A 228,166-nucleotide genomic window follows, 5' to 3' on the forward strand; every position below is an offset into this window, starting at 1 on the left:
GAGGGATCGGTGCCGCTGCGGTCGGCGGTCATCCTCTCGCTCACCCTCGAACTGGAGGAGCGGGCGGATGCTGCGCGCCCGGTCGCCGGTGCGCAGTTGCGCACCGCCCTGGGCATCGGCCCCGACGAAGAGGTCACCCTCGCGTGGATCCGCGAGCAGATCATCGCGATCCGCCGGCGCAAGGGGATGGTGCTCGACCCGGCCGACCCGGACACCGCCAGTGCCGGATCGTTCTTCCAGAACGCGATCGTCACGGCCGCGTTCGCCCGGACGCTGCCCGCCGAGTGCCCGCGCTGGTCGGTGGCGCCGGATCCCCAGCCGGCCCGCGTCATCCCGCTGGACGAGTACGTCGGCCTCGCCCCGGTCGAGCCCCGTCCGGAGTCGGATGTGAAGGTCAGCGCGGCATGGCTGATCGAGCATGCGGGGTTCGGCAAGGGGTTCCGTCTGCCGCGCTCGCGCGCGGCGCTGTCGGGCAAGCACGCCCTGGCCCTGACCAACCGCGGGGGCGCCAGCGCCGCCGAGCTGGCCGAGCTGGCGCGCTTCATCCGCGGCCGCGTCGCCGCGGAGTTCGGTCTGGTCCTCCAGCCCGAGCCCGTGCTGGTGGGCGTGGAGCTGTAGCGCGGACGCTCGCCCGCGCTCACCCGCCCGCCCTGTTGCCGAAATCGTACGATCCGGCCGAGTGCACATCAATCTCGGCCAAGAATGATGTGCACTCGGCCAAATCGTACGATTTCGAGGTGATATCGGGGGTCAGCGCCCGGGGGCTGTGGGGCGCGTCGGGCGCAGCTCAGCCCGCAGCGCGCGGAAGCGGCCGCGGCGTATGCACCCCCACCACACCCCGGCGCCGTACGCGATGTCATCGAGCCGCCGGGCGAGGGTGAACCGGACGATGTCGAGGTCGGCGCGCAGGCGGCGGTGCTCGACCACCGCGTCCGCGACCGCGGCCGCCCCGATCAGCCAGCGCGCGCGGCGCGAGACCACGGCGGCGGCCAGGCCCACCGGCCACCAGTGCCGCAGCGCGAGCGCCGAGACCTGGGTCACCGCCGACAGGACGCCGCCGCCGACCAGGCGCAGCGGCAGCATCCGCGCCTCCGGACCGGTGCCCAGCCGGCGACCGAGCCGCACCGCGGCGACCGCGCTGATCCCGGCGGCGACCGGGATCGACCACCACCGGGCGCAGCACAGCGCCGCGACCACTCCCGCCGACCAGGGGCGGAGGATCGCGGGCGGGATCGCGTGCGGATGCCGGTCGGCCAGGGCCGCCGCCCCCGTGCCGTAGAAGAACTTGCGACCGAACCAGGCGGCGGCCGTGCGGCGGTGCTCGTGCGCGACCACGACCCGCGGCTCGTAGCGGATGCGCCATCCCGCCTCGTCCAGCCGCCACACCAGGTCGACGTCCTCGGCCACCCGCATCCCATCGGTGAACCCGTCCGAGAGCGCATCGACCCGGGCCACCAGACACGTCGACGACAGCCACGACACCGGCGACCGCGGACGCACGAGCGCCGCCCGCCCGCCGAGGTCCACCGACGACCGGGCGTTCTCATACCGCGAGATCCAGGTGCCCCCGGGCATGCCGGCGACGCGCGGGCCCACCAGCGCCAGCCGCGGGTCGACGAAGTGCCGCAGCATCCGCTCCAGCGCCTCGGCGGTGACCTCGACGTCCGAGTCGACGAACGCGACGAACGGCGTGTCCGCGTGCTGCAGCCCGTGGTTGCGCGCGGTCGCCGGGCCGGCGTTGCGCGGCAGGCGCAGGCAGCGGGCTCCGGCGTGCTCGACGATGCCGCGCAGCTCGGATGCCGCCGGCTCGGCCGTGCCGTCGTCCACGACGAGAACTCGCAGACCGTGCAGGCCGGCCAGCACCCGCCGCAGCGCCGCGGATCGGCCGTGCACGGGGATCACCACGGTGAGCGCATCCAGGTCGGCCGGCGGCAGCCGATCCGGGTCGGGGTGGGCGATGCCGGAGTCGAGCAGTCGCTCCGCCAGCCGAATCGAGGCGGGGTCGGATGCCGTCAGCCCGCCGTCGCCGAGGAGACGTGCCGCCGTCGAGCTCAGCCGGAGCACGCGCGTGGGAGCGCCCCCGACCAGGACCCGCCCGCCGGCGTAGCGCCAGACGTCCGTGCCGATCGTCAGCGTCGTGCCGAGGGGAAGGCCGGCCCCGGCATCCGTCCCGCGGCCACCCGCGGCATCCGTCCTGCGGCGCGTCACGGCGTGGCCGCCGTGGCCGTCGCCGCGACCGCCTGCGCGACCTCGCGCGCCATCCGCTCCAGCAGCGCGGCGCCCTCGGCCGCCGATGCTCCGGCCGGATCACCCAGCACCCCGCTGGGTGACACGGCCCGCACGCCCTCGGCCCGCAGCCGCGGCAGCAGGTCCGCCAGCGGTGCCGTCCGGCCGGCCCGGGCGGCCCCCAGATCCACGCGCTCCGGCGCGAGGTGCAGCATCAGGCTGGTCTCGGCCCGCCCCGCGTGCACATCGCCGTGCCGGCACGGCTGCCATGATGCCGCGCATCCCTCGTCCACCAGCTGCGCGACCGCCGCCCGCACGGCGTCGAGATTGCCGCCGTGCCCGTTGACGAACACCAGCCGGGCGGCCCACGTGCGCGCCGAGCGGCCGAGCTCGATCAGGGCGTGGGCGAGCGCCTCGGTGCCGATCGAGATGGTCCCCGGAAAATCCTGATGCTCGCCGCTGGCGCCGTAGGCCAGGGCCGGCGCGACGCGCACCTCCGGTGCGCACCGCGCGGCCGCCCGGGCGCACACGGCGGCCGCGATGAGGGTGTCCACGTCCAGCGGCAGATGCGGCCCGTGCTGCTCGGTCGCCCCGACCGGCACGAGCACGGTCAGGCCCGCCGGCACCGCCGGCCACGGCGCATCGGCCAGGGCCCGGGTCGGCACGGCGGGAGCGTCCATGGGCTACTGTCCTCCTTGAGAGTCGCCGTGCGATGTCGCTGCGGATGCAGTTTACTGGCATCGAGTGCCATAGAGAAGGGATGCCGGTGAGCGATCCGACCGCGACCCGCGCGCGCCGCGGACGCGCGCCGGCGACCTCGCGCGGCGAACTGGAGCGGATCGGGCTCGACCTGTTCATCGCGCGCGGCTTCGACGCGGTCACCGTGGACGACATCGCCGAGGCGGCCGGCATCGGGCGGCGCACGTTCTTCCGCTACTTCCCTTCGAAGAACGACCTCGCCTGGGGGGACTTCGACGCACTGCTGGCCCAGTTCCGCTCCCGACTGGATGCCGCGCCCGCCGACCAGCCGGCGATCGAGGCGGTCCGCGCCGCCGTGCACGCGTTCAACGAGGTGCCCGCCGACGAGCTGCCGCGCCATCGACATCGCATGCGCATCCTGCTGACCACTCCCGAGCTGGTGGCGTACTCGACGGTGCGCTACGCCGACTGGCGCGCGGTGATCGCCGGCTTCGTCGCCCGCCGACGCGGCGTGCCCGCCCACGCCGCACTGCCGCAGGCGGTCTCGTGGGCGTGTCTGGGCATCTCGCTGTCGGCCTACGAGCAATGGCTGAAGGCACCGGACAGCGACCTGCTGGCCACCATCGGCTCGTCCTTCCGCGGACTGCGGGATGTCTTCTCCGGCGTCGCCTGGGAGGACGGTGCGCAGCCGTGAGCACCCGCCGCATCGTCGTCGTCGGGGGCGGGGGCTCGGGCATCCCGATCGCGGCGCGACTGGGCGCCGTCGGTCACGACGTGATCGTGCTCGAGGCCGGCCCGGCGGCGCCGGCGGAACCGGCGTGGACGGTGCGCGGCGGCGTGCCGGACTCACTCCTCACCCGCACCTACGACGCCGAGCTGTGGCCCGGGCGCCCGTGGCGCATCGCGCGGGGCCGCACGCTGGGCGGCAGCACCGCCGTCAACGGCGTTTCGTTCCAGCGGCCGCATCCCGACGACTTCGCGGCCTGGGCTGCGCTCGCCGGACCCGAGTGGACGTACACCGCCTGCCTGCCCGCCCTGCGCCGGCTGGAAGCGGATCAGGACTTCCCGGACGATCCCGTGCACGGCGATTCCGGACCCATGCCGGTGAGCCGGGACGGCGCGGACGAGCCGCTCACGCGCGCGTTCCTGGCCGCGTCGGTCGCGGCGGGCGCGACCGCAGAGCCGGACAAGAACGGCGGCGGTCCGTCCGGCGCGGGTCCGCTGCCGCGCAACGTCAGCACCGGCGGCGAGCCGCAGCGGTGGAGCGTCGCCCGCGGCTACGGACGGATGCTGCGGGCAGCATCCGTCGAGGTCCGCACCGGCGTGGAGGTGCATCGCGTCCGATTCCGCGGACGCACCGCGATCGGGGTGGAGACCGTCGCCGACGGCACGCCGGGCTTCGTCGCGGCGGACGAGGTGATCCTGGCCGGCGGCGCCGTCGAGACGCCACGGCTGCTCCTGCGATCCGGGATCGGGGATGCCTCCGACCGCGACCCGACCGCGCCGCCCATCGCCGATCGGAGCGGCGTCGGCCGCAATCTCTCCGACCATGCCGCGATCGACCTCCCGTGGCGCCCCCGGCCCGGCGCGGCATCCGCCACCGCAGCCTGGACCGCGGCCTGGAACGTGCCGGCCGGCTTCGCGGCGTCATCTGCGCTCGAGCTGCTGTTCGCCGCCCTGCCGACGGCGGTGATCGTGACCGGCGATCGCGCCGCCGGCGGCCCGCACGAGCTGCGCGTCCTGCTCGGCCAGCCGATCGCCCGCGGACGCGTCGGGATCGGCCCCGGGCCCGCCGTCTGCTACGGCTACCTGACGGACGGGCGCGACATCCGCGCGCTGCGCGACGGCGTCCGGCTCGCGGCACAGGTGCTGCGCTCGCCCGAGATGGCCGAGGTGGTGGCCGACGCGACGATCCCGGCATGGGTGGATGCCGCGGCCGACCCGGGTGCGGAGGACGCCGAGCGCTGGCTGCGCGACCGCCTGGCCACCGCGCTGCACTCGTGCGGGACGGCGCGGATGGGGGCCGCGGACGACCCGGATGCCGTGGCCGACGCGCACGGCCGCGTCCACGGCACGACCGGACTGCGCATCGCCGACGCGTCGCTGGTGCCGGTGGTGCCGACGCGGGGCACCGCGCTGCTGGCGGTCATGCTCGGCGAGCGGATCGCCGAGCTGATCGCGCAGGAGTGATCCGGCTCGCGTTTCCGTCTCATGGAACCGGGCCTCAGCCGACTCGGGCCGCTCAGTACGCTGGCCGCTCGGATGCGTCGCGGACGCGGCATCCAGCGAGGGGGCGAGAGATGCGCGGAGACCCGCCGAACACGGTCCCGGCCGTGGCCGGGGTGATCAACTACCTGGCGGCGGACGAGCCGCTGCCGCGCCCCGCCGATGCGCTGTACGACGCGTACGCCCTGCAGGTGCACGACGCCCGCGCCGTGCACCGTCCGTTCAGCTTGGAGCGCAACGGGTTCGAGCTGGTGCACTGGCCGAGCGCCGTCGACGACTTCACCGATCCGGGCCAGATCGAGCGGACCTACGCGACCGAGGTGGAGGACTTCGTCGCCGCGCGGCTGGGCGCTTCACGGGTCGCGCTGCTGGGGGCGTGTCTGGAGGATGCCGCCGAGATGGAGCGCGGCGGCGCCCAGGAGCCGCCCGTCGCCCACGTCGAGCTCACCGCCGAAGACGCCCTCGTCCAGGCCCGCCGGACCCACGCCGCCCGCTTCCCGGAGGCACCGCCCTTCCGCCGGGCCGTGACCACCGTCTGCTGGCGCTCGATCACCCCCGCCCCGCAGGACTGGCCGCTCGCGGTGTGCGACTACCGCAGCGTGCCGGACGACGACGGCGTCGCCGACGGCGCGCGCCAACCGCAGGGCACCCGCTTCCAGTTCCGGCCCACCCACCGGTGGTACGTCTACCCGGACATGACGCCGGACGAGGTGCTGTTCTTCGTGGTGCACGACAGCGACCACTCCCGCCCCTGGCGGGTCATGCACACCGTGTTCCTGGACGCGCAGGCGCGGGCATCCGAGCCGCGGCGCAGCCTCGAGTTCCGCTCCATCGCCTACTTCGACTGATCGCCCCCGCGCGGCCGTCAGCGCGCTGCGGCGCGGGCGGCTTCGGGCATCCGGCGGGCCGATGGAGCGCCGAGATGGCGCGAGATCGCGCGGGCCGTGGTGGTCAGGGCCGGCAGGACGGCGCCCGGCGACCAGTTCTCGCGATCCAGGGTGACGCTCAGCGCGGCGATCACGCGGTCGCGCGGTCCGCGGATGGCCACCGCCACCGCCACCGCGTCCTGTGTGATCGACTCGTCCACGATGGCGACGCCGGTGCGTCGCACCTCGGCGAGCACCCGCCGCAGCTCGAACGGGTCGGTGACCGTCTTGCGCGTGTACTTCTGCAGCGGCATCCCCAGCACCTCTTCCTGGAAGGGCTGCGGCGCGTGGGCGAGCAGCACCTGGCCGGTCCCGGTCGCGTGCAGCGGCCAGCGGCCGCCGAGCCGGCTGAGCACCCTCGCGCCGCCGCGGGCGCGCAGGTACTCCACGTACACGGTGTCGTACCCGTCGCGGACGGCCAGGTGGACGCACGCGTTCAGCGCCGCCTGCAGGTCGCCGAGGTGGGGCAGCGCCACCTCGCGCAGGCGCAGGCCCTGGGGCTCGAGCGAGCCCAGTTCGAGCACCCGCATCCCGATCGCGTAGCGTCCCTCGGCGGAGCGCTCGAGCGCACCCCACTGGCGCAGCTCGCCGACCAGGCGATGCGCGGTGCTGAGACTGAGACCGGCCCGCCGGCTGATCTCGCTCAGGGTGAGCACCAGGTGCTCCTCGTCGAATGCGTCCAGCACGGCGAGCACGCGCTGGGCCGCGGTCATCTGACCACAGGCCTCGGCGCGATCGGGCTGTGCGGAACGGGCGGATCGAATCGAACTCACGGACATCGTCGGCCTACCTCCGGAACGTCGTCGTCTCCCAGAGCGGGGGGTTCCCCCATGATCGGCGACGTCCCTTCGGAGATAGTCAAATCATTCCACCAGGCGGAAGGATTGTGCGCTTCTCACGGATCGCCCGTGTCGCGTGGACACGCCCTTCCGCCGGGCGGGATCGCTTTCGCCGCCGGGCCCGGATGCGACCTACCGTCGGGGGATCGGGGACGCACATCCCGGGGAGGACACCATGAGCATCGATCAGTCCCGTCTCGACGAGTTCCGCAAGACGCTCGAGGCCGACGACTACCACCTGTCGGTCGAACTGCACGACCAGTCCGCGGACGTCCGCATCGACGCCGGCCCGGACGCGTGCGCCGAGTGTCTCGTGCCCAAGGACTTCATGCGCCAGATGCTCTCGCCGCTGCTCGGCGTGGGCGCCGAGCGCATCGACGTCAGCTATCCGGTGGATGTGCACACGGCCGAATGAGCCGTCGGACGCGGCCTCCTCAGCGCAGTGCGGCCGGTGCGGTCGGCGACGCGAGCCGGTGCTCGGGGTCGTACACCGGGGAGGACAGGAGAAACGGGATCGCCGCCTCCCGGATCCGATCGATCGGCTCGTCCGGGAATGCCGCCTCGATCGTGGCGTGCCGCTCGGCGACGCCGGACCGGAACTCCGGGTGGGTGAGGATGAACATGTCGCCGCGGCGGATCCCGGCCAGCACCCGCTGCCCCGCCTCCTCCGCGCTCATGTACGGCTGATCCCTGGCGGCATCCGTGAACGTCTTCGGCGGGACCGGATATCCCGACCGGCCGTAGCGCTCGGGCCGGTTCGCCACGGCCGAGGCGATGTTGCTGTGCGTGGGCCCGGGGCAGTAGGCGGCCACCGAGATGCCCTCCTCGAGCAGTTCGATGTGCAGGGCCTCGGACAGGGCGATCACCGCCGCCTTCGTCATCGAGTACAGCCCGGCCACGATCGGCATCAGGCCCGCCATCGATGCCGTGTTGACCACCGCGCCGCCCTCGCCGTGCGCGCGGATCTTCGGCAGGAACGCCTGGATCCCGTTGCCGACGCCCTTGATGTTGACGTCGATCACCCAGTCCCAGTCGCTGGGCGCGGCCGCGGTCACCGGGCCGGTGAGCCCGATGCCGGCGTTGTTGACCAGCACGTCGACCCGACCGAAGAGTCGCTGCACCTCGTCGGCCGCCGCCCGCATGGCGGCCAGGTCGGTGACATCCACCGCCAAGGCGTGCACGTCCAGCCCGTGCTCGGCGAACAGCGCCTGCGTCGCGGCGAGATGCTCGCCGCTGCGTCCGGTCACCACCACCGACATGCCGGCCCGCGCGCAGGCCAGCGCGATGCCGCGCCCGATCCCGCTGGATCCTCCGGTGATCACGGCCACCTTGCCGTCGACGTGCTCCATCATGCGGTCCTCCTCGGGGCCTGTGCGGTCGGTCAACCTGTGCGGCCAGTCAATCCGCGCGGCCCGGGGTTCGCCGCTTTCCTTCCATGCGGCGAAAGCCTTCTGGCCCCCGGGCCCGGCGCGGACGACGGTAGAGGCAGAGAGCAGGCGCCGGCGCCGCATCGCCGGTCACCCATCGTCCGTCGGGAGAGACATGAGCATGACAACGCGCGCCGAACAGGGCGCCGCTCGGGCCGAAGAGCCCGGACGAATGACCACACGCGCGGTGGTGTGTCGCGCACCGGGCACCCCGTGGGAGGTCACCGAGCTCGAACTGGACGAGCCGCGCGCCAACGAGGTGCGGGTGCGGATCCACGCCGCCGGGCTGTGTCACTCCGACGATCACATCCAGAAGGGCGACGCGCCGATGCGGATGCCGGTGGTCGGCGGGCACGAGGGCTGCGGCATCGTGGACGCGATCGGCCCGGGCGTGACCCGGGTCAAGGTCGGCGACAAGGTCGTCCTCTCGTTCATCCCCGCCTGCGGCAAGTGCCGCTACTGCTCGACCGGGCGGCAGAACCTGTGCGACGAGGGCAAGAACGCCGCGACCGGCGAGTTCGCCGACGGGACATTCCGGTTCCATCAGGACGGCGTCGACTTCGGCGGCCTGTGCGTGCTGGGCACGTTCTCGCAGCACAGCGTCGTCTCGGAGTACTCGGTCGTCCCGGTCCCGGACGACCTGCCGTTCGAGGTCGGCGCCGTGATCGGCTGCGGCGTGCCCACCGGATGGGGATCGGCCGTCCACCTGGCCGGGGTGCGCCCCGGGCAGACCGTCGTCATCTTCGGCGCCGGCGGCGTGGGCAGCAACGCCGTGCAGGGCGCGGCCATGGCCGGCGCCGAACGCGTCGTCGTGGTCGACCCGGTCGAGTTCAAGCGCGACATGGCGAAGGTCTTCGGCGCCACCCACACGTTCGCCACCGCCGAGGAGGCGACGGCATTCGTCATCCAGTCCACCTGGGGCGAGCTGGCCGACCACGCCATCATCACCGTCGGGGTGCTGCACGACGAGGTCATCCACGACGCCATCAACATCGTCGGCAAGACCGGGCAGGTCACCGTCACCGCCGTCGGCAACGGGTGGATCGACGAGAACCCGGGGATGCTGATCGGCTACCAGCGCCGCATCCAGGGCGGGATCTACGGCGGATGCAGTCCGCTCGTGGACATCCCGCGCCTCGTCAGCCTGTACAAGAGCGGCAAGCTCAAGGTCGACGAGCTGATCACCCGCCGATACGCGCTGGACGAGGTCAACCAGGGCTACCAGGACATGTTGGACGGCCGCAACATCCGCGGCGTCGTCCTCATCGACCACGACGACTGAGCTGCGACAACGGATTCGAGGACACCGACATGACGATCACCACCCCCGCACCGACCCTCTCCGAGGAACTCCTCGTCGACGGCGCCCAGCTGATCGGCGGGCAGTGGGTGCCCTCCGGCACCGGACGCACCATCGACGTGATCAACCCGGCCAATCGGGCGCTCATCGCCCGCGTCCCGCGCAGCGACGCCGACGACGTGGAGGCCGCCGTCCAGGCGGGCGAACGCGCGTTCCCCGCATGGCGCGACCGCAACGCCTCCGAGCGGGCCGCCGCGCTGTTCCGCTGGGCCGACCTGATCGAGCAGCACTCCGCCGACCTCGACCAGCTCGAATCGCAGGAGGTCGGCCGTCCCAGCTGGGGGCCGCCGCCGTATGCCCGCCAGCTGCGGTTCATCGCCGGGCAGGCCGACAAGGTGCAGGGCGTCTCGCTGCCGACGCTGACCCCCGACACGCTCGGCTTCACCCTGCGCGAGCCGTACGGCGTCGTGGGCTCGATCATCCCGTGGAACGCGCCCGGGGCGCAGTTCGCGATGGAGGTGGGCTCGGCCATCGCGGCCGGCAACACGATCGTCATCAAGCCCGCCGAGGACGCCCCGCTGACCCCGCTCGCGCTGGCCAAGCTCGCCGAGCGGTCCGGCATCCCGGCCGGGGTGATCAACGTGGTCACCGGGTACGGCGGCGAGGCCGGCGCGGCCCTCCCCGCGCATCCCCGGGTCCGCCGGATCGGGTTCACCGGCTCGCCGCTGACCGGTCAGCTGGTGATGGAGGCCTGCGCGAAGAACCTCACCCCGCTGCACCTCGAGCTCGGCGGCAAGTCGCCGCAGGTGGTGTTCCCGGACGTGGATCTGGATGCCGCGGTGCCCACCATGGTGCTGAGCATCACGCTGAACACCGGCCAGATCTGCGCCGCCGGCTCGCGCATCGTCGTGCTGCGCAGCATCCATGACGAACTCGTGGAGCGGCTCGCGACCCAGATGCAGAAGGTGACCGTGGGCCCCTGGTACGAGCAGGTGGCGATGGGACCGCTGATCAACGCGAAGCAGCACGACCGGGTGCTCGACTACATCGGGGTGGGCCGGCAGGGCGGCGCCGAGGTGGTCACCGGCGGCGGCGTGCCCACCGGCGACGGGTTCGGCGACGGCTTCTTCGTGCAGCCGACGCTGTTCGACAACGTCTCGCCGGACATGCGCATCGCCCAGGAGGAGATCTTCGGGCCGGTGCTGTCGGTGATCGCGGTGGACGACGAGCACGAGGCGCTCGAGGTCGCCAACGGCACCGACTACGGTCTGGTGGCCTCGGTGTGGACGCGCGACGTCGGCACCGCCGTGCGGATGAGCCGCGGCCTGCAGGCCGGGCAGGTGGGAGTGAACAGCGTGCTCGGGGCGCCGGTCATCGGCGGCCCGTGGGGCGGCTACAAGAGCAGCGGCTTCGGCCGCACGATGGGCGCCGACGCGGTGCTCGAGTGGACCCAGGTCAAGACGGTGTCGCTGGGCGACGCCGCGATCTCGAAGCGATAGGGCAGGACATGGCAACGATCACCACGCGCGCGGCAGTCGCACACGGACCGCACGAGGGCTGGGAGCTGACCGAGCTGCAGCTGGACGATCCGAAGGAGCACGAGGTCCGGATCAAGCTGGTCGCCTCCGGCCTGTGCCACTCCGACCACCACATCACCGAAGGCGACGCCCCGGTGCGGATGCCGGTGGTCGGCGGGCACGAGGGCGCCGGCATCGTGGAGTCGGTGGGACCCCACGTCCGCCGGGTCAAGCCCGGCGACCGGGTGGTGCTCTCCTACATCCCCGCCTGCGGCTCGTGCCGGCCGTGCTCCACGGGGCACCAGAACATGTGCGTGAAGGGTCTGAACGCCGGCACGGGCATGTTCCTGGACGGCACCTACCGGTTCCACAAGGACGACGAGGACTACGGCGGATTCTGCTCGCTGGGCACGTTCTCGCAGTACCTGGTCGCCTCGGAATGGGCGGTCGTGCCGCTGCCGGACCACATCCCGTTCCGCCTCGCCTCGCTGGTGGGCTGCGGGGTGCCCACCGGATGGGGCTCGGCGGTGTACGCGGCCGGCGTCCGGGCCGGCGACACCGTGGTCGTCTTCGGCGCCGGGGGCGTGGGCAGCAATGCCGTCCAGGGCGCCCGGTACGCCGGCGCGAAGGACGTGATCGTCGTCGACCCGGTCGAGTTCAAGCGCGAGCATTCGAAGCTGTTCGGCGCCACCGACACCTTCGCCACGGCGAAGGAGGCGCACGACTTCGTCGTGTCCACCACGTGGGGACAGCTGGCCGACCACGTCATCATGACGCCGAACGCGGTCACCGAGGAGATGGTCAACGCCGCCGTGATGATGACCGGCAAGGGCGGCAAGGTCACCATCACCGCGGTGGGCCACCTCACCGAGAAGGCGGTGCACGTGCACGCGGGCATGCTCATCGGCTACCAGCGGCAGATCCGCGGGGCCCTGTTCGGCGACTGCAACCCGCTGTACGACATCCCGCGGCTGCTGCGCCTGTACGACTCCGGCGACCTGAAGCTCGACGAGCTCGTCTCCCGCACCTATGCGCTGGATCAGGTGAACGAGGCCTACGACGACCTGGTGGCCGGGCGCAACATCCGCGGGGTGATCATCCACGAACCGGCCCTGGCCTGATCGCGAACCCCGCCCGGCCCGGCGCATGCCCGGGCCGGGCCCCGACCGTATGAACGGAGCGTCCATGTCCCACGCCATCCTGGATCCCACCGGCCGCGCGGCCGGCACCGCGGCGCCGTCGGCGGCCCCCGTGCTCGCCCCGCGCCCGGCCGACCTGACCGGCCTGCACGTCGGGCTGCTGGACAACACCAAGCACAACGCGCTGCTGTTCCTCACCGAGCTGGGGCAGCTGCTGGTCCGCGAGTGCGGTGCGGCCGACGTGTCCATCGTCGAGACGAAGAAGAGCTTCTCGGTGCCGGTGGACGACGAGATCGTCACACGGTACAAGGACGCCTGCGACGTCGTGGTCACCGGGGTCGGCGACTGCGGATCGTGCAGCGCCGCCGCCGTCGCGGACGGCATCGCGTTCGAACGGGCCGGGCTGCCCGCGGCCGTCGTGCTCACCGACGCGTTCGGCGCCACCGGCCGGACCATGGCGCAGGTGCAGGGCGCCCCGGACTACGAGTGGATCACCACGCAGCATCCGATGGCCGTCCTCGACCCTGATCAGGTCAAGGAGCGCGCCCGGCGCCTGCTGCCGGAGATCACGCGCAGCCTCACCGGAGCCGCGGCATGAGCGCCGCGGCCCCCGTGGAGGGCGGCATCGCGACCGACACCGCGCCGGACGTGGACGTGGAGCCGGACGCGGATGCCGCGCAGGCGGCGATCGAGCACTGCTACGCACAGGGATGGAGCGACGGGCTGCCTCTGGTGCCGGCCACCCAGCCCCTGGTCGACCGATTCCTCGCCGCCGGCGGGCGGGACGCCGACGAGGTGATCGGCCACATGCCGCAGGTCGATCGCACCGTCACCGTCCAGGTGGCCGCGATCAACGCCGCCATGGCCGGCTGCCGGCCGGAGTACTTCCCCGTCGTCCTCGCCGCCTGGGAGGCACTCATGCGCGAGCGCGCGGCCAAGGGCGGCGGGTGGCAGTCCACGAGCGGCCCGGCGCCGCTGCTCATCGTGAACGGGCCGATCCGCGAGCAGCTGGGCTTCAACAGCACCGGCGGCGTGTTCGGGCCGGGCTTCCGGCCGAACGCGACGGTGGCCCGGGCGATCGGCCTGATCGTGCGCAACGCGTTCGGGGTCATCCCGCACGAGCTCGAGCAGGCCACCCAGGGTCTGCCCGGCCGGTGGTCGATCTGCTTCGGCGAGAACGAGGAGGAGAGCCCGTGGCCGCCGCTGGCCGCCGACCTCGGCGTGTCCGGCGACGCCGTGACCGCCACCCTGCTGCGCACCTGCGAGTACGTCGACAACCGGCACACGAGCGACGCCGAGCAGCTCCTCGGCGATTTCGCTGACACGATCGGCCGCTCCGGGTCGTGGATCTTCCAGCACGCCGGCGTGGGCGTCATCCTCTGCCCCGAGCACGCCGATCTGCTCGCCGGCGCCGGCTACAGCCGCGCCGACGTGCAGCGGTGGCTCGCCGAGCACTCCGGCCGGACCACCGCCGCGCTGGCGCGGGCCGGCAAGGACTTCGCCGAGAACGGCGTCCGGCGCCCCGGCGACGCGCATGACCCGGAGCGATTCCAGCGGACGATCGCCGAGGGGGCCGAGCCCGGCATCCTGGTCGCGGTCGCCGGATCGCGCACCGCCGGCATCTCGATGGTCGTGCGGCTGTTCGCCGACTGGTCCGGCACCTCGGTGCCGATCGTGCGTCCCCCCGAGCCGGCCGCCGGCCGGCGAAACCGAAACGAAGGCGAGTAGAGATGCCCCAGATGGTGCGTGCCGCGGTCCAGACCGGCCCCCGAGCGATTGAGATGCGCGAGTTCGCGCGCCCTGTGACCGGACCCGACGACGGGCTGCTGCGGGTGGAGGCCAACGGCATCTGCGGCAGCGACGTGGAGATCTTCCGCGGGCACATCGGCATGAACAAGGACCCCTTCATCCCCGGTCACGAGCCGATGGGCATCATCGAGGAGATCGGCGACCGCGCCGCCGAACGGTGGGGCGTGCAGGTCGGCGACCGGGTCGCGCTCGAGGTGATCGTCCCGTGCCGGGCGTGCGGGGACTGCCTCACCGGCAACTACCAGGCGTGCCGGTTCCGCAAGTACGGGCACGGCGTGACCGGGATCGACGTCGAGCCGAGCCTGTGGGGCGGATTCGCCGAGTACCTCTACCTGTCGCCGAACTCGATTCTGCACAAGATCGACAAGACGATCCCGGCCGAGATCGCCGCCATGTACAACCCGCTCGGTGCCGGCGTGCGCTGGGCGGTCGACCTCGGCGAGGTCGGACTCGGCGACTCGCTGCTGGTGCTCGGCGCCGGTCAGCGGGGCCTCGCGGCCCTGATCGCGGCCAAGGCCGCGGGCGCCGGCACCGTCATCGTCACCGGCCTGCAGCGCGACGAGCACAAGCTGGCGGTGGCCCGCGAGCTCGGCGCCGACCACACGCTCGTGGTCGACGCGGACGGCGGACTGGACGTGGTCGCCGCCGTGCAGGAGCTCACCGACGGCCGCGGCGTGGACGTCGCTCTGGATGTCACCCCGATGGCCGGCCAGCCGATCACCGATGCGCTGCTGTCCACCCGCTTCGGCGGCCGGGTGGTGCTGGCGGGCCTGAAGGGCCACCGCGAGATCCCGCTGGTCACCGACGTGATCGTCAACCGTGCGCTGACCGTCAAGGGCGCGTTCGGAGTGGACGCCACCGCGAACGAGAAGGCGATCGCGCTGCTGGAGTCGGGGCGCTTCCCGCTGGAGAAGCTGCACACCCACACCTTCGGCCTGGACCAGGTCGATCTGGCGATCGAGACGCTGGCCGGCGAGACCGACGATGCCGGCGCCATCCACGTCTCCGTGCACCCGAACCCGGCGTGACGGCATCCGCCGTCCGCCACCGAAGAGAGGTATCCCGTGATCGTCGACGCCCACGCACATTTCCTGCCCTCCGGCTATCCGGACGACGCCCCCGCGTGTTTCCCGCACATGGAGCCGATCGACGGCTCTGCGGACCGGCTGCTCGTGTTCGACAAGATGCGCTTCGCCGCCAAGGAGGTGTTCTTCCAGGCTGAGCGGCGGGTCGAGGCGATGGATGCCGCGGACATCGACGCCGAGGTGATCAGCCCGATGCCGCCGCTGCTGCGCTACGACCTGCCGCCCGCGGACGGACTGGCCCTGGCCCGGCACGTCAACGACACGGCGGCCGAGCTGGCCGCATACGCGCCGGAGCGGATCATCCCGCTTGGGATGGTGCCGATGCAGGACCCGGATGCCGCGGCCGACGAGCTGGCCGCGATCCGGCAGCGCGGCCTGGCCGGGGTGGAGATCGCCTCGAACATCCTGGGCGATTCGATCGGGCACGAGCGGTTCCTCCCGTTCTTCCAGGAGGCGCAGCGGCAGGGGATCTCCGTCTTCGTGCACGCCATGCCCTCACCGACCGATCGGCTGCCGATGTCGGGGATGGGCACGTACGTGGTGGGCATCGAGGGCGCGTTCGCCGCGGCATCCCTCATCCTCGGCGGCACCGCGGCCGCGTGCCCGGACCTGCGCATCTCGTTCAGCCACGCCGCGGGCGGATTCCCGCTGATGCTGCCGCGCGCCAACTATTTCTGGGGCGGCAGCTGGAACGAGGAGCCACGCGATCTGGACCGCGCCGTGATGCCCTCGGACGAGCCGTCGCCGCTGGAGTACGCGCGGCGGTTCTACTACGACGCGATGGTGTTCGACCGGCGCGCCATCCGCTACCTCATCGACCTGCTGGGAGCCGACCGACTGCTGGTCGGCTCCGACTTCCCGGCGATGCCGCGCGAGGAGCCCGGCGCACGGACACTGCGCGAGATGGGGCTGCCGGAGGCGGACTGGGCCGAGATCAGCCACCAGAACGCGTTCCGCTGGCTCGGCCGTCCGGTCCCGGAGGCCGACGCCGCGCCGGCCCGGGCACGCGTGGACGCACCGGCCTGACCGGGTTCTTTCGCCGGGCGGAAGTGGCATGGATCGGGCCCGGAGGCTCGACAAGACTCCCACCAAGTCCGGTCGCCCAGAAGTGCGGCGGCGAGGCGCACTCAGCACCGGTCCTCGAAACCAGGGAGCAATCACATGTTCAGAAGTGCGAAGGGCGCTCGGTCCGCAATGCGGCTGGCCGGGCTCGCCGTGGTCGTGGGCCTCGGGCTCGCGACCGTCGGCTGCAGCGCCGGCGGGACCGACCAGACCGGGTCCAGCGAGGGCACGCCGCAGTCCGGCGGCTCCGCGACCGTCCTGCTCGACTCCGGGTTCGCCGGCGGCTGGGCGACCGGGCTCGACCCGGCCACCAGCAACACCACCGGCGCGAACCTGCCGCAGAACTCGGCGGTCTTCGGCGGGCTGTTCACGCTGGAGGCGGACGACGACGGGAGCAACGCCCACATCCAGCCGAACCAGGCCGAGGCCTTCAGCTGGAGCGACGACGATCTCACGCTCACCATCACGCTGCGCAAGGGGATCACGTTCTCCGACGGCACCCCGCTGAACGCGCAGGCCGTCGTGTGGAACTGGATCCGGGCGATCAACTCGGGCAGCACCGGAGCCCCGCAGCTGTCCCTCGATCTGACCGTGCCGCCGCCGTCGCTGAGCCAGGACTTCATGGACAGCCTGTGGAAGGCGCTGCCGAGCGACGTCGACAAGGCCAAGGTGCGCAAGCAGCTCGGCGCCATCCAGGCCACCGACGATCTCACGGTGAAGCTGCGGCTGACCCAGCCCAACGGCTCGCTGGTCAACGGCTTCCCGACCTCGAGCCTCAACCTGATCGCCTCGCCCACCGCGTACGCGAAGCTCGGGGCGGATGCGTTCAAGAAGGCGCCGGTGGGTGCGGGGCCGTTCACCATCACCGACGACAAGTACAGCGAGCGGCTCGAGCTGAAGAAGAACCCCGACTACTTCAAGGACGGGCTGCCCTACCTGGACGCGCTGACGTTCCAGTCGGTGGCCGGCGACCAGGTCGCCTACCAGACGCTGCAGGCGGGGCAGGGCGACGCGATCGAGGGACTCAGCTCGGTCACCCTGATCGCGCAGGCGCAGAGCAACCCGGACGTGCAGGTGACGCTGACCCCGCCCACCTCGCCGTACGTGATCCAGCTGAACACGCGCACCGCCCCGTTCAACGACAAGAAGGCGCGTGAGGCCATCTACTACGCGACCGACTTCGACGCCATCAACAAGGGGCTGTTCAAGGGGCAGGGCGACATGAGCCAGTCCTTCACCGCCTCCGGCGGCCTGTTCTACAACCCGAAGGTGGAGGGGTACCGCACGTACGACCTGGACAAGGCCAAGCAGCTGGTGCAGGAGCTCGGCGGACTGAAGGTGGACCTCGGCACGACGGACATCGTCACGGCCCGCTCGGTGACCACCGCGCTGCAGACGCAGTGGAAGAAGGCGGGCATCGACGTGACGATCGACGCGAAGCCGCTCGGCGACGTGATCACGAAGTTCCTCAGCGGCAAGTGGGAGTCGATGCTGCAGACCGCCGGCGCGTGGGACCCCTCGGTCGGCATCGGGGTGTCGGTGCGCTTCGGCTCGACCTCGCCGTTCAGCGGCACGCCGCTGCCGAAGGGCGCGGCATCCGCCGCCGACGCGCTGGCGAAGAACCTGACCACGCCGCTGGACGACCTGCTCCAGGCCGCCGTGGGCACGACCGATGACGCGGCGCGGCAGAAGGCGTACGACGAGGTCGCCAAGTACATCTCGGATGAGGCATATGCCCCGTTCGGCATGGCGTTCTCGCCGGCCCAGGTGGTGCGCAAGGGTCTGCACGGGCCGGGACTGACCACGAAGATCCCCGCCCTGTCGGTCAACAGCGGGGTCCTCTACGACCGCGTCTGGGTCGAGGGCGGCAAGTGACCACCACCGTCGGCACGAACACGGTCGAGACGACGTCCGTCCGGACCGAGGGGCCCACCGGGCTCCTCGGCCGGGCGGCCTCGTCGCCCCTGGTCCGCCTGGTCGTGCGGCGGGTGCTGATCGCGATCCCGCTGCTGCTGGCGGTGAGCGTGCTCACCTTCGCGCTGCTGGAGGCGATGCCGGGCGACCCGGCCCGCAACATGGCGGGCATGGACGCCAGCGAGGAAGAGGTCGAGGCGGTCCGGCACCAGCTCGGCCTGGACCGCCCGGCGGCCGTGCGCTACCTGTCGTGGCTCGGCGGGTTCGTCACCGGGAACCTGGGCAAGTCGTCGGTGAGCGGGCAGTCGGTCTCGTCCCTGCTGGCCGAGCGGATGCCGGTGACCGTCGAACTGGTCCTGCTCGCGTTCATCGTGTCGCTGGTCGTCGCGGTGCCGGTCGCCCTGATCGCGGCCCGCCGCCCGGGCGGCGTGTTCGACCGGGTCGTCATGGTCATCTCGATGACCCTGCTGGCCGTGCCCAACTACGTGATGGCGCTGCTGCTGGTGCTCGTGTTCGCGGTCCTGCTGCATGCGCTCCCGGCGATCGGGTACGTGCCGATCGGCGACAGCCTGATCGGAAATCTGCGCTCGGTGACCCTGCCCGTGCTGGCTCTGGGGTTGCCGATCGCCTGCTTCTACGCGCGATTCCTGCGCGGCGACCTGGTCGAGCAGATGAACTCCGCCGACTACGTCGAGACCGCCCGCGCCAAGGGCGTCGGGCCCTGGCGGGTGCTGTGGACGCACGCGTTCCGCAACTCCTCGTTCGGCCTGCTCACCCTCGTCGGCCTGAACGTCGGCGGACTCATCGGCGGGACGGTCATCATCGAGCAGATCTTCTCGATGCCGGGCCTGGGCGTGATGATGCTGCAGGGCGTCGGCTCGCAGGACATCGCCGTGGTCCAGGCCTGCGTGTTCATCTTCGCCGCCGTCGCCATCTTCGCCAACCTGTTCGTCGACGTCATGTACGCCGTACTCGACCCGAGGATCCGCTATGGCAGTCGCTGACGTCGCCACCACCGCCGCCGCCCTCGCGCCGATCGACGACGACGTCGAGCGCGGCGCCACGTGGGCGCGGGTGCGGGGCAGGCTCATGGTGTGGGTGCCGGCGGGCTTCGTGGCCCTGCTGCTGATCACCTGCTTCGTCGGCCCGTATTTCCTTCCGCTGCCGTCGCCGGTCGGCGGCGACATCCTCGAGTCCGGCCTTCCCCTCGGCTCGCCCGGACATCCACTGGGCACCGACGTCAACGGCAACGACGTCCTGTCCCGCCTGATCTACGGCGGCCGGGCATCGCTGACCGTCGCGATCGCGACGAATGCGATCGGCCTGGTGGTGGGCGGTCTGATCGGCGCGCTGTCCGGCTACCTCGGCGGCAGGCCCGACACCTTCATCATGCGGGCACTGGACGTGCTGATCGCGTTCCCGTCCCTCGTGCTGACCATCGCCATCGCCCAGGTGCTCGGCCCCAGCCTGCCCAACACCATCCTCGCCCTGACCGCGTTCAGCATCCCGGCCGTCGCCCGCATCGCGCGATCGGCGACCCTGCGGGTGGTGAACATGCCGTTCCTGCAGGCCGCCCGGCTCAGCGGCAGCCCCTGGTGGCGCATCCTGCTGCGGCACATCGCGCCGAACATCACTCCGCAGATGCTGAACTTCGCGCTGCTGGGCATGGGCATCGTGATCGTCACCGAGGGCGCCCTGAGCTTCCTCGGGATGGGCATCCCGGCCCCGGAGCCGAGCTGGGGGAACATGATCTACGACGCGCAGCAGTCGCTGTCGGCCACACCGCTGCTGGTGCTGTGGCCCTCGTTGGCGCTGCTGGTCACGGTGCTGGCGTTCAACCTCCTGGGTGAGAACGTGCGAGACGAGATGAGCGGACGATGACGCTGCTGCAGGGAACGCCCCGCGAGACCCCACCCGACCAGACCGAGGCGGTGCTGGTCGTCGACGAGCTGCGGGTCACATTCTCGCGCGCCGGACGCCGGGTGCACGCGGTCAACGGCCTGTCGTACGAGCTGAAGGCGGGGCGCATGCTCGCGATCATCGGCGAGTCCGGCTCGGGCAAGTCGGTGAGCGTGCGGGCGCTGATGGGCCTGCTGCCCCCGAGCGCCACGGTGACCGGGTCGGCGCGGCTCGGCGGCACCGAGCTGGTCGGCCTGCCGGAGGCCGTCATGCGCCGGATGCGCGGCGACGACATCGCCATGGTGTTCCAGGACCCGACCCGGTCGCTGAACCCGACGATGAGCGTCGGCGCACAGATCGTGGAGGCGGTCCGGACGAAGACCGCCGTGGACCGCAAGGCCGCCGCGGAGCGCGCGGTCGAACTGCTGAAGCTGGTGCGGATGCCGGCGCCCGAGCGCCGATTCCACGAATACCCGCACCAGCTGTCCGGCGGCATGCGCCAGCGGGTGATGATCGCGATCGCCCTCGCATCCAATCCGAAGGTGCTCATCGCCGACGAGGCGACGACCGCATTGGATGTCACCACCCAGGCCCAGATCATGGAGCTGCTGATCGACCTGCAGCAGCGGCTCGGCACCGCGGTGGTCATGATCAGCCACGATCTGGGACTCGCGGCAAGCTACGCCGACGAGGTGCTCGTGATGTACGCGGGGCGGGCCGTCGAGCACGCCGCGACCGACCTGCTGTTCCAGAACGTGCGGATGCCGTACACGAAGGCCCTGCTGGGGGCGATCCCGCAGCTGACCACCCGGCCGCACTCGCTGCTGACCGTGATCGGCGGCCATCCGCCGGACCTCGGGGCGCTGCCCACCGGCTGCGCGTTCCGTCCGCGCTGCCCGCGTGCCACCGACGCGTGCGCGGTCCGGCCCGAGCTGGAGGAGCACGAGCCGGCGCACCGCTACGCCTGCTGGCATCCGGTGGGGCTCGACGACGCGGACGAGGGCGGACGGGATGCCGCGGGGCACGCCGAAGCGCCGGGCAGGGCATCGGACGACACGAGGGGAGACCAGGCGTGAGCACCGCACCGGGCAGGCCGGGCGAGGTCGAGACCGGCAGGGACGACGACGTCCTGCTGCAGGTCCGGAACCTCGTCCAGGAATACGTGAGCCGAGGGCCGGGCGGTGCCAAGGCCGGGGTCGTGCACGCCGTCTCGGACGTGTCGTTCGACCTGCGCGCCGGGCAGACGCTGGGCATCGTCGGCGAGACCGGATCCGGCAAATCCACCCTCGCCCGGGCCGTCATCCGGGTGGAGAAGCCGAAGTCGGGGGAGGTGCGCTTCCGCGGGCGCGAGCTCGGCGGGCTGTCCGCGCGCGAGCTGCGGAAGGTGCACGCCGACATCCAGATGGTGTATCAGGACCCGTTCGGCTCGCTGAACCCGCGGTGGCGGGTGGAGGATGTCGTCGCCGAGCCCCTGCTCGGGCACTCGCGGATGTCGCGGGAGCGGCGGCGGGCCCGCGTGCGCGAGCTGCTCGACCTGGTCGGGCTCGAACCCGACGTCTACCTGCGCCGGCGCCCGTACGAGCTGTCCGGCGGGCAGGCCCAGCGTGTGGCGATCGCCCGCGCGGTCGCGCTGAACCCGGCCCTGATCATCTGCGACGAGGCGATCTCGTCGCTGGACGTGCTGATCCAGGCGCAGGTGCTGAATCTGTTCGAGAAGCTGCGGGCCGAGCTGGGACTGTCGTACGTGTTCATCGCACACGACCTGGCCACCGTGCGGCAGGTCAGCGACCAGGTCGCGGTCATGCACCTGGGGCAGCTGGCCGAGATCGGCCCCGCCGAGGAGCTGTATCGCGCACCGCGACATCCCTACACCAGAGCACTGCTGGACTCGATCCCGGGACTCGACCCGGTGACCGGCATCGCCCGGCGGCCGGTGCCGCTGGCGGGCGAGCCGCCGTCGCCGCTGGCGCCGCCCAGCGGATGCCGCTTCCGCACGCGCTGCCCGCGTGCACAGGAGCGATGCGCGGCCGAGACCCCGGTGCTGACCGAGCACGGTCCCGGACACCTCACCGCCTGCCACTACCCGCTCGACGAGCCGGTGGTCGCCACTCCCGATTCGCTGCGCTCGCGGGTGCGCGCCACCGGTCCGGCGCCCGAGCCGGCCCTGACCTCCCCGCCCGCCCGCTGACGCCGTCGCCGCCCCCGCGCGCGCCCACCCATCCGGACCCGCTCCCTCGCCCGTCCCGGCACCCCGGCACCCCGGCCGCGAGATCTGTGAGTCGTCAGTAGTGGTCGGAATTTTCGCGATCTATCCGACCACTGCTGACGAGTCACGGGCGCTTGCTGGCGAACGAGCTGAGCGACATGTCGGCGCAGGTCACGCCCAGGCGCTTGCACGCGCGGCTGCGCCTCGTCGACCGTCTCGAACCAGGCGTTGCGCGCCGTGTCAGCGGTCTCCGTCGGGGCCGCCGTCCCGCCCGGCCGCGAGCCCCGCGGCGAACTCGGCCACCGGGCTCGTGTTGCACGCCGAGACCGGTGGCGCCGCGGGCCGCCGCTGCAGCAGTGTCAGGGGCACCGCGGCCCGCGGGCGCGGGGGAGAGGTGCGGTGCGATCGGTCCACGCTCGGCTTGGGGCGCTGGTGCTCGGCCTGGGCGAGCGCCTCCTCGCCGAAGCCGCGCACGCACTCCGGGTCCGGGCCGTCCAGCGGCAGACCGGTGAAGAACTTGGCGGCCATGCAGCCGCCCTTGCAGGTGTCGAAGAACTGGCAGCTGCTGCAGGCGCCGCCGGACTGCGGCGAGCGCAGCCGGGCGAACAGCTCCGATTCGCGCCACACCTGGGCGAAGCCGCCGTCGCGGATCGAGCCGGCGAGGAACTCCTCGTGGATCGCGAACGGGCAGGCGTACACGTCGCCGATCGGGTCGATCAGGCACACCACCCGGCCGGCGCCGCACAGGTTCAGCCCGGGAAGAGTCCCGCCCAGGGCGGACAGATGGAAGAACGAGTCGCCCGTGAGCACGTCGTCCCCGTGCGCGAGCAGCCAGTCGAACAGCTCACGCTGCTGGTCCTGCGTCGGGTGCAGCTCGTTCCAGACATCGGCGCCGCGCCCCGCCGGCCGCAGCCGGGTGAGGCGCAGCTGCGCGCCGAACCGATCCGCGATGGCCTTGAACTCGTCCAGCTGGCCGATGTTGGTGCGGGTGCACACGACCGAGAGCTTGAGCCGAGTCATCCCGGCCGAGGAGAGCCGCTCCAGCGCCCGCATCGCGAGATCGAACGACCCCGGACCGCGGATCGCGTCGTTCACCTCGGCGGTGGCACCGTCCAACGAGATCTGGATGTCGACATAGTCGTTCTGCGCCAGCCGGACCGCGATCTCGTCGGTGATGCGCACGCCGTTCGTGGAGAACTTCACCCCGACGTCGTGCGCGGTGGCGTAGTCGACGATCTCCCAGAAGTCGCTGCGGACGGTGGGCTCGCCGCCGCCGATGTTCACGTAGAACACCTTCATCCGCTGCAGCTCGTCGATCACCGCCTTGCACTCGTCGGTGGTCAGCTCGCGCGGATCGCGCCGGCCGGACGCCGACAGGCAGTGCACGCACGACAGGTTGCACGCGTAGGTCAGCTCCCAGGTCAGGCAGATCGGGGAGTTCAGCCCGGACTCGAAGTGGTCGACGAGCCGCTTCGGACGGGTCGGGGGTGCGGGGGCGATGAGGGTCATGCGGCCTTCTCCACGAGCATGTCGGACGCGCGGAGGGTCTCCAATGCGCGCAGGTACAGCGGGAACTCGTCCTCGGCGACGCCGGCGGCGGCGAGGGCGTCTGCGACGGTGGATGCCTCGGTCACCCCTTCGACGACGCTCAGCAGCTGCGGCGATTTCAGGAACGACAGCTGCCGGGTGCCGAAGTGATACAGCAGCGCGCCGAACGGCTCGGGCCGGATCGACACGCGCGGGTGCAGGCGCAGCGTGCTGCGCAGCGTGAGCTCGGACATCGGACGGCTCAGTAGACGCCGCACATGCCGTCGATCGACACCTCTTCGACCAGCGATTCCGTCTCGACCTCGGCGGCGGTGCTCTCGGGTGCGGTGGTGTTCTCCATGGCCTCTTCCTCTCTGAAGCGGATGCCGCGTCCTCGCGGTGGCAGTGAGCTTACTGGCATCGAGTGCCAATGAAAAGGGCCATTCCCATTTCAGGCGGCCTGAGATCAGAAATCCACCGGATCGAACCGGCGCAGACCGGGGCGGCCGGCGATGATCTCGGCCAGCTCGGGGACCGCGCCCTCTGCGCCGCGGAACGCCCGGTAGGCGAGTTCGGACTCGGCATCGGCCCACTGCTCGTAGAGCGTCCAGACCGTCGGATCCTCGCGGTCCTGCAGCCATTCGATCCGCTCCGCGCCGGGGAAGGCGCGGGTCTGGGCGAGCATCCGGTCGAACACCTCCCGCGCCGCGTCGGCGCGCTCGGGCACGATCCGGAATTCCACGAGCGCCATGATCGGCATTCCCGCCTCCTCTGCTCTCGCCGGGCCCGCGCCCGGTCGAGGGCAGGCTATTGGCGGCCCCGGCGCCGAACATCCGATATTCCGCCGGGCGGAAGCCGCGCACATCGCGCGTGCACCCGCGTTACTGTCGGCGCAGCGGGCGGCGCTGCTGTCGGCGGGGACGGGCAGGAGGACCGACGATGGGGGATGCGGTGACCGGCGTGGCCGCCGACGATGAGGGTGACACGGGTGACACGGGTGACACGGGCAGCCCCGACGACACCGGTGATCCCGACCGCACGCCCATGGGCGCCGCCGGCCGGGTCAAGTACACCGCGGCGGGCCGGGTGCTGGCCACCCTGGAGGTGTTCCGGGGCGAGCCCGAGCCGCTGAGCATGGCCGAGATCAGCCGGCGCTCGGGGCTGAGCATGACGACGACCCACCGGCTCATGCACGAGCTCATCGACTGGGGCGCCGTCGAGCGCACCGAGCACGGACGCTACCGGCTGGCCACCAAGATGGTGGAGCTGGCGGCATCCTCCACCGTCGCGCTCCGGCTGCGCGAGCGGGCTCTGCCGGCGCTGCTGCGGCTGCACCGGATGCTGCGCGTCCTGGTCGTGCACCTCTCGGTCCGCGACGGATTCGACGGCGTGTACGTCGAATCGCTGCGCACGGCGCACGGCGGCGTGCGCAGCAACCGGATCGGCGGCCGGATGCCGCTGCACATGACCGCGACCGGCCGCATCCTGCTGGCCTACGCCGACGCGCACACGCAGGACGCGTTCCTCGCGGCTCCGCTCGAGGTGCGCACGCCGTACACCGTCACCGATCCGGCTGTCCTGCGGGCCGAGTTCCGCACGATCCGAGAGCAGAAGTGGCTGATCACCACCCGGCAGGTCACCGTCGACACCGGAGGCGTGGCCGCTCCCGTCTTCGACGCGCAGGACCGGGTGGTCGCTGCGGTCGGGATCGTCCTGAATCTGGAGGAGCACCACCTCGAGGACTACGTGGAGATGGTGCGCGCCGCGGCGGCCCAGATCACCCGGGCGATCGAGACCGGCGCGCCGTGACCGCGCCGGGCCGGGACGGGGTGTTCAGTGAGCAGGACACGACTTGTCTCCCACCGTGCGGAAGCGGGGCCGCGGTGTCGGCGACGGATGCCGATAGTGGAGATGCGCGGCCGGTTCACGGCCCGTCGCCCCGCCCGTTCCCGGAGGTACCGATTCCATGACGACATCCCTCGTCGCACCCGCCGAGCAGCTGTTCGCACCGGAGGTCGACACGACCCCCTGGGCGGTGCAGCAGGAACAGCAGCGGCGGGCGTTCACCGAGATGCTGCAGCGGCTGCGTGGGCACGAGGTGTGGCGGGAGCGGCTGCGCACGGCGCCGGAGGCCATCCGCTCCGAGCAGGACTTGTCGGACGTGCCGCTCACGCTCAAGGAGGACCTGCGCGCGGCGCAGGCCGAGACGATCCCGGACCGCCCCCTCGGCGCGTTCCAGCTGGTCGGCGCGGACGAGCTGGTGCAGTTCGCCAGCTCGTCGGGCACGACCGGCGCCCCGGTCTTCTTCGGGCTCACGGCGAACGACCTGCGCCGCTGGACCGCCGGCATCGGCAACGCCTACCGCACCGCCGGCGTCGCGCCCGGCGCCCGCGTCGCCCACACCACCGGGATGGCGATCGTGGCCGGCGGGCTCCCCTATGCCGACGGCATCCGCGCCGCCGGCGGCGGCCTGGCCTGGATCGGCGGGCAGACCAGCTCGCGCATGACCATGTCGATGCAGCGCCTGCAGCTGAACGTGCTCGTGGGTACGGCATCCTTCGTCCCGCACTTCGCCCGCCGATGCGAAGAGGAGCTGGGCGTGCCGGCCACCGACCTCTCGGTGCGCACGATCATCGCGGGCGGAGAGCCGGGCGCGGGCGTCCCGCACATCCGGCAGGGGATGCTGGATGCCTGGGGCGCCACCCGGGTCAGCGAGTTCATGGGGCTCGGCGACGTGCTGCCCGCGATGTGGGCGGAGTGCCATGTCGGCAACGGCATGCACTTCACCGCCGCCCCCGACGTGATGGTCGAGCTGGTCGACCCGGTCACTCTGGAGCACGTGCCGTGGGAGCAGGGGGCGACCGGCGAAGCCGTCTACACCACCCTCACCCGCGAGGCCTCGGCCGTGGTCCGGTTCCGCTCCCGCGACCAGTTCGTCGTGACCGGCACACGGTGCGCGTGCGGCCGCACGGCTCCGACGGTGCGCTGCGTAGGCCGCACCGACGACATGCTCATCTACAAGGCCATGAACGTGTACCCGACCGCCATCCGCGACGTGGTGCTGGACGTGGCATCCGATGTCCTGACCGGGTCGATGCGCATCCGCAAGGAGACGGCCCAGCAGGTGCGGTTCGACGACCCGCTGCCCCTGCAGGCCGAGCTGCGCGACGGGACGGGAGCAGACGGCGCCGCCGACGTCCTGGCCGCCGCCGAGGAGGCGGTGCGGCAGCTGCTGCGCGTGCGCATCCGGATCGAGCCGGTGCCGGTCGGGGTCATCCCGATCGGCGAATACAAGAACGCCCTGGTGTATGTGGAGGGCTCGTAGGAAGAGGGATGCCGTGAGCACCACGATCGACCACCAGACCCGCGCCGACGCGATCTACGCCGGCGGGCGGTGGATGCCGGCGTCCGCGACCGGGCGGATCACCGTGCAGAACCCGTACGACCGGAGCATCGTGGGAACGGCGCTCGACGGGAACGCGGCCGACGTCGATGCGGCGGTGAGCTCGGCCCGCGCCGCGTTCGACCACGGGCCCTGGCCGCGCCTGGCGCCTGCGGAGCGTGCCGGGTGGATGCGCCGCCTCGCCGACGAGCTGCAGCGCCGCGGGGACGCGACAGCCGAGCTCGTGACGAGCGAGAACGGTCAGCCCCTCACGATGACCCGGGTGCTCAGCGGGTGGATGCCCGCCGCGCACCTGCGCTACTACGCCGACATCGCCGAGGCGTTCGAGCCGGAGCAGGAACGCGCCCACACCGGCCGCCCGGGATCCTCGCTGGTGCGCACCGAGCCGGTCGGGGTGTGCGGGCTGATCGTGCCGTGGAACTACCCGCAGTCGCTGCTGTCGGCCAAGCTCGCGCCGGCGCTGGCCGTCGGCTGCGCGGTGGTGGTCAAGCCCGCCGCCGAGACCCCGCTGGACGCGTTCGCGTTCGCCGCCGCGGCCGAGGCGATCGGACTGCCGCCGGGCGTGATCAACGTCGTGACCGGCGGGCGCGAGACCGGAGCCGCGCTGGTGGACCATCCCGGCGTGGACAAGATCGCATTCACCGGGTCGACGGCGGCCGGGCGAGTGATCGCCGCACGGTGCGGCGAGCGGCTCATCCCGGTCACGCTCGAGCTCGGCGGCAAGTCGCCGGCAGTCGTGCTGGATGACGCCGACGCCGCGCAGACGCTCGCCGCGCTGAAGGGCCTCTCGTTCATGAACAGCGGCCAGACCTGCTTCCTGCTCTCCCGGGTGCTCGTGCCGCGGACGCGGCTGGACGAATTCACCCAGGGGCTCGCCGAGGTGGCGCAGGGGCTCATCCTCGGCGATCCGCGCGACGCGGCGACCGAGCAGGGGCCGCTCGTGTCGGAGCGGATCCGCACCCGGGTGCGCGGATATGTGGAGGCCGGCACCGCGGCCGGGGCGCGTGTGGTCACCGGCGGACGCGACCTGCCGGGTGCGGAGGGGTTCTTCTACGAGCCGACGATCATGGCCGATGTCGACCACGCCGGTCCGCTCGCGCAGGAGGAGGTCTTCGGCCCGGTCGTGATCGTCGCGCCGTACGACACCGACGAGGACGCCGTCGCCCTCGCCAACGACACCGCCTACGGGCTCGGCGGCGCGGTCTTCAGCGCCGACGACGAGCGGGCGCTGCGCATCGCGCGCCGCATCGAGACCGGGACGATCGGCATCAACGGCTACCAGCCCGACCTCGCGCTGCCGTTCGGCGGCTACAAGGCCTCGGGCCTCGGCCGCGAGCACGGACCCGAGGCGCTCGGCAACTTCCTGAAGATCAAGGCCGTCTACCGCTGACCTCGCTCCGCTCGTTCAGGGACCGCGCGGCGACCGGTCCGCGGCATCCCGTCCGCTACGCGAAGAGTCGCTGCAGCCGCCGCACGCCCTCGAACAGCTGGTCGTCGCCCAGCGCGTACGACAGGCGCAGATAGCCGCTCGGGCCGAACGCCTCGCCCGGCACCACGGCCACCTCGGTCTCGTCCAGGATGAGGTCGGCCAGCTCGAGCGACGTCGTCGGCGTCTGCCCGGCCCATTGCCGGCCGAGCAGCCCCCGCACGTCCGGGTACACGTAGAACGCGCCGCGGGGGGTCGGCACCGTCATCCCGTCGATCTTCGACAGCTCCGCCACGATCAGCTTCCGGCGCCGGTCGAATGCCTGGCGGAACCCCTCGGCCTCGTCCTGCGGGCCGTTCAGCGCGGCGACGGCCGCCCGCTGGGCGATGTTGTTGACGTTGCTGGACAGGTGCGACTGCAGGTTGGCGGCCAGCGTGATCGCATCGCGCGGGCCGACCATCCAGCCCAGCCGCCAGCCGGTCATCGCGTAGGTCTTGGCGACGCCGTTGACCAGGATCGTCTGGTCGGCGACCTCGGGCACCGCCTCGACGATCGAGACCGCCTGCACGCCGTCGTAGACGAGGTTCTGGTAGATCTCGTCCGTGATGACCCAGATGCCGTGCTCGAGCGCCCACTGCCCGATCGCGCGCGTCTCGTCGCGGGTGTACACCGAGCCGGTCGGGTTGGACGGCGACACGAACACCAGCGCGGTCGTCCGCGCGGTGCGGGCGGCCTCGAGCTGTTCGACCGTGACCTTGTAGTCCTGGTCGGCGCCGGCGAACACCTCGACCGGCGTGCCGTCGGCCAGGGCGATCGCCTCGGGATACGTGGTCCAGTAGGGCGCGGGCAGCAGCACCTCGTCGCCGGGGTTCACGACCGCCTGGAACGCCTGGTAGACGGCCTGCTTGCCGCCGTTGGTGACCACGACCTGGGCCGGGTCGACGTCCAGACCCGAGTCGCGCAGCGTCTTCGCGGCGATCGCCTGGCGCAGCTCGGGCAGGCCCGCCGCGGGGGAGTAGCGGAAGTTCTTCGGGTCGCGCAGCGCCTCGGCCGCGGCATCCACGATGAACGGCGGGGTGGCGAAATCGGGCTCGCCGGCGGCGTAGGAGATGACGGGCTTGCCCTGCGCCTTCAGCGCCTTGGCCTTCGCGTCGACCTTGAGGGTCGCCGACTCGGCGATGGCGGACAGCTTGCGGGACAGCGGCTTTCGGGCGCGTTCGGTCACCCTGAAATGGTATCCCCCTCCCCTCCCTCGAGATCGTACGATTTGGCCGGGTGCACATGAGTTTCGGTCCGGTTTGATGTGCAGTGGAGAATTTGATGTGCACTCGCCGCGCCACCCCCGCCGCCACCCCGCGCCGCGCCGCCGCCGCCACCCCGCGCCGCCGCCGCGAGGCGGGATGCCGCACCCGCCCTGGTCGTGAGACTCAGTACCGCGTAGACTGGGTCTGAGTCCCATACCGCGAGGAGATCCCGATGGCCGCCGCATCCGCCTACGACCCGCCCGTCGACGACTACGCCTTCCTGTACGGCGAGGCGTTCGGCCTCGACCTGGTCGACCGCGCCACCGGCGGCGAGCTGTCGGCCCAGGACGCGGTGGAGATCATCGCCGGCGCCGGCGAGTTCGCCGCATCCGTCCTCGCCCCGCTCGAGGCGGTCGGCGACCGCGTCGGCGCGCAGCTGGTCGACGGTCAGGTGCGTCTGCCCGAGGGGTTCGCCGAGGCGTACCAGGCGTTCGTGGAGGCCGGCTGGATCACCGCCGAGGCTCCGGCCTCGGCGGGCGGCGACGGCCTTCCCGGTGCGGTGCGCGCCGGACTCGGCGAGATCTGGAACGCCTCGAACGCGGCCTTCGCCCTGTGCTGGCTGCTCACGGCCGGGCAGATCCACGCGCTGGATGCCGCCGCATCCGACGAACTGCGCGAGACCTACCTGACCAAGCTCGTCTCGGGCCGCTGGACCGGCACGATGAACCTCACCGAGCCGGATGCCGGCACCGACCTGGGCGCGATCCGCACGATGGCCACCCCGCGCGAGGACGGCACCTGGTCGATCACCGGTCAGAAGATCTTCATCACGTGGGGTGATCACGACGTCGCCGAGAACATCGTCCACCTCGTACTCGCGCGCACCCCGGATGCCCCGGCCGGCGCCAAGGGGCTGTCGCTGTTCGTCGCCCCGAAATTCCTCATGAACGACGACGACTCGCTCGGCGACCGCAACGCGATCACGACCGTCACGATCGAGCACAAGCTCGGCATCCACGGCTCGCCGACCTGCGTGCTCGCCTACGAAGGGGCCACCGGACACCTCGTCGGCGAGGTCGGCGGGGGACTTGCCGGCATGTTCGTGATGATGAACTCCGCCCGCACCGGGATGGGCTTCCAGGCGACCGGCATCGCCGATCGCGCCTACCAGCAGGCCGCCGCCTATGCCGCCGCACGGCTGCAGGGGCCGGTGCTCGACCGCCCCGCCGGCACCTCGATCGCCGAGCACCCCGACGTGCGGCGGCTGCTGCTGTCGATGGGCAGCGAGATCTTCGCGATGCGCGCGCTGGACGTGTACGTCGCCGATCTCTTCGACGGAGACGAGACGGCGCTCGCCGAGTTCTTCGTGCCGATCCTGAAGGGCTGGACCACCGAGGACGCCGTGCAGATCACCAGCGACGCCATCCAGGTGCACGGCGGCATGGGCTTCATCGAAGAGACCGGAGCCGCCCAGCACTACCGCGACGCCCGGATCATGCCGATCTACGAGGGCACCACCGCGATCCAGTCCAATGACCTCATCGGTCGCAAGGTGATCCGCAACGGCGGCGGGACGGTCGACGCGCTCGTGGCCCGCATCGAGGAGACGACCGCGCGGCTGCGCATGAGCACGCATCCGGTCGCGCAGCGCACGGCCGAGCGGCTGGAGCGTGCGGTCGAGGCGACCCGGCGGGCCACGGCATCCGTGCTCTCGTTCGCCTCGGCCCCGCGCGACGCCGCCGCGGTCAGCGTGCCGTACCTCATGCTGCTGGGTGTGCTGGCCGGAGGGTGGATGCATGCGCTGGCCGTCGCCGCGGTGCTCGCCCACGAGACGGAGGGGGAGAAGGATGCTGCGCGCCTGACGCTCGCGGACTTCTACGGCGCCCACCACCTGCCCCGGGTGCACGCCCTGGCCGAGACCGTCGCCGGCGGCGAGATCGGCTGACGCGAGCCACCGGAGGTTCCGGCTGGGCGCGGCTCATCCGTCCGTGCAGAACTCCGGAGATTCTTGCGCCCGACGCCCGTTCCGGCAGAATCGACGGGTTGTGTGCCAGGTTCTCCGGAGTTCTGCACGCGCCCGCGCGGTGACGCGGCGCGCAGGCTAGGCTCCTCGGAACGAAGGAGGCGGCATGCGGGGGGCGCGGGTCGTGCTGGTCTGCCTGCTCGCGCTGGTCCTCGCCGGCTGCGCGGGCGGTCCGGGTGCGTTCGCCTCCCCGCGGCCCGGGGCCACTCCGGTGTCGGCCCTGGGCTGCGGCGGCGAGGATGCCGGGCCCGCCCCGGGCGGGATCCCGGCCGACTTCACCCCGAACGCCGCCTACCTCTGCGACCCCATCGCGACGCAGGACGATGCGCAGGGCACCTGGTCGGGCACCCGCCTCACCCGCTACGCGGGCGAGCTCGCGCCGCTCGTGGCGGCGCTGGCCGAGCCCGACGAACCGCGCTGGCCGGGGCCGTGCCCGGCGATCGGATTCGCCGGCCCGCTGCTGTGGCTGGGCGCCGCCGACGGCAGCTACCTCCGGGTCGCCTACCCTGCGACAGGGTGCGGGATGCCGCGGACGGACGCCGTGTTCGCGGCCCTCGACGCACTCACCGTGGTCGATGAGCATTTCCAGCGGGACCGGCTGATCGACTCCGCCGCGGCACGGCGCGCTGGATGCCCGACGACGGCCGCGCCCCTCATCCTGCTCGGTCATGCCGCCGACCCGGTGCCTCAGCTGCTCGAGCCCCGCGCGCTGACCCTGTGCCGGTACGAGAGCGAACCGCCCGCATCGGACGGACCGGATGCCTCGGTCTCATCGCCCGCGTTCACCGGCGCCGCGGTGCTCGATGAGGCGGCCGCCGTCGCGCTGCTCGACGCGGCGACCGCGGCGACCGTGACGACTCCGGCCTCGGCCTGCGACGTCCCGGCGTCGCGGTATGTCGTGCTCGTCGCTGCGCCCGCGGGCCTCATCCAGGATGTCGGCGACGCGCTCACCGTCGAGCTGGACGGATGCCGCCGCCTGATCGACCGCGCGCACCGCGCGTTCGCCGCTCCCGATGCGCTGCTCGCCCTGCTGCAGACCTCGTCGGCCGCGAAGGCCATAGGTCCCTGAGCGAGGAGCGCAGCGACGAGACGAAGGGCCGGTGGATGGCGGGTCCGTCAGCATCCGGCCCTTCGTCTCGCTTCGCTCGCTCAGGGACCTGGGGGCTCGCTCAGGGACCTGGGGCTGGCTCGCTCGGGGAGGCCCTCAGCCCTTCTCGACCAGGAACCGCGAGTATGCGCCCTGGGTCAGGAACGCCGGGAACTCCTCGTGCAGCGCGACCTCGCGGAACACCTCTGCCGCGTCGTCGAACCGATCGCCGTCGAAGCGCTCGGCCGAGGCCAGCACCTCGTCGACGAGCTCCGAGACCCATTCCCGGGTGATCGGCGTGCCCTCGGCCGTCTCACGATCCTGATGGATCCACTGCCAGATCTGCGAGCGCGAGATCTCGGCGGTCGCGGCATCCTCCATCAGGTTGTCGATGGCGACGGCGCCCTGCCCGCGCAGCCACGCCTCGATGTAGCGGATCCCGACCGACACGTTGCCTTGCACGCCCGCCTCGGTGATCGGCCGTCCGATGCGCAGATCGATCAGCTGCGCGGCCGTCACCTCGACGTCGTCGCGCTGCCGGTCGATCTGGTTCGGCCGCTCGCCCAGCACCGCGTCGAACTCGGCCTGCGCGGCCGGGATCAGATCGGGGTGGGCCACCCACGTGCCGTCGAACCCGTCTCCGGCCTCGCGGTTCTTGTCGGCGGCGACCTTCTGCAGCGCCTGCGCCGTCACCTCCGGGTCGCGCCGGTTCGGGATGAACGCGCTCATCCCGCCGATCGCGAACGCCCCCCGCCGGTGGCAGGTCTGCACCAGCAGCTCGGTGTATGCGCGCATGAACGGCACCGTCATCGTGACCTCGCTGCGGTCCGGCAGCACGAAGCGCGCCCCTCGTCCGCGGTAGTTCTTGATGATCGAGAAGATGTAGTCCCAGCGTCCCGCGTTCAGGCCCGCGCAGTGATCGCGCAGCTCGAACAGGATCTCCTCCATCTCGAACGCCGCCGGCAGCGTCTCGATCAGCACGGTGGCGCGGATCGTGCCGTGCGCGATGCCCAGACGCTGCTCGCTGAAGCGGAACACGTCGTCCCACAGCTTGGCCTCTTCGGAGCTCTCCAGCTTCGGCAGGTAGAAGTACGGGCCGGTGCCGCCCTCGATCAGAGCCTGCGCATTGTGGAAGAAGTACAGCCCGAAGTCGACGAGCGAACCGGATGCCGCCATCCGCCGGCCGGTCCGGTCGGTGAAGCGGATGTGCTCCTCGACCAGATGCCAGCCGCGGGGACGCATCACGATCGTCGGGGTGTGCTCGGCGGTCACGCGGTATTCCTTGGCGGGCGCGGTGTCGGTGGCGGGGCTGGTGAAGCGCAGGCGCCCGCGGATCGCGTCGGACAGCGACAGCTGCCCCTCGATGACGTTGCGCCAGGTGGGGCTCGTCGCGTCCTCCTGGTCGGCCAGCCACACGCGAGCGCCGGAGTTCAGCGCGTTGATGGTCATCTTCGGGTCGGTCGGCCCGGTGATCTCGACGCGGCGGTCCTCCAGGCCGGGGGCGGTTCCGGCGACGCGCCAGTCCGGGTCCTGGCGGATGTGCGCGGTGTCGTCCCGGAACTGCGGGTCGTGGCCGTTGCCGATCTCGAACCGGCGACGCAGGCGCTCGGCGAGCCGGTCGTGCCGGCGTCCGGCGAAGCGGTGGTGCAGCTCGGTGAGGAACGCGATGGCGTCCGGGGTGAGGATCTGGTCGTACCGCTCGCGCATCGGCCCGACGATCTGGATCGCCGGCTCGTGCGCGGTGGTAGGGATCGGATTCGTCGTGGGTGGGATGTCCGTGGTGGTGCTCATGATCAGTCCTTGTCGTGTGGGGTCAGTGGAACTGCGCGGCCTCGGTGGAGCCGGCGAGGGCGAGCGTGGCGCTGTCGGGGTTGAGCGCCTGCGAGACCACGTCGAAGTAGCCGGTTCCGGCCTCGCGCTGATGCTTCGTGGCGGTGTAGCCGTGGCGTTCCGCGGCGAACTCCGCCTCCTGCAGGTCGACGTACGCGCTCATGGCGCGCTCGGCGTACCCGCGGGCGAGGTCGAACATGGAGTGGTTCAGGGCGTGGAAGCCGGCCAGGGTGATGAACTGGAAGGCGTAGCCCAGTTCGGCCAGGTCGTCCTGGAAGCGTGCGATCTGCGCGTCGTCCAGGTGGCTCTTCCAGTTGAAGCTGGGCGAGCAGTTGTACGCGAGCTTCTTCCCCGGGAACTGCGCGTGCACGGCGTTCGCGAACTCGCGGGCGAGTTCGATGTCGGGTTCGCCGGTCTCCACCCACAGCAGGTCGGCGTACGGCGCGAACGCGAGGCCGCGGGAGATCACCGGCTCGACGCCCGGGCGCACCCGGTGGAAGCCCTCGGCGGTGCGCTCGCCGGTGAGGAACGCCCGGTCGCGCTCGTCGACGTCGCTCGTGATGAGGTCGGCCGCCAGGGCGTCGGTGCGCGCGATCATCACCGTCGGCACCCCGGCGACGTCGGCGGCCAGCCGCGCGGCGTTCAGGGTGCGGATGTGCTGCTGAGTGGGCACCAGGACCTTGCCGCCGAGGTGGCCGCACTTCTTCTCGCTGGCCAGCTGATCCTCCCAGTGGATGCCGGCCGCGCCGGCCTGGATCATCGCGTGCGCCAGCTCGTAGGCGTTCAGCGGCCCGCCGAACCCGGCCTCGGCGTCGGCCACGATCGGGGCCAGCCAGTCCTGCGTGATCTCGCCCTCGGCGTGCTCGAGCTGGTCCTGCCGCAGCAGCGCGTTGTTGATCCGGCGCACGACCGCCGGCACCGAGTTGGCGGGGTACAGACTCTGGTCGGGGTAGGTCTGTCCTGCCAGGTTGCCGTCGGCGGCCACCTGCCAGCCGGACAGGTAGATGGCCTTCAGCCCCGCGCGCACCTGCTGCACGGCCTGGCCGCCGGTGTAGGCGCCCAGTGCGCGGACGTAGTCCTCGGTGTGGATCAGGTTCCACAGGCTTTCGGCGCCGCGGCGGGCCAGCGTCGACTCCTCGCGGACGCTGCCGCGCAGCCGGACGACGTCCTCGGCCGTGTAGGTGCGCGCGATGCCGTCCCAGCGCGGGTCGGTGTCCCAGCTCTCCTGCAGCTGCGCCGCGGTCTGGACCTGGTCGCCCGCCCGGAGGGGGCCGGGGATGGTGGGGGAGGTCATGGCGTTCTCCTTCGTCTGGGGATTGGATGCCGTCGCCGGCGGGGCTGTGACATCCACTCTGTGTGAAGTCCACGGTCGGATGTGACGGATCGGGGTGTGAAGTTTCGCGAAAGTTCTGCTTTCGTGAGATCATCGCCGGATGACGGGGATGATCGAGCGCGAAGACGCGGTGCTGTCCGACGACGATGAAGAGGTGGACGCCCTCACGATCGGCCGGCGCATCCGGCAGCTGCGCACCGCACGCTCGATGACGCTGGACGAGCTCGCGGCGGCCGTCTCGCGTGCGCCCAGCCAGCTGTCGATGATCGAGAACGGGCGGCGCGAGCCCAAGCTCACCCTCCTGCAGACGATCGCCCGCGCTCTGGGAACGACGCTGGACGCCCTGCTCGAGTCCGAGCCGCTGGACGAGCGCGCCCAGCTCGAGGTGTCGCTGCAGCGCGCGATGGCCGGGCAGACGTTCCGCTCGCTCGGGATCTCGCCGTTCCGGATCGGGCGCACGGTGCCCGACGACGTGCTCAAGGCGCTGCTGGCGCTGCAGGGCGAGATCGACCGGCTCAAGGACGAGCGGGCCGCGACCCCCGAGGAGGCGCGACGGGCGAACGTCGCGCTGCGCCGGCTCATGCGCACGCAGGGCAACTACTTCGCCGACCTGGAGGAGACGGCCCGCGGCATCCTCAAGGCCGTCGACCACCCCGGAGGGCCGCTCACCCAGCGCACCGCATCCGACATCGCCGCGCATCTCGGCTTCACCCTGCACTACGTGCCCGACCTGCCGCAGACCACCCGCAGCGTCGCCGACCTGCGCCACGGCCGGCTCTACCTGTCGAGTCGACTGACGGCCCAGGGCGATCCGCGCACCGCCGTGCTGCAGGCGCTGTCCAGCCGGCTTCTCGGTCACTCCGAGCCGACGAGCTACGCGGAGTTCCTCCGCCAGCGCGTGGAGACGAACTACCTGACCGGGGCGCTGCTGATCCCGGAGGCGCACGTCGTTCCGTTCCTGCAGGACGCCAAGAAGGACCGGGCGATCTCGATCGAGGACCTGCGCGACGCGTACTCGGTCTCGTACGAGACGGCTGCGCACCGGTTCACGAACCTCGCCACGCGGCACCTCGACATCCCGGTGCACTTCCTGAAGGTGCACGAGTCGGGCACCATCACCAAGGCGTACGAGAACGACGACGTGAACTTCCCCGCCGACCGGCTCGGCGCCATCGAGGGGCAGATGTGCTGCCGCACCTGGACCAGCCGGGTGGTGTTCGACGTGGACGACCACTTCAACCCCTACTACCAGTACACCGACACCGGCAACGGCACCTACTGGTGCACGGCCCGGGTCGAGGCGTCCAGCGAAGGGGCGCACTCGGTCAGCGTGGGCGTGCGCTTCGACGACACGAAGTGGTTCCTGGGGCGCGACACCGTGAACCGTGCGGTGTCCAAGCACGCGACCGAGGTCTGCTGCCGCCGCGCCCCCGCGGCGCTCGAGCACGCGTGGCGCGAGAACGCGTGGCCGAACGTGAAGACCCCGCGCACCCTGCTGGCGACGCTGCCCACCGGCGCGTTCCCCGGGGTGGACACCACCGACGTGTACGAGTTCCTGCAGGCCCACGCGCCGGCCTGAGCCGGTGCGCGGCGGTCGGGTCCGCTAGTCGCCGAGCGCCTTCAGCGCCGCCCACAGCTCGGCGCGCGCGGCGAACGAGCCGAGGTCGACGCCCAGCAGCTGCTGAGCATGGGCGATCCGGGCGCGCATCGTGTGGCGATGGATGCCGAGGCCGGCGGCTGCGACATCGAAGCGCGCGTCGTGCTCGAGCCAGGCCCGCACTGTGGCGACGAGCGTCGTGCCCTCCGTCTCGTCGTGCGCGGCCAGTGGCGCGATCGCCGCCCGGGCCAACGCGCGTCCGGCGTCGGTCTCCAGCGCCGAGAGCACTCCCGCCGCGGCGACGTCGGCGAACCGCGAGAGGCGTGACGAGCCCCGGCGCAGCGCGAGCTCCGCCTCGTGCATCGCGCGGGAGAACGCCGCGTAGTCGGTCGGATCGCTCACCCCGACGCGCACGTCGAATCGCGCGGCGAACAACTCGAGGTCCTCCACGCCGGTGCCCCCGCGCACGGGGACGACGAGGACCAGTCCCTCCTCGTCCCGGCCGAAGAAGAGGCGCCCCCCGCGCTCGTGGGCATGCAGCTCGAGCCACTCCGTGACGGCATCGCGCCGGCCCGAGGCATCCGTCATCGCCACGAGCACCGGCGCAGCCGGGAGGCCGCCCCACATGTCGCGCGCCACGCGACGGGCCAGGGTCGGATCGTCCGACCGCAGCGACTGCACCATGCCCGACCGCAGCAGCGCCCGCGCCCGTGCCAGGCCCTCGTTCTGCTCGAGCGCGAGCCCCGCCATCGCGATCACCGAGGTCACGAGGCCGCGCCCCTCCTGGTCGAGCTCGCCGGCGGCGATCGCGATCACGCCGCGCAGGTGGCCGCCGCGCCCCAGCGTCTGCAGCGTGAACGGCGTCGCCCCGGTGCGCACCGCCGACCCGGCCCGCGCTCCCCGCCGCAGCACGACGGCCACCTCGTCGGCGAGCGTCGCCGCGGTGTCGGCGTCCAATGCCCCGGCCGGGTGCTCGCGCGTCAGCATTCCCGCGGCGTCGAACAGCCCCACCCAGGCGTCGAGCTGGCGGGCGAGCTCGGCGAGCGTCGCCGCGAGTCCGTCGGGTCTCAGAGCCGCCAGCGCGATCGCGCGCTGCGCGGCGAGCGCCCAGCTGCGCCGGGCGTACGCCTGGGCGGCGATCGCATCGGCGTGCGCGCGCGCCACGGCGATGAACGGCGTGCGGTAGGGCACCTCGAACAGCGGCATCCGCTGCACGCGGCACGCGTCGACCAGAAGGGGCGGGATGCCCTCCGCGACGACGTGCGTGCCGAATCCCAGTGCGCACACGCCGCGTTCGCGCAGCCGCCGCACATACGCGTCGTACACCGCCGGGTCGTCGACGCCGGCGAACTGCGAGCCCGTCGTCATGAGCGCGAGGGCGTCGGAGAGGAACGGCGTCGGATCGGCGAGGTCGGAGTTGTGCACCCAGCGCACCGGCGCGTCGAGGGCTCCGGGCTCGAGCTCGGTCTCGTCCAGTGCCAGCCGCAGGTGCAGGTCGGCGCGGGCGAGCAGCGCCCGCACCGTCGTGGCGACGGTCTCTTCCACGGGCCCTCCCGGATGTGTTTGTACGCGGTGTCGAACCGACGATAGAGAATGTACCCCACGGCGAGTGCAAGCGGCGCGTCCCCGTGCCTACCATCGCCGGTATGAGCACTGCGGCTATCACCACCACCGTCGGCGGACCCGCGCTTCCCCAGGAGCGCCGCCTCGTCACCGCCATCCCCGGTCCCCGGTCCCAGGAGCTGCTCGCGCGCAAGGCGAACGCCGTCGCCGCGGGCGTCGGCCACACCGCCCCGATCGCGGCTGTCGCCGCCGGCGGGGGAGTGATCGTCGACGCCGACGACAACTCCTTCATCGACCTCGGCTCGGGCATCGCCGTCACGACCGTCGGCAACGCGCATCCGAAGATCGTCGAGGCCGTGCAGGCGCAGGTCGCCCAGTTCACCCACACGTGCTTCATGGTCTCGCCGTACGAGTCCTACGTCGCCGTCGCCGAGGCGCTGAACCGCATCACCCCCGGTGACCACGCCAAGAAGAGCGCGCTGTTCAACTCGGGGGCCGAGGCCGTCGAGAACGCCGTGAAGATCGCCCGCAAGCACACCGGGCGACAGGCAGTGGTCGCATTCGACCACGCGTACCACGGGCGCACGAACCTCACGATGGCGCTGACGGCGAAGGCGATGCCGTACAAGAGCGGCTTCGGCCCGTTCGCCTCCGAGGTCTACCGCGCACCGATGTCGTACCCGTTCCACGACCACCTCAGCGGACCCGAAGCCGCGGAGCGCGCGATCGCGATGATCCAGAAGCAGATCGGCGCCGAGAACGTCGCCGCGGTGATCATCGAGCCGATCCAGGGCGAGGGCGGGTTCATCGTCCCCGCCGATGGGTTCCTCGAAGCGCTCGTCGACTGGTGCCGAGAGAACGGCGTGGTCTTCATCGCCGACGAGGTGCAGACCGGCTTCGCCCGCACGGGTGCCATGTTCGCGTGCGAGGCGTCGGGGATCGTTCCCGACCTCATCACCACGGCCAAGGGCATCGCGGGGGGCCTGCCGCTCGCTGCGGTGACGGGCCGCGCCGAGATCATGGACGCATCGCACGCGGGCGGCCTCGGCGGCACCTACGGCGGCAACCCCGTCGCCTGCGCCGCCGCGCTCGCCGCGATCGACGTGTTCGAGAACGACGGCCTCATCGAGCGCGCGCAGCAGCTCGGCGAGATCCTGATCGAGCGCCTGGGCGAGTTGCAGGCGGCGGACCCGCGCATCGGCGACGTCCGCGGTCGCGGTGCGATGGTCGCCGCCGAGTTCGTCGATCCCGCGACGGGGGAGCCGGATGCGGCGCTCACCGCGGCGGTCGCCGCTCACTGCATCTCCGCCGGCGTCGTCGTGCTGACCTGCGGCACGTACGGCAACGTCATCCGGTTCCTGCCGCCGCTGTCGATCGGCGACGAGCTCCTGAACGAGGGGCTCGACGTCGTCGCCGAGGCGCTCGCCACCCACTGACCCCTCGCCGCCCGGGCAGAGCCGCGCACTCGTCCGCACGCATCCGTCCGCACAGCATCCGTCCGTAGAGAAGGAATGACCGCATGACCGAGATCACCCGAGACGTCGTCGTCATCGGCGCCGGCGCCGCCGGCACGACGGCCGCCAACGAACTGCGCAAGGCCGGACTGTCGGTCGCGGTGCTCGAGGCCCGCGACCGGGTCGGCGGCCGGGTGTGGACCGACACGATCGACGGCGCGATGCTCGAGATCGGCGGCCAGTGGGTCTCGCCCGACCAGCACGCCCTGGTCGAGACGATCGACGAGCTGGGCCTGGAGACCTTCAGCCGGTACCGCGACGGCGACAGCGTCTACGTCGGCCCCGACGGCACGGCCTCACGGTTCACCGGGGAGATGTTCCCCGTCGCGCCCGAGACCGAGCGGGTGATCGCGGAGATCATCGAGCGCCTCGACGCGATGGTCGCCGAGATCGATCCGGACCGCTCGTGGGCACACCCGAAGGCCGAGGAGTGGGACAAGATCACGTGGGATGCGTGGCTGCGCGCGCAGACCGACGACGACGAGGCAGTGCGCAACCTCGCCTTCGCGACCGGCTCGGCGATGCTCACCAAGCCGACGCACGCGTTCTCGCTGCTGCAGTCGCTGCTCATGGCCGCCTCCGCCGGGTCGTATTCGCACCTCGTGGACGCCGACTTCATCCTCGACAAGCGCGTCGTCGGCGGCCTGCAGCAGGTACCGCTGCTGCTCGCCGAGCGGCTCGGCGACGACGTCTTCCTGGACGAGCCGGTGCGCTTCCTGGAGTGGACCGCGGACGGCGTGATCGCCCGCGCCGACTCGATGACGGTGCGCGCGCGGCATGCGATCCTCGCCCACGCCCCGGTGCTGTACGAGCGGATCTCGTTCGTCCCGCCGCTGCCGCGCCGCCAGCAGCAGCTGCACCAGCACCTGTCGATGGGCTTCGTGATCAAGGTGCACGCTGTCTACGACCGGCCCTTCTGGCGTGAACAGGGACTGGCGGGCACTGCGTTCAGCCCCTACGAGCTGTGCCACGAGGCCTACGACAACACGAACCACGAGGACGAGCGGGGAACTCTCGTCGCGTTCGTCTCCGACCGCAACGCCGACGATCTGTTCTCGCTGTCGGCCGAGGAGCGCCGCGAGCGGATCCTCGAATCGCTCTCGCACTACTACGGTCCCGAGGCGAAGAACCCCGTCGTGTACTACGAGAGCGACTGGGGCAGCGAGGAGTGGACCCGCGGCGCGTACGCGGCGAGCTTCGACATGGGCGGCCTCGCCCGCTACGGCGCCGACCTGCGCCAGCCCGTCGGGCCGATCCACTTCGCGTGCAGCGACATGGCCGGCACCGGATACCAGCACGTCGACGGGGCGATCCGGATGGGTCGCGCCGCTGCGGCAGCCATCGTGGAGCGGGCGCGCGGATGACCCCCCGCATCCTCGTCGGTCTCGTGGTCGTCCTGGGGTTCCGTGGTGAGACACTTGCCATGGATGCCCCACCCAGCCTTCGGCGGTCCCGTGCCGCCGCACGGTGACAACACAGCCACTGACACTCAGACAGTGAGAGGAGAGCGCATGAGCGCCGCACAGGAGACAGAGCTTCTCGACCGGGTTCCGACCGGCCTGTTCATCGCCGGCGAGTGGGTCGACGCCGAAGACGGCAAGACCTTCGACGTCAACGACCCTGCGACCGGGAAGGTCGTGCACACGATCGCCGACGGATCGCCGGCCGACGGCATCCGCGCCCTCGATGCCGCCGTCGCGGCTCAGGATGCGTGGGCCGCCACCGCTCCCCGCACGCGCAGCGACATCCTGCGCCGGGCATGGGAGCTCGTGCAGGAGCACAAGGAGGACCTTGCGCTGCTGATGACGCTCGAGATGGGCAAGCCGCTGGCGGAGTCCCGCGGCGAGGTCGCGTACGGCGGCGAGTTCCTGCGCTGGTTCAGCGAAGAGGCGGTGCGCATCAACGGCCGCTACGGGCTGAACCCCGAGGGCACCGGCCACATGGTGGTCTCACAGCGCCCGGTCGGCCCGTCGTTCTTCATCACTCCGTGGAACTTCCCGCTCGCGATGGCGACCCGCAAGATCGCGCCGGCCCTCGCGGCCGGTTGCACCGTCGTGGTCAAGCCGGCGGCGCTCACGCCGCTGTCGACGCTGTTCTTCGCGAAGCTGCTGGAGGAGGCGGGACTTCCCGCCGGTGTCGTGAACGTCGTCTCGACGACCACCTCGAGCAAGGTGTCGGGCCCGATCATCGCCGACCCGCGGCTGCGCAAGCTGTCGTTCACCGGGTCGACCGAGGTGGGGCGCAAGCTCATCGCCCAGGCGGGCGAGGGAGTGCTGCGCACCTCGATGGAGCTCGGCGGCAATGCGCCGTTCGTGGTCTTCGAGGACGCCGACCTCGACAAGGCGGTGGACGGCGCGATGATCGCGAAGTTCCGCAACATCGGCCAGGCCTGCACGGCGGCGAACCGCTTCATCGTGCACGAGTCGGTCGCGGCCGAGTTCGCCGACCGGGTCACTGAGCGGGTGAAGGCGATGAAGGTCGGGCGCGGCACCGAGGACGGCGTCACGATCGGCCCCCTCATCGACGCGGATGCCGTGGGCAAGGCGGGGTCGCTCGTGCAGGATGCGGTGGCCAAGGGGGCGACCGTTCGTGCGGGAGGCTCGGCAATCGAGTCGGACGGGACGTTCTTCGAGCCGACCGTCATCACCGACGTGCCGGGGAACGCCGACATCCTCCGTGAGGAGATCTTCGGTCCGGTGCTGGCCATCGCCCCGTTCGAAGACGAAGACGAAGCGGTGCGGCTCGCGAACGACACCGAGTTCGGCCTCGTCTCGTACGTGTTCACCGAGAACCTCGCTCGCGGCCAGCGCATGATCGACCGGATCGAGACCGGCATGATGGGGCTGAACGTGGGGGTCGTCTCCAACGCCGCGGCGCCGTTCGGCGGCGTCAAGCAGTCAGGCATGGGCCGCGAGGGCGGTCCGGAGGGCATCCACGAGTACCTGTCGACGAAGTACACCCTGATCCCCGCCGAGTGACCCGGGCGCGCCGCGCCCCAGACGGAAAGGACCCCGGATGACCGACTACGCCGTCGTCAATCCCGCAACCGGCCAGCAGCTGGCCACCTACGACACGTTCACCGATGCGCAGGTCGAGGAGGCGGTCGCGACCGCCTCCTCGACCTACCGCACGTGGTCGCGCACTCCCGTGGCTGAGCGGGCGGCCGTCGTGCGCCGCATCGCCGAGCTGCACCGCGAGCGCCGCGAGCTGCTGGGCGAGATCATCGTCCGCGAGATGGGCAAGCCGCTCACGGCCGCGCTCGGCGAGGTCGACTTCGCCGCCGACATCATCGAGTTCTATGCCGACAACGCCGAGAAGATCACCGCCGACCGGCCGATCGACATCGTCGGCGACGGGTCGGCTGTCGTGCGCCGGGCTCCGCTCGGAGTGCTTCTGGGAATCATGCCGTGGAATTTCCCGGCGTACCAGGTGGCGCGGTTCGCGGCGCCGAACCTCGTGCTGGGCAACACGATCCTGCTCAAGCACGCTCCGCAGTGCCCGGAGTCGGCCGCCGCCCTCGAGCGCATCTACGAGGACGCGGGTCTCCCGAAGGGCGGATATGTCAACCTCTACGTCACGAACGAGCAGGCGGCGACGATCATCGCCGACCCACGCGTGCAGGGCGTGTCGGTGACCGGTTCGGAGCGCGCGGGAGCTGCCGTCGCCGAGGTCGCCGGGCGCAACCTCAAGAAGGTCGCGCTGGAACTCGGCGGGTCAGACCCGTTCATCCTGCTCTCGACCAATGACATCGACAGCGTCGTGTCGGCAGCCGTGGAGGCGCGGCTCGACAACAACGGGCAGTCGTGCAACGGCGCGAAGCGGTTCATCGTCGTCGACGACCTGTACGACGAGTTCGCCGGCAAGTTCACCGCGAAGATGGCGGAGGTGACGGCATCCGACCCGATGGCGGAGGACACCGTGCTCGGACCGCTGTCGTCGGAGGCCGCCGCGGAGCGGCTGCAGGAGCAGATCGACAGGGCCGTCGCGCAGGGCGCGACGGTGCTCACGGGTGGTACGCGTGAGGGCACGTTCTTCGCGCCCACGGTGCTCGCCGACGTGACAGCCGAGATGGACGTCTACCGGGAGGAGCTGTTCGGCCCCGCCGCGGTCGTGTACCGGGTGACGGGGGAGGAGGATGCCGTGGCGCTCGCGAACGACACCTCCTTCGGCCTCGGCTCATACGTCTTCACGACCGACCCCGAGCAGGCCGAGCGGGTGGCAGATGGCATCGAGGCCGGCATGGTGTACGTGAACCTCGTGCTCGCCGACAGCCCCGAGCTTCCCTTCGGCGGCGTCAAGCGCAGCGGCACCTCGCGCGAGCTCGGTCTGCTGGCAGCGGACGAGTTCGTCAACAAGAAGCTGATCCGCACCGGCGCCTGACCGCGCCGACGCCGATGTCCCCGGGTCCAATCGGCCCGGGGACATCGTCATCTCTGCCCGGCCGTCGAGCCTTGCCTCAGAACGGTGCGGGGTCGCGTTCGAGCGCCTGGCGTAACGCGTGTCTGTGCTGCGGGTCGGGGTCGAGCAGGGCGGTCAGCTCGAACCTGACGGTGCCGGGTGGTCGGGTGATGTGGGTGCGGAGGGTGGGTGCGGTCCAGCGGAGGATGCCGCCGCCGAGTTGTTCCACGAACCAGTCCGTCTCGTGTTTCACGGTGTGGTGGCGTTCGCAGAGGTGCTCGAGGTTGCACAGGCACGTCGGTCCGCCCTCGGCGTAGGCGATGGCGTGGTCGATGTCGCACTTTTTGGCCGGGCGGCGGCAGCCGGGGAACCGGCACTGCTGGTCGCGGACTTGGAGGAACAGTTTCTGCTGGGCGCGGGGTCGGTACCGGTCGACGCTGATCGGGACCCCGCTGCACGGGTCGGTGAACACCCGGATCCAGGCCGGTGCCGCCCCCGCAAGCTGCTTCGCGGTGTCGTCGTCGATGGGCCCGAAACCTGCCACGGCGGCGCCGCCGATCGTGGTGCCAGCCAGGGTGGTCGCCGGAATCGTGACCTGCACGGTGGGAGTGATCACGCCGAGGGCGGTGCGGGCTTGGTCGGTGGCACCATGGCCGTCGGGAACACTGGTCAGCAGCAGGTCGCAGAATACGTCGGCCATGATCTGCGTCTGCGTCCGCTCATCGAGCACCGGGGCCGCAGCATCGGCGTCAGCGTGGGCGGCGTCGTGGCCCACGCTGGCGGCGTCTGAGTCACCGGTCGCCGTGGTTCGCGCAGCCGCGTCCCCGGTGGCCGTCGTGGCGCCCAGGGACGCGGCAGTCGCCTGACCCTCGGCCTTGGCCTTCGCGGATGCTGCGGCTTCGGCTTCCGCCTTCTCGGTTGCGTTCTGTTCGTACAGTTCGGCGGCCATGTCCCGGAGGCGGTTGAACACCCCGACACCTTGCGCGGTGGGCACGTCGGCGGTGACCCGGGACAGACCCGGCTCGAGTTCCCGGACGGTGACCTTGCGGCGTGTGACGGCTTCCCGGACCCGTTGTTCGGTGCCTTCCGGGTCCAGCCGCTGCACGAGCCCGTCCAGGGCGGGACGCAGCTGCCCGGGGGTCATCTCTCCGGCCATGTCCCGCGCGACCGCCTCATACTCCTGCCGCACGGTGTCGTCGTCGATGTCGGCACCCGCATCGGCGATCAGGATCGCGTGTTCGGGGGAGATCTGTCCGGTGGACGCGTCACACAGGGTCTCGTAGAACCGGTGGGTGAGGGACCAGGCCTGGGACACCTTCCGTGCCACCTGCCATTCGCTCAACCGGAGCGCGGCAGCGACCTCGGCGTACACTTCCCGCATCGCCAACTGCGACGCGCTGGTGATCGACCCGTTCTGGGCAGCGCGTTCCTTCTCCCGCCTGTCCACCACACCCACGACACGCTCGAAGAAGAACATCTCCGCCGCGAACGCCGACGCTGCGCGTTCCCGACACTGGGTGAGGTCATCGACGATCTCACCCAACTCGGTCAGCACCGCGGAGAGGCCCGCGGACGACGTGGTGGACATCGGCGGCACCTCCTTCGGTTCGGATCAGCTAAGTCCAGTGTATCGAAAGGAAGAACGAAGGGCAAGCGGAAGTGCGGCGTTTTTACGGCATTACGGGCGGCGTCGATCCGGATCGTTGCGCAGGCGGGTGTGCGATGAGGGTCGAACGCAAACCCGATGTGCGGGCCCTACCTGGATCGTTGCTGCTGGGGCGTTTCGACTCGTCGCTGCGCTCCTCGCTCAACGACCTGGACGGGGGAAGCGAGGTGCTCCTTCTTCGAGTGGAGGGCGTTCGACTCGTCTCTGCGCTGCCCGCACCTACGGCAGCCGGCCGGTCACGGCGCCGGGCTCAGCGCCGACGAGGGTCTCGCTCGCCTGTGCGAGACGGTGCACGAACTCCGCGGCGTCGGTCCCGCGGGTCAGCGCATGCGCCGAGAGCCCGTCGATCATCGCGAGCAGCTGCCAGGCCACAGCATCCGGATCGTCGGTCTGGAACTCGCCCCCGCCGCGACCTCCGCGCACGATTCCGGCGATGAACGACTGCCACCCCGCCATGTGCTCGTCGATCGCCGCGGCCAGCGCGGGATTGATCCGCCCGAGCGACCACGCGTCGACCCAGACGAGAGTGATGTCGTCGTGGTCGCGGCCCAGCACGGTGGCGAACAGCATGGCGAGCTGCGCCGCGGGAGTGGACGCCCCCTCGACTTCAGCGCGCACATCGTCGAGCTCGCCGAGGACGAGTCGCCCGAACGTCCGCGCGACGAGTTCGTCCATGCCGCCGGCGTAATGCGCGACGAGGCCCGGCGCGACGCCCGCACGATGCGCGATCGCCCGAAGGGTGAGCGCGGCCAGTCCCTCCTCCCGCGCGAGCGCGATCGCAGCGTCGTGGATCTCGGCGGAACGCTGCTGGGGACTCTTCCGAGTGCGCACGCGCGGCGGTGATGTTGACATCGTGAGTCCAGTGTAGGAACATCGAGTATTGATCAAGCGATCAATACTCGATGGAGGAGGCGACGTGGCCTGGAGGATGCCGCACGAGGCGACGCTGCACGAGCGGACGTGGATGGCGTTCCCGCGCGCCGGGATCACGCTCGGCGAGGGGGAGTCCTGGCAGGAGACCGGCTACCGCGCCTGGGCCGACGTCGCACTCGCCGTCGCCGCGTTCGAGCCCGTCACCATGGTCGTCGACCCCAGCGAGACCGCCCGCGCCCGCCGCATGCTCGGCACCGCCGTCGAGATCGTCGAGGCCCCGCTCGACGAGTTCTGGATGCGCGACTTCGGCCCCACGTTCGTCATCGACGAGCACGGCGACAGCCTCGGCGCCGTCGACTGGATCTTCAACGGCTGGGGCGCTCCGGAATGGGCGGAGTGGAGCCTTTCCGCCGACATCGCCCGCCAGGTGGCAGCGCACATCGGCTGCGAGCGGATCCCGTCGCTGCTCGTGAACGAAGGCGGCGGCATCCACGTCGACGGCGAGGGCACCGTGCTGCTGACCGAGACCGTGCAGCTCGATCCGAACCGGAACCCGTACGCCGACCGCGAGCGCGTCGAGGCAGAGATGGCGCGCACGATCGGCGCCGCCCACGCCGTCTGGCTTCCGCGCGGCCTCACCCGCGACTACGACGACTTCGGCACCCGGGGCCACGTCGACATCGTGGCGGCCTTCGCCGCTCCGGGCCGCATCCTGCTCCACGAGCAGCGCGACCCCGACCACCCCGACTTCGCCGTCACCCGCGACATCAAGCACCAGCTGAGCGAGCAGACGGATGCTGCGGGCCGGCGCTTCGAGATCATCGACGTGCCCGCGCCCGCGACGCTCCGCGACGACGAGGGCTTCGTCGACTGGAGCTACATCAACCACCTCGTCGTCAACGGCGGCATCGTCGCCTGCGGCTTCGGTGAGGAGCACGCCGACGCGCACGCCCGCGAGGTTCTCGCCGCGGCGTACCCCGGTCGCCGCGTCGTGACGGTCGACGCGCGCCCGATCTTCGCGCGCGGCGGCGGCATCCACTGCATCACCCAGCAGCAGCCCGCTCTCCCGGGATCGGAGGCCTGAGATGTACGACGTCGTCGAGGCCTCCATCGCCGACCTCCGCGCAGCGCTCGAGAGGGGACGCACGACCAGCGACGAGCTCGTGCAGGCGTACCTCGCCCGCATCGACGCCTACGATGCGCCCGGCACCACGACGGCCCTGAACGCCGTCGTCGTACGGAACCCCGACGCCCTCGCTGAAGCCGCGGCGTCGGATGCGCGGCGCGCCGCCGGTGAGACGCTCGGGCCGCTCGACGGCATCCCGTACACCGCGAAGGACAGCTACCTCGTGCGCGGGCTGACGGCGGCAGCCGGGTCCCCGGCGTTCGCCGACCTCGTCGCCCAGCGCGACGCGTTCACGATCGAGCGCCTGCGCGCGGGCGGGGCGATCTGCCTCGGCCTCACGAACATGCCGCCCATGGCGAACGGCGGGATGCAGCGGGGCGTCTACGGGCGCGCCGAGTCGCCCTACAGTGCAGACTGGCTGACGAGCGCGTTCGGCTCCGGGTCGTCGAACGGCTCGGGCACCGCCACTGCCGCGTGCTTCGCCGCCTTCGGCCTCGGCGAGGAGACCTGGTCGAGCGGGCGGGCGCCCGCATCCAGCAACGCCCTCTGCGCCTACACCCCGTCGCGCGGTGTCATCTCGGTGCGCGGGAACTGGCCGCTCGTCCCCACCATGGACGTCGTCGTGCCGCACACCCGCACGATGGACGACCTGCTCGAGGTGCTCGATGTGATCGTCGCCGACGACCCCGACCCGCGCGGAGACTTCTGGCGCGCCCAGCCGTGGGTGCCGATCCCGGATGTCTCGGCTCTGCGCCCGTCGTCCTATCGCGGACTCGCGCCCGCCGACCTCCGCGGCACGCGCCTCGGCGTTCCGCGGATGTACATCAATGCCGACCCGGAAGCCGGCACCGGCACAACGATCGGCGGCTCGACCGGGCGTCCCATCCGCACCCGCGACTCGGTGATCGGGCTGTGGGAGACGGCGCGCCGCGACCTGGAGGCCGCCGGCGCCGAGGTCGTGGAGGTCGACCTCCCCGCCGTCACGAACTACGAGGGCGACCGTTCCGGTGCGCCCACGATCGCCACCCGCGGCCTCGTGTCGCCGGAGTTCCTGCGCTCGGAGATCGTCGACCTGTCGGCCTGGGCCTGGGACGACTTCCTGAAGGCGAACGGCGACCCGCGCCTGAACCGGCTCGACGATGTCGACGGCGCGCAGATCTTCCCCCATCCGGCGGGGGCGCTGCCCGACCGGTACGACGGATTCGACGACGACATCGCCGGGTATCCGGAGCAGGTGCGGACGCATCCGTACGGCCGGCTCACCGACATCCCGCACCTCGAACAGGGAGTGCGCGGCCTGGAGCAGACCCGCCGGGTCGACCTCGAGGAATGGATGGACGCGCTCGGCCTCGATGCCGTGGTCTTCCCGGCGATGGCGGATGTCGCTCCCGCCGACATGGACGTGAACCCCGCGTCGGCCGACCTCGGCTGGCGCAACGGCGTCTGGGTCGCGAACGGCAACCTCGTGCCGCGGCACCTCGGCATCCCGACGGTGACGGTGCCGATGGGGACGATGCCCGACACCGGGATGCCGGTCGGCCTCACCTTCGTCGGCCGCGCCTACGACGACACCGCGCTGCTGGCGCTCGGCAGCGCGTTCGAGGCGACCGGGAACCGTCGCACCGAGCCGCCGCGCACGCCCCGGCTCTGACCCGATCCGCCGCGATCGGACACATCGAATCGAAATACGAGGAGGTATTTCAATGACCACACCACCCGCCACCCTGCACCGACGGCTGCGGCAGCGTCACGTCGTCTTCATCGGCCTCGCGTACATGTCGCCGTTCGCCGTGTTCGACACGTTCGGCATCGTGTCGGAGGCGACGGGCGGGCACGTCCCGATGTCGTACATCATCGTCACGATCGCCGTGCTGTTCACGGCGTTCAGCTACGCGAAGATGGTGCGCGTCTACCCGTCGGCCGGTTCCGCGTACACCTACGCGCGGCGCACGATCGGCGCCCCGGTCGGCTTCCTGGTGGGTTGGGCGGCGCTGCTCGATTACCTCTTCCTCCCGATGATCAACGCCCTGCTGGCCGACATCTACCTGTCCGCCGAGTTCCCGGGCGTCCCCGGCTGGGTGTGGATCGTCGGACTGATCGCCGTCATCTCGGTACTGAACATCGTCGGGGTGCGCATCAGCGCCGTCTCGAACATGATCATGGTCGTGTTCCAGGCGCTGCTCGCCCTCGTGTTCGTCGGGCTCACGGTGCGGGCGATCCTGTCCGACCACGCGCTCGCCTTCTCGTTCGCGCCGTTCTACTCGCTCACCGCCGACACGGCGAGCCTCGTCGGCGGTGCCTCGGTGCTCGCCCTCGCGTTCCTCGGCTTCGACGCCGTCACGACGCTGTCCGAAGAGACCGTCGAACCGCGCCGGACGGTCCCGCGCGCCATCATGTGGGTGGCGGCGACCGGCGCGGCGTTCTTCATCAGCGTCACCTACGTCATGCAGACCCTTGTCCCCGACCAGGCGGCGCTCGAGAGGATCACGCCCGACGTCGAGGGCGCGTCGCCCTACATCGCCCTGTTTATCGGCGGGATCGTCTTCCAGACGCTGTTCCTCGTGGGCGCCACGGTGTCGGTGCTGTCGTCGGGACTCGCATCGCAGCTGAGCGCGTCACGGCTGCTGTACGCGATGGGCCGCGACGGGATCATCCCGCGCCGGGTGTTCGGATACGTCCACCCGCGCCTCGGCACTCCCGTCCTGAACGTGCTCATCGTGGGCGTGATCGCGCTGACCGCGCTGATGCTCGACCTCAACGCGGCGACATCGCTGATCAACTTCGGCGCCTTCACCGCATTCGCCTTCGTCAACCTCTCGGTGATCGCCTATTGGATGCGTCATCGGCGCACCGCGGCGCTTCCCGGCTCCGCGCTCGCATGGACGGTGCTCCCGGGGATCGGCTTCCTCATCAACGTCTGGCTGTGGCTCAGTCTCGACTCGCTCGCGATGACGGTCGGGCTCATCTGGGCGGGGATCGGTGCCGTGTATCTCGTGTGGCTGACCCGCGGCTTCCGCCGCCCCACGCCCGAGGTCGCCTTCGAGGAGGCCGACGATCCACGCCCGCATTCCGACGCACCGTTGACAGCACCGGCATCCCGATATTGAAGAGAGCGTCGTATTGGCTGAGCGATCAATAATGATCACGCCACGACGACGACGTCACCCTGAGAGGCACACCATGTCCGACCTTCCCGTTTCGTCCGTCCCACTGGGGGATGTCGTCCCCGCAGCGCAGGACGAGTTCGTCGACGTCCCGACCCAGCCCGAGACCCGGGGCATCGAGCTCATCGGCGACGCCGAGCGCCACGGCCGCGCCCGGGATCTGTTCGCCGTCTGGGCGGCGCCGAGCGTCAGCATCCTGAACTTCACCGTCGGCGCGTCCATGATCGTGCTCGGCCTGCAGCTCTGGCAGGCGATCCTCGTGATCGTGCTCGGCTCGCTGCCGTGGATCCTCACCGGCATCATCGCCGTCTCGGGACCCGCCGCCGGCACGTCGGGCTCGGTCGTCATGCGGGCGATGTACGGGATCATCGGCAACAAGATCGTCGTGGCCTTCATGGGGTGGCTCGTGTCGGCGGTGTATCTCGCGCTGAACTGGCTGGCTGCCGCGTTCCTCGGCGGCGACATGCTGGCGAAGCTGGGATGGGATGCGCCGGCCGTCGCGCCGATCGTCGTCGCCGTCGTGGTCGCGGCGGTCACAGTGACGGTCGCCGTCTACGGGCACGCGCTCATCCTGCGGGTCTACTCCTGGATCGCGATCGTGCTCGTGGCGATCTTCCTGCTCGTGACGGGGTTCATCCTGCCCCGCGTCGACTGGGCGTACGCACCCGCCGAGCCGCTGCACGGCGTGCCGCTGTGGTCGGCGGCGACGATCGGCTTCGCGATCCTCGCGTCGGCGCCGCTGTCGTTCATCAACAGCCCCGACATGGCCCGGTACCTGCCGCGCTCGACGAAGCCGAGTCACATCGCGGCATCGACCGCGATCGGCGGGTTCCTGCCGAGTGTGTTCTTCACGACGGTCGGCGCCCTCATGGCGACCGCCGTGAGCGGCGACGCGCTCAGCGCGGGAGTCGAGGGAGTGATCCTCGGCATGATGCCCGTGTGGCTCGCGCCGCTGTTCGCCATCGGGGTCATCATCAACACCGTGGCGCTCAACGGGATGACGACGTACACGTCGAGCATGGCGCTGCAGGCGATCGGCGTGCCCCTGCGCCGCATCCCCGCCGCCATCGTCGTCGGCGTGATCGGCACCGCCCTGACGATCTACCTCGTGATGTCGACGACGTTCCTGGACGCCGTCAACCTCATGCTGCAGTTCCTCATCGTGGTGGCTGCCCCGGTGATGGCGATCTTCGCCGCCGACGTGCTGCTGCGACGCGGACGCTACGACGGCATGGAGCTGTTCGACGAGCGGCGCGGAGGCCGGTTCTGGTACACCGGCGGCTGGGGCCTTCCCGGAGTTCTCGCCTTCGTGCTGGGCTCGGTGGGAAGCGCCCTGTGCCTGTCGACGACGGTGTGGACCGGCCCCATCTCGGCGGCGCTGGGATACATCGACCTGTCGGTGCCGGTCGGCATGATCGTCGCCGTGCTCGTCTACGTCGGCCTGCAGCGCACCGCGCTGGGCGGAGCGGGACGGCCATGGGCGGTATGACCCGTGAGAACGAGGAGAACGAGATGACCCAGCTGTACACCGCCGGCCGGATCTTCACCGCTGACACCCGGCCGTGGGCGACGGCGATGGCCGTGCAGGGCGACAGGCTGCTGTACGTCGGCGACGACGACACCGCGCGCCGGATCGCCGGCGACGCCGAAGAGACCGATCTCGGCGGGGCGCTCGTGGTCCCCGGCTTCGTCGACGGGCATGCCCACATCGTCGAGACCGGTGCCGCTGCCGACCAGATCGACCTGTGGAGCGCCGCCGACCTCGCCGACATCCAGCACCGCCTGGCCGAGGGCGCGGCCGCGCGGCCCGATGCGGCACGCGTCCGTGCGCAGGGCTGGCAGCACGCCGCCACCGGCACCCCGCAGCGACGCATGCTCGACGAGATCGTGCCCGACCGGCCGGTGTACGTGCAGGCGCACGATCTGCACTCGATGTGGTTGAACACCGCTGCCCTTGCCGAGGTGGGCATCGACGACGACACCGAGTCGCCCGCGGGCGGCAGCATCCATCGCGACGCCGACGGACACGCGACCGGGCTCATCGACGAGACCGCGATGCAGCAGATCGTGTGGCCGGCGCTCGACCGGTTCGCCTCCGACGCCGAGGACGATGCCGCCGTGCGCGCCGCCCTGCGCGGATACGCCGCGACCGGCGTCACGGCATCGACCGACATGGCACTGAGCGAGCCGCAGCTGGCGGCGCTGAAGCGCGTGCGCGATGCCGGCGAGCTGACCGCCCGGGTCGCCGCCCACTGGCTCGTGCATCGCACCGGCGATCCCGCCGAGCACCTCGCTCAGGTGCAGCGTGCGGCGGAGCTGGCACAGGACGTGGACGACGACCGGCTCCGCGTCGTCGGCATCAAGCTCATCGCCGACGGGACCGTCGACGGATGCACGGCCGCCGTGCGCACGCCCTATGCCAACGGCGCCCTTCCCGACCCGGTGTGGTCACTCGACGAGATCACTCCCGTCGTGGTCGCCGCCGATGCCGCGGGGCTCCAGGTGGCGATCCACGCGATCGGGGATGAGGCGGTGCGCATCGCGATCACCGCCATCGAGCGCGCGGTCGCGGCGAACGGACCGCGCGCCCGCCGCCACCGCATCGAGCACCTCGAGGTCGTCGACCCGGAGGAGATCGCACGGCTCGCGGCACTCGGAATCACGGCGAGCATGCAGCCGGTGCACTCCGACCCGGCGATCCAGGACAACTGGCGCGCGATGCTCGGCGACGAGCGCGTCCAGCGCGGCTATCCGTGGCCGGAGATGACCGAGCAGGGCGCCCGGCTCGCATTCGGCACCGACTCGCCGACGTCGCCGTTCGCGCCGCTGCCGAACATGTTCATCGCGGCCACCCGCCGATCGGCGCTGAACCCGGCGCTCGAGCCGAACCTCCCGCGCTACGCGCTGCCGCTGGCGGATGCCGTCGCCCATGCCACGCGCGACGCCGCGTGGGCGAGCGGGGCGGAGGATCGGTACGGCCGTCTGGCGGCCGGGCTGTCCGCCGACTTCGTCGTGCTCGATCGCGACATCTTCCGGGTTCCGGTCGACGAACTCCTGGAAGCGGGGGTGCGGCGCACCGTCGTCGGCGGCGAGGTCGTCTACGAGGCGTCGTAGCGCTTGTCCCGCCCGGTTCGCGGCCGTCGAGGGCATGCCCTACACTGGAGAGGCAGTATTGTCTGCATTCTTTCGCTGTGCCCGCGGGCAAGGGGCACGTCTCCACGTTCATCGGTCGCAGCGCAGGAGTGGGGGCATCCCGGGGCCGTCACGGTCTCTAGGGCGGTAGCTCAATTGGCAGAGCAGCGGTCTCCAAAACCGCAGGTTGCAGGTTCGATTCCTGTCCGCCCTGCGCGTCAGCGCTTGCTGATACACACACGACGATTCAGGTGGAGTCGATGGTCCAGGACGAGCCGAACGGCGAAGTGGTCGCCGCCAGCGACCGGCCGCGCGAGAAGAAGCCGAACTTCTTCCAGCGCATCGTCATCTTCATCCGCCAGGTTTTCGCCGAGCTCCGCAAGGTCGTCACCCCGACGCGGCAGGAACTGGTCAAGTACACCCTCGTGGTGCTGGGCTTCGTCGCGGTGATGATGGCGGTCGTCTACGGATTGGACGTGCTGTTCGTCTGGGTGACGACGCAGGTGTTCGGCACCAAGGGACTGTGACACGCAGCTGACGCGACACATCGTCCCCCAACGAACGGAAGAGAAGACAAGTGCCTGAAAGAAATGCCGACGACGCCGACTGGGCGACGGCAGCCGAGCAGTCCAGCGAGGACGACGAAGCCCAGACGGGCGACGTGCTCGCGGCCGAGGAGCGCTCGGTCGAGGCTGCGGAGCACAGGGCACTGCACGTCGAGGACGAGGACGAAAACCGCGATTCCGACGACGAGACGTACGACATCGAAGACCCGGAGGCTGATGCGATCGTGAACGACGCACTGCACATCGACGAGACCGCGGAGGCCGAGGCCGCAGCGGATGTTCTCACCAACGACGCGGCGGACGAGGCGGCGGAGCGTGCGGTCGAGGCGGCCGACGAGGTCAGCCCGTACGACGGACCGGACGTGAACGGCGAAGAGGACCGGCCCGTGCTGGACGAGGACTTCGTCGAAGAGGTGGATGCTGCCGCTTCTGTGGTCGACGAGGCCGAGGCGGCCGTGGACCCCGCCGAGGCCTCGGAGTCCGACGAGGAGTCGGAGGAGGACCCGTACGAGTCCTTCCGCGCCGAGCTGCGCTCGCTGCCCGGCAAGTGGTACGTCATCCACTCGTACGCCGGCTTCGAGCGCAAGGTGAAGGCCAACATCGAGCAGCGCAAGTCGACGCTCGAGGTCGAGGAGGACATCTACCAGATCGAGGTCCCGATGGAGGACGTCGTCGAGATCAAGAACGGTCAGCGCAAGATGGTCACGCGCGTCCGGATCCCCGGCTACGTGCTCGTTCGGATGGAGCTGAACGAAGACACCTGGTCGGTCGTCCGGCACACCCCGGGCGTGACCGGCTTCGTCGGCAACGCGCACAACCCGACTCCGCTCCGCTTCGAAGAGGCCTTCAACATGCTGAAGTCCCTGGTGGAGATCAAGGAGGTCGCCACGCCCAAGGGCGGCGCGGCCAAGGGCGGTCAGACCGCGGCCCGCGTCATCCCGGCCGAGGTCGACTTCGAGGTCGGCGAGACGATCACCATCAAGGAAGGCTCGTTCGCAGGTCTGCCGGGTACGATCAGTGAGATCAAGCCCGAGAGCGGCAAGCTCACCGTGCTCGTCTCGCTGTTCGAGCGCGAGACCCCGGTCGAGCTGAGCTTCGACCAGGTCACCAAGATGTTGTAGCGGCTCGGATCAATGCGGCGCAGCCGCGTTGATCCGAGCCGGTACAAGGCTGAGCGAGCGAAGCGAGACGAAGCCTGCCTCAGCCCCCAAAGACACCGCGATCCGGAACGGCCGGACCCGCGGGAGAGCGGATGCCCCCCGGCATCCGATTCGCTGAAAGGAAAGACAATGGCACCGAAGAAGAAGGTGACCGGCCTGATCAAGCTCCAGATCAACGCCGGCGCCGCCAACCCGGCGCCGCCGATCGGGCCCGCGCTCGGTCAGCATGGCGTCAACATCATGGAGTTCTGCAAGGCGTACAACGCGGCGACCGAGTCGCAGCGCGGCAACGTCATCCCCGTGGAGATCACCGTCTACGAGGACCGCAGCTTCACGTTCATCCTGAAGACCCCGCCGGCCGCTGAGCTGATCAAGAAGGCTGCGGGCGTCGGCAAGGGCTCGGCGACGCCGCACACCGACAAGGTCGGCAAGCTCACGCGCGAGCAGGTGCGCCAGATCGCTGAGACCAAGCAGCCCGATCTGAACGCGAATGACCTCGAGGCCGCCTCGAAGATCATCGCCGGCACCGCCCGTTCCATGGGCATCACGGTCGAGGGCTGAGGGGGATAACGAACATGGCTACCAAGTCCAAGGCATACCGCGCCGCCGTCGAGAAGATCGCGCCGGACACGTTCTACACGCCGACCGAGGCCGTCGGGCTCGCCCGCGAGACCGGGTCGAAGAAGTTCGACTCGACCGTCGAGGTCGCCCTCAAGCTGTCGGTCGACCCGCGCAAGGCGGACCAGATGGTGCGCGGCACCGTCATGCTGCCCCACGGGACCGGCAAGACCGCCCGCGTCATCGTCTTCGCCAACGGCCCGGCCGCTGAAGCGGCCATCGCCGCCGGTGCGGACGAGGTCGGCAGCACCGACCTGATCGAGCGGGTCGCCGCCGGCTGGACCGACTTCGACGCGGCCGTGGCCACGCCCGAGCTCATGGGCCAGGTCGGTCGACTCGGCAAGGTGCTGGGCCCCCGCGGTCTGATGCCGAACCCGAAGACCGGCACCGTGACCCCCAACCCGGCCAAGGCCGTCGAGGAGATCAAGGGCGGCAAGATCGAGTTCCGCGTCGACAAGCACGCGAACGTGCACTTCATCGTCGGCAAGGCCTCGTTCACGGCCGAGCAGCTGGACGAGAACCTTCGGGCCGCGCTCGACGAGATCGTGCGCCTCAAGCCCTCCAGCTCGAAGGGCCGCTACATCCAGAAGGGTGCCGTGTCGACCACGTTCGGCCCCGGCATCCCGCTGGACGTCAACGCGATCTGACGCACATCGCAGAACGGGGCTCCACCTTCGGGTGGGGCCCCGTTCTCGTGCTCACGCCGTGGGCAGCACCTCGAAGCCGGACGCGCCGGTGGGTGCAGCATCCGTCACCCGGGCGCTGGTGACCGCCGAGCCGGGCGGGCCCTCGGCCATCCAGGCCACGATCGCGTCCACCTGCTCGTCGGTGCCCTCGATCTCGGCCTCCACCGTGCCGTCGCGGCGGTTGCGCACCCAGCCGGCGACCCCGGCCGCACGTGCCTCCAGACGCAGGGTGTACCGATAGCCGACGCCCTGCACCTCGCCGGCGACCACGACATGCACTCGACGCATCCCTCCATCGTGCCGCAGCCTGCCCAGGCGTGGGGCGGATGCCGCGCCCGGCACGGCTGCAGGGTCAGACGCACGGGCGCCGGCGGGGATTCTCAAACGTCGCGCAGCAGGAACCCGTCGGCGATCGCTCAGCGCGCGCTCGAACCGGCGAATCCCGTCTCGTAGGCCAGAATCACGGCTTGCACTCGATCGCGCAGGCCGAGTTTGGCCAGGATGCTTGCGACGTGTGTCTTCACGGTTGCGGGGCTCACGACGAGCTCGGCCGCGATCTCCGCATTCGTCCGACCGCGGGTCAGTTCGGTCAGCACTGCGCGTTCTCGGTCGCTCAATCGCTCGAATATCACCGGATCGGCGGATGCCGCGTCATGGTGCAGGAACTCGTCGACCATACGCCGCAGCACCGGCTGGGCGAGCGTTGTCTCGCCCGAGGCGACGGCCCGCACACAGCGCACGAGTTCTGTGGGGTTCACGTCCTTGAGCAGATAACCGCTCGCACCCTCGCGGAGGGCAGAGACCACGTACTCGTCGAGATCGTATGTGGTCAGCACCAGCACGCGGGTGCGCGGGGACTCGCGCACGATCGCACGCGTGGCGTCGAGCCCGTTGAGCTGAGGCATCCGGATGTCCATGAGCGCCACGTCCGGGTCGTGTTCACGGACCAGTGCAACGGCCTCCGCCCCGTTCGCGGCCTCCCCGCACACCTCGAAGTCGGGCTGCTGTTCGAGGATGATGCGGAAGCCGCTGCGCACCAGCTGCTGGTCGTCCGCGACGACGATGCGGATCACGGGGCGGCCTTTGCCGAGGCGACGGTCCCGCCCGGCACGGACGATGAGGCCGGCGACGACTCTCGTGACGGGGGTTGCGAGGACGATTCCGGCTGGCCGTATGGCAGGGTGGCGCACACGCGCCATAGTTCGCCGTCGTTGCTCTGTCCGGCTTGCACGGTTCCGGAGTGGGCCGCGGCCCGCTCGACCATGCCCACCAGCCCGTTGCCGGCCCCGTCGACGTTGCCGCGGTCGTGACTCGAGATGTCGGCACGGATCTCGTTCTCGATGACGATGCGCAGGGCCTCCGGTTCATACGCGACAGTCACACGCGGCCGGCTTCCGGGCGCATGGCGCCGGGCATTCGTCAGGGCCTCCTGCACGATGCGGAACGCTGCCAGGGAGACTCCCGCTGCGACGGGGACGGGAGATCCGACAACCGTGAGGCTGGCACCGTCGGCCGCCGTGAGTTCCGGCAGCCGTTCCAGGCCCGGCCGTGGATCCGCATCCGGGCCGGTCCTGCCGCGCGCGACCGCGAGCAGCGAGCGCACCTCGGCAAGCCCTTCCCGGGCCGAGGTCATGACGTGCTCCACCGGGCCCATCGCGGGATCGGAGGCCGAGAGCAGCTGCTGTGCCGCTCCCGCCTGCACGGCGATGCTGCTGAGGGTGTGCGCGAGAATGTCGTGCAGATCGCGGGCGATGCGCGAGCGTTCGGCCTCCGCTGCCAGGGCGGCATGCTTCTCGCGTTCGGCGGCGAGCTCGGCGGTCAGCCAGCGCAGGCGTTCGGATTGTGCGCGCGAGCGGGCGAGCAGCCAGCCGGCCAGGGCCGGAGCGCCGACGATGATCGGCGGCGTCAGCAACATCTCGACGGTTGAGGTGCTCGTGCCCACCTGAATGGTGAACGTTGCCGCGAGAATCAGGACCAGCGCGATGCACGCCCGGATGCCGCGGAGATGATCCGCGACAGAGAACGCGAGCACGAGGACGGTCGCGAACGCCCACAGTGGAGTGGCCGCGCCCGGAAGCTGAGAGAGCACCACGCATCCGATGGACGCGATGATCGCCATCGCCATCGGCGCGCGCGTGCGCAGCACAACGGATGCCGCGGTGAGCGTCGCGACGATCTCGGTCAGCGGATGCAGCACGGCGTCATCCAGCGCTGTGGTCACTATCGCGGCGGCGACGAGCAGCGTCGCCATCGCGAGATCGGGCCACGGAAGGCCGACGAGTCTCCACCATGAGCGCTGCATGATCCCCAGAGTATGACCTGGATCGGCCGACGGCATCGGCCGATCGGGCGAGCGCGGACTCGTCCGATCGGCCCAGACGCCGCGTCGAGGAACCATCCGCTGGGCCGCCGGAATCGCCCGGCAGCGGGAATCGCCGCGCGCCGCCGCGTTTCTACGCTTGCGACATCAGCTGGCGCTCACGCCGAGTGCCCCTCACGAAAGGACCATTCCCATGGCCGACACGCCCGTCCCGGATCGTCCCCGCACGGCTCTCTTCTGTCTGTGCCTCATCGCCGCCCCTCTCGCCGAAGTGGTCGAGGCGATCCTCTCGCCTCTCACCGGCGGATCGACCGGCGACGACTTCGCCGCGATCGCCGCCGCGCCCGCCCGCTTCACTGCAGCGGTGCTCATCGGCCTCGTCGGCACGATCCTCCTGTTTCCCGCGCTGCTCGGTCTGGCTCATCGCTCCTCCGAACGCTCACCGCGTCTCGCTCTCGTGGCTGCCTGCGCGGTGGTGGTCTCTCTGGTGGGCTTCGCGGCCATCCGGATGGCCCAGGCATTCGAGCTGCAGCTTGCTACGGGCGGCCAGGCGGATGCGGTGGCTCAGTTCGAAGGTGCAGTGGGCAACACAATCGGTGCGACGCTGACCGTGATGTTTCTCGGCGGCAATGTGATCGGCATCATCCTGCTCGTCATCGCCCTCTGGCGCTCGCGCCGTGCGCCGATTCCCGCGGTGGTGCTGTTTCTGCTGTTCCCGATCACCGATCTCCTCGTGCCCGGTCACATCGGACCGATCGTCTCGCACCTCGTGCTGCTCGCGGCGATGAGCTGGATGGCAGTGGGCTTCCTGCGTGCGGGACCCGCCCGACATGAGCGCCACTCCACGACGGAATCGGCAGAGCACAACGCAAGTGGCTCGCCCGCGCCGTCGAGAAGCTCGTCGGGGCGGAATGCGTAGCGGGCTCGCGAAACGGTGAATCTCCCTCACCCCGGCCAGGATCACGGCTGGAGGGTCAGATGCTCCTGCGTCGGCGGGGATTCTCAGACGCCGCGCAGCAGGTTGACCGCAAGAGCCAGCATGATCACGGCGATCACGGCATCCAGGATCCGCCAGGCTCGGGCGGTGGCCAGCCACCGCCCGAGCAGCCGGGCGCCGTAACCGAGAGCGAAGAACCACACCGCACTGCCGGTCACGGCGCCCAGAGCGAACCACCACCGGTCGGCGCCGTGGGTGCTGGCGATCGATCCCAGCAGGAACACGGTGTCCAGGTACACGTGCGGATTCAGCCAGGTGAGCGCGAGGCAGGTGGCCAGGGCGGCGGCCAGTCCCGTGCGAGTCGGGCCGGCGGGGGCAGTCGCGACCGGGACCTGTGCCGCCGGGATCGAGGCGGCCGGGACCGATGCGGCCGGGCGTGGTGCGGCCGAGCCCGATGTGGTCGGAACCGCCGCGGTCGAGACCTGTGCTGCCGGGACCGCCGCAGCCGCGGTGCCAGGGGTCTCGATGACTCGCAGCGCGTCGCCGGAGGGTCGCCAGGCGCGCCGGACGGCCAGCACCGCGTAGCCGGCCAGGAACACCGCCCCGGCGATCCGGACCACCAGCGTCAGCCAGGGGATCGCATGCAGCGCGAGCCCGATGCCGGACACGCCGAGCACGATGAGTACGGCGTCCGACGCCGTGCACACCAGCACGATGGGCAGCACATGCGCGCGACGGACGCCCTGGCGCAGCACGAACAGGTTCTGCGCGCCGATCGCGATGATCAGCGACAGGCCCAGCCCGAGGCCGGCGAGGGTGGAGGCGAGCACGTCTCGACGCTACGGCCCACCCGAGGTGAAGTACAGCTCATGTTGCTGATGATGCATTAGCGTGGCTGATGATGCGCATCCCGTTCGAACTCGCCGAGACCCTCGCCGCCGTGGTCGACGAGGGGACGCTGGATGCCGCGGCCCGCCGCCTGCACATCACACCGTCCGCGGTCAGCCAGCGGATCAAGACGCTCGAAGAGCAGCTGGGTCGGGTCGTGCTGGTGCGCGCCAAGCCGGCGCGGCCGACCGATGCCGGCTCGGCGGTGGTGCGGCTGGCCCGCCAGCTCGCGCTCCTCGAGCACGACGCGGTCGCCGAGCTCGGCGACGCGGCCGGGATCGCCAGCATCCCGCTCGCGGTGAACGCCGACTCGCTGGCCACGTGGTTCCTACCGCCCCTGGCGCGGGCGAGCAGGCGGCTCGGCGTGGTCTTCGACCTCTATCGCGACGACCAGGACTACACCGCCGGCCTGCTCGAATCCGGCACGGTCATGGCCGCCGTCACCTCGCGCGAGCGTGCGGTGGCCGGATGCCGGGCGGTGCCCCTCGGCACCATGCGGTATCGGGCCACGGCATCCCCCGAATTCGTCTCCCATTGGCTCCCGGACGGCGCATCGGCGGCGGCGCTGGCCGTGGCACCGGTGGTCGAATTCGACCGCAACGACGATCTGCAGACCGCGTGGCTGCGCTCACAGCGGGTGGGCGAGCAGCCGCCCCGGCACTTCGTCCCGGCATCCGCCGACTTCGCGCGTGCCGTCCAGCTCGGTCTGGGCTGGGGGCTGCTCCCGGACGCGCAGGCGTCCGCGGGGCTGGCCGACGGCTCACTGGTCGCGCTCGGCGGCGAGCCGGTGGAGGTGCCGCTGTTCTGGCAGCAGTGGAACCTGCGCTCCGCGCTGCTCGATGCCGTCGCCGACGAGGTCGTCGCCGAGGCGCACCGCGCGCTGGCCCGCTGAGACACGGGGCGGCGAGACACGTGGCGATGAGACAGGTGGCGCTGAGTCAGCTGGCCCCACTCGAGCCGCGGGGCGGCGAGCCGGGCGGCGCCGGGGACAGCCTGTCGGTCAGAGCGCCAGGCCGCTGGTGAGCGCTTCGAGCAGCCGGCTGAGCTGGCGGACGGAGTCGACCGGCCAGTCGGTGAGGACGTCGTCGAGGCGGTCGAAGTACGGCACGCGGGCGGCCTCGAGCCGTGCGTGGCCGTCGGCGGTCACGGTGATCAGCCGGATGCGTCCGTCCGTCGGGTCGACGGTCCGCTCGACCAGGCCGAGTCCTTCCAGCTCGCTCACGGCCCGGCTGAGCATGCCCTTGTCGGCCTCGAGCCGCTCGGCGAGGGCGGACAGGGTGATGGGACCGCGACGGTCGATCACGGTGAACGTCTTGAACGTGCCCGGCTGCAGTCCGGGGCTGACGGATGCCGATGCCTCGGCGTACGCACGGCGCAGCCGGCTGAACATTCCGGCGAACGTGCCCTCGAGCTGGCGCACCGCTTCGATCCGCTCGTCGTGCGCCGCGGCGGCATCCCGGTCGGATGCCGCCGCAGAGGCGGAGGAGGTGCTCATCGGTCGTCCGTGCGACCTCTGTCGCCGGCATCCGCGCCACCGCCGAGCGGGATGCTGCCGGTCGCGGTGAGCACGTCCATGCCCTCGGGCACCGACACGGTCGCAAGGTCGGCCTCGCCCGCATGGGCACGCTCGGTGTTGGTCATGCGCGTCAGCGACGTGTTCGGCAGGAACAGGATCGCGATCAGGCTGAGCACCGCGAACGGCACCGCGATCAGGAACGACTGCGAGATGCCCTGTGCGTAGACGTCCTCGATGATGACGCGCAGCGCGTGCGGCATCGTGGACACCTGCGGCAGGGTGCCGCTGCTGAGCTGCTGCTGCCAGTACTGCGCCTTGTCGCCCAGGCTCGCGATCGCCTTGCCCAGCTCGGGCAGGCGGTCCTTGATCAGCCCGGTGACCGAGGTCGCCAGCGCGGCACCCATGACCGCGACGCCGATGGTGCCGCCCAGGCTCCGGAAGAACGTGACGCCCGAGCTGGCGACGCCGATCTCGCTGGGCTTGCAGGTGTTCTGCACGATCAGCACGAGGTTCTGCATGGTCATGCCGACGCCGGCGCCGAGCAGGAACATGTACAGCGAGACGATGACGAAGTTCGTGTCGTAGTGGATCGTCGACAGGGTGAACGAGCCGGCGATCAGCAGCGCGCCGCCGAGGATCAGGTACGGCTTCCAGTGCCCGTACTTCGAGATCAGCGCCCCGATGAACACGGATGCCACGAGCAGACCTGCGATCATCGGGATCGTCATCAGCCCCGCCTGCGTGGGCGTCGCGCCCCGCGCCAGCTGCATGTACTGGCTCAGGAACACCGACGCGCCGAACATGGCGATCCCGGTCGCGATCGAGGCGATCACCGCGAGGGTGAACGTGAGGTTGCGGAACAGCGAGAGCGGGACGAGCGGCTCCTTCGCGCGCATCTCGACGATGATGAACAGGATCGTGCCGAGGATCGCGCCGCCGACCATGAGGATGGTCGGAAGGCTCCACCAGTCGAAGCTGTCGCCGGCGATCGAGACCCAGATGAGCAGCAGCGACACGGACGCGGCCAGCAGGACGATCCCGAGGTAGTCGATGGACACCTTGCGGCGCGCGTGCGGGCTCAGGTGCAGGGTCTTCTGCACCAGGATCAGCGCCACGATGGCGATGGGGAGGGCGACGTAGAAGTTCCAGCGCCAGCCCCAGGCGTCGGTGAGCACGCCGCCGAGCAGCGGGCCGCCGACCGTGGCGACCGCCATCACGGCACCGAACAGGCCCATGTACTTGCCGCGCTCGCGGGGGCTGAGGATGTCGGCCATCAGCACCTGGCTCAGTGCCGCCAGGCCACCCGCGCCGATGCCCTGGAAGGCACGGAACGTGATCAGCATCTCGGGGTTCTGCGAGAAGCCCGCGGCCGCGGTCGACAGCACGAAGATGACGATCGCCAGCTGGTAGAGGAACTTGCGGTTGAACAGGTCGGCGAGCTTGCCCCAGATCGGCGTCGTGATGGCCGTCGTCAGCAGGGTCGCGGTGACGACCCAGGTGAACGCGGTCTGGTTGCCGTTCAGGTCGTGGATGATCACCGGGAGCGAACTGGAGACGACGGTCGAGGCGAGCATCGACACGAACATGCCGAGGATCAGCCCGGACAGCGCCTCGAGCACCTGACGATGGTTCATCTTCTCGGCACCGGTGGGAACGGGGGAATCGGTCATTCGGGTCCTTCGAGAGGTTCTTCGAGTGAAGGGGACGCGCTCCGGCGGTGATATGACCGGCCGGCGCAGAACTTTGACGAACGTCAACAGTTGAGAAGGGTCAACTATATGCCTTCTGGTTGAGGTATGTCAATTACCGGTGAGGGGCCAGCTCAGTCGGCGAGGGCGAGCGCGCGGTGGATCTGGCGTGCCGGCGGCGTCCGCGTAGGCAGTTCGCGAGCAGGCAGTTCGCCGGCGGCTGGTTCACGAGCCGCCGGTTCGCGAGCAGGCAGTTCGCGGGCGGGCGCCGGATGCGTGCGCCGATGAAGCTCGTCGATCAGCGCCGTGGCCAGGCGCACGAGTTCGGCGATCTCGGCCTCGTCGCGGTCGACCCACGCGCAGCGGGGCTCGTCGTCGACGGGGACGAAGCCGCGATGCTGCTCCCAGGCGACGAGGGTCCGCTCGGCGCCGAGCACGTGCTGCTGCCACCACACCTGTCGCAGGTACGAGCGCGGGATGGAGCGCCAGGCCTTGTTCGTCGTCTTGATCTCGGCGAGCGTGATCCGGCCCGCGGCATCCACCGCCAGTCCGTCCGGAGTGGCCAGATGCCGCGGCTCGATCACGGCGCGGAACAACGCGGAGGAGGGCAGGATGCCGTGGGTCGCGGCGACCCAGCCGGCGATCTCGGGCTCGCGCCGGCGCCCGTGGTCGGTGTAGACGTTGCCGTGGAACCCGCTGCCGCGCAGCTTCGCGTCGGCCGCGCGCGGGATCACCCGCTCGCTGGTGAGGGCCGCGACATCCGTCGCCGTGATCCCGCGCGAACGCGCCCGCAGCCAGGCGACACGGTCGCGGGAGTCCGCGACGATGCGCTCGGTCAGCTCGGGGGTCACGCCCTCCACCGTACGCCGAGCGGCGGACCCCGCCCGCCCGCGACACCCCCCGGGGCGGGCAGGTCGTTCAGAACCCGGCGGCGCCGGCCTCGGCGACCGTCTGGTCCTGCTCGCCGGACCCCCCGCTGACGCCCACCGCGCCGACGACCTTGCCGTCGCGCGAGAGCGGCACGCCGCCGGCGAAGATCGCGACGCGGCCGTGGTTCGTGTTCTGGATGCCGAAGAACTGCTGGGTCGGCTGCGAGTTGTCGCCGAGGTCCTTGGTGGAGATGTCGAACGCCTTGGACGTCCACGCCTTGCTGATCGAGATCTCGACGCTGCCGATCCACGCGCCGTCCTGGCGCACATGCGCGACCAGGTTGCCGCCGGCGTCGACGACGGCGATGTTCATGGGCTGGCCGATCTCGTCGGCGCGCTTCTCTGCGGCGGCGATGACGCGACGGGCGTCCTCGAGGGTGACGGACATGGTGCTTCCTTTCGCTGGATTTCGTGGGGGATGGCGGGGAGGGACGGATGCCTCGGGCCGAGGCATCCGGGAGCCCCGCCGGCTACGCGGCCTTGATGTAGCCGTTCGGGTTCAGGACGTACTTCTTCGCGGCGCCCTGGTCGAACTCGGCGTAGCCGCGCGGGGCGTCCTCGAGCGGGATGGGGGTGGCCTGCACGGCCTTCGCGATGTGCACCTTGTCGTGCAGGATCGCCATCATCAGCTGCCGGTTGTACCGCATCACCGGGCACTGACCGGTGGTGAACGACAGCGACTTCGCCCAGCCCAGGCCCAGCCGCAGCGACAAGGATCCGGTCTTCGCGGCCTCGTCCACGCCGCCCGGATCTCCGGTGACGTACAGGCCGGGGATGCCGAGGGCGCCGCCGGCGGCGGTGAGGTCCATCAGCGAGTTGAGGACCGTCGCCGGGGCTTCGTGGCCGGCGTTCGCGCCGTGCCCATGCGCCTCGAAGCCGACGGCATCCACGCCGCAGTCGACCTCGGGCACGCCCAGGATCTGCTCGATCTGATCCTTCGGGTCGCCTTGGGACACATCGACGGTCTCGCATCCGAACGAGCGCGCCTGGGCGAGCCGGTCGGCGTTGAGGTCGCCGACGATGACCACGGCGGCCCCCAGCAGCTGGGCGCCGACGGCGGCGGCCAGCCCCACGGGGCCCGCACCGGCCACGTACACCGTCGATCCCGGCCCGACGCCGGCGGTGACCGCGCCGTGGAACCCGGTCGGGAAGATGTCGGAGAGCATCGTCAGATCGAGGATCTTCTCCAGCGCCTGGTCCCGATCGGGGAAGCGCAGCAGATTCCAGTCGGCGTACGGCACGAGCACGTACTCGGCCTGGCCGCCGACCCAGCCGCCCATGTCGACGTAGCCGTACGCGCTGCCGGGCCGGTCGGGGTTGACGTTCAGGCAGATGCCGGTCTTGCCCTCTTTGCAGTTGCGGCAGCGACCGCAGGCGATGTTGAACGGCACCGAGACGATGTCGCCGACCTGGATGAACTCCACGTCCGGACCGACCTCGACCACCTCGCCGGTGATCTCGTGCCCGAGCACGAGGCCGGCCGGTGCGGTCGTGCGGCCGCGCACCATGTGCTGGTCGGACCCGCAGATGTTCGTGGCCACCGTGCGCAGGATCGCGCCGTGCGGCACCTTGCGGCCGACGTTGGCCGGGTTGACGCCGGGCCCGTCCTTCAGCTCGAACTCCGGGTAGGCGGTGTCGATCACCTCGACCACCCCCGGACCCTTGTATGCCACGGCTCTGTTCCCAGACATCCTCGTCCCCTCCGTCTCACGCGGTCATCCGCTGGTCTCGAGCCTGGCCGTCGGCGGTGCGGAAGGCCATCATCCCGGGGGACCGTCTTGCCCACCCGAACGGGTGGGCGTCTAGGGTGGGGGGATGGACGGCGGCTCCACCTGCACGGATGAGACGCTGCGCGACCTCGTCGAGGTGGTCAATGCCCCCGCGTATGCGCTCGCCGACCGTCTCTCGGCTGCGCTGGCGACGTTCGTCGCGCATGACGCGCTGCTGATCCTCGCCGCCGACACCGCGGGCGGCCGGCGCCGCGGGTCCGGCGATCGGGCCTTCATCGACGGCGTCTCGTTCCTCGACCTCGACGAGCTGCGCCGGGTCATCGCGCCCGACTCTGCGCGGCGCGGGGCGCTGGATGTCGGGGGTCGGCAGGTGGCGACGTTCGAGGCGCTCTCGCGCAACGGCGCGCTGCTCGTGCTCGCCCGCCCGGGGCCGGTCCGCGAGACCGATGCCATCGTGCTGCAGGCCTGGAACCTCGTCGCGCTGCGGGTGCAGCAGCTCGCCGACGCCGCTCCGCCGGACTATCTGCAGCGTGCGCGGGCAGCGTCGGGCGAGCGGATGGAGGCGCTCACCGAGCTGGCCGACGAGTACTCCACCACGCTCGAGTCGGTGTTGGCGGCGCTGCGGTCGGCCGACCTCGACGACCGCAGCGCACGCACCACCGCGACCGGGATCGCCGCGCAGGGCATGGTGCACCTGCGGACCGCCAGCGACCGGGTCCGGACGTTCACCGAAGAGCCGGTCACCACGGCGTTCGAGCGGCTGCGCGACGATCTGCGTCCGCTCGTGCGGTATCGCGACCTGGACGTGCAGTTCGTCGAGCCGCCGGTCGACGGGCGCCCGCTGCCGAGCGAGGTCGCGCACGGCGCGCGGGCGGTGGTGCGGGGGTCGATCCTGGCCCTGGTCGATCGTCCCGAGGTCGGTCGGGTGCGCGTGCAGTGGGACTGCGACGGCACGAACCTGCTCATCGGCATGCGCGACGACGGGCCGGGCGACATGACGGATGCCTCGACCCAGCTCCAGCTCGTGCGGCAGCGCGTGCACGCCTTGAACGGCCGGCTCACGATCGAGGCCACTCCCGGGTGGGGCACCGAGATGGCGATCGTCATCCCGCTGGATCCGCCGCACGTGGGGTCGGCGGCGGCCGCGTGGGAGCTCCGGCCGCGCGAGCTCGAAGTGCTGCAGCTTCTGGCCACCGGCCGTCGCAATCGCGCGATCGCCGAAGAGCTGGGCATCAGCGAGAACACGGTGAAGTTCCACGTCGCCGGCATCTACCGCAAGCTCGGCGTCTCGTCCCGCGCCGAGGCGGCCGCGGTGTTCCATGATCGCAGCGTCGATTGAGCCGCGTCGATTGAGCCAGTGTCGATTGAGCCGGTGTCGATTGAGCCGGTGTCGATTGAGCCAGGGTCGATTGAGGGGTTGCGTTCGCCCAGGGGAGTGGCAGGGTCGGAGCCATGGACATCATGACGAACGACCAGTTCCGGGCGTCTCCCGGGGTCGAGGACTGGCATCCCGCCGGTGACGGGGTGGCCGCGCAGTTCCGCACCGGCGATTTCGCGACCGGCGCCCGCCTCTTCGCCGCGATCGCCGATCTCGCCGAGGCGGCCAACCACCACCCCGACGTCGAGGTCACCTACCCCCACGTGCGAGTGAGCCTGGTGACGCACTCCGCCGGCGGGGTGACCGAGGCGGATGCCGCACTCGCGGCCTCGATCTCGCGCGCTGCACATCAGCTGGGCATCGAGGCCGAGTCGGCCGAGTAGGCCGCGACCCTACGGGGCCGGCTCGGTGGCCGCGTTCTTCTGCGACCTCATGTACCACTCGACGAAGCGTCGCGCACGGCCGTCGGGTGCGAAGTGCACCTCCCAGAGATTCTGGTAGCTCTCGTGACCGGGGTAGTCGACGTGGCCGGTGATGACCCCGAGCTGCTGGTCTTCGATCAGCACATCCAGTTCGAAGACCGGTTCGCTGGGCTCTTCTTCGCGCCATGCCGCGATGATCGCGTCGATGCCCCGGGTGGGCGTGGGGTCGTCGGGCTGAAACCAGTACTCGGCATCGTCGGTGAACAGGGCTCGGATGTCGGCGTCCGCCTTCGTCTTCCACGCCCGGATGTATCCGTTCAGCCATTGCTTCGTCCGTGACATGGTTCGTGTCTACCCGGTCGGGGCTGGGGGCGAAAGGGCGTGCCGGGCCTCAGCGCCCGGCGACGGGCTCCGTCAGGCCGCCATGGCACATCGACCCGCCGCGCCCGGACCTCATCCGGTCAGTCGCCTGTTCAATCGATCCCGCGCACGGTGGAGGGATCCGGGGACTCGCTGCCAGAGTCTTCGGGGATCGATCGTCGCCGGCGCCCGCACTTCGGGTACGCCGTCGACCATCCGGATCTCCCACCCGCTGGTTTCGAGGCTGCGGTGATGCCACCAGCACAGGGGCACTCCGTTGTCGACGTGGGTGGGTCCGCCGCGCGCATGCTCGATGACGTGATGGATCTCGCACCACGTGGCCGAGACGTGGCATCCGGGGATGATGCACTCCCCGTCGCGGGCGGTGATCGCGCGCCGCTGCTGGCCGGAGAAGGTGCGGTTCGGGGAGCCGAGTTCGATGAGCCGCCCGTTCTCGTCGATGACGAGGCGTTGGATGCCCCCGCAGCACGCGATCTGTCGCGCGACGACCGCGGGCACCGTGTCGTCTGTGCCGTCGATGAAGCCGACCCCGTCGTCGCGGTCGAGTTCGACGGCGGAGATCGTGACGAGCAGGGTCGGGGGCAGCCCGCCGAGCGAGGGCGTCTCTGCCGACCGGGCCGCGACGCCGAGGATCGTGGCGAACACATCGTGCATCTTCTGTTCGCGGGTGCGGGTGTCGGGCGGTGCATCGTCGCCGTCGTCTTCGGCCGCATCGCGGAACCGGACACCCGGGTCTTCGGTGCCGTCGTGGACGCGGGGATTCAGCTGCGCATCGCCCATCCGCTGGAACTGTGCGGCGACGTCTGCGAGCAGACCGCCGCTGATCGGCACGATCCCGTCGCGTTCGCGGCCGAACCGGAGGCCGCGGTGACGGAGCGCGCGTTCGTAGTCGGGGAGCGTGCCGTCGGGGTCGAGCACGAGCGTCCAGACCTTCGCCTGCGTGCGGCTGTCGTCGGCGGAGCAGGCGGGGGCGCCGTCTGGGCCGGCCCCGGTGGCCGCGGCGACGAGCTCGTACTCGGCGGCGGCCAGATGGGTGGGATCGCAACGGTCGGAGATCGGCGCGAGCGCGCCCACGATCGCCGCGATGCTGTCGACCCCGATCACGCCGTCGACCAGAGCGTCGCGGACCGTGGGAAATGCCGCCGGCAGCGGATCGCCCGTCAGCGTCGTGCGGGTCGCGACGGCATGGGCGTGGCGGATGCGCGCCCGCGCGCTCGTCGCTGCGACCCTGGTGAGCCGGCAGAGCAGGTCGACGGCGTTCATACAGCCCGCACGGGCCGACAGGCGCTCCTCGCCGAGCTCACTGCGTGAGCGGACACGATCTCTCCGGCTGCGGCGATGCGCAGCGCATCGGCCCGCCGTCCCAGTGATTCGGAGACCCTCGTGAACGCGACGAGTTCGTCGTCGGTCATCGTGCGTGTGATGTCGCCATCGAGTGTCGCGTGCACGTCGTCACCCAGCAGTTCGTCGAGGCGCGTGAGCGTCTCGAGGAGTTCTGCGGGTGCCGTTCTCATCCCTCCATGATGCCGCTGACCTCCGACATCGAAGCACGACGATTCCCCGATCAGGCATGATTTCTGTGGATAACTCCCGCGGATGCCCGCCTGTGGAGGAATCGACGCCAGGAGGGGCTGATCTGGGCCCGGCGCTGGCGAGAAACGGTGGTCGAGCATTCGTCGCCCAGGATGCGACTGGCATCGGCGCTCGATCATCCGCCGGGGTTGCGCGCCACGGGCCCGATACATGCGCAACAACGACAGTCGAATGCATCGCCCCGACGCGCGCCGGTCGGGGTGCACCGCCCAGGTGCCGGGCACCTCGCGACCGATTTTGCCGGACCCCCGGCATCCCGTAGACTTGTCCGAGCCAAAGACCGCCGGTCATCGGCGTGCGAGAGCACGTTGATCCAAGCACTGCCACGCAGGGGCCCGCGCAGGTGACATAGAACGATCTCCTTCCAGGATTCCGCTCCGTGCGCTTGCGCCGGAGCGTTTTTGTTTGTCGTGCGGCCGCCGATCCGAGGTCGACGCCCCGCCATCGCGGAGCGTCTCGTAAAGACAAGGAGTGGCCATGGCGCAGAAGGACGCAACGGTTGCCGAGCTCACGAAGAACTTCGAGGACTCGACCGCCGTTCTGCTGACCGAGTACCGCGGTCTGACGGTTGCCGAGCTCAAGGAGCTCCGCAACAGCATCCGTCAGGACGCGGAGTACGCCGTGGTGAAGAACACGCTGACCAAGATCGCGGCCAACAAGGCCGGGATCTCGACGCTGGACGACGACCTGAAGGGGCCGTCTGCCATCGCCTTCGTGCACGGTGACCCGGTCTCCGTCGCGAAGGGCCTGCGCGCCTTCGCCAAGGCACACCCTCTTCTGGTGATCAAGGGCGGCTTCTTCGACGGTGCCCCCCTGACGCCCGATGAGGTCAACCAGCTCGCCGACCTCGAGAGCCGTGAAGTCCTGCTGGCGAAGCTCGCCGGTGCCTTCAAGGCCTCGCTGTTCCAGGCGGCATATCTGTTCAACGCTCCGCTGTCGAAGGCCGTTCGCACGGTCGACGCGCTGCGTGAGAAGCAGGAGTCCGCGGCCTGATCTCGGCCTCGGCATCACAACCCCGATCAAGGAGAATCATCATGGCAAAGCTCAGCACTGACGAGCTTCTCGACGCGTTCAAGGAGCTGTCGCTCATCGAGCTCAGCGAGTTCGTCAAGAAGTTCGAGGAGACCTTCGAGGTCACCGCCGCCGCCCCCGTCGCCGTTGCCGCTGCCGGCGCCCCGGCCGGTGGCGCGCCCGCCGAAGAGGTCGAGGAGAAGGATTCCTTCGACGTCGTCCTCGAGACGGTCGGCGACAAGAAGATCCAGGTCATCAAGGTCGTCCGCGAGCTCACCTCGCTCGGCCTCGGCGATGCGAAGGCCGTCGTCGACGGTGCGCCCAAGCCGGTTCTGGAGGGCGCCACCAAGGAGGCCGCCGAGAAGGCCAAGGCCGCTCTCGAAGAGGCCGGCGCCACGGTCACCCTGAAGTAGTCTCTGCTTCTTCGAAAGCCCCGGACATCCGTGTCCGGGGCTTTCGTGTCTTCCCCCGCGGATGCTGGGGACCGCTCCGGTATCATGGTCCGAGGTCGAATCGATTCGACCTGTTCTTCATTCCCGACCGGAAGCCCTCGTGAAGCCCGATACCGCGCCCCAGCCGACCCTGCCTGAACCGCCGGTACCCGCTCCCGCTTCGGCGGGCTCGGTGCCTACGTCGACCGGCTCGGTCCGCACGTCGACCGGCTCGGTCCGCACGTCGACGGGCTCGGTCCGCACGTCGACCGGCTCGATCCGCACCGCGACGGGCTCGGTCCGCACCTCGACCGCCGCCATCCGCACGCTCGGCTCGAATCCGGCCACCGCGCCGATCATGCTGCACCCGGGCGATGCGATCTCGACCGCGCGCCGGGTGCTCTACATCGTCCTCCTGGGCGCGCTGACCGCCCTCGGTCCGTTCACGGTCGACCTGTACCTGCCGGCGTTCCCGATCCTCGAGCAGGATTTCCAGACCACGGCCACGGCCGTCCAGCTCACGCTCACCGGAACGATGATCGGCTTCGGGCTCGGCCAGCTGATCGTGGGACCCCTCAGCGACAAGCTCGGCCGCCGCATCCCGCTGCTGATCGTCACCGGCGTGCACGTGCTGGCCAGCGTCGCCGCCGCACTGGCGCCCACCCTGCTGCTGCTGGGCGGAGCCCGCGTGCTCATGGGCGTGGGCGCCGCCGCCGGCGGCGTCGTGGCAATGGCGATGGTGCGAGACCTGTTCGGCGGGCGCCGGCTGGTCGTGATGCTGAGCCGGCTCGCGCTGGTGACCGGCGCGGCGCCGGTGATCGCGCCGCTGCTGGGCTCGGCCCTGCTCGCGGTGATCCCGTGGCGCGGCATCTTCGTCGTGCTGGCGGCCTACGGGCTGGTCATGCTCGCCTGCGCGATCTTCATCCTGCCCGAGACCCTGCCCGCCGCACGCAGGCAGGACCGCGGCTCGACGACCACCCGACAGCGGTACGCCGCGGTGTTCCGCGATCGCATCTTCGTCGGCGTGCTCATCATCGGCGCCATGACGTTCAGCGGGCTGTTCTCGTACCTGTCCAGTTCGTCGTTCCTGTTCCAGGAGAGCTACGGGTTCAACGCCCAGCAGTACGGCCTGCTGTTCGCGGCGAACTCTGTGGGGCTGGTCATCGGCAACCAGGTCGCCGCCCGGCTGGCCGCCCGCTTCGGCCCGCAGTGGGTGCTCGCGTTCTCGACCGCCGTCCTGGTGGCCGCCGCCGCTGCGATCGCCGGGGGCGACGCCCTCGGGCTCGGACTGTGGGGCACGATCGTGCCGCTGTTCGTGTTCATGACCGCCTGCGGCTTCACCTTCCCCTGCGTCCAGGTGCTGTCACTGGACCGGCACGGCAGCGCCGCCGGGACGGCCGCTTCGCTGATCGGATTCGCCAACAACGCGGTGGCCGGACTCATCTCGCCGATCGTGGGCCTGATCGCCAGCGAGGCCGGGATCACCCCGACCACGATGGCGGTGGTGATGATCGGCTGCTCGATCATCGGCGTGCTCTCCCTGTGGCTCGTGGTGCGACCTCGGACGGTTCCGCAGCTCGCGCCGTGATTCCGCACTGAGAGCGCTCCCATTGGTTATCAAGCCGTTACCCCTCAGCGGTTGAATGCGCTCGGTGTGCACGGTACGTTCGGCTGTAAGCGCTTGCGGCCCACCCGGCCGCGTGGCGTGCGTGCTTGCACCTTGACGAGGAGGATCACATGGCAAAGTCGATTCGACGCACCGTGATGCTCCCGCTGGCCCTTCTGGGCGTGGCGGGAATCGCACTCACCGGCTGCGCAGAGACCGGCAGCGGCGGCGGCAACGGCGGTGACGACCTGAAGGGTCAGACCGTCCACCTGTCGGGCGGCATCACCGGGTCGGAGGCGGACCTGCTGAACAAGTCCTTCGACCAGTTCACCAAGGACACCGGGATCAAGGTCGAGTACACCGGCGACAAGAGCTTCGAGGGAAACATCGTCACCAAGGTGCAGGGCGGCTCGGCCCCCGACATCGCGATCGTCCCGCAGCCCGGTCTGCTGAACTCGCTCATCGGCACCGGCGAGGTGCAGAAGGCCGACGACACGGTCAGCGCGAACGTGGACAAGTACTGGGGCAAGGACTGGAAGAACTACGGCACCGCGGACGGCACGTTCTACGCCGCCCCGATGCTGGCCAACGTCAAGGGCTACGTCTGGTACTCGCCGGCCGAGTTCAAGAAGTGGGGCGTCGAGGTCCCGACCACGTGGGACGGCGTGCTGTCCCTGACCAAGACCATCCAGGAGAAGACCGGCAAGGCGCCGTGGTGCGCGGGCTTCGCGTCCGGTGACGCGTCCGGCTGGCCGGGCACCGACTGGATCGAGGACCTCGTGCTGCGTCAGTCCGGTCCGGACGTCTACGACCAGTGGGTGGCCGGCACGGTGAAGTTCACCGACCCGCAGATCAAGAAGGCGTTCGACGCGGTCGGCTCGATCCTGCTGGACAAGTCGTACGTCAACGCCGGCTTCGGCGACGTCAAGAGCATCAACTCGACGGCGTTCGCGGATGTCGCGGCCAAGGTCGCCGACGGCACCTGCGCCCTGACCCACCAGGCATCCTTCCTGTCCTCCAACTTCCTCGACGTGAAGACCAAGGACGGCAAGGCGCCGACCGTGGCCCCGGACGGCGACGTGTACGCCTTCGTCCTGCCGGGCATCCAGGAGGGCTCGAACGCGGTCGAGGGCGGTGGCGAGTTCGTCGCCCGCTTCGCGGACACCGCGGCTGCCAAGAAGGTCCAGGAGTTCATGACCACGCCGGACTTCGCCAACGCGCGCGTCAAGCTCGGCGGCGTGATCTCGGCCAATAAGGGCGCCGACCCGACGCTGGCCTCCAGCCAGTTCCTCACCGACGCGATGAAGATCATGCAGGACCCGAACACGGTCATGCGCTTCGACGCGTCCGACCTCATGCCGGCCACCGTCGGGTCCGGGTCGTTCTGGAAGGGCATGGTCAGCTGGATCGACGGCATGTCCACCGACGATGTCCTCGCCGCCATCCAGGCGGGTTACGAGAACTAGTCCCAGGCAATAGCATCGGCAGGGTGGGCGCTCCTTTCAGGGGCACCCGCCCTGCCGCCGTCGAAGCAAGGAAGACGAGCACGCCGATGTGCTCAGAGAGGCAGGACCATGGCGACCGTGATCGAGCCGTCCACCGGGCTTCCGGGCCCGGAGACGAGGCGAGGCAGCCGAACGTCGCGCCGCGTCACCGGCATCATCGTCCTCGTGGCGTCCGTGCTGCTGGTGGCGCTGTTCCTGTTCATGCTCCTGCAGGGGCCGGATGAGGACGCGCCGCCGACCTCGCTCGGGTTCTCGCTGAACAGCTTCTTCGTCTGGATCGGCGGGCTCGGCCCGCTGGTGCAGATCCCGATCGTGGTGGTGCTGTTCGCCGCCGTGGTCGGCATCATCCTCCTGCTCATCGAGTATGCGCCCCGCCCGGGCCCCGGGTACTTCTGGCTGCGCGTGGCGGCGTGCTTCATCATCCCGGTGATCGCCTTCATGGTGATGCGGCCGTACCAGAACGCGGTCGTCTACGTCGTCGGCATCGCGCTGCTGGCCGGGGCCATCCTGTTCTTCGCCGACTACCGCTCGCGGCAGGGCACCGGCTACGTCTTCCAGCTGATCATCTTCATGGCCCCGGCGGCGCTCCTGCTGCTGACCGGGCTGGTCTACCCGGCGATCTCCACGATCGTGCAGTCGTTCTTCGACAAGACCGGCAAGGACTTCGTCTGGTTCGACAACTACGTCTGGACGTTCACCAACCCGTACGGGTTCTGGTCGGTGATCAACACCGTCATCTGGGCGCTGATCGCCCCGATCGTGGCCACCGGCATCGGCCTGATCTACGCGGCGTTCGTCGACCGGGCGCGCGGCGAGAAGTTCCTCAAGCTGTGGGTGTTCATGCCGGTGGCGATCTCGTTCGTCGGGGCCGGCATCATCTGGAAGTTCGTCTACGACTACCGGCAGGGCCAGCAGATCGGCATCCTGAACGCGATCATCACCTGGTTCGGCGGCCAGCCGATCGGCTGGCTGGACGCGCAGCCGCTGGTGAACACCATCTGCCTGCTGGCGGTGTTCATCTGGAGCCAGACCGGCTTCGCCATGGTGATCCTGTCCGCCTCGATCAAGGCCGTGCCGATGGATCAGCACGAGGCGGCCCAGCTGGACGGCGCGAGCGCCCTGCAGCGATTCTTCAACGTGACGATCCCCGGCATCCGGGGCTCGCTGATCGTCGTGCTGACCACGATCACCATCGCCGCGCTGAAGGTGTACGACATCGTCGCGGTGATGACCGGCGGACGCTCGAACAGCTCGGTGCTCGGCTTCGAGATGGTCAACCAGCAGCAGCGGTTCCAGAGCTACGGCCACTCGTCGGCGCTGGCGGTGGTGCTGTTCCTGTTCGTGCTCCCGCTGATCATCTACAACGTGGTACAGATGCGCAAGCAGAAGGAGATCCGCTGATGGCTCTCACCGAGGCGGACATCCCCGCCGACACCCGGGCCGCGCGCACCGTCGACCGCGACACCCGCAAGGACGAGCGGGACGCCCGCAAGCGCCTCACCTCGCGCGGTGCCACCCTCGCGGCGGCGATCATCGCGGTCGTCTGGACGATCCCGACGTTCGGGCTGTTCGTCACCTCGTTCCGGCCGGGCGCCGATTCGAACACCACGGGCTGGTGGACGGTCTTCGTCAACCCCAGCTTCACGCTCTCGAACTACTTCGATGCGCTCACCTCCGGCGGCACGGCCCTGACGCTCGGCCAGTCGTTCCTGAACTCGCTGGCGATCGCGATCCCAGCCACCCTGATCCCGATCTCGATCGCCGCCCTGGCTGCGTACGCGTTCGCCTGGATCCCGTTCAAGGGCCGCGGCATCCTGTTCGTGTTCGTCTTCGCGCTGCAGATCGTGCCGATCCAGATGGCGCTGGTGCCGCTGCTCAGTCTGTTCTCGCGCGGTCTGACCATCGCCGGCGTCGGGATCTTCCCCGGGTTCACCCTGCGCGACGTCGACCACAGCTTCGCGACGGTATGGATCGCGCACGCGATCTTCGCCCTGCCGCTGGCGATCTTCCTGCTGCACAACTTCATCTCCGAGATCCCGAACGAGCTGATCGAGGCCGCCCGGGTGGACGGCGCCGGGCATGGGCAGATCTTCTTCCGGATGATCATCCCGCTGGCCATGCCGGCCATCGCCTCATTCGCGATCTTCCAGTTCCTGTGGGTGTGGAACGACCTGCTGGTGGCCACGATCTTCGCGCCGAGTTCGTCGCTGCCGCTGACCCAGACGCTGAACTCGCTGTCGGGCACGTGGGGAGACCGCTGGTACCTGCAGTCGGCCGGCACCTTCATCTCGATCATCGTGCCGCTGATCGTGTTCTTCGCGCTGCAGCGGTTCTTCGTGCGCGGCCTGATGGCCGGTGCGACGAAGGGGTAGCGGGGCGGGCCTCAGCGGCGGCCGAGCTCGCGGACCGGCTGCAGCCGGAACAGGCGCACGGTGCGGCCGGACTCGCGCTCGTAGGAGCGGTAGTTCGGCCACTGCGCCTCGATGCGCCGCCAGGCCTCATCGCGGCCCTCGTCCGGGATCGGGTCGGCGCGCACGGCGAGGCGCCGACCGCGCACGGTGATCTCGGCGTCCGGATGCGCGCGCAGGTTGGTGGTCCAGGACGGATGCCGCGTCCCGGCGAAGTTGGTGCCGGCGACGATCGCCCGGCCCGCGCCGTCCGGCGTATACATCAGCTGGACGTCGCGGGGACGACCCGACTTCGCCCCGATCGTGTGCAGCGTGAGCGAGGGGACCAGCAGCGCGCTGATCGGCATGCGACCGCCGGCGACGATCCGGAACAGCCGTTCGAGCACCGGCATGAGGCGTCGTCCGAGGCGACGGAAGGCCGCGGTCTGGGTCAGCGGGGCGACCAGAGTGCGCACCGCGCGCTGAAGGGACGCCATGCGCTCATTCTGCCGCATCGCGAAGACCCCGCCATGGCTAGGCTGAGCGCATGACCGTGCCCGAGGATGCCGCCGTCACCGCCGCCCAAGCCGAGCTCAAGCGCCTGCGCGCCGAGGCGGACGCCGCACAAGCCGCGTTGAAGGCGGCCCAGGCCCAGGCTGCGCTCGCCGCGGCCGAGGCGGAGGCCGCGAAGGCGGGCAGTCTCGCCGGGGCGGATGCCGCCCCCGCCGCGGCGCCGGCGCCCGAGGCGCCCGCGGACGCGGCGCCCGCGGACGCGGCGCCCGCGCCGGCGAAGAGCCCGGCACCGGCGGCCGCACCGGCGCCGGACAACGCGCCGGCCGCAGGTCCGCTGGACCCCGCCGAGACCCAGGCGATCGTCGACGGCTACACGTTCCAGGCCGACACCCTCGACCTGGGCGCCCTGGTGAACACCGACCCGGTGCCGGCCGCGCAGATCCGCATCCCGCTGGCGATGCTGAACCGCCACGGCCTGGTCGCCGGAGCCACCGGCACCGGCAAGACCCGCACACTGCAGGGCCTGGCCGAGCAGCTCGCCGCGAAGGGCGTGCCGGTGTTCGCGGCCGACATCAAGGGCGACCTCAGCGGGATGGCCACCCCGGGCGAGTCGAGTGAGAAGCTGCTGGCCCGCACCGAGGGCATCGGGCAGGACTGGAAGCCCGAGGCATCCGTCGTCGAATATCTCGCCCTCGGCGGCGTCGGCCACGGCGTGCCGGTGCGCGCGACAGTGTCGGGCTTCGGTCCGCTGCTGCTGAGCAAGGTGCTGGGGCTGAACCAGACGCAGGAGTCCAGTCTCGGCCTGGTGTTCCACTACGCCGACGCAGCCGGCCTCGCCCTGGTCGACCTGTCGGATCTGCGTGCCGTGCTCACCTACCTCACCAGCGACGAGGGCAAGGGCGAGCTGAAGGGCATCGGCGGTCTGTCGGCCGCCACCGCCGGCGTGATCCTGCGCGAGCTGATCACGTTCGCCGATGCCGGGGCGGACGTGTTCTTCGGCGAGCCCGAGTTCGACGTGAAGGACATCCTGCGCATCGCCGCCGACGGACGCGGCGTGATCAGCCTGCTCGAGGTGCCGGGCGTGATCGACAAGCCCACCCTGTTCTCGACGTTCCTGATGTACCTGCTGGCCGAGCTGTTCGAGATCCTGCCCGAGGTGGGGGATGCCGACAAGCCCAAGCTGGTGTTCTTCTTCGACGAGGCGCATCTGCTGTTCCGGGACGCCTCGAAGGACTTCCTCGCCTCGATCACCCAGACCGTCCGGCTGATCCGCTCGAAGGGGGTCGGCGTCTTCTTCGTCACACAGACCCCGAAGGACGTGCCCTCGGATGTGCTCGGCCAGCTGGGATCCCGCGTGCAGCACGCGCTGCGCGCCTTCACCCCGGACGACGCGAAAGCGCTCAAGGCCACCGTCGGCACCTACCCGCACTCGGGCTACGACCTGCAGCGCGTGCTGCAGGAGCTCGGCACCGGCGAGGCCATCGTGACGGTGATGAGCGAGAAGGGGGCTCCGACCCCGGTCGCCTGGACCCGGCTGCGCGCACCGCAGGGGCTGATGTCGCCGACCCCCGATCCGCAGATCGCCGCGGCGATCAAGGCCTCCCCGCTGCTGGCCCGCTACGGCACGGCGATCGACCCCGAATCGGCGCGCGAGATCCTCACGGCGAAGCTCAACGCCGCCGCCGAGCAGGATGCGGCGACCGAGGCGGCCAAGGCCAAGGCCGACGCGGATGCCGACGCGGCAAAGGCGAAGGCCGCGGCCGACAAGAAGGCCCAGGCCGAGTACGACCGGCTGATGCGATCGACCTCGGGCCGGACGAGCACCCGGAAGCAGAAGTCGCCGATCGAGGAGATCCTCGGCTCGCGCACCACGCAGACCCTGCTCAACGGCGTGATCCGGGGAATCTTCGGCACCGGACGGCGTTGACACCGCGGCGCGGAGCACCCGAGGTCGTACGCTGGAGTCATGCGCTACTCGGCCGCCGTGATCACCGTTTCGGACCGCGCCAGCCGCGGTGAGCGAGAGGATGTCAGCGGCCCGATCGCGGTCGCCGCGCTCCGTGAGGCCGGGTTCGCCTGCGCCGACCCGGTCGTCATCCCGGACGGCGCCGACCCGGTCGAAGACGCGCTGCGCGATGCGCTCACCGACGGCATCCGGGTCATCGTGACCACCGGCGGGACCGGGATCGGGCCGCGGGACGAGACGCCCGAGGGCACCGAGCGCGTCATCACCGTCGCCATCCCCGGCATCGCCGAAGAGCTGCGTCGCCGCAGCGCCGCCGAGAAGCCCACCGGCATGCTCTCCCGCGGCATCTCGGGCATCGCCGAGGCGGCGTTCATCGTGAACCTGCCGGGGTCGCCGGCGGCGGTCGAGGCGGGGATGCCGCTGGTGATCGCCGTCGCCCCGCACGCGCTGGGTCAGCTGCGCGGCGAGGACCATCTGCGATGACCATCCTGATCGCGCAGATCAGCGATCAGCCGCTGGACGAGGCGGCGCACCGCGCCGCGGTGGACGACCCGCGGATGGGCGCGGAGCTCGCGTTCGTCGGGAGGGTGCGCGATCACGACCCGGATGCCGCATCCGCCGTCGTCGCGCTCGAGTACACCGCGCACCCGGACGCCGAGGCCACGCTGCGCACCTTGGCCGAGCAGGCGATCGGCGACGCCGACGTGCGGGTGGCGGTGAGCCATCGCATCGGCCGCCTCACCGTGGGCGAGGCCGCCGTGGTGGTCGCCGTCGCCGGCGCCCACCGGGGCGAGGCGTTCGAGGTGTGCCGCACCCTTATCGAGTCGATCAAGCACAGCCTGCCGGTGTGGAAGCGACAGGTCGAGGCCGACGGCACGACCGCGTGGAAGGGCCTCGGCGGCTGACCGGGACCCGGATATCCGGTGAATGGAAACGGTGAACGGAGCGGGCGCCGCCATCGCCTAGCCTGGGAGCATGGCGACGAAGCCCCCCACCCAGGACATCGACGAATCCCTCATCCGCGTCAGCGACCCGAAGAAGGTCGCCGTGGGCGTGCCGGCGATCCTGCATGCGCTGCAGATCGCCGAGCAGCAGATGGGCGTCGGGCGCAGCATCCAGACCCTCCTCCGGGTGAACCAGAAGGACGGGTTCGACTGCCCCGGCTGCGCATGGCCCGAGTCTGATCGCCGGCACATCGCCGAGTTCTGCGAGAACGGCGCGAAGGCGGTGGCCGAAGAAGCGACGCTGCGCCGGGTCGAGCCGGAGTTCTTCGCCGCACACTCGATGGTCGAGCTGGCCGGGCACGACGACTGGTGGCTGGGCCAGCAGGGGCGGCTGACGCATCCCATGATCCTCGACGAGGGCGCCACGCACTACCGGCCGATCTCGTGGGATGACGCGCTGCGCGAGATCGCCGACGCGGTGCGGGGGTTGGACGACCCGGACGAGGCGATCTTCTACACCTCCGGCCGGACCTCGAACGAGGCGGCATTCCTCTACCAGCTGCTGGTGCGCGGCGTCGGGACGAACAACCTGCCGGACTGCTCCAACATGTGCCACGAATCGTCGGGCTCGGCCCTGAACGAGACCATCGGGATCGGCAAGGGCACCGTCTCGCTCGAGGACGTGCACAACGCCTCGCTGCTGATCATCGCCGGGCAGAACCCCGGCACGAACCACCCGCGGATGCTGTCGGCGCTCGAGAAGGCGAAGCAGAACGGCGCCACGATCATCGCGGTCAACCCGCTGCCGGAGGCAGGGCTCCTCCGGTTCGAGAACCCGCAGACGCCACGCGGCGTGATCCTGGGCGGCACGCAGATCGCCGACAGCTTCCTGCAGATCCGGCTCGGCGGCGACCAGGCGCTGTTCCAGGCGATCGGCAAGCATCTGCTGGAGGTCGAGGATGCCGAGGGCGGTGTGCTCGACCACGACTTCATCGCCGCGCACACGACCGGCTTCGACGCGTATCGGGGGGCGCTGGCGGACGCCTCGTGGGCCGAGCTGTGCGAGGCCACCGGCCTGACCGAGCAGACCCTGCGGGACGCGGGCGACCAGGTCCGCGCCTCGGGCGCGACCATCGTCTGCTGGGCGATGGGCCTGACCCAGCACAAGCACTCCGTGCCCACGCTGCGCGAGATCGTGAACGTGCTGCTGCTGCAGGGCAACTTCGGCCGGCCCGGCGCGGGCGTGTGCCCGGTGCGCGGCCACTCGAACGTGCAGGGCGACCGCACGGTCGGGATCTACGAGAAGCCGTCGGAGGAGTTCCTGGCGGCGCTGGACGCCGAGTTCGCGTTCGCCGCGCCGCGCGAACACGGGTACGACACGGTGAACGCGATCCGCGCCATGCGCGACGGCCGATCCCGGTTCTTCATGGGGATGGGCGGCAACTTCGTCTCGGCCACCCCCGACACCGCCGTCACCGAGGCGGCGCTGCGCCGGTGCGAGCTGACCGTCCAGGTGTCCACGAAGCTGAACCGCTCGCACGTGGTCACGGGCCGGCGGGCCATCATCCTGCCCACCCTGGGGCGCACCGACCGTGACCGGCGCGGCGGGCGCGAGCAGCGCGTGACCGTCGAGGACTCGATGGGCGCCGTGCACTCCTCGCGCGGCCGGCTCGCGCCGCCGTCGGAGGATCTGCTCAGCGAGGTCGCGATCGTCGCCCGCCTCTGCGCGCTGATCTTCGCCGGCCGGGACGACGTCCCGCAGGCGGACTGGGCGCAGCTGGAGGGCGACTACGCTCTGATCCGCTCGCACATCGAGCGTGTCGTGCCGGGCTTCGACGACTTCGAGCGGCGCGTCGACAAGGGCCGCACCCTGCATCTGCCGAACGGGCCGCGCGACTCCCGGAGCTTCGCGACATCCGACGGCAAGGCCCACTTCACCGCCAACACGCTGGAGTATCCGCGGATCCCCGAGGGACGCATCCTGCTGCAGACGCTGCGGTCGCACGACCAGTACAACACCACCATCTACGGCAAGGACGACCGGTACCGCGGCATCCACGGGGGCCGTCGGGTGGTGATGGTCAACGCGGACGACATCCGCGAGCTCGGGTTCGCCGAGGACGAGATCGTCGACCTGGTCTCGGAGTGGCGCACCCCGGACGGGCACGTCGAAGAGCGTCGCGCCGAGGAGTTCCGCATCGTGGCGTACAGCACGCCGCGGGGCAACGCGGCGGCGTATTATCCCGAGACGAACGTGCTGGTGCCGCTGGACTCGGTCGCCGATGTCAGCGGCACGCCCACCTCGAAGTCGGTGGTGGTGCGCCTGGAGCACCGCGGGGCTCCGGCCTAGCCACAGCGGTCGGGCCGACGCGGTCGGTCGGAGGGGCGGGGCCCGTCAGCCGGAGGGGCGGGGCCTGTCAGCCGGAGGGGCGGGGCCTGTCAGCCGGAGGGGCGGGGCCTGTCAGCCGGAGGGGCGGGGCCTGTCAGCCGGAGGGGCCGGGCCGCTCAGCCGCCGGCGAAGGGCGGCAGGACGTCGATCACGGCCGACTCGGGCAGCGGGGAGGCATCGTCCAGCCGGGCGCCGTCCACCAGGACCGCGCACCGCGGCAGGATCGAGGCGAGCGCCGGATGCTGCGCGCTCAGCGTCCCGCGCAGCGCCCCGAGATCGGCGGCCGCGACCGTGAGCTGCGCCGCGCCGGCGGCCTCTTCGGCGGCCGCGAAGAACCGGACGACGGGCATCACGCCTCCCAGGTCGAGGCCAGCTCCGACACGGCGGCGGCGGCTTCGCGCACCTGCTCGGGGGAGCCGCCCGCGCGACCGGCGACCAGCCCCGCCACGAAGGCGCTGAACGGCGCAGCCGGCCGCGCGACGCCGTTCGCGACATCCTTGGCCAGGTCCAGGATCAGCGAGATGGGCACGTCCTCGGGGGCGAGTCCGAACCGCTCGCGCAGCGCGTCGGCCCAGTGGTCGAGGGCCTCCGGGGGCAGGTGATCGCTCATACGTCCTCCTTGGTGAAGCTTCTGTAATCCTCCCACGTGTCGATGTCGCGGGCGCTGTCGGACAGGTCGGGCAGCGCCGCGATCGCCAGGTCGGCCAGGAGCGCGCGCATCGACTGGTTCCGGCCCTCGTCCGGGATGGATGCCGCGGCCCGCCGCAGCGCCGTCGTGCGGTACAGCCCGGTCAGCCACTGCGGTCGGCTCGACGGGTCGGACAGGCATGCACCGTCGATGTCGGAGCCCGGGAACACGATGTCGTGCACGAGCTGCCGCACGGCGGCGTCGACGTGAGGGAGGTCGCATGCCAGCACGAGCATCCAGGCGGGATCGGAGTCCGCCGGCATCGCCGCCAGCGCGGCGACGATCGCCGCCACCGGCCCGGTGAACGGCGGGTCTTCGCGCACCCAGGTCAGGGGAGTGGGCTGCGCGGCGGACGAGGATGCCGCGCGGTCAGAAGTCCCCAGGCCAGGAGTGGGGTGCGCGGGGGACGAGGATGCCGCGCGGTCTGAAGTCCCCGGGTCAGCGGGGGCGGAGGGTGCCGGTGCGGGTGATGGTGGCGCGGCATCGGTCGGCGTGGGACCCGCCACGACGATCGGGGCTGCCGAGACGCTGCGCACGGCGGCGATCGCACGGTCGAGCAGGCTCACCCCGTCGATCTGCAGCCGCGGCTTGTCGATCCCGCCCATGCGGGACGCCCGGCCGCCGGCGAGCAGGATCGCGCCGACGGAGTGCGCGTCCGCGCCGGGTGCGCCGGCCGCGGAGTGTGCCGCGGAGATCCGCGCGCCCACGGGATCCGCAGCGCGCGCCCGGTCGCCGGCAGGAACGTCGGTCACGGCCGCGCGGACTCGCCCGGCCGGGCCCATGCACCCGATTTGCCTCCGGTCTTGGCGACCAGTCGGACGTCGGCGATCGAGGTGGACTTGTCCAAGCCCTTGACCATGTCGACCACGGCGAGGGCGGCGACCGAGACGGCGGTGAGCGCCTCCATCTCCACGCCGGTGCGATCGGCGGTGCGCACGGTGGCCTCGAGCTGCACGCCGCCGTCGACGATCTCCACCTCGACCACCGCCCCGTGCACGCCGATCACGTGAGCCAGGGGCAGCAGCTCGGGGGTGCGCTTGGCCGCGGCGATGCCGGCGATCCGGGCGACCGCCAGCACATCGCCCTTGGGGACGGTGCCGTCGCGGAGGGCCGCGACGACCTCGGGCGCGCAGCGGACGAAGCCGCGCGCGGTGGCCGCGCGCACCGTGGGCTGCTTCTCGGTGACGTCGACCATGCGAGCGTTGCCCGCGGCATCCAGGTGGGTGAAGCTCATGAGACCAGCATGACATCCACGACGTCGCCCACCGCGACGGCGTCGATGTCGGCGGGGACGATCGCATAGGCGTCGGAGCGGCCCAGGCTCGCCGCCAGATGCGAGCCGCCCGACGAGGCGGGGCGCACGCCGTCGCGCTCGACGCGCACCGGCCGATACTGGCGCCGGCCGGCCGGAGTGCGCCACGCCTCGAGCACGCGCATCGGCAGCGTGAGCCGATCGAGTGCCGCGGCGCCCTGCATCGCCCGCAGCGCGGGGCGCACGAACACCTCGAACGACACCGCGACGCTGACCGGGTTGCCCGGCAGCCCGAACATGAGCGGCATCCCGTCGCCGAATCCCTGCGGCTTGCCGGGCTGCATCGCGACCTTCTCGAACCGCATCGGCGCGACGTTCTTGACGACCTCGTACGCTCCTGCGCTGACACCGCCCGAGGTGATCACCACGTCGGCGCCGAGGACGGATGCCTCGGCCAGCGCCGCGCGCAGTCCGTCGCCGTCATCGGTCACCGAGGTGCGCAGCACCACCTCGGCGCCGATCTGCTCGCACAGTCCCTCCAACAGCGTGCTGTTCGACTCGGGGATCTGCCCGCGCCGCAACGGGGTGCCGGGGGGCCGAAGCTCGTCCCCGGTCGAGATCACGGCCACCCGCGGAAGCCGAGAGACCACGACCTCGGTGACACCGGCCGCGGCGGCAGCAGCGAGCTGACGGCCGCCCAGGAAGGTTCCGGCGGGAAGGATCTCGTCCCCGGCCGTGCACTCCTCGGCACGCGGGCGGATATGGGCTCCGCGTGCCCGCGGTGCTGCGATCACCTCGACCCGGCCGAGGGAGTCCTCCAGCCCGCCGACGGTGTCCTCGAACGGGACGATGGCGTCGGCATCGGCGGGCACCGGCGACCCGGTCATGATGCGGGCGGCCTGCCCGGCCCGCAGCGGCGGGTCATCGGACGTGCCGGCCGGCAGATCGGCGACGACCTCGAGCACGACCGGCGCGTCGGGGGATGCCGCGGACACGTCGTCGAACCGCACGGCGAAGCCGTCCATCGCCGAGTTGTCGAACAGCGGAAGGTCCACCTGCGATCGGACCGGTTCGCGCAGGAACCGACCCAGAGCCGCATTCACCGGCATCGTCGTCGCCTCGAGGAGGCGCACCGCCGCGAGGATGCGGTCTCGGTGCTCTTCGACGGTGATCACACCCGGGCCTCCTGCCTGCCGGTCCACCCCTCGATACCGCCGCGCAGGACGGATGCCTCGGCTCCCGCGGCCCGCAGCGCCGACGCGGCGACGCGCGCCCGCGCACCCACCTGGCACACGATCACGACGGGGGAGCCCGCGACCTGGTCGGCCACGGCATCCACGTCCGCCAGCAGGGCATCCAGCGGAAGATGCCGGAAGCCGGGCACCGTGCCCGTGGCCAGCTCGAACTCCTCGCGCACGTCGATCACGACTGCGTCGCCGGGCTCGTCCACCTCGGCGATCGCGGCGGCCGGCCGCGCCGGGCCGTTCGCGTTCGGTACGGCGGAGTTCGGTGCGGTGCCATTCCGACCTGACCCGCCCCGTGCCGGGCCGTCCTGCGCGGTGTCGTTCGGTGCGGTGTCGTTCGGTGCGGTGTCGTTCGGTGCGGCGGAGTTCGCCGCGCTCGCGGCATCCGTCCCCTGTGCAGCTCGCAGGGGCGCCTCACGCTGGGTGCCGGCCAGCGCGTCGATGAGCGCGACGCGTCCGATCAGGGGTCGGCCGATCCCGGTGATGAGCTTCAGCGCCTCGGCGGCCATCAACGATCCGACCTGCAGGCAGAGCGGGCCGAACACGCCGACCGCCGAGCAAGCCGGGGCGTCGCTGCCCGCGGGATAGAGGTCGACCAGGCGCACCGGCTCGTGCGGCGCGGGCGGGGTGGACCAGAACACCGTGACCAGCCCGGCGAACTCCTGCACCGTGCCCCACACCAGGGGCAGCCCGAGCCGCTCGCAGGCCGCCGCCACGATCTCGCGGCTGGCGAAGGAGTCCGTCCCGTCCAGGACGAGATCGACGCCCGCCAGCAGCGCGGCGGCGTTGTCGTGCGTGAGGCGGGTGCGCACCGCGCGGACGCGGGTCTCGGACAGATCGGATGCCACGCGCTCGGCACTGTCGGTCTTGGGGCGCCCGACGTCCTGCCGGCGGTGGATCACCTGCCGCTGCAGGTTCGAGACGTCCACCTCGTCGTCGTCGAACACGACGAGTTCGCCGATGCCGGCAGCGGCCAGGGCGAGGATGACCGGCGAGCCCAGCCCTCCGGCGCCGACCACCGCGGCGCGAGCCGCTCCGATCCTTCGCTGTCCGTCGGGCCCGAGCCCGGCCAATCGCTGATGGCGCGCCGTGCGCACGCGCTCGGCGTCGCTGAGCGCAGGCAGGGGCGGGACCAGCGGCATGTCTTCAGCGTAGTCAGCGGCGCCCGGGCGCGGGCCGGTTCCGGCCGGACGAAACGGCGGATGCCGCATCCCGCCCCCGCCCCGGGCCTCACAGAGTTCGGAGGAAGCGACGAGTCTCGGATCGAATCGCCGGAATCCTCCGAGGATGCGGTGCTCCTCCGAAGTCTGTGATGGTGGGGGCGCCGGTGAGGGGAGGAGGCGCCCGTGCGCGGCGCGAGGCGGGGGAGGCGCCGCACCGGTCATGGTGCGGGACGGCGGCGACGCAGCGGCGGTCGGTTCCGCGAGATCGGAATAAGTCCGCTCAGATCGCCGCAGATGCGGTGCTATCGTGACGATATGCCCGCAAGCTACAAGATCTCGCAGGCCGCCCGTCTGCTCGGCGTCAGCGACGACACCGTGCGCCGCTGGGTGGAGCAGGGCGCGCTGCCGGTCACGGACTCTTCGCCGGCCGAGATTCCCGGGGAGGCGCTCGCGCGCCGTGCGGTGGAGCTGTCCGCTGCGGCCGTCGACCCGACGGATGTCCTCTCCAGTGCGCGCAATCGGTTCACCGGCCTGGTCACCAGGGTCATCGTCGACCAGGTCGCCGCCCAGGTCGACATCCAGGCGGGTCCGCATCGCGTGGTGTCGCTGATGACCGCCGAGGCCGTCCGTGACCTCGGTCTGGAAGTCGGTTCGCTGGCGGTCGCCGTGGTCAAGGCCACCACCGTCATCGTCGAGACCCCGCGTCCTTGACCGGTCTCGTCCACGCGAACTCGTCCGGAAGAACCCGCCAGAAGGGAGAGCACATCATGCGCCGGTTCCCCGTCATCGCCGCGGCTGCGGCCACACTCACCCTGGGGCTGGCCGGCTGTGCGATCAGTGCCACCCAGCCCGCCACGGACCAGCCCAGCGGCGCGACCGCCGCCCTCGGCGGCGACGTCACGGTGTCGGCGGCCGCGTCGCTGAAGGGCGCATTCGACACGGCCATCGAGAAGTTCACCGCCGCGCACCCGGACGTGCACGTGACCGCCAGCTATGACGGCTCCAGCACGCTGGCCACCCAGATCATCGGCGGCGCCAAGGTCGACGTCTTCGCCTCGGCCGACCAGGCGAACATGGACAAGGTCACCGCACCGGGGCTGGCCTCCGACCCGGTGGTCTTCGCCCGCAACACCCTCGTCATCGTCGTGCCCAAAGGCAATTCCGCCGGCGTGCAGAGCCTCGCCGACCTGGCGAAGCGGGGAGTGACCACCGTGCTGTGCGCACCCGAGGTGCCCTGCGGCGCCGCCTCCCGAACGCTGCTGGACAACGCCGGGGTGAGCGTGACGCCGGCCAGCTCCGAGCAGAACGTGACCGCGGTGCTGACCAAGGTGCGCACCGACGAGGCCGACGCCGGGCTCGTCTACAAGACCGACGCGGCAACCGCCGCCGGTCAGGTCGAGACCATCGTCCCCGAGGGCGCCGACAAGGTCGTGAACTCGTACCCGATCGCCGTGCTGAAGGACGCGCCCGACAAGGCCGCCGCGCAGGCGTTCGTCGACTTCATCACCGGGACCGAAGGGCAGGCCGTCCTCGCCTCGTTCGGATTCGAGAAGCCATGAATCGTCGCGGCTACGCGCCGCCGGTCCTCGCGGTCCCCGCCCTGATCGGCGTGGCCTTCCTCGTCCTGCCGCTGGCCGCCCTGGTCGGCAAGGTGCAGTGGGCGACGCTGTGGGCCGACATCACCTCGACCGAAGCTCTGGACGCGCTGCGGCTGTCGGTGACGACCGGCCTGATCGCCACCGCGCTGTGCTTGATGCTGGGGGTGCCGCTCGCGCTGCTGATCGCGCGGGCGCGCACGCGCACCGCCGCCGTGCTGCGCGCGATCGTGACCGTGCCGCTCGTGCTGCCGCCGATGGTGGGCGGACTGGCACTGCTGTTCCTGTTCGGCCGTTCCGGATGGCTCGGCTGGACCGGATGGCAGGTGCCGTTCACCACGACGGCGGTGGTCCTGGCCCAGACGTTCGTGGCGCTGCCGTTCCTCGTCCTGGCGCTGGAGGGCGCACTGCGCACCTCCGGCGTGGATTACGAGCGCGCCGCCACCGGGTTGGGCGCCGGCCGCTGGACGATCCTGTGGCGGGTGACGCTGCCGCTGGCCGCTCCCGGGCTGATCTCGGGAGTCATCCTGTGCTTCGCCCGCGCGATCGGCGAGTTCGGCGCCACCGCGCTGTTCGCCGGCAACGCGCCGGGGGTCACGCAGACCATGCCGCTGGCGATCTACACGGCGTTCAACGGCGCGGGGGTCACCCAGGGATCGGCGGTCGCGCTCTCGCTGCTGCTGCTGGTGACGGCGATCCTCGTGCTGCTGCTGGTGCGGGCCTGGCGACCGAACGCCCCCGCGACGGCCGCGGAGGGCGTCGGATGAGCGGCGCGCAGGCGGAGGGCGTCGGATGAGCGGCGCGGGGCTGGAGGCCCGGGTCCGGGTCGAGCGCGGGGCGTACGTGCTCGATGCGGCGCTGCGGGCCGACGCCGGAGAGATCGTCGCCGTGATGGGCCCGTCCGGTGCGGGCAAGTCCACCCTGTTCGATGCGATCGCGGGCTTCGTGCCGCTGGACGCGGGCGAGGTGCGGCTCGACGGGCGGACGCTGGAGGCGGCATCCGGCGTCCGCGTCGGCCCGCAGCACCGCGGCGTCGTGCTGCTCGGGCAGCAGCCGCGCCTCTTCCCGCACCTGTCGGCGCGCGAGAACGTCGCGTTCGGGCCGCGCGCCCGCGGCACGGGGCGCCGCGCGGCACGGACGGATGCCGATGCCTGGCTGGATCGCGTGGGGCTGGCCGGCATGGGCGCACGACGTCCCGCGCAGCTGTCCGGCGGGCAGCAGCAGCGGGTGGCGCTGGCCCGTGCGCTGGCGACCGCGCCGCGGGTGCTGCTGCTGGACGAGCCGCTGACGTCCCTCGACCCGGCCACCGCGGCCGACATCCGCGCGCTGCTGCGCGATCAGCTCGCCGCGACCGGGACGACGGCGCTCATCGCCACCCACGACGCGGCGGACGCGGCATCCCTCGCCGGCCGTCTGGTCGTGCTCGAAGCCGGACGGATCACGCAGGAGGGCGGGGTGCGCGAGGTGCTGGATGCCCCGGCCACGCCGTTCGCGGCCGCGGTCGCCGCGACGCTGCCGGACCGCCGGGGCGACGGCTCGGGCGGAGGCTCGGGCGACGGCTGGGCGGCGCGGATCGAGGACGTGCGGGCAGGCGGGTCGGGGGTCGTGGTGCGGGCGCGCACCGCGACCGGCGAGGACATCGTGCTGCAGCTTCCCGCCGGTGCCGGAGCGATCCCCGGCGGAACCATCACGGTCTCGGCCGGTCGCTGAGACCGGGGCGACCGGGTCGCTACGGCCGGTGCAGCCGTTCGGGGTCGGGCGGAGCCACCGGCTCCCACCCGCGCCGGGTGGCCCGGGCGCCGCTGCGGTGCTCGTCGCGCGAGCGATACACGATGTACGGCCGGAACAGGTACTGCACCGGCGCCGAGAACACGTGCACCAGGCGCGTGAACGGCCACAGGGCGAACAGCAGCGTCGCCGTCAGCGCGTGCAGCTGGAACATCAGCGGCGCCTGGTCCATGAGCTCGGGCTGCGGCTGGAAGAGCAGGATGCTGCGCACCCACGGGCTGATCGTGGTGCGGTACTCGTAGCCGGGGCCGAACAGCTGGTGCATGAACGTGGCGAGCGTGCCGAACAGCAGCGTGGCGCCCAGGAACACGTACATGACCTTGTCCATCGTGGTGGTCGCCAGGAACACCGGGCCGACCGTGCGGCGCCGGTAGATCAGGATCGCGAGCCCCGCGAGCGTCAGGATCGCGGCGGCCGTGCCGAGCACGGTCGCGCCGATGTGGTACATGTGCTCGTCGATGCCGATGGCGTACAGCCACTCGCGGGGGACCAGCAGGCCGACCGCGTGGCCGACCAGCACGAAGAGGATGCCGAAGTGGAACATCGGCGAGCCCCAGCGCAGCAGCCGGTTCTCGTACGACTGGCTCGACCGCGTCGTCCAGCCGAACTTGTCATACCGATACCGCCAGATGTGGCCGACGATGAACACGGCCGCGGCGATGTACGGCAGCACCACCCACAGCAGCAGGGACAGCGGGTTCATACGTCCTCCCTCACTCGGAACGGCGGCAGGATGCCGTTCAGGCTCAGCCCCACCGTCTCGGTGGGCGGCCCCTCGCTGATCAGTTCCAGGTAGCGCTCGCGCGTGGCCTCGTCCACCGGCGGCAGCGACAGGGTCACCGCCCGCACGACATCGGCCCACGGGCTGTCCATGGCCTCGAGGGCCGCACGCAGCACCTCGATGCCCTCCCGGTGGCTGGACAGCAGCGCGTCGGCGATCTCGGAGTCGCTCATCGCGGAGAATTCCAGTACGGCCGGCAGGTAGTCCGGCAGCTCGTGGGCGTCGAACTCCCACCCGGCCGCGCGATAGGCCTCCAGGATCGTCACCAGGGCGGTGCCGCGCTTGCGCGTGTCGCCGGTGGCGAAGTAGGTCAGATACAGGCTGCACTTGCGCTTCAGATCGAAGGTGCGCACGTACTGCTGCTCCCACGAGTGCGCGGACTCGGCGGCGTCCATGAACCGTTCCAGCGGATGCCGCAGCTTGTCCGGCAGCGGAGCCGCCAGTCCCCGCACCGCCGGAAGCTTCGCGAACCAGGCGGCATCCGGATAATCCAGCAGCACCGAGGCGGCCATGTGTGCGCGCGCACGCTCCGGGCGGCTCAGCGTGAGCGCGTTCAGTGACGCCGGCAGTCGGCGCCGCGGGGTGACGCGGGTGCGCAAGCCGACCATCACTTGTCCTTGTCCAGGGGCGGGAACAGGCCCTGCGGGGTCCCGTTGCCGTCCCAGTTGAGCAGGTTGACGCGGCCAGGGCCGGCCGGCCGGTCGGCGGTCTGCCGGTCCTTGAGCACGTGGAAGTTCTCCACCGCCACCGGGTCCGGGTGCCCGCTGGAGGCGCCGAACGGACCGGGGCCGCCCATGCCGGGGCCGCCGTCATAGTCCAGCGAACAGGCCAGCTCCTCCAGCTCGCGGGCCTGCTCCGCGTGCGCGGCGGGGATGACGTACCGGTCGTTGTACTTGGCGATCGCCAGCAGTCTGTACATCTCCTCCATCTCGGTGCCGGTCATCCCGACGGCCGCGGCGATCTCCTCGTCCCGACGGTCCTCCAGGTTGATCCCGCGCATGTACGAGCGCATCGCGGCCAGCTTGCGCAGCGAAGCATCCACCGGCGCGACATCCCCCGCGGTGAACAGCTCGGCCAGGTACGAGATCGGGATGCGCAGCTTGTCGATCGCGGCGAACAGCGTGCGCGCATCCTCGCCGTCGTTGCCCGAGCCGGTGACCACGTCCACCACCGGGGACAACGGCGGGATGTACCAGACCATCGGCATCGTCCGGTACTCCGGGTGCAGCGGCAGCGCCACCTTGTACTGCTGGATGAGCTTGTGGATGGGGCTGTTCTGCGCGGCCTCGATCCAGTCCTCCGGGATGCCGTCGCGCCGGGCGGCCTCGATGACCGCCGGATCGTTCGGGTCGAGGATGACGCTGCGCTGCGCGTCCAGCAGCTCGTGCTCGTCCTGGACGCTGGCCGCCTCGGCCACCCGGTCCACGTCGTACAGCACGAGGCCGAGATACCGCAGCCGCCCCACGCAGGTCTCCGAGCACACGGTCGGCAGGCCGACCTCGATGCGCGGGTAGCACAGCGTGCACTTCTCGGCCTTGCCGGTCTTGTGGTTGAAATAGACCTTCTTGTACGGGCAGCCGGACACGCACATCCGCCACCCGCGGCACTTGTCCTGGTCGACCAGGACGATGCCGTCCTCGGCGCGCTTGTACATCGCCCCGGACGGGCAGGATGCCACGCACGACGGGTTCAGGCAGTGCTCGCAGATGCGCGGCAGGTAGAACATGAATGCCTGCTCGAACTCCGCGTGCACCTTCTCGCTCATCTTCTTCAGGATCGGGTCGTCCTGCATGGTCTCGGCCGACCCGCCCAGGTCGTCATCCCAGTTGGCCGACCATGAGATCTTCATGTCCTTGCCGGTGAGCAGGCTCTTCGGGCGGGCGACCGGCGTCTGCTCGCCCTTGGGCGAGTTCAGCAGCATGTCGTAGTCGTACGTCCAGGGCTCGTAGTAGTCCTCGATCTCGGGCAGATTCGGGTTCGAGAAGATGTGCGCGAGCTTGGCGAGCCGTCCGCCGCTGCGCAGCTTGAGCCGGCCCCGCTTGGTGCGCACCCAGCCGCCGCCCCACCGCTCCTGATCCTCGTACGAGCGCGGATAGCCGACGCCGGGCCGGGTCTCGACGTTGTTGAACCACACGTACTCCACGCCGGTCCGGTTCGTCCACGCCTGCTTGCACGTGACCGAGCAGGTGTGGCATCCGATGCACTTGTCGAGGTTCATCACCATCGACATCTGCGCCATGACCTTCATCGGTACTGCACCTCCTGGCTCCGGCGACGGATGGTCGTGACCTCATCGCGCTGATTCCCGGTCGGGCCGAGATAGTTGAACGCCCAGGCCAGCTGAGCGTACCCGCCGATCAGGTGGCTGGGCTTGAGCAGGATGCGGGTGAGGGAGTTGTGGATGCCGCCGCGCAGGCCGCTGGTCTCCGAGATCGGCACATCCACCGTGCGGTCCTTCGCGTGGTACATGTACACCGTGCCCTCCGGCATCCGGTGCGACACGATGGCCCGCGCCACCACGACGCCGTTGCGGTTGTAGGCCTCGATCCACTCGTTGTCGCGCACGCCGATCTTGCCGGCGTCCGCGATGCTCATCCAGATCGTCGGGCCGCCGCGACTCAGCGACAGCATGAACAGGTTGTCCTGGTACTCGGAGTGGATCGACCACTTCGAGTGCGGCGTCAGGTACCGCACCGACACCTCGGTCTGGCCGTCGGCGCCCGGCCCGGCGATGCGGTTGCGCGCACCGGGGATCGCGTCGCCGAACAGTCGGTGCATGTCCAGCGGCGGACGGTAGATCGGCAGGTTCTCGCCGAGCTCCTCCATCCAGTCGTGGTCGAGGAAGAAGTGCTGCCGGCCGGTGAGCGTGTGCCAGGGCTTGAGCTGCTCGACGTTCACCGCGAACGCGGTGTAGCGGCGTCCGCCGTGCTCGGATCCGGACCACTCCGGCGAGGTGATGACGCTGCGCGGCTGCACCTGCACGTCGCTGAACGTGATGTGCGTGCCCTCGTGCTCCTCGGCCAGGAACGCCATCTTCTGACCGGTCTGCTCCTCGAGTCGCTGGAAGCCCTGCACCGCCAGCCGTCCGTTCGTCGTGCCGGACAGGGCCAGCACCATCTCGCACGCGCGCTTGTCGGTGTCCAGCCGCACTCGTCCGGCCATCGGTCCGGCGGCGACCGTACCGTTCAGGCCCTTGAGCATCTCGACGTCGCGCTCGGGCCGGTAGGTGATGCCCTTCGTGGTCATGCCGAGCTTCTCAGTGAGCGGACCCAGCGTGTTCCACTGCGCCGCCAGCGCAGGATAGTCCCGCTCGACCACGATCAGCTTGGCCATCGTCACGCCCGGCACGAGCGGCAGGTCGCGCACCCGGCCGTGCGGTGTGGCCATCACGTCGGGGGTGTCGTGCTGCAGCGGGGCGGCAACGATGTCGCGGCGCACGCCGAGGTGGGTGCGGGCCATCTCGCTGAAGCGCTCGGCGATCGCCTTGAACGTCTCGAAGTCCGTGCGGGTCTGCCACGGCGGATCGATCGCCGGCGAGAACGAATGCACGAACGGGTGCATGTCGGTCGAGGACAGGTCGTACTTCTCGTACCAGGTCGCGGTGGGCAGCACGACGTCGCTGAACAGCGTGGTGCTGGTCATGCGGAAATCGCTCGTCATCAGCAGGTCGAGCTTGCCCAGCGGCGCGTCCTCGCGCCAGCGCACGTCGCGCGGACGCGCGCCGGCCGGCGTCTCGCCCACCCGCACCGCAGAGTCCGTGCCCAGCAGGTGCTTGAGGAAGTACTCGTTGCCCTTGCCCGACGAGCCCAGCACGTTGGCGCGCCACATCGAGATCACCCGCGGGAAGTTCTCCGGAGCATCCGGGTCCTCGCAGGCGTAGTGCAGCGATCCGTCGTTGAGCGAGTCGACGATGTACTGTGCCGGCTCCTTGCCGGCGGCCTCTGCGTCGTCGACGAGATCGAGGGGGTTGCGCGAGAACGTCGGGTAGCTGGGCATCCACCCGCGCTTGACCGACTCGACCAGGCAGTCGGCCGTGGTCCGGCCCGCGAACGTGCCGCGCGCCAGCGGCGAGGCCAGCTGGTCGGCCGGCAGCCCGTCGTAGCGCCACTGGTCGGTGGCCAGATACCAGAACGCGGTGCCGATGGCCTGGCGCGGCGGGCGGGTCCAGTCCAGCGCCCCGGCGTACTGGTTGTACCCGGTCAGAGGTCGCACCTTCTCTTGGCCGACGTAGTGCGCCCAGCCGCCGCCGTTCACGCCCTGGCAGCCGCACATCATGGTCAGTGCCAGGAACGTGCGATAGATGGTGTCGGAGTGGAACCAGTGGTTCGTGCCCGCGCCCATCAGGATCATCGAGCGTCCGCCGCTGCGCAGCGCGTTGTCGGCGAACTCCCGGCCGATCCGCGAGGCCTGCGCGGCCGGGACCGAGGTGATCTCCTCCTGCCAGGCAGGGGTGCCCGGGCTCGACGCGTCGTCGTAGCCGGTCGGCCACTGCCCCGGCAGGCCGTCGCGGCCGACGCCGTACCGGGCCAGCATCAGGTCGAAAACGGTCGTGACGGTGCGTCCGGCGACGGTGCGCACCGGGACGCCGCGGCTGACGATGCCGACGCCGCCGGCGTGCTCGTGCCCGGGCTCGGGGGCGACGTCGAAGCGAGGGAGGGCGACTTCGGCGGATGCCCCGTCCCAATCGGTCGCGTCCGCGATCGACAGCGGGGGCACGACGTCGCCGAGGTCCAGGTTCCACCGGCCCTGGTCCTCGGGGGTGAACCGGTGGCCGAGCGACCCGCCCGGCACCACCGCGGTGCCGTCGGCGTCCAGCAGCACCGGCTTGAACTCGCCGCGCGGGGTGTCCGCGGCATCCGCGTCGAGATCGCTCGCGGTCAGGAACTTGCCCGGCACCAGCCGGTCGCCGTGCTGCTCGAGCGTGACCAGATACGGCGCGTCGGTGTATCGGCGCATGTAGTCCTGGAACGGGGCGGTGCGCTCGCGCACGAAGAACTCGGTGAGGATGACGTGCCCCATCGCGATCGCCAGCGCGGCATCCGTCCCCGGGTGCGGCGCAACCCATTCGTCGGCGAACTTGGTGTTGTCGGTGTAGTCCGGCGAGACCACGATCACCTTCTGGCCGCGGTAGCGGGCCTCGGTCATGAAGTGCGCGTCCGGGGTGCGGGTGACCGGCACGTTCGAGCCCCACATCATCAGGTAGCCGGCGTTCCACCAGTCGGCCGATTCGGGCACGTCGGTCTGATCGCCGAACACCTGGGGGCTGGCCACCGGCAGATCGGCGTACCAGTCGTAGAACGACAGCATCGTGCCGCCGAGCAGGTTCATGAACCGCGAGCCCGAGCCGTGCGAGATCATCGACATCGCCGGGATGGGCGAGAAGCCCGCGACCCGGTCCGGCCCGAACGCCTTCACCGTGTGCACGTGCGCGGCCGCCACGATCTCGACCGCCTCGTCCCACGTGGTGCGCACCAGCCCGCCCTTGCCGCGGGCGCTCTTGTAGGCGCGGGATGCCTCGGGGTCCTCCACGATCGACCGCCAGGCGTCGACCGGGTCGGGGTGGGTCTGCTTGGCCGCGCGGTAGAGCTCCAGCAGGGTGTCGCGGATGTAGGGGTAGCGCACCCGGGTGGGGGAGTAGGTGTACCAGCTGAACGCGGCGCCGCGGGGGCAGCCGCGCGGTTCGTACTCGGGCGAGTCCGGCCCGACCGACGGGTAGTCGGTCTGCTGGGTCTCCCAGGTGATGATGCCGTCCTTGACGTACACCTTCCACGAGCACGACCCGGTGCAGTTGACCCCGTGCGTGGAACGGACCACCTTGTCGTGCGACCAGCGGTCGCGGTAGAAGACATCCCCCTCGCGGCCGCCCTCGAGGAACAGTGCGCGCTGATCGCCCGAGATCTCGCCGGGCCGGATGTATCGGCTCAGCGACAGCAGGGTGTCGGCGAGCGGGCCGTCCGTGGCCGGCTGCGTGGTGCGGATCTTGGGAGTCATGCCTGGTCCTCCAGCCTCGCGATTACCCCCAGTATGGGCGGGGCGCCGCGGGACCGCCAGGGGGGCGAGCCGTGTTTAATGGCGGGCGATCCCGTGGAAAATCGTCGGGCAGACGCACCCGGCGCGACATACGTCGAAGAATCGCGCCTCGAATAAAAACGGTGCGGGCTGGTGACGCGGGCGCGGTTCCTGGCTAGCCTGTCGCGAAACGAGAGGAGCCGTCATGGCGCCCATGTCTTCGACGGTCACGGACATGCGGACCACGGCCGAGCTGCGCGGCGGTCTCGGCCAGGTGCTCCTGGCGACCCTCGCGTCGACGGCCGGCTTCTGGGCGTGGATGGCGATCGCGCCGCTGCAGGGCCTCTACGCGACCTCGATGGGGCTGGGGCAGGGGCAGATCTCGCTCATGCTGGCCACCCCGGTGCTGGTCGGCGCGCTCGGCCGCATCGTGGTGGGCGCCCTGACCGACCGCTGGGGCGGTCGGAGGATGTTCACCTTCGTGCTGCTGGCGGGCGTGCCGGCCGTGCTGCTGGTGGCGCTCGCCGGCTCGATCAAGAGCTTCCCGCTGCTGGTGTTCGCCGGGTTCCTGCTGGGCGTGTCCGGCACCATCTTCGCCGTGGGCGTGCCGTTCTCCAGTGCCTGGTACGCGCCCGCACGACGGGGGTTCGCGAACGGCGTGTTCGGGATGGGGATGATCGGCACCGGCGTGTCGGCCTTCTTCACCCCGCGGCTGGCGCAGCAGATCGGATATCTGCCCACCCACCTGCTCATCGCCGGGATCATGGTCGTGATGGCGGCACTGTGCTGGTTCTTCCTGCGCGACTCGCCGGCCTGGACGCCGAGCAGCCAGGCGCTGGTCCCCAAGGTGGTCGGGGCGCTGAAGCTGCGGATCACGTGGCAGATGTCTTTCCTGTACGCGATCGTGTTCGGCGGGTTCGTGGCGTTCTCCACCTACCTGCCGAAGTACCTCACCACGATCTATCCGGACGAGGTCGACGCCGTCGGGGCCGGCACCCGCACCGCGATGTTCGCGGTCGCGGCGGTCGTGGCGCGCCCGATCGGCGGCGTGCTGGCCGACCGGTTCGGGCCGAAGGTGGTCTCGCTGCTCTCGCTGGCGGGGATCGTGGCGGCCGCCTACGTCGTCGGTCAGGAGCCGCCCGAGGGCATCGTCACCGGCGTCACCTTCCTGCTCATGGCCGCCGCGATGGGCCTGGGCATGGGCGGGGTGTTCGCCTGGGTCGGCCCCTCCACCCCGCCGGACCGGGTCGGCGCGGTCACCGGCGTGGTCGCGGCCGCCGGCGGACTGGGCGGCTACTTCCCGCCCCTGGTGATGGGCGCCACCTACCAGGCCGAGACGAACTCGTACTGGCTCGGACTGTGGCTGCTCGTGCTCGTGGGCGCGCTGGCGCTGGTGGTGGCCGGGATGATGCGCGACGCCCGGCCGAAGAAGGCCTGAGCCACGGCCCGGAGTCTCCCGCGCAGCGGTTACGGTGGGCATATGGCCGCCGAGATGCTCACCGGGACCCGCGATGCGCGCGGGCGCGCGCTGCACGATCTGCGCATCTCGGTGACCGATCGCTGCAACTTCCGCTGCGTGTACTGCATGCCCAAGGAGATCTTCGGCCGCGATTACGCGTTCCTGCCGAAGGAGCAGCTGCTCAGCTTCGAGGAGATCGAACGGGTCGCGCGGGCCGCGGTCGCCCTGGGGGTGCGCAAGCTGCGGCTCACCGGCGGCGAGCCGCTGCTGCGCCGCGACATCGAGGTGCTGATCGGGATGCTGGCCGGCATCGAGACCGACGACGGATCGCCGCTGGACATCGCCCTGACCACGAACGGATCGGCCCTGGCGCACAAGGCGCCCGCACTGCGCGCGGCAGGCCTGGACCGGGTCACCGTGTCGCTGGACTCGCTGGACGATGCCACCTTCCGGGCGATGAACGACATCGACTTCCCGGTCGCACGCGTGCTCGACGGCATCCGCGCCGCGCGCGAGGAGGGTCTTCCGGTCAAGGTCAACACCGTGGTCAAGCGCGGGATGAACGACGGCGACATCCTCTCCATCGCCGAGCGGTTCCGCGGCACCGGGGTGACGGTGCGGTTCATCGAGTTCATGGATGTCGGGACCACCAACGGCTGGAACCTGGCCGAGGTCGTGCCCTCGGCCGAGGTGGTCGCGCGCATCGACGCCGTCCATCCGCTCGAGCCGGTGCCGCCGGCCTATCCGGGCGAGACGGCCGGCCGCTGGCGCTACCGCGACGGGGCCGGCGAGGTGGGCGCCATCTCCAGCGTCACCGCGCCGTTCTGCGGCGCGTGCACGCGGGCGCGGATCTCTGCGGACGGCAAGCTGTTCACCTGCCTGTTCGCCGCGCGCGGGCACGATCTGCGCGCGCTGCTGCGCGGGGTCGCCTCCGGCAGTGGGGCGTCGGATGACGAGCTGCGTGCCGCGCTCGCCGGGATCTGGGCGGTCCGCGACGACCGGTACTCCGAGATCCGCTCGTCGGCCACCGCCGCCGAGTCGACCGAATCCGCCCCGCGGGTGGAGATGTCCTACATCGGCGGCTGAGCGCACCGGATAGGCTCCCGGGGGTGAGCAGCATCCGTCCGTTCCGGCCCGGAGACGAGTCCGCGCTCGGTGAGATCTGCGTGCGCACCGCGGCGGCGGGCGCCGACGCCACCGGGATGCTCAGCGATGACGACATCTGGCCGGCGATCTTCGTCTGGCCGTATGTCGCGCGCCATCCCGACACCGCGTTCGTGGTCGAGACCGACGAGGGCCGGGTGGCCGGCTACATCGTGTGCGCGCCCGACACCGACGCCTTCGAGACCTGGTTCCGCACCGACTGGTGGCCGCCGTTCGCGCGGCGGTGGGCACGGCCGGCGCCGCGCGGAGATCAGGGGCACCCGGGGAGCCGGGAGCCCGTGGATCAGGAGCACGCGGATCAGGAGCACGCGGATCAGGAGCACGCGGATCAGGAGCAGGGGCTCCTCGCCTATGCCGCCGCCCGCGGCGGCGCGGCGAACCGCTATCAGGCGATGGGCTTCCCCGCGCACCTGCACATCGACCTGCTGCCCGAACTGCAGGGGCAGGGGTGGGGGCGACGGCTGATCGACACGCTCGCCGACCGCCTGCGCACGCGTGGCGTGCCCGGTGTCCACTTGGTGGCCGGCGCCGAGAACGCCGGTGCCGTCGCGTTCTATCCGCGGGTCGGATTCACGGCGCTGGCCGCACACCCGGCGGACGAGAACGACCGGCCCTTCGGCATGCGGCTGCCGCCGCGGCATCCGACGTCCGCAGACGGTCCTGCGGCGAGCTGACTCGGCGGGGGCACGACCGTCCAGGTCGCGCACCCGCGGCGGGCCGACTCAGCGGGGCACGACCTCGCCCAGATCGCGCACCCGGCGGCGCTCGTGCAGTGCGGGGATGCCGGTGTCGCCCACGATCCGGTCGTCCTCCTTCGCCGCGCCGTCCTCGCGCCAACCGTGGCGCTCGTAGAAGGATGCCGCCCGCTCGTTGCCGTCCAGGACCCACAGCGACGCGGTGCGGAACCCGGACGCGCGCAGCGCGGCCTCGGCCGCCATCATCAGCGCGTGCCCGACCCCGGTCGACCAGTTCTCCGGCAGCGCATACAGGGCGTACAGCTCCCCACGGCCCGCAGCATCCTCGTCCCGGCACAGGCCGGTCGCCGCCCACCCCACCGGATATCCGTCGCGCTCGGCCAGCAGGCTCGCCGAACGCGGGTCGGCGTTGTGCCGGTCCCAGTGCAGGGCGCGCAGGTGCGCCTCGCGGTCGACGTCGAGCCGGTCCAGCAGGGCGTCGGCGATCAGCCCGTGGTAGGCCACCCGCCACGACGCCACCCGGATCGTGGCGATGGCACGGGCATCGGCCTCTGTCGCCCGCCGCACCGTCAGCACCATGTCGGCATCCTTCCCGCCGCCCGCATCATGGAAGACGACGGTACCCGATGCCCGCAGGGAGGGTAGCCTCGAAGACGGAGGACGAGATGGGCAGGATCACCGCGCGGAAGCGGGTCGTGCGGGTCCGCGTGGACGCGGATCGCGACGAAGAGGCGACCTCGGCGCGCGCCGATGTGCTGGCGGTCGAGGAGCCGCTGGAGATCCGCATCGGCGGCGAACCGCTGACGGTCACCATGCGCACCCCCGGACACGACGTCGAGCTGGCCGCCGGCTACCTGGTCGCCGAGGGCGTGATCACCCGTGAGGGGCAGTTCGCCTCGGCCATCCACTGCGGCGGCCCGGGGGCCCCGGGACGGATCATCGAGACCGGGCGGCTGTCGCTGACGCCGACGAGCGTCGAAGGCAACACCTACAACGTGCTGGATGTCACGCTCGCGCCGGGCACGCCGCTGCCCGAGACCCTGACCTCGCGTCGGACCTACACCTCCAGCGCCTGCGGCGTGTGCGGCGCGGCCTCGATCGACCAGGTCGCGCGCACCTCCGCGTTCGACGTCTCCGCCGATCCGGTGCCGGTGGATGCCGTGCGGGTGGCGGGCTTCCCCGAGCAGCTGCGCGCCCACCAGGACGTTTTCGACAAGACCGGCGGGCTGCACGCCGCCGGTCTGTTCGACGCGGTCACCGGCGAGATGCTGGTGGTCCGCGAGGATGTCGGACGACACAACGCCGTGGACAAGGTCATCGGATGGGCCGCGCTGGCCGGGCGCCTGCCGCTGACCGGCACGGTGCTGCAGGTGTCGGGCCGGGCGAGCTTCGAACTCGTGCAGAAGGCCGCCATGGCCGGCATCCCCATCCTGGCCGCGGTCTCGGCGCCCTCCTCGCTCGCGGTCGAGCTGGCCGAGACATCCGGTCTCACCCTCATCGGTTTCGTGCGGGGATCGACGATGAACGTCTACGCCCGTCCGGATCGGGTGCGCGTCGGGGTCGCCGCGCCGGTCTGACGCGCCGGGCGCCTTCGGCACCGCGATCAGGCCATCGTCAGCTGCACGTGGCACTGCACGGGGTCGCACGTGGGCAGCAGGCCCTCGACCTCGAGCGGTCCGCCGGCCTCGGTGAGCACGCCCTGCATGATGCCGACGTGCACCGCGCACAGCACGCCGCGATGCGCGGCCTGCGCCCGGGCGTGCTCGCAGGGGGTGAGGTCGACGGTGAGGGCGTCCTGATCGACGGTCGGCTCGAAGCCCGCGTCCTGCAGGTCTTCGACGAGGGCGTCGAGCTGATGCTGGGCGGCCTCGGGGAGGCCGGTCTCGGTCCACGGCATCACGCGGCGCATCAGATCGCCGCGCTCGGCGGCCTCGCGCACCCGACGCCGTGCGACCGGGCTGGAGGGGGCATCCGGTCCCGTCGCCGCGGTGTAGAGCATGCGCGGGCGTCCGCGGGTGGTCCGGTGCTCGGCCTCGGGCACGACGTATCCCGATTCGATCAGCCGGTGCAGATGTTCGCGCACAGTATTCGCGTGCAGGCCGGTCGCCTCGGTCAGATCGACGATCGTGCGGGACGGCCGTTCCTGCAGCAGGTGCAGGATCTGCACCCGGGAGTAGCTCGAGATCGCGCTGTACGCGGGGGCCATGAGCCCATTATCACTGCATCGCGGGGACAGAACGCCCAACCCGGCCCGACCCGCGCGGCGAGAACGGGAATACTGGTCGGAGGGAACCCTCGCACGGGGGTTCCCGCACGAGATCGGGGTGGCGGCTCCACCGGACGGCGGGGCGATCACCGGGACGAGAGGGATCACCGATGTCCGAGAGCAAGGCTCTGACCGCGAACAGCACGATCGGCGAGTGGCTGGACAGCCCCGTCGGCGGTGAGCTCGTGCGGGGGCTGCTCGCGCAGTCCGGCGCCACCGAACAGACCCTGGCGCCGATCAGGGGGCTGCCGCTGCAGCAGCTGGTGGCGCTGAGCCAGGGGCAGCTGCCCCAGTCGGTCGTGGACGATCTGGTGCTCAAGGCCAACGGCGGGGTGATGCCGGAAGAGCAGGAGAGCACCGGCTGGGCCGAGCAGGTCACGGCGGGCCGGTTCGCCGGGCGCACGCTGGTGGTCACCGGTGCGGCCTCCGGGATCGGCCGGGCCGCGGCATCCCGGATCGCGCGCGAGGGCGGGCGTGTCGTGGCCGTCGACGTGTCGGCCGAGCGGCTGGCCGAGTTCGCCGCATCGCTGCCGGAGGCGCAGATCGTCACCGTGACCGGGGACATCACGAAGCAGGAGGCGGTGGACGCGATCGTGGCGGCCGCCGGGGAGCGCATCGACGGGCTCGCGAACGTGGCCGGCATCAACGACGACTTCTCGCCGCTGCACGAGACCAGCGACGCGATGTGGGACCGGGTGCTCGCGGTGAACCTCACCGGTGCGTTCAAGCTCACCCGTGCCGTGCTGCCCGCCATGATCGCGGCCGGCCGCGGCGCGGTGGTCAACGTGGCGTCCGAGGCCGGACTGCGCGGAAACGCGTCCGGGAACGCCTACACCGTGTCCAAGCACGCCGTGGTCGGAATGACCAAGTCGGCCGCGTTCATGTACGGCCCGCAGGGCATCCGGGTCAACGCCGTCGCTCCGGGTGGAGTGGCCACCGGCATCCCGTTCCCGCCGAACGTGTCCCCGAGCGGTTCGGCGCGACTGCAGCCGTTCCAGGCGCAGATCCCCACGGTGGCCACCGCGGAGCAGCTGGCGGCGTCCATCACGTTCCTGCTGTCGGATGACGGCGTGAACATCAACGGCGCGATCCTGGCCTCGGACGGCGGCTGGTCGGTGCAGTAGCGGCGTCGGTCGGGCGTCCTCGGTCAGAACAGGAACAGCTGGCCGAGGACGACGATCGCGATGACGAAGACGGCGACGATCGCGCAGATCACGCCGATCGTCTTCACCGACAGGCGCGCGATGCCGAACCCCACCAGGAACGGCAGCGCCGCCAGCAGCAGCGCGACCACCCACCAGAACGTCGAGAAGCCGCCGAGGTCTGACCGAGGCGACCGTCGAACAGCGTGCGGGCCAGCGGATGGGTGGCGAAGGCCACCGCCCCCGACAGCGGAGCGGCGATGAGGGCCGCCACGATCAGCCCGATCAGGGCGCCCCACAGTCCGGACCGCTCGCCGAGGACCGGATGATCGTCGGTGGTCTTGTTCGTCGTCGCCATGGCACGAGTGTACGGGGGCGCGGGCCGCCCACCCCGCACGTGGCGCCGGCGACCCCGGCATGGTGGGATGGATGTCGATGACACCTGCAGACCCGCTGCCGGGCGCATTCGCCCTGGCCGCCGACATCCGTGACGGGCGGACCACCGCGGCGGCCGTGATCGACGCGCACCTGGCGCGCATCGCGGCGCGCAACCCCGAGCTGAACGCCCTGCCGGTGGTGTTCGCCGACTGCGCCCGCCGGGCCGCCGACGGCGTGGATCGGACGATCGCCGCCGGCGGCGACCCCGGTCCGCTGGGCGGCGTGCCGATCTCGATCAAGGAGAACATCGACCTCACCTGGTCGGCCACCACCGAGGGATGGCGCGGCCTCGCCGACGCGGTCCCGGCCCGCGACGCGACGGTGGTGGCGCGGATGCGCACCGCCGGGGCGATCCCGATCGGCCGGGGCAACATGTCGGACTTCGGCATGCGCTGGGACACCGACAACGACCTGTTCGGTCGCACGTACAACCCCCGGGATCGCGGCCGGACGACGTTCGGCTCCAGCGGTGGCGACGCCGTGGCGGTGGCCACCGGGATGAGCGCGATCGGGCTCGGCAACGACTTCGGCGGCTCGATCCGCCTGCCGGCCGCCGCGCTCGGCGTGTGCGGGCTGCGTCCGTCCGCCGGGCGGGTGCCGCGTGCGCGGGTGGAGGACCGCCCGGTCGCGCTCACGCTGCAGCGGTTCGCGGTGAACGGCCTGCTGGCGCGCAGCGTCGCCGAGCTGGAAGGCGCCCTGGCGCTGGTGGCCGGGTGGGACCTCGACGATCCGGTCTCCCAGGAGCTGCCGTCCCTGCGCACGTACGACGGCCCGCGGACGGTGGCCGTCACCCGCGATCCGGCGGGGCGCGGCATCCACCCGGATGCCGGCGCCGGCGTCGATCGCGCCGCGGACGCCCTGCGGACCGCCGGGTGGGGTGTCGTCGCGGCAGAGCCGCCGTTCATCGAGGAGGCCGCAGAGCTGTGGCGTCGGCTGGCCTGCACCGACATGCTGTGGAGTCTGGATCCCGCGCGCCTGTCCGCGCCGCTCGGCCGGGCGGCGACGCGGTTCCTGCGCGACAGCACGGCGGCCGCCCGGCCGTACGAGACGGCCGCCGAGTATGCGCAGGCCTGGGCGCGGCGCGCCGTGATCGAGGCGGCGTGGCGCCGGTTCCAGGCCGAGTTCCCCGTCGTGCTCGGTCCGGTGTTCGCCGACCGGGTGCCGGCGCCCGAGTTCGACCTGGGCGGTCCCGAGCCCGCCGACCAGGCACTGCGCGATCTGCGGCTGGTGGTCGCCGTGAACTTCCTCGGCCTGCCGGCAGTGGCCGTGCCGACCGGGTATGGCGGCGACGGGATGCCGACGGCCGTGCAGCTGATCGGACCCGCGCACGGCGACATGGCAGCGCTCGCGGCGGCCGCGGCGGTCGAGGCCGCGCTCGGACCGCTGCCGCCGGCGTGACCGGGGCGATCGCGGCGCCGGCGTGACCGGGACGATCGCTGCGCCGCGCAGGCGGCATGATCGCGTCGTCGCCGGCACTCCGCGGCGCCGACAGCGGTCTCGCGTCGCCAACGCCAGCGCCAACGCCAGCGCTTGCGCCGGCAGCGGTCTCGCGTCGTCGGCGGCGGTGGCGTGGCTGTGCCGGCGGTCGCGCTGCACTGACGCCGCCCGTCACCCCGCTCCCGCGTCAGGCGTCCGGGGACTGCCCGCCTTCGTCCAGATGCGCCAGCAGCTCGACGGCGGCGCGCGCATAGCCGTCGATCCAGCGATCGTGGATGCGCTTGATCGGCAGCGGCGCCAGCGACAGGTGGCGCTCGCGACCGATGCGGCGACCGGTGACGAGCTCGGCCGCCTCCAGCACGCGCAGATGCTGCAGCACCGTGGTGCGGTCCAGGTCCTCGAACAGCTCGCACACCGCCCCGGTCGTGCGCGGCGACTCCTTCAGCGCGTCGAGGATCTGTCGGCGCACGGGTGATGCGAGCGCCTTGAAGACGCGGTCATCGTCCGCGGGGACCTTGCGCACAGCATCCGACATGTTGTAAAACTACAACATGTCTACCGAGTTGAAGGAACTGACGTTCACCGTGTCGGGTCGCGTGGCGCGCCCGATCGCCGAGGTGTACGAAGCCGTCGCCGATCCCGCGCAGCTGTCGCACTATTTCACGACCGGCGGCGCCCGGGGCCGCCTCGAGCCGGGATCCGCGGTCACCTGGGACTTCCACGACTACCCCGGCCGCTTCCCGGTCGACGTGATCGACGCACAGCCGCCGACACGGATCGTCATCCGCTGGGGCGGCGAGGCGGTGACCGCCGCCGACGGGAAGACCACCACCACGTTCGAGTTCGAACCGCTCGACGACGGCGCGCGCACGCTGGTGACGATCACGGAGTCCTCCTGGCAGGTCTCGCCCGAGGGGGCGCGCGGGGCGTTCGGCAACTGCGAGGGGTGGACCGGGATGCTGGCGGCCCTGAAGATGTGGGTCGAGCACGGCATCAGTCTGCGCGACGGATTCTATGCGTGATCGGAGATGGTGATCATGAGTGACGCATCGGCCGCGCACCGGCAGCGCGGGATCGCCGAGGGCTTCGGAGCGGACGCCGACGCCTACGACCGGGAGCGCCCGCACTATCCGGCGGAGCTTGCCACCGCCGTACTGGCGGGCGTGGGTTCGGATCAGCCAGAAGTCGTGGATGTCGGGATCGGCACCGGTCTGTCGGCCCTGCCGTTCCGGGACGCCGGCTGCCGTGTGCTCGGCGTCGAGGTCGATGCGCGGATGGCCGATCTCGCACGAGGGCGGGGGTTCGACGTCGAGATCGGCCGTTTCGAGGAGTGGGATGCGGCCGGTCGATCGTTCGATGTCGTCATGGCCGGACAGACGTGGCACTGGGTCGACCCGGTCGCCGGCGCGGCCCGGGCCCGCGAGGTGCTGCGTCCCGATGGCCGCCTCGCGCTGTTCTGGAACGCCGGTGACCCGCCGGCCGAGATCGCGGAGGGGTTCGCCGCCGCCTATCGGAACGTCGAGACCGGGCTGCCGTTCACCCCGTGGGCGACCCCGCAGCGCGAGGGCTACGGCGGGATGCTGGATGCCGCAGCCGACGGCATCCGTTCGGTCGGCGGCTTCGACGAGCCCGAGCGCCTGCGCCTGGACTGGCAGGCGACCATCACCCGCGACGCGTGGCTGGCCCAGGTGCCGACCGCCGGCGGGCACAACCGCATCGCGCCGGACAAGCTGGCGGCGCTGCTGGCGGCGATGGGCGAGGTGATCGACGCGCACGGCGGTGCGTTCCCGATGGCCTACGCCACCCTCGTCCTCCTCGCACGCCGCGCAGGTTGATGCCGCGGGCGCCGCGTGCAGAACTCCGGAGAAATATGGCGGATGCCGCCTCCTGAGCGGCTCATCGGCCGTTGCGGCGCCGATTCTCCGGAGTTCTGCACGTTCGGGCGGCATCCCCTCATGCCTACGGCAGGTAGTACGTCGGGTTCGGCAGCTTCACCGTCCGGTCGGCGTGCCCGCCGATGAGGTCGCTGAACTGGTCGCCGAAGTTCGCCACGATCCGGTAGTCGCCGCCGGCCGGCGTCTCGATGTGCGCGCGCGTCTGCGACTTGTACTCGATCGTCGTGCACTTCGCCGTCGCGCAGGTGATGTACGACGGCTGGGCGCCGGTCGCCCACTTGGTGTAGTAGTTCGCCGCGGTGAACCCCGTGTAGTACTTGTCGAGGTTGCCGACGGTGGCCGCCTTCTGATCGGCGCTGCGCCCGGTCAGGCCGATGAGCGTGCAGCCGGCGCGCTGCAGCAGCGTCGTGGCGCTGACCATGCCGGGTGTGGCCGGGAACCGCTCGGGCTGCACCCAGTCACTGTTCTGCACCACCGGATCGAACACGAAGTGCATGTCGTTGACCTCCATGTCGTAGGTCCACAGCGTCGTGTCGTCGGCGTCGAGCACGATCGCCGGGTTCTGGTGGTGCCGCTTCTGCACGGCGCACTGCGCGGCGATCGCGGGCAGCTGGCGGCGCAGGAGCGTGCGCATCTCGCTGATGTACGGCGAGTGCTCCTTGTTCGAGATGCCGTCACCGGTGTCGCCGTAGTAGGCGGCGATGGTCTTCTTGACCACATCGATGTTCGGGATGCCCTCGCCGCCCTGGGTGAGTCCGCTGGAGCCGTCCGCCTTCATGGTGAAGTGGCTGCGCAGCGCCAGCCGCGGCTCGTGCACTCCGGTCAGGTCGGCCGACGGGAGGTAGTAGGTCGGGTTGGGCAGCTTCTGGATGTGGTCGGCGTAGCCGCCCTGCAGGTCGGACCACTGATCGCCGACGTTCAGCACCACCTCGTAGCCGAGGTCCTGCTCCAGGTGCCTGCGCGTGCCGGCCTTGAACTCGACGGTGGTGCACGACGAGGTGGCGCAGCTGATGTACGACGGCTGGGCGCCGGTCGGCCACTTCGTGTAGTAGTTCGCGGCGGTGAATCCCGGGTATCCGACATCCGTCACGTTCTCGATGGATGCCGCCTTCTGGGCGTCGCTGCGCCCGGTGATGCCGATCACCGCGAAGCCCAGCCGCTGCGCGGTCGTGACGAGATCGACCATGCCCGGGGTGGCGGTGAACTTCTTGCCCTCGACCCAGACGTCCTGCTCGGCCGGGTCGAACACGAAGTGCATGTCGCCGACCTCCATGTCGTAGGTGAACAGCATGGTGTCGTCGGTGTCGACGACGATCGCGGGGGTCTTGTGGCTGTGCCGGGCCGCGCGCAGGTAATGGGGCAGCTGCGCCTTCAGCTTCGCCACGATGCGCTGCATCTCGCTGATGTAGGGCGAGTGGTCCTTGTCGGCGATGCCGGTGCCGGGATCGCCGTAGTACGCGGCGATGGTCTTCTTCACGATGTCGATGTTGGGGATGCCTTCACCGCCCTGGGTGCGGCCGCTGGATCCGTCCGCGACCATCGTGAAGTGCGTGCGCGGCGCGAGCGTCTGTGCATGGGAGTGACCGGGCGTCGGGGAATGACCCGGCGAGTATGCCTGCGCCGTGGTCGCGCCGGCCACTGAGAGGGCCAGGGTGAGTGCGGCGGTGAGGGAGACGGCTGCCAGACGGCGTGCGCGAAGCATCGATGACTCGCTTTCGGTCGGGGGTGGCGGATCAGCCGTGGGTCACACTAGACCCGCCGGCGCCCGCGCGGAAGACCCCTCCCGTTCAGCCGCGGGAGTGGACCGTGACCACGTACCCGTCCGGGTCGCGGAACGAGAACTGCAGGCCGAACGGGCCCTCGGTCGGCTCCTGCACGATCGGGACGGACTGCTGGACCAGGTGGTCATGCAGGCCCGCGGCATCCTCGTTGTGGAACCAGATGCCGATGCCCGCTCCGAGCGTGCCGATCGCGTCGAGGTCCACACCGGGGAACGGATCGCGCACCGCGAACGCCACACCGCCGGCGGAGAAGACCACCGCGGCCGGGTTGGGCGCGGGCAGTCGGGTCAGCCCGACCGTCTCTTCGTAGAAGCGGGCGGATGCCGCACGGTCGCGCACCTGGAACGACACGAAGTCGGGTCCGGTGGTGGGTGTCGTCGTGGTGGTCATGGGATGCTCCTGTCTTCGGTGGAGTGGATGGTTAATGTCAACATCCTGACACTCGTCGCGGCGTATGTCAAACTGTTGACATGAGGAACGACGAGCGCACGCCCGCGGAGCACCTGGGCGTGCTGATCAAGCAGACGCAGGCGGTCTTGAATCAGCGCATGGACGATGTGCTGCGTCCACTCGGTCTGGGGGTGTCGCAGTATGCGTGCCTGCAGGCGCTGCAGGACGAGCCGGGCATCAGCTCGTCCGAGCTCGCACGCCGTGCGTTCGTCTCGCGGCAGTCGATGAACGTGCTGCTGCAGGGTCTGGACAGGCGAGGCCTGGTGGAGCGCGCGGAGGATCCCGGGCCCCGCCGGGAGCGCGCGGTGGTGCTCACGCGCGAGGGCGTCGCGCTCGTTCCGCGGGCGCGCGCCGCGGTGGCCGAGGTGGTCGGGGCGATGACGGACGGCCTCGCGGCGGCTGAGCTCACCCGCCTGCAGAAGCTGCTGCGTGCGTGCCGCGACGCGCTGTCGTGATGCCGTGGCGTGAGGCGGGCCCCCGGCGTGCCGGCCCCGACGGTCAGCCTCGTTGCGGCACCCCGTGCCGGCTCAGGCCGGCACCTTCGCGAACGCGCGCACGGTGAAGGTTCCCGTGCCTTCGAACTTCGGCGGCACCGCCGTGAACAGCGCGCCGCCGGCGGGAAGCTCGCCGAGGTTCGTCAGGTGCTCGACGATGTGGATGCCGTGGGCCAGGAACGTGCTGTGCGCCGGGCGTTCGCCGGCGGTGGCGGAGGAGGTGTCGTCGATGTTCTGCGCGTCGATCCCGACCAGCAGCACGCCCTGCGCGGCCAGGTGGGCGACGCCCTCGGGCGTGAGGTACGGCGCGTTCTCGCTGTACGCGGGAGTGTCGAAGTGCCGGTCCCATCCGGTGTGCAGCAGCACCGCCTTGCCGCGCAGCTCGCGGCCGTCGAAGACGTCGGCGGGGATGCCGCGCTCGGGCGACTCGGTCAGGTGGAACACCTCGGTGGGCAGGTCGACGAGCGTGGCCAGGTCGAGCGCCGCGAGGTCGGCGCCGCCCTCGTAGCGGTGCCAGGCGGTGTCGAGGTAGGTGCCGGTGTTGCCGGCGATCGTGAAGACGTCCATCGCGAAGCTCGTCCCCGGCGCATAGTGCCCCTCGCCGCGGCGCACGAGCGGTGTCAGCGACGGGGCCGGGATGCCGGGAAGTGTCACGATCCCTTCGCGCAGCGTGTGGCTGAGGTCGACGAGACGTGCACGGTCCGAGGCCATGGGCTCAGCCTAGAGTCTGCCGCGTCGCTCTCTGTCGTCGGCACCCGTCCGCGCGCCGGCGTCCTCAGGGGTACGAGAGAAAACCGGTTGCGGGGTCGATTCCGGCGAGGAAGTCACGGATCGCGGCGACGTGTCGCTCGCGGCTGAGCGGTCCGGGGCCGGAGAACACGCTGAAGCCGTAGCCCTCGTTGGGCCCGGAGATCCAGTCGTAGTGATTCGAACCGTCGTCATCGCGCCGGCGCACGGCGAATGTCTCGCCTTCGACGGTGAGGCTGCCGAGGTCCGTGTAGGTATGCGTGTCCGGCGATGCGGAAATGGGGGCGTAGACCCAACCCCCGTCCGCGGAGTCGCCGTCCTCGTCCATGCGGTCGACCCTATCGAGGGACCGGGGTCACTCCCGGTCCGCCCGCTCCTGGGTGGTCGGGACCCATCCGAGCGCCGGTGCCACGTACTTCGCGAACGACTCGACGATGCGCAGGTTGAACTCGACACCCAGCTGGCTGGGGATGGTGAGCATGAGCGTGTCGGCGGACTGGACCGCGGCATCCGCCTTCAGCTGTTCGACCAGCTCGTCGGGTTCTGCCGCGTACGTCTTGCCGAACGTCGACCGCATGCCGTCGATGTAGCCGACACCTTCGCCCTCGCGACTGTGTCCGAAGTACAGGTGGTCCTCGGCGGTGACCAGCGGGAACACCGAGCGGCTCACCGAGGTGCGCGGCTCGCCGGGGTGGCCCGCCTCGTGCCACGCGGCGCGGAACGCCTCGAGCTGCTGGGCTTGCAGCTGGTCGAACGGGATGCCGCGGTCCTCGGTCAGCAGGGTGGAGGACATCAGGTTCACCCCGGTGCGTCCGGCCCATTCCGCGGTGTCGCGGCTGCCGGCGCCCCACCAGATGCGCGAGCGCAGTCCGGGGGAGTGCGGCTCGATCCGCTGCATCCCGGCCCCGCCGCCGAACGGGCTGGAGGCGTCGCGTTCGGCGATCCCCTCGCCGTCGATGGCGCGCAGGAACGTCTCGAAATGGTCGCGGGCGATGTCGGCGCCGCGCGGTTCCGTCGATCCCGTGTAGCCGAATGCCTCGTAGCCGCGCACGACCGTCTCGGGTGACCCGCGGCTCACGCCCAGCGCCAGCCTTCCGTCGCTGATCAGGTCGACGGCGGCCGCCTCTTCGGCGAAGTGCAGCGGATTCTCGTAGCGCATGTCGATCACGCCGGTGCCGACCTCGATGCGCTCGGTGCGGGCGGCGATCGCGGCCAGCAGCGGCATGGGCGAGGACTGCTGCCGGGCGAAGTGGTGCACGCGGAAATAGGTGCCGTTCGCACCGAGCTCGTCCATGCCCTGGGCGAGGTCGATCGCCTGGTGCATCGAGTCGGCGGCGGTGAGCTGCCTGCCGCCGCCGAGCGGGCCGTAGTGGCCGAACGAGAGGGTTCCGAATCGCTGCATGATGCCTGCAACGGTACGCCGATGGGTTGTATTCCGATGAATAATTCTGGTCGATCGGTGGAGTTCCTGGCTGCGACGACGATGCGCACTCAGAGCCGGCGCGGGTTCCGGGAGCGGTGGCGATCGTCGACTTCTCGGATCCCTGGGGGACAAGCGGGGCCGATGCCGCTTCTGCTGCCTATGCGGTGCGCGTGCCCCGATGCCGGACCGCTCGGATGCCCGCGGCCGCGGTGCGCCAGCCGACCAGGGTGATCAGCAGGAACACGGCTGCGACGATGACGAACGCGAGGGCGATGCCCTGCCCGCTCAGGTAGCGCAGCAGCATCCCGATCGCCACGGTGATGAGCCACACCGGGATGCCGGTGCGCACGGGCGCGGTGGGTGCACGCCACGCCAGCGTCACGCCCCAGCCGATCACCAGCCCGAGCAGGAACGGCCAGGCGGTCGTGAGGATGCCGATCGGCAGCACGTCCTCGCCGTGGCTCGCACGGCCGATGACGGCGAAGACGACGAACAGGACGATGTCGGCGACGAGCGACCAGGTGATCGAGCGAGCGGATGTCATGGGCTGTCCTCCGGGGTGGATGCTGGTGGCTGGTGGCTGGTGGCTGGTGGCTGGTGGCTGGTGGCTGGTGGCTGCGGGCCGGGTGCTGGGCGCGTGCCGCGTGCTGGGCGCTGGGCGCTGGGCGCTGGGCGGGTGCCGCGTGCTGGGCGCTGGGCGCTGGGCGCTGGGCGGGTGCTGGCTGCTGGGCGTGGCGGAGCGGTGCGCGCTGCCATTCTCGCAGTCCCACCGGCTCGGCGCGCCGCCCGGTGGCGTGGAGTGCTTCAGACTGGCAGGGTGACGGACCTCTCTTCGGCGCAGTGGATCGAGACGCGGGAGGACGCCGTCACGCTGGCGCAGTGGATCATGTCCATGCGCGATCGTCCGCTGGTCGTGCTGTCGACCGATCCCGCCACGGACGAGCTGGCCGTGGACGTCGAGGACGTGCGCAGCGGCGTGGGAGACCTGGCCGACGTCGTCGTGATCCGCACCGGCCGGGCGACGTGGGCCCTCGATCAGCATCTGCCCGATCGGACCCAGGTGTACGGCGGCGCCGGGCGATCGTATCCGGTGGACTTCGGATCCGATCCGGACTGGTCGCGCGCGCCGCTGCGCTTTCCTGGTCCTCGCGCCGTCGGGCTGCTGGTGGGCGACGCGATCGCGCAGGCGAGCCGCGGTGGGGTCTTCCAGCGGCGTGCGGCCGACGATCAGATCCCCGCGTCGGGCCGGGTGCGGGGCTTCGTCGAGTCTCGGGCGATCGTCGACGTGGACGGCCACCGGATGGCGACGATCTCGGACGAGCTGCTGTACCCGCTGTATCCGCTGGAGTGGATGCTGTCGGTCGGTCAGCAGGTGACCGGGGTGCTCGATGTCGCGTCGCGGCGGCTGCTGCTGCCGCATCGGGCGCCATCGACCGCCGAGTTGATGGACGCGTTCCCGCATCGTGGGGTGACCCTCGCCCTGGTGGCGCGTGTGGCGGGGGATCAGGCCACGGTGCTCCTCCATCCGGATGCCGCGTTCCGGCTGCGCCGCGAGGATGTCTCGGTGAACCCGCTGGACACCCTTGATCTGCTGCTCGCCGAGGGGGATGTCGTGCTGGTGCGCGTGCTGCATCTGTCCGACGGGTCGATCCACCTGACGATGCTCGACGTGGACGACGACGATGAGGTCGTGCCGGCACTCGCGCTGGTCGACGGCGGGCCGCCGTGGCTGGTGGAGGGACGGGCGCTCCTGCACGACGACCTCGGTGCGGAGTCCGACGCAGTCCCGGTGAGCGCACCGCACGCCCGCTCGGCTCCGCGGCCGGAGGTCGTGCCGGCTGCGGAGCCGGATGCTGTCGGGGAGCAGGCTGGGGAGGGGTTCGGCGCTGAGGTGCCCGACGTCGGCGCGCTGAGTGCCGAGAACGATGTCGGTGCGGCGGGTGCCGAGGCACATGCGGGCGCCGTGCCTGCCGAGGCCGATGTCGGCGTCGCGGGGGTCGAGGAGGTCGACGTCGGCGCGCGGGCCGCCGAGTCTGATGCGGACGCGGCGGACGAGGCGCGGCATCCGCTTCCCGGGCCGGGAATGCATCTCGCGCCGCCGGTGGCCGATGGCGGAGATGCCGACTCCACGACGGCGACGGCGGGTCGGGGTGAGGGTCCGGGTGGAGCTCCGGACGGAACTCCGGACGCGCGAAAGACCAGCGCCGCCGGGTCGCGTGCCGCACTGCGTTCGACTCAGCTCGCCCTGCATGCGGCTCGCGCCGAGATCGCTCGCCTCGAGAGGCAGCTCGCCCGGACCGGCATCGACGACTCGACGATGGAGCGGCTGCGTGCCGAGGTGCGCGGCGTGCGGGCGCAGTTGAGCCAGGAGCGCGCCGAACGCGGGGAGCTCGAGCGGAAGCTGCGCGAACTGCGGGAGCAGCGGCGCGGCAGCACGCAGGCGCTGCGTGAGGCCCGGAAGGTGGCACAGCGGGATCCCGCGGTCCGCGAGTCGCGCGAGGACCGTCGCGCCCGGTGGCTGAGCGGGGACGAATGGGTCCGGCACGAGATCTACCTGGCGTGGGTGGAGCGGGTGAGCGCATCGGATCGGGAGGGCTGGCCGCTGGCGGACTACGCGGTCGGCGACCGATTCGCGGCGTCGCTCGAGCAGTTGGACGATCAGCAGTTCGCCAAGGCGCTGCGCGCGTGCGTGGATGCGATCACCGGCCGGATCCGCGAGGTCGCCTCGCGCGAGGCGCACCCGCTGCGGGCCGGCGACGGCGGAGACGATCCTGATGTCGTCCGCCCGGCCGATGGTGCGAAGTGCTGGCGTGCCTACATCGAGCAGAACACTCCGGCTGCGCGCCGGCTGCATTATTGGGTGCTTCCAGGTGGCGGAATCGAGCTCGGCCGGATCGTGGTGCACGACGACACCGAGCCGTGACGCCGGGGCCGACGCCGCGCTGACTTTGTCGGCGCCGACGGTCTCAGGCGACGCTGACGGTCTCAGGCGGCGCTGACGGTCTCAGGCGACGCTGACGGTTTCAGGCGACGCCGATCGGCACGCGCTCCGGCACGCGGTCCCGGCACGTGCTGTGGCACATGCACCGGTGCGCGGTCCGTCATCCGTTCCGGCATGGCCGGCGGTCTGCGCCACGAAACCCGATCCGGAGGCGGGTCGAACGACCACTTCCACCCCGCGTTCGAAGCCAGTGCGATCGGCGGCGCGCCGCCGGGCGGATGAAGCAGGAAGACGCCGGTGCCCTCACGCGTGATCCGCCATCCGTTGTGATGCAGGTTCATATGGTGGAACCTGCACAGCAGGATGCCGCGGCCGATGTCGGTGCGGCCATCCTCGGACCAGAGATCGATGTGATGCGCTTCGCAGTATGACGCCGGTCGGTCGCACCCCGGCCACAGGCATCCGCCGTCTCGAATCGCGAGGGCGATGCGCTGCGCGGGGGTGTACAGGCGCTGCTCGCGCCCGACGTCCAGCGGATTGCCGCACGAATCGACGGTGACGCGGATCGTCCCGGTCGTGCACGCGTTCCGTTCGATGATCGCGGACGGGATCGTGTCGCCGCCGTCTTCGAGGTGGCCGGTGCGCAGCATCCGTCCGAACGCATCGCGGGGGCCGTCCTGCTCCTGGACGAAGACCATGCGCACCCCGGGCTGTCGCGCGCCGAACACATCCTTCGCGTCCGCGAGCGCGCCCGCGCGCAAGACGTCCATCAGGAGGTCGTAGGCCAGCTGGTCGTTGGTCCGGGGGTCGCGCGCCAGGGCCTCGGCGGCGTCGGCTTCGCCCGGATCGACGAACCGCGGCCCACCGCGGCGCGGGCGCAACGCAGCGCCGGAGATGGTGCGCACCCAGGCGGCCATCTCGTCGTCGAAGGTGATGTGTCCGTGGTGCTGGCCCTCGGCATCCGTCCACGTCCGGAACGCGCGCTTGCGATAGCGGGCGAGGAATCGTTCTTCGGCTCCGGCGGGATCGAGGCTGTCGCGCACCTGCCGGGCGCGGCGGACGAGCTCTTCGACCGGCAGTGCTGTCGATTCGCGCATGAGCTGCTCGGCGGCGATCGCCCACACCTCGGCCATCGTCGCGGATGGGCCCTCTTCACCGGCGGCGACCCGGGGCGCGCCCAGGCCACGCAGGATCGCATCGTGCGCGGCGGTGTTGATCCGTCCGCGCAGCATCGCCCTCCGCAGCCCGTCGTGCCAGGGCCGGCCCGGAGCCCAGGCGCCGTCCTCGGAGGCGTCGTCCCCGCTGTCTCCCGGATCACTGCCGCCCGCCGCGGTTCGATCGGCCGGTGCCGCAGTGACGTCCGTCGCGCCCCGTTCCGGTCCGCCCGGCCCGCTCGGCTCCGGCTCGCCCGGCCCGCTCGTATCCGGTCCACCCGGCGCCCTCTCACCCGCTTCCGGATCGTCCGGCGCCGCGCCGGCATCGGCCTCCAGCAGGGAGTCGCCGAGGCGCACCGCGCGGACGGCATCGGCCCGCGTGCCTCCGGTGATCGACTGGATGTAATCCGCGGCGTTGCGCGACCCCTTGCTCGCGGCGAACCCGCCGTGCCCGCGTTCGCGCGCAGACAGCTCCACGATCACGGCGGCCGCGACAGCGACCAGCCGTTCCGCGGCATCCCGGATCGCCGTCGCCTCGTCGATGACCTGGCTCGCTCCGTCGCCCCCGAGCATGCGCATCGCAGCGAGCGTCTCGGTGCTCTCGCAGGCGAGCTCGGAGTGCGCGGACAGGGCCGCGACGCTCCGTTCCAGCTCGCCCAAAATGCTCATAGTTCATTGTGACACGCACCGTGGACACTAGAAGAGAACATCGAGAATCTGTGGAGAACCGGTCCGATTCGCAGTGGATCCGCCGGCTGGGGAGGAAACGCCGTGCTGTGGCGGCCGCCGGCCGCCGTGCCATAGTCGGTTCTCGTGCACCCCTGCCCACCGCACTCGCCCGAGCACCCGCCCGAGCACACCCCGCAGCACACCACCGCCCTCGTCACCGGGGCGGGTGGCGGTGTCGGTCGGGAGATCACCCGTGCGCTGGCATCCGGTGGCGTGCGAGTGCTGATGCCCGTGCGCAATCGGCCCAAGGCCGAGCAGGCCGTCGCGGCGATCAAGGCCGAGCAGCAGGCTGCCGCGATCAAGGCCGAGCAGGCCGCCGCCGCCACCCGCGCCGAGCAGCGGGCAGCCACCGGAGCGACCGGCCCCGCCGAACCGGTACTCCTCGACCTCGATCTCGCCCGGCTGGGCACCGTCGACGCGCTCGCCGCGCACCTGCGTGCGAATGAGCCACGGATCGACGTCGTGGTGCTGAACGCCGGAACGGTCCTGCTCGGCGATCGCGAGCGCCACCTCACCGAGGACGGCCACGAACTGCACCTGCAGACGAATCTGCTCGGGCACGTCGCGCTGATCCGCGGCATCCTGCCCCTGCTGCGCGCCTCGCGCACGCGCGTGGTGGTCCAGCTGAGTCTTGCCGCCGGCCTGTCCCGCATCGACTGGTCTGACCCGCAGACCACCCGCCGCTACCGCGCTCTGCGCGCGTACGGCCGCTCCAAGCTCGCCCTCGCCCTCTTCGCGACCGCGCTGGCGGCCCGCGAGCCGGACCTGACCGTCGCGCTGTGCCACCCGGGCATCGCGCCCGGCACCGGGATCGCCCCGATCGTGCGCGACCGGCTGCCGCCGCGCCTGGTCGAGTTCGCGGTCCGCCGGCTCGGGAATCCGCCCGAACGCGCCGCCCGGGCTGCGCTGATGGCGATGGATGCCGCGTCCTCCACACCGCCGGTCTACGTCGGTCCGCGCGGGTTCCTCCAGCTCGCCGGGGAGCCGCGGCGCCTGCGCCCGCGCCGCCGGCTGATCGATCCCGTGGAGGCCGAGCGGATGTGGCGGTGGACCGAGCGGCTGCTCGAACACGATTGACGTGGCCGACGACCACCGCCCCCGAACGACGCTGCCCCGACCACCTCACGCATCCACCGGCCCACGACACCACCCCACGCATCCACCGGCCCACGACGCCGGCCCACGACACCGCCCACGACCCACCCCCGTACGCTGGTGCCCATGCCCGCAGCCTCCGCCCCGATCTCCGACCCCAGCTTCGACGGAGCCTCCGACGTCCGCTCCGCCCCGATCTCCGACCCCAGCTTCGACCGAGCCTCCGACGTCAGCTCCGCCCCGACCTCCGACCCCAGCTTCGACCGAGCCCCCGACGTCAGCTCCGCCTCGACCTCCGCCCCGACCTCCGACCGAGCCTCCGACCGAGTCGCCGACGCGCCCTCCCGCCCCCTGCCGGACGGCGCCGTTCTGCGCCCCGCACGTCCGGGCGACGAGCCCGGCATCCTCGCCGGCATCCAGGCCCTCGCCGTCTACGAGCGCGAGCCGGACGCGGTGCAGAACACGGCCGGGATGCTCGCCGAGACGCTGTTCGGCGCCGACCCGCACGCCTACGCGCACGTGGTCGAGCGTGACGGCGAGATCATCGGCATCGCGCTGTGGTTCCTCACCTACTCCACCTGGACCGGGCGGCACGGCATCTGGCTGGAGGACCTGTTCGTGCACGAGTCCGAGCGCGGTCGCGGCTACGGCACGGCGCTGATCGCCGCCCTGGCCGACCTGTGCGTGCGACGCGGATATTCGCGCCTGGAGTGGACCGTGCTCGACTGGAACGAACCGTCGATCGCGTTCTACCGGGCGCTGGGCGCCGAGCCGATGGACGAGTGGACCACTCAGCGCCTGTCCGGCACCGGACTGGATGCCGCAGCCGCCCTCGCTCGATAATCGGGCATCGTCATCCCTACCGGACGTCGGCGCCCGCCGCTACGGTCGATGACGTGGTTCATGAGCTGACCCGAGACCAGGCACGCCGGATCGCCGTGCGCGCGCAGCTGCTGGACGCCGACCGCCCCGGCGACGTCGTCGAGGTGGCCGAGCAGCTCGGTGCCATCAAGATCGATCCCACCGCGGTGATCGCCCCGTGCGAGCAGACGACGCTGTGGACGCGGATCGGCTGGTCGTACGAGCCGGTGCAGCTGCAGAAGGCGGTGGAGATCGACCGCCTCCTGTTCGAGCTGGACGGCCGGTTCCAGCCGGTCAGCATGCTGCCCCTGATGCTCCCCGGGATGCGGCGGTGGCCGCGCCACGAGAGCACCCGGCAATGGCTCGAGGCCAACGATGCGTTCCGCAGGGACGTGATCGCGCGGCTGCGCGCCGAAGGGCCGCTGCTGGCCGAGCAGATCCCCGACACCGCGGCGGTGGCCCGGGACTCCGCCGACGGCTGGTACGGCCCGAACCAGGTGCCGCGGATGCTCGAGGCGCTGGCCCGGCAGGGCGTGGTCGCCGTGACCGCGCGCAGCGCCGGCAGGCGCCGGGTGTGGGATGTCGCGGAGCGCGTCTTCCCCGCGGACATGCCCGAGTACTCGGACGAGGTGGCCGAGCGGATGCTGGCCGAGCGCCGCCTGCAGGCCGCCGGCATCGCGAAGCAGAACTCGCCGTGGACCCGCGTCGGCGACGCCGGAGAGCCGGCCCGCGTCGAGGGCTCGAAGTGGAAGTGGCGGGTCGACCCCGAGGCCCTCGCCCGCGTCGACGACGAGGTCGACGGCCGCGTCGCGTTCCTGAACCCGTACGACGGGATGCTGATGGACCGCCCCCGAATCAGCGAGGTGTTCGAGTTCGACTACGTGCTCGAGCAGTTCAAGCCCAAGTCCCAGCGCAGATACGGCTACTTCGCGCACCCGATCCTGATGGGCGACCGGTTCGTGGGGATGCTCGACGCCGAGCTGGACCGCAAGAATGAGGTGCTCCGGGTCAACGCGATCCACGACTTCCTGCCGTTCGAACCGGAAGAGGACGACATGATCCGGGCCGAGATCGACGAGCTCGCGCGGTGGCTCGGAGTCGGACTCGTCGGCGAGCGCTGAGACGGCGCGCGGGTCGCGACGATGACATCGCCGCGACCCGCGTCGCCTCCTGCGCTGCCGGTCAGGCCGAGGCCGTCTCCTCCCGCTTCGGCAGCACCCAGCCCGCCCGCGGGAAGTGGCAGGTGTAGCCGTTGGGGTAGCGGATCAGATAGTCCTGGTGCTCCGGCTCGGCCTCCCAGAACGGGCCGGCAGGCTCGATCGTGGTGACCGCTTTGCCGGGCCACAGACCCGAGGCATCCACGTCCGCGATCGTGTCCCGCGCGACGCGCTCCTGCTCGGGACTGAGCGGGAAGATCGCCGAACGATAGCTCGTGCCGACGTCGTTGCCCTGCCGGTCCTTCGTGCTCGGATCGTGGATCTGGAAGAAGAACGCGAGGATGTCGCGGTACGTCGTCACCTCCGGGTCGAAGACGATCTCCACCGCCTCGGCGTGGCCGGGGTGATGGCCGTACGTCGGGTGGTCGTTCTGCCCGCCGGTGTACCCGACCCGGGTGTGCACCACGCCGGGCTGGCGGCGGATGAGATCCTCCATGCCCCAGAAGCACCCGCCCGCGAGGACCGCGGTCTCGCGGCCCGGGGTCTGGGTGACGTGTCCGTCATCGATCATGATGCGGTCTCCTTCGTGTCCTCGTCCTGGTCGCCGAACAGCTCACGGAACTCGCCATAGCCGTTCTGGTCGAGCTCGGCCGCGGGAACGAACCGCAGAGACGCCGAGTTCATGCAGTATCTCAGGCCCCCGGCATCCCGAGGGCCATCGTCGAAGAGATGGCCCAGATGACTGTCGGCTCCGCTCGAGCGGACCTCGGTGCGGGACATCCACAGCGTGCGGTCGGTCTTCGTGGTCACGGCTTCCGGATCGATCGGCCGGGTGAAGCTCGGCCATCCGGTGCCGCTGTCGAACTTGTCCAGGGACGAGAACAGCGGCTGCCCCGACACGACGTCGACGTAGATGCCCGGGTCGTGGTTGTCCCAGTACTCATTGCGGAATGCCGGCTCGGTGCCGTCCTCCTGTGTGACGCGGAACTGCGCCTCGGTGAGTCCTGCGAGCGCCTCTGGTGTCTTGCGGTGGTCGGTCATGATTCCTCCTCGGTGACGCCGCTGGCTGCGCCGTCATCATGCACAACGCACGCGGGCCCGGTTCTGGTCCCGAAAGGCTGGGAACGACGTGTGAGTTCCGGTGGCGCCGTCCGCCACCGCACCCCTGCCGTCCAAACCGCGCGGTCATAGACTGCCGAAGGGTGGCGCGCCGCGCCCGAGAGGGAGGACATGACATGCAGCTGGGAATGATCGGACTGGGTCGGATGGGCGCGAACATCGTGCGCCGGCTGATGCTCGACGGGCACGAGTGCGTCGTCTTCGACACCAACGCGGATGCTGTGGCAAGCCTCGTCGCCGAGGGTGCGACCGGAGCCGCCAGCCTCGAGGAGCTCGCCGCGAAGCTGCAGACGCCGCGCGCCACCTGGGTCATGGTGCCGGCCTCGATCACCGGGCGGGTGGTGGACGAGCTCGCCGCGGTCTTCGAACCCGGCGACGTGATCATCGACGGCGGCAACTCCAACTACCGCGACGACGTGCGCCGCGCCGCGAAGCTGAGCGAGAGCGGCATCGACTACATCGACGCCGGCACCAGCGGCGGGGTGTTCGGCCTGGAGCGGGGCTACTGCCTGATGATCGGCGGGCCGGATGCCGCGGTCCGGCGTCTCGAGCCGATCTTCCGCACGATCGCCCCCGGCCTCGGCGAGATCGCACGCACGCCGGGCCGCAGCGGCGACCCGGCCGCCGAAGAGCAGGGCTATCTGCACTGCGGACCGAGTGGGGCGGGCCACTTCGTGAAGATGGTGCACAACGGCATTGAATACGGGATCATGGCGGCGCTCGCCGAGGGGCTGAACATCCTGCAGAACGCGGATGCCGGCACTCGCGAGGCCGAGCACTCGGCCGAGATCGCGCCGATGGAGGAGCCCGAGTTCTACAAGTTCACGATCGACACCCCGAAGGTCGCCGAGCTCTGGCGGCGCGGCTCGGTGATCTCGTCCTGGCTGCTGGACCTGACCGCGGCCGCGCTGGAGGAGAACCACGACCTGCACGGCCTGGCCGGCCGCGTCTCGGACTCCGGCGAGGGCCGGTGGACTGTGAAGGCTGCGGTGGACGTCGGCGTCCCGGCCCCCGTGCTGGCCTCGGCGCTGTTCGAGCGGTTCGCGTCGCGCGACGAGGACCAGTACGCCAACCAGCTGCTGTCGGCGATGCGGCTGCAGTTCGGCGGACACAAGGAGCTGCCGACCGGCGACGTGCTCGAGGCCGGCGGTCGCAAGGCCGACGCGCAGGGATAGTCCGCCCCGGATGCGGCCGCCCACACCGCATGTCGCCGCGGCCGCGTAGCCTCGAACACAGACGGAAGGAGCTCCTCATGGCCAGAAGAATCCTCATCATCGGCGGGCACGGCAAGATCGCACTGCGGCTCGAACCGCTGCTGGTCGCGCGCGGCGACACTGTCACCGCGGTGATCCGCAACCCCGAGCACGGTGCCGAGGTGGAAGCCACCGGCGCGCAGCCGGTCGTGGCGGACGTCGAGCAGTTCGACGCCGACCAGCTCGAGAACCTCATCGCGGGCAACGACGCGGTCGTCTGGTCGGCCGGTGCCGGCGGCGGCGACCCGGCCCGCACCCGGGCCGTCGACCAGGACGCGGCGATCCGGTCGATGGATGCGGCGGTCGCCGCCGACGTGCGGCGCTACGTCATGGTGTCGTATTTCGGCGCACGCACCGACCACGGCGTGCCGCCGGACAGCTCGTTCTTCGCCTATGCCGAGGCCAAGGCCGCGGCGGATGCGCATCTGCAGCACACCACGCTGGACTGGACGATCGTCGCGCCCAGCTCGCTGACCCTCGATGAGCCGACCGGCCGCATCGACGCGCGGGCCGAGACATCCGACTCCGTGTCCCGCGGGGATGTCGCGGCGGTGATCGACGCGGTCCTGGCCGACGATGCCACCATCGGCCGCACCATCGCGTTCAACTCGGGCGACGTCCCCATCGCCGACGCGGTCCGCGACTGACCGCGGCCCGGCACCGGTCCGGGCCCGCTACGCCGCGGAACGCTCGTGCGCGGGACGGCGGCGCAGGGACGCCTCCTCGATCGGCGGCGTGTTGTACTCCTGATCCATCCGACCCACCCCCGTCCCCGGCGCGACGATCGCGTCGATCCGGTCCATCAGCTCGTCCGAGAGCTCCACGTCGGCGGCGGCCAGCAGATCGTCGAGCTGTTCCATCGTGCGCGGGCCGATGAGGGCGGCGCTGACGCCGGGGTGCGCGATCACGAAGGCGAGCGCCATGTGCGTCAGCGGCATCCCGGCTTCTGCGGCCAGCGGGATGAACTCCTCGACCGCGTCGATCCGCCGTTCGTCGCGCAGCGCCGCGAACAGTCGCGTGCGTCGCAGGTCCGTCTCCTGCCCGCGCCGGACACGCCCGGTGAGCATGCCGCTGGCAAGGGGACTCCAGATCACCGTGCCCATGCCGTAGCGCTGGGCGACCGGCAGCACCTCCCGCTCGATCGTGCGGTCCAGCAGCGAGTAGTGCGGCTGCTCGGTGCGGAACGGCTCGAGACCGCGGCGCTCGGCGACCCATTGCGCCTCGACGATGTCCGATGCGGGCATGTCGGAGGTCCCGATCGCCCGCACCTTGCCGCTGCGCACGAGATCGGTGAGCGCGGAGAGCGTCTCTTCGATGTCGGTCTGCGGGTCGGGCCGGTGCATCTGGTACAGGTCGAGGTGGTCGGTCTGCAGCCGCCGGAGCGAGTTCTCGACCGCCGTCATGATCCAGCGACGCGATCCGCCGAGGTGGTTCGGGTCGTCGCCGATGGGGCGGGCGAACTTCGAGGCGAGGACGACGTCGTCGCGGCGCCCCTTCAGGGCGCGACCGAGCATCTCCTCGGAATCGCCGTAGGCGTCGGCGGTGTCGACGAAGTTGATGCCGGCGTCGAGGGCGCGGGCCACCATCGCGTCCACCTCGTTCTGATCGCCGTTGCCGAGTCGGCTGAACATCATCGCGCCGAGCGCGAAGGGCGAGACGCGGATGCCGGTGCGGCCGAGCGGACGGTAGTGCATGGGTTCCTCCAGAGTCGACGGTTCTCGGGGTCGAGCGGGTATGCTCGTCGTAAGCGGAACAGTCGTCCGCAACTATACGGAACATTGTTCCGTTTGTCACGCGGGGAGATCGTCGAATGAGCGCACCGGAGTCGCCCGCAGTGACTCCGCGCCGCACACGGGCGGATGCCGTCCGCAACGCCGAGGCCGTGCTCGAGGCGGCCAAGGCGGCATTCGCCGAGTCCGGCGTCGACGCACCCATGCGCGACATCGCGGCTCGCGCGGGCGTCGGGGTCGGTACGGTCTACCGCAGCTATCCGCAGCGCTCGGACCTGATCATCGCGGTGTTCCGTCGGGAGTTGGATGCCACGGCCGCCGAGGCCGATCGCCTCGCCGCCGCGTACCCGCCCGCCGACGCCCTGCGCCGCTGGTCCGAGAGTCTGGCGCGGTTCGTCGCGACCAAGCGCGGGTTCGCCGCCGCCCTCCACTCCGGCGATCCGGCGTACCGTCCGCTGCCCGCGCAGTTCCTCGGCTCGCTCGCACCACGCGTCCAGAGGATCCTGGATGCCGGCGCCGCGAACGGGACCATTCGGGACGACATCCGCGCCGAAGACCTCATCCACGCCCTGAGCCGGCTCGCCGACACCCAGCCCGGCGACGCCGGCGACGGTGCGTCGCGGCGGATGACGCAGGTGCTGCTGGACGGGCTCATCCTGCCGGCGTCGTCGTAGCCCGGCCTGCCCGATCGGTCGCGGCGGTCAGAACGCCAGAGCGCGGTGCACGGACGCCACCGCGCTCGATCCCTCACCCACGGCGGCGGCGACGCGCTTCATCGAGCCGCGGCGCACGTCGCCGGCGGCGAAGACGCGCGGGATCGACGTCTCGAACGGCAGCGGCTCGCGGCCCATCGACTGCCAGTGGTCCAGCGTCTGCGTGGTGACGTCGGTGCCGGTGCGGATGAAGCCGGTCTCGTCCCGGTCGATCGGGAGCCAGCCGGCCGCCGGGTCGGCGCCGATGAAGCAGAAGAGCCCCTTGGCCTCGACATCCCCCGCGGAGTCGATGCCCACGGTCTGCAGCGAGCCGTTGCCGTCCAGTCGCACGACGTTCGACCCGGTGTGCAGCCGAATGCGGCGGTCGTCCGTGATGCGGTCGACGAGGTACGACGACATGCGCGAGCCGAGCTCGGCGCCGCGGACGACCAGGTGCACGGGGCATCCGTGGGAGGCGAGATACAGGGCCGCCTGACCTGCCGAGTTCGCGCCGCCCACGACCACCACGGGCGAGCCGTGGACCTGCTTGAGCTCGAGCGGCGTGGCCGCGTAGTAGATGCCGGAGCGCTCGAAGTCCTCCCAGCGGTCGAGGTGCAGCGTCCGATAGGCGGCCCCCGAGGTCACGATCACCGAACGCGCCCGGATGACGCGTCCGTCGGCGAGGGCGACATCCAGTCCGTCGTCGACCGGCTGCAGTCCCACCGCTTCGCAGGGCGCGCACACGCGCACCCCGAACTTGATGGCCTGGAGGGTCGCCTGGCCGATGAGAGCGCCACCGCTCACGCCGAACGGGAAGCCGAGGAAGTTCTCGATGCGCGAGGTGGACGCCGCCTGGCCGCCGGGGGCCACGGCCTCCAGCAGCACGACGCTGAGTCCCTCGGAAGCGCCGTAGATCGCGGCGGCGAGGCCTGCCGGGCCGCCGCCGACCACCACGAGGTCGACGACCGACTCGGTGCCCGGCTCGTAGCTGAGGCCGAGGCTCGCGGCGACCGAGCCCGGCGTCGCGCGCGGGATCGCCTCGCCCTGGATGAACGCGATCGGCAGGTCCTCCTCGGCATAGGCGTGGCCGCCTGGGACGGGGGAGTCGGGGGTCAGCGCGACGGCGGAGTGGACGAGATCGAAGCGCTCCGCGAACCGGCGGAGCGCGAGGAACTCGCGTGAGGTGCCCTGGCCGACGAACTTGAGCGTGAGGGCCGCCGGGCCCTTGCGCAGCGACTCGCGCCGCTCCCACAGGGCGTGCAGCAGCAGATCGCCGAGCTCGTCGTCTTCGGCGATCTTGCGCCGCAGCTCGGTCTGCGACAGCGCCCGCACGCGTGCCGGACCTCTCGCACGGGCCGATAGGAACGCGCGCTGTCCGTTGAGCAGCCCCAACTCGCCGGCGAACGACCGCGAACCCATCACTGCGATGAGCTCCTCACCCATCCACCACAGGGCATCGCGCACGATCTCGATCTCGCCGGATTCGATGAGGATCATCGGATAGTCGGCATCCCCCGTGCGGAAGACGTGCGCACCGTCGGCGATGTCGTAGGCCTCGGTGCCGGCGCACAACTGCTCCCACTGCGCATCCGTCAGAGTCGGCGCGATCTTCGGTTCGGTCACGTGTTCGCCCATGGAATCTCCTTGGGGTTGAGGGGGGATCTTGGAAGCGTAACCCTCCGCCGGGTCCCGGGCGCAGGTGCCCGGGCCTGGAAAGCCGGCTCAGGGCGGCCTAGAGTGCAGACAGAGATCACTCCACCGCGAGGTTTCGATGACGGAATCAGAGATCGACACGAACGTGCCGCCTTCGGGCACCGGCTGCGTCGAGTGCGACGATGCCGGCGGCTGGTGGGTGCACCTGCGGCGCTGCGCGACCTGTGGGCACATCGGATGCTGCGACTCGTCGCCGGCCCGGCACGCCACCGCGCACTTCCGCGAGACCGGACACCGGTACATCCGCAGCTTCGAGCCGGGGGAGACCTGGTTCTGGGACTACGTCGCCGAGCGCGGATTCGAGGGGCCCGAGCTCGCGCCGCCGGTGAGCCGACCGGACGAGCAGGCCTCGCCGGGGCCGGCGGACCGCGTCCCGGCGGACTGGCGGACCCAGCTGGCGCGGATCAACGGGGAGTGACGGGAGCCGCGCGACCCGACCGCACGAACCCGAAGACCACGAGCGCCGCGGCCGCAGCGGTGAGGGCGAGCCCGCCGACGGTGGCGGCGGACTGGAACTGCGCCGTCTGCTCGGCGGTCCAGTTCGCGGCGGTGATGGTCCCGGCGAACAGGGCGGCCAGAATCGTCCCCGCGACGGCGATGCCCACACCGTTGGCCACCTCGGTGGTGGTGTCGGTCAGTGCGGCGCCGATGGTGGTGCGATCCGCGGGCAGCCCGTTGAGCACGTTGACCGCCGCGACCACGCCGACCACGCGGAGCCCGGCGGCGACGAGGGCGAGTGCGATCGCGATGAACACGTACCCGAAGGCGTTGAACAGCGCGTAGACGGCGAGCCCGGCCACGACCGCGGCGGCGCTCATCCACGCGGCGCGGCGGATGCCGACACGCTTCACGAAGGGGTCCACGAACGGGCTGAGCGCCAGCAGCACCACGACCTGCGGCAGCATGCCGAGGGCGGCCATGGCGGGCGGCCATCCCCACGCGAGCTGGAGCTGGAGTGTCACCAGGTAGCTCAGGCCGGCGGTCGCGAGCCCGGCTGCAGCCTTGAACGCGAGCCCGCTGGAGACGAGCGGGCGGGCGAGCAGGCCCAGATCCAGAAGCGGATGCCGCGCGGAGCGCTCCCGGAGGACGAAGAGTGCCGCCGCGACCGCCGCCGAACCCACGAGCGCCCAGGGGAGCCACGAACCGGGGCCCTCATCGATGAACGAGGTCGGCGCGACGAGGGCGAGGATGATGGTCACGGTGGCCAGGATCGCCCCCGGGATGTCGATCGGGTCCCGGTGAAGTGCGTCCGGATCATCCGCGGCGATGCCGGTCCGGATGCCGAGGATCGCGAGCAGGGCGATCGGCACATTGACCAGCAGCAGCACCTGCCAGGGGGCGACGGCCAGCACGAGGCCGCCCAGAGTCGGTCCGATGGCGAGGCCGACGAGGCCGACGGTGGAGATGAGCGTGATCGCGCGGACCCGCTGCGGTTCGTCATCGAACAGCCGGAACGCCAGCGCCATCGAGCCGGGCGTGGTCATCGCGGCAGCGATTCCCATCGCGGCTCGGACGACGATCAGCTGCTCGGCGGTCGTGACGAAGGCCGTGGCCAGGCTCGCCACGGCGAGGAGCACGAGACCGACGATCATCATCCGTCGTCGACCGAATCGGTCGGCCATCGCGCCGAACAGGAGCATCAGGCCGCCGAACACGACCGCATAGCTGCCGGTCACCCATTGCAGCGCCGTCGTCGAGGCGTGCAGCTCTCGGCCGATGGTGGGCAGGGCGACGTTGAGGATCGAGTTGTCGAGCATCTCGAAGAGGAAGACGGCAGACAGGCCGATCAGGGCCGGAGCTGCGCCTCGCAGAGTCTGGGGCGAACGCTGTTCGTTAATCACGAACACTGTTCTACCCCACGAACGGCGTTCGTGTCAAGGTAGGCTGGGCGCATGGCTTCTCCTCAGCAGCGCCGGGCTGCCCGGCGCGCGGTGGCCGAACCCGCCCCGGCCACGGGCAGGGCCCCGATCACCGTCGACCGGATCACGAGCGCGGCCCTCGAGATCGTCGCGGCGGAGGGGTACGACGCGCTGACTATGCGCAGCGTCGCCGCACGGCTCGAGACCGGGCCGGCGTCGCTGTATGCGCACGTGGTCAACAAGGCCGATCTCGACGAACTCGTCATCGGCCGGCTGTGCAGCCGAATCGAACTGCCGGATCCCGTCGGAGCGCGGTGGCGCGAGCAGATCGTGGATGTCTGCACACAGCTGCGCGACCAGTACCTGGCGTATCCCGGCATCTCGCGCGCAGCGCTGGCGATGGACGCCACGGACCTCGACGTGCTGCGCGTGAACGAGGGCATGCTCGCGATTCTTATCGCCGCCGGCATCCCTGCGCAGACCGCCGCGTGGACCATCGACGCGCTCTTCCTCTACGTCGGCGCCTACACGATGGACATCGCTGTCGCCGAGCACGGGACGGCTGCGGATGCCGGGGTGCGTCGCGGCGGCGCGGATGACCGTGCCGACGTGATCGCTCGATTCACCGCCCTGCCCGAGGACCGCTTCCCGAACACCCGCGCCTACGCGACCGAACTCACGTCGGGAACCGTGCACGAGCGGTTCGACTTCACTCTGGGGCTCATCCTGGGAAGCCTGGCTCAGCTCCGCGTCCGGTGATGCGGCGGGGTATGGGGCGCAGACTCGAGCACGCGGTTGTTCACGGGCGGGACGGCCGTCACCACCGGAATGTCGCCGGTGATTGACTGGTGCTCGTCAGACATCCTCGGGAGGAGGTCCCTCGTGTCATTCTGGATCTGCGCCACGTGCGCCGTCGAGCATGCGGAGCGTGCCGAGGTGTGCGCCATCTGCGCCGACGACCGGCAGTGGGTGCCGGCCGAGGGACAGCTCTGGACGACCCTCGACGACCTGCGGGAGGCCGGCCGTCGCATCGAGGTGGTGGAACGAGAACCCGGTCTGTGGGCGGTGAACAGCACCCCCGGCGTCGGCATCGGCCAGCAGTCCAAGCTGCTGCGCACGGATGCCGGGTGCCTGCTCTTCGATCCGATCGGCTACATCGACCAGGCGGGCGTGGATGCGGTGACGTCGGTGGGAGACGTGGTGGCGATCGTCGCGAGCCACCCGCACATGTACGGCGTGCAGGTCGAGTGGGGGCGGGCGCTGGGCGCGCCGGTGCTCGTCGCCGAGCAGGACCGGCAGTGGGTGGCGCGGCCCGACCCGATCATCCAGACGTGGTCGGGTGACGTCGAGATCCTTCCCGGAGTGACCCTCACTCAGCCCGGCGGGCACTTCCCGGGAAGTGCCGTCGTGCACTGGGCCGCCGGTGCCGAGGGCAAGGGCGTGCTTCTGACCAGCGACACGATCTTCGCGAACCCCGACCGCACATCGGTCAGCTTCATGCGCAGCTACCCGAACCGCATCCCGCTGTCCGCCCGGGTCGTCGAGCGGATCGCCTCGCACGTGGAGCGCTTCGCCTTCGACCGGCTCTACGGGAACTTCGACAACGTCATCCCCTCGGACGCCCGGCGCATCGTGCGACGCTCGGCGGACCGGCACATCGGCTGGGTGACCGGCGAGTTCGACCACCTCACCTGAGCGTCGGCCTCTGAGATACGAGGTCATCGCCGACCTCGAAGCTCAGCGCACCTGTCTTCTCGGCGTCCCTGGCTTGGCGGTCAGCCGCGAAGGTCTGCGCTGGGACTGCTGCACGAGTAGGTGACACCGGACTTCGCTTGCCCCATGGGAGCCCGGAAGGATGTTGCTGTGCCCAGGGCTGGCCGATCGCCGTCGCCCAGAATGTTCACAAACCCATAGGTCTGCCGAGGTGTCAATGCAGCGGCGGTTGCCGCGAACAGCGGTAGCCCGGCACCGAGCGGTCAACGACAGTACAGTGAGGGCTGTACTATTGCCGCGTGCTGACTCTTGCGAACCGTCTCGATGTGATGAATCGGCTGGGCCGTGCCATGGCGGATCCCACGCGTTCCCGGATTCTGATGATGCTGTTGGATGGTCCGAACTATCCGACGGTCATGTCGCACGAGCTGGAGCTCACTCGGGCGAACGTGTCGAACCATCTCACCTGCCTCCGCGACTGCGGCATCGTGGTTGCCGAGCCCGAGGGGCGCCAGACGCGCTACGAGATCGCCGACGCCCATCTTTCGCAGGCGCTGCGGAGCCTGATCGAGGTCACCCTCGCCGTCGACGAGAACGCGCCGTGCATAGACCCCGCCTGCAGCGTCGACGGTTGCTGCTCGGAAGACGACCGATGAGCGCGCCCGTCTCCATGCAGCGCCGCCAGGTGCTGCATCGTCGGGTTCGGTTCATCGTCGCATTCACGATCAGCTACAACGTCATCGAGGCGATCGTCGCGATCTGGGCGGGTTCGAGGGCCTCTTCCGCGGCGCTCATCGGGTTCGGGCTGGACTCGGTGGTCGAGGTCCTCTCTGCCGCCGCGGTTGCCTGGCAGTTCACCCGCAAGAACCCGGAACGGTGGGAGAAGCCCACCGTCCGTGCCATCGGCATCGCGTTCTTCGCCCTCGCCGCCTATGTCATCGTCGACGCCATCCTCACCCTGATCGGGCTTGCGGACGTCGATCACAGCCCGCTCGGTATCGGCATCGCAGCCCTCAGTTTGATCGTGATGCCCGTTCTCGCCTGGTTCGAGTTCCGCACGGGGCGCGAACTCGACTCTAAGAGCGTCCAGGCCGACGCCAAGCAGCTCCTGCTCTGCATCTACCTCTCCGGCACCGTGCTCGTCGGGCTGCTCCTCAACAGCCTGCTCGGGTGGATGTGGGCCGATTCCGTCGCGGCGTTGGTCGTCGCCGGCCTCGCCATCCGTGAGGGCATCGAGGCCTGGCGTGGCGACGTCGAATCGCCGTTCGACGCGCTCAACGAGGACGACGACGACTGAGCGCACGCCTCGCCGGTCAGGCGGCGATTGGCCTCGCGCAAGCCGGGGTGCGGAGCCCACGTGCGACCGCCACGCGCCGGCAACCGGAGGGCGCCGGGCGTGCCGAAATCAGGTCCCGCTCAACTGTGCCACGGGACCTGAATCGAGTCGCGATCCCTTGAAGACACTGGGATCGCGGGTGGCGGAGGATGGGGGATTCGAACCCCCGAGGGCTTGCACCCAACACGCTTTCCAAGCGTGCGCCATAGGCCACTAGGCGAATCCTCCGGGTGGCCCCGGAGGGCCGCAGACCATCCTACCGGGTCGGGGTGGATGCTCCCGCCCCGGCGTAGACGCTCCCCGGGCGCACGACCAGCGAGCGCGGGAACAGCAGGGCGCGTACACGCCGACCCGTCGGAACGGCGAGATACAGGGCGGTGCGGACGGCAGCCGCGCGATCCGCGAGCGCGCGGCCGTCCTCCCCGGTGCCTGCGCGGGGCGGGGCATAGGCCGCCGTCTCGACCGCTCCCACGAGGGCGGCGGTCTCGGCATCCGGTGCGCCTTCGTCCCGCACGAGCCGTGTGCCGAACGCGCGCGGCGACTCGGTGGCCGGCACGGGGATGCCGAGGTCGATGGCGACGTCGCGGATCGAGGCCCACGCCGCCAGCGCATCGCCGCCGCGCGCGGCGGCCTGCTGTCGGCGGCGGCGCAGCGCCCCCAGCAGCGACGGGATCAGCAGCAGCACGACGAGGCCGGCGGCGCCGAGGCCCCAGGGCAGCAGATCCGCTCCGGTCGCCGTGGTCGAGCCGGTGTTGGCGTCGTCGGCGCGCAGCCCGTTCGGATCGGGGCGATCGGACGCACTCGTCGACGGGGACGCGGTCTTGGACGGCGCCGCCGGCTCGTGCGCGCTGCCCCCGCCGGCCGCCGCCGGCAGGAACGAGGTGGGCGAGCCCAGGCTCTTGGTCGGCTCGAACGGGATCCATCCGATGCCGGAGAAGTGCACCTCGGGCCATGCGTGCAGCTGCGCGCTGGACACGTAGTACTCCATCGGCTTGCCCTGGGTGAGGCTGGCGGTGTCGGCGGTGCCCGGAAGGTATCCGACGACGATCCGCGACGGCATCCCCAGCACCCGGGCCATGATGGCGAACGCCGAGGCGAAGTGGATGCAGTAGCCGCTCTTCTCCCGCAGGAAGTCGGCGATGCTCGAGACCCCGGAGCTGTCGAACCCCGACTGTGCCGGAGCGGTCAGCGAGTACTCGAACTCGGAGCCGCGGAACCAGTTCTGCAGGGCGATGAGCCTGTCATAGTCGTCGGTCGCGTCGGCGGTGACGGACAGGGCCGCGTCGGTGATGATCGACGGCATCTGCCCCGGCAGCACCGAGTAGTCGGCATCCGTGCCGCCGGCCGCCGCTGCGCGGATCTGCTCCAGCGTCGGCTGGGGCTCCTCGGTGACGACCTCGTATTCCTGACCGGATGAGGTGGTGGCCCCGTTGGCGACGATCGTGCGGTTGGCCGTCATCGCCTCCCACCCCTTCGGGGTGCCCTTGACCTGCACCGCCGGGAACGGGACCGGCAGGTACCGCGCCGTCAGCCGGTCGATGTGGATGCGTGTGGTCTGCTCGGTCACGGTGATGTCGTCGTCGACCGAGACGTCGTCGAACGTGGCGTCCGCGTTCAGCGGGTCGGAGGACGAGACATCCGGCTTCCAGACGGCGCCCTCCATCCGTGACAGGGTCGCGACCCGCAGATAGGGGGCGGATGTCGCGCTCGTGCGCAGACTGAGGACGGTCACCGGGTCGGGCCGGCGCAGGTCCTTGCCGAGGTCCAGGCTCGCGTTGATGGTGGTGCCGACCGGACCGAAACCCGCCCGCGCCGTCGGCTCCGGCAGCAGGGGAGTGGCGGCCACCGCCACCAGGACGGCGACCAGCCCGATCGCCAGCGCGATGGCCGAGGTGCTGCTCGGCGCGGACGGCACGGCCTGCGGCGGCCGGTAGCGGGTGCGCGTCTCGGCCCGCAGCAGGAACAGGATCGCGGCGGCCAGCAGCACGAAGCCGATCACGTCGAACGGCGCCGGCACGGCCAGCGACGGGATGAGCGAGACGGCCACCAGCGCGATCGCGGCGGCCAGCGGCATCCGTGCCGTGATGGCGGTGTGGTCGATGACGATCGCCACCGCCCCGGCGGCGGCGACCAGGCAGAAGGTCAGCGCCTCGCTCGGCGCCATCGGCGCGATGCCCACCTGGATCTCGTACATCGCGGTGCCCACGAGGTCGGGCACGAGGCGGAAGGCGTGCAGCGTCGGGATGACGAACACGATGGCCGCCTCGCGCAGGAAGACGGCGGTGACCAGGGCGATCCACACAGCGATCTCGATCAGGGCGACGATCGCGGCGGGCAGGCGATACCAGCGCGCGATGAACCCGGCGGCGAACACCGCCGCGGTCACGCCGAGGACGCCGGCGATCCAGGCGCCGGGGGTGATCACGTTCAGCAGCGGCACCATGGCCGCCAGCACCGCGACCCACGAGCCGATCGTCAGCGAGAGCTGCGCGCCGGTGCGTCGGCGCGGCGTGCGCTCAGTCGCGGCCATGGGTGAACTCCGCGGACACGAGGTCGGCATGCGAGACGCGCGTCCACGCGTCGCGCAGGTCGACCCCGGGGGCGATGGATGCCGCGTACCAGCCGGTCGCGACGGCCCGTTCCAGGGCGTCCTCGACGGGGGCCGCCGACAGCAGCACCGGGTGCGCGCTGTGCGCCGGCAGGGCGGCCAGGCCGTCGGCATCCGCGGGGGTGAGCCGGCCGCACACCACGACGAGGGGCCCGGTCGCGGCGCCCGACCACAGGCGGGCCAGGCCGATCAGATCGGCATCGCCGTGCGCGGTCACGGTGGCGAATCGGCCGATCAGGACGGCCACGGCGGTGTGGTCTCCGCCGGGCACGATCTCGGACAGCGGCGTGCCCTCCGCGTCCACGACCTGGACTGCGTAGCCATCGCGGGCCAGCGCGTTCACCGCCGACACGCACGCGGTCACGGCCGCCTCGAACGGACCGTCCTCGCCGGTGGCGGTCGCGGCATCCGCCCACCGGCCGATCGCGCGGTCCAGCACGACGGTCGCCTCGGGGGTGGACTCCTGCTCCTCCTGGCGCACCATGAGCGAGTCGCGGTGCGCGGTGGCGCGCCAGTGGATGCGCCGCATCGAGTCGCCGGGTTCGTACGGGCGCGCGACGAGGTTGTCGGTGCCCTGGCCCAGCCGGGTCGTGGTGGCGTGCAGCATCCCCCCGGTGGCGCCGGCGAACGCGGTCAGGGGCGGCAGGTCGATGCACTCCGGCGTGACCATGAGCCGCGTCGTGTCGCCGATCTCGGCCGCCCGGCGGGCGATGCCGAACGGGTCGCGGATGGTCAGCTCGAGCGGGCCGAGCCAGTGCACGCCGCGCTGGACGGCCTGCACGTCGTAGACGAGGTCCACCGCGCGCTCCCCGCCGCGCAGGCCCGAGCCGAGCGCCGGGAACCGGCCGTCCGACCGGCCCTGCAGGCCCGTCGGGACGAGGTCCTCCCACGTGCCCGGGGTGGTCGGCAATGCCGTGCGCACGCTGACATGGACGGTGATGTGGGCGGTCCCGCCGACCGGCACGGCGGCCGGCGACGAGAAGCGGGCGACCGTGACATCCCGTCGGGTGATGTGCAGGGTGAGTAGGCTGACCGCCACCAGCGCCAGCAGGAAGATGCCGAACCCGAGCAGCTGCACCGACCCCAGCTGGGCGGCCGCGATGAAGAAGGCCAGCGCGAGCACGCCCGCCGCGGCGCCGCGCAGGGTCAGGGGCCAGGACTGCCTCATGGTGCTGTCCTCATGGCCGGCTCACGACCCGGTGGCCAGCGGCACCGGCACCGTGGTGATCAGCCGCTCCAGAATGGTGGTGACGGTGTCTCCGCCGCCGCGGCCGCGCACGTTCGTGGCGCGCGTCGGGATCAGGCGATGCGCGAACACCGGTACGAGCAGGGCCGAGATATCGTCGGGGATCACGAACGCGCGGGCGTCCAGGGCCGCGCAGACCTTGGCGGCGCGGACCAGCTGCAGCGTCGCCCGGGGGCTCGCCCCCAGGCGCAGGTCGGGATGCGTGCGGGTCGCGTGCGCGAGCGCGACCGCATACTGCTCGATCGGCGCGGAGACGTGCACCCGCCGCGCCCAGGCGATCAGCTCGCGCACCCGCTGCGCGTCCACGACGGGGCTGATCGCGGCCAACGGGTTCGCGGTGTCGCGTTCGCGCAGCATCTGCGCTTCGGCCACGGCATCCGGATATCCCATCGAGATGCGCATCATGAACCGGTCGCGCTGCGCCTCAGGCAGGGCGTAGGTGCCCTCCATCTCGAGCGGATTCTGGGTGGCCACCACCAGGAACGGGTCCGGGAGCGGATGCGTGTGGCCATCGACGGTGACCTGCCCCTCCTCCATCGCCTCGAGGAGGGCCGACTGCGTCTTCGGCGACGAGCGGTTGATCTCGTCCGCGATCACGATGTTGGCGAACACCGCGCCCGGCTTGAATTCGAACTCGCGGTCGACCGGGTTGAAGACGCTGACCCCGGTGACGTCGCCGGGCAGCAGATCGGGCGTGAACTGGATGCGGCGCACGGTCGCATCGACCGTCGCGGCCAGGGCCCGTGCCAGCATGGTCTTGCCCACACCCGGGACGTCCTCGATCAGCAGATGGCCCTCGGCCAGCAGCGTCACCAGCGCGCTGCGCACAGCCTCGGGCTTGCCGTCGATCACGCGCGAGACCTCGGTGAGGATCCGCCCGGTCGCCTCGGCGAATCCGGACGGGCTCATCGGCGCGACAGCGTCCGTCGCGGTGGGGGCGGATGTCTGCTCCATCGGCAGTCCTTCGGGTCCGGGGGCGGGCCTCTTCGCCCGTGTCCTCCGATCGTAACCCGACCCAGGCGGCCCCGTCGCTGGGAAGGAGCCGAGCCGACCGCGACCCGGATGCCCCGGATGAGCACGGCGCGAGATCCGGTTAGACTGGTGGCAGCTCTCCGCGAGGCGGCATCCAGGCCAACTCCCCCAGGACGGAAACGTAGCAAGGGTAACCAGGCTCTGCCGGGTTCGCGGAGAGTCTTACTTTTTCCCGGCCCGCCTGGCCGCCCCGCTGGCCCAGCCCCCGTGTCGAACGTCGAGACCGGGGATCCTCCGTGAGACCCAGGGGAATGTGCCCGGTCTCGCGGCGATCCCCCGGTTTCGGCGAAGCGCGGCCGGTGGGCACTCGCGACGATCCCCACGTTTCGGCGAAGCGCCGCCGTCGCGCGTGGCGATGCCTAGGCTGGACCCGTGGCGCAGAGCATCTTCATCACGTCGGCGGAAGGCCATTCGGGCAAGTCCACGATCGCGCTCGGAGTGCTCGACGCGATAAGTCACGCGACCCCGCGTGTGGGTGTGTTCCGCTCGATCGCCCGGTCCACCCTCGAGCGCGACTACGTGCTCGAGATGCTGCTCGAACACGACGGGGTCGACCTCGACTACGACGAGTGCATCGGCGTCACCTACGACGACGTGCGCGCGGACCCCGAGGCGGCTCTCGGCGTCATCGTCGAGCGCTATAAGGCCGTCGAGGCGCAGTGCGACGCGGTCGTCATCCTGGGCAGCGACTTCACGGATGTCGGCAGCCCCGCCGAGCTCGGCTACAACGCCCGCATCGCAGCGAACCTCGGAGCCCCGGTGCTGCTCGTGCTGGGCGGCCGGTCGCAGCAGGACCTCGGCGAGCATCTGGGCATGACGCAGGCCCGGACGCCCCAGCAGATGGGCCAGATCACGGCGCTCGCGCTCGCCGAGCTCGCGCACGGCCGCGCCGAGCTGCTCGCGGTGATCGCCAACCGCACCGATCCCGAAGCCCTCGACCAGACGGTCGCCGCCGTCCGCGCCGCCGTCGCGGCATCGGCCGTGCGCAGCGGCGCCGCGACCGCGCCCGCCGCCGCCGCGCCCGCCGCCGCGACCGCGCCCGAGGGGTCGGCCGCACCGGCCCCCGGCATCCCGGTCTGGGCGCTGCCCGAAGACCGGTTCCTGGTCGCGCCCTCGATGCGCGGCGTGATGCGCTCGCTGGATGCCACCCTGCTGAAGGGCGACGAGGCGCTGCTGACCCGCGAGGTGCTCGACGTCGTGGTCGCGGGGATGTCGATGGTCAACGTGCTCCCACGGCTCGAAGAGGGCGCGGTCATCGTCGTGGCCGCCGACCGCACCGACGTGCTGCTGGCGACCCTGCTGGCCAACGCGTCCGGCACGTTCCCGTCGCTGGCCGGCATCGTCCTGAACGGGCCGTTCGAACTGCCCGACGCCATCGACCGGCTGATCGACGGGCTCGGCTCGTCACTGCCGATCGTGACCAGCGCGTTCGGCACCTACGAGACCGCGCTGCGCATCATGCGCACCCGCGGCCGGCTCGCCGCCGACTCGCAGCGCCGATACGACACGGCGCTGGCCATGTTCGAGCAGCACGTCGACGTCGACGAGCTCACCCGTGCGCTCGGCCTCGCGCGCTCCATCGCCGTCACCCCGCTGATGTTCGGCTACCAGCTGGTGGCGCGGGCCCGCTCCGACCGCCGGCGCATCGTCCTGCCCGAGGGCGGCGACGACCGCGTGCTGCGCGCTGCCGCCACGGTGCTGGCGCGAGGTATCGCCGACATCACGATCCTGGGTGAGCCGATCGAGGTGCGCGGGCGCGCGATCGAACTGGGCATCGACATCACGGCCGCCACCGTGCTCAGCCCGTTCGACGCCGTCCACGTCGACCGGTTCGCCCGCGAATACGAGCGGCTCCGCGCGCACAAGGGCATGACTTACGATCGCGCCGCCGACACCGTCACCGACGTGTCGTACTTCGGCACGATGATGGTCCACCTGGGGCTGGCCGACGGCATGGTCTCGGGCGCCGCGCACACCACGGCGCACACCATCCGGCCGGCGTTCGAGATCATCAAGACCGCGCCCGGTGTCTCGGTGGTCTCCAGCGTGTTCCTGATGGCGCTCGCCGATCGGGTGCTGGTCTACGGTGACTGCGCGGTCATCCCCGACCCCACGGCCACTCAGCTCGCCGATATCGCCATCTCGTCCGCGGCGACGGCCACGCAGTTCGGCATCGAGCCGCGGGTCGCGATGCTCTCGTACTCGACCGGCGAGTCCGGTGCGGGGGAGGACGTCGTCAAGGTCCGCACCGCCACGGCCCTCGTGCGCGAGCGTGCACCGCAGCTGCCCGTGGAGGGCCCGATCCAGTACGACGCGGCGGCGGATGCCGCGGTCGCGGCCGCCAAGATGCCCGACTCGCTGGTCGCGGGCCGGGCCACGGTGTTCATCTTCCCCGACCTGAACACCGGCAACAACACCTACAAGGCGGTCCAGCGCTCGGCCGGAGCGGTCGCGATCGGCCCGGTCCTGCAGGGGCTGAACAAGCCGATCAACGACCTGTCCCGCGGGGCGCTGGTCGAAGACATCGTCAACACGATCGCCATCACCGCCATCCAGGCACAGACAGAGGCATCCGCGTGAGCATCGTCCTGATCGTCAACAGCGGCTCCAGCTCGTTCAAGTACCAGCTGCTCGACATGGCCGCCGAGCGCGTGCTGGCGACCGGCCTGGTCGAGCGGATCGGCCAGTCGATGGGGGAGTGCCGGCACACCGTGCACGCCGTACCGGGCGCGCCCGGCGAGGGCGCGCCCACCATGCTCGACGCCACCTACGAGCGCGCGCTGCCGATCGCCGATCACTTCGCCGGCTTCGCGGTGATGCTGGATGCCTTCGCCGACCACGGTCCGAGCCTCGAGCAGAATCGACCCGTCGCCGTCGGGCATCGCGTGGTGCACGGCGGCGCGCGGTTCTTCGAGCCGACCCTGATCACGCCGCTGGTGGAGATCAACATCGAAGAGCTGGCCGTGCTCGCCCCGCTGCACAACCCGGCCAATCTCGCCGGCATCGTCGCCGCGCGCCGCGCGTTCCCGGATCTGCCGCACGTCGCCGTGTTCGACACCGCCTTCCACCAGACCCTGCCCGCACCCGCCTACACGTACGCGATCGACGCCGAGCTGGCCGCACACCACCGCATCCGCCGATACGGCTTCCACGGCACCTCGCACAAGTTCGTCAGCGAGGCGGCGGCGGCCTTCCTCGGCCGGCCGCTGGGCGAACTGAAGCAGATCGTGTTCCACCTCGGCAACGGCGCGTCGGTCACCGCCGTCGATGCGGGCCGTTCGGTGGAGACCTCGATGGGCTTCACCCCGCTGGAGGGACTGGTGATGGGCACCCGGTCCGGCGACATCGACCCGGCCGCGCTGCTGCAGCTGGCGCGGCGGGCACAGCTGGATGTCGATGGCCTGGACGAGCTGCTGAACAAGCGCAGCGGGCTGAAGGGGCTGAGCGGATTCTCGGACATGCGCGACGTGCTGGCCGGCCGCGCCCGGGGGGATGCGGCATCCGGCCTCGCATTCGACGTGTACGTGCACCGGCTGCGCACCTACGCCGGCGCATACCTGGCACAGCTGGGCGGCGCCGACGTCATCTCGTTCACCGCCGGCGTCGGCGAGAACGCGCCCGAGGTGCGTGCCGGCGCGCTGGCCACGCTCGGGTTCGCCGGCGTACAGGTCGACGCCGGGCGCAACGCGGAGCGGGGCCGCGGCATCCGGATCATCTCGACGGATGCCTCGGCGGTGACCGTCCTCGTGGTGCCCACGAAGGAAGAGCTCGAGATCGCCCGCCAGACGCTGCAGGTGACCGGCGGCTGAGAGGGCCCCGGGCGCTGCCCCGGCTCGTTACGCTGGAAGGAGTCGACGAAGGGCGAGCGGTGACAGATCTGCGAGCGTACGAGGCCGTCCTGTTCGATCTGGACGGGGTGCTCACCCCCACGGCCGTGGTGCACATGCACGCCTGGCAGCGCCTGTTCGACGAGCTGTTCGCCGCCTGGGAGATCACCCCGCCGTACACCGATCGGGACTACTTCGAGCACGTCGACGGCAAGAAGCGCTACGACGGGGTGGCAGCCCTGCTGCGCAGCCGATCGGTCGAGGTGCGCTGGGGGGATCCGTCCGATCCGCCGACCGCCGACACCGTGTGCGGGATCGGCAACCGCAAGAACGCGTACTTCGAGCGCGCGCTGCGCGAGGACGGCATCGCCCCGTACCCGGGGTCGCTGCGGCTGCTGGACGCGCTGCGGGACGCCGGGACCGCGGTGGCCGTGGTGTCGAGTTCGAAGAACGCCGAAGAGGTGCTGCGCACCGCCGGGATCCGCGACCGGTTCACGGTGGTCGTGGACGGGATGGTCGCCGAACGCGACGACCTGGCCTCCAAGCCCGCCCCGGACATGTTCCTGGACGCGGCGCGGATGCTGGGGGCCGAACCGGCCCGTGCGGCCGCGGTGGAGGACGCCCTCAGCGGGGTGCGCTCGGCGGCGGCCGGCGGCTTCGCGCTGGTCGTGGGCGTGGACCGCGGGGTCGGTGCGCCGGCGCTGCGCGAGGCCGGGGCGCACCTGGTGGTGACCGATCTGGGTGACCTGGTCGAATCCTCGTCCGGCGGTGCCTAGACTCGTCGAGTCCCTGTTCCCGAGAAGGACCAAGATGATCGATCGCGACCGCTTTCCCATCGACCCCTGGCGTCTCGTCGAGACGAGTTTCGACATCGATGACGCCGGGGTGACCGAGAGCCTGTTCGCCGTGGGCAACGGCTATCTCGGCCTGCGCGGAAACCACCCCGAGGGACGGCACGCGCACGAGCAGGGCACGTTCATCAACGGCTTCCACGAGACCTTCCCGATCCGGCACGCCGAGAGCGCCTACGGCTTCGCCGAGGCGGGCCAGACCATCCTGAACGCGCCCGACGCGAAGGTCATGCGCGTGTACGTGGACGACGAGCCGCTCACGTTCGACGTCGCCGACATCCGCGAGTACGAGCGCGAACTCGACTTCCGCGACGGCGTGCTGCGCCGCAGCATCCTGTGGGTCACCCCCAGCGGCAAGCACGTGCGCGTCGACTTCGACCGGATGGTGTCGTTCGAAGAGCGCCACCTGGCCATCATGAGCGTGGATGTCACGGTGCTCAACGACGACGCCCCGGTGACGGTCAGCTGCCAGATCGTGAACCGGCAGGACGGCGAGGATGTCTACGGCGGCACGCCGACGGCGCCGCGCCGCGCCGGCTTCGACCCGCGCAAGGCCGAGCGGTTCGCCGAGCGGGTGCTGCTGCCGCAGGAGTACTGGCAGGACAAGTCGCGCTCCACCCTCAGCTACAAGGTCGCCCAGTCCGGCATGACCCTCGGGGTCGTGGCCGACCACATCATCGAGACAGACAACCCGTACACGATGCGGACCCTGGTCGAGCCCGACATCGCCAAGAACGTGTTCCGTGTGCAGGCCAAGGCGGGCGTCCCCGTGCGGGTGATCAAGCTCGTCAGCTATCACACCGGTCGCAGCGGCGTGCCGGCCCGCGAGCTGGTGGACCGCTGCCGCCGGACCCTGGACCGGGCGATGGATGTCGACGTCACGACGCACTTCGAGCGTCAGCGCGCCTGGCTGGACGCGTTCTGGGAGCGCTCGGACGTGCGCATCGGCGGCCGAGACGAGCTGCAGCAGGCGGTGCGGTGGTGCCTGTTCCACCTGGCCCAGGCGGCGGCGCGCGCCGACGGCGAGGGCATCGGTGCCAAGGGCGTCACCGGTTCGGGCTACAGCGGCCACTACTTCTGGGACACCGAGATCTACATCCTCCCGTTCCTGGCGTACACGACGCCGCAATGGGCCCTGAACGCGCTGCGGATGCGGGTGGTGATGCTGCCGGCCGCGCGCCGGCGTGCGCACCAGCTGACCGAGGCCGGGGCGCTGTACCCCTGGCGGACGATCAACGGGGAAGAGGCATCCGCCTACTACGCCGCCGGCACGGCGCAGTACCACATCAACGCGGACATCTGCTTCGCGCTGGCCCGGTACGTGCGGGCGACCGGCGACATCGACTTCCTCTATCGCGACGGGGTCGACATCGCGGTGGAGACGGCCCGGCTGTGGGCCACCCTCGGGTTCTGGCGCTCGCACGAGGGCTTCCAGGAGTTCCACATCCACGGCGTGACCGGCCCGGACGAATACACGACGGTCGTCAACGACAACCTGTTCACGAACGTGATGGCGCGGTTCAACCTCCGCTACGCCGCGCAGACCGTGCGCGAGATGGAGGAGCTGGACGGCGAGGTGTACCGCCGGATGGTGGATCGGCTCAAGCTCGACCCCGCCGAGCCGGATGCCTGGGACCGGGCGGCCGACTGCATGCACATCCCGTACAGCCCGCAGCTGGGCATCCACCCGCAGGACGAGGTGTTCCTGGAGAAGGAGGTGTGGGACCTGGAGCGCACGCCGGCCGCGCTGCGTCCGCTGCTGCTGCACTTCCACCCGCTGGTGATCTACCGGTACCAGGTGCTCAAGCAGGCCGACGTCGTGCTGGCGCTGTTCCTGCAGGGCGACCACTTCACCCCGGACGAGAAGCGCGCCGACTTCGAGTACTACGACCCGCTCACCACGGGCGATTCGACCCTGTCCGGCGTGACCCAGTCGATCCTGGCCGCCGAGGTCGGCTACCAGGACCTGGCGGCCGGATACTTCGAGCACGCCCTGTACGTGGACCTCGCCGACCTGCACAAGAACGCGGCGGACGGCGTGCACGTGGCCTCGGCCGGCGGCGTGTGGACCACGCTGGTGTCGGGGTTCGGCGGCATGCGCGACCACGGCGGAGTGCTGACCTTCGACCCGCGCCTGCCCAGCGACTGGAGCGACCTCGCCTACATCATCCACTGGCACGGCACGCCGCTGCACATCACGCTGCGGCGCGAGGCGCTGCACGTGCGCGCGGGCGACGGGGTGCCGGTCGAGTTCAGCGTGCGCGGGGTCGGGTACACCGTCGATCCCGGCAGCGAGGTGGTCGCCCCGCTGGCCGACCAGGGTCCGGTGATCCCGGGACGACCCTCGCTCCGCGAGCTGATCGGCGAGCGTCGCGAGGACGGCACGCTGCTGTCGGCATCCGTCCCCACGACCGAGACCACCTCGATCCCGGTGATCAGCGGTGCCGTCCCGGTGATCGACGTGTCGGACGGCGCGCTCGGCCGCTGACGCCCGCGGGATGGGATGCCGCATCCCGGCACACTCCGCTCTCCGGGTGTCCGGGCCACACCGTAGGCTGGACGGGTGACCACCGCTCTGTATCGCCGCTACCGGCCCGAGACGTTCGCGGAGATGATCGGCCAGGCGCAGGTCACCGAGCCGCTGATGACCGCGCTGCGCGGTGATCGGATCGGCCACGCGTACCTCTTCTCCGGCCCGCGCGGCTGCGGGAAGACGACGTCGGCGCGCATCCTGGCCCGGTGTCTGAACTGCGCCGCCGGCCCCACCGACACCCCGTGCGGGACGTGCGACAGCTGCGTCGAGCTCGGTCGCGGCGGGGGCGGATCCCTGGATGTCGTCGAGATCGACGCGGCCTCGCACAACGGCGTCGACGACGCCCGCGACCTGCGCGAGCGGGCGGTGTTCGCGCCCGCGCGCGACCGGTTCAAGATCTTCATCCTCGACGAGGCGCACATGGTGACGCCGCAGGGGTTCAATGCGCTGCTCAAGCTGGTGGAGGAGCCGCCCGACCACGTCAAGTTCATCTTCGCGACCACCGAGCCCGAGAAGGTCATCGGCACGATCCGGTCGCGCACGCACCACTACCCGTTCCGGCTGGTCGCACCCGCGGCGATGCTCGACTACGTCGAGCAGCTGTGCGCGCAGGAGGGCGTGAGCGTCGAACCGGGTGTGCTGCCGCTGGTGGTCCGCGCGGGCGGCGGCTCGCCGCGAGACACGCTGTCGGTCCTCGACCAGCTGATCGCGGGCTCCGAGGACGGCGCCGTCACCTCGGCGCGCGCCGTCGCGCTGCTCGGCTACACGCCGGCCGAGCTGCTGGACGAGGTGGTGGACGCGTTCGCCGCCGGCGATGCGGCCGCCGCGTTCGCCGCGGTAGACCGGGTGGTGCAGACCGGTCAGGACCCGCGACGGTTCGTGGACGACCTGCTCGAGCGGCTGCGCGACCTGATCGTGGTGGCCGCGACCGGCGATGGGGCCGTGAACGTGCTGCACGGCGTGCCCGCCGAAGAACTCGAGCGGATGTCGCGCCAGGCCTTCACCTTCGGCGCCGAGCGGCTCTCGCGGATCGCCGACATCGTCGTGGGGGCGCTGGACGAGATGAGCGGCGCCACCTCGCCGCGCCTGCAGCTCGAGCTGATGATCGCCCGCGTCCTGGCGCGGGCCGCGGCGCCGGGCCCGGGCGCGGAGCAGGCGCCCCGGGCCGAGATGCCGCAGCCGGCCGCTTCCGCTCCCGCTCCGACTGCACAGCGGGCGGAACGCGCCGAGGCACCGGCGCCCGCCGCACCGGCGCCTGCCATGTCGGCGCCCGCCGCACCGGCACGAACGCCCGCCACGCCGGCGCCTGCCACCCCGACGCCGGCCCCGGTCGCCGAGCGGGCGGAGCCCGTCTCGACGCCGGCTCCCGCCCCTGAATCCGCACCGGTCGCCGCGCGCGCCGAATCGTCGGCGCCTGCCGCCGCTCCCATCCCGGAACCCGCCGGTCCCGTCACCCTGGAGCGCGTCCAGCAGGCGTGGCCCGAGATCCTCGGACGCCTCGAGGGCGCCAACCGCGGATCGTGGCTCATCGCGACCGCCGCCACGGTGGTGGACGTCGCCGGCGATGTGCTCACTCTCACATTCGCCAGCGCATCCGACGTCGCGAAGTTCAAGAAGCTGCAGGCCGGCGCCGGACCCAGCGAAGACCTGCGCCAAGCCATCCAGTCCGTCCTCGGCATCCGGGTGAAATACATCGCCCGGCACGCCGGAGGACCGGGCGGCGGGCCAGGCGCCGGCGGCCCCGAAGGTCCCGGCCCCGCCCCCGGATCCGGATCCGGCGGTCCGTCCGCCGACGGGACGGCCGTGGCGCGTGCGCCGCAGCCGGCCGCGCCGGCATCGACCCAGCCGACCGCGCGCACGGCCCCGGCCTCGGCGGCGCCGGTGACCGACTGGGCCGTGGCATCCATTCCCTCCGACCCCGGCCCGGCGCAGTTCGCCGTCGACGATGAGCCCGAGGACGCGACGTCCGCCCGCGCGCGCGTCGCGACGCTCGCCCCCGCCCGCGAAGGTGACATCCTGCCCGCCTCCGATGTCGAGACCTCGATCGAGCCCGACGAGGACGAGCGCGAGGCCGACGAGCCGACGATCGAGGATGCGCCCGTGCCCGTCGTGGCACCGAGACTGTCGACGGTGCGCGACGACGGCGTCGAGCGGGTGGGCGAGGCCGTGGTCCGGCAGATCCTCGGGGCGACGTTCGTGCGCGAAGAGCCCTACGAGGCCCCGACGAGGTTCAGCTGAGATGTACGACGGAATCGTCCAGGACCTGATCGACGAGTTCGGCCGCCTGCCCGGCATCGGGCCGAAATCGGCGCAGCGGATCACGTTCCACATCCTGCAGACCCCCGGGTTCGACGTGTCGCATCTGTCCGAGCTGCTCGGCGAGGTGCGCGAGCGCGTGCGCTTCTGCGAGATCTGCGGCAACGTCTCGGAGCAGGACCGGTGCACCATCTGCCGCGACCCGCGCCGCAACCAGACCCTCATCTGCGTGGTCGAGGATGCGAAGGATGTCGCGGCCATCGAGCGCACGCGCGAGTTCCGCGGGCTGTACCACGTGCTCGGCGGATCGATCAGCCCGATCGCCGGCATCGGCCCCGACGACCTGCGGATCGCCCAGCTCATGCAGCGACTGGCCGACGGCACGGTGCAGGAGGTCATCCTGGCGACCAACCCGAACCTCGAGGGCGAGGCGACCGCGACCTACCTGTCGCGGCTGCTGCACACCCTGCAGATCACCGTGACCCGGCTCGCGTCCGGCCTCCCCGTGGGCGGCGACCTGGAGTACGCGGACGAGGTGACTCTGGGCCGCGCGTTCGAGGGTCGCAGGTCCGTGTGACAATGCACGAGTGAGTGCAAAGGGCTGGTGGCTGTTCGCTGCCATGGCGGTGCTGTGGGGTGTGCCGTATCTGTTCATCAGCGAGGCGGTCAGCTCGTTCTCGCCCGCCGCCGTCGTGAGCGGCCGCACGCTCGTGGGGGCGCTCCTGCTGCTGCCGATCGCGCTGCGTCGCAAGGCCCTGAGACCCGCCCTGCGCAAGTGGCCGTGGGTGCTCGCGTTCGGCGCCGTCGAGATGGGCGGCCCGTTCTTCCTGCTCAGCCACGCCGAGCAGACCATCCCGTCCGGCCTGACCGGGCTGCTGGTGGCCACGGTCCCGCTGTGGGCGACGATCATCGGATTCGTGGTGGGCAGTCATCGCGACATCCGGCTGTTGAAGATCGTCGGGCTGCTGGTCGGCTTCGGCGGCGTGGCGGTGATCGTCGCCGGTCAGGGGCTGGTGGTGACGGATGCCGCATCCGCCCTGGTCGCCGTCTCCGAGGTGCTGCTGACCGCCGTCCTGTACGCGATCGCGCCGTTCATCATCGCGGCCAAGCTCGGCGACGTGCCGTCCCTCGGCTCGATCACGCTCGCGCTGTTCGCGATCGGGATCGTCTACCTGCCGATCGCGCTGCTCACCCAGCATGAGGTTCCCACCGTGCGCAGCACCGTGGCGCTGGGCGCCCTCGCCGTGCTGTGCACGGCGATCGCGTTCATCGTGTTCTTCGCGCTCATCGCCGAGGTCGGGCCGGTCACCGCCCCGCTGTTCACCTATGTGAACCCGTTCGTGGCGATCACGCTCGGGATCATCGTGCTCGGCGAGCAGCTGACGCCGGGGCTGCTGATCGGGTTTCCGCTCGTCCTGCTGGGATGCTGGCTGGCCGCCACCGGCGGACGAGCCCGTCGCATCCGGACGACGCCCGTCTCCGGCGTCGAGGTTCCCGGCGCCCCCGATGCCGACATCGCCGTCGCTGTGGCACCCACCGACCCCGCCGCCGTCGTCCCCGGCGCCGTCGTGTCCGAGACGGTCGTCCCCGGCGCAGCGCCGACCGCGAACGCCGATTCCGCCTCCCACGCGACGCGCCCAGATCCCCGCCCGCGCACCTGACCCGCCGACACATGGCCGGGCCGGTATGGCCCGATCCGTAAACTGGACCGCGGACGCGGGATCCGCGTCCCGCGCACGCAGCGTGCCGCATCCGGGAGTCCCCACATATGGCGCTGATCGTCCAGAAGTACGGCGGGTCCTCCGTCGCGAACGCCGAGAGCATCAAGCGGGTCGCGAAACGCATCGTGGATGCACGCCGCGCCGGGCACGACGTCGTGGTGGCGGTCAGTGCGATGGGCGACACCACGGACGAGCTCCTCGAACTGGCCTCCGAGATCGCCCCGATCCCTGCGCCGCGCGAACTGGACATGCTGCTGTCGAGCGGAGAGCGCATCTCCATGGCGCTGCTGGCGATGGCGATCCACTCGATGGGCTTCGAGGCGCGCTCGTTCACCGGCAGCCAGGCGGGCATGATCACCGACGCCCGGCACGGTGCGGCCCGGATCGTCGACGTCACCCCGATCCGGCTGCGCGAGGCGCTGGACGAGGGCGCCATCGTGATCGTCGCCGGCTTCCAGGGCTTCAACCGCGACACCCGCGACATCACCACGCTCGGCCGCGGCGGGTCCGACACGACCGCCGTCGCCCTCGCCGCCGCGCTGGAGGCCGACGTCTGCGAGATCTACAGCGACGTCGACGGCATCTTCACCGCCGACCCGCGGGTCGTGCCGAAGGCGCGCAAGCTCGACGTCATCTCCAGCGAGGAGATGCTCGAGCTGGCCGCCAACGGGGCCAAGGTCCTCTATATCCGCGCGGTGGAATACGCCCGCCGGCATGGCGTGCTGATCCACGCGCGGTCCACGTTCAGCTCGGCCGAAGGCACTCTCGTCATCGACGAGACGCGTCGCGCAGACCTGTCCGCCACGTTCCCGCAGATCCAGGGAGAGCACATGGAAGAGCCCGTCGTCGCCGGCGTCGCCACCGACCTCAGCCAGGCGAAGATCACCGTCATCGCGGTCCCGGACGTTCCGGGCAAGGCGGCGGAGATCTTCAAGATCGTCGCCCGCTCGGGTGCGAACGTCGACATGATCGTGCAGAACATCTCGGCGGCCACCACCGGTCGCACCGACATCTCGTTCACCGTGCCCAAGGCCGATGCCTCCACCGCGCTGCGGGCGCTGGCCGCGCATCAGGACGACGTGGGCTTCGGCAACCTCATCCACGACGACCAGATCGGCAAGCTGTCCGTCGTCGGGGCGGGCATGCGCACGAACTCCGGGGTGTCGGCGACGCTGTTCGACGCCCTGTCGGTGGCCGGCATCAACATCGAGATGATCTCCACCTCCGAGATCCGCATCTCGGTCGTGCTTCGCGGCGACGACCTTGCCGACGCCGCGCGCGCCGTGCACACCGCGTTCGGCCTCGACGGCGAGACGGATGCCACGGTCCACGCGGGCACCGGGCGCTGAGACGCTTTCACACCCCGTCCGCGGCAGGCTCGCGATGCCCGCGCGCACCGCGGGCCGCGCCCGGGTAGAATCGGCGAAACCCCGCGACGCCGCATCCCGAATCGCTCGGTGCGTGAAAACACCCTGCGATCCGCAGGACGGGCGCGCCCGTTCACCGAGGACTGTGCCATGACCCGCATCTCTGATTCAGGACTGAACATCGCCGTCGTCGGCGCCACCGGCCAGGTCGGCACCGTGATGCGCGAGATCCTCGCCGAGCGCTCCTTCCCGATCCGCGAACTGCGCCTGCTGGCCACCGCCCGCTCGGCCGGCACCGCCGTCGACTTCGGCGGGCAGACGGTGATCATCGAGGACGTCGCCACCGCCGACCCGAGCGGCGTGGACATCGCCCTGTTCTCGGCCGGCGCGACCGGCAGCCGTGCGCACGCGCCCCGCTTCGCCGCGGCCGGCGCGCTGGTGATCGACAACTCCAGCGCGTGGCGCATGGATCCCGATGTGCCCCTGGTCGTCAGCGAGGTCAATCCGCACGCGATCGACCAGGCCCGCAAGGGGATCGTCGCCAATCCCAACTGCACGACGATGGCTGCGATGCCGGTGCTGAAGGCGCTGGATGCCGAGGCCGGCCTGGAGCGGCTGATCGTCAGCACCTACCAGGCCGTGTCGGGGTCGGGGCTCGCCGGGGCCCGGGAGCTGCTGGGCCAGATGGAGGCAGCCCTCGCCCAGGACGCGGCGATCGGGCTGGTGCACGATGGCGGCGCGGTCGACTTCCCGCAGCCCGAGCAGTACATCGCCCCCATCGCGTTCGACGTGATCCCCTTCGCCGGCAACCTCGTCGACGACGGCGACAACGAGACCGACGAAGAGAAGAAGCTGCGCAACGAGAGCCGCAAGATCCTCGAGCTGCCCGACCTGCGCGTGGCCGGCACCTGCGTGCGCGTCCCCGTCTTCACCGGGCACTCGCTGTCGATCCATGCCGAGTTCGCCCGCGACATCACCCCGGATCGTGCCCGCGAGGTGCTGGATGCCGCCCCCGGCGTGGTGCTGGAGGAGGTCCCGACTCCGCTGTACGCGGCCGGCAAGGACCCGAGCTTCGTCGGGCGCATCCGCGCCGACCAGTCCGCTCCCGAGGGCAGAGGCCTCGTGCTGTTCATCAGCAACGACAACCTGCGCAAGGGCGCGGCGCTGAACGCGGTGCAGATCGCCGAGGTCGTCGCCGCGCAGCGCGCCGCCGTCGCCTGACCGCGTGCACGGGCCGGTCAGGCCGGCGAACTAGACTGGGGGATTGTGACTGAAACCGTCGATGTCGTTCTGATCGGTGGGGGCATCATGAGTGCCACCCTCGGGACCTTCCTGCACGAGCTGCAGCCGGACTGGAAGATCACCGTGATCGAGCGACTCAGCGACGTCGCACAGGAGAGCTCCAACGCCTGGAACAACGCGGGCACCGGCCATGCGGCCCTGTGCGAGCTGAATTACACCCCGGAATCGCCCGACGGATCCGTCGAGATCGACAAGGCCATCTCGATCAACGAACAGTTCCAGCTGTCCCGCCAGTTCTGGTCGAGCCTGGTCGAGAAGGGCGTGATCAACGAGCCGGACACGTTCATCAACGCCATCCCGCACATGACGTTCGTGCGCGGCGAGACGAACGTCGCCTACCTGAAGAAGCGGTACGAGAAGCTCGCGCAGCAGGTGCTGTTCGCCGACATGGAGTACAGCGAGGACTCGCGCGTCATCAACACCTGGGCGCCGCTGCTCATGCAGCGCCGGCTCAAGGCCGACGAGCCGTTCGCCGCGACCCGCGTCGTCGGCGGCACCGACGTCGACTTCGGCGCGCTGACCCGGCAGCTGTTCGATCACCTGCGCTCCGAGGGCGTGCAGGTGCGCACCGACACCGAGGTGCGCAACCTGAAGCAGCAGCGCGACGGGACCTGGCAGGTCAAGTACCGCCGCACGATCGGCCGCGCGCCCGGACGGGTGAACGCCCGCTTCGTGTTCGTCGGGGCCGGTGGCTGGGCGCTCAAGATGCTGCAGCGCTCCGGCATCCCCGAGGTCAAGGGATACGGCTGCTTCCCGATCGGCGGCCAGTGGCTGATGAGCAGCAAGCCCGAGATCGTCTCGCAGCACCACGCGAAGGTGTACTCCAAGGCGACGGTGGGCGCCCCGCCCATGTCGGTGCCGCATCTGGACACGCGGGTGGTCGACGGCGAGGCATCCGTCCTGTTCGGGCCGTTCGCGACGTTCAGCCCGAAGTTCCTGAAGAACGGGTCGATGTGGGACATCGTCACCCAGGTGCGCTTCTCCAACCTGCTGAGCATGCTCAAGGTCGCGTTCACGAACGTCGACCTCATCCGCTACCTGGTCGGCGAACTCGTCAAGAACCACCACCGCAAGGTGAACGACCTGCGCGAGCTGATGCCGTCTGCTGAAGACGGCGACTGGACCCTGCTGCAGGCCGGTCAGCGCGCCCAGGTGATGCACCAGGGGCAGCTGAAGTTCGGGACCGAGGTCGTCTCGCATGCGGACGGTTCGATCGCGGGTCTGCTCGGCGCCTCGCCCGGTGCATCCACCGCGGTGCCGATCATGCTGAACCTGATGAAGACCTGCTTCCCCGAGCAGTTCCCCTCGTGGGAGCCGAAGCTGCGCCGGCTGATCCCGACCTACGGTCAGCAGCTGAACCCGCAGCCGGAACTGGCGCGCGCCACGCTCAGCGAGACTGCACAGGACCTGCAGCTGACGGTCTGACCCCGGCGAATGCACCCTCACCCCATGCGGGCGAGGGGGGTTGATCCTCCCGTCGGATCGTGATGAGAATCCTATGAAAGCGTTCTTATCGCGATCGGAGAGTCATGCGCGCGTCGACGAGGGGAAATCGGATCCGCTGGGGCGCGACGATCGCGGCGGTGGCCGCCCTGATCATGACCGCCGGCCTGCCGGCTCAGGCCGTCGAGACGACGCCCGCCCCGTCCGACACCGCGTCCGCCAGTCGTGACGCGCGCGCGGCGACGCCCACCCCGGATCCCACCGACACCGCATCGCCCACGGCGACTCCGACGCCCACGGCGACGCCGACCACGGCACCGACGCCGCTGCCGGACGTCACCGACTCGCCTTCGCCCGACCCCACCGCATCGCCGTCCCCGGATCCGACTCCGTCGCCGACGCACTCCGCCTCGCCGACGCCGACCTCGTCGCCCACGCCGTCTCCGACCGCCAACCCGACTCCGACCGAGAAGGCCACGCCCGCGCCGTCGCCGTCCGCGACATCCAAGCCCCGCCCCGCCCCGCGATCCCTGCTGCGGGAGTTCGCCCCGCAGATCGCGCCGGGCGCCACGCCGACGGCGTCGATGTCGATCCAGAAGGCCGTCAGCGACACGGCGGTCGTGCCGGGCCAGACGTTCGTGTACACGCTCCAGTTCCAGTGCACCGCCGGAACGGTCAACGGGTGCATCGGGGCCTTGCTCGATGACCCGATGCCGCAGTACATCAGCATCGCCGGCACGCCGACCGTCACCGGGACCGCGAACTACACCGACGGTTCCACGGCGACCGAGCTGAGGCTGACCTTCACCGACGACCTCGGGGGAGGGCAGCAGGGCCTCGCACCCGGCAACGTGGTCACCGTCCAGGTGCCGGTACGCGTGGACGACGACATCCCGCCTTCCGCCGACGGCACGACCCTCACCAACACCGCGACGATGACCGCGGACAACGCGACGGACAAGCAGAGCAGCGCCGCCGTCACCCTGAGCGTGCCGTCGACTCTCGGTGCCACGACGACCAAGACGATCACGCCGGACGGCGGCCCGAACGTCGTCGGCACCGAGACGACCGCCACGGTCACCGGGACCAATGCATCGAACGTCCCGGTCAGCTCGATGGTGATCAGCGACCCGGTGCTCGAGGCGGACGGCACGCCTCCGACGGACGGCAACCCCTTCACCTACCTCGAGGTGAACCGACTCGCCGACACCGACCCCATCACGTGGCCGGAGGGCGCCGACACGGTGCAGGTCCGCGTGTACGACAGCACCGCGGGGGCGTGGGTCGACGGGCCGGTGGCCGACAACCCCGACAACCCCAGCCTCCCCGCCGCCGTGGACCCCGCCGACATCACCGGCGTCCAACTCGTCTTCACGTCGACGAGCGATCCCGCCATCCCCGCGGGCGCCTCCGGCGGCGTCAACGTGGTCCTGGATCAGAAGGCGCTGGTGCCCGACGACGAGATTCCGCTGACCATCACCAACTTCGCAGACACGACGGTGACCGATGCCGATGGCAACGAGGCCCGGTCCGATCCGGCATCGGCCACGTACCGCATCCCCGCCAACGAGATCGACGTCACGGCCGGAAAGTCGTTCAGCCCCTCGGTCGTGCACGCCGGCGACCCCAGCACCGTGACGCTCAAGGGCGGCAACGCGTCGGACGACCCGCTGGAGTCGCTGACCATCACCGAACCGGCGTTCGCCGAGGTCAATCCCCTCGCCCCGGGGGGCGGGCTGGTCTTCACCCAGATGGGGACGGGGGATCCCGCCGATCCGGCGACCAGCGGTATCGTCTGGCCGGATGCCGCGACCTCCGCGACCGTCACGTACACCTGCGATGGGACTCCTGCGGCGCCCCTGACGACCACGACGGCGAACACCCTGCCGGCACCGCCGGCAGGGTGCGATCCGGTGACCGGCTTCTCGGCGACGTTCACGGGATCGATCAATCCCGGGGCCGAGGCGACGGTTCCATTCGTCGTCACCACGGACGCGGATCAGACCCTGGAGGAGTCCTACCACCTCAACATGGTGCGCGTGACCGGCGAGCGCGGGGCGAACTCCGGTGACGCGACCGCGATCGCGGTGATCAGGACGATCAAGGACCGGATCGCGGTCGATGTCGGCAAGCGACTCTACCCATCGACGATCCCGGCGTTCCCGGGGCAGAACGTGACCGCGCAGCTCAGCGGCCGGCTGCTGCCGTTCCCCGACTCGACCGTGGACGCGGCCCAGATCATCGTTCAGGATCCGGCGACGATGCCGGATGCGAATGCGTGGTACGACTCCTTCAATCCGAATGCGGTGATCGCCACGCCGGTACCCGCGTGCTCGACGATGACCGTGCAGTACTCCACCACCGCTGATGGCTCTTCGTGGCAGGACGTGCCGGGCATGGGGGCAATCGTCGGGGCCACCATCTACAACGGCGTCATCCCCAGTGATGTCGCGACGGATGCCACCGGCATCCGCTTCATCTACACCGCCGCCCCCGCAGGAAACGGCTGTTCCGGCGGCTTCCCGCCGGGAACGTCGGTGGGTCCGAACCTCTCGTATTCGCTCGACCCGTCCGTTCCGCCGAGCACGGCGGCGACGCTGACCGACTGCGCGGTGTCGTCGGCCTCGACGCCCACTGCGCCGGACGCGCAGTCCGACCCGGCGTGCGATGACGTGGATCTGACCCCGGTCGACCCGGGAAGCATCGACCCGATCGACAAGGCCTGGGATGCGGACAGCGTGGTCGAACGGTCGCAGACCGACGTCGGAGCGACACTGTCCTGGTCTACGAACGGATACAGCGGCACCGGCAGGATCGTGATCAGCGACACGCAGGATGCCCGCACCACCCCGGTGGCAGACAGTGTGTTCGACACCTGGGACCTGCAGCGCATCGACCCGATCACGGCGTCGCAGGATCCGCTGTTGACATATGACCAGATCACGGGTGTAGAGCTGTTCCAGCTTCCGGCGGGGAGCACCGACCCGGCGCTCGGGCGCTGGGTCGATGCCGCGAACGATCCCTGCCCGGACGCGTGCGACGGCACGTTCCCGGGAGTCCAGCTCACCGGCGATGAGATCGCCTCGACGATCGGGTTCCGCCTGACCTACATCGAGAGCCCCAGTCGCGTCGACCGCCTCGGCGACCCTGACGCCCCGCCGGTCGGAAGCGGCGTGGCCGCCTCGACCGGCAACAACCGCCACATCCACCCGGTGTTCCAACTGCGCGACGTCCGGCGCAGCAACGCCACCATGCCGGTCGTCGCGTCGGACACGTACAACGTCGCCGGCGAGCCGGGCGTGGTGAACAACACCGTCCGTGCGACCGCCTACTGGAATGCCGATGACACCGATCCGATCCTCACGAGGACCGACGCCGACACGATCCTGATCACCGACGTGGACGTGACCGTGGACGGGACGAAGACCTGGACGGGTGGCCCGCTGGGAATACCCGAGGAAGGCGTGCCGCAGTCCGCCTACCCGACCAGCCGCGTCACGCTCACCGGCACCAACACGACTCCGTCGAAGGTCGACGAGCTGACGCTGGTCGATGCGGACACCAGTGACCAGGGTGCGGGGTCCTGCACGACCAGCCCGTTCGACCGGTTCAACCTCATCGACTTCGCGACGATCACCGCACCCGGCGACATCGGTGCCAGTGACGTGACGGTCACGCTGTCCCGGGGCGCCTCGACGACCGATTACACCCGCGATCAGGCCCTCGCGCTGACGGAGACGCAGCTGGTCGATGTGACCTCGATGACGATCACCTACACCGGGCGGATCGACGCGGCCACCGACACGACCAAGCCGACCGCCACGGTCACCTTCGACATGCGCCTGCGCAGCGCATCCCGCGATGACGGCACGGCACCGGCTGCCGGCTCGGTGTGCGACCAGGCGCACGTCAGCACCGCCGACATGGTCGACTTCCCCGGCTACACCGACGCGGCGAACGCCTATCGTCAGGCGAACATCGATCTGGTCGCCCAGGGCATCGACGTGACCGCCGGCAAATCGTTCGACCCGACGACCCTCACCGAGCCGTCCACCGGCCCGGTCACGGTGACGCTGAGCGGCAAGCCGGCGGGGCCGTCGCGGACCGTCGCGATGAACCTGGAAGACAGCGCGTCGTCGAACGCCGCCACCTTCTTCAACCAGTACGACTTCGCCGGTCTCGCGCCGATCACCTGGGTGAACCCGGTCAATCAGGTGACGGTGGACGCCTATGTCGGCGGCACATGGTCGGTCGACGGCGCCGGCGACCCGGTCCTGACCGGCGGACACTGGGAACTGGGCACCGTGCCCGTGGTCGCACCGGCTACCACCGTCGCGCTGCCGCCGGGCGTGACCGCCGACCAGGTGCAGGGCATCCGGTTCGACTTCAGCCGCACCGACGGCGCCAACTGGGAGAACCCGGCCACCCCGACCCAGACCGCGACGTTCACCGTGACGCGGCGCGACACGCTGCGCACCGGTGGCCCGGTCCCCTCAGATCTGGCCGGCAGCGATCCGGCACCAGGCGAGACGGTGGCAGGCGATGCGACGAACACGACGACCGCCACGGTGACCAGCTCGGACGTGGACGCCGACGGAAACCCGCTGACCGGGTCGGACGACGCCGACGCCGTGATCCACTACCACCACGCGAACAACGCGGTGACCGTCGCCAAGACGCCGGACGGCCAGACCAAGTCGCCGGGGTCGCCCTTCCCATACACGATGACGTTCCTGAACTCGGGCGACGTCGACATCGTCGATCCCGTCATCACCGACGACTTCCCGACGGATGCCACGGGCCCCACGATCGAACTCGCACCGGATCCCGGCTACACGTTCGCGTTCACCGGGGACGATGAGATGCCGACGGATTCCGCGGACATCACCATCACGGAGTCGGCATCCGGCATCACCTTCGCCTTCCCCGCGGGCAGCAGCATCCCGGTCGGCGAGACGTACACGATCACGTTCAACGCCGTCACCCGGGATGGGCTCGCGGCAGGCACCGCCTTCACCAACAGCGTGGACATCACGGCCGATCGACCGTGGGACACCTGCAACGGCACGGCCGAAGATCCGGCTGTGCCGCAGTGCGGCGCCGACGCGACCAACACAGTCATCTCGGCCGGCGCGGTCAAGGTGACCAAGCAGGTGCAGGCCGAAGGGTCGGACGAGCTCGGCGTGAACGTCGACCCGCTCTGGACCCGCGCGACGCCGCCCTGCACGGCCGACGCGGACGGCTTCTACTCCCGCCCCTGCATCCCGATCGCCGAACCCGGCGGCGACATCACCTGGCGCTGGCACTTCACGAACAGCGGCAACCTGCCCCTGGATCGGATCCTGGGCATCGACCGACTGCCCGCTCCCGGCGACCAGCTCGCGACGGCCCCGCTGGATCGCGGCAGCCAGTGGCGCCCGCTGCTGACGGGACAGCGCCCGACGCTCGCGAACGGCCAGACCGGCACGCTCACGGTGTACTACACGACCGCAACCTCGGGATGGTGCGACGGCCCGTCGGTGGTGAACGATGGACTGCTCTGCCCCGCGCTGAATTGGACGGAGTGGCCGGCGGGCCAGCCGCTGCCGGTGGATCCTGACACGGTGACCGGTCTGCAGACCGAGTTCCTGCCGGACAGGCCCGTGCAGCCGGCGGCCGCATTCGACGTGGACGTGGAGATGACGGCACCGGCGTATTCACCCGCCGACACACCGAACACGACGGCGTTCTCGGCGACCGACTCCTACGCCTTCAACACCGTCGGAACCAGTGCGCGCATCGCCGGCGGCGGACCGTACACGCTGACGACCGAGCCGCCGCGCGTCGGCGTCGGGCTCGCACACGGCGGCGTGCAGGTGGTCAAGACGCTCGACGGCGATGCCGCGGCGGAGTACGCACCCGATGCATTCCCGGTGACCCTGTCGTGCACGTCCGCCGGTCAGAATGTCCCACTGCCCGCCGACGTGGCCGGCATGACGCTGACCCCGGACACCCCGGTGACCGTCTACAACCTGCCCTACCACGCCACCTGTACGCTCGCCGACGACGGCGACAGCGGTCAGACGTCGTCGAGCTCGACGACGGCGACCGTCCAACGCGAGATCGCCGACTTCGAGACCGTGACGCTGACGAACACGTACGACTACGCCTCGCTGGCGATCACCAAGGCGGTGGAGTCGATCGCGACCGACCAGGACGGCACGCCCATCCCGTACGGTCCGTTCACCGTGGATGTCACCTGCACGTTCCTCGGCGACCCGGTGTACGCCGCCGGCTACGGTCGGCTGCGTCCGATGACGGCGGACCTGTCCGACGGGGCCACGGTGACCTTCACCGGCCTGCCGGCCGGGGCATCCTGCACCATCGCCGAGTCCGACGACAAGGGGGCAGCATCCACGACGATCGTCACCACGGCGGGCAGCGACGATCCGGTCTCCACCGACGGCACGAGTGCGCCGATCGAACTCGCCCCCGACACGAGCAGTACGGCGAACACCGCCGTGATCACGAACACGTTCGACGTCGGCGCGATCAACCTGGTCAAGCAGGTCACCGGAGACGTCGCCGACGTGTACGGCGCCGGCCCGTTCGTCCTGTCGCTGAACTGCACGCTGGATGACGCCACCGGCTCGCGCACCGTCTGGGACGGCAGCGTCACCCTCGGGGGCGGGGCACCGCTCAGCGCCCGCGTGGTGAACATCGCGGCGGGCGCGGAGTGCACCGTGGCCGAGACCGACGACGGAGGCGCCTCGACCGTCGCCATCGACCCGGACGGTCCGATCTCGGTCGATGCCGATCAGACCGCCACGGTGACGGTGACCAACTCGTTCGATCCGGCGGTCATCCGCGTCGACAAGCAGGTGGACGGGGACGCCGCGGCCTTCGCCCCGGACACGTTCCCGATCGCGGTCACCTGCAGCGCGAACGGCGCCGTGCTCCCCGGCTTCCCGGTGATGGTCGAGGTGGCGCCGGGCACGCCGGCCGAGATCGACACGCTCTCCGGCGCCGACTGCTCCGCGATCGAGACCGACACCGGGCAGGCGACCGAGGTCACCTATGATCCGCCGGCTGCCGACGGCGACGGCTCGGGCCCGGTGGTCGCGACCGACGACCCTGACGCGCCGGCGACCATCACCGTCACCAACACCTACGGCGCGGGTGCGCTGCAGGTGCTGAAGCGGATCGACGGAACGGGGGCGTCCAGCGCGACAGGGCCGTTCGTGTTCGGCGTCGTGTGCGCGTTCAACGGCGATGACCAGGCGTATACCGACACGGTGACGCTGCGCAAGACGGGCACGAGCCTGGTGCTGCGCTCCGAGCTGATCGCGCCGCTGCCGGTCGGCGCCGTGTGCACCGTCACCGAGACGGATGACGGCGGCGCGGACCAGACGCCGCCGCCGGTCACCGTCACGATCCAGTCCGCGGCGGTCGAGCAGGCGGCGGTGGCGCAGTTCGTGAACACCTTCACCGCCGCCGAGGACCTGCCGGTCACCGGAGGGTCGGGGATCGCCTGGGGCGCGCTGGCAGCGGCGGCCGTCATGATCGGGATCGGCATCCTCCTGGCCGTCCGCCGCCGCCGGCACACGGAGTAGCAGTCTCGGTCGGAGTGCGACTGCCCGCCGGGTCCGTAGACTCGGCGGGTGGCCAAACTCTACTTCCGGTACGGGGCGATGAACTCCGGCAAGTCCACATCCCTGCTGCAGGCCGCCTACAACTATGAGGAGCGCGGGCAGACCGTGCTGCTGGCCAAGCCCGAGATCGACACGAAGCACGCCGACCGCATCTCCAGCCGGCTGGGCGTCACGCGCGAGGTGGACTTCCTGATCCGTCCGGACGACGACCTGCGCGAGGTCTTCGGCCGCCACCGGGCACGGGTGCGGCAGGATGCCGAGACCGCCCTGATCCCGACATCCACGGCAGACGTGGCATGCCTGCTCATCGATGAGGCGCAGTTCCTGACCCGGGAGCAGGTCGACGACCTGCTGCGGATCGTCGTGCTGGACGGCGTGCCGGTGCTGGCCTACGGAATCCGCACCGACTTCCAGACCCGCGCATTCCCCGGGTCGCGCCGACTGCTCGAACTCGCGCACAGCCTGGAGGAGCTGAAGACCATCTGCCGCTGCGGGCGCAAGGCGCTGTTCAACGCACGGCTGGTCGGCGGGCGGTTCGTGTTCGAGGGCGACCAGGTCGCGATCGACGAGCTGACCGCGGACCGGGTCACGTACGAGTCGATGTGCGCGGAGTGCTACCTGCGCGAGTCGGGCGGTCGCGTCGGCTGAGGCCTATGCCCGCTCGGCGGCCCTGCCGGAGTGCCGCGGCGGCCACGGCACCAGCATCGACGTGGTCCGCTGATACTCGCGGTACGCCGGGTACTTGGCGGCCGAGATGGACTCGGTGAAGATCGTCGACCCGATGAACAGGATGCTCAGCAGCACCGCGCCGATGATCGTCGCATTCACCGCCCCGCCCCAGAATCCGGCGCCGGATGCCACGGCCGCCGTCGCTCCGAGGCCGTAGAACATCCACCACTGTAGCTGTTCGGCGAAGAAGTTCGGGTGCCGGCTGAACCGGAACAGTCCCGTCGTCGCGAAGCCCGGCTCGACGTGGCCGCCGGCCGTCTTCTTGGCCCGGTGGAAGTTCCACTGCTGCTGATCGGCGGCGAACTCGAGCGCGAGGAAGCCGAGGAACAGGACCGCGAAGATCGCGTCCGCCCCGGTCAAGGGAGCCGGATGCTGCACCGCCACGAGCGCCGGCAGGGTGATGAGCACGAGCAGCGCGTTCTGGTACAGCACGATGAACAGCAGATTGAACACCTGGAACTGCCAGGGCTTCATGCGCCCGCGCAGGATCGCCCAGCGGTAGTCCTCCATGCCGGTGTAGCCGCCTCGGCGGGCGAAGTTGAAGGTGAGGCGGGTGCCCCACAGCGTGACCAGGACCGCCATGAGCACCGCACGGGTGGCATCGGACCCGCTCGCCAGGGCGGCGCCGGCGAAGATCCAGGCATAGACGACGGGGACGATCGACCAGAGCCGATCCACCCAGGAGGTGTCGCGGGTGATCAGCGAGGCGATCCAGCAGAACGCGCACACTGCGCCCGCCACGATGAGGACGATGCCGAGGGGAACCACGTGCTCAGACTAGCGGCGCGACCCCGCCCTTGCGTGGTCAGACCACACAGGGATAGAGTGGTCTGACCACAGAGGAGGCGGCAATGGCCGATGCCCCGGCGCGCGCGTGGCGCGTGGTGCTGGAGAAGATCGAGTCCGATCTGCTCGGCGGCGCCCTCGTTCCGGGAGACCACCTGCCGCCGGAGCGCGAGCTCGCGGCGCGTCTCGGCGTCGGCCGCTCGAGCGTGCGCGAGGCGCTGCGCGTCCTGGACGTGATGGGACTGATCCGCACCGGCACGGGTTCCGGGCCGACCTCGGGCGCGATCGTCATCGCCACCCCGCAGGGCGGAATGTCGGCGCTGCTGCGGCTGCAGGTGGCCGCGCAGGGCTTCCCGATCGACGACGTCGTGCGCACCCGGCTCGTCCTGGAGACCTCCGTCGCCGCGGACCTCGCCCGCGCCGCTGCCGACGCGCGCCATGCGGGCGAGTCCGACGCCGGCGCCCTGCACGACGCGCGCGCGGTGCTGGACGCGATGGATGCCGCGGACCTGACCCCGCAGGAGTTCCTCGCCTTGGACGCCCAGTTCCACACCGCGCTGGCCGAGGCATCCGGCAACGCGGTGGTGGCCGCCATGATGGCCGGCCTGCGCGAGGCGATCGAGTCGTACGTGCTCGCCGGCGCCCAGCGGGTGCCCGATTGGGACGACACGGTCGCCCGGCTGCGCGCCCAGCACCGCCAGATCGTCGACGCGATCGGCCTCGGCGACCCGGCGCGCGCCCGACGTCTCGTGCACGACCACATCACGGGCTACTACGCCCATGCCGGACTCACCCATGATCGAAAGGACCGCTGATGGTCACCAGGCAGCTTCCGAACCTCGGCGACATCTTCGAGCTGATGCAGTTCAAGAAGCCCGAACTCGATCTGCGCAAGCGCCGCCTGGATGCCGCGCTGACGATCGCCGACCTGCGCACGATCGCCAAGCGCCGCACGCCGAAGGCCGCGTTCGACTACACCGACGGCGCGGCCGAGGGAGAGCTGTCGATCGCCCGGGCGCGACAGGCGTTCGAGGACGTGGAGTTCCACCCCGGCATCCTCAAGCCCGCGCCCTCGGTCGACATGTCGTGCGAGATCCTCGGCAGGCGGTCGGCGCTGCCGTTCGGCATAGCGCCGACCGGCTTCACCCGGCTGATGCAGACCGAGGGCGAGATCGCCGGAGCAGGCGCAGCCGGAGCCGCCGGCATCCCGTTCACCCTCTCGACCCTGGGCACCACGTCGATCGAAGAGGTGAAGAAGGCCAACCCGCACGGGCGCAACTGGTTCCAGCTGTACGTCATGCGCGACCGCGAGATCTCGTACGGGCTGACGCGCCGCGCCGCCGCGGCCGGATTCGACACGCTGTTCTTCACCGTCGACACCCCGGTCGCCGGCGCTCGCCTGCGCGACAAGCGCAATGGCTTCTCCATTCCGCCGCAGCTGACCCTGGGCACCATCGTGAACGCGATTCCGCGGCCGTGGTGGTGGATCGACTTCCTCACCACGCCCAAGCTCGAGTTCGCGTCGCTGTCGACGACGGGCGGCACCGTCGGCGAGCTGCTGGATGCCGCGATGGACCCGACGATCAGCTACGACGATCTCGAGGTGATCCGGGGGATGTGGCCCGGCAAGATCGTGATCAAGGGCGTGCAGAACGTCGAGGACGCGAAGAAGCTGATCGATCTGGGCGTGGATGGGATCGTGCTGTCCAACCACGGCGGACGCCAGCTCGACCGGGCGCCGATCCCGTTCCGGCTGCTGCCCCAGGTGGTGCGCGAGGTGGGCAAGGACGCCACGGTCATGGTCGACACCGGCATCATGAACGGCGCCGACATCGTGGCATCCGTCGCCCTGGGGGCGAAGTTCACCCTGATCGGACGCGCGTACCTGTACGGACTGATGGCCGGCGGCCGCCAGGGCGTCGACCGTACCATCGAGATCCTGCGCAGCGAGATCGAGCGCACGATGAAGCTGCTCGGCGTCTCGTCGCTCGGCGAGCTGACGCCGAAGCACGTCACGCAGCTGACCCGTCTGACGCCGGTGGCGGGACAGGCGCGGAGCGCGCCGACCCGGGCACCGCGCGCACGCACCACCCGCTGAAGCCGGACCGCCGGCATCGGCGGGTGGATGCCGCAGCCCGGTCGCGCTTTGCATGTCCGGTCGACGCAGATGGTCGTGATCGGCTGCGGAAGATGACCGTTCGCGTCGACCGAACCGCGGCCTACAGGGTCGGAATGAGCCGATCGAGGAAGGCGGCGGTGTCCTCCCACCCGGTGACGGCCTGGCAGGCCACGCCGAGTGCGAGCACCGGGTAGTCGTTGCCGTCCGGGTCGAGCCGGTCGCCGACGAACAGCATGTCGTCGAGCGGGATGCCGGTCTGCTCGGCCAGCTGCTGCATGCCGTAGGCCTTGTCGATGCCGCGGTGGGTGATGTCGACGCTGGTCGAGCCGCCCGAGCGCACCTCGAGATCCGGCAGCCGTGAGGCCACCGCCGCCCGCAGCGTGTTCTTCTTCTCGCCGGTCGGGTCCCAGACCGACTTGGCATGCAGCGGCGCCTGCTGTCCGAGAGCGGAGAACGTGATCTGCGAGCCCCGATCCTCCAGGATCGGGCCCCAGGGCTCGGCCTCCCAGTATCCGAGCCGGCGGGCTTCGTCCTCGATGGCGCCCAGCGCGCGGGACTTCTCGTCGTCGGTGAGCGCGTGTGCGTACACGGTGCGCACCCCGTCCGCGGTCAGCCGGTAGTACTGCGTGCCGCAGGTGGGCAGCAGGTGGATGCGGTCGCGCACGGCGGGTGCGGCATCCGGCAGCCGGTCCACCACCTGGGTGGTGAACTGCGCGAGCTGTCCGCCGGAGATGATCGCGACCTGCACGCGCTCGGCCAGCGCGATCAGCAGTGCGCCGATGCGCGGGTCGATCGCCGCCTTGGACGGCGCCAGCGTGTCGTCGAGATCGAAGGCGATCAGGCGGGGGCTCGGCATGCAGGGTCCTCTCTACAGCAAAGGCTCCACCGCAGTGGAGCCTTTGATTGTCGGGGTGACAGGATTTGAACCTGCGGCCTCTTCGTCCCGAACGAAGCGCGCTACCAAGCTGCGCCACACCCCGTGGCAACCGTTCGAGTCTACCCGATCGCCGGGGGTGGTCCGAACCGCACAGATGCCGAACCCGTCAGTGCCCGTGTCGAGGCGGCTTGGTGGGGGCCGGTGGCGGCGACGGCTTCGTCGTCGGCGCCGGTGGCGGCGACGGCCTGCTGGTCGGCCCCGGCGAGGAGTGCTCTCCGGTGCCGCCACCCTTGTCGCCCTTGTGCTTCTTGGCGGTGTGCCCCCAGTTCGGGTAGTGGCCGGAGAACACGATCAGCTTCGCCTCGGGATCGGGCAGCGGCCCGCCCGGATAGTACTTGTCGGCGGCGCGCTGGATCCGCTCCGACATGGGGTAGCGGATCTCGGCGAGGTCGGTGCCCCGGTAATACCAGGTGTACATGTCGAGGTCCGGATCCCCGTGATTGTCGGTGATCCCCGACCACACCAGCGAGGTCATCGCCGAACTCGACGTGATCAGCCAGGTCTGCTCACCGTTGTGCGTGCCGGTCTTGCCGAACAGCGGCGTGCCATCGTTCGGGTTCGCGACCGCGGCCGTCCCGCCCGGGCGCAGCACACCCTGCAGGGCGTATTCCGCCGTGGCGGCGATGCCGGGGTCGATCGCCTGGGCGCAGGTGCGCTGGGGCACCGGGCGATCCTTGCCGTCGGCATCCATCACCCGCGCGATGACGCGCGGCTGGCAGAACTTCCCGTGGTTGGCGATGGCCGCATACGCGCCGGCCATCGCGATCGGCGAGACCGAGTTGGACCCGAGCACCGAGAAGAGGTCGGTCATCTGCACCGGGCCGTGGCCGTTGGCCAGCGTCACGCCGAGCTTCGTGGCATCCTTCATCACGGTGCACAGGTCGAGCTTGGCGGCCATCGCGAGGTAGCCCGAGTTCAGCGACTGGGCGGTGAACTGCATCGGCGTGCCGTAGTAGCCGGCCTCGTGCCGGAAGTTCTGGATGATCGTGTCGTGCGTGTTCGTCCAGTCGCCCTGGCACGAGTTCGTGATGTGCGGGATGACCCGGACGTTGCCGTTCACGACCTCGTTGACGGAATGGCCGGCCTGCAGCCACGCGAGCAGGGTGAACAGCTTGAACGACGAGCCGGCCTCGAACCCGTTCGCACCCTGCATGCTGTTTCCGGCATATACGACGCTGGTCTGTCCGGAGTCGGGGGACGAGGATGTCGTGCTGTAGTGCGTGTTCTGCGCGATGGAGAGGATGTCGCCGGTCTTCGGCTGGATGTTCACGACCGTCGAGCCGTAGCCGTAGTCGGGCCATTTCGAGGGCGCGTATTTCGCGACTGTGTCCTGGGCGACCTTCTGCAGGCGCGGGTCGAGGGTCGTGTAGACCTTGAGGCCGCCCTGGCGCAGCGCCTGCTCGCGGTCCGGCGCCGTCTTGCCGAACGCCGGATCGCTTCTGATGATCGAGGTCACGTACTGGCAGAAGTACTGCACGCTCGTGCTCGCGCATCCGGTGGTGGGTGCGGTGATCTTCGGTCTGATCGGCGCCCTCATCGCGGCCCCGTACTGTGCATCGGTGATCTTGCCTCCCGCCTTCATCCGGCCCAGCACATACTCCTGCCGCTGCTTGGTGAGGGCGTAGTGGTTGGCGTCGCCGTTGGCGGGGTCCTTCGGGTGGTCGATGCGGTAGGTGTTCGGGTTCTGGACCATGCCCGCCAGGGTGGCCGCCTGGCCGAGATCAAGTCTGCTGGCATGCACGCCGAAGTAGTACTCGGATGCCGCCTCGATGCCGTACGTCACTCCGCCGAAGTTCGCGATGTTCAGATAGGCGAGCAGGATCTGGTCCTTTGAGTACTTCTGCGAAAGGGATATCGCGTACCGCATCTCCTGCAGCTTGCGGGCGTAGCCCTCGGGGCCGTTGTCGTTGGTGGCCTCGTTGTAGCAGGCCTGGATCGCGGCGTCCTTCTTGGCCTGCGTCAGACTCTGGTCGTCGACCGAGCCGTAGCAGTCCTGCACGAGGACGTTCTTGACATACTGCTGGCTGATCGAGGATCCACCCTGGACGTTGCTGTCGCCCTGGAGGTTGGAGAGCACAGCGCGGGTGGTGCCGAGCAGGTCGATGCCGCCCTCGTCGTAGAACCGCGGGTCCTCGCTGGAGAGGATCGCGTCGTACATCACCGGTGCGATCTGGTTCCAGGTGACCGGGACGCGGTTCTGGTCGTAGAACCGCGTGAGCACCTGTTCGCGGCCGGTGGCCGGGTTCTTCGCGTAGATGGTGGTGGGCAGCTGCAGCGGGTCGATCTGCAGCTCGCTGGGGAGGCTGTCGAACGTGTTGATCGCGGTCGTGGCCGCGGCGCTCGCCGTCGCGACGGCTGGTGTCACGGCAGCCGTGATCAGCACCCCGGCGATGCCGCTGAGTGCGACGAGCCCGATCAGCCCGCCGACGACCCCGAGTGGGTGCCTTCCATTCCACTTCGCTGCGTTGGGCACGTTCGCGACGTTATGCCCGGAGCCTGGAAATCGGGTGGATGTCGGGTGGAGCGGGGATGGGCGGACAGGGTCGGGTTCGGGTCAGAGCACGGTCAGTCCGAGCTGCTCCGCGAAGAACGGCGCGAGCTGCTGCAGCTGCGTCTCGTCGATGACGGCGCCCTTCAGCCCCTCGATGCCCACGATCCGCGAGAGCTCGAGGCCGCGCAGATCGACGTGCGCGAGTGTGGCGCCGGGCACCTCGAGCGTTCCGAGCCGGCTTCCGGCGAAGCTGACGCGAGTGGCCTTCGCCGATGTCAGGTCCAGCTCGTCGATCTGGCAGTCGTCGAAGACGACGTCGGTCAGCGCACTGCCGCGCAGGTTGACGTATCCGAGCTTGCATCCGGTGAGCCGGATGCCGCTCCAGCCGCTGCCGTAGGTCTCGAACGAGCCGATGCGCGAGTGGCTGATGTCCACGTCGCGCAGGGTCGCCGAGACGGCCGACATCGTGGCGCCGTCGGCCGAGTCGATCGTGCAGTCCACCATCCGGATGCCGCGACTCCTCAACCCGCCGAGGGCGAGCCCGTCGAACGCGCACTCGGTGAACGTCAGGTCGGGCAGATCGCGGTCGGCAAGCGATGCCCCGATGAACCGCACCCCGTCGAAGGCGTCGCCGGGAAGGACGTCCGCGAGGTCGCCGTCCTCGAGATCGGTCAGGCGGGGCGGCTGGAATCGCGGGGCGTGCACAGGCATGCGGTCACCCTATCCCGGGGCGCGGCTCGCGCCGCTACCGCGGCAGCAGGGTGATGAGGGACGCCTCGGGGCGGCAGGCGAACCGCACGGGCGCGTAGATCGAGTGGCCGATGCCGGCGCTGACGTTCAACGGCACGGTACGGCCGCCGTGGGTCCAGCTGCTCAGTCCGCGGGCCTGATCCAGTGGGATGTCGCAGTTCGCGACGAGCGCCTTCGGCGAGAACGGGATGCGCACCTGGCCGCCGTGCGTGTGCCCGGCGAACAGCGCCTCGGCGCCCAGTTCGACGAAGCGGTCGAGCACGCGGCGGTACGGTGCGTGGGTGACGCCCCAGGTCAGGTCGGCGCCGGTCCCGAGCGCCGCCATCGCATCCGGCAGTGCGTCGAGATCGTCCCAGTCCCGGTGCGCGTCGTTGACGCCGAATGCGTCGATGCGCAGCCCGTTCACCGCGATCGATGCAGCGGCGTTGTTGATGCCCGTCCAGCCGAGTTCGTCCGACAGGAAGGCATCCAGGGCCGTGACATCCACCGGCTCCGCCTCGATGACGTGGCGCGACGGCCCGGAGAAGTACTTGAACGGGTTGCGCGGCGACGGTGCGACGTGATCGTTCGATCCGTGCACGAACAGGCCCGGGATGCCGCGGAACGGCGCGAATGCATCACGGATGCCCGCGAGCCCGTCGATGTGGCCGATGTTGTCGCCGGTGTTCACGATCACGTCCGGCCGCAGCGCGGCCAGCGACGCGATCCATCGCTGCTTGCGGTGCTGCCAGGGCGCCATGTGCGCGTCCGACAGGTGCAGCACGCGGATCGGCGCGGCGCCGGGCGGCAGCATCCGCAGCACGTGGCGGCGCACCGTGAACAGATAGCGTTCGATGCCGATGCCCCAGACCGCGGCGCCGACGCCGACCGCCCCCACCGTGCCGAGCACGGTGAGGGCGGTGCGCGCGGGGGAGTCGGCGCGGGTCAACCGCGGCCTTCGCCCTTGCCCGGCTTGTCCGGCTTGCCGCCGCCGCAGTCCGGCGCCTTATACGTGACCGTCACCTTGGTGTTCGGCCCGGTGACCGTATCGGCCGCCGGATCGGTCCCCGTCACGGTGCCGTCGCCGGCGTCGTCCTTCTGACACTGGGTGTCGACGTTGCCGAAGCCGGCGCCGCGGATCATCGCGACCGCCTCTTCCGGCGACCGCCCGGTCACGTCGGGCACCGCGATGCCCTTGCCGTTGCTGGGGCTGATCGTCACGTTCGTGCCGCCGGCGACCTTGCCCGCGCCGGGGCTCTGCTCGGCGATCTGGCCCTTCGGCTGATCGGAGTCGACCTCGTCGCCGACGGTCACCGAGAATCCGGCACTCTCGAGCTTCTTCGTCGCGTCATCCACCGACATGCCCACCACACTCGGCAGGGTCACCAGCACCTGGCGGGTCAGGTTCGAATCGGGGTCGGGGAACTTCCCACCGGGATAGATCCCGTCGATCGCCCCCTGGATGGAGCGTGCCAGCCGGTACCGGATGCTGGAGAGCTGCCAGCCGTCGTAGTAGTGGTGGAACAGGTCGGGGTCGTCTCCTGAAGGAGTTTCGGTGTCGACCGTTCCCACCAGGTTCGCGGTGGCGACCTTGGTGTTCGCCGTGATCAGCCACGTCTGGTAGGTCTCGTGCGTGCCGGTCTTGCCGATCAGCTGCGTACCGTCGTTCGGGTTGCCGAACGCACCGGATCCGTTACCCGTCATCACGCCCTGCAGGGCGTACGCGGCGGTGGCGGCGACCTTCTCGTCGAGCACCCGGGTGCACGTCCGCTTGGGCAGCTCGAGTTCCTTGCCGGTGGAATCGACGATCTTGTCGATCACGCGCGGCTGGCAGAACACGCCCTTGTTGGCGATCGCCGCATAGGCCCCGGCCATCGCCATGGGCGAGACCTTGTCCACGCCGATGATCTCGGAGGGGTTCGGAGCCTTGGTCGCGAGGGGAAGCACGCTGCCGTTGGGGTCGGTCACGCCGAGCCGCTTGGCGACATTCCCGATGTCGCACAGGTCGAGCTGAGAGGCCATGCCGGTGAATCCGGAGTTCAGCGACTGGGCGGTGAAGCGCTTCGGAGTGCCGAAGTAGCCGCGCACCTTGTCGTAGTTGCGGACGTTGTAAGGGGTACCGGTGAGCGCCCCGCCGTCGACGCAGCTGGAGGGCCATGTGCTGATGGTGCGATTCGTGCCGTTGACGATCTGGTTGAGGGACTTGCCCTGCTCGAGCCAGTCCACGAGCGTGAACAGCTTGAACGTCGATCCGGCCTGGAAGCCTCCCGACCCCCCGAACTGCTTGTCGCCGGCGTACACCAGCGATGTCTTGCCCGGCTCGGTCTCACCGGCGGCCTTGTAGGCGGTGTTCTGCGCGATGGCCAGCACCCGGCCGGTCTTGGCCTCGACGCTCACCGAGGTCGACCCGAAGTTCATGCCCTTCACCGAGTTGGGCACGTACTCGTCCTGCGCCTTGTTCGCCACCTTCTGCACGCGCGGGTCGAGCGTGGTGTAGATCTTCAGCCCACCCTTCTGCAGCAGCTCCTGGCCGTTCTCCTTGAACGCCGGATCGTTCTTGATGACGGACGTGACGTACTGGCAGAAGTACGGCGCGATCTTGTTCGAGCCGTTGCACCCGGTCCGCACGTCGGTGATCTTCGGGACGATCTTGGCCTTGTACGCCTCGTCATGCTGCTTCTGGGTGATCTTGCCGTCCTTGAGCATCCGGTCCAGGACGTAGGTCTGCCGCTTCTTGGTCAGCGAGTAGCCGTCGGCCTTGCTGTTGACGGCCTCGCCCTTGCTGTTGGTGGTCGTGCCCTTCGGCAGATCGATGCGGTACGTGTTCGGGTTCTGCACCATTCCGGCCAGCGTGGCCGCCTGTGCGACCGAGAGCTTGCTCGCGTGCACCCCGAAGTAGCGCACCGCGGCGGCCTCGATGCCATAGGTCACGCCGCCGAAGTTCGCGATGTTCAGGTATCCGAGCAGGATGTCGTTCTTGGAGTACCGCTGCTCGAGTGCGATCGCGTACCGCATCTCCTGCAGCTTGCGCTGATAGCCGTCGGGACCCTCGGAGTCGGTCGCGCGCACGTAGCACTCCCGCACTTCCTTGTCGGTCTTCGCGTCCCAGTAGCACTTCTGCACGAGCACGTTCTTCACGTACTGCTGGCTGATCGAAGAGCCGCCCTGCGTCTGGCCGGCCCCCTGTGCGTTGGACAGCAGGGCACGCGTCGTGCCGACCAGGTCGATGCCGCCGTGCTCGTAGAAGCGCGGGTCCTCGCTGGACAGCAGCGCGTCGTACATGACCGGGGCGACCTCGGTGAATTTCACCGGGTCGCGGTTCTGGTCGTAGTACGTCGCCAGGGTGACGTCCTTGCCCTTGTCCTTGTAGACCAGGGTGGTGGGAAGGCTGAGCTTGTCGATGGTCAGCACGCTCGGCAGGTTGTTGAACATGTCGATCGCGCTGGTGGCTGCGGCGCTGGTGACGGCGACGGCAGGGGTGACCGTCGCGGTGATGAGGAGTCCGGCGACTGCGCTCAGGCCGACCAGGCCGAGCAGCCCGCCGGCCACGCCAGCAGCCGTGCGTTTCGAGTGGGGCATAGGCTTGATCGTAAAGGAGATTGCTGGGCGAAGCCTCCAGGGGGCGGCTGAGAACCTGCCGTGACGCCCGTGCCGGATTCGAAGGAGCCAGAGCCCGATGACCACCTGGGAATACCTCACCACGCCGCTGGTGATCCACAACACCGCGGCCATCCTCAACAACTGGGGCAAGCAGGGCTGGGAGCTCGTGCAGGTCGTCCAGGGCCCCGAAGGCGGCCTCGTCGCCTACTTCAAGCGCCCGCTCGGGGGCGGCACAGCCAACGCGGGGCTGGATGCCGCGGCCGAGGCATCCGTCCAGTTCGAAGGGCGCTGAGATGAGCGTCTCGCAGACTCTCCAGGACCTCGGCATCGCCCTGCCGGACGTCGTCCCACCGGTCGCCGCCTACATTCCGGCGATCGTCCACGGCGACCTCGTGTACACCTCCGGCCAGCTGCCCATGTCGGGCGGCGCGCTGCCGGCGACCGGCAAGGTCGGCGGCGCGGTCACGGCAGAGGATGCGAAGGGCTACGCCCGCCAGTCCGCGCTGAACGCCATCGCCGCCGCAGCTGCGGCCGTCGGCGGCGTGGACCGGCTTACCGGGGTCGTCAAGGTCACCGGGTTCGTGGCATCCACACCCGACTTCACCGGGCAGCCGGGAGTCATCAACGGCGCGAGCGAGCTCCTCGGCGAGGTGTTCGGCGAGGCGGGACGGCACGCGCGCTCGGCGGTCGCAGCCCCCGTGCTCCCGCTGGACAGTCCGGTCGAGGTCGAGGTCATCTTCTCCGTCGCCCCCTGAGTCCTCCCACCAGGTCCCTGAGCGAGGAGCGCAGCGACGAGACGAAGGGCCGGTGGCCCTGCGATCGCCCGGGACCCGGCCCTTCGTCTCGCTGCGCTCGCTCAGGGACCTGTGGACAACTCTCACCGCCGATGGGACTCGCGATCTACCGTCGAGTCATGCCCGCGGTCTACATCCTTCGCTGCGCCGACGGCTCGTACTACACGGGAAGCACTACGAACCTCGAGTTGCGAATTGCAGAGCACCAGTCGGGTGTCGGTGCGAACCACACTCGAAAGCACAGGCCGGTGGAACTCGTCTGGCACTGCGACTTCGATCACGTCGACGCAGCGTACTTGTGGGAGAGGCGCATCCACGGCTGGACCCGGGCGAAGAAGGAGCTCTTGATCGACGGTCGGTACGACGAACTCCCCGGCTGGAGCGTACGGCATCGATGGCACGAGCTCCCACCAGGTCCCTGAGCGAGGAGCGCAGCGACGAGACGAAGGGCCGGTGGCGCCCTTTCCAGGTCCCTGAGCGAGGAGCGCAGCGACGAGACGAAGGGCCGGTGGCCCCCGCGATCGCCCGGGCCTGGCCCTTCGTCTCGCTGCGCTCGCTCAGGGATCTGTGGGTTCTGGCCCTTCGTCTCGCTGCGCTCGCTCAGGGATTTGTGGGCCCGGCCCTTCGTCTCGCTGCGCTCGCTCAGGGACCTATGGGTCCCGGCCGTCCGCCCATCGTGCGGATCCCACCTATCTCACCTGTGCGGAGATGATGCTCATCACGGCGGTGTCGGCGAGGGTCGTGGTGTCGCCGACCTCGCGCCCGTCGGCCACGTCGCGCAGCAGCCGGCGCATGATCTTGCCCGAACGGGTCTTGGGCAGCTCGCCGACGATGTAGATGTCGCGCGGCCGCGCGATCGGGCCGATCTGCTCGCCCACCCACCCGCGCAGCGTGCCCGCCAGCCCCTCGGGGGAGTGGGCGGACAGATAGCTCTCCTTGATGATCACGAACGCGACCACCGCCTCGCCGGTCGTGTCGTCGGTCGCACCGACCACCGCCGACTCGGCGACCGCCTCGTGCGCGACCAGCGACGACTCGATCTCAGTGGTGGACAGGCGATGGCCCGAGACGTTCATCACGTCGTCGACGCGTCCCAGCAGCCAGATGTCGCCGTCCTCGTCCTTGCGCGCGCCGTCCCCGGCGAAGTAGTAGCCCTGCGCGGCGAACTTCTCCCAGTACGTGGCCGTGAAGCGCTCGGGGTCGCCCCAGACGCCGCGCAGCATCGCCGGCCACGGCTCGGTGACCACCAGCAGGCCGCCGTTGCCGTTCTCGACCCGCTGCCCCTGCTCGTCGACGACGTCCACCGTGATCCCCGGCAGCGGCACCTGCGCCGAGCCCGGCTTGGCGGCGGTCACACCCGGCAATGGCGCGATCATCGCCGCTCCGGTCTCGGTCTGCCACCAGGTGTCGACGATCGGGACGTCGCCGCCGCCGATGATGTCGCGATACCAGATCCAGGCCTCGGGGTTGATCGGCTCGCCGACCGAACCCAGCAGCCGGATGCTGGACAGGTCGAACTGCTGCGGGATCTGCCGACCCTGCTTCATGAAGGAGCGGATGGCGGTCGGTGCGGTGTACAGGATCGACACGCCGTACTTCTGCACGATCTCCCACCAGCGCCCCGGGTGCGGCGTCTCGGGGGTTCCCTCGTACATCACCTGCGTGGCGCCCAGCGCGAGCGGTCCGTAGACCACGTAGGTGTGTCCGGTGACCCAGCCGATGTCGGCGGTGCACCAGAAGACATCCGTCTCGGGATGGATGTCCAGCGCGTACCGGTTGGTGAAGGCCGCCTGGGTGAGGTACCCGCCCGAGGTGTGGATGACGCCCTTGGGCTTGCCGGTCGTGCCGGACGTGTACAGGATGTACAGCGGGTTCTCGGCCGGGAACGGCTTCGCCTCGTGCTCGGGGGCGGCCTGCTCCATCAGGTCGTGCCACCACAGGTCGCGGCCCTCGGTCCACTCCACGTCGTTCTCGCCGCGGCGGACGACCACGACATGCTCGACGGTCTCCTGCACCCCGGCGCCGCGATCGGCCAGCGCCATGTCGACGGCGGGCTTGAGCGGCGACACCTTGCCCTTGCGGTAGCCCCCGTCGGCGGTGATCACGAGCCGAGCGGCCGCGTCATCCACCCGCGACCGGAGGCTGTCGGCCGAGAAGCCGCCGAACACGACCGAGTGGATGGCGCCCACCCGGGCGCACGCCAGCATGGCCACGACCGCCTCGGGGATCATCGGCAGATAGATCGCCACCCGGTCGCCCTGGCCGATGCCCAGCTGCTCGAGGGCGTTCGCGGCCCTCTTCACTTCGGCGGTCAGCTCAGCGTAGGTGATGCGTCGCGAGTCGCCGGGCTCGCCCTCGAACAGCAGCGCCACGCGGTCGCCGTTGCCGGCCTCGACATGTCGGTCGAGGCAGTTGTAGGCCACCGACAGCTCGCCGTCGTCGAACCACTTCGCGAACGGCGCATTCGACCAGTCGAGCACCTGGGTGAACGGCGTGTGCCAGTGCAGCAGCTCGCGGGCCTGGTCGGCCCAGAATCCCTCGCGGTCGGCGCCGGCCCGCTGATAGAGCTCCGCCGAGCCGTTCGCGGAAGCGGCGAATTCCGCGGACGGCGGGAACTCGCGGTCCTCGTCGAGGAGATGATCGATCTGGCTGCTCATGGGGGCGCTCCTTTGCGGGGTGACTGCGGGTGACGGGGTAGGGCGACATCCGGCGCCGCCCAGGCCGTCGGTCAATCTACTCCCGCCCTGATGGTGCCACTACCGCCGATAGTGGGGGTGCGCGGGGTGGGAGCGGTCTCTCGATGGCACCGCGGATGAGGAAATCGTCACTCGATATATCACGTCCCGGGTGCTGATTTGTTTGTCGTCTTCAACGAAGTTGCGTAAGCTCATCCTCGGCCGAACATTCGATTCTGGCATTGCGGCATCCCGATCACCCCCCGATTGTGGTGTTGCGCACGGCGGCATCCCATTCCCCCCATGGGATGCCGCCTCTTTTCGCCCCTGGGATGGTTGTCCGCCGGGGCCTATCGGCCAGAAAGTGTGAATGGTTCGGGCGTGTCATCCGCGTCCGGCCCACCCGGTGCGCAGCCAGAGGCATTCGGCGGCGTCGAGCCCGGTGTCGCAGAGGGCGGGGCTGTCAGGGTCGTCGACCTGCTCGGGCGCCGGTTCCCGCATGGCCCGGTGGGGTGTGGTTCTCGAGCATCGCTGACGGGGGTCGGGTGGCGGGACAGTGCGTGTAGAGCCACCATTCCAGTGTGCGTTTCTGGTGCAGTTCGGTCAGCCCCGGCGACGTTTGAGGAGGTCTCTCATGGGTGAGTTGATGCCTCCTTCGATCTTGTTCGTCGTCGAGGAGATCGCCAGCCGGTCGAGGGCTGGGTCGAGGAAGGTGAACAGGTCGGCAAGGGAGTGCGAGCGTTTGCGTACCCGGTCCGTCGGGCGGAAGAGTCAACTGATGCGCTTATCCATTCCATTGCCAAACCCACCACCGAGGGCGTAGAACGTGGGCATCCGAAAATGTGAATATGGATGAGGCGCGATGATGTACAACCGTTCTGTAGTTGCTCTCGTTGCCACAGCGGGGCTAGCCGCGGTAGCCCTCTTGGGGCCAGCGGGGCCAGCATTCGCATCAACCGCAGCTCCGCCTGCGGCACCGACGACACAGGCCCAGTGGCAGGCGGCCGTGAATGCGGGGACGGCCGTCGAGGTGCAGATGGTGGCCATCCCACATCAGAGCACGACCCCGCAAGGGGTGGCGGTCCAGCCCTACAACACGATCACCGGCAACTGCGGCACGGCCTTCCTATGGGCCAGTAACGCTCACGATCACGTCCACTTTGACGTCGGTGCCTACAACATGCCCAACGGGAACTTCTACATCAGCGCCCAGGTCGGCGACATCAATACGTCGGGTGGCGGTACGGCATACGTGCCATACAGCACCTGGGGTGTCTCTTCGTCGTGGGAAAGGCAAGGGAACCTGTATGCGGGCCGTTGGACGAACGAAGTCAGCGCTTACATCAAGTCGACCGGCGTCCTGTACGACTGCGAGAGTCTCGGGCTCGCCGAGACTGTCGTAGTTTACTGACGGCGGGGAAGTCTGCCGAGCGGGCTCGGCTGACGGAGGTGAGGATTGTGCGGCGCGTGACAAGTCACGAGACGTATGACACGGAGAAGGTGTACTGGCGCTTGCCGTTCGAACACTCCCGATCTGTCGCTCGGCGCGCGGTGTCAGCAGCGGCCGCTGCAGCCCAAGGGGAGCCAGTCCTTGACAAGGCGGGCCAAGACGCGCTTCGCGCCGAACTAGCACGGGACTTTCCCGAGCGTTCCGCGGCCGACATCACAGCCTTGCTCGCTGGCGTCGCCGGATCGGCCAACCAGATGGCTATTTTTCGTTTCGCCCAGGGGAGGCGCACTGACAGACAGGATGTCTCACGAGCCACGCTAGACGACGTGGAGGGGGCATTGGTCATCCACTTAAGCGGTGAGCCGCACGGTGAACCTGCTAAGCGGCGAGTCGCTTGGTTGCGGGCGTATGCCGACACGTACGGTGGCGCTGGGTTGTTCCAGAAGCCGTCGGCCATGACTCCGGAGGCGCTCAGCCACCTTTCGAGCGCTTCGCGCGACTATGGTCGCGTTCTGTGCGAATGGTGGGCGGAGATGGGTAACGCATGACGAGCGATTGCTCCAGTTCTGGCGAGGCGTGCCTCTCCGCGTTCCCAGGGCCACGTTCTACCCCGAAATCACGCGGCTAGCCCCACCCCATCCACACGTTTCGGCCGATGCTGTCCGCCGGCACCGCGGCGCCGGTTCCTCCCCAGCCGGGCGCGGGCGGGACGTTGTCCACGGATCCGCCGCTCGCGGACAACCGCAGCCCGGCGGATGCCTAGATTCGGGGCATGCCCGAGCCCTTCGTCGTCCGTCCTCGACCCGGCACCGCGGTGCCGGCACCGGCCGAGGCCGCGCCCCCCGGGCCGCCGCCGGCCGGCCCGCGGCATCCGGCGCTCGATCCGTTCGCGCCGTACCTGGACGACCCCGCGGTGACCGACATCTTCGTCAACGGCGCGGACGGACTGTTCATCGACCGCGGCAGCGGCGGGCAGCGCGAGCCGCGATGGCGCGCGGCCGAGGCCGATGTGCGCGATCTCGCGGTCGCGCTGATCAGCGCCGGCAACCGGCACATCGACGACGCGCATCCCTGCGTGGACGTGCGGCTGGAGGCGGGGATCCGCATCCATGCCGTGCTGCCCCCGGTGGCACGCGGCGGCACGGCGATCTCGATACGCGTGCCGCGGGCGACCGGCCTCGGCCTGGACGGTCTGGAGCGGACCGGCACCATCGACCACGACGGGCGCGGGCGGCTCGAAGAGCTCATCCGGGCGCGGGAGAACGTCCTGATCACCGGTGCCGCCGGCACCGGCAAGACCACTCTGCTGGGCGCGATGCTCTCGCGGGTGCCGCCCACCGAGCGCATCGTCACGATCGAGGACGTCGCCGAGCTGCAGATCGTCCACCCGCATCATGTGTCGCTGGAGGCGCGCCAGGCGAACCTCGAGGGCGCCGGCGGCATCGGCCTGGCCCGGCTCGTGCGCGAGGCGCTGCGGATGCGGCCGGACCGGCTCGTGGTGGGGGAGTGCCGCGGCGACGAGGTGCGCGAGCTGCTCAGCGCGCTGAACACCGGTCATGACGGCGGGGCCGGCACGGTCCATGCCAACGGTCTGGACGACGTGCCGGCGCGGCTCGAGGCGCTCGGCGCGCTCGCCGGCCTGGGCGACACGGCCCTCGCGCGCCAGGTCGCCAGCGCGATCGGCGGGGTGCTGCACCTCGAGCGCGATCCGGACGGCTCGCGCCGGGTGGCCGGGTTCGGCCGCCCGCTCGTGCGCAAGGGACGACTGGCGATGGAGGTGCGGGAATGGTGAGGATGCCGTGGCCCCGGCGTCCGACGCCGCCGGCCGGGCCGGATCCGGGCACGGTGCTGCGGCTGGCCGTGCTGCTGCAGGCCGGTGTGCTGCCGGCCGCCGCCTGGCGGCACCTCGCCGCCGTCGGCGATGCCCACGCGGCTGCGGTGGTCGCGCGGATCGAGGACGGGCAGGACATCCCGGCGGCGATCGCGGCGGCCGGCCACGACTGGCGGGATGTGGCGGCGGCGTGGAGCATCGCCCAGACCGTCGGGGCTCCGCTCGCCGACAGCCTCCGCGGGATCGCCGCGGCGCTGCAGGATGCCGCGCAGACCCGGGACGAGGTGCGCGTCGCGCTGGCCGAGCCGGCCGGCACCGCGCGCCTGATGTCCTGGCTGCCGCTGGTGGCCGTGGGGCTGGGCGCCGCCCTCGGATTCGACACGCTCCGCACGCTCGTGGCCAGTCCGGCGGGCATCGTCTGCGCGCTCGCCGGGATCGGCCTGATCGTGGCGGCACGGCGCTGGAGCGGGATGCTGGTCCGCCGCGCCGACCCCGACGACGCCGTGCCCGGCATGAGCGCGGACCTGATGGCGATCGCCCTGTCCGGCGGCGTGTCGATCGGGCGCGCCGAGCGGGTCGTGGCCGCGGCCGGCGCCGAGGCGGTCGACGTCGAGACCGCCGGCATCCTCACCCTCTCTCGCTCGGCCGGGGTGCCGGCCGCCGAACTCCTCCGCGCCGGCGCCGTCCTCGCCCGGCACCGAGCCCGCACCGACGGACGGATGCGCGCGGCCCGGCTGTCATCGCGGCTGCTCATCCCGCTCGGCGTGTGCACCCTGCCCGCCTTCCTGCTGCTCGGGGTCGCCCCGATGCTGCTCAGTGTGCTCACCTCGACGCCGCTGTCTCTGTGAGATGACCGTCGCCGTGAGAAGACGTGCCCACCCACCCATGTATAAGGAGCGAAACGATGAACCGAACGACATCCCTTCCCGCCCTGACCCGGCGTCGAGCCGCCCGGCTGTTCCCGGCCGACGCCGACGACACCGGCGCGGCCACTGCCGAATACGCGATCGCCACGATGGCGGCGGTGGCATTCGCCGGCCTGCTGGTGGTCATCATGCGCTCGGACGAGGTCCGCGGCATCCTCACCGATCTCGTCCGTCGCGCCCTGACCGTGTCATGACGATCCACCGGGACGACCGCGGATCGGTGACCGCCGAATTCGCGGTCGTCCTGCCCGCCGTCGTGCTCGTCCTCGCCCTGGGCGCGGGCGTGCTCGGCGCCTGCGGGCGACAGGTGCGGCTGCAGGATGCCGCGGCCGACGCGGCGCGCCTCGTGGCCCGCGGCGAAACCGTCGCCCGCGCGCAGTCGGTCCTTGCCGACGCGGTGGACGGCGCCACCGGCATCGTGCGCCACCGGGACGAATTCGTCTGCGTGGACGCCTCGGCGCCCGCCGGTCTGCCCGTGCCGATCGCCGCGCTGCGCGCGCAGTCGTGCGCGCTGGCCGGCGGGCTGTGAGACACCGATGGCCAGCACCGTGCTCGCGGTCGGGACCATGGGGGTCGCCGCGGTCCTGACCGTCTCGCTGGGAGCCGTCGGTGCGGCCGCCGTGCAGGCGCAGCGCGCTGCCGGAGCCGCCGACGCCGCGGCGCTCGCGGCGGCGGATGCGGCATCCGGAGCGGCCACCGGCATCCCCTGCGACCGTGCGGCGCAGCTCGCCGAGGCGGACGGCGCGGCGCTGACCGCATGCGAGGTGGACGGGCTGGTCGCCACGGTGTCGGTGCACCTCGGGTTCGGGGCGCTCTGGGCCACCGCGTCGGCCCGCGCCGGCCCGCCGGCGGTCTCGGCGCCGGGATGACGCGGACCGCACTCGATGTCCACACAGGCTCGTGCCCGTCCGGGGTGTGTATGGTGTGCATCGAAGAAAGGACCACCCCTTTGGCACACGGCAAGAAGCTCGTCATCGTCGAGTCCCCGACCAAGATGAAGTCGATCCAGGGATATCTCGGCGACGGCTACGAGGTGCTCAGCTCGGTCGGTCACATCCGCGACCTGGCCGATCGCAAGGCGATCCCACCCGAGCTGAAGAAGACCTCGGTGGGTCGCTATTCGATCGACATCGAGAACGACTTCGCCCCCTACTACGTCGAGTCCGAGCGCGGCAAGAAGACCGTCGCCGAACTCAAGCGGGCGCTGAAGACGAGCGACGAACTCCTGCTGGCCACCGATGAGGACCGCGAGGGCGAGGCCATCGCGTGGCACCTGCTCGAGGCGCTCAAGCCGAAGGTCCCGGTCAAGCGCATGGTGTTCCACGAGATCACCAAGGACGCCATCCGTGCCGCCGTCGACAACACCCGCGAGCTCGACCTCGACCTGGTCGATGCGCAGGAGACCCGCCGCATCCTGGACCGGCTGTTCGGCTGGGACATCTCGCCGGTGCTCTGGCTGAAGGTGCAGCAGGGGCTGTCGGCCGGTCGCGTGCAGTCCGCGGCGACCCGGCTGGTCGTCGACCGGGAGCGCGAGCGGATGGCGTTCGTCTCCGCCTCGTACTGGGATGTCGCGGCCTCGGCCGCGAAGCACGCCGACGCGTTCGGCATCCAGCTGGCGCGCCTGGACGGCGCGCCCATCGCCCGCGGCACGGACTTCGACGATCGCGGCCAGCTGAAGAAGGCCGTCGTCGTGCTGGACGAAGCGCGCGCCACGGCCCTGGCGGCAGCGGTCGCCGAAGCGGGCGAGGGGTCGGTCACCAAGCTGGAGTCCAAGCCCGGCACCCGCCGCCCGTACGCGCCGTTCACGACCTCGACGATGCAGCAGGAAGCCGGTCGCAAGCTCTCGATGAGCGCCAAGCACGCGATGAGCGTGGCCCAGCGCCTGTACGAGAAGGGGTTCATCACCTATATGCGCACCGACTCGACCGCGCTGTCGACGCAGGCGGTCCAGGCGGCGCGCGAGCAGGCCGTGCAGCTGTACGGGCCGAAGGCGGTGCCGCTGAACCCGCGCGTCTACAAGAGCAAGAGCAAGAACGCGCAGGAGGCGCACGAGGCCATCCGTCCGTCGGGTGAGCAGTTCCGCACGCCGTCGCAGGTGACCGGCTCCCTCGACCGCGACGAGGCGCGACTGTACGAGTTGATCTGGAAGCGGACCGTCGCCAGCCAGATGTCCGATGCCACGTACGAGACCACGACCGTGACCCTGCAGATCGCCCTGCCCGATCAGAGCGCCGAGTTCACGGCATCCGGCACCGTGTACACCTTCAAGGGATTCCTCGAGGCGTACGAGGAGGGCCGGGACGAGAAGCGCTCGGACAGCGACAAGCAGAACGATCAGGCCCTGCCCCAGCTGGCGGTCGGCGACGTGCTGGCCATCCGCGACGTCGAGCCCAAGGGGCACGCCACCGCGCCGAAGCCGCGCTACACCGAGGCATCCCTGGTCAAGGCGCTGGAGGAGAAGGGCATCGGCCGGCCGTCCACGTTCGCCAGCATCATCGACACGATCCTGGCCCGCGGCTACGTCACCAAGCGGGGGCAGGCGCTCGTGCCCAGCTGGACCGCGTTCAGCGTGATCCGGCTGCTCGAGCAGCACTTCACCGACCTGGTCGACTACGACTTCACCGCCGCGCTGGAAGACGACCTGGACGCCATCGCCCGCGGCGAGCAGAAGCGCGTGGACTGGCTCAAGGAGTTCTACTTCGGCTCCGAGGGCCACGCCGGTCTACGCCACATCGTCGACAACCTCGGTGAGATCGATGCACGCGAGCTGAACTCCACCCGCATCACCGACAACGCCGTGCTGCGCATCGGGCGGTACGGGCCGTACCTGGAGGTCACCGACCCGGAGCACCCGGACGCCGAGGTGCGGCGGGTGAACCTGCCCGAAGAGCTGGCACCGGACGAGCTGACCCCGGCCAAGGCGCAGGAGCTCATCGACGCCCCGGTGGCGGGCGACCGCGTGCTGGGCGAGAACCCCGAGAACGGCAAGCTCATCGTGGTGAAGGACGGGCGATACGGCCCGTACGTGCAGGAGGTCGAGCCCGAGGACCCGGAGCGGGTGGATGCTGCGACCGGCGAGGTCGTGGATGCCGCGCCCGCGAAGGGCGCCAAGGGCAAGGCGGCCGCGAAGAAGGCGGCCGCCGAGCCCAAGCCGCGCACCGCCTCGCTGTTCAAGAGCATGACGGTCGACACGGTCGACCTCGAGTCCGCACTGCAGCTGCTGTCGCTGCCGCGCGTGCTGGGCACCGACCCGGAATCGGGTGAGGAGATCACCGCGCAGAACGGACGCTACGGGCCGTACCTGAAGAAGGGCACCGACTCGCGGACACTGGATTCCGAGCAGCAGCTGCTGGAGATCACCCTCGACGAGGCGCTGGAGCGGTACAAGCTGCCCAAGTACGGTGCCAAGCGGGCCTCCAGCGCGCTGAAGGAGTTCGAGGCGGACCCGGTCAGCGGCAAGCCGATCAAGCTGCGCGACGGCCGGTTCGGCCCGTACGTGACCGACGGCGAGACGAACGCGACGGTGCCGCGCGGCGAGGACGCGATGGCCGTCGACTTCGCCCGCGCCGTGCAGCTGCTGGCCGACAAGCGCGCGAAGGGTCCGGCGCCCAAGCGCAAGGCCGCTCCGAAGAAGACGACGACGCGCAAGCCCGCGGCGAAGAAGAAGTGACCGGGCTGTTCGTCACCTTCGAGGGCGGCGACGGGGTGGGCAAGTCCACCCAGGCGGCGCTGCTGGAGGGCTGGCTGCGAGACCAGGGGCGTGAGGTGGTCCGCACCCGCGAGCCGGGCGGCACCGAGGTGGGTCAGCGCATCCGCGACATCGTGCTGCACCACCGCGGTCACGTCGAGCCGCGGGCCGAGGCGCTGCTGTACGCCGCCGATCGGGCCCACCACGTCGCGACCGTGGTCCGCCCGGCGCTCGCACGGGGAGCCGTGGTGATCCAGGATCGCTACCTCGACTCGTCGGTCGCCTACCAGGGCGCCGGACGGGTTCTGGATGCGGCGGAGGTGCGCGACCTCTCGCTGTGGGCCGTGGAGGGGCTGCTGCCCGATGTGACGGTGCTGCTGGACCTGGATGAGGCATCCGCCCGCAGTCGGCTGGATGCCGCCGACAAGCCGTTCGACCGGCTCGAGGCGGAGGAGGCCGCGTTCCACGCGCGGGTGCGCGCGGCGTTCCTGGCACTGGCGGCGGCCGAGCCGGGTCGCTTCCTGATCGTGGATGCCGCGCAGCCGGTCGATGAGATCGCCGCTCGCGTGCGGGACCGGATCGCGGCGCACGTCGGCTGACCGATGACGTGGTCCCGGCGGCGTCGTCGGGCGCGGTTAGGCTGGTCGGCATGGATGCCCCCGCCGCCGCCGTGCGCGATCCGCCGTGGGGCGAGGTCTGGGGTCAGGCCGATGCGGTCCAGACGCTGCAGTCCGCGGCATCCGACCCCTCCGCTCTGACGCACGCGTGGCTCCTGACCGGTCCGCCCGGGTCGGGGCGCTCGACGCTGGCCCGCGCGTTCGCCGCGGCGCTGATCGCCGAGCCCGGTGACCAGGCGGCGATGAAACAGGTGCTGGCCGGCACGCATCCCGACTACACGCCTCTGCGCACCGAGGGCGTCATCATCTCGATCAAGGACGCGCGCGCGCTCGTCGAGCGCTCGTACTTCGCGCCGTCGCTCGGCCGCTATCGGGTGATCGTGATGGAGGATGCGGACCGCATGACCGAGCGGACCTCGAACGTGCTGCTGAAGGCGCTGGAAGAGCCGCCGGAGCGCACGGTGTGGGTGCTGTGCGCCCCGAGCGACGCCGACCTGCTGCCGACGATCCGCTCGCGCGTGCGCACGCTGCGGCTGCGCGACCCGGAGGTGGCGGACGTGGCCCGGCTGATCGCCGAGCGCACCGGCGCCGACCCGGACCTGGCCGAGCAGTCGGCGCGGCACGCGCAGCGCCACATCGGCATGGCGCAGCGGCTGGCGACGGATGCCGCCGCCCGACAGCGCCGCGCCGAGACGCTGCGGGCGGTGCTCGCGGTCCGCGGCGTCAGCACCGCGGTCGAGGCGGCCGCGCAGATCGTGGCCGCCGCCACCGACGATGCGAAGGCGCTCACCGCCGAACGCGACGAGGCGGAGCGCGCCCAGCTGCTGACGACGTTCGGCATCGCCTCCGGCGCCGCGGTGCCCCCGGCGGTGCGCTCGCAGCTGAAGGCCCTCGAGGACGAGCAGAAGCGCCGCGCCACGCGGAGCCTGCGGGACGGCATCGATCGGGTGCTCACCGATCTGCAGTCGGTCTACCGTGACGTGCTCATGCTGCAGTTCGGTCGGGACGGCGACCTCATCAACCGAGAGCTGGCCGACGGTCTCGGCGAGATCGCGGCGAACTGGGACCCGGCCCACACACTCATCGTGCTCGACGAGATCGCCACGACGCGCGAGCGTCTCGAGCAGAACGTGTCTCCGGTGCTCGCACTGGAGAGCATGCTCATCACCGTGGCCCACGGAAGGACCCTGTGAACGCCAAGACCCGCATCGTCGCCGTCCTCGCCGGACTCGCCGCGGCATCCGTCGCCCTCACCGGCTGCCTGTTCTCGTGGATCCCCGACGGCGGCTCGGCCGACCCGGCGCCCTCGACGAGCGCCTCGGCCGACACCGAGGGCGTGGCCGCCGACCTGCTGCCGTTCTACGGGCAGCGGATCGACTGGGTCTCGTGCAGCGACGGCGACCAGTGCGCCACGGTCACCGCTCCGCTGGACTGGGACAAGCCGTCCGCCGGCAGCGTCGACCTGGCGATCATCCGCCACCGCGCCACCGGCGGCGAGGCGCTCGGATCGCTGCTGGTGAACCCCGGCGGGCCGGGGGCCAGCGGCATCGAGCTGGTGCGCGACTCACTGACGTTCGCGGTCGGCGACGAGCTCGCCAAGCGGTATGACGTCATCGGATTCGACCCGCGCGGGGTCGGCGAGTCGACCGCCGTGCGCTGCTACGACGCGAAGCAGATGGACGCATTCCTGTTCGACATCCCGAGGAACGCCCGCGGCACCGACGCGTGGCGCTCCGAGATCCTCGATTCAGCGCAGAAGTTCGGTCAGGCGTGCGAACACAACAGCGACGGCATCCTGCCCGACGTCACGACGGAGTTCGCCGCCCGTGACATGGACCTCATCCGCGCGGTGCTCGGGGAGAAGAAGCTCGACTACCTGGGCTACTCGTACGGCACGTTCCTGGGGGCGACCTACGCGAAGCTGTATCCGCAGCGGGTGGGCCGGTTCGTGCTGGACGGCGCCATCGACCCGTCCGTGTCGGGGCTGGACGTGAGCCTGACCCAGGCGCTCGGGTTCGAGTCGGCGCTGCGCGCCTACATGGCGTCCTGTCTGAAGGCCCGCGGATGCCCGTTCGCCGGCACGGTGGACGACGGCATGTCCGACCTCGGTGCCCTGCTCGCGCGGGTCGACCGATCTCCGCTGCGCAACTCCGACGGGCGGATGCTGGGGGCCGATTCGCTGATGACGGCCATCATCGCCGCGCTCTACTCGCAGGACAGCTGGCCGTACCTCACGCAGGCGCTGAGTGCCGCGGTCTCCGGCGATGCCGGGCCGGCGTTCCAGCTCGCCGACTTCTACTACAACCGGGCCGACGGGAAGTACCAGGACAACTCGTACGAGGCGTTCACCGCATACAACTGCATGGACTACCCCGACACCGCGACCGCCGCGCAGAAGCAGGCGGCGGTCGCCGAGCTGAAGGCGAAGGCGCCCACCATCGCGCCGTACTGGAACGTCGATCTGGACACCTGCTCGGTGTGGCCGGAGAAGGCGACCGGTGTGCGCGAGCAGATCCACGCGTCCGGCGCCGGACCGATCCTGGTGATCGGGACCACCAACGACCCGGCGACGCCGTACGCGTGGGCCGTGTCGCTCGCGAAGCAGCTGGATTCCGGCATCCTGATCACCCGCGTCGGCGAGGGGCACACCGGCTTCAACAAGGGCAACGGCTGTGTGGATGCTGCGGTGAACGACTACTTCCTGAAGGACGCCGTGCCCGACGGCGACATCCGCTGCGCCCGCTGAGTCCGGCGGCCCGCACGGCCGTCGCCGCGTTCGCGACGCCGTCAGCGACCATGTAAGATCGTTGATCGTGCATCGCGTGAGCGACACGCGCGCCACCTTAGCTCAGACGGCAGAGCGATTCACTCGTAATGAATAGGTCAAGGGTTCGATTCCCTTAGGTGGCTCCACACCCTCTTTCCCGCCGCTCCGGCCCGGCTTCAGCGCGGCGATCCCTACGCCACCGCGAGCATGGCCCCGGCCGCCAGGGCCAGGGCGAGTCCTACCCACTGGACCGGGGCGACCCGCTCGCGCAGCACGATCGCGGCCAGCACGATCGTGCCGGCCGGATACATCGCCGTCAGCGCGGAGACGATCGACAGATCGCCCAGGCGCAGCGCGACCAGCATGATCGCGTTGGCCGACGAGTCGACCACGCCGCACGCGATCGCCAGCCACCAGGCGCTCGACGGGATGCCGGTGCCGACCGGGCTCGGCCCGTCTTCCACCGCGTGCTCCAGGTCGGCGTGGCCCGTCGGCGTGGCACCCAAGCCCGCCCCCTGCGCCGTCAGCACTCGCGACGGGGCCATCCCGCGCCGGGCGGCCCGGATCAGGACGACCAGGACCACGGATGCCGTGATCAGGCCGTTGGACGCGCGGTTCAGGATGAGCGGCACGATGCCGCTGGCGGGGGAGGTCTGATCGAGGATGATCATGAACGCGCCGATCGCCAGGCCCGCTCCGACCGCCATCAGCAGGCCCCGGGCAGAAGGATGGACAACCGTGTCGCCCGGGATGAAGCCGACCAGGACGACCGCGACCAGCGCGGTCCCGAGGCCGACGTAGCCGATCGTGTTCAGCTGCTCGCCGGCCACGAGCAGCCCCCACATCATCGGCGCGATGGCCGAGACGATCGCGGTCACCGGCGACAGGATGCTCATCGGGCCGATCGCCAGGCACGCGTACAGCAGTGCGATCGCGATGGCGCCGGAGACGCCCGAGATCGCGCCCCAGGCGACATCGGCGGGCAGCCAGGCGCCGCCCATCAGCGGATACAGCGCCGCCAGCAGGACAAGCCCCGAGACAGCCGCGACCGCCGTCACCACGATCGAGCGCAGCCGCTTCGCAGCGAGCCCGCCGAGGAAGTCCGCCGATCCGAACACGAACGCGCCGACCAGGGCGATCAGGGCGGACGGCATCAGGCCAGCCTACGACGCGTGGTTCCGCCGCGCACGGCGAACGGACGGCGCTCGCCACGGCGTGACGGCGCTCGCCGCGGCTGGATGCACCGGACCCTGGGCGTAGGCTGGCCAGGTGACCGACCGGCCCCTGCTCCGACGCGACCGCCGGGCTCCGGCGCAGCCGACGCGATGGCTGCGGGTCGGCATCCCGGCACTGCTGGTGATCATCTGGCTGTTCGCCGGCGCGGTGGGCGGCCCGTACTTCGGCAAGGTGGGCGACGTCTCCACGAACGAGCAGTCGGCGTATCTGCCCGACTCGGCCGACTCGACGATCGTGCAGAACCGGCTCGCGGACTTCACCGGCAGCGACAGCATCCCCGCGGTGGTCGTCGTCACCGGCGATGGCACACTCACCGACGACCAGCTCGGCGCCCTGCGCGAGATGACCGATGCGCTCGCCGACGTCCCCGGGGTCAACGGGACGATCTCACCCCCGATCACCTCGACCGACGGCGAGGCCGCGCAGATCTTCGTGCCGCTGTCCAGCGGCGAGGTCAACGACGCCGTGGACGCCCTGCGCAGCGCGCTCGACGACGGCCTGCCGGACGGGACGACGGCATGGATCACCGGCCCGGCCGGGTTCACAGCCGACCTCGTGCACGGCTTCCTCGGCATCGACGGGCTGCTGCTGGGGGTCGCGCTGCTGGCCGTGTTCGTCATCCTCGTGATCGTCTACCGTTCGCCGCTGCTGCCGATCCTGGTGCTGGCGACGGCATCCTTCGCCCTGTGCGCGGCCGTGCTGGTGGTGTGGAATCTGGCGAATTCGGGCATCCTGATGATCAACGGGCAGGTGCAGGGGATCCTGTTCATCCTGGTGATCGGCGCGGCCACCGACTACGCCCTGCTGTATGTCGCCCGGTTCCGCGAGGCGATCGGCGAAGGGGCACGGCGGTGGGATGCCACGACCCGCGCATGGCGGGGAGCGTTCGAGCCGATCGTCGCCTCGGGCGGCACGGTGATCGCGGGCCTGCTCTGCCTGCTGCTCAGCGACCTGGCGACCAACCGGGCTCTCGGCCCGATCGCGTCGATCGGGATCGCGTTCGCGATGCTGGCGGCGCTCACCTTCCTGCCCGCGCTGATGGCGCTGGTCGGCCGCGCGGCGTTCTGGCCGTTCATCCCGCGCGAGCCGCTGGTGATGATCCCCGACGATCTGAGCGTCCCGGTGAAGGGCTTCTGGGCACGGCAGGCGCGCCTTGTGGCGCGGCACGCGCGACTCGTCTGGATCCTGTGCGTGGTGGTCCTGCTGGCGGCCGGCACCGGCATCCTCCAGCTCAAGGCGGACGGGGTGCCCTCCAGCGACCTGGTGCTCGGCGCCTCCGAGGCCCGCGACGGACAGGACGTGCTCGGCGCGCACTTCGACGCCGGCAGCGGCAGTCCCGTGTACGTGCTGGTCCCGCAGGACCAGCTCGCGGCCGCCGCCGGGGTGATGGACGACGAGTCCGGGATCGAAGACCTGTCGGCGGCATCCGCTGACTCGGTGACGGGTCAGGCGACGATCACGATGAAGGAGGGCGAGCCCACGTTCGCCGCACCCGGTCCGCCCGGCACCCCCGCGCCGAAGCCGACCGTGTCGGACGGGGATGTGCTGCTGATCGGCACCCTGAGCGCGGCGGCCGACTCGACCCAGGCCGAAGACACCGTCCGCGCCCTGCGCGGCGACCTGGATGCCGAACTCGGCGCCGACGCCGCGAAGGTCGGCGGCGTGACCGCGACCGACATCGACACGAACGACACGTCCATCCGCGACCGGACCCTCATCATCCCGATCGTGCTGATCGTGATCTTCGTCATCCTGATGCTGCTGCTGCGGGCGATCCTGGCACCGCTGCTGCTGGTCCTCTCGGTGATCGTCTCGTTCGTCGCGGCAATGGGCGTGGCGGCGCTGGTGTTCGACCACGTCTTCCAGTTCGCCGGCGCCGACCCGGCCGTGCCGCTGTACGGGTTCGTGTTCCTGGTCGCCCTCGGCGTGGACTACAACATCTTCCTGATGACCCGGGTGCGCGAGGAGTCGCGCACCCATGGCACCCGACCGGGCGTGCTGCGCGGGCTGGTCGCCACCGGCGGGGTGATCACCTCAGCGGGACTCGTGCTGGCCGCGACGTTCGCCGCACTGGGCGTCATCCCCATCCTGTTCCTGGCCCAGATCGCGTTCATCGTCGCATTCGGCGTGCTGATCGACACGTTCATCGTGCGGTCGCTGCTGGTGCCGGCCCTCTCCTATGACATCGGCCGGGCGATCTGGTGGCCCTCGAAGCTGTGGCGGCGCGGGGTCGAGACCACGAGCCGCGACTGACGCGTACCCTCGAAACATGGGCACAGCACTGTTCATCGTCGACGTGCAGAATGACTTCACCGAGGGCGGGGCTCTCGGGGTGGACGGCGGGGATGCCGTCGCGACCGGGATCTCGCAGCTGCTGGCCGCGGATGCCGCGAACTACGACATCATCGTCGCCTCGCGCGACTGGCATGATGCCGAGGGCGACAACGGCGGACACTTCGCGGCCGGAGAGCCCGACTTCGTGGACACCTGGCCGGTGCACTGCGTGGCCGGCACCGAGGGGGCTGAATACGATCCCGGGCTGGAGACATCCGCCGTCACCCACCACGTGAAGAAGGGGCAGGGCACGCCCGCCTATTCCCTGTTCGAGGGCGTCACCGACGACGGCACGACCGTCGAACAGCTGCTGGACGCGCACGGGATCGTGGATGTCGACGTGGTCGGCATCGCCACCGATCACTGCGTGCGCGCGTCCGCGCTGGACGCGATCGCCCACGGCCGACACGTGCGGATCCTCACCGACCTCGTCGCCGGCGTCGCCGCCGATTCCAGCGAGGCGGCACTGGCCGAGCTCGCCCACGCGGGTGCGGAGCTGATCGAGCACGGCTGACCGGCGTCAGCGCGGGGTCAGGCTGCTGCGCTGCTCCACCAGCGGGCAGGTGAACACGTCCCGCTCGCCCAGGCCCACCCGGTTGATGTAGCCGACCACGATCGCGTAGGAGTGGAGCAGGCCGACCTGCGTGTACGGCACATCGTGCTGCTGGCAGTACTTCGCGACGATGGGCGCCGCCCGCCGCAGATGGGGCCGCGGCATGGACGGGAACAGGTGGTGCTCGATCTGGTAGTTCAGCCCGCCCATCGCGGCATCCAGCATCCGGCTGCCGCGGATGTTGCGGCTCATCATCACCTGCCGGCGCAGGAAGTCCAGCCTCATCTGCGGCGGGACCAGCGGCATGCCCTTGTGGTTCGGTGCGAACGACACGCCCATGTAGAACCCGAACAGCCCCAATTGCACCGCGAGGAACACGAAAGCGATCCCGGGGGAGAGGACGAGGAACACCAGCGTCGTGAAGCCGATCAGCCGCACGGCCATGAACCCGATCTCGACCCAGCGCCGATCCAGGTGGCCCCCGCTGACGACGCGGCGCACGCCGGACGCGTGCAGCGACACACCCTCCAGCAGCAGGATCGGGAAGAAGAAGAGGCCCTGGTGCGCGCGCAGCCAGGTCACGATGCGCGTGTGCGGGGCGGATGCCGCATCCTCCGTCAGCGCGATGACGGGCAGTTCGATGTCCGGGTCGGTGCCGACCTTGTTCGGGTTGCCGTGGTGCCGGGTGTGCTTGTGCTGCCACCACCCGTAGCTCATGCCGATCAGCAGGTCGCCGAGGATGAGGCTGACCCAGTCGTTCCAGCGCCCCGAGACGAAGATCTGCCGGTGGGCGGCGTCATGCCCGAGGAACGCGATCTGCGTGAACACGACGGCCAGCACGCCGGCGGTGAACAGCTGCCACCAGCTGTCGCCGATCCAGACGAACGCGGCGAGGCCGACGAGCAGTGCGAGAGGCAGGACGATCAGCTTCGTCCAGTAGTAGCCGTAGCGGCGCCGCAGCAGCCCTCGCGATCTGATCGCCTGAGCCAGTTCGGTGAACTCACTGCTGCTGCGCGGGCCCTTCGCCGAAGGCGAAGGATGTGTGGTGCGGATGTCGGTCATCGGTTGCTCCCCTCGTCCGCAGGGGGGGAACCGGACTCGCGCACCATCGTCGGTTCGCGTCACGGTTCCTTTCCGTCGACGATACGCGCGCACAGGCGTCGAAGGGCCGATCGGGGTGGACTCACAGGAGGCCGATGGCTGAGCGCGCCGTCTCTGGACGCGGTGATCGATCAGTGGGCGTGGCCTGCCGAGCGCACGTCGGTCATGCCCTGCGGCCCGTTCGTGCCGAACGAGAAGTCCACCACGCCCTGCCCGTCCACGCTTGCGTCGAGGACGAAGTCGTCCAGGTCGTCGGCGACGTCGGGTGCCAGGAACGTGCGGGCTCCGGACTGCTCCCGGACGACATCGCCCTCCTCCGGGCCGTCGGCGGGCTCGAGTGCGAAGTCGGTGCCGCGGTCCGACCCGTCGTAGATGCGGATCCCGCCCTTCTCCCGGCCGCCCGCGGTCTGCCCGGCGATCGCCTTCACGATCACACATGCGTTATCGGTGAGGGTGAACAACGTCGCCTCCTGCTGTCGGTGAGGGATGAGCCGCGTGCGTCCGGACGTCGGAGGCGAGGCGTAAAACAGCCGTATGGTGCCCCCGGAGAATTACGATATCTCGACCCACCGGTTAAAAGCCGGTTGCTCTTCCTCTGAGCTACGGGGGCGAATGGAGGTGCTCCGCAAGACCTGCGGCACCTGTCGGCAGTCTAAACCATTGACCGAATTCAACCGGAAGTCGTCACGCCCTGACGGGCTCCAGGACGGTCAGTCTGGGGTGGGGATGGTCGCCGACATCCGGAATCCGCCGTCGTCGGTGGGGCCGGACGAGATGGCTCCGCCCAGGCGACGCACCTCGGTGCGCGACCGGCTCAGGCTGGTAGCCTGATCGGCCTGCGGCGTCGGCCGCCCCGGGCCGTGCGCCACCTCGACCTCGACGGCGTGCGAGAGATAGCGGACGGCGGCCGCGGCATCCGCCCCCCGCGTGCGGGTGAGCACGAGCGAAACCCCTTCCTGCAGCACCCGGAAGGCGGCCTCGTCGATGTGCGGGGCCAGGCGCCGCTCCTCGCCGGTGATCTCGAGCGTGATGGGCATGCCCGCTGTCTGCAGCCCGGCGATCAGCTCGCGCGCATTCGACAGCGACGGCTCGGGCGGGCTCGGCAGCGGCGCGCGGACGATCGGGATGCCGGCGACTCCGACGGTGCGTGCGGCCTTCGATTCTCCGTCCGATCCGGTGCGCTCGCGCAGCCACTCGGTGAACGTGGCGCCGACCACCTGTGCGTCGGTGCCGGCCAGCAGGCTTCCGTCGCGCATCTGGTGACCGGGACGGCCCGGCAGTGACAGTTCGACGACCTGGCCGGGCACGCCCGCGGCCCGCCCGTATCGGCGCGCGAGATCGGCCATGCGCTCCACGCGCGGCCCGGCGAGATCCGGTACCCGCCCGGCCGGTGCACCCTCGGCCAGCTCGACCAGTCGGGCCGCGACCTCGTCCGCCGCGACCGGCTGAGACCGCATCGTCGGCACGAGGACGAACGGGCCCATCTTCATCCGATCGAACATCTGCTGTGCGAACTCGTGGAACTGCGTCGCACGCAGCAGCGTCCAGGGCACCGGACCGTCGGTGACCGCCCGCTCCTGCGCGAGCTTGCCCTCGTAGTACCCGTAGCCCCTCTCGGTGCGGTCGATCCCGACGATCGACAGCGCGAGATGATGGCCGACGCCCGCCCGCTGCTCCGCCTCCAGCAGCATCCCGGTCGTGGTCTGGAAGTACCGGACGGATGCCGCGGCCGTCAGAGTCTGCGACCCGCTGACGTCGATCACGGCGTCGACGCCGGCCAGGACGGCATCCAGCCCCTCGCCGGTCATCAGATCGATCCCGGTCGAGCGCGACAGCACGATCGGCTCGTGGCCGCGCCGCCGGGCATGCTCGGTGACCAGCCGGCCGACGGTGCCGGTCCCGCCGGCGATCGCGATCCTCAGCCCCATATCCCGAGGGTATCGCGCAGTGCGGGGACGGGCCCGTGCAGAACTCCGGTGGAATGCGTGCTGGGGGCGCCGTATCGCGCCCGCAGGGCCTGATCGCAATCGGATCTCCGGAGTTCTGCACGGGGTGCCGGAGACGGATAGCCTCGGACCGTGGCATCCGCACCCCAATCCCCGCAGACGCTCGCCCACCTGCGCCGCGCGCGCGACCTGATGGACCGCGATTACACGCAGCCGCTGGACGTGCCCACGATGGCCGCGCGGGCGTTCATGTCGCCCGCCCACTTCTCTCGCGAATTCAAGACCGCGTACGGCGAGACGCCCTACGCGTATCTGATGACACGGCGGATCGAACGGGCGATGGCCCTGCTGCGGGCCGGTGCGTCGGTGACGGATGCCTGCACCGCCGTGGGCGCGACGTCTCTGGGGTCGTTCAGCTCCACTTTCACGCAGCTGGTCGGCGAGACGCCGAGCGCCTACCGCAGCCGCCCACATGAGGCCGCCGAGGCGATGCCGACGTGCATCGCCCGGCTGCTGACCCGCCCGACCCGCTACGCCTGAGCAACCGAGCAGGATTCGAGAAGCGAGCCGGCTTCGCCCTGCGTAGCGTGGGGGCCATGACAGACACCACTCTCGCCTACAGCCAGGTCACCGTCGACGATGTCGACGCCGCCATCGCCTTCTACCGGGATGCCCTCGGACTCTCGGTCGTCAACGACGTCGCCAACGACGGACACCGCTGGGTGAGCCTCGGATTCGCCGCGCAGCCCGGGCTGCTCCTCGTGCTCTCCGACCCGGGCGCCGGGCGTTCGCCCGAGGACGCCGAGGCGCTGCACCGGCTCGTCGCGAAGGGCGCCGGCCCCGGCCCCATCGTCTTCGCCACCAGCGATCTCGATGCGGCGTTCGAGCGCGCGCGCGCCGCCGGCGCCGAGGTCCTGCAGGAGCCGATCCAGCAGCCCTGGGGGCCTCGCGACTGCGCGTTCCGCGACCCCGCCGGCAACCTGGTGCGCATCAACCAGGCCACCTGATCGCCGGGCGGGCCGGCGCGACGGCCGGGTAGCCTGGTGGGGTGACAGACGGTTCCAGGGATTTCCATAAGCCGGTCCGCCGGTCCACCGGCGATCTCGATCGGCTGTTCGGCTCGCGGGATCCGGCCGAGGCCGCCCGGGTCGCGCACTCGACGGCGTCCGCGCTGCTGTCGCGGGTGCGCGCCGAACCCGACAGCGAGATCGTCGACCGGCTCGTCGAGTTCACCCGCACCCATGGCATCGAGGACATCGCCGAGCTGTGGGCCCAGGCGCCGTCGCGTTCGCTGCCCGGTGCCCTGTGGCGGCTGTACCTGCTGCAGCTGATGGTCCATGACGACCCGCAGACGGCGGCGCTGGTGTACGAGCGCGGACGCGTGCAGATCCCCTCTGCCGACCCGGTCATCGCCGGCGCTCCGGTCCCGGCGGGGCCGGACGAGCTGGTGGCCCTGGTCGACCGGATCCTCCGGGGCGTGTTCGAGGGCGACTTCGCGGGGGCTCTCGATCGGGCCGCGTCGTTCTGCCGGGTGCAGGCATCCGGCTCCACCCATCTCGCCGACGACTACGAGCTGACCGAGCCGGACCGTGCCACCGCGTTCACCACGCGCGCGCTGCGGCTCTCGACGTACGCGGGGGATCTGTCCGCGTGCGCGGCACTGTGGCGGGTCGACGCGCTGACCTGAGCGGGCGGCCGAGCTGAGCGGGCGGCAGACCTGTGCGGGCGGCCGAGCTGAGCGGGCGGCCGAGCTGAGCGGGCGGCCGAGCTGAGCGGGCGGCTGAGCTGTGCGGGCGGCTGATGTGACCAGGCGGGTTGACCGGCCTGCGCCGATCCGAGCGGACACAGTAGTGCCGGGCCGCAGAACGCCTCTCGGCGCGTGGCCGCTCGAAGCGGCAGAAGATGGAGCCCGGGGTTACTGCGGCCCGGCCACTCCAGTCTAACCGAGGCTGCCCGGCGGGTATTCCGGGCGGGTGGTCGCAACGGCAGGCCAGAACGGCACTCCGCACCGGCTCTGGGCGTGGATCCGACGATCCGGCCTGCCGTTGCGACCCCGCTACGCTCGGACCATGGCCGCCCATTTCGCCCTGCTGATCGACCCCGCCGCACCCGATGACGGACGGGACGATTTCGCCGCGACCTTCCAGGTGATAGACCCCACCGCGCCGGCACTGAGCGTGGGTGAGCTGAGCACCCAGCGCGGCGACGGCATCTTCGAGACCATCGGCGTCATCGACGGCCACCCGCAGGAGGTCGCCGCCCACCTCGACCGGCTCGCCCACTCCGCGCAGCTGTGCGACCTGCCCGCCCCCCACCCCCTGCAGTGGCGCCAGGCGGTGGCCCGGGCGGCGCTCGCCTGCGGCGGAGGGGAGTGCGCGATCAAGCTCATCCTCAGCCGCGGCGTCGAACACGGCCCGGCGCCCACGGCCTGGGTCACCGCCGCACCCGCACCGGACAACTCCGCGGTGCGCGAGGCCGGCATCCGGGTGGCCCTCCTCGACCGGGGGATCGACAGCGGGGCATCCGAGCGTGCGCCCTGGCTGCTGCTGGGCGCCAAGACGCTGTCGTACGCGACGAACATGGCGGCCATCCGCGAGGCGCATCGTCGCGGCGCCGACGACGCGATCTTCGTCGCCAGCGACGGCGTGGTCCTCGAAGGTCCCACGTCCTCGGTGATCCTCCGCTTCGGCGACCGCTTCGTCACCCCGGCGACCGGGAGCGGCATCCTGCACGGGACGACCCAGATCAGCCTGTTCGACCACCTGCGCGCCACCGGTCACCAGGCGACGTACGAGACGGTTCCGGTCGGCGAGCTGGCACGGGCGGATGCCGCGTGGCTGGTCTCCAGCGTGCGGCTGGCCGTCCCCATCACGGCCATCGACGGTCGGGCGCTCCCGATCGACCGGGAGGCGACGGCATCCTTCACCCGCTACCTGCTCAGCCCGCGCGAGTGAGCCCGGCCGAGCCTGCCCGGCGCTACCCGAACCTGCCCGACACGTAGTCCTCGGTTGCCTGCACCGACGGCGTGGTGAAGATCGTCGCCGTCTCGTTGTACTCGATCAGCTTGCCCGGCTTGCCGGTGCCGGCGATGTTGAAGAACGCGGTGCGCTCCGAGACGCGCGAGGCCTGCTGCATGTTGTGCGTCACGATCACGATCGTGTAGTCGTTCTTCAGGTCGGCGATGAGCTCCTCGATCGCATAGGTCGAGATGGGATCCAGCGCCGAGCACGGCTCGTCCATCAGCAGCACCTGCGGCTCGACCGCGATCGCCCGCGCGATGCACAGACGCTGCTGCTGCCCGCCGGACAGCCCGGCGCCGGGCTTGTCGAGCCGGTCCTTGACCTCGTTCCACAGGTTCGCGCCCCGCAGCGACTTCTCCACCAGTGCGTCGGCGTCCGAGCGCGAGATGCGGCGGTTGTTCAGACGCACGCCGGCGAGCACGTTCTCTCGGATGGACATCGTCGGGAACGGGTTGGGCCGCTGGAAGACCATGCCGACGTTGCGCCGCACGTTCACCGGGTCGACGCCCGAGGCGTAGAGGTCGTCGCCGTCCAGCAGGACCTGGCCCTCCACCCGGGCACCCGGGATGACCTCGTGCATTCGGTTCAGGGTGCGCAGGAACGTGGACTTGCCGCATCCGCTGGGGCCGATGAAGGCGGTCACGCTGCGCGGCTCGATGTGCAGCGAGATGTCCTCCACGGCGAGGAAGTCGCCGTAGTAGACGTTCAGGTCGGTGACGTCGATGCTCTTGGACACAGGATTTCCTTCGGTTTCAGAGTCCGCGCTTGGGCGCGAAGATCTTCGCGATGAGCCGCCCGATGAGGTTCAGCGCCATCACGATGAGGATAAGGGTGAGTGCGGCCGTCCAGGCCCGGTCGATCGATGCCTGCGCCGACACGCCCGCCGCCTGGGTGTACTGCGTGTAGACGAACACCGGAAGGGTCATCATCCGGTCGCTGAACAGGTTGTAGTTCATGCTGAACGTGAATCCGGTCACCAGCAGCAGCGGGGCGGTCTCGCCGATCACGCGGGCGATGGCGAGCATGACGCCGGTCACGATCCCGGCCAGCGAGGTGGGCAGCACGATCTTCAGGATCGTCAGCCACTTCGGCACGCCGAGGGCGTACGACGCCTCGCGCAGTTCGTTCGGCACCAGTCGGAGGATCTCTTCGCTCGAGCGCACCACGACCGGGATCATCAGCACCGACAGGGCGATGGCGCCCATGAAGCCGTTGCGCACGGCGGGGCCGACGAGCAGCGCGAACAGCGCGAAGGTGAACAGCCCGGCGACGATCGACGGGATGCCGGTCATCACGTCGACGAGGAAGGTGATCGCCTTCGCCAGCGGCCCGCGCCCGTACTCCACCAGGTAGATCGAGGTGAGCAGCCCGATCGGCACCGAGATGAGGGCGGTCATCAGCGTGATCAGCAGCGTTCCGATGATCGCGTGCAGCGCGCCGCCGCCTTCGCCGACGACGTTGCGCATCGACTGGGTGAAGAAGGACACGTCCATTCGCGCCAGACCGTTGGTCAGGACCGTCCACACCAGCGAGATCAGCGGCAGCAGCGCGATGATGAATGCGGTGGAGACCAGCGAGGTCACCAGCCGGTCCAGCGCACGGCGCGAGCCTTCGACGATCCGCGAGGCGACGTACAGCACGACGTCGAACAGGACGGTCCCGGCCAGTACCGCCCCCACGATGTTGAAGCCGGCCGTCACGTCGGCCAGCGCGAGCAGGACGAAGAACGCAGCCGAGATGATCAGGCTTCCACCCAGCACCATCCAGGCGGTGCCGCGAGGCAGACGTCCGGCGGCCAGCGTGTTGGTGGTGCGGATGCCTCCGGCCACAGGGGGCGCGGCGGTTGCAGTGGTCATCAGTCGGCTCCGGAGAAGGCGGCGCGGCGGCTGACGATCCAGCGTGCCGCGACGTTGACGAGAAGGGTGACGACGAACAGCACGAGGCCGGTCGCGACCAGGGCGTTCACCGAGACGCCGGTGGCCTCGGGGAACTGCAGTGCGATGTTCGCGGCGATGGTGTTCGGGTTCTGGGACTGCAGGACGGCGAAGTTCACGATGAACGCGGGGGAGAGCACCATGGCCACGGCGAACGTCTCGCCGAGCGCCCGCCCGAGGCCCAGCATGACCGCCGAGACCATGCCGCTGCGGGCGAACGGGAGCACGGCCATCCGAATCATCTCCCACTTCGTGGCGCCGAGGGCCAGTGCGGCCTCTTCGTGCAGCCGCGGCGCCTGCAGGAACACCTCCCGACAGATCGCGGTCATGATCGGGATCACCATCACCGCCAGCACGACGGCTGCCGTCAGGATCGTCCGCCCGGTGCCCGACACCGGCGGGGCGAACAGCGGGAACCAGCCGAGGTTGTCGCCCAGCCACTGGTAGAACGGCTGCACGAACGGGGCCAGGGTGACGATGCCCCACAGCCCGAACACCACGGACGGGACGGCGGCGAGCAGATCGATGACGTAGCCGAGGGTCTGCGACAGCCGCCGCGGCGCGTAGTGCGTGATGTACAGCGCGATCCCGATGGACAGCGGAGTCGCGAACAGCAGCGCGAGGAAGGCCGCCCACACCGTGCCGAACGCGAGCGGACCCACGTACTGCCAGAAGTTGGACGTGTCGTTGGGCAGCACGCCGGGACCGGCGATCAGGGCCGGGATGCTCTGGAGGACGAGGAAGATCGCGACCGCGGCGAGCGTGGCCAGAATCAGGGAGCCGGCGACGATCGTGGTCGTCGCGAAGACCCGGTCGCCCGCCCGGACCTTCACCCGGCGCGCCGGCCGGGTGGCTGCGGCGGTGGCTGCGGTCATCCTGCTCTCTTTCTCGATTCAGAGGGAAGGGGCGGTCCGGGACGCTGCCCCGGACCGCCCTCGGGTGCTACTTGATCGACTGTGCGGCTGCGACGACCTTGGCCGACAGCTCGGCCGACAGCGGAGCGGAGCCGGCCTGCTGGGCGGCCGCCTGCTGGGCCGCGTCACCGGCCACATACTGGATGTACGAGCTGATCAGGGCGCCCTTTTCGGCATCCTGGTACTGCTGGCACGCGATCAGGTACGACACCAGCACGAGCGGCCAGGCGCCCTCCTGGGTGTCGGTGCGGTTGATCTGGATCGCGAGGTCGTTCGCCTCGCGCCCCTCGACCAGCGGCGAGTCCGCGACGACCGAGGCCGCACCCTCGGCCGAGATCTTCACGAACGCGTCGCCGACCTTCAGCTGAGCCGGCTTCAGACCGGTCGTGCCGATGCCCGACTCGTCGATGTAGGTGATCGAGTTCTTCGCGTTCTTGGCAGCCTCGGCGACCCCCGAGGTGCCCTTGGCGGCGTCGCCGACCTGGTACGGGAACGTCTGCGACGCCTCCTTGGCCCACACGTCGGCGGCGTTGGCCGCGAGGTACTCGGTGAAGTTCTGCGTCGTGCCCGAGTCGTCCGACCGGTGCACCACGATGATCCGGTCGTCCGGCAGCGTCGCGCCCTCGTTCAGCGCCGCGATCTTCGCGTCATCCCACTTCGTGATCTTGCCCGAGAAGATGCCGGCGATGGTCGCGGCGTCCAGCTTGAGATCGTCCACGCCGTCGACGTTGTACGCGACCGCGATCGGCGAGATGTAGACGGGCAGGTCGATGGCCTTGGTGTCCGGCGCGCACATCGCGAACGTGCCGCTGAGCTCTTCGTCCTTCAGCGCCGCATCCGAGCCGGCGAAGTCGGCCGCGCCCGAGATGAAGCTCTTGCGCCCGGCGCCCGAGCCCTGCGGGTCGTAGTTGATGTTCAGGCTGGGGTTCGCGGACTGGATGCCGGCGATCCACGTCTGCTGGGCGGTTCCCTGCGCCGACGAGCCGATGCCGTTGATGGTGCCCGACAGGGTGGTGCTCGCCGACGCGCTGGCGTCGGTCGAGTTGTCGGCGGCGGCCTCGTTCGAGGCGCAGCCGGCCAGGACGAGGGCGCCTGCGACCAGCAGGGCGCCCAGTGGGGCGATGCGATTCAGCTTCACTGTGTGAGTCCTTCACGTGTTCGGGATGTCGACCCCGGTGCGGGGTTCGGCATGACCGTAGAGCGCGTCGGTGACCAGACTGCGCTGTGCGGGTGAACGGAAGGTGAACGGTGCCGCGGATGCCGCGGTCAGATCTTGGGCTCGTGCGTCTCTATCGCGATGATCCCCGACCCCGGATTGCTGGCCGACAGATGCGCCACCGAGAACGCGCCCACCGGCAGGGCCGCCGCATCGCTCAGGTACGACCCGGCGAGGGTGCCGGTGGCCAGCGCGAGCTCGCGCAGGATGTCCGGAAGCACCGGGCCGTGGCTGCAGACCACGATCGGCTTGCCGGCGCGCACGGCCTCGCCGACCACGCCCCGCACGTCCGAGGTGCCGTCCTCCCAGGCATCCTGGCTGATCGCCGCGGTGCGATGGACCTTGCGCCCGAGGTCCGCCGCCAGGGGAGTGACCGTGGTCACGCACCGGATGGCGTCGGAGGAGACGATCCGGCGGATGCCGAAGCTCGCCAACGGGCCGGCCACGGCCTTGGCCTGCTGGGTGCCGCGCGCGGTCAGCGGACGCAGCGCATCCTCGCCGGTCCACTCGCCGCGCGGAGTCGCCTTCGCATGGCGCAGCACGACCATCGGGAACGAATGCAGCACGCCGTCGTCGACGAGCGTGAGGAAGTTCTCCAGGATCTCGACGTCGACCGGATACGACAGCCGTGCGCGTGCCTTCTTCGGCGAGAGCCACTCGATCGCGGCGATCTCCTTGTTCGGCACGAACCGAGAGGTGCGGATCGCCTCGTCGGACGCGTGCGCCGCCCAATAGTGCACGATCTTCGTCCGCTTGCTGGGCAGCGCGTAGCGCGAGACGCCGACCGGCACGCCCAGATGCACCCGGATGCCGGTCTCTTCGAACACCTCGCGCACGGCGGTCTCGGCGAGCATCTCACCGGGGTCCACCTTGCCCTTGGGCAGGGTGACGTCCGCGTAGGCCGTACGATGGATGACCAGCAGACGCAGCTTGCCTTCGATCACACGCCACACGACGCCGCCGGCGGCGTAGACGGCGGTCTCGCTCATCGCACAGCCCTCGCTCGACGCCGGCGTTGCACGATCATCATCGTCTTGTCCTGCAGATCCACGAGCGGTCGGCCGTTCTCGCCAACGCTCCGGCGCACCCAGACGCCGTCCGGTCCCAGATGCCAGGAGCTGGTCCCGTCGCTCATCGCGAGGGTGAACAGGTCCTCGAGCGCCTTGATGTGCGCGGGGGCGGTCACCCGCACCAGCGCCTCGATGCGACGGTCGAGGTTGCGGTGCATCATGTCGGCGCTGCCGATGTACACCTGCGGGTCGCCGTCGCCCGCGAACGAGAAGATCCGCGAGTGCTCCAGATAGCGGCCGAGGATGCTGCGCACGGTGATGTTCTCGCTCATCCCGGGCACGCCGGGTTTGAGACTGCAGATGCCGCGCACCCAGACCTCGATCGGCACGCCGGCCTGGCTGGCCCGGTAGAGCGCGTCGATGATCTGCTCGTCGACCATCGAGTTCACCTTGATCCGGATGCCGGACGCCTTGCCGTCCAGGGCGTTGCGGCGCTCGCGGTCGATGAGTCGCATCAGCCCCTTGCGCAGGTGGCGGGGCGCGACCAGCAGTCGCTTGAACTTCTTCTCGATCGCGTAGCCGCTCAGTTCGTTGAACAGGCGGATCAGGTCGCGGCCGACCAGCTCGTCGGTGGTGAACAGGCCGAAGTCTTCGTAGATCCGGCTCGTCTTCGGGTTGTAATTGCCGGTGCCGATGTGCGCGTAGCTGCGCAGCGCGCCCTCCTCTTCACGGATCACCAGGGCGAGCTTCGCGTGCGTCTTCAGCCCGACGAGCCCGTAGACGACGTGCACGCCGGCCTTCTCGAGTTTGCGCGCCCACACGATGTTCGCGGCCTCGTCGAAGCGCGCCTTGACCTCGACCAGGGCGAGCACCTGCTTGCCGGCCTCGGCGGCGTCGATCAGGGCCTGCACGATCGGGCTGTCGCCCGAGGTGCGGTAGAGCGTCTGCTTGATGGCCAGCACATGCGGGTCGCGCGCCGCCTGCTCCAGGAACGCCTGCACGCTGGTGGTGAACGACTCGTACGGGTGGTGGACCAGCACGTCGGACTTGCGGATCGCCGCGAACATGTCCGCCCGCTCGGTGCTGTCGCCCGGCTGGAACGCCAGCGCGGTGATCGGCACGTGCGGCGGATACCGCAGGTCGGGCCGGTCGATCCGCCCCAGGTCGAACAGCCCGCGCAGGTCGAGCGGTCCGGGCAGCCGGTGCACCTGCTGCTCGGTGATGGCCAGCTCGTCGATCAGCAGATCCAGGGTGAGGTCGTCCATGTCGTCGGTGACCTCGAGCCGGATGGGCGGGCCGAACCGGCGACGCAGCAGCTCGGCCTCCAGCGCCTGGATGAGGTTCTCGGTCTCATCCTCCTCGACCTCGACGTCCTCGTTCCGGGTGAGACGGAACGTGTGGTGGTCGAGGATCTCCATCCCGGGAAAGAGGTCTGCGAGGTTGTTCGCGATGAGGTCCTCCAGCGGGAGGAACCGGATGCGGTCGCCGTCGTCGAGCCGGACGAAGCGCGGCAGCATCGGCGGCACCTTCAGCCGGGCGAACTCCTGGCGGCCGGTGCGCGCATTCCGGATGCGGATCGCGAGGTTCAGCGACAGCCCGGAGATATAGGGGAACGGATGCGCCGGATCGACCGCGAGCGGGGTCAGGACAGGGAAGACCTTCTCCTGGAAGTAGCGGTACAGGTCGGTCCGCTCGTCCTCGGTCAGGTCCGACCAGCCGAGGAAGTCGATCCCGGCCTCGGCCAGCGCCGGGCGTACCTGATTGATCCACACGTCGGCGTGGCGCAGCTGCAGCTGGTGCGCGTCGTCGGAGATGTCGGCCAGGACCTCCTGCGGCGCACGGCCCACGTTCGTGGGCACGGCCAGGCCGGTCACGATGCGGCGGCGCAGCCCGGCGACCCGGACCATGAAGAACTCGTCCAGGTTGCTGCCGAAGATCGCCAGGAAATTCGCCCGCTCCAGCACCGGCAGCGACGGGTCCTCGGCCAGCTCGAGCACCCGCTGGTTGAACGCCAGCCAGCTCAGCTCGCGATCGAGATAACGGCCCTCCGGAAGCTCGGAGTCGTAGACCTCCTCCAGGTCGAAGTCGTCGTCTTCACCGTCGTCCAGACCGGTGTCCAAGACCTCGTGTTCGATCATCCCCTCATCATTGCAGGCAGAGGTGTCCTCCGCGCCACAAAGCGGATCGCTCCGCGGCGCGGCTCACGGCCGCGCGGGCTCCTGCTCGTCATCGGCCACGTTGAACCGGTAGCCCACGTTGCGCACGGTGCCGATGAGCTGCTCGAAGTCCCCGAGCTTCGCGCGCAGGCGCCGCACGTGCACGTCCACCGTGCGGGTGCCGCCGAAGTAGTCGTACCCCCACACCTCGCTCAGCAGCTGCTCGCGGGTGAACACCCGGGACGGGTGCGTGGCCAGGAAGTGCAGGAGCTGGAACTCCTTGTACGTCAGGTCCAGCGGCCGCCCGTGCAGCTTGGCCGAATACGACGTCTCGTCGATCGTGAGACCGGATGTCTGCACCCGGACCGGCTCCGGATGCTCGGCCGCATCCCGGGCGACGGCGAGCCGGATGCGGGCATCGGCCTCGGCCGGGCCGGCGGTGGTCAGGATGACGTCCGAGATCCCCCACTCCGCGGTCACGGCGGCCATGCCGCCCTCGGTGACCACGAGCATCAGCGGCGCGTCCAGGCCGGTGGCCGTCAGGACGCGGCACAGCGACTTCGCCGCCACCAGGTCGGTGCGGGCATCCAGCAGGATCACGTCGGCGGTGGGGGCGTTCACCAGGTGCGCGGGGTCGGCGGGGATGGTGCGCAGCCGGTGGGCGAGGAGCTCGAGCGCGGGCAGGGCGGCGTCCTCCGCCGAGCTGAGTACCAGGATCTGTGCCACGCGGGTCCCTCCCCGAGACGTCGCGACGATGTAAGGATCCGTCCGCGCCGATAGCCCATCCTATTCGCGTGCGAGAATGGCCACATGTCGACGCCTGATCTGGCACCGCGCGGGGCTTTCGGCGGCGTGATCGCCGTCTGGGTCGCCGCCGTCCTCATCGGGCTGGCGGTGGGCCTGTTCACTCCGCTGGAGGTGCGCGCCGGATGGGTGGCCATCGGACTGGCCGGATGCCTCGTCCTCTCGTTCGCGGTGCAGCTGTGGTTCGGGCGTCCCCGCCGGTTCATCACCCGGGTCGCGCTGAGCATGCTGGGCAGCCTCATCATCCTCGGGGCGATCAACGCGGGGTTCGGGCTGGCCGCCCTCGCCCCGGTGTAGACCGGGATAGAGTGGACGGCATGGACCTCGTCGCGCTTGAACTGTTCTTCGTGGGGCTGCTGGGGCTCGCTTCGCTGGCGATCCTCTTCGTGTCGGTCGTCGTGATCAAGAACCTGTACCGCGGCCAGCGCTGACGGACCGTCTCGTGATCGAGATCCCGACCGAGCTGCCGGCCGACCTCGTCCCGATGGCCTGGCTGCTGGGCGTGTGGGAGGGCACCGGCGTGATCGACTACGAGACCGGCGACCACCACTTCACCGGTGAGTTCTCGCATCGGGTGAGCTTCAGCCACGATGGTGGCTCCTCGCTGAACTACTCCGCCGACGCCTGGATCGGCGAGGGCGACGACCGTTCGCTGCTCGTGTCCGAGCTCGGCTACTGGCGGCTGTCGCGTCCGCAGACCGAGGCCGAAGCCGGTCCCGGCCTGCTCCCCGCGCGCACCGCGGGCCCGCAGCGCACCGCCGAGGACGTCGAGGCCCTGCGCAACGCCGAAGGCGGGTTCGACATCGACGTGGCACTCGTGCACTCCGACGGCATCAGCGAGCTCTACCTCGGGCAGATCCGCGGTCCCCGCATCGACATCGCCACGGATGCCGTCATCCGCCCGGCCGGCGCGAAGGCCTATACCGCGGCATCTCGGATGTACGGTCTGGTGGACGCGCACCTGCTGTGGGCGTGGGATGTGGCCGCCCTCGGCGGCGGGCTGGCCTCGCACGCGTCGGCCCGACTCGCGAAGGTGCAGTGAATGGACACGGTGCAGGGAATGGATGCTTTCACGCGGCTGCTGACCGCCGCCCCCGGAGCGGTGGTCTCCGACGGCGTCCTGCAGCACCTGGGCAGCCCGCTCGCCGAGCAGCGCGCCCTGGCCGACGGAACCGCCGTGGTGCCCCTGGGCGATCGCGGCCTGCTGGCGGTGCCCGGTGAAGACCGGCTGACCTGGCTCGAGTCCTTCTCCACGCAGCGCGTGAGCGTGCTCGCGCCGGGTGAGAGCGCCGAGCTGCTCATCCTCGACCCCAACGGGCACGTCGAGCACGCGGCATCCATCATCGACGACGGGACCACCGCCTGGCTCATCGTCGACCGGCAGGATGCCGAGCCCCTGCTGTCGTGGCTGAAGAAGATGCGCTTCCGCCTGCGGGTGGATCCGCGCGATGCGAGCGACGAGCTGGCCATCGTCGGCGGCACGGCCTCCGCCATCGGCGGGCTCCATGCAGCCGCGCCGGCCGGCGTCGCCCTGGTGTGGCACGATCCCTGGCCGGGCGTGACGGTGGGCGGATGGGCGTACGGCGCCGCCGATCCCCACCCGGGCGCCGACCGCGACTGGGCCGAGGCCCTGATCGCGCCGGAGGAGGTCGAGCGGCTCGCGCGGGAGGCGGCATCCGGCGCGCTGCGGCTGTCCGGCTCGCTCGCCGCCGACGCGCTGCGCATCGCGGCGTGGAGGCCGCGGATGTCCGACGCCGACGAACGGCTGCTGCCGCACGAGGCGGACTGGATGCGCAGCGCCGTGCACCTGGACAAGGGATGCTATCGGGGCCAGGAGACGGTGGCCAAGGTGCACAACCTCGGTCACCCGCCGCGGCGGATGGTCGAGCTGCAGCTGGACGGCAGCGAATCCGCACTGCCTGCGCGGGGAGACGCCGTGCGCGCCGGAGACACCGTGGTCGGCACGGTCATGGCGGCCGCGCTCCACTACCAGGACGGTCCGATCGCCCTCGCGCTGGTGCGCCGGAACACTCCGGTCGACGCCGAGCTCGTCGTCGACGCCGAGGCGGGGCCGATCGCGGCCGCGCAGGAGGTCATCGTCCCGCCGGAGGCCGGAGCCACGGCATCCGTCCCTCGCCTCCCGCGGCTCGGCCGCCGGCGCTGACGGCGGCGGCCGGACGCGTCGCTAAGCTGGAATCATGACCGCCCCGTACACGCTCATCCTGCTGCGCCACGGCCAGAGCACCTGGAACAAGTCCAACCAGTTCACCGGATGGGTGGATGTGCGCCTGACCGAGCAGGGCGAGGCCGAGGCCCGCCGCGGCGGGCAGCTGCTGGCCGAGGCCGGTATCCTCCCGGACGTCGTGCACACCTCGGTGCTCTCCCGCGCGATCCAGACCGCCGATCTGGCGCTGGACGCCGCCGACCGGCTGTGGATCCCGGTGACCCGCTCGTGGCGGCTGAACGAGCGCCACTACGGGGCGCTGCAGGGCAAGGACAAGGCGCAGACCCTGGCCGAATTCGGTCAGGAGCAGTTCATGCTCTGGCGCCGCTCGTTCGACGTCCCGCCGCCCGAGCTGCCGGACGACTCCGAGTACAGTCAGGCGCACGATCCCCGCTACGCCGGCATCGACGGCGAGGTGCCGCGCACCGAGTCGCTCAAGCTCGTGATCGACCGGCTGCTGCCGTACTGGCACAGCGATATCGTGCCCGACCTGCGGTCCGGCAAGACGGTGCTGGTGGCCGCGCACGGCAACTCGCTGCGCGCGATGGTCAAGCACCTGGACGGGATCAGCGACGCCGACATCGCCGAGTTGAACATCCCCACCGGCATCCCGCTGGTCTACCGTCTGGGCGAAGATCTCGCCCCGCTCGGCCCCGGTGAGTACCTCGACCCCGAGGCGGCCGCCGCCGGCGCCGCCGCGGTCGCCAACCAGGGCAAGTAGAGCCGGCGCTACACCTCGGGCTCGACGTCGGCGGTCCAGTCGCCGGTCGCCAGGTACATGACCTTCTTGGCGACCGAGACGGCGTGATCGGCGAACCGCTCGTGGTACCGGCTGGCCAGCGTGGCGTCGACGGTGGCGCTCGCCTCGCCGGTCCAGCTGTCGCTGAGCACCTTCTCGAACACCGAGATGTGCAGGTCGTCGATGTCGTCGTCGGCGGTGCGCAGCCGCTCGGCCAGCTCGAGATCCTGCGTGCGCAGCAGCTGGGTCAGGGTGCGCGCGGCCTCCACGTCCAGCTCGCCCATCTTCGTGAACGTCGAGCGCAGGCCCTTCGGGATCGCCCGCTCGGGGAACCGCATCCGGGTCAGCTGGGCGATGTGCTCGGCGATGTCGCCCATCCGCTCCAGCGACGCGCTCACCCGCAGCGACATGACGACGATGCGCAGATCCCGGGCAACCGGCTGCTGCCGGGCCAGGATCTCGATGGCCAGCTCATCCAGCTCGATCGTCTTGTCGTCGATGATGCTGTCGGCATCGATCACCTCTTCGGCCAGCGTGACGTCGCTGGTGCCGAACGCCCGGGTCGCCTTCTCGATGGCGACGGTGACCAGCTCGGCGATCTCGACCAGCCGCGACTGGACGTCTTCAAGCGACTGATGGAACACTTCGCGCATGGGTGGCACCGCTTCTTCGAATCGAGATGCCCGGACGGCGGTCCAGGTCCCGCTGATTGTCGTCATCGAAGGTTAACGGACGGTGCCGTCGAGGTGAACACTGGATGCCTCGCCCCGGTCGCCGCGGGTTCCCGTTCTCGGCCACCCGGTCCGAACCGTACCCTGGGTGCATGACCACTCCGCAGCTCGCCCTGTTCGCGCTGCTCATCGGGGTGGTCCTGGGCGGGTCGGTCGCCCTCGTGGTGGTCGCCTCCTATCGGGCACGCGACCGCGCGGTGGGGCAGGCATCGACCGGGCTCCCGGACGGCGTGCGGGACGTCCTGGCCGGCATGGACGACCCGGCGGTGGTGGTGGATGCCTCGGGTACGGTGGTCGCGGCATCCATGCCCGCTGCGGCATATCACTTCGTCGAACGTGCCGTGCTGCCCACCGAAGAGCTGGCGCTGCTGGCCCGCGCCGCGCGGGCGGGGACGGCATCCGCCCCCGTCACCATGCGGCTGGACCGGGGGTCGGAGCAGCGGGCGGTCTCGGCGCGCGCACGGGCGATCACGTCCCGGCTGGTGCTCATCGTCCTGCGCGACATCACGGAGCAGGAGCGCGTCGAGCAGATGCGCCGGGATTTCGTGGCCAACACCAGCCACGAGCTGAAGACGCCGGTCGGCGCGGTGGGGCTGCTGGCCGAGGCGGTCGATTCGGCCGCCGACGATCCCGGCCAGGTGCGCGAGTTCGCCCGCCGGCTGCAGCGCGAGGCCGACCGGCTGGCGTCGCTGACCTCGCGGATCATGAGCCTGTCGCGGCTGCAGACCGAGGAGCCGACCACGCTGCGCGATGTCGCGGTGGACGACCTGATCGCCGCGCAGATCGACGCGCACGCGGCCCAGGCGGACTCGGCGGGCGTCCGGGTGATGCGCGGCGGCGACCGGGGCGCGTTCGTGCACGGCGACCTGCCGGTGCTGGGCGAGGCGCTGGGCAATCTGCTGGCGAACGCCATCGCCTACTCCCCGTCCGGCTCCCACGTGGGCGTGGGCGTGAAGATCGAGGGCCGCGTCGTCGAGATCGCGGTGGCCGATCAGGGCATCGGCATCGACGAGAGCGACCAGGAGCGCGTCTTCGAGCGGTTCTACCGCGCCGACCAGGCACGCTCGCGGCGCACCGGCGGCACCGGCCTGGGGCTGGCGATCGTCAAGCACGCCGTGCAGCGGCACGGCGGCGAGGTGCGGCTGTGGTCGCAGCCGGGACGCGGCTCGACCTTCACCGTCCGGCTGCCTCTGGCCCCACCCCCCGACCCGTCGGGCGGGGCGGGCGGCAAGAAGAAGTCCAAGAAGAACAAGAAGAAGTCCGCACGGAAGGAACCCACCGCATGACCCGAGTGCTGATCGTCGAGGATGAGCCGGACCTCGCCGACCCCCTGGCCTACCTGCTGGGCCGGGAGGGGTTCGAGGTCGAGATCGCCGAGGACGGCCCGGCCGCCCTCGAGGCGTTCCAAGCCCGCGGCGCCGACATCATCCTGCTCGACCTGATGCTGCCCGGGATGCCGGGGACCGAGGTGTGCCGTCAGATCCGGACCACCAGCGCGGTGCCGGTGGTCATGCTGACCGCCAAGGACAGCGAGGTGGACATCGTGGTCGGGCTGGAGCTCGGCGCCGACGACTACGTGACCAAGCCCTACTCGACCCGCGAGCTGCTCGCGCGGATGCGCGCGGTGCTCCGCCGCAGCGCCGCGGCCGACGCCGACCTGGACGAGCGGGTGCTCAGCGGCGGGCGGGTGACGCTGGACATCGACCGGCACACCGTCGAGGTCGCCGGCGAGCAGATCCCCATGCCGCTGAAGGAGTTCGAGCTGCTCGAGGTGCTGATGCGCAACGAGGGGCGGGTGCTCACCCGCGGGCAGCTGATCGACCGGGTCTGGGGAAGCGACTACTTCGGGGACACCAAGACCCTGGACGTGCACATCAAGCGGATCCGCTCGCGCATCGAGAAGGACCCGCGCGAGCCGGTGATGCTCGTCACCATCCGCGGACTGGGGTACCGCTTCGAGGGCTGAGCACGCTCGCCACGCCCGCGCTGGGCGCTACGGCGCGGTGGTCGCCGCCGGCTGCGGGACGAGGCTGGTCAGGTACGTCTCCTCGCCGCCGAGCACCGGCACGTTGGCCTGCGCGCCGTCGGCCTGGCCCGACTGGAAGTAGATCGAGACGGTCCCGCCGGGCTTGACGTCCAGGGCGTCGATCCGCAGCGGGTCGACGTTCTCGCCGAGGCTGGAGACCGTGTGCGCCGGGACCTGGACGGTGGACGAGCTGGCCGAGGAGCCGTCGCCGACCTGGACGTTCAGGGTCTGCGACTGCCCGGTCATGTTCACGACCGCCATCACCAGGTTGCCCACCGCACCGTCGGGCGTGGCCACCACCAGCGCGTTGCGCACCTGCAGCGGCGCCCCGGCCGAGTCGGCGACGTTCACACCGTCTGCCGGCGAGTAGGGGATCGTGGTGCCCTGAGGGGAGATCATGGAGCAGCCGGATGCTCCGAGGATGACGGCGGCGCAGACGGCCACGGACGCGAGCAAGCGCGATTTCACTGTTCCTCCCACAGGGCATTCGATGTGCTCTTGCAGTCTACGGGGTCGCCCGGGCGCAGATGGGACCGGCTTCCGCCGACGTGCTGGGCAAACCTTAGTGCATACTCGCTGTGGTATCCTTGAGGTTGCCGAAAGGATATAACTGCATGCTTTTTGAGGTTGGCGAGACGGTCGTTTATCCCCACCATGGTGCGGCGACGATTTCCGAAGTGAAGACCCGCGTCATCAAGGGTGAAGAGAAGGTCTATCTGAAGCTCCGCGTCACTCAAGGCGACCTGGTCATCGAGGTCCCGGCAGACAATGTCGACCTCGTCGGCGTCCGTGATGTCATCGGCAAGGAGGGCCTGGAGAAGGTCTTCGAGGTGCTGCGCGCTCCGTTCACAGAGGAGCCGACCAACTGGTCGCGCCGCTACAAGGCGAACCTCGAGAAACTGGCCTCCGGCGATGTGATCAAGGTGAGCGAGGTCGTCCGCGACCTGTGGCGCCGCGATCAGGACCGCGGGCTGTCCGCGGGCGAGAAGCGGATGCTGGCCAAGGCCCGGCAGATCCTCATCTCCGAGCTCGCGCTGGCCGAGAAGACCGACGAAGAGCAGGCCAGCGGCCTGCTCGACGAGGTCCTCGCCTCCTGAGACGGCGCTGACCCGCGCTGACTCGGCGCGCTAGTCTCGGGGCGTGAGCATCGCCCCCGTTCCCCGCGTCGCGATCATCGTCGTGGCGGCCGGTTCGGGCGTGCGCCTCGGCGCCGACGCGCCCAAGGCGTTCGTCGGCATCGACGAGCACTCGGTGCTGCACCATGCGCTGCGGTGGGTCCTGGCCGTGCCGGACGCGCTCGTCGTGGTCGCGGTGCCGGCCGGTCGCGAAGGCGATGCCCGCACCGAGGCGACGGCTGTGGCCGAGGGGGCGGCCGAGCGGGTGCGGGTCGTCGCCGGCGGCCGCACCCGGCAGGAATCGGTTGCGGCCGCCCTGCACGCGGTCTGGCCGGACGTGCAGGTCGTGCTGGTGCACGATGCGGCGCGCGCACTGGTCCCGCCCGAGGTGTTCGCGCGGGTGATCGCCGCGGTCGCCGCCGGTGCCGCCGGGGTGGTCCCCGTGCTGCCGATGGTCGACACGATCAAGCAGGTGGACGCGGATGCCGTGACCGGCACCGCGGACCGCACCGGCTTGGCGGCCGCGCAGACCCCGCAGGGGTTCCGCCGGGATGTGCTGGACGCCGCCTACCGGGTCGCGACCGAGGAGTACACCGATGACGCGGCGCTCGTCGCGGCGGCCGGCCACAGCATCCTGACCGTTCCGGGCGACCCGCGCGGCTTCAAGATCACCGCCCCCGCCGATCTGGAGCGCGCCCGCGCCGCCGTGCGCGCCGAACCGGCATCGACCGAGCGTGCGGAGCCGCGGTCCGCCGCCCGCGTCTCGGCTGCCGGGCCGCTGCTGCCGCGGGTGGGGATCGGCACCGATGTGCACGCGGTCGGCGGCGACGGCGCGCTGTGGCTGGCCGGGCTGGAATGGCCGGGCGAGCCGGCGCTGTCCGGGCATTCGGACGGGGATGCGGTGGCCCACGCGATCGTGGATGCGCTGCTGGCCGCCGCCGGCCTCGGCGACATCGGCAGCCGGTTCGGCACGGCGCGGCCGGAGTTCGCCGGCGGCCACGCCGACGTCTTCCTCGCCCGCGCGCGGAGGCTGCTGGCCGACGCCGGGTTCTCGATCGGCAACGTCGCCGTGCAGGTGCAGGCGCGACGGCCCCGGCTGGCCGCCCGACGCGCCGAGGCCGAAGCAGCCCTGTCGGCGGCGCTGGGCGGTGCGCCGGTCTCGGTGTCGGCCACCACCACGGACGGCCTGGGCTTCACCGGGAGCGGTGACGGGGTGGCGGCGTTCGCGGTCGCGCTCCTCGTGCCCGCGCCGGCCTGATCGGCGCGCGCCGTCCGCCTCCCGTCACCGGCGGAACGCGGCGTGCAGCGCGCGTGCAACGCGCATCTCGTGCGGAGGATGCCGCCGGTAGTCTTGACGGGTGACTCTCCGGCTCCATGACACCGCGGCGCAGACGCTGCGCGCGTTCGTGCCGCTGCGCCCGGACGAGGTCACCGTCTACGTCTGCGGCCCCACCGTGCAGTCCGGCCCGCACATCGGGCACCTGCGCGGGGCGCTGAGCTTCGACATCCTCACCCGCTGGCTGGAGCACCGCTTCGGCCGGGTCACGGTGGTGCGCAACGTGACCGACATCGACGACAAGGTGGTCGCCAACGCGACCGACGTCGAGCCGTGGTGGGCGCTGGCGTACCGGATCGAGCGCGAGTTCACCGCGGCATATGCCGCCATCGGCATCCGCCCTCCGACGTATGAGCCCCGGGCCACCGGGCACATCCCGCAGATGGTGGAGCTGATCGGCACGCTGATCGAGCGCGGGCACGCGTACCCGGCCGCCGACGACTCCGGGGACGTGTACTTCGACGTGCGGTCGTGGCCGGACTACGGCAGCCTTACGCATCAGGCGCTGGACGCGATGGAACCGGCGGGGGACGCCGACCCGCGCGGCAAGCGCGACCCGCACGACTTCGCCCTGTGGAAGGGCGCCAAACCCGGTGAGCCGCCCACCGCGACCTGGGACGCGCCCTGGGGACCCGGGCGCCCGGGCTGGCACATCGAGTGCTCGGCGATGGCCCGCCGCTACCTCGGCCGCGACTTCGACATCCACGGCGGAGGGCTCGACCTGCGGTTCCCGCACCACGAGAACGAGCTGGCCCAGTCCACCGCCGCCGGCGACGGCTTCGCGCGCTACTGGGTGCACAACGGACTGGTCACCGTCGACGGGCAGAAGATGTCCAAATCGCTGGGCAACTTCGTCCTCGCCGCCGACCTGCTCGACCGGCGCGAACCGCTCGTAGTCCGCTACGCGCTGGCCGCCGCGCACTATCGATCCAGCCTGGACGTGTCCGACCGCAGTCTGGACGAGGCCGAGGCCGCCCTCGACCGCATCCGCACGTTCCTGGAGCGAGTGCTCCGTGAACGCGGCGAGAACGGGCGGCTCGCGCATGGCACCGAGACGCCCGCGTCGTTCGCCGCCGCGATGGACGACGACCTGGGGGTGCCGCAGGCGCTGGCGGTCGTGCACGAGACCGTCCGCGCCGGAAACGCCGCGCTCGACGCCGGCGACGCGGATGCTGCGGGTGCGGCGTTCGACGCCGTGATCGCGATGACCGGCATTCTGGGCATCAACCCGCTCGATCCGCACTGGCGGCAGCAGAGCGCCGGGCCCGAGGCATCCGCCCTCGACGCCCTCGTGCAGACCATGATCGACCAGCGCGCACAGGCGCGCAGGGACAAGGACTGGGCCGCGGCCGACCGCATCCGCGACGCGATCGCGGCGGCCGGCATCGCCCTCGAGGACGGGTCCTCCGGGACCCATTGGAGTGTGCAGAATGGCTAAGCCGCAGGGATCCGGGCGGGGCAACAGCAAGAAGAAGGGGCCCACCAAGGGCACCGGCGGCCACGGGCGCAAGGCGCTCGAGGGGAAGGGGCCCACCCCGAAGGCCGAGGACCGCAGCTGGCACGTCGCCGGCAAGCGCAAGGCGGCGCAGGAGCGCTATGCCGCCTCGGGCGGCAAGGGACGGCCCGGGGGCAGGACGCAGCAGGGCTCCAACCCGAACCGCGCGTCGCGGGGGACGTCCGCCGACGACACCGAGACGGTGACCGGACGCAACTCGGTGCTGGAGGCGCTGCGCACCCGCATCCCGGCCATCGCGCTGTACATCGCGCAGCGCGTGGAGATGGACGATCGGGTCAAGGAGATGCTCTCCATCGCGTCGCACCGCGAGATTCCGGTGCTGGAGGTCACCCGACCGGAGCTGGACCGGATGGCCGGCATCGGGGGCGTGCACCAGGGCATCGCGCTGAAGGTGCCGCCGTACGAGTATGCGCATCCGCAGGACGTGCTCGAGGAGGCGCTCGCCGACGGTGAGACGCCGCTGCTGGTGGCGTTGGACGGGATCACCGATCCGCGGAACCTGGGAGCGATCATCCGCTCCGCGGCCGCGTTCGGCGCGCACGGGGTGATCCTGCCGCAGCGACGCTCGGCGAGTGTGAACTCGGCCGCGTGGAAGACGAGCGCCGGCGCCGCCGCGCGCCTCCCGGTCGCGCTGGCGGCGAACCTCACCTCGACGCTGAAGGAGTTCAAGAAGCAGGGCGTGTTCGTCCTGGGTCTGGACGGCGGCGGGGACGTGTCGCTGCCCGAGCTGACCCTGGCCGACCGCCCGGTCATCATCGTGTGCGGCTCGGAGGGCAAGGGGCTGTCACGCCTGGTCACCGAGACCTGCGACCAGATCGTGTCGATCCCGATCTCGGCGGCCACCGAGTCGCTGAACGCGGGGATCGCGACGTCGGTCGCGCTGTACCAGGTGGCCACCATGCGCGCCGCCGATGCCGCGCAGGCGCCTGGCGCCTGAGCCCGCACGACTCCCATCGGGCGGAAGGCCGGAATAGCCCGGTCGGGGCGGTGTTGGATGGTGGTGGGGTGCCGGCTCGGCGCCGCGCACCGTCAGCGGAGAGGAACAGCAATGGCACGCATCGTCGTCATCGGAGGAACCGGCTACGCCGGAGGTCACATCGTCGCTGAGGCCGCATCGCGCGGACATGACGTCGTCTCGATCTCGCGCAGCGCAGCGGAGGCGCCGGTCGACGGCGTGACGTACGTGCAGGGCTCCGTGCTCGATCTCGACGCGCTGGACGGCGTCCTCGACGGGGCGGATGCCGTGGTCTCGGCGATCTCGCCGCGCGGCGACATGACCGACAAGGTGCTGGATGCGCTGCGCGCATTGGAGGCGAAGCTGAGCGGAACCCCGACCCGCCTCGGGGTGATCGGCGGCGCCATGGGCAGCCTCGCCGCGCCCGGCGGCCCGCGCCTGTACGACCTGGGCGTCCCGCCCGAGTTCGGCAACGAGCCCAAGGTCGGCGTCGACTCGCTCGATCTGCTCGAGGCCACGGACGACGGACTGGACTGGTTCTTCGTGCACCCGCCGAAGGAGTTCGGGGCGTGGGTGCCGGGCGAGCGCACGGGTCGCTACCGCGACGGCGGCGAGGTCGTGGTCGAGGACGCGGACGGCAAGTCCTTCATCTCGGGCGCGGACTTCGCGATCGCGGTCGTCGACGAGATCGAGGCCCCCGCCCACCACCGCTCCCGCTTCACCGTCGGCTACTGACTCGAAATCGTACGATTTGGCCGACTGCACATCATCCTGGGCCGGGTTTGATGTGCAGTCGCGAGTTTGATGTGCAGTCGCGGCGGCGCGGCTCAGGCGGCGCGGCGCGGCACAGGCAGCGCAGCGGTGCGCAGGCGGCGGCAGGGGGCGACCCGGGAGCCGGGCGGGAGCGACGCGCCCGCGGCGGCAGAGGCGACCCGGGAGCGCGCGGCGGCCGGCGCAGCGGGCACCCCGCCACTCAGACCAGGTCGCGCCAGTCGACCACGTCCTCGTCCTCGTCGTCGGATGCCGCGGACAGCGCGATCGGCAGGGTCATCGTCTCGGTGGCCGGCCCCATGACGGTGGCCTCATCACGGCGGTGGCGCAGCACGTCCTCGATGTAGCCGGTCAGCACCTCGGCCAGCGGGATCGAGACACCCCGCGCCTGGGACATGTACCAGCGGTGCTCGAGCACCTGATGGAACACCTCGGCCGGTTCGAGCTTGGCGCGCAGCTCGAACGGGATGGCCCGCACGATCGGCTCGAACACGCGCGTCACCCACTCGTGCGCGAGCATCTCCTCGTCCTCGTCGCCGCGCTCGGCGCGCGCCCGGTACTCGTCGAGATCGTTCAGCAGCCGCCGTGCCTGGTTCTCCTCCACGTCCAGCCCGGTCAAGCGCAGCAGGCGACGCTGATGGTGCCCGGCATCCACCACCTTCGGCTGGATCGAGACCCGGGTGCCGTCCGGAGCCGTCGTGATCGACATCTCGTCGATGTCGAATCCGAGCGCATTGAGCCGCTGCACCCGCTGGGTGATCCGCCAGGACTCGTTCGCGGCGAACGACTCGGTGTCGGTGAGCGCCGCCCACAGCGACCGGTACGCCGACACGATCCCATCGGCGATCGCGACCGCATCCACCCCGCCCTCCAGCCGGCCGCCGGCGGCGAGGTCGAGGATCTCGCCGGCGATGTTCGTGTGCGCCACCTGCAGGTCGTGCTCGCGCTGGCCGGCGGTCAGACCGCCCTCATGCAGCTCGCCGGTCTCGGCATCCACCAGATAGGCGGCGAAGGCGCCGGCATCCCGCCGGAAGAGGGTGTTCGACAGCGACACGTCGCCCCAGAAGAAGCCGATGTTGTGCAGTCGGACCAGGAGCACGGCCAGCGCGTCCACGAGCCGGCCGGCGGTGTCGGGGCGCAGCACCTGGGTGAACAGCGCCCGGTAGGGGAGCGAGAAGCGAAGGTGCGCGGTGACCAGGGCCGCCGGCAGATGCTTGCCGGCGGCATCCGTCCGTCCGGCGATCACGGCGACCCGCTCCACGCACGGGACGTCCAGTCGGGCGAGGCTGCCCAGCAGGTCGTACTCGCGCTGGGCCATCTCCTCGGTGGTCTCCTTGATGGCGACCACGTTGCCGGACAGGTTCGCGAACCGCACCAGGTGGCGCGAGATGCCCTTGGGCAGGTAGACGATCTCGCGGCTGGACCAGTCGCCCAGCCCGGTCGACCAGGGCAGCGCGAGCAGGCCGGGATCCACCGCGCGGGCGGTGATGGACAGTGCCTCGCTCACGATGCTCCTCCGGGATGCTGCCGGAATACCGGGATGCGGCCGGAATACGACGCGGCGCGGGTCGGAGAACCGAACCCGCGCCGCATGGATGCCGGGATTACGCGGACGCGATCGCCTTCTCGGTGAGCCGCTCGCCGGTCTCGATGTCGAACACGTGCACGTGATCGTGGATCGGGGTCAGCACGACGGTCTCGCCGGCGTTCGGGTGCTGGCGGCCGTCGACGCGGGCGACGATGTCGGTGCGCTTGCCGTCGATCTCGGAGTGGCCGTAGAGGTAGCCGTCGGCGCCGAGCTCCTCGACCAGGTCGACCGTGATCGACAGGCCCTGCCCGCCGGCGGGGCCGACCTGGATGTCCTCGGGGCGCACGCCCACGGTGACCTGGGCACCCGTGGCCTTGGTGAGGGTGGATGCCTCGACCGGCACGACCGTGTTCCCGAACGTGACTCCGCCTTCGGCGAGGTCGACCGGGAACAGGTTCATGGCGGGCGAGCCGATGAAGCCGGCGACGAACACGTTGTTCGGCTGCTCGTACAGGTCGCGGGGCGTTCCGACCTGCTGCAGGATGCCGTCCTTGAGCACCGCGATGCGGTCGCCCATCGTCAGCGCCTCGGTCTGGTCGTGCGTGACGTACACGGTGGTGACGCCGAGGCGACGCTGCAGCGACGCGATCTGGGTGCGGGTCTGCACGCGCAGCTTCGCGTCGAGGTTCGACAGCGGCTCGTCCATGAGGAACACCTGCGGCTGGCGGACGATCGCGCGGCCCATGGCGACGCGCTGACGCTGGCCGCCGGAGAGCGCCTTCGGCTTGCGGGCGAGGTACTCCTCGAGGTCGAGGAGCTTCGCGGCCTCGAGCACGCGCGCGGCCCGCTCCTCCTTCTTCACGCCGGCGATCTTCAGGGCGAAGCCCATGTTCTCGGCGACGGTCATGTGCGGGTACAGCGCGTAGTTCTGGAACACCATCGCGATGTCGCGGTCCTTCGGCGGGACGTCGGTGACGTCGCGGTCGCCGATGAGGATGCGGCCGGAGTTGACCTCTTCCAGACCGGCGAGCATGCGCAGCGAGGTGGACTTTCCGCAGCCGGACGGACCGACCAGCACCAGGAACTCGCCGTCGGCGACCTCGAGGTTCAGCTTGTCGACCGCGGGGCGGGTGCCTCCGGGATACAGGCGGGTTGCGTTGTCGAACGTGACGGACGCCATTGCTTCTTCTCCTTCACCGGCAGGTACGTGCCGGACGATCCGTTGTGATGGGAATGGACCCAGAGGCCCTGCACCCGACAGTGGGCGCTTCCTCAGTATGCCAGATGCCGCTCTCTGGGTATTTCCCAGGCTGCCTGGTTAGCATCGAATCTGTCGCGGTACCCGCGCGGCGTCCCGGATGAGTCCGGCCAGCAGTGTGTCAAGAGGTCCCATGTCGAACGATGAGTCACCGAACGTTCCCGATCCGAACGGTCGCCGCAGCGCCGTGCGCGAGAAGGCGCAGCAGGTGCACGCACGACAGCGACGGGGCCGCGTCATCCGCCGTACCGCACTCGCCGTCGGCGCGGTCGCGGTCGTCGGTGTGGTCGCGGTCGGCGTGACCATGGCCGTCGCGTCCCAGACGACCCGCCCCGACATGTCCCCGGCCAACGTCGTGGATGACGGCTTCGCCATCACCAGCGTCCGCGGGGTCGCCGTGGAAGGCACGGGTCAGTCGATCGACTCCAGCCCCGCCCCGACCTCGTCGCCGACATCCACCGCCGCGGCATCCGGCGCAAGTGCCAGCCCGAAGCCCTCGCCGTCGGCCACCACGCCCGGCGCCGTCGACATCCGCATCTATGTGGACTACTTCGCCCCCGGGGCCAAGCAGTTCCAGATCGCGAACGCCCAGCAGCTCACCCGCTGGGTGAGCCAGGATGCTGCGACCCTGAGCTATTACCCGGTGGCGATGCTGTCGGCCAAGTCCAACGGCACCAAGTACTCGCTGCGCGCCGCGAGTGCGTCGGCCTGCGTCGCGACTCATTCGCCCGATTCGTACTACGCGTTCAACAATGCGCTGCTCTCGCACCAGCCCGAGCAGGGCACCGACGGCCTGACCGACGAGCAGCTCGCCGACCTCGCGATCGCCTCCGGGGCCACCCAGCCCAAGGTCGTCCGGGACTGCATCGAGGGTCAGGACTACGCGACCTGGGCGAAGTCGGCCACCGAGCGGGCGCTCGCGGGAATCCCCGACACCAAGGGTGTCGCCCTCACCGGCACGCCCATGATCCTCGTGAACGGAACGCCGTACGCGGGCGCTCTGGACGACCCGAAGGAATTCGCGCAGTTCGTGCTCACCCTCTCCAGCGACGCGTACTACACGCCCAGTTCGCCGACCCCGACCGCGACACCCGGTGCGACGAGCACGCCGTCGCCGTCGTCCACCTCGGGCAAGTGAGTCGGCCCGGCTAGACTTGGTCGGTCCGCCGGCTTGGCGCAATTGGTAGCGCACCTAACTTGTAATTAGGGGGTTGCAGGTTCAAGTCCTGTAGCCGGCACCGTGATTCCCGACGCTCTGCGTCGTCGTTCGGGCGCCGCTGCAGTGGCGCAGACGTGCCTTCTGTGACGGAGGGGTCAGCCCGCGGCATCCATCTGCGCCACGACGAATCGCGTGAGCGTCTCGAGGTAATCGGGGACGAAGTCCTCGCCGTGCTGGAGCCGGTGATCGCCGCGGGGGAGCACATGCAGGTCGAGGAGGTCCGGACGCACCACCGTCCGGAGGATCGCGGCACTGCGTGCGACCGGGACGACGTCGTCATCTTCGCCGAACAGCGCGAGCAGCGGGACGTCCATCGTGCGGAGGGCGCCCTGCGGATCGTGGGGCATCACGCGTGCGGCGAAGGCCCACAGGTCGGGATCGGCAGGGACGAAGACGCCGGCGGCGACGAGCTCGTCGATCAGGGGAAGGGCCCGGGCGCGCGGCCACCCGATGTCGAACGGCAGCGCGAGCAGGTCCATCACCCGCGTGAAGGTGCGGAGCCCCTCCCGCGCCGCGTGGTCGCGCCAGCCGCGCAGCCGCAGCGTCTGCGCCGTCGAATAGGTCTCCTGCTCGCGCGGACCGACGGCCGGCCCCGAGTTCGTGATCACGAAGCCGACGGCGTCCTGCGCGGCCGCCTCCTGCACCACCCAGCCGCCCTGGCTGTGGCCGAACAGTCCCGTGGGCAGGTCTCGGACGACCTCCCGCGCTGCGGCCAGGCCGGCGGCCAGATCCGCCGCCTGCAGGGGGATGTCGGCGTCCAGCCAGTCGCCGGACGATCCGCCCACCCCGCGCTTGTCGAAGGAGCACACCGCGGCGCCCGCATCGAGCAGCGCCGCCCGGATGGGCGGGAAGAGCACATCGTTGTCGCGATCGCTCGGGCCCGAGCCCGGGTACATGAGGACGAGCGCCCGGGCCTTCCGCTCCGGATGCCAGAGGCTGCCGGCGAGCCGCACGCCGTCGTGATGGGCCACCAACGGCTCCGCGTTCATGCGTCCTCGCTACGCCGCGTCATCACGGAGCAATTGAAACATGACGTGGTCGCGCCACTGTCCGTCGATCTTGAGGTATCGCGGCGCCAACCCGTACTGGGTGAAGCCGTTCCGCTGCAGCACCTTCTGCGAGGCGGTGTTCTCGGGGACGGTCTCGGCCTGGATCCGATGCAGCCCGAGCTGCCCGAACGCATACGCCACACCGAGGTTCACCGCCCGCGTCGCGTGCCCGCAGCCCAGACGATCCGCCCGGACCCAGTAGCCGACCGCGCAGGACTGGAGCGCACCCCGCACGACGCCGCTCAAGGTCAGACGTCCGAGGATCTCGCGTCCGGCGATGATCAGGAATGGCACCGAGGTTCCGGCATCCATCTCGTCGCGTGCGAGTCGAGCACGCCGCTCCTGCTCGGCCGCGGTGAAGAAGTCGTCGCTTCTGCGCTGCTCCCACGGCTGAAGATGTTCGCGGTTCTGCCGAAGGAGCTCAGTGAGTTCCGGAACATCGTCGAGCTCCAGGGGTCGGAGCGACGTCTGGACCATCCCGCATCTCCCTTCCGACCGGCCATCTCGCGTCGATCCATCGATCCTAAGCGGGGCCTGACCGGTCGGGCTGCCGCGGCATGCGTCCGGCGGGCGGGGCGGCGTGGCTCAGCGGGGGTCGGGCATCGGGGTCAGATACCGCTCGGCGTCCAGGTCCTTCCGGGGGCCGGCGGCCTTGCCCTCGGGTCGCCCGCCGACGTACAGCCATCCCAGGAGGTTCTCGTTCGCTCGCAGTCCGTGCGCCTTGGCCACTGGCTCGGTGCGGGTCCACCGTCCGGTGCGCCAGATCACGCCCCAGCCGGCGTCGTCCAGCAGCAGGCTCAGGGTGTGCGCGACACCGGCGGCCGCGGCCGCCTGCTCCCAGCGCGGCACCTTCTCGCTCGGCCGGTAGCTGACCACGACCGCGATCAGCAGCGGCGCGCGCAGCGGCTTCGCGGAGGCGCCCTTCTCTCCGTCCGCCTTGTTCATCGCCCGGCCCAGGCGTTCCCGATCGGCGCCGCGCAGCTCGATCAGCCGCCACGGACGCAGCGACGAATGGTCGGCGGCGCGGCCGGCGGCGGCGACCAGCGGCAGCAGCTCGTCGTGGGAGGGCGCGGCATCCGTCACCTTCGAGAAGGACCGGCGCGCCCGGACCGCGTCGAATGCGCTCACTCGGACTCTTCGGGCGTGAACGACAGCGAGATCGAGTTCATGCAGTAGCGGTCACCGGTCGGCGTGCCGAATCCGTCGGGGAAGACGTGCCCCAGGTGCGAGCCGCAGTTCGCACAGCGCACCTCGGTGCGCTGCATCCCCAGGGTCTCGTCCTCGAGCAGTTCGACGGCCTCGGGACGGACGGATTCGTAGAAGCTCGGCCAGCCGCAGTGCGATTCGAACTTGGTGCCGCTGCGGAACAGCTCGGCCCCGCACGCCGCGCACGTGTACAGCCCGGCGCGATGCTCGTCCAGCAGCTCGCCGGTCCACGGCCGCTCGGTGGCTGCCTCTCGCAGCACCGCGTACTGCTCCGGGTCGAGCTCGGCCCGCCACTGCTCGTCGGTCTTGTTCATGATGTAGGTCATCGCGATCCTCCTGCCCCTCTATTCAACCCGACGATCGGGCGCTGTGTCGCGGTTCTGCCGGCGATCATCCCGGTGGGCGAGAATGGGGCGATGCCCGACCGTTCCGCCGTGGATGTCGCCGCCGTGCGGGAGCGCTACGCGCGCTTCGCCCGGGACGAGGCGCCGGGGCGCTCGCCGCTGTACGCGCAGTGGGCGTCGGGTGTGGCATCCGACCCCGCGACGGCGGCCGTGCTCGCGCGGATCAGTCCGCAGCATCGTCAGCCGCCGCTCGTGTTCGCGGTGGCGCGGATGCTGGGGTCCGGGCTGTCCGACTATCCCGGCTGGGCGGCGTGGCTGCACGTGAACGCCGAGGCGCTCATCGCGACGTGCGAGGACCGGGGCGTGCAGACCAACGAGCCGCTGCGATGTGCGGCGCTGCTGCCGGCGCTGAGCCGGATAGACGGGCCCATCGCGCTGCTGGAGGTCGGGGCCAGCGCCGGCCTGTGCCTCTACCCGGATCGCTATTCCTATCGCGTGCACCCCGACCACGGAGCGATGCAGGCTCTCGATCCGGCGGACGGGCCGAGCCCGGTGACGCTGCACACCCGATGGATGGGGGAGGCGCCTGCGCTGCGCCTGCCCGAGATCGTCTGGCGCGCCGGCATCGATCTGAGGCCGCGCGATGCCCGCGATCCGGACGACCGGGCGTGGATCACCGGTCTGGTCTGGCCCGGGGAGCAGGAGCGCGAGCAGCGGATCCGAGCGGCCCTGGATGTCGTGGCCGCCGACCCCCCGCTGCTGCAGAAGGGGGATGCCGCGGACCTGCTGCCTGCGCTGGCGGCCCAGGCGCCGACCGGCGCCACGCTCGTCGTGACCACCCCCGGCGTGCTCGCCCATGTGCCCCGAGCCGGTCGGGAGCAGATCGCGGCCGCCGCACGCCGCACCGGGGTGTGGATCACCCTGGACGCCCCCGGTCTGCACACCGGCGTCGCGGGCAGATGGCATCCCGCGCCGGAGCCGCGCGACTGGCCGAACGGGGCGTTCGCGGTCGCCGTCGACGGCGTCGTCATCGCGGCGGCCGACCCGCTGGGTGGGACGGTGCGCCCGATCGGGGCCGAGTGGGAGTGGCATCCCGTCGATCCCGGCGACGCGCCATAGCCTGGCATCGTGCCTCTGGACGACCGCGACCTCGCCATCCTCGACTTCGAGTCCCACTGGACGCGCCACATCGGCGCCAAGGAAGAGGCGATCCGCGCGGAGCTCGACCTCGCCCCGGCCCGCTACTACCAGCTGCTGTCCCGTCTGATCGAGCGCGCCGACGCGCTCGAGCACGACCCGATGCTGGTCAAGCGCCTGCAGCGCATCCGCGACGACCGGGCCCGCGCGCGTCTGGCTCGGGCCTCCGGCGACCGCTGAACGCGAGCGTGCGCCGGGCGGCCGATGCCGCCTCGACGCGAACCTGAGCGCGGCCCGGCGGCGCGCAGAGCCGCGCCGGGTAGCATCGGGGGGTGCCGAGATCGACCTACCCGCGGGACAGCTTCGACGATCTGCCCGCGGATGCGGGGCGGGTCGGCGCGCACCGCGCGGAGAACCCTCGCCTGCACGCCGGGGCGGTGATCGCCTGGGCGGCCATCGCCACCATCGTGCTGATCGCGCTCGGCGTCTTCGGCACGATGCTCGCCACCGGCCGGCTCGGTCCCGGCGCGACCACGGCACCGACCGCCGCCCCCACGCCGTCGGTGACCCCGGTCGTGGACACGGGCTACAGCATCCTGATCCTGAACGCGACCGGCGTGGCCGGCCAGGCAACGACCGCGAAGAACGCCGTCGTGCACGCCGGGTGGGCGGCCGGCAGCGTCTCGCCGGGCGAGGCGGGCTCGACGTACCCGACCACGACGGTGTATTACGTCCTGCCCGAGGATGCTGCGGCGGCGGCGGGACTGGCGGAAGTCGTGGGCGGTGCGGCGGTCGTGCAGAGCGACAAGTATCAGGCGACCGGCGATCCGCAGGCGCAGCAGCTGATCCTGGTGCTGGGCACGGACCGCGTCGCATCCCCCTCGCCGACGAGCACCCCGTAGTACGCCGTCACAGCTTGCACTCGATGGGGTCGAGTGCCAGAATGGCGTTAGCACTCACGATTGACGAGTGCTAAAGACCGTCAGCCAACGTCCGGGAGGGACGACAAAAACATGGCAAAGATCATCGCTTTCGACGAAGAGGCCCGTCGCGGTCTCGAGCGCGGCCTGAACACGCTGGCCGACGCCGTCAAGGTGACACTGGGCCCTCGCGGTCGCAATGTCGTGCTCGAGAAGAAGTGGGGTGCCCCCACCATCACGAACGACGGCGTCTCGATCGCCAAGGAGATCGAACTCGACGACCCGTACGAGAAGATCGGCGCGGAGCTCGTCAAGGAGGTCGCCAAGAAGACCGACGACGTCGCCGGTGACGGCACGACCACCGCCACGGTCCTCGCTCAGGCGCTCGTGCGTGAAGGCCTGCGCAACGTCGCCGCCGGCGCCGACCCGATCTCCCTGAAGAAGGGCATCGAGAAGGCCGTCGCCGCCGTCATCGAGCAGTTGCACGCCTCCGCGAAGGAGGTTGAGTCCAAGGAGCAGATCGCGGCCACCGCGTCGATCTCCGCGGCCGACAGCACCATCGGCGACCTGATCGCCGAGGCGATCGACAAGGTCGGCAAGGAGGGCGTGGTCACCGTCGAGGAGTCCCAGACCTTCGGCACCGAGCTCGAGCTCACCGAGGGCATGCGCTTCGACAAGGGCTACATCAACCCCTACTTCGTCACGGACCCCGACCGCCAGGAGGCGGTCTTCGAGGACCCGTACATCCTCATCGCGAACCAGAAGATCGGCAACATCAAGGATCTTCTGCCCGTCGTCGACAAGGTGATCCAGGACGGCAAGGAGCTCGTCATCATCGCCGAGGACGTCGAGGGCGAAGCCCTGGCGACCCTGGTGCTGAACAAGATCCGCGGCATCTTCAAGTCGGTCGCCGTCAAGGCCCCCGGCTTCGGCGACCGTCGCAAGGCGCAGCTGCAGGACATCGCGATCCTCACCGGCGGCCAGGTCATCACCGAAGAGGTGGGCCTGAAGCTGGAGAACACCACGCTCGACCTGCTCGGCCGTGCCCGCAAGGTCATCGTCACCAAGGACGAGACCACGATCGTCGAGGGTGCCGGCGAGTCCGAGCAGATCGAGGGTCGCGTCACCCAGATCCGTCGCGAGATCGAGAACACCGACAGCGACTACGACCGGGAGAAGCTGCAGGAGCGTCTGGCCAAGCTCGCCGGCGGCGTGGCCGTCATCAAGGCGGGCGCGGCCACCGAGGTCGAGCTCAAGGAGCGCAAGCACCGCATCGAGGACGCCGTCCGCAACGCGAAGGCCGCCGTCGAGGAGGGTGTGGTCGCCGGTGGCGGCGTCGCGCTCATCCAGGCCGGTGCCCTCGCGTTCGAGGCACTCGAGCTCGTCGGCGACGAGGCGACCGGGGCGAACATCGTCCGGGTCGCGATCGAGGCGCCGCTGAAGCAGATCGCGCTGAACGCCGGTCTCGAGCCCGGTGTCGTCGCACACAAGGTGGCGTCGCTGCCGGCCGGCCACGGCCTGAACGCGGCCACCGGCGAGTACGGTGACCTGTTCGCACAGGGCATCATCGACCCGACGAAGGTCACCCGCTCGGCGCTGCAGAACGCGGCATCCATCGCGGGCCTGTTCCTGACCACCGAGGCGGTCGTCGCGGACAAGCCGGAGAAGGCCTCGGCCGCTCCGGCCGACCCGACCGGCGGCATGGACTTCTAAGTCCGACCACGACGAACGGCCCCTCCGCGAGGAGGGGCCGTTCGTCGTCTACCGGAACAGTCCGGCGCTGAACTGCTCGGCTTCGGCATACTGCTGCCCGGCCGCGGTGAGCGCGCCGTTGATCGCGGCCAGGCTCTCTTCCACCTGTCGCTGCGTGGCACGCCACTGATCCACGATCGAGGCGAACGCGGT

General features: G+C 70.8%; 208 protein-coding genes, 6 tRNA genes and 1 other RNA gene (2 of these 215 cut by a window edge). 128 read left to right on the forward strand and 87 right to left on the reverse strand.

Annotated features, from left to right (window positions below; genetic code table 11):
- Positions 1-618, forward strand: partial view of a UDP-N-acetylmuramate dehydrogenase gene (locus tag AC0L6F_RS14465; protein WP_473538413.1) — the 3' portion only. It extends 519 nt beyond the left edge of the window; the window shows 618 of its 1,137 coding nt (coding positions 520-1,137); its start codon lies off the left edge, out of view; the stop codon is at positions 616-618.
- Between the two features lie 132 nt (positions 619-750).
- Here AC0L6F_RS14465 and mftF read toward each other — a convergent pair whose 3' ends face one another.
- On the reverse strand, positions 751-2,208 hold the full coding sequence (gene mftF, locus AC0L6F_RS14470; RefSeq protein ID WP_473538414.1) for a mycofactocin biosynthesis glycosyltransferase MftF: 1,458 nt from the start codon (positions 2,206-2,208) through the stop codon (positions 751-753).
- Positions 2,205-2,906, reverse strand: coding sequence for a mycofactocin biosynthesis peptidyl-dipeptidase MftE (mftE, locus tag AC0L6F_RS14475; protein ID WP_473538415.1), 702 nt, complete (start codon positions 2,904-2,906; stop codon positions 2,205-2,207). Before mftE ends, mftF begins: the two co-directional genes overlap by 4 nt.
- Before the next feature lie 86 nt (positions 2,907-2,992).
- Here mftE and mftR point away from each other — a divergent pair, with 86 nt between their 5' ends.
- From mftR to AC0L6F_RS14490, 3 genes are all read left to right on the forward strand, one after another.
- Positions 2,993-3,619: a mycofactocin system transcriptional regulator gene (gene mftR, locus AC0L6F_RS14480; protein WP_473538416.1), complete on the forward strand. Its 627-nt coding sequence runs from the start codon at positions 2,993-2,995 to the stop codon at positions 3,617-3,619.
- Complete coding sequence (locus tag AC0L6F_RS14485) at positions 3,616-5,115, forward strand: GMC family oxidoreductase (RefSeq protein ID WP_473538417.1); 1,500 nt, start codon at positions 3,616-3,618, stop codon at positions 5,113-5,115. The genes mftR and AC0L6F_RS14485 overlap by 4 nt, the downstream gene beginning before the upstream one ends.
- Positions 5,116-5,225: 110 nt before the next feature.
- Positions 5,226-5,999 carry a CmcJ/NvfI family oxidoreductase gene (locus AC0L6F_RS14490; protein ID WP_274637274.1) on the forward strand — a complete coding sequence of 258 codons (774 nt, stop codon included), beginning with the start codon at positions 5,226-5,228 and terminating at the stop codon, positions 5,997-5,999.
- Between the two features lie 17 nt (positions 6,000-6,016).
- On the opposite strand, the gene AC0L6F_RS14495 is transcribed toward AC0L6F_RS14490, so the two are convergent.
- Positions 6,017-6,790: an IclR family transcriptional regulator gene (locus AC0L6F_RS14495; protein ID WP_274637275.1), complete on the reverse strand. Its 774-nt coding sequence runs from the start codon at positions 6,788-6,790 to the stop codon at positions 6,017-6,019.
- Between the two features lie 301 nt (positions 6,791-7,091).
- On the opposite strand from AC0L6F_RS14495, the gene AC0L6F_RS14500 reads away from it, so the two are divergent.
- Positions 7,092-7,331 (forward strand): hypothetical protein, encoded by a 240-nt coding sequence (locus AC0L6F_RS14500; protein WP_274637276.1) that lies wholly within the window; start codon positions 7,092-7,094, stop codon positions 7,329-7,331.
- 19 nt (positions 7,332-7,350) lie between these two features.
- Here AC0L6F_RS14500 and AC0L6F_RS14505 read toward each other — a convergent pair whose 3' ends face one another.
- Positions 7,351-8,268 (reverse strand): SDR family NAD(P)-dependent oxidoreductase, encoded by a 918-nt coding sequence (locus AC0L6F_RS14505; protein ID WP_473538418.1) that lies wholly within the window; start codon positions 8,266-8,268, stop codon positions 7,351-7,353.
- A 247-nt stretch (positions 8,269-8,515) separates the two neighbouring features.
- Here AC0L6F_RS14505 and AC0L6F_RS14510 point away from each other — a divergent pair, with 247 nt between their 5' ends.
- The 12 genes from AC0L6F_RS14510 to AC0L6F_RS14565 all read left to right on the forward strand — a co-directional run bounded on the left by AC0L6F_RS14510 (position 8,516) and on the right by AC0L6F_RS14565 (position 22,256).
- Positions 8,516-9,625: an NDMA-dependent alcohol dehydrogenase gene (locus tag AC0L6F_RS14510; protein ID WP_473538419.1), complete on the forward strand. Its 1,110-nt coding sequence runs from the start codon at positions 8,516-8,518 to the stop codon at positions 9,623-9,625.
- A gap of 29 nt (positions 9,626-9,654) precedes the next feature.
- Complete coding sequence (locus AC0L6F_RS14515) at positions 9,655-11,142, forward strand: aldehyde dehydrogenase family protein (protein WP_274637279.1); 1,488 nt, start codon at positions 9,655-9,657, stop codon at positions 11,140-11,142.
- 8 nt (positions 11,143-11,150) lie between these two features.
- Positions 11,151-12,281 (forward strand): NDMA-dependent alcohol dehydrogenase, encoded by a 1,131-nt coding sequence (locus tag AC0L6F_RS14520; RefSeq protein WP_274637280.1) that lies wholly within the window; start codon positions 11,151-11,153, stop codon positions 12,279-12,281.
- A gap of 64 nt (positions 12,282-12,345) precedes the next feature.
- Entirely contained in the window at positions 12,346-12,897 is a 552-nt protein-coding gene (locus tag AC0L6F_RS14525) for a UGSC family (seleno)protein (RefSeq protein WP_274637281.1), read from the forward strand.
- Positions 12,894-14,027 carry a hypothetical protein gene (locus AC0L6F_RS14530; protein WP_473538420.1) on the forward strand — a complete coding sequence of 378 codons (1,134 nt, stop codon included), beginning with the start codon at positions 12,894-12,896 and terminating at the stop codon, positions 14,025-14,027. The genes AC0L6F_RS14525 and AC0L6F_RS14530 overlap by 4 nt, the downstream gene beginning before the upstream one ends.
- 2 nt (positions 14,028-14,029) lie before the next feature.
- The gene (locus tag AC0L6F_RS14535; RefSeq protein ID WP_473538421.1) at positions 14,030-15,136 is read left to right on the forward strand and encodes a zinc-dependent alcohol dehydrogenase; all 1,107 of its coding nucleotides are present in this window, start codon (positions 14,030-14,032) and stop codon (positions 15,134-15,136) included.
- A 36-nt stretch (positions 15,137-15,172) separates the two neighbouring features.
- Positions 15,173-16,219 carry an amidohydrolase family protein gene (locus AC0L6F_RS14540; protein ID WP_473538422.1) on the forward strand — a complete coding sequence of 349 codons (1,047 nt, stop codon included), beginning with the start codon at positions 15,173-15,175 and terminating at the stop codon, positions 16,217-16,219.
- A 135-nt stretch (positions 16,220-16,354) separates the two neighbouring features.
- On the forward strand, positions 16,355-18,130 hold the full coding sequence (locus tag AC0L6F_RS14545; RefSeq protein ID WP_259611413.1) for an ABC transporter substrate-binding protein: 1,776 nt from the start codon (positions 16,355-16,357) through the stop codon (positions 18,128-18,130).
- Positions 18,127-19,173, forward strand: coding sequence for an ABC transporter permease (locus tag AC0L6F_RS14550; protein WP_274637285.1), 1,047 nt, complete (start codon positions 18,127-18,129; stop codon positions 19,171-19,173). The genes AC0L6F_RS14545 and AC0L6F_RS14550 overlap by 4 nt, the downstream gene beginning before the upstream one ends.
- Positions 19,160-20,050: an ABC transporter permease gene (locus tag AC0L6F_RS14555; RefSeq protein ID WP_274637286.1), complete on the forward strand. Its 891-nt coding sequence runs from the start codon at positions 19,160-19,162 to the stop codon at positions 20,048-20,050. The genes AC0L6F_RS14550 and AC0L6F_RS14555 overlap by 14 nt, the downstream gene beginning before the upstream one ends.
- Positions 20,047-21,144, forward strand: a complete 1,098-nt coding sequence (locus tag AC0L6F_RS14560) for an ABC transporter ATP-binding protein (protein WP_473538423.1) — start codon at positions 20,047-20,049, stop codon at positions 21,142-21,144. Before AC0L6F_RS14555 ends, AC0L6F_RS14560 begins: the two co-directional genes overlap by 4 nt.
- Positions 21,141-22,256, forward strand: coding sequence for an ABC transporter ATP-binding protein (locus AC0L6F_RS14565; protein WP_274637288.1), 1,116 nt, complete (start codon positions 21,141-21,143; stop codon positions 22,254-22,256). Before AC0L6F_RS14560 ends, AC0L6F_RS14565 begins: the two co-directional genes overlap by 4 nt.
- A gap of 258 nt (positions 22,257-22,514) precedes the next feature.
- On the opposite strand, the gene mftC is transcribed toward AC0L6F_RS14565, so the two are convergent.
- The 4 genes from mftC to AC0L6F_RS14585 form a co-directional block, all read right to left on the reverse strand.
- The gene (mftC, locus tag AC0L6F_RS14570; RefSeq protein ID WP_473538424.1) at positions 22,515-23,783 is read right to left on the reverse strand and encodes a mycofactocin radical SAM maturase; all 1,269 of its coding nucleotides are present in this window, start codon (positions 23,781-23,783) and stop codon (positions 22,515-22,517) included.
- Entirely contained in the window at positions 23,780-24,055 is a 276-nt protein-coding gene (gene mftB / locus AC0L6F_RS14575) for a mycofactocin biosynthesis chaperone MftB (RefSeq protein ID WP_473538426.1), read from the reverse strand. Before mftB ends, mftC begins: the two co-directional genes overlap by 4 nt.
- Before the next feature lie 8 nt (positions 24,056-24,063).
- Positions 24,064-24,162: a mycofactocin precursor MftA gene (mftA, locus tag AC0L6F_RS14580; RefSeq protein ID WP_259611423.1), complete on the reverse strand. Its 99-nt coding sequence runs from the start codon at positions 24,160-24,162 to the stop codon at positions 24,064-24,066.
- Positions 24,163-24,267: 105 nt separating this feature from the next.
- Complete coding sequence (locus AC0L6F_RS14585; protein ID WP_473538427.1) at positions 24,268-24,561, reverse strand: putative quinol monooxygenase; 294 nt, start codon at positions 24,559-24,561, stop codon at positions 24,268-24,270.
- Positions 24,562-24,740: 179 nt separating this feature from the next.
- On the opposite strand from AC0L6F_RS14585, the gene AC0L6F_RS14590 reads away from it, so the two are divergent.
- The 3 genes from AC0L6F_RS14590 (at position 24,741) to AC0L6F_RS14600 (ending at position 28,594) form a co-directional block, all read left to right on the forward strand.
- The gene (locus tag AC0L6F_RS14590; protein WP_473538428.1) at positions 24,741-25,610 is read left to right on the forward strand and encodes an IclR family transcriptional regulator; all 870 of its coding nucleotides are present in this window, start codon (positions 24,741-24,743) and stop codon (positions 25,608-25,610) included.
- A 157-nt stretch (positions 25,611-25,767) separates the two neighbouring features.
- A complete protein-coding gene (locus AC0L6F_RS14595; RefSeq protein ID WP_274637293.1) occupies positions 25,768-27,126 on the forward strand; it encodes an acyl-CoA synthetase family protein in 1,359 nt (452 codons plus the stop codon).
- Between the two features lie 13 nt (positions 27,127-27,139).
- Complete coding sequence (locus AC0L6F_RS14600) at positions 27,140-28,594, forward strand: aldehyde dehydrogenase (RefSeq protein WP_473538429.1); 1,455 nt, start codon at positions 27,140-27,142, stop codon at positions 28,592-28,594.
- A gap of 55 nt (positions 28,595-28,649) precedes the next feature.
- On the opposite strand, the gene AC0L6F_RS14605 is transcribed toward AC0L6F_RS14600, so the two are convergent.
- Positions 28,650-29,855 (reverse strand): pyridoxal phosphate-dependent aminotransferase, encoded by a 1,206-nt coding sequence (locus tag AC0L6F_RS14605; RefSeq protein WP_473538430.1) that lies wholly within the window; start codon positions 29,853-29,855, stop codon positions 28,650-28,652.
- 251 nt (positions 29,856-30,106) lie between these two features.
- Here AC0L6F_RS14605 and AC0L6F_RS14610 point away from each other — a divergent pair, with 251 nt between their 5' ends.
- Both AC0L6F_RS14610 and AC0L6F_RS14615 read left to right on the forward strand, forming a co-directional pair.
- On the forward strand, positions 30,107-31,819 hold the full coding sequence (locus AC0L6F_RS14610; protein ID WP_473538431.1) for an acyl-CoA dehydrogenase: 1,713 nt from the start codon (positions 30,107-30,109) through the stop codon (positions 31,817-31,819).
- 184 nt (positions 31,820-32,003) lie between these two features.
- On the forward strand, positions 32,004-32,966 hold the full coding sequence (locus tag AC0L6F_RS14615) for a hypothetical protein (RefSeq protein WP_473538432.1): 963 nt from the start codon (positions 32,004-32,006) through the stop codon (positions 32,964-32,966).
- Positions 32,967-33,101: 135 nt separating this feature from the next.
- Here the strand turns inward: AC0L6F_RS14615 and aceB are convergent, their stop codons facing one another.
- Positions 33,102-34,775 (reverse strand): malate synthase A, encoded by a 1,674-nt coding sequence (gene aceB / locus AC0L6F_RS14620; protein ID WP_473538433.1) that lies wholly within the window; start codon positions 34,773-34,775, stop codon positions 33,102-33,104.
- A 22-nt stretch (positions 34,776-34,797) separates the two neighbouring features.
- Positions 34,798-36,108 (reverse strand): isocitrate lyase, encoded by a 1,311-nt coding sequence (gene aceA / locus AC0L6F_RS14625; RefSeq protein ID WP_473538434.1) that lies wholly within the window; start codon positions 36,106-36,108, stop codon positions 34,798-34,800.
- Between the two features lie 148 nt (positions 36,109-36,256).
- Here aceA and AC0L6F_RS14630 point away from each other — a divergent pair, with 148 nt between their 5' ends.
- Positions 36,257-37,726 (forward strand): helix-turn-helix domain-containing protein, encoded by a 1,470-nt coding sequence (locus AC0L6F_RS14630; RefSeq protein WP_473540012.1) that lies wholly within the window; start codon positions 36,257-36,259, stop codon positions 37,724-37,726.
- A 24-nt stretch (positions 37,727-37,750) separates the two neighbouring features.
- Here AC0L6F_RS14630 and AC0L6F_RS14635 read toward each other — a convergent pair whose 3' ends face one another.
- Positions 37,751-39,289 (reverse strand): PucR family transcriptional regulator, encoded by a 1,539-nt coding sequence (locus AC0L6F_RS14635; protein ID WP_473538435.1) that lies wholly within the window; start codon positions 39,287-39,289, stop codon positions 37,751-37,753.
- Positions 39,290-39,390: 101 nt separating this feature from the next.
- Here AC0L6F_RS14635 and gabT point away from each other — a divergent pair, with 101 nt between their 5' ends.
- The 4 genes from gabT to AC0L6F_RS14655 all read left to right on the forward strand — a co-directional run bounded on the left by gabT (position 39,391) and on the right by AC0L6F_RS14655 (position 45,201).
- On the forward strand, positions 39,391-40,743 hold the full coding sequence (gene gabT, locus AC0L6F_RS14640) for a 4-aminobutyrate--2-oxoglutarate transaminase (protein WP_473538436.1): 1,353 nt from the start codon (positions 39,391-39,393) through the stop codon (positions 40,741-40,743).
- Positions 40,744-40,826: 83 nt separating this feature from the next.
- Positions 40,827-42,185 carry an NAD(P)/FAD-dependent oxidoreductase gene (locus tag AC0L6F_RS14645; RefSeq protein WP_274637302.1) on the forward strand — a complete coding sequence of 453 codons (1,359 nt, stop codon included), beginning with the start codon at positions 40,827-40,829 and terminating at the stop codon, positions 42,183-42,185.
- 147 nt (positions 42,186-42,332) lie between these two features.
- Positions 42,333-43,799: an NAD-dependent succinate-semialdehyde dehydrogenase gene (locus AC0L6F_RS14650; RefSeq protein WP_274637303.1), complete on the forward strand. Its 1,467-nt coding sequence runs from the start codon at positions 42,333-42,335 to the stop codon at positions 43,797-43,799.
- A gap of 37 nt (positions 43,800-43,836) precedes the next feature.
- Positions 43,837-45,201 carry an NAD-dependent succinate-semialdehyde dehydrogenase gene (locus tag AC0L6F_RS14655; RefSeq protein WP_473538437.1) on the forward strand — a complete coding sequence of 455 codons (1,365 nt, stop codon included), beginning with the start codon at positions 43,837-43,839 and terminating at the stop codon, positions 45,199-45,201.
- Between the two features lie 76 nt (positions 45,202-45,277).
- Here AC0L6F_RS14655 and AC0L6F_RS14660 read toward each other — a convergent pair whose 3' ends face one another.
- Both AC0L6F_RS14660 and AC0L6F_RS14665 read right to left on the reverse strand, forming a co-directional pair.
- Positions 45,278-46,807 (reverse strand): HNH endonuclease signature motif containing protein, encoded by a 1,530-nt coding sequence (locus tag AC0L6F_RS14660; protein ID WP_473538438.1) that lies wholly within the window; start codon positions 46,805-46,807, stop codon positions 45,278-45,280.
- Positions 46,808-47,104: 297 nt separating this feature from the next.
- Entirely contained in the window at positions 47,105-47,737 is a 633-nt protein-coding gene (locus AC0L6F_RS14665; protein WP_473538440.1) for a TetR/AcrR family transcriptional regulator, read from the reverse strand.
- A gap of 64 nt (positions 47,738-47,801) precedes the next feature.
- Here AC0L6F_RS14665 and AC0L6F_RS14670 point away from each other — a divergent pair, with 64 nt between their 5' ends.
- The 10 genes from AC0L6F_RS14670 (at position 47,802) to rplA (ending at position 58,171) form a co-directional block, all read left to right on the forward strand.
- Positions 47,802-48,842, forward strand: coding sequence for an agmatine deiminase family protein (locus AC0L6F_RS14670; RefSeq protein WP_473538441.1), 1,041 nt, complete (start codon positions 47,802-47,804; stop codon positions 48,840-48,842).
- A 1-nt stretch (position 48,843) separates the two neighbouring features.
- Positions 48,844-50,535, forward strand: coding sequence for an amidase (locus AC0L6F_RS14675; protein ID WP_473538442.1), 1,692 nt, complete (start codon positions 48,844-48,846; stop codon positions 50,533-50,535).
- Between the two features lie 52 nt (positions 50,536-50,587).
- Positions 50,588-51,991 carry an APC family permease gene (locus AC0L6F_RS14680; RefSeq protein WP_473538443.1) on the forward strand — a complete coding sequence of 468 codons (1,404 nt, stop codon included), beginning with the start codon at positions 50,588-50,590 and terminating at the stop codon, positions 51,989-51,991.
- Positions 51,992-52,064: 73 nt separating this feature from the next.
- Complete coding sequence (locus AC0L6F_RS14685; RefSeq protein WP_473538444.1) at positions 52,065-53,537, forward strand: purine-cytosine permease family protein; 1,473 nt, start codon at positions 52,065-52,067, stop codon at positions 53,535-53,537.
- A 23-nt stretch (positions 53,538-53,560) separates the two neighbouring features.
- On the forward strand, positions 53,561-55,162 hold the full coding sequence (locus AC0L6F_RS14690; RefSeq protein ID WP_473538445.1) for an amidohydrolase: 1,602 nt from the start codon (positions 53,561-53,563) through the stop codon (positions 55,160-55,162).
- Positions 55,163-55,321: 159 nt separating this feature from the next.
- Positions 55,322-55,394 (forward strand) — tRNA-Trp (locus tag AC0L6F_RS14695).
- Between the two features lie 46 nt (positions 55,395-55,440).
- Positions 55,441-55,707: a preprotein translocase subunit SecE gene (gene secE, locus AC0L6F_RS14700; RefSeq protein ID WP_259613345.1), complete on the forward strand. Its 267-nt coding sequence runs from the start codon at positions 55,441-55,443 to the stop codon at positions 55,705-55,707.
- A gap of 50 nt (positions 55,708-55,757) precedes the next feature.
- Positions 55,758-56,867: a transcription termination/antitermination protein NusG gene (nusG, locus tag AC0L6F_RS14705; protein ID WP_473538446.1), complete on the forward strand. Its 1,110-nt coding sequence runs from the start codon at positions 55,758-55,760 to the stop codon at positions 56,865-56,867.
- A 168-nt stretch (positions 56,868-57,035) separates the two neighbouring features.
- Positions 57,036-57,467, forward strand: coding sequence for a 50S ribosomal protein L11 (gene rplK, locus AC0L6F_RS14710; RefSeq protein ID WP_259611439.1), 432 nt, complete (start codon positions 57,036-57,038; stop codon positions 57,465-57,467).
- Between the two features lie 14 nt (positions 57,468-57,481).
- The gene (gene rplA / locus AC0L6F_RS14715) at positions 57,482-58,171 is read left to right on the forward strand and encodes a 50S ribosomal protein L1 (protein ID WP_473538447.1); all 690 of its coding nucleotides are present in this window, start codon (positions 57,482-57,484) and stop codon (positions 58,169-58,171) included.
- A gap of 51 nt (positions 58,172-58,222) precedes the next feature.
- On the opposite strand, the gene AC0L6F_RS14720 is transcribed toward rplA, so the two are convergent.
- The 3 genes from AC0L6F_RS14720 to AC0L6F_RS14730 all read right to left on the reverse strand — a co-directional run bounded on the left by AC0L6F_RS14720 (position 58,223) and on the right by AC0L6F_RS14730 (position 60,461).
- Positions 58,223-58,498: an acylphosphatase gene (locus tag AC0L6F_RS14720; RefSeq protein ID WP_259611441.1), complete on the reverse strand. Its 276-nt coding sequence runs from the start codon at positions 58,496-58,498 to the stop codon at positions 58,223-58,225.
- 128 nt (positions 58,499-58,626) lie between these two features.
- Positions 58,627-59,283 (reverse strand): response regulator, encoded by a 657-nt coding sequence (locus tag AC0L6F_RS14725; protein WP_259611442.1) that lies wholly within the window; start codon positions 59,281-59,283, stop codon positions 58,627-58,629.
- On the reverse strand, positions 59,280-60,461 hold the full coding sequence (locus AC0L6F_RS14730; RefSeq protein ID WP_473538449.1) for a sensor histidine kinase: 1,182 nt from the start codon (positions 60,459-60,461) through the stop codon (positions 59,280-59,282). Before AC0L6F_RS14730 ends, AC0L6F_RS14725 begins: the two co-directional genes overlap by 4 nt.
- 262 nt (positions 60,462-60,723) lie before the next feature.
- Here AC0L6F_RS14730 and AC0L6F_RS14735 point away from each other — a divergent pair, with 262 nt between their 5' ends.
- The gene (locus tag AC0L6F_RS14735) at positions 60,724-61,449 is read left to right on the forward strand and encodes a hypothetical protein (RefSeq protein WP_473538450.1); all 726 of its coding nucleotides are present in this window, start codon (positions 60,724-60,726) and stop codon (positions 61,447-61,449) included.
- Positions 61,450-61,532: 83 nt separating this feature from the next.
- Here AC0L6F_RS14735 and AC0L6F_RS14740 read toward each other — a convergent pair whose 3' ends face one another.
- Positions 61,533-62,297 carry a LysE/ArgO family amino acid transporter gene (locus tag AC0L6F_RS14740; protein WP_473538451.1) on the reverse strand — a complete coding sequence of 255 codons (765 nt, stop codon included), beginning with the start codon at positions 62,295-62,297 and terminating at the stop codon, positions 61,533-61,535.
- Positions 62,298-62,368: 71 nt separating this feature from the next.
- On the opposite strand from AC0L6F_RS14740, the gene AC0L6F_RS14745 reads away from it, so the two are divergent.
- Complete coding sequence (locus AC0L6F_RS14745) at positions 62,369-63,247, forward strand: LysR family transcriptional regulator ArgP (RefSeq protein ID WP_473540013.1); 879 nt, start codon at positions 62,369-62,371, stop codon at positions 63,245-63,247.
- Between the two features lie 108 nt (positions 63,248-63,355).
- Here the strand turns inward: AC0L6F_RS14745 and AC0L6F_RS14750 are convergent, their stop codons facing one another.
- The 5 genes from AC0L6F_RS14750 to fdhA all read right to left on the reverse strand — a co-directional run bounded on the left by AC0L6F_RS14750 (position 63,356) and on the right by fdhA (position 68,179).
- Positions 63,356-63,850: a MarR family winged helix-turn-helix transcriptional regulator gene (locus AC0L6F_RS14750; protein WP_473538453.1), complete on the reverse strand. Its 495-nt coding sequence runs from the start codon at positions 63,848-63,850 to the stop codon at positions 63,356-63,358.
- On the reverse strand, positions 63,847-65,541 hold the full coding sequence (locus tag AC0L6F_RS14755) for an MDR family MFS transporter (RefSeq protein ID WP_274637328.1): 1,695 nt from the start codon (positions 65,539-65,541) through the stop codon (positions 63,847-63,849). The genes AC0L6F_RS14750 and AC0L6F_RS14755 overlap by 4 nt, the downstream gene beginning before the upstream one ends.
- Before the next feature lie 152 nt (positions 65,542-65,693).
- Complete coding sequence (locus tag AC0L6F_RS14760; protein ID WP_274637329.1) at positions 65,694-66,410, reverse strand: YqaJ viral recombinase family protein; 717 nt, start codon at positions 66,408-66,410, stop codon at positions 65,694-65,696.
- A gap of 67 nt (positions 66,411-66,477) precedes the next feature.
- Positions 66,478-66,876: a GlcG/HbpS family heme-binding protein gene (locus tag AC0L6F_RS14765; protein ID WP_259611450.1), complete on the reverse strand. Its 399-nt coding sequence runs from the start codon at positions 66,874-66,876 to the stop codon at positions 66,478-66,480.
- Between the two features lie 82 nt (positions 66,877-66,958).
- Positions 66,959-68,179 carry a formaldehyde dehydrogenase, glutathione-independent gene (gene fdhA / locus AC0L6F_RS14770; RefSeq protein ID WP_473538455.1) on the reverse strand — a complete coding sequence of 407 codons (1,221 nt, stop codon included), beginning with the start codon at positions 68,177-68,179 and terminating at the stop codon, positions 66,959-66,961.
- Positions 68,180-68,303: 124 nt separating this feature from the next.
- Between fdhA and AC0L6F_RS14775 the strand changes: the two genes are divergently transcribed.
- Positions 68,304-69,557: a helix-turn-helix transcriptional regulator gene (locus AC0L6F_RS14775; protein WP_473538456.1), complete on the forward strand. Its 1,254-nt coding sequence runs from the start codon at positions 68,304-68,306 to the stop codon at positions 69,555-69,557.
- Positions 69,558-69,670: 113 nt separating this feature from the next.
- A complete protein-coding gene (locus AC0L6F_RS14780) occupies positions 69,671-69,979 on the forward strand; it encodes a 4a-hydroxytetrahydrobiopterin dehydratase (protein ID WP_274637332.1) in 309 nt (102 codons plus the stop codon).
- Positions 69,980-69,988: 9 nt separating this feature from the next.
- Here AC0L6F_RS14780 and AC0L6F_RS14785 read toward each other — a convergent pair whose 3' ends face one another.
- The 3 genes from AC0L6F_RS14785 to AC0L6F_RS14795 form a co-directional block, all read right to left on the reverse strand.
- Positions 69,989-70,360 carry a nuclear transport factor 2 family protein gene (locus AC0L6F_RS14785; protein ID WP_473538457.1) on the reverse strand — a complete coding sequence of 124 codons (372 nt, stop codon included), beginning with the start codon at positions 70,358-70,360 and terminating at the stop codon, positions 69,989-69,991.
- Between the two features lie 111 nt (positions 70,361-70,471).
- Positions 70,472-71,770, reverse strand: a complete 1,299-nt coding sequence (locus AC0L6F_RS14790) for an HNH endonuclease signature motif containing protein (protein ID WP_473540014.1) — start codon at positions 71,768-71,770, stop codon at positions 70,472-70,474.
- Entirely contained in the window at positions 71,659-71,913 is a 255-nt protein-coding gene (locus tag AC0L6F_RS14795) for a hypothetical protein (RefSeq protein WP_473538458.1), read from the reverse strand. The genes AC0L6F_RS14790 and AC0L6F_RS14795 overlap by 112 nt, the downstream gene beginning before the upstream one ends.
- A gap of 556 nt (positions 71,914-72,469) precedes the next feature.
- Here AC0L6F_RS14795 and rplJ point away from each other — a divergent pair.
- The 6 genes from rplJ (at position 72,470) to AC0L6F_RS14825 (ending at position 78,917) form a co-directional block, all read left to right on the forward strand.
- A complete protein-coding gene (rplJ, locus tag AC0L6F_RS14800) occupies positions 72,470-72,985 on the forward strand; it encodes a 50S ribosomal protein L10 (protein ID WP_274637335.1) in 516 nt (171 codons plus the stop codon).
- Between the two features lie 41 nt (positions 72,986-73,026).
- Positions 73,027-73,416: a 50S ribosomal protein L7/L12 gene (gene rplL / locus AC0L6F_RS14805; RefSeq protein ID WP_259611456.1), complete on the forward strand. Its 390-nt coding sequence runs from the start codon at positions 73,027-73,029 to the stop codon at positions 73,414-73,416.
- Positions 73,417-73,792: 376 nt separating this feature from the next.
- Positions 73,793-75,022 carry a Bcr/CflA family efflux MFS transporter gene (locus AC0L6F_RS14810; RefSeq protein ID WP_473540015.1) on the forward strand — a complete coding sequence of 410 codons (1,230 nt, stop codon included), beginning with the start codon at positions 73,793-73,795 and terminating at the stop codon, positions 75,020-75,022.
- A gap of 149 nt (positions 75,023-75,171) precedes the next feature.
- Positions 75,172-76,506: an ABC transporter substrate-binding protein gene (locus tag AC0L6F_RS14815; protein ID WP_259611459.1), complete on the forward strand. Its 1,335-nt coding sequence runs from the start codon at positions 75,172-75,174 to the stop codon at positions 76,504-76,506.
- A 108-nt stretch (positions 76,507-76,614) separates the two neighbouring features.
- Entirely contained in the window at positions 76,615-77,946 is a 1,332-nt protein-coding gene (locus tag AC0L6F_RS14820) for a carbohydrate ABC transporter permease (protein ID WP_259611460.1), read from the forward strand.
- Positions 77,946-78,917, forward strand: a complete 972-nt coding sequence (locus tag AC0L6F_RS14825) for a carbohydrate ABC transporter permease (protein ID WP_274637337.1) — start codon at positions 77,946-77,948, stop codon at positions 78,915-78,917. The genes AC0L6F_RS14820 and AC0L6F_RS14825 overlap by 1 nt, the downstream gene beginning before the upstream one ends.
- Positions 78,918-78,928: 11 nt before the next feature.
- Here AC0L6F_RS14825 and AC0L6F_RS14830 read toward each other — a convergent pair whose 3' ends face one another.
- On the reverse strand, positions 78,929-79,429 hold the full coding sequence (locus AC0L6F_RS14830; RefSeq protein ID WP_274637338.1) for a nitroreductase family deazaflavin-dependent oxidoreductase: 501 nt from the start codon (positions 79,427-79,429) through the stop codon (positions 78,929-78,931).
- Between the two features lie 50 nt (positions 79,430-79,479).
- Here AC0L6F_RS14830 and AC0L6F_RS14835 point away from each other — a divergent pair, with 50 nt between their 5' ends.
- From AC0L6F_RS14835 to AC0L6F_RS14850, 4 genes are all read left to right on the forward strand, one after another.
- Positions 79,480-81,372, forward strand: coding sequence for a helicase HerA-like domain-containing protein (locus AC0L6F_RS14835; RefSeq protein WP_473538459.1), 1,893 nt, complete (start codon positions 79,480-79,482; stop codon positions 81,370-81,372).
- Positions 81,373-81,411: 39 nt separating this feature from the next.
- Complete coding sequence (locus AC0L6F_RS14840; RefSeq protein ID WP_473538461.1) at positions 81,412-81,894, forward strand: MogA/MoaB family molybdenum cofactor biosynthesis protein; 483 nt, start codon at positions 81,412-81,414, stop codon at positions 81,892-81,894.
- Positions 81,891-82,316, forward strand: a complete 426-nt coding sequence (locus tag AC0L6F_RS14845; RefSeq protein ID WP_259611462.1) for a molybdenum cofactor biosynthesis protein MoaE — start codon at positions 81,891-81,893, stop codon at positions 82,314-82,316. Before AC0L6F_RS14840 ends, AC0L6F_RS14845 begins: the two co-directional genes overlap by 4 nt.
- Positions 82,317-82,386: 70 nt before the next feature.
- Complete coding sequence (locus AC0L6F_RS14850; RefSeq protein WP_473538462.1) at positions 82,387-84,705, forward strand: FdhF/YdeP family oxidoreductase; 2,319 nt, start codon at positions 82,387-82,389, stop codon at positions 84,703-84,705.
- 155 nt (positions 84,706-84,860) lie between these two features.
- Here AC0L6F_RS14850 and AC0L6F_RS14855 read toward each other — a convergent pair whose 3' ends face one another.
- From AC0L6F_RS14855 to AC0L6F_RS14880, 6 genes are read right to left on the reverse strand one after another with little or no spacing between them, the layout of a single operon-like run.
- Entirely contained in the window at positions 84,861-85,094 is a 234-nt protein-coding gene (locus AC0L6F_RS14855) for a MoaD/ThiS family protein (RefSeq protein ID WP_473538464.1), read from the reverse strand.
- Entirely contained in the window at positions 85,094-85,354 is a 261-nt protein-coding gene (locus tag AC0L6F_RS14860) for a DUF6457 domain-containing protein (RefSeq protein WP_274637343.1), read from the reverse strand. The genes AC0L6F_RS14855 and AC0L6F_RS14860 overlap by 1 nt, the downstream gene beginning before the upstream one ends.
- Positions 85,351-86,184: a molybdenum cofactor guanylyltransferase gene (mobA, locus tag AC0L6F_RS14865; protein ID WP_473538465.1), complete on the reverse strand. Its 834-nt coding sequence runs from the start codon at positions 86,182-86,184 to the stop codon at positions 85,351-85,353. Before mobA ends, AC0L6F_RS14860 begins: the two co-directional genes overlap by 4 nt.
- The gene (gene moaC, locus AC0L6F_RS14870) at positions 86,181-86,666 is read right to left on the reverse strand and encodes a cyclic pyranopterin monophosphate synthase MoaC (protein ID WP_274637345.1); all 486 of its coding nucleotides are present in this window, start codon (positions 86,664-86,666) and stop codon (positions 86,181-86,183) included. Before moaC ends, mobA begins: the two co-directional genes overlap by 4 nt.
- Positions 86,663-87,859, reverse strand: a complete 1,197-nt coding sequence (locus AC0L6F_RS14875; RefSeq protein WP_473538467.1) for a molybdopterin molybdotransferase MoeA — start codon at positions 87,857-87,859, stop codon at positions 86,663-86,665. The genes moaC and AC0L6F_RS14875 overlap by 4 nt, the downstream gene beginning before the upstream one ends.
- Complete coding sequence (locus tag AC0L6F_RS14880) at positions 87,856-89,070, reverse strand: ThiF family adenylyltransferase (RefSeq protein WP_473538468.1); 1,215 nt, start codon at positions 89,068-89,070, stop codon at positions 87,856-87,858. Before AC0L6F_RS14880 ends, AC0L6F_RS14875 begins: the two co-directional genes overlap by 4 nt.
- A gap of 336 nt (positions 89,071-89,406) precedes the next feature.
- On the opposite strand from AC0L6F_RS14880, the gene AC0L6F_RS14885 reads away from it, so the two are divergent.
- The 4 genes from AC0L6F_RS14885 to AC0L6F_RS14900 are packed head-to-tail and all read left to right on the forward strand — an operon-like array spanning position 89,407 to position 92,396.
- Entirely contained in the window at positions 89,407-89,802 is a 396-nt protein-coding gene (locus tag AC0L6F_RS14885) for a TOBE domain-containing protein (RefSeq protein ID WP_473538469.1), read from the forward strand.
- Positions 89,803-89,858: 56 nt separating this feature from the next.
- Complete coding sequence (modA, locus tag AC0L6F_RS14890) at positions 89,859-90,650, forward strand: molybdate ABC transporter substrate-binding protein (RefSeq protein ID WP_473538470.1); 792 nt, start codon at positions 89,859-89,861, stop codon at positions 90,648-90,650.
- Positions 90,647-91,453 carry an ABC transporter permease gene (locus AC0L6F_RS14895; protein WP_473538471.1) on the forward strand — a complete coding sequence of 269 codons (807 nt, stop codon included), beginning with the start codon at positions 90,647-90,649 and terminating at the stop codon, positions 91,451-91,453. Before modA ends, AC0L6F_RS14895 begins: the two co-directional genes overlap by 4 nt.
- A gap of 25 nt (positions 91,454-91,478) precedes the next feature.
- A complete protein-coding gene (locus AC0L6F_RS14900) occupies positions 91,479-92,396 on the forward strand; it encodes an ABC transporter ATP-binding protein (protein ID WP_473538472.1) in 918 nt (305 codons plus the stop codon).
- Positions 92,397-92,415: 19 nt separating this feature from the next.
- On the opposite strand, the gene narI is transcribed toward AC0L6F_RS14900, so the two are convergent.
- Genes narI through AC0L6F_RS14920 form a run of 4 tightly spaced genes read right to left on the reverse strand, consistent with a single transcriptional unit; the run spans position 92,416 to position 99,246 of the window.
- Positions 92,416-93,177 (reverse strand): respiratory nitrate reductase subunit gamma, encoded by a 762-nt coding sequence (narI, locus tag AC0L6F_RS14905; protein WP_274637352.1) that lies wholly within the window; start codon positions 93,175-93,177, stop codon positions 92,416-92,418.
- Entirely contained in the window at positions 93,174-93,863 is a 690-nt protein-coding gene (gene narJ / locus AC0L6F_RS14910; protein ID WP_473538473.1) for a nitrate reductase molybdenum cofactor assembly chaperone, read from the reverse strand. Before narJ ends, narI begins: the two co-directional genes overlap by 4 nt.
- Entirely contained in the window at positions 93,863-95,503 is a 1,641-nt protein-coding gene (gene narH / locus AC0L6F_RS14915) for a nitrate reductase subunit beta (RefSeq protein ID WP_473538474.1), read from the reverse strand. Before narH ends, narJ begins: the two co-directional genes overlap by 1 nt.
- A complete protein-coding gene (locus AC0L6F_RS14920) occupies positions 95,500-99,246 on the reverse strand; it encodes a nitrate reductase subunit alpha (protein WP_473538475.1) in 3,747 nt (1,248 codons plus the stop codon). The genes narH and AC0L6F_RS14920 overlap by 4 nt, the downstream gene beginning before the upstream one ends.
- A 223-nt stretch (positions 99,247-99,469) precedes the next feature.
- Here AC0L6F_RS14920 and AC0L6F_RS14925 point away from each other — a divergent pair, with 223 nt between their 5' ends.
- The 3 genes from AC0L6F_RS14925 to AC0L6F_RS14935 are packed head-to-tail and all read left to right on the forward strand — an operon-like array spanning position 99,470 to position 102,561.
- Positions 99,470-100,702 (forward strand): MFS transporter, encoded by a 1,233-nt coding sequence (locus AC0L6F_RS14925; RefSeq protein ID WP_473538476.1) that lies wholly within the window; start codon positions 99,470-99,472, stop codon positions 100,700-100,702.
- Positions 100,703-100,744: 42 nt separating this feature from the next.
- Positions 100,745-101,809: a GTP 3',8-cyclase MoaA gene (gene moaA, locus AC0L6F_RS14930; protein ID WP_473538477.1), complete on the forward strand. Its 1,065-nt coding sequence runs from the start codon at positions 100,745-100,747 to the stop codon at positions 101,807-101,809.
- Positions 101,810-101,832: 23 nt separating this feature from the next.
- Positions 101,833-102,561: a GNAT family N-acetyltransferase gene (locus tag AC0L6F_RS14935; protein WP_473538478.1), complete on the forward strand. Its 729-nt coding sequence runs from the start codon at positions 101,833-101,835 to the stop codon at positions 102,559-102,561.
- Positions 102,562-102,609: 48 nt separating this feature from the next.
- On the opposite strand, the gene AC0L6F_RS14940 is transcribed toward AC0L6F_RS14935, so the two are convergent.
- Positions 102,610-103,161, reverse strand: a complete 552-nt coding sequence (locus tag AC0L6F_RS14940) for a GNAT family N-acetyltransferase (protein WP_274637357.1) — start codon at positions 103,159-103,161, stop codon at positions 102,610-102,612.
- An 86-nt stretch (positions 103,162-103,247) separates the two neighbouring features.
- On the opposite strand from AC0L6F_RS14940, the gene fdhD reads away from it, so the two are divergent.
- On the forward strand, positions 103,248-104,159 hold the full coding sequence (gene fdhD / locus AC0L6F_RS14945) for a formate dehydrogenase accessory sulfurtransferase FdhD (protein ID WP_259611472.1): 912 nt from the start codon (positions 103,248-103,250) through the stop codon (positions 104,157-104,159).
- A gap of 26 nt (positions 104,160-104,185) precedes the next feature.
- Here the strand turns inward: fdhD and AC0L6F_RS14950 are convergent, their stop codons facing one another.
- Positions 104,186-104,788, reverse strand: a complete 603-nt coding sequence (locus tag AC0L6F_RS14950) for an ArsR family transcriptional regulator (protein ID WP_473538479.1) — start codon at positions 104,786-104,788, stop codon at positions 104,186-104,188.
- Positions 104,789-104,958: 170 nt separating this feature from the next.
- Between AC0L6F_RS14950 and AC0L6F_RS14955 the strand changes: the two genes are divergently transcribed.
- Positions 104,959-105,972 (forward strand): SDR family NAD(P)-dependent oxidoreductase, encoded by a 1,014-nt coding sequence (locus AC0L6F_RS14955; RefSeq protein WP_473538480.1) that lies wholly within the window; start codon positions 104,959-104,961, stop codon positions 105,970-105,972.
- 23 nt (positions 105,973-105,995) lie between these two features.
- On the opposite strand, the gene AC0L6F_RS14960 is transcribed toward AC0L6F_RS14955, so the two are convergent.
- Positions 105,996-106,142: a hypothetical protein gene (locus AC0L6F_RS14960; protein ID WP_473538481.1), complete on the reverse strand. Its 147-nt coding sequence runs from the start codon at positions 106,140-106,142 to the stop codon at positions 105,996-105,998.
- Positions 106,143-106,425: 283 nt separating this feature from the next.
- Here AC0L6F_RS14960 and AC0L6F_RS14965 point away from each other — a divergent pair, with 283 nt between their 5' ends.
- Complete coding sequence (locus AC0L6F_RS14965; protein ID WP_473538482.1) at positions 106,426-107,826, forward strand: amidase; 1,401 nt, start codon at positions 106,426-106,428, stop codon at positions 107,824-107,826.
- Positions 107,827-108,052: 226 nt separating this feature from the next.
- Here the strand turns inward: AC0L6F_RS14965 and AC0L6F_RS14970 are convergent, their stop codons facing one another.
- Positions 108,053-108,400: an ArsR/SmtB family transcription factor gene (locus AC0L6F_RS14970; RefSeq protein WP_473538483.1), complete on the reverse strand. Its 348-nt coding sequence runs from the start codon at positions 108,398-108,400 to the stop codon at positions 108,053-108,055.
- A gap of 16 nt (positions 108,401-108,416) precedes the next feature.
- On the opposite strand from AC0L6F_RS14970, the gene AC0L6F_RS14975 reads away from it, so the two are divergent.
- Both AC0L6F_RS14975 and AC0L6F_RS14980 read left to right on the forward strand, forming a co-directional pair.
- Complete coding sequence (locus AC0L6F_RS14975) at positions 108,417-108,887, forward strand: SRPBCC family protein (RefSeq protein ID WP_473538484.1); 471 nt, start codon at positions 108,417-108,419, stop codon at positions 108,885-108,887.
- Between the two features lie 15 nt (positions 108,888-108,902).
- The gene (locus tag AC0L6F_RS14980) at positions 108,903-109,700 is read left to right on the forward strand and encodes a class I SAM-dependent methyltransferase (RefSeq protein WP_274637362.1); all 798 of its coding nucleotides are present in this window, start codon (positions 108,903-108,905) and stop codon (positions 109,698-109,700) included.
- A gap of 124 nt (positions 109,701-109,824) precedes the next feature.
- On the opposite strand, the gene AC0L6F_RS14985 is transcribed toward AC0L6F_RS14980, so the two are convergent.
- Both AC0L6F_RS14985 and AC0L6F_RS14990 read right to left on the reverse strand, forming a co-directional pair.
- A complete protein-coding gene (locus AC0L6F_RS14985) occupies positions 109,825-111,462 on the reverse strand; it encodes an HAD family acid phosphatase (protein WP_473538486.1) in 1,638 nt (545 codons plus the stop codon).
- An 85-nt stretch (positions 111,463-111,547) separates the two neighbouring features.
- A complete protein-coding gene (locus AC0L6F_RS14990) occupies positions 111,548-111,931 on the reverse strand; it encodes a VOC family protein (protein WP_473538487.1) in 384 nt (127 codons plus the stop codon).
- 80 nt (positions 111,932-112,011) lie between these two features.
- Here AC0L6F_RS14990 and AC0L6F_RS14995 point away from each other — a divergent pair, with 80 nt between their 5' ends.
- The gene (locus tag AC0L6F_RS14995; protein ID WP_473538488.1) at positions 112,012-112,446 is read left to right on the forward strand and encodes a MarR family winged helix-turn-helix transcriptional regulator; all 435 of its coding nucleotides are present in this window, start codon (positions 112,012-112,014) and stop codon (positions 112,444-112,446) included.
- Positions 112,447-112,518: 72 nt separating this feature from the next.
- On the opposite strand, the gene AC0L6F_RS15000 is transcribed toward AC0L6F_RS14995, so the two are convergent.
- The 4 genes from AC0L6F_RS15000 to AC0L6F_RS15015 all read right to left on the reverse strand — a co-directional run bounded on the left by AC0L6F_RS15000 (position 112,519) and on the right by AC0L6F_RS15015 (position 115,199).
- A complete protein-coding gene (locus AC0L6F_RS15000; RefSeq protein WP_473538489.1) occupies positions 112,519-113,196 on the reverse strand; it encodes a cyclase family protein in 678 nt (225 codons plus the stop codon).
- 64 nt (positions 113,197-113,260) lie between these two features.
- Complete coding sequence (locus tag AC0L6F_RS15005) at positions 113,261-113,560, reverse strand: hypothetical protein (RefSeq protein ID WP_473538490.1); 300 nt, start codon at positions 113,558-113,560, stop codon at positions 113,261-113,263.
- Between the two features lie 27 nt (positions 113,561-113,587).
- Entirely contained in the window at positions 113,588-114,634 is a 1,047-nt protein-coding gene (locus AC0L6F_RS15010; RefSeq protein ID WP_473538491.1) for an LLM class flavin-dependent oxidoreductase, read from the reverse strand.
- A gap of 178 nt (positions 114,635-114,812) precedes the next feature.
- Positions 114,813-115,199 carry a DUF3054 domain-containing protein gene (locus AC0L6F_RS15015; RefSeq protein WP_473538492.1) on the reverse strand — a complete coding sequence of 129 codons (387 nt, stop codon included), beginning with the start codon at positions 115,197-115,199 and terminating at the stop codon, positions 114,813-114,815.
- Positions 115,200-115,472: 273 nt separating this feature from the next.
- On the opposite strand from AC0L6F_RS15015, the gene AC0L6F_RS15020 reads away from it, so the two are divergent.
- Positions 115,473-117,578 (forward strand): hypothetical protein, encoded by a 2,106-nt coding sequence (locus tag AC0L6F_RS15020; RefSeq protein ID WP_473538494.1) that lies wholly within the window; start codon positions 115,473-115,475, stop codon positions 117,576-117,578.
- A gap of 62 nt (positions 117,579-117,640) precedes the next feature.
- Here AC0L6F_RS15020 and AC0L6F_RS15025 read toward each other — a convergent pair whose 3' ends face one another.
- On the reverse strand, positions 117,641-119,419 hold the full coding sequence (locus tag AC0L6F_RS15025) for an HNH endonuclease signature motif containing protein (protein ID WP_473538495.1): 1,779 nt from the start codon (positions 119,417-119,419) through the stop codon (positions 117,641-117,643).
- A 144-nt stretch (positions 119,420-119,563) separates the two neighbouring features.
- On the opposite strand from AC0L6F_RS15025, the gene AC0L6F_RS15030 reads away from it, so the two are divergent.
- The 3 genes from AC0L6F_RS15030 (at position 119,564) to AC0L6F_RS15040 (ending at position 122,556) form a co-directional block, all read left to right on the forward strand.
- Positions 119,564-120,556 (forward strand): SDR family NAD(P)-dependent oxidoreductase, encoded by a 993-nt coding sequence (locus tag AC0L6F_RS15030; RefSeq protein ID WP_473538496.1) that lies wholly within the window; start codon positions 119,564-119,566, stop codon positions 120,554-120,556.
- 369 nt (positions 120,557-120,925) lie between these two features.
- Positions 120,926-121,417 carry a GNAT family N-acetyltransferase gene (locus tag AC0L6F_RS15035; protein ID WP_473540016.1) on the forward strand — a complete coding sequence of 164 codons (492 nt, stop codon included), beginning with the start codon at positions 120,926-120,928 and terminating at the stop codon, positions 121,415-121,417.
- A 53-nt stretch (positions 121,418-121,470) separates the two neighbouring features.
- Positions 121,471-122,556, forward strand: a complete 1,086-nt coding sequence (locus AC0L6F_RS15040) for a DNA glycosylase AlkZ-like family protein (protein WP_473538497.1) — start codon at positions 121,471-121,473, stop codon at positions 122,554-122,556.
- Between the two features lie 61 nt (positions 122,557-122,617).
- Here AC0L6F_RS15040 and msrA read toward each other — a convergent pair whose 3' ends face one another.
- Complete coding sequence (msrA, locus tag AC0L6F_RS15045) at positions 122,618-123,163, reverse strand: peptide-methionine (S)-S-oxide reductase MsrA (RefSeq protein ID WP_259611491.1); 546 nt, start codon at positions 123,161-123,163, stop codon at positions 122,618-122,620.
- Positions 123,160-123,636, reverse strand: coding sequence for a peptide-methionine (R)-S-oxide reductase MsrB (gene msrB / locus AC0L6F_RS15050; protein WP_259613350.1), 477 nt, complete (start codon positions 123,634-123,636; stop codon positions 123,160-123,162). Before msrB (AC0L6F_RS15050) ends, msrA begins: the two co-directional genes overlap by 4 nt.
- Before the next feature lie 191 nt (positions 123,637-123,827).
- On the opposite strand from msrB (AC0L6F_RS15050), the gene gnd reads away from it, so the two are divergent.
- A complete protein-coding gene (gnd, locus tag AC0L6F_RS15055; RefSeq protein WP_274637374.1) occupies positions 123,828-124,886 on the forward strand; it encodes a phosphogluconate dehydrogenase (NAD(+)-dependent, decarboxylating) in 1,059 nt (352 codons plus the stop codon).
- A 77-nt stretch (positions 124,887-124,963) separates the two neighbouring features.
- The gene (locus AC0L6F_RS15060; RefSeq protein ID WP_473538498.1) at positions 124,964-125,611 is read left to right on the forward strand and encodes an SDR family oxidoreductase; all 648 of its coding nucleotides are present in this window, start codon (positions 124,964-124,966) and stop codon (positions 125,609-125,611) included.
- 27 nt (positions 125,612-125,638) lie between these two features.
- Here AC0L6F_RS15060 and AC0L6F_RS15065 read toward each other — a convergent pair whose 3' ends face one another.
- Entirely contained in the window at positions 125,639-126,658 is a 1,020-nt protein-coding gene (locus AC0L6F_RS15065) for an aldo/keto reductase (RefSeq protein WP_473538499.1), read from the reverse strand.
- A gap of 116 nt (positions 126,659-126,774) precedes the next feature.
- Here AC0L6F_RS15065 and AC0L6F_RS15070 point away from each other — a divergent pair, with 116 nt between their 5' ends.
- Positions 126,775-127,368, forward strand: coding sequence for a TetR/AcrR family transcriptional regulator (locus AC0L6F_RS15070; RefSeq protein ID WP_473538500.1), 594 nt, complete (start codon positions 126,775-126,777; stop codon positions 127,366-127,368).
- A gap of 27 nt (positions 127,369-127,395) precedes the next feature.
- Here AC0L6F_RS15070 and AC0L6F_RS15075 read toward each other — a convergent pair whose 3' ends face one another.
- Positions 127,396-129,021 carry an FAD-dependent oxidoreductase gene (locus tag AC0L6F_RS15075; protein WP_473538502.1) on the reverse strand — a complete coding sequence of 542 codons (1,626 nt, stop codon included), beginning with the start codon at positions 129,019-129,021 and terminating at the stop codon, positions 127,396-127,398.
- A 136-nt stretch (positions 129,022-129,157) separates the two neighbouring features.
- Between AC0L6F_RS15075 and AC0L6F_RS15080 the strand changes: the two genes are divergently transcribed.
- Positions 129,158-129,517 carry a UBP-type zinc finger domain-containing protein gene (locus tag AC0L6F_RS15080; RefSeq protein ID WP_274637377.1) on the forward strand — a complete coding sequence of 120 codons (360 nt, stop codon included), beginning with the start codon at positions 129,158-129,160 and terminating at the stop codon, positions 129,515-129,517.
- Here AC0L6F_RS15080 and AC0L6F_RS15085 read toward each other — a convergent pair.
- Positions 129,504-130,940 (reverse strand): MFS transporter, encoded by a 1,437-nt coding sequence (locus tag AC0L6F_RS15085; protein WP_473538503.1) that lies wholly within the window; start codon positions 130,938-130,940, stop codon positions 129,504-129,506. The genes AC0L6F_RS15080 and AC0L6F_RS15085 overlap by 14 nt on opposite strands.
- Positions 130,941-130,991: 51 nt before the next feature.
- On the opposite strand from AC0L6F_RS15085, the gene AC0L6F_RS15090 reads away from it, so the two are divergent.
- The 4 genes from AC0L6F_RS15090 to AC0L6F_RS15105 all read left to right on the forward strand — a co-directional run bounded on the left by AC0L6F_RS15090 (position 130,992) and on the right by AC0L6F_RS15105 (position 133,968).
- On the forward strand, positions 130,992-131,717 hold the full coding sequence (locus tag AC0L6F_RS15090) for a TetR/AcrR family transcriptional regulator (RefSeq protein WP_274637379.1): 726 nt from the start codon (positions 130,992-130,994) through the stop codon (positions 131,715-131,717).
- Between the two features lie 123 nt (positions 131,718-131,840).
- On the forward strand, positions 131,841-132,653 hold the full coding sequence (locus AC0L6F_RS15095) for an MBL fold metallo-hydrolase (protein ID WP_473538504.1): 813 nt from the start codon (positions 131,841-131,843) through the stop codon (positions 132,651-132,653).
- Positions 132,654-132,970: 317 nt separating this feature from the next.
- Entirely contained in the window at positions 132,971-133,327 is a 357-nt protein-coding gene (gene cmtR, locus AC0L6F_RS15100) for a Cd(II)/Pb(II)-sensing metalloregulatory transcriptional regulator CmtR (RefSeq protein WP_473538505.1), read from the forward strand.
- Positions 133,324-133,968, forward strand: a complete 645-nt coding sequence (locus AC0L6F_RS15105; protein ID WP_473538506.1) for a cation efflux transmembrane domain-containing protein — start codon at positions 133,324-133,326, stop codon at positions 133,966-133,968. The genes cmtR and AC0L6F_RS15105 overlap by 4 nt, the downstream gene beginning before the upstream one ends.
- Before the next feature lie 179 nt (positions 133,969-134,147).
- Here AC0L6F_RS15105 and AC0L6F_RS15110 read toward each other — a convergent pair.
- The 4 genes from AC0L6F_RS15110 to AC0L6F_RS15125 form a co-directional block, all read right to left on the reverse strand.
- Positions 134,148-134,235, reverse strand: a tRNA-Ser gene (locus AC0L6F_RS15110).
- Positions 134,236-134,263: 28 nt separating this feature from the next.
- The gene (locus AC0L6F_RS15115; protein ID WP_473538507.1) at positions 134,264-136,537 is read right to left on the reverse strand and encodes a transglutaminase TgpA family protein; all 2,274 of its coding nucleotides are present in this window, start codon (positions 136,535-136,537) and stop codon (positions 134,264-134,266) included.
- Positions 136,524-137,783, reverse strand: coding sequence for a DUF58 domain-containing protein (locus AC0L6F_RS15120; protein ID WP_473538508.1), 1,260 nt, complete (start codon positions 137,781-137,783; stop codon positions 136,524-136,526). The genes AC0L6F_RS15115 and AC0L6F_RS15120 overlap by 14 nt, the downstream gene beginning before the upstream one ends.
- Before the next feature lie 21 nt (positions 137,784-137,804).
- Entirely contained in the window at positions 137,805-138,815 is a 1,011-nt protein-coding gene (locus AC0L6F_RS15125; RefSeq protein WP_473538509.1) for an AAA family ATPase, read from the reverse strand.
- 149 nt (positions 138,816-138,964) lie between these two features.
- Here AC0L6F_RS15125 and ffs point away from each other — a divergent pair.
- The 11 genes from ffs to mqo all read left to right on the forward strand — a co-directional run bounded on the left by ffs (position 138,965) and on the right by mqo (position 154,175).
- An RNA gene (ffs, locus tag AC0L6F_RS15130) (signal recognition particle sRNA small type) lies at positions 138,965-139,061 on the forward strand.
- A 204-nt stretch (positions 139,062-139,265) separates the two neighbouring features.
- Positions 139,266-141,473: a phosphate acetyltransferase gene (pta, locus tag AC0L6F_RS15135; protein ID WP_473538510.1), complete on the forward strand. Its 2,208-nt coding sequence runs from the start codon at positions 139,266-139,268 to the stop codon at positions 141,471-141,473.
- Positions 141,470-142,702 carry an acetate/propionate family kinase gene (locus AC0L6F_RS15140; protein ID WP_473538511.1) on the forward strand — a complete coding sequence of 411 codons (1,233 nt, stop codon included), beginning with the start codon at positions 141,470-141,472 and terminating at the stop codon, positions 142,700-142,702. The genes pta and AC0L6F_RS15140 overlap by 4 nt, the downstream gene beginning before the upstream one ends.
- A gap of 59 nt (positions 142,703-142,761) precedes the next feature.
- On the forward strand, positions 142,762-143,496 hold the full coding sequence (locus tag AC0L6F_RS15145) for an HAD family hydrolase (RefSeq protein WP_473538512.1): 735 nt from the start codon (positions 142,762-142,764) through the stop codon (positions 143,494-143,496).
- Positions 143,497-143,530: 34 nt separating this feature from the next.
- A complete protein-coding gene (locus tag AC0L6F_RS15150) occupies positions 143,531-146,059 on the forward strand; it encodes a glycoside hydrolase family 65 protein (RefSeq protein ID WP_473538513.1) in 2,529 nt (842 codons plus the stop codon).
- A gap of 75 nt (positions 146,060-146,134) precedes the next feature.
- Positions 146,135-148,342, forward strand: a complete 2,208-nt coding sequence (locus AC0L6F_RS15155; protein WP_473538514.1) for a DNA polymerase III subunit gamma and tau — start codon at positions 146,135-146,137, stop codon at positions 148,340-148,342.
- A gap of 1 nt (position 148,343) precedes the next feature.
- Positions 148,344-148,937 (forward strand): recombination mediator RecR, encoded by a 594-nt coding sequence (gene recR, locus AC0L6F_RS15160; protein ID WP_274637389.1) that lies wholly within the window; start codon positions 148,344-148,346, stop codon positions 148,935-148,937.
- A gap of 10 nt (positions 148,938-148,947) precedes the next feature.
- Positions 148,948-150,021 (forward strand): DMT family transporter, encoded by a 1,074-nt coding sequence (locus tag AC0L6F_RS15165; RefSeq protein ID WP_473538515.1) that lies wholly within the window; start codon positions 148,948-148,950, stop codon positions 150,019-150,021.
- 107 nt (positions 150,022-150,128) lie between these two features.
- The gene (locus AC0L6F_RS15170) at positions 150,129-151,430 is read left to right on the forward strand and encodes an aspartate kinase (RefSeq protein ID WP_473538517.1); all 1,302 of its coding nucleotides are present in this window, start codon (positions 150,129-150,131) and stop codon (positions 151,428-151,430) included.
- A gap of 168 nt (positions 151,431-151,598) precedes the next feature.
- Positions 151,599-152,669, forward strand: a complete 1,071-nt coding sequence (locus AC0L6F_RS15175; RefSeq protein WP_473538518.1) for an aspartate-semialdehyde dehydrogenase — start codon at positions 151,599-151,601, stop codon at positions 152,667-152,669.
- Between the two features lie 45 nt (positions 152,670-152,714).
- Complete coding sequence (mqo, locus tag AC0L6F_RS15180) at positions 152,715-154,175, forward strand: malate dehydrogenase (quinone) (RefSeq protein ID WP_274637393.1); 1,461 nt, start codon at positions 152,715-152,717, stop codon at positions 154,173-154,175.
- 193 nt (positions 154,176-154,368) lie between these two features.
- On the opposite strand, the gene AC0L6F_RS15185 is transcribed toward mqo, so the two are convergent.
- Entirely contained in the window at positions 154,369-154,881 is a 513-nt protein-coding gene (locus tag AC0L6F_RS15185; RefSeq protein WP_473538519.1) for a hypothetical protein, read from the reverse strand.
- A gap of 22 nt (positions 154,882-154,903) precedes the next feature.
- Between AC0L6F_RS15185 and AC0L6F_RS15190 the strand changes: the two genes are divergently transcribed.
- The gene (locus AC0L6F_RS15190; RefSeq protein ID WP_473538520.1) at positions 154,904-161,785 is read left to right on the forward strand and encodes a DUF5979 domain-containing protein; all 6,882 of its coding nucleotides are present in this window, start codon (positions 154,904-154,906) and stop codon (positions 161,783-161,785) included.
- Positions 161,786-161,833: 48 nt separating this feature from the next.
- The gene (locus tag AC0L6F_RS15195; protein ID WP_473538521.1) at positions 161,834-162,472 is read left to right on the forward strand and encodes a thymidine kinase; all 639 of its coding nucleotides are present in this window, start codon (positions 161,834-161,836) and stop codon (positions 162,470-162,472) included.
- Positions 162,473-162,475: 3 nt separating this feature from the next.
- Here the strand turns inward: AC0L6F_RS15195 and AC0L6F_RS15200 are convergent, their stop codons facing one another.
- Positions 162,476-163,321, reverse strand: coding sequence for a DUF1295 domain-containing protein (locus AC0L6F_RS15200; RefSeq protein ID WP_473538522.1), 846 nt, complete (start codon positions 163,319-163,321; stop codon positions 162,476-162,478).
- An 83-nt stretch (positions 163,322-163,404) separates the two neighbouring features.
- On the opposite strand from AC0L6F_RS15200, the gene AC0L6F_RS15205 reads away from it, so the two are divergent.
- Positions 163,405-164,154, forward strand: coding sequence for a FadR/GntR family transcriptional regulator (locus AC0L6F_RS15205; protein ID WP_473538523.1), 750 nt, complete (start codon positions 163,405-163,407; stop codon positions 164,152-164,154).
- Positions 164,154-165,437 carry an alpha-hydroxy acid oxidase gene (locus tag AC0L6F_RS15210; RefSeq protein ID WP_473538524.1) on the forward strand — a complete coding sequence of 428 codons (1,284 nt, stop codon included), beginning with the start codon at positions 164,154-164,156 and terminating at the stop codon, positions 165,435-165,437. Before AC0L6F_RS15205 ends, AC0L6F_RS15210 begins: the two co-directional genes overlap by 1 nt.
- A gap of 121 nt (positions 165,438-165,558) precedes the next feature.
- On the opposite strand, the gene AC0L6F_RS15215 is transcribed toward AC0L6F_RS15210, so the two are convergent.
- From AC0L6F_RS15215 to AC0L6F_RS15240, 6 genes are all read right to left on the reverse strand, one after another.
- A complete protein-coding gene (locus tag AC0L6F_RS15215) occupies positions 165,559-166,314 on the reverse strand; it encodes an HAD-IIB family hydrolase (RefSeq protein WP_473538525.1) in 756 nt (251 codons plus the stop codon).
- Positions 166,315-166,364: 50 nt separating this feature from the next.
- Positions 166,365-166,438, reverse strand: a tRNA-Pro gene (locus AC0L6F_RS15220).
- A 63-nt stretch (positions 166,439-166,501) separates the two neighbouring features.
- A complete protein-coding gene (locus AC0L6F_RS15225; RefSeq protein WP_473538526.1) occupies positions 166,502-168,868 on the reverse strand; it encodes a transglycosylase domain-containing protein in 2,367 nt (788 codons plus the stop codon).
- An 81-nt stretch (positions 168,869-168,949) separates the two neighbouring features.
- Positions 168,950-169,597, reverse strand: coding sequence for a pentapeptide repeat-containing protein (locus AC0L6F_RS15230; protein ID WP_274637400.1), 648 nt, complete (start codon positions 169,595-169,597; stop codon positions 168,950-168,952).
- Between the two features lie 34 nt (positions 169,598-169,631).
- Positions 169,632-170,564: a metallophosphoesterase gene (locus AC0L6F_RS15235; protein ID WP_274637401.1), complete on the reverse strand. Its 933-nt coding sequence runs from the start codon at positions 170,562-170,564 to the stop codon at positions 169,632-169,634.
- Complete coding sequence (locus tag AC0L6F_RS15240) at positions 170,561-173,194, reverse strand: transglycosylase domain-containing protein (RefSeq protein WP_274637402.1); 2,634 nt, start codon at positions 173,192-173,194, stop codon at positions 170,561-170,563. Before AC0L6F_RS15240 ends, AC0L6F_RS15235 begins: the two co-directional genes overlap by 4 nt.
- A gap of 97 nt (positions 173,195-173,291) precedes the next feature.
- Here AC0L6F_RS15240 and AC0L6F_RS15245 point away from each other — a divergent pair, with 97 nt between their 5' ends.
- From AC0L6F_RS15245 to AC0L6F_RS15255, 3 genes are all read left to right on the forward strand, one after another.
- Complete coding sequence (locus tag AC0L6F_RS15245) at positions 173,292-173,507, forward strand: DUF4177 domain-containing protein (protein WP_259611517.1); 216 nt, start codon at positions 173,292-173,294, stop codon at positions 173,505-173,507.
- 1 nt (position 173,508) lies between these two features.
- Positions 173,509-173,970 carry a RidA family protein gene (locus tag AC0L6F_RS15250; RefSeq protein ID WP_274637403.1) on the forward strand — a complete coding sequence of 154 codons (462 nt, stop codon included), beginning with the start codon at positions 173,509-173,511 and terminating at the stop codon, positions 173,968-173,970.
- Between the two features lie 158 nt (positions 173,971-174,128).
- Positions 174,129-174,431 (forward strand): GIY-YIG nuclease family protein, encoded by a 303-nt coding sequence (locus AC0L6F_RS15255; RefSeq protein ID WP_274637404.1) that lies wholly within the window; start codon positions 174,129-174,131, stop codon positions 174,429-174,431.
- 267 nt (positions 174,432-174,698) lie between these two features.
- Here AC0L6F_RS15255 and acs read toward each other — a convergent pair whose 3' ends face one another.
- Positions 174,699-176,666, reverse strand: coding sequence for an acetate--CoA ligase (acs, locus tag AC0L6F_RS15260; RefSeq protein ID WP_473538528.1), 1,968 nt, complete (start codon positions 176,664-176,666; stop codon positions 174,699-174,701).
- Positions 176,667-177,690: 1,024 nt separating this feature from the next.
- Here acs and AC0L6F_RS15265 point away from each other — a divergent pair.
- From AC0L6F_RS15265 to AC0L6F_RS15315, 11 genes are all read left to right on the forward strand, one after another.
- Positions 177,691-178,095, forward strand: coding sequence for a hypothetical protein (locus AC0L6F_RS15265; RefSeq protein ID WP_274637406.1), 405 nt, complete (start codon positions 177,691-177,693; stop codon positions 178,093-178,095).
- 811 nt (positions 178,096-178,906) lie between these two features.
- Entirely contained in the window at positions 178,907-179,926 is a 1,020-nt protein-coding gene (locus AC0L6F_RS15270; RefSeq protein ID WP_473538529.1) for a TadA family conjugal transfer-associated ATPase, read from the forward strand.
- Positions 179,927-179,928: 2 nt separating this feature from the next.
- Positions 179,929-180,813, forward strand: a complete 885-nt coding sequence (locus AC0L6F_RS15275) for a type II secretion system F family protein (protein ID WP_473538530.1) — start codon at positions 179,929-179,931, stop codon at positions 180,811-180,813.
- Between the two features lie 56 nt (positions 180,814-180,869).
- A complete protein-coding gene (locus AC0L6F_RS15280; protein ID WP_473538531.1) occupies positions 180,870-181,085 on the forward strand; it encodes a DUF4244 domain-containing protein in 216 nt (71 codons plus the stop codon).
- On the forward strand, positions 181,082-181,420 hold the full coding sequence (locus tag AC0L6F_RS15285) for a TadE family type IV pilus minor pilin (protein WP_274637410.1): 339 nt from the start codon (positions 181,082-181,084) through the stop codon (positions 181,418-181,420). The genes AC0L6F_RS15280 and AC0L6F_RS15285 overlap by 4 nt, the downstream gene beginning before the upstream one ends.
- Before the next feature lie 7 nt (positions 181,421-181,427).
- Complete coding sequence (locus AC0L6F_RS15290) at positions 181,428-181,760, forward strand: Rv3654c family TadE-like protein (protein ID WP_473538532.1); 333 nt, start codon at positions 181,428-181,430, stop codon at positions 181,758-181,760.
- An 80-nt stretch (positions 181,761-181,840) separates the two neighbouring features.
- Complete coding sequence (gene topA, locus AC0L6F_RS15295) at positions 181,841-184,561, forward strand: type I DNA topoisomerase (protein WP_473538533.1); 2,721 nt, start codon at positions 181,841-181,843, stop codon at positions 184,559-184,561.
- On the forward strand, positions 184,558-185,178 hold the full coding sequence (gene tmk / locus AC0L6F_RS15300; protein ID WP_274637412.1) for a dTMP kinase: 621 nt from the start codon (positions 184,558-184,560) through the stop codon (positions 185,176-185,178). Before topA ends, tmk begins: the two co-directional genes overlap by 4 nt.
- 50 nt (positions 185,179-185,228) lie before the next feature.
- On the forward strand, positions 185,229-186,389 hold the full coding sequence (locus AC0L6F_RS15305; RefSeq protein WP_473538535.1) for a DNA polymerase III subunit delta': 1,161 nt from the start codon (positions 185,229-185,231) through the stop codon (positions 186,387-186,389).
- The gene (locus AC0L6F_RS15310; protein WP_473538536.1) at positions 186,386-187,942 is read left to right on the forward strand and encodes an alpha/beta hydrolase; all 1,557 of its coding nucleotides are present in this window, start codon (positions 186,386-186,388) and stop codon (positions 187,940-187,942) included. The genes AC0L6F_RS15305 and AC0L6F_RS15310 overlap by 4 nt, the downstream gene beginning before the upstream one ends.
- A gap of 91 nt (positions 187,943-188,033) precedes the next feature.
- Positions 188,034-188,109 (forward strand) — tRNA-Thr (locus AC0L6F_RS15315).
- Between the two features lie 45 nt (positions 188,110-188,154).
- Here AC0L6F_RS15315 and AC0L6F_RS15320 read toward each other — a convergent pair.
- On the reverse strand, positions 188,155-189,117 hold the full coding sequence (locus AC0L6F_RS15320) for an EamA family transporter (protein ID WP_274637415.1): 963 nt from the start codon (positions 189,115-189,117) through the stop codon (positions 188,155-188,157).
- A gap of 115 nt (positions 189,118-189,232) precedes the next feature.
- Here AC0L6F_RS15320 and AC0L6F_RS15325 point away from each other — a divergent pair, with 115 nt between their 5' ends.
- Together AC0L6F_RS15325 and AC0L6F_RS15330 are read left to right on the forward strand one after the other, a co-directional pair.
- Positions 189,233-191,452 (forward strand): MMPL family transporter, encoded by a 2,220-nt coding sequence (locus AC0L6F_RS15325; protein WP_473538537.1) that lies wholly within the window; start codon positions 189,233-189,235, stop codon positions 191,450-191,452.
- Between the two features lie 16 nt (positions 191,453-191,468).
- A complete protein-coding gene (locus AC0L6F_RS15330) occupies positions 191,469-192,047 on the forward strand; it encodes an isochorismatase family protein (protein WP_473538538.1) in 579 nt (192 codons plus the stop codon).
- Positions 192,048-192,053: 6 nt separating this feature from the next.
- On the opposite strand, the gene AC0L6F_RS15335 is transcribed toward AC0L6F_RS15330, so the two are convergent.
- From AC0L6F_RS15335 to AC0L6F_RS15350, 4 genes are all read right to left on the reverse strand, one after another.
- Complete coding sequence (locus AC0L6F_RS15335) at positions 192,054-193,148, reverse strand: fatty acid desaturase family protein (RefSeq protein WP_473538539.1); 1,095 nt, start codon at positions 193,146-193,148, stop codon at positions 192,054-192,056.
- A gap of 170 nt (positions 193,149-193,318) precedes the next feature.
- The gene (locus AC0L6F_RS15340) at positions 193,319-193,648 is read right to left on the reverse strand and encodes a Fe-S cluster assembly protein HesB (RefSeq protein ID WP_259611530.1); all 330 of its coding nucleotides are present in this window, start codon (positions 193,646-193,648) and stop codon (positions 193,319-193,321) included.
- Between the two features lie 74 nt (positions 193,649-193,722).
- Positions 193,723-193,797 (reverse strand) — tRNA-Lys (locus AC0L6F_RS15345).
- Positions 193,798-193,897: 100 nt separating this feature from the next.
- Entirely contained in the window at positions 193,898-195,115 is a 1,218-nt protein-coding gene (locus tag AC0L6F_RS15350) for an NAD(P)H-binding protein (RefSeq protein WP_473538540.1), read from the reverse strand.
- Between the two features lie 210 nt (positions 195,116-195,325).
- On the opposite strand from AC0L6F_RS15350, the gene AC0L6F_RS15355 reads away from it, so the two are divergent.
- The 4 genes from AC0L6F_RS15355 to AC0L6F_RS15370 all read left to right on the forward strand — a co-directional run bounded on the left by AC0L6F_RS15355 (position 195,326) and on the right by AC0L6F_RS15370 (position 198,087).
- The gene (locus tag AC0L6F_RS15355) at positions 195,326-195,673 is read left to right on the forward strand and encodes a helix-turn-helix transcriptional regulator (RefSeq protein WP_259613353.1); all 348 of its coding nucleotides are present in this window, start codon (positions 195,326-195,328) and stop codon (positions 195,671-195,673) included.
- A 56-nt stretch (positions 195,674-195,729) separates the two neighbouring features.
- The gene (locus AC0L6F_RS15360; RefSeq protein WP_274637420.1) at positions 195,730-196,140 is read left to right on the forward strand and encodes a VOC family protein; all 411 of its coding nucleotides are present in this window, start codon (positions 195,730-195,732) and stop codon (positions 196,138-196,140) included.
- 41 nt (positions 196,141-196,181) lie between these two features.
- The gene (locus AC0L6F_RS15365) at positions 196,182-196,820 is read left to right on the forward strand and encodes a DNA-directed RNA polymerase subunit beta (protein WP_473538541.1); all 639 of its coding nucleotides are present in this window, start codon (positions 196,182-196,184) and stop codon (positions 196,818-196,820) included.
- Between the two features lie 382 nt (positions 196,821-197,202).
- The gene (locus AC0L6F_RS15370; protein ID WP_473538542.1) at positions 197,203-198,087 is read left to right on the forward strand and encodes an aminodeoxychorismate lyase; all 885 of its coding nucleotides are present in this window, start codon (positions 197,203-197,205) and stop codon (positions 198,085-198,087) included.
- Between the two features lie 22 nt (positions 198,088-198,109).
- On the opposite strand, the gene pstB is transcribed toward AC0L6F_RS15370, so the two are convergent.
- The 7 genes from pstB to AC0L6F_RS15405 all read right to left on the reverse strand — a co-directional run bounded on the left by pstB (position 198,110) and on the right by AC0L6F_RS15405 (position 206,109).
- Positions 198,110-198,889, reverse strand: coding sequence for a phosphate ABC transporter ATP-binding protein PstB (gene pstB, locus AC0L6F_RS15375; protein ID WP_473538544.1), 780 nt, complete (start codon positions 198,887-198,889; stop codon positions 198,110-198,112).
- Between the two features lie 16 nt (positions 198,890-198,905).
- On the reverse strand, positions 198,906-200,009 hold the full coding sequence (gene pstA, locus AC0L6F_RS15380; protein WP_473538546.1) for a phosphate ABC transporter permease PstA: 1,104 nt from the start codon (positions 200,007-200,009) through the stop codon (positions 198,906-198,908).
- Positions 200,009-200,962, reverse strand: a complete 954-nt coding sequence (pstC, locus tag AC0L6F_RS15385) for a phosphate ABC transporter permease subunit PstC (protein WP_274637425.1) — start codon at positions 200,960-200,962, stop codon at positions 200,009-200,011. The genes pstA and pstC overlap by 1 nt, the downstream gene beginning before the upstream one ends.
- Positions 200,963-201,029: 67 nt before the next feature.
- On the reverse strand, positions 201,030-202,139 hold the full coding sequence (gene pstS / locus AC0L6F_RS15390) for a phosphate ABC transporter substrate-binding protein PstS (protein ID WP_259611533.1): 1,110 nt from the start codon (positions 202,137-202,139) through the stop codon (positions 201,030-201,032).
- Positions 202,140-202,267: 128 nt separating this feature from the next.
- Complete coding sequence (locus AC0L6F_RS15395; protein WP_473538547.1) at positions 202,268-203,206, reverse strand: NUDIX hydrolase; 939 nt, start codon at positions 203,204-203,206, stop codon at positions 202,268-202,270.
- On the reverse strand, positions 203,203-205,365 hold the full coding sequence (locus AC0L6F_RS15400) for an RNA degradosome polyphosphate kinase (RefSeq protein WP_473538548.1): 2,163 nt from the start codon (positions 205,363-205,365) through the stop codon (positions 203,203-203,205). Before AC0L6F_RS15400 ends, AC0L6F_RS15395 begins: the two co-directional genes overlap by 4 nt.
- Before the next feature lie 63 nt (positions 205,366-205,428).
- A complete protein-coding gene (locus tag AC0L6F_RS15405) occupies positions 205,429-206,109 on the reverse strand; it encodes a response regulator transcription factor (protein WP_274637429.1) in 681 nt (226 codons plus the stop codon).
- 84 nt (positions 206,110-206,193) lie between these two features.
- Here AC0L6F_RS15405 and AC0L6F_RS15410 point away from each other — a divergent pair, with 84 nt between their 5' ends.
- The 4 genes from AC0L6F_RS15410 (at position 206,194) to AC0L6F_RS15425 (ending at position 209,132) form a co-directional block, all read left to right on the forward strand.
- Positions 206,194-206,484 (forward strand): hypothetical protein, encoded by a 291-nt coding sequence (locus AC0L6F_RS15410; RefSeq protein WP_274637430.1) that lies wholly within the window; start codon positions 206,194-206,196, stop codon positions 206,482-206,484.
- A gap of 145 nt (positions 206,485-206,629) precedes the next feature.
- Entirely contained in the window at positions 206,630-207,229 is a 600-nt protein-coding gene (locus AC0L6F_RS15415) for a nitrobindin family protein (RefSeq protein ID WP_473538549.1), read from the forward strand.
- Positions 207,230-208,351 (forward strand): CAF17-like 4Fe-4S cluster assembly/insertion protein YgfZ, encoded by a 1,122-nt coding sequence (ygfZ, locus tag AC0L6F_RS15420; protein WP_473538550.1) that lies wholly within the window; start codon positions 207,230-207,232, stop codon positions 208,349-208,351.
- 34 nt (positions 208,352-208,385) lie between these two features.
- Entirely contained in the window at positions 208,386-209,132 is a 747-nt protein-coding gene (locus AC0L6F_RS15425) for a phosphoglyceromutase (protein WP_473538551.1), read from the forward strand.
- Between the two features lie 8 nt (positions 209,133-209,140).
- Here the strand turns inward: AC0L6F_RS15425 and phoU are convergent, their stop codons facing one another.
- Positions 209,141-209,803: a phosphate signaling complex protein PhoU gene (gene phoU / locus AC0L6F_RS15430; RefSeq protein WP_274637433.1), complete on the reverse strand. Its 663-nt coding sequence runs from the start codon at positions 209,801-209,803 to the stop codon at positions 209,141-209,143.
- 170 nt (positions 209,804-209,973) lie between these two features.
- Between phoU and AC0L6F_RS15435 the strand changes: the two genes are divergently transcribed.
- Both AC0L6F_RS15435 and AC0L6F_RS15440 read left to right on the forward strand, forming a co-directional pair.
- A complete protein-coding gene (locus AC0L6F_RS15435; protein ID WP_274637434.1) occupies positions 209,974-211,167 on the forward strand; it encodes an ATP-binding protein in 1,194 nt (397 codons plus the stop codon).
- The gene (locus tag AC0L6F_RS15440; protein WP_274637435.1) at positions 211,164-211,847 is read left to right on the forward strand and encodes a response regulator transcription factor; all 684 of its coding nucleotides are present in this window, start codon (positions 211,164-211,166) and stop codon (positions 211,845-211,847) included. Before AC0L6F_RS15435 ends, AC0L6F_RS15440 begins: the two co-directional genes overlap by 4 nt.
- Positions 211,848-211,874: 27 nt before the next feature.
- On the opposite strand, the gene AC0L6F_RS15445 is transcribed toward AC0L6F_RS15440, so the two are convergent.
- Positions 211,875-212,306 carry a DNA modification methylase gene (locus AC0L6F_RS15445; protein ID WP_274637436.1) on the reverse strand — a complete coding sequence of 144 codons (432 nt, stop codon included), beginning with the start codon at positions 212,304-212,306 and terminating at the stop codon, positions 211,875-211,877.
- A 215-nt stretch (positions 212,307-212,521) separates the two neighbouring features.
- Here AC0L6F_RS15445 and AC0L6F_RS15450 point away from each other — a divergent pair, with 215 nt between their 5' ends.
- The 5 genes from AC0L6F_RS15450 (at position 212,522) to AC0L6F_RS15470 (ending at position 217,564) form a co-directional block, all read left to right on the forward strand.
- Positions 212,522-213,004, forward strand: a complete 483-nt coding sequence (locus tag AC0L6F_RS15450) for a CarD family transcriptional regulator (protein ID WP_259613355.1) — start codon at positions 212,522-212,524, stop codon at positions 213,002-213,004.
- A gap of 43 nt (positions 213,005-213,047) precedes the next feature.
- A complete protein-coding gene (ispD, locus tag AC0L6F_RS15455) occupies positions 213,048-214,280 on the forward strand; it encodes a 2-C-methyl-D-erythritol 4-phosphate cytidylyltransferase (RefSeq protein ID WP_473538552.1) in 1,233 nt (410 codons plus the stop codon).
- A gap of 100 nt (positions 214,281-214,380) precedes the next feature.
- Positions 214,381-215,796: a cysteine--tRNA ligase gene (cysS, locus tag AC0L6F_RS15460; RefSeq protein WP_473538553.1), complete on the forward strand. Its 1,416-nt coding sequence runs from the start codon at positions 214,381-214,383 to the stop codon at positions 215,794-215,796.
- Positions 215,789-216,811 (forward strand): 23S rRNA (guanosine(2251)-2'-O)-methyltransferase RlmB, encoded by a 1,023-nt coding sequence (rlmB, locus tag AC0L6F_RS15465; protein WP_473538555.1) that lies wholly within the window; start codon positions 215,789-215,791, stop codon positions 216,809-216,811. The genes cysS and rlmB overlap by 8 nt, the downstream gene beginning before the upstream one ends.
- A 111-nt stretch (positions 216,812-216,922) precedes the next feature.
- Positions 216,923-217,564, forward strand: a complete 642-nt coding sequence (locus tag AC0L6F_RS15470; RefSeq protein ID WP_473538556.1) for an NAD(P)-dependent oxidoreductase — start codon at positions 216,923-216,925, stop codon at positions 217,562-217,564.
- Positions 217,565-217,802: 238 nt separating this feature from the next.
- On the opposite strand, the gene AC0L6F_RS15475 is transcribed toward AC0L6F_RS15470, so the two are convergent.
- Together AC0L6F_RS15475 and AC0L6F_RS15480 are read right to left on the reverse strand one after the other, a co-directional pair.
- A complete protein-coding gene (locus tag AC0L6F_RS15475; RefSeq protein ID WP_473538557.1) occupies positions 217,803-219,107 on the reverse strand; it encodes a DUF4032 domain-containing protein in 1,305 nt (434 codons plus the stop codon).
- 97 nt (positions 219,108-219,204) lie between these two features.
- On the reverse strand, positions 219,205-220,308 hold the full coding sequence (locus tag AC0L6F_RS15480) for an ABC transporter ATP-binding protein (protein ID WP_473538558.1): 1,104 nt from the start codon (positions 220,306-220,308) through the stop codon (positions 219,205-219,207).
- Between the two features lie 211 nt (positions 220,309-220,519).
- Between AC0L6F_RS15480 and AC0L6F_RS15485 the strand changes: the two genes are divergently transcribed.
- Both AC0L6F_RS15485 and AC0L6F_RS15490 read left to right on the forward strand, forming a co-directional pair.
- Positions 220,520-221,524: a DsbA family protein gene (locus AC0L6F_RS15485; protein ID WP_473538559.1), complete on the forward strand. Its 1,005-nt coding sequence runs from the start codon at positions 220,520-220,522 to the stop codon at positions 221,522-221,524.
- A gap of 27 nt (positions 221,525-221,551) precedes the next feature.
- Positions 221,552-221,624: transfer RNA gene (locus tag AC0L6F_RS15490), tRNA-Thr, on the forward strand.
- A gap of 76 nt (positions 221,625-221,700) precedes the next feature.
- Here AC0L6F_RS15490 and AC0L6F_RS15495 read toward each other — a convergent pair.
- The 4 genes from AC0L6F_RS15495 to msrB (AC0L6F_RS15510) all read right to left on the reverse strand — a co-directional run bounded on the left by AC0L6F_RS15495 (position 221,701) and on the right by msrB (AC0L6F_RS15510) (position 224,186).
- Positions 221,701-222,594: an alpha/beta hydrolase gene (locus AC0L6F_RS15495; protein ID WP_473538561.1), complete on the reverse strand. Its 894-nt coding sequence runs from the start codon at positions 222,592-222,594 to the stop codon at positions 221,701-221,703.
- Between the two features lie 9 nt (positions 222,595-222,603).
- The gene (locus tag AC0L6F_RS15500) at positions 222,604-223,131 is read right to left on the reverse strand and encodes a GNAT family N-acetyltransferase (RefSeq protein WP_473538562.1); all 528 of its coding nucleotides are present in this window, start codon (positions 223,129-223,131) and stop codon (positions 222,604-222,606) included.
- Between the two features lie 108 nt (positions 223,132-223,239).
- Positions 223,240-223,782, reverse strand: coding sequence for a nitroreductase family protein (locus AC0L6F_RS15505; protein ID WP_259611549.1), 543 nt, complete (start codon positions 223,780-223,782; stop codon positions 223,240-223,242).
- The gene (gene msrB, locus AC0L6F_RS15510; protein ID WP_473538564.1) at positions 223,779-224,186 is read right to left on the reverse strand and encodes a peptide-methionine (R)-S-oxide reductase MsrB; all 408 of its coding nucleotides are present in this window, start codon (positions 224,184-224,186) and stop codon (positions 223,779-223,781) included. Before msrB (AC0L6F_RS15510) ends, AC0L6F_RS15505 begins: the two co-directional genes overlap by 4 nt.
- A gap of 90 nt (positions 224,187-224,276) precedes the next feature.
- Here msrB (AC0L6F_RS15510) and AC0L6F_RS15515 point away from each other — a divergent pair, with 90 nt between their 5' ends.
- The 4 genes from AC0L6F_RS15515 (at position 224,277) to groL (ending at position 227,974) form a co-directional block, all read left to right on the forward strand.
- Positions 224,277-225,323, forward strand: a complete 1,047-nt coding sequence (locus AC0L6F_RS15515) for a DUF2332 family protein (RefSeq protein ID WP_473538565.1) — start codon at positions 224,277-224,279, stop codon at positions 225,321-225,323.
- Between the two features lie 9 nt (positions 225,324-225,332).
- The gene (locus AC0L6F_RS15520) at positions 225,333-225,581 is read left to right on the forward strand and encodes a DUF3263 domain-containing protein (RefSeq protein WP_259611550.1); all 249 of its coding nucleotides are present in this window, start codon (positions 225,333-225,335) and stop codon (positions 225,579-225,581) included.
- Positions 225,582-225,673: 92 nt separating this feature from the next.
- Entirely contained in the window at positions 225,674-226,243 is a 570-nt protein-coding gene (locus tag AC0L6F_RS15525) for a LytR C-terminal domain-containing protein (RefSeq protein ID WP_473538566.1), read from the forward strand.
- Between the two features lie 111 nt (positions 226,244-226,354).
- Positions 226,355-227,974 carry a chaperonin GroEL gene (groL, locus tag AC0L6F_RS15530; RefSeq protein ID WP_274637449.1) on the forward strand — a complete coding sequence of 540 codons (1,620 nt, stop codon included), beginning with the start codon at positions 226,355-226,357 and terminating at the stop codon, positions 227,972-227,974.
- 48 nt (positions 227,975-228,022) lie between these two features.
- Here the strand turns inward: groL and AC0L6F_RS15535 are convergent, their stop codons facing one another.
- Positions 228,023-228,166, reverse strand: the 3' portion of a protein-coding gene (locus tag AC0L6F_RS15535) for a WXG100 family type VII secretion target (protein ID WP_259613356.1). The gene runs 144 nt beyond the window's last position; 144 of the gene's 288 nt are visible here — the last part of the coding sequence; its start codon lies beyond the right edge, outside the window; its stop codon occupies positions 228,023-228,025.

The organism is Microbacterium sp. G2-16M (assembly GCF_055809115.1).

Coding starts and splice junctions, on each gene's coding strand:
- mftE (WP_473538415.1), bottom strand. CDS start 2,906: ATGGACGCTCCCGCCGTGCCGACCCGGGCCCTGGCCGATGCGCCGTGG.
- AC0L6F_RS14490 (WP_274637274.1), top strand. CDS start 5,226: ATGCGCGGAGACCCGCCGAACACGGTCCCGGCCGTGGCCGGGGTGATC.
- AC0L6F_RS14495 (WP_274637275.1), bottom strand. CDS start 6,790: ATGACCGCGGCCCAGCGCGTGCTCGCCGTGCTGGACGCATTCGACGAG.
- AC0L6F_RS14500 (WP_274637276.1), top strand. CDS start 7,092: ATGAGCATCGATCAGTCCCGTCTCGACGAGTTCCGCAAGACGCTCGAG.
- AC0L6F_RS14505 (WP_473538418.1), bottom strand. CDS start 8,268: ATGATGGAGCACGTCGACGGCAAGGTGGCCGTGATCACCGGAGGATCC.
- AC0L6F_RS14510 (WP_473538419.1), top strand. CDS start 8,516: ATGACCACACGCGCGGTGGTGTGTCGCGCACCGGGCACCCCGTGGGAG.
- AC0L6F_RS14515 (WP_274637279.1), top strand. CDS start 9,655: ATGACGATCACCACCCCCGCACCGACCCTCTCCGAGGAACTCCTCGTC.
- AC0L6F_RS14520 (WP_274637280.1), top strand. CDS start 11,151: ATGGCAACGATCACCACGCGCGCGGCAGTCGCACACGGACCGCACGAG.
- AC0L6F_RS14525 (WP_274637281.1), top strand. CDS start 12,346: ATGTCCCACGCCATCCTGGATCCCACCGGCCGCGCGGCCGGCACCGCG.
- AC0L6F_RS14530 (WP_473538420.1), top strand. CDS start 12,894: ATGAGCGCCGCGGCCCCCGTGGAGGGCGGCATCGCGACCGACACCGCG.
- AC0L6F_RS14535 (WP_473538421.1), top strand. CDS start 14,030: ATGCCCCAGATGGTGCGTGCCGCGGTCCAGACCGGCCCCCGAGCGATT.
- AC0L6F_RS14545 (WP_259611413.1), top strand. CDS start 16,355: ATGTTCAGAAGTGCGAAGGGCGCTCGGTCCGCAATGCGGCTGGCCGGG.
- AC0L6F_RS14555 (WP_274637286.1), top strand. CDS start 19,160: ATGGCAGTCGCTGACGTCGCCACCACCGCCGCCGCCCTCGCGCCGATC.
- AC0L6F_RS14560 (WP_473538423.1), top strand. CDS start 20,047: ATGACGCTGCTGCAGGGAACGCCCCGCGAGACCCCACCCGACCAGACC.
- mftC (WP_473538424.1), bottom strand. CDS start 23,783: ATGACCCTCATCGCCCCCGCACCCCCGACCCGTCCGAAGCGGCTCGTC.
- mftB (WP_473538426.1), bottom strand. CDS start 24,055: ATGTCCGAGCTCACGCTGCGCAGCACGCTGCGCCTGCACCCGCGCGTG.
- mftA (WP_259611423.1), bottom strand. CDS start 24,162: ATGGAGAACACCACCGCACCCGAGAGCACCGCCGCCGAGGTCGAGACG.
- AC0L6F_RS14585 (WP_473538427.1), bottom strand. CDS start 24,561: ATGCCGATCATGGCGCTCGTGGAATTCCGGATCGTGCCCGAGCGCGCC.
- AC0L6F_RS14590 (WP_473538428.1), top strand. CDS start 24,741: ATGGGGGATGCGGTGACCGGCGTGGCCGCCGACGATGAGGGTGACACG.
- AC0L6F_RS14595 (WP_274637293.1), top strand. CDS start 25,768: ATGACGACATCCCTCGTCGCACCCGCCGAGCAGCTGTTCGCACCGGAG.
- AC0L6F_RS14610 (WP_473538431.1), top strand. CDS start 30,107: ATGGCCGCCGCATCCGCCTACGACCCGCCCGTCGACGACTACGCCTTC.
- AC0L6F_RS14615 (WP_473538432.1), top strand. CDS start 32,004: ATGCGGGGGGCGCGGGTCGTGCTGGTCTGCCTGCTCGCGCTGGTCCTC.
- aceB (WP_473538433.1), bottom strand. CDS start 34,775: ATGAGCACCACCACGGACATCCCACCCACGACGAATCCGATCCCTACC.
- aceA (WP_473538434.1), bottom strand. CDS start 36,108: ATGACCTCCCCCACCATCCCCGGCCCCCTCCGGGCGGGCGACCAGGTC.
- AC0L6F_RS14630 (WP_473540012.1), top strand. CDS start 36,257: ATGATCGAGCGCGAAGACGCGGTGCTGTCCGACGACGATGAAGAGGTG.
- gabT (WP_473538436.1), top strand. CDS start 39,391: ATGAGCACTGCGGCTATCACCACCACCGTCGGCGGACCCGCGCTTCCC.
- AC0L6F_RS14645 (WP_274637302.1), top strand. CDS start 40,827: ATGACCGAGATCACCCGAGACGTCGTCGTCATCGGCGCCGGCGCCGCC.
- AC0L6F_RS14650 (WP_274637303.1), top strand. CDS start 42,333: ATGAGCGCCGCACAGGAGACAGAGCTTCTCGACCGGGTTCCGACCGGC.
- AC0L6F_RS14655 (WP_473538437.1), top strand. CDS start 43,837: ATGACCGACTACGCCGTCGTCAATCCCGCAACCGGCCAGCAGCTGGCC.
- AC0L6F_RS14660 (WP_473538438.1), bottom strand. CDS start 46,807: ATGTCCACCACGTCGTCCGCGGGCCTCTCCGCGGTGCTGACCGAGTTG.
- AC0L6F_RS14665 (WP_473538440.1), bottom strand. CDS start 47,737: ATGTCAACATCACCGCCGCGCGTGCGCACTCGGAAGAGTCCCCAGCAG.
- AC0L6F_RS14675 (WP_473538442.1), top strand. CDS start 48,844: ATGTACGACGTCGTCGAGGCCTCCATCGCCGACCTCCGCGCAGCGCTC.
- AC0L6F_RS14680 (WP_473538443.1), top strand. CDS start 50,588: ATGACCACACCACCCGCCACCCTGCACCGACGGCTGCGGCAGCGTCAC.
- AC0L6F_RS14685 (WP_473538444.1), top strand. CDS start 52,065: ATGTCCGACCTTCCCGTTTCGTCCGTCCCACTGGGGGATGTCGTCCCC.
- AC0L6F_RS14690 (WP_473538445.1), top strand. CDS start 53,561: ATGACCCAGCTGTACACCGCCGGCCGGATCTTCACCGCTGACACCCGG.
- secE (WP_259613345.1), top strand. CDS start 55,441: ATGGTCCAGGACGAGCCGAACGGCGAAGTGGTCGCCGCCAGCGACCGG.
- rplK (WP_259611439.1), top strand. CDS start 57,036: ATGGCACCGAAGAAGAAGGTGACCGGCCTGATCAAGCTCCAGATCAAC.
- rplA (WP_473538447.1), top strand. CDS start 57,482: ATGGCTACCAAGTCCAAGGCATACCGCGCCGCCGTCGAGAAGATCGCG.
- AC0L6F_RS14720 (WP_259611441.1), bottom strand. CDS start 58,498: ATGCGTCGAGTGCATGTCGTGGTCGCCGGCGAGGTGCAGGGCGTCGGC.
- AC0L6F_RS14730 (WP_473538449.1), bottom strand. CDS start 60,461: ATGGCGACGCTGCTCGTCGCCGCCGCGATAGTGACCACAGCGCTGGAT.
- AC0L6F_RS14735 (WP_473538450.1), top strand. CDS start 60,724: ATGGCCGACACGCCCGTCCCGGATCGTCCCCGCACGGCTCTCTTCTGT.
- AC0L6F_RS14745 (WP_473540013.1), top strand. CDS start 62,369: ATGCGCATCCCGTTCGAACTCGCCGAGACCCTCGCCGCCGTGGTCGAC.
- AC0L6F_RS14750 (WP_473538453.1), bottom strand. CDS start 63,850: ATGAGCACCTCCTCCGCCTCTGCGGCGGCATCCGACCGGGATGCCGCC.
- AC0L6F_RS14755 (WP_274637328.1), bottom strand. CDS start 65,541: ATGACCGATTCCCCCGTTCCCACCGGTGCCGAGAAGATGAACCATCGT.
- AC0L6F_RS14765 (WP_259611450.1), bottom strand. CDS start 66,876: ATGTCCGTCACCCTCGAGGACGCCCGTCGCGTCATCGCCGCCGCAGAG.
- fdhA (WP_473538455.1), bottom strand. CDS start 68,179: ATGTCTGGGAACAGAGCCGTGGCATACAAGGGTCCGGGGGTGGTCGAG.
- AC0L6F_RS14775 (WP_473538456.1), top strand. CDS start 68,304: ATGGACGGCGGCTCCACCTGCACGGATGAGACGCTGCGCGACCTCGTC.
- AC0L6F_RS14780 (WP_274637332.1), top strand. CDS start 69,671: ATGGACATCATGACGAACGACCAGTTCCGGGCGTCTCCCGGGGTCGAG.
- AC0L6F_RS14785 (WP_473538457.1), bottom strand. CDS start 70,360: ATGTCACGGACGAAGCAATGGCTGAACGGATACATCCGGGCGTGGAAG.
- AC0L6F_RS14795 (WP_473538458.1), bottom strand. CDS start 71,913: ATGAGAACGGCACCCGCAGAACTCCTCGAGACGCTCACGCGCCTCGAC.
- rplJ (WP_274637335.1), top strand. CDS start 72,470: ATGGCGCAGAAGGACGCAACGGTTGCCGAGCTCACGAAGAACTTCGAG.
- rplL (WP_259611456.1), top strand. CDS start 73,027: ATGGCAAAGCTCAGCACTGACGAGCTTCTCGACGCGTTCAAGGAGCTG.
- AC0L6F_RS14810 (WP_473540015.1), top strand. CDS start 73,793: ATGCTGCACCCGGGCGATGCGATCTCGACCGCGCGCCGGGTGCTCTAC.
- AC0L6F_RS14815 (WP_259611459.1), top strand. CDS start 75,172: ATGGCAAAGTCGATTCGACGCACCGTGATGCTCCCGCTGGCCCTTCTG.
- AC0L6F_RS14820 (WP_259611460.1), top strand. CDS start 76,615: ATGGCGACCGTGATCGAGCCGTCCACCGGGCTTCCGGGCCCGGAGACG.
- AC0L6F_RS14825 (WP_274637337.1), top strand. CDS start 77,946: ATGGCTCTCACCGAGGCGGACATCCCCGCCGACACCCGGGCCGCGCGC.
- AC0L6F_RS14830 (WP_274637338.1), bottom strand. CDS start 79,429: ATGGCGTCCCTTCAGCGCGCGGTGCGCACTCTGGTCGCCCCGCTGACC.
- AC0L6F_RS14835 (WP_473538459.1), top strand. CDS start 79,480: ATGACCGTGCCCGAGGATGCCGCCGTCACCGCCGCCCAAGCCGAGCTC.
- AC0L6F_RS14840 (WP_473538461.1), top strand. CDS start 81,412: ATGCGCTACTCGGCCGCCGTGATCACCGTTTCGGACCGCGCCAGCCGC.
- AC0L6F_RS14845 (WP_259611462.1), top strand. CDS start 81,891: ATGACCATCCTGATCGCGCAGATCAGCGATCAGCCGCTGGACGAGGCG.
- AC0L6F_RS14850 (WP_473538462.1), top strand. CDS start 82,387: ATGGCGACGAAGCCCCCCACCCAGGACATCGACGAATCCCTCATCCGC.
- AC0L6F_RS14855 (WP_473538464.1), bottom strand. CDS start 85,094: ATGCCCGTCGTCCGGTTCTTCGCGGCCGCCGAAGAGGCCGCCGGCGCG.
- AC0L6F_RS14860 (WP_274637343.1), bottom strand. CDS start 85,354: ATGAGCGATCACCTGCCCCCGGAGGCCCTCGACCACTGGGCCGACGCG.
- moaC (WP_274637345.1), bottom strand. CDS start 86,666: ATGAGCTTCACCCACCTGGATGCCGCGGGCAACGCTCGCATGGTCGAC.
- AC0L6F_RS14880 (WP_473538468.1), bottom strand. CDS start 89,070: ATGCCGCTGGTCCCGCCCCTGCCTGCGCTCAGCGACGCCGAGCGCGTG.
- AC0L6F_RS14885 (WP_473538469.1), top strand. CDS start 89,407: ATGCCCGCAAGCTACAAGATCTCGCAGGCCGCCCGTCTGCTCGGCGTC.
- modA (WP_473538470.1), top strand. CDS start 89,859: ATGCGCCGGTTCCCCGTCATCGCCGCGGCTGCGGCCACACTCACCCTG.
- AC0L6F_RS14895 (WP_473538471.1), top strand. CDS start 90,647: ATGAATCGTCGCGGCTACGCGCCGCCGGTCCTCGCGGTCCCCGCCCTG.
- AC0L6F_RS14900 (WP_473538472.1), top strand. CDS start 91,479: ATGAGCGGCGCGGGGCTGGAGGCCCGGGTCCGGGTCGAGCGCGGGGCG.
- narI (WP_274637352.1), bottom strand. CDS start 93,177: ATGAACCCGCTGTCCCTGCTGCTGTGGGTGGTGCTGCCGTACATCGCC.
- narJ (WP_473538473.1), bottom strand. CDS start 93,863: ATGGTCGGCTTGCGCACCCGCGTCACCCCGCGGCGCCGACTGCCGGCG.
- narH (WP_473538474.1), bottom strand. CDS start 95,503: ATGAAGGTCATGGCGCAGATGTCGATGGTGATGAACCTCGACAAGTGC.
- AC0L6F_RS14920 (WP_473538475.1), bottom strand. CDS start 99,246: ATGACTCCCAAGATCCGCACCACGCAGCCGGCCACGGACGGCCCGCTC.
- AC0L6F_RS14925 (WP_473538476.1), top strand. CDS start 99,470: ATGGCGCCCATGTCTTCGACGGTCACGGACATGCGGACCACGGCCGAG.
- moaA (WP_473538477.1), top strand. CDS start 100,745: ATGGCCGCCGAGATGCTCACCGGGACCCGCGATGCGCGCGGGCGCGCG.
- AC0L6F_RS14940 (WP_274637357.1), bottom strand. CDS start 103,161: ATGGTGCTGACGGTGCGGCGGGCGACAGAGGCCGATGCCCGTGCCATC.
- fdhD (WP_259611472.1), top strand. CDS start 103,248: ATGGGCAGGATCACCGCGCGGAAGCGGGTCGTGCGGGTCCGCGTGGAC.
- AC0L6F_RS14950 (WP_473538479.1), bottom strand. CDS start 104,788: ATGGCCCCCGCGTACAGCGCGATCTCGAGCTACTCCCGGGTGCAGATC.
- AC0L6F_RS14955 (WP_473538480.1), top strand. CDS start 104,959: ATGTCCGAGAGCAAGGCTCTGACCGCGAACAGCACGATCGGCGAGTGG.
- AC0L6F_RS14965 (WP_473538482.1), top strand. CDS start 106,426: ATGACACCTGCAGACCCGCTGCCGGGCGCATTCGCCCTGGCCGCCGAC.
- AC0L6F_RS14970 (WP_473538483.1), bottom strand. CDS start 108,400: ATGTCGGATGCTGTGCGCAAGGTCCCCGCGGACGATGACCGCGTCTTC.
- AC0L6F_RS14975 (WP_473538484.1), top strand. CDS start 108,417: ATGTCTACCGAGTTGAAGGAACTGACGTTCACCGTGTCGGGTCGCGTG.
- AC0L6F_RS14980 (WP_274637362.1), top strand. CDS start 108,903: ATGAGTGACGCATCGGCCGCGCACCGGCAGCGCGGGATCGCCGAGGGC.
- AC0L6F_RS14985 (WP_473538486.1), bottom strand. CDS start 111,462: ATGCTTCGCGCACGCCGTCTGGCAGCCGTCTCCCTCACCGCCGCACTC.
- AC0L6F_RS14990 (WP_473538487.1), bottom strand. CDS start 111,931: ATGACCACCACGACGACACCCACCACCGGACCCGACTTCGTGTCGTTC.
- AC0L6F_RS14995 (WP_473538488.1), top strand. CDS start 112,012: ATGAGGAACGACGAGCGCACGCCCGCGGAGCACCTGGGCGTGCTGATC.
- AC0L6F_RS15000 (WP_473538489.1), bottom strand. CDS start 113,196: ATGGCCTCGGACCGTGCACGTCTCGTCGACCTCAGCCACACGCTGCGC.
- AC0L6F_RS15005 (WP_473538490.1), bottom strand. CDS start 113,560: ATGGACGAGGACGGCGACTCCGCGGACGGGGGTTGGGTCTACGCCCCC.
- AC0L6F_RS15010 (WP_473538491.1), bottom strand. CDS start 114,634: ATGCAGCGATTCGGAACCCTCTCGTTCGGCCACTACGGCCCGCTCGGC.
- AC0L6F_RS15015 (WP_473538492.1), bottom strand. CDS start 115,199: ATGACATCCGCTCGCTCGATCACCTGGTCGCTCGTCGCCGACATCGTC.
- AC0L6F_RS15025 (WP_473538495.1), bottom strand. CDS start 119,419: ATGAGCATTTTGGGCGAGCTGGAACGGAGCGTCGCGGCCCTGTCCGCG.
- msrA (WP_259611491.1), bottom strand. CDS start 123,163: ATGATCGATGACGGACACGTCACCCAGACCCCGGGCCGCGAGACCGCG.
- gnd (WP_274637374.1), top strand. CDS start 123,828: ATGCAGCTGGGAATGATCGGACTGGGTCGGATGGGCGCGAACATCGTG.
- AC0L6F_RS15060 (WP_473538498.1), top strand. CDS start 124,964: ATGGCCAGAAGAATCCTCATCATCGGCGGGCACGGCAAGATCGCACTG.
- AC0L6F_RS15065 (WP_473538499.1), bottom strand. CDS start 126,658: ATGCACTACCGTCCGCTCGGCCGCACCGGCATCCGCGTCTCGCCCTTC.
- AC0L6F_RS15070 (WP_473538500.1), top strand. CDS start 126,775: ATGAGCGCACCGGAGTCGCCCGCAGTGACTCCGCGCCGCACACGGGCG.
- AC0L6F_RS15075 (WP_473538502.1), bottom strand. CDS start 129,021: ATGGGCGAACACGTGACCGAACCGAAGATCGCGCCGACTCTGACGGAT.
- AC0L6F_RS15080 (WP_274637377.1), top strand. CDS start 129,158: ATGACGGAATCAGAGATCGACACGAACGTGCCGCCTTCGGGCACCGGC.
- AC0L6F_RS15090 (WP_274637379.1), top strand. CDS start 130,992: ATGGCTTCTCCTCAGCAGCGCCGGGCTGCCCGGCGCGCGGTGGCCGAA.
- AC0L6F_RS15105 (WP_473538506.1), top strand. CDS start 133,324: ATGAGCGCGCCCGTCTCCATGCAGCGCCGCCAGGTGCTGCATCGTCGG.
- AC0L6F_RS15115 (WP_473538507.1), bottom strand. CDS start 136,537: ATGGCCGCGACTGAGCGCACGCCGCGCCGACGCACCGGCGCGCAGCTC.
- AC0L6F_RS15120 (WP_473538508.1), bottom strand. CDS start 137,783: ATGAGGCAGTCCTGGCCCCTGACCCTGCGCGGCGCCGCGGCGGGCGTG.
- AC0L6F_RS15125 (WP_473538509.1), bottom strand. CDS start 138,815: ATGGAGCAGACATCCGCCCCCACCGCGACGGACGCTGTCGCGCCGATG.
- AC0L6F_RS15150 (WP_473538513.1), top strand. CDS start 143,531: ATGATCGATCGCGACCGCTTTCCCATCGACCCCTGGCGTCTCGTCGAG.
- recR (WP_274637389.1), top strand. CDS start 148,344: ATGTACGACGGAATCGTCCAGGACCTGATCGACGAGTTCGGCCGCCTG.
- AC0L6F_RS15170 (WP_473538517.1), top strand. CDS start 150,129: ATGGCGCTGATCGTCCAGAAGTACGGCGGGTCCTCCGTCGCGAACGCC.
- AC0L6F_RS15175 (WP_473538518.1), top strand. CDS start 151,599: ATGACCCGCATCTCTGATTCAGGACTGAACATCGCCGTCGTCGGCGCC.
- AC0L6F_RS15185 (WP_473538519.1), bottom strand. CDS start 154,881: ATGCACCCGTTGACCGTTCCGGCGGTGCACTGGAACTGGAGCGTGTAC.
- AC0L6F_RS15190 (WP_473538520.1), top strand. CDS start 154,904: ATGCCGCAGTACATCAGCATCGCCGGCACGCCGACCGTCACCGGGACC.
- AC0L6F_RS15205 (WP_473538523.1), top strand. CDS start 163,405: ATGGCCGATGCCCCGGCGCGCGCGTGGCGCGTGGTGCTGGAGAAGATC.
- AC0L6F_RS15210 (WP_473538524.1), top strand. CDS start 164,154: ATGGTCACCAGGCAGCTTCCGAACCTCGGCGACATCTTCGAGCTGATG.
- AC0L6F_RS15215 (WP_473538525.1), bottom strand. CDS start 166,314: ATGCCGAGCCCCCGCCTGATCGCCTTCGATCTCGACGACACGCTGGCG.
- AC0L6F_RS15230 (WP_274637400.1), bottom strand. CDS start 169,597: ATGCCTGTGCACGCCCCGCGATTCCAGCCGCCCCGCCTGACCGATCTC.
- AC0L6F_RS15240 (WP_274637402.1), bottom strand. CDS start 173,194: ATGCCCCACTCGAAACGCACGGCTGCTGGCGTGGCCGGCGGGCTGCTC.
- AC0L6F_RS15245 (WP_259611517.1), top strand. CDS start 173,292: ATGACCACCTGGGAATACCTCACCACGCCGCTGGTGATCCACAACACC.
- AC0L6F_RS15250 (WP_274637403.1), top strand. CDS start 173,509: ATGAGCGTCTCGCAGACTCTCCAGGACCTCGGCATCGCCCTGCCGGAC.
- AC0L6F_RS15255 (WP_274637404.1), top strand. CDS start 174,129: ATGCCCGCGGTCTACATCCTTCGCTGCGCCGACGGCTCGTACTACACG.
- acs (WP_473538528.1), bottom strand. CDS start 176,666: ATGAGCAGCCAGATCGATCATCTCCTCGACGAGGACCGCGAGTTCCCG.
- AC0L6F_RS15270 (WP_473538529.1), top strand. CDS start 178,907: ATGCCCGAGCCCTTCGTCGTCCGTCCTCGACCCGGCACCGCGGTGCCG.
- AC0L6F_RS15275 (WP_473538530.1), top strand. CDS start 179,929: ATGCCGTGGCCCCGGCGTCCGACGCCGCCGGCCGGGCCGGATCCGGGC.
- AC0L6F_RS15280 (WP_473538531.1), top strand. CDS start 180,870: ATGAACCGAACGACATCCCTTCCCGCCCTGACCCGGCGTCGAGCCGCC.
- AC0L6F_RS15285 (WP_274637410.1), top strand. CDS start 181,082: ATGACGATCCACCGGGACGACCGCGGATCGGTGACCGCCGAATTCGCG.
- AC0L6F_RS15290 (WP_473538532.1), top strand. CDS start 181,428: ATGGCCAGCACCGTGCTCGCGGTCGGGACCATGGGGGTCGCCGCGGTC.
- AC0L6F_RS15305 (WP_473538535.1), top strand. CDS start 185,229: ATGGATGCCCCCGCCGCCGCCGTGCGCGATCCGCCGTGGGGCGAGGTC.
- AC0L6F_RS15320 (WP_274637415.1), bottom strand. CDS start 189,117: ATGCCGTCCGCCCTGATCGCCCTGGTCGGCGCGTTCGTGTTCGGATCG.
- AC0L6F_RS15330 (WP_473538538.1), top strand. CDS start 191,469: ATGGGCACAGCACTGTTCATCGTCGACGTGCAGAATGACTTCACCGAG.
- AC0L6F_RS15335 (WP_473538539.1), bottom strand. CDS start 193,148: ATGACCGACATCCGCACCACACATCCTTCGCCTTCGGCGAAGGGCCCG.
- AC0L6F_RS15350 (WP_473538540.1), bottom strand. CDS start 195,115: ATGGGGCTGAGGATCGCGATCGCCGGCGGGACCGGCACCGTCGGCCGG.
- AC0L6F_RS15355 (WP_259613353.1), top strand. CDS start 195,326: ATGGACCGCGATTACACGCAGCCGCTGGACGTGCCCACGATGGCCGCG.
- AC0L6F_RS15360 (WP_274637420.1), top strand. CDS start 195,730: ATGACAGACACCACTCTCGCCTACAGCCAGGTCACCGTCGACGATGTC.
- AC0L6F_RS15370 (WP_473538542.1), top strand. CDS start 197,203: ATGGCCGCCCATTTCGCCCTGCTGATCGACCCCGCCGCACCCGATGAC.
- pstA (WP_473538546.1), bottom strand. CDS start 200,009: ATGACCACTGCAACCGCCGCGCCCCCTGTGGCCGGAGGCATCCGCACC.
- pstC (WP_274637425.1), bottom strand. CDS start 200,962: ATGACCGCAGCCACCGCCGCAGCCACCCGGCCGGCGCGCCGGGTGAAG.
- AC0L6F_RS15395 (WP_473538547.1), bottom strand. CDS start 203,206: ATGAGCGAGACCGCCGTCTACGCCGCCGGCGGCGTCGTGTGGCGTGTG.
- AC0L6F_RS15400 (WP_473538548.1), bottom strand. CDS start 205,365: ATGATCGAACACGAGGTCTTGGACACCGGTCTGGACGACGGTGAAGAC.
- AC0L6F_RS15410 (WP_274637430.1), top strand. CDS start 206,194: ATGTCGACGCCTGATCTGGCACCGCGCGGGGCTTTCGGCGGCGTGATC.
- ygfZ (WP_473538550.1), top strand. CDS start 207,230: ATGGACACGGTGCAGGGAATGGATGCTTTCACGCGGCTGCTGACCGCC.
- AC0L6F_RS15425 (WP_473538551.1), top strand. CDS start 208,386: ATGACCGCCCCGTACACGCTCATCCTGCTGCGCCACGGCCAGAGCACC.
- phoU (WP_274637433.1), bottom strand. CDS start 209,803: ATGCGCGAAGTGTTCCATCAGTCGCTTGAAGACGTCCAGTCGCGGCTG.
- AC0L6F_RS15435 (WP_274637434.1), top strand. CDS start 209,974: ATGACCACTCCGCAGCTCGCCCTGTTCGCGCTGCTCATCGGGGTGGTC.
- AC0L6F_RS15440 (WP_274637435.1), top strand. CDS start 211,164: ATGACCCGAGTGCTGATCGTCGAGGATGAGCCGGACCTCGCCGACCCC.
- AC0L6F_RS15445 (WP_274637436.1), bottom strand. CDS start 212,306: ATGATCTCCCCTCAGGGCACCACGATCCCCTACTCGCCGGCAGACGGT.
- AC0L6F_RS15450 (WP_259613355.1), top strand. CDS start 212,522: ATGCTTTTTGAGGTTGGCGAGACGGTCGTTTATCCCCACCATGGTGCG.
- rlmB (WP_473538555.1), top strand. CDS start 215,789: ATGGCTAAGCCGCAGGGATCCGGGCGGGGCAACAGCAAGAAGAAGGGG.
- AC0L6F_RS15470 (WP_473538556.1), top strand. CDS start 216,923: ATGGCACGCATCGTCGTCATCGGAGGAACCGGCTACGCCGGAGGTCAC.
- AC0L6F_RS15480 (WP_473538558.1), bottom strand. CDS start 220,308: ATGGCGTCCGTCACGTTCGACAACGCAACCCGCCTGTATCCCGGAGGC.
- AC0L6F_RS15485 (WP_473538559.1), top strand. CDS start 220,520: ATGTCGAACGATGAGTCACCGAACGTTCCCGATCCGAACGGTCGCCGC.
- AC0L6F_RS15495 (WP_473538561.1), bottom strand. CDS start 222,594: ATGAACGCGGAGCCGTTGGTGGCCCATCACGACGGCGTGCGGCTCGCC.
- AC0L6F_RS15500 (WP_473538562.1), bottom strand. CDS start 223,131: ATGGTCCAGACGTCGCTCCGACCCCTGGAGCTCGACGATGTTCCGGAA.
- msrB (WP_473538564.1), bottom strand. CDS start 224,186: ATGACCTACATCATGAACAAGACCGACGAGCAGTGGCGGGCCGAGCTC.
- AC0L6F_RS15515 (WP_473538565.1), top strand. CDS start 224,277: ATGCCCGACCGTTCCGCCGTGGATGTCGCCGCCGTGCGGGAGCGCTAC.
- groL (WP_274637449.1), top strand. CDS start 226,355: ATGGCAAAGATCATCGCTTTCGACGAAGAGGCCCGTCGCGGTCTCGAG.